The sequence below is a fragment of the Leifsonia sp. Ger2509 genome (assembly GCF_055231915.1).
In genome coordinates this window covers 679,475-904,332 of record NZ_JBUYVB010000003.1, presented here as the reverse complement: position 1 = coordinate 904,332, position 224,858 = coordinate 679,475, and the positions used below count along the sequence as shown (strand labels likewise).

The window sequence follows — 224,858 nt, the reverse complement described above, 5'->3', positions numbered from 1 at the left end:
GCGAGATCGCCCGGTCGGTCGCCGGCACCGACAAGAAGCTGACCCTCGAACTCGGCGGCAAGGCTGCGAACATCGTCTTCGACGACGCTCCGATCGACCAGGCCATCGAGGGCATCGTCAACGGCATCTTCTTCAACCAGGGCCACGTCTGCTGCGCAGGCAGCCGCCTGCTCGTGCAGGAGAACATCCACGACGAGGTCGTCGACCGCCTCAAGACGCGGCTGTCGACGCTGCGCCTCGGCGACCCGCTCGACAAGAACACCGACATCGGAGCGATCAACAGCGCCGAACAGCTGCAGCGCATCCGCGAGCTGTCGGACATCGGCGAGGCCGAGGGCGCCGACCGCTGGAGCCCTGCGTGCGTCATCCCCGAGAACGGGTTCTGGTTCGCGCCGACGATCTTCACCAACGTGTCCACCAGCCACCGCATCGCCCGAGAGGAGATCTTCGGACCGGTGCTCTCGGTCCTCTCGTTCCGCACGCCGGCCGAGGCGATCGCCAAGGCGAACAACACCCCGTACGGCCTCTCTGCCGGTATCTGGAGCGACAAGGGCAGCCGCATCCTCGCGGTCGCCGACAAGCTGCGCGCTGGGGTGATCTGGGCGAACACCTTCAACCGGTTCGACCCGTCGAGCCCGTTCGGCGGCTACAAGGAGTCCGGCTTCGGCCGCGAGGGCGGTCGCCACGGACTGGCCGCCTACCTTAAGCCCGCGGCTTCGCAGTCGGCCCTGGCCGCTTCTGCGGCTAAGGCTGTTCCCAGTCCGAAAGCATCAGCATCGACAAAGGGAGCGAAGAAATGAGCCGCCTCGCCGTGCCGAAGACCTACAAGCTGTACATCGGCGGAAAGTTCCCGCGCAGCGAATCGGGCCGGACCTTCGAGGTCGTCTCGGCGAAGGGGGCGTTCCTCGCCAACGTCGCGAAGGCATCCCGCAAGGACGCCCGTGACTCCGTCGTGGCCGCGCGGGCGGCACTCAGTGGATGGGCGGGTGCGACCGCGTACAACCGCGGGCAGGTGCTCTATCGCATCGCCGAACTCCTCGAAGGCCGCCGTGCGCAGTTCGTCGACGAGATCGTGCAGGCTGAAGGCGTCACGGCCGCCGTCGCGGGTGCGCAGGTCGACGAGTCCATCGACCGCTGGGTCTGGTATGCAGGATGGGCGGACAAGTTCGCGCAGGTGGCGGGCAATGCCAACCCCGTCGCCGGGCCGTACTTCAACATCTCCGTCCCAGAGCCGACCGGCGTCGTGGCGGTCATCGCCCCGCAGGACTCCAGCCTCCTCGGCTTCGTCAGCGCTGTGGCGCCCGCTCTCGTGGCGGGCAACACCGTCGTCGTGGTCGCCAGCGAGCGGTTCCCGCTGTCGGCGATCAGCCTCAGCGAGGTGCTCGCGACCAGTGATGTGCCCGGTGGCGTGGTCAACATCCTGACCGGTTCACCGGCCGAGATGGCACCGTGGCTCGCATCCCATTCCGATGTCAACGCCGTCGACCTGGTCGGCGCCGGGGAGCTCGATTGGGTGGACCTGCAGATCGCGGCCGCCGAGACACTGAAGCGCGTGCTCCCGCCGGAGAACGGCCCGGACGCGGCGGCTCCCAGCCTCGACCGGATCACCGCGTTCACCGAGACGAAGACCGTCTGGCACACCAAGAGCATGATCTGATCGCTTCCGCAACCCGCTGGCGGTAACTCGTCAGGAGAGTGATGATGGATGCATGTCGGAATACGGAGCCACTGCATTCGTCGGCGACAGCCTGACCCAGGGCGGCAGCTGGCACGAGTGGCTTCCCGATGAGGACGTGCAGAATTTCGGCATGAGCGGCGACACCACGGATGACGTGATCGCCCGCTTGGGAGATGTCATCGAGGCCCGGCCGGGTTCGGTGATCCTGCTGATCGGAACAAACGATCTCGCTTGGCGCAGGTCGGCCGAGCACATCGTCCGCAACGTCGAGACCATCCTCGTGACGCTGCGTCGCGAGTTGCCAGAAGTGCGCATCCTCGTGCAGTCGGTCATGCCGCGCGGGCACGAGTTCGCCGCGGAGATCCGGGATGTGAACCGGCACCTGTGGCAGTTCGCCCCGACCGTCCACGCGATGTGGCTGGACCTGTGGCCCGCAATGGCGCTCGAGGACGGAGAGCTGAATCCCGCATACTCCGACGACCGCCTGCATCTCAACGAGGCCGGGTACAGTGCCTGGCTGGGAGAGCTGAAGCCGGCCATCGAGCGTCTGCGGCAGCTTCCTCCGAGCAGTCGTTCCATCCAGTTGCCCGATCTCGGTGGTCGCGCCTGGACGACCAGCTAGCCGGAACCCCGGCCCGGCCGGTTTCGGCGGCTCAGCGGGACCGGAGCAGCGCCGCGTAGACGCCGATCCCGCGCAGCCAGGTGGCGACGCGGATGCGTTCGTTGCGCGCGTGGAGCGTCCCGCGGTCTTCGGCACTGAGCTCGAACGGCGTGAACCGGTAGACCGCGTCGCTGATGCGCGTGAAGTGCCTGCTGTCGCTCGCGCCGAGCATCACGTACGGCGACACGATCACGCCGGGATAGTTCTCGACGATGCTCTCGCGCAGGGATTCCCACTCGGGGCCGCTGGTGGGCGACACCGGCGACGGCTCGTTGGCGTCGATGACCAGCACCTCGACGAGCGGGTCCCGGATGGCGCGGCGCACGTGGCGCAGGGTGTCCTCGACGGTCGAGCCGACCGCGATCCGCACATTCACGTCGGCCTGCGCTTCCTCGGCGAGCGCATTGGAGGCGAGGCTGCCACTCAGCCGGGTGACGGCCGTCGTCGTGCGCACGATCGCCCTGGTCTCGTCGCTGAGCCGTCCGAAGGCGACGATCATGAGGGGCTTGAGCAGGCGGGCGCGGGAGAAGACGTGCCGCAACGGGCCCGTCGCATGGACCCCGAGCGTCTCGATCATGAGGAGGTTGGTCTCCGAGAGCCGTGCGGGGAACGGGCGGGAGTTCAGTCGCGTGATCGCGCGGGCGAGGCGGACGGTCGCGGTCATCCGGGGCGGGGTGGATGCGTGGCCGCCCGCCTGCGCGACCTGCAGCCGCAGGGTGGTGATCCCCTTCTCGCTGATGCCGATCATTGCGATCGGGTCGCTCACAGCGGGGAACACGCGCTCGACGATCGCGCCGCCTTCGTCGACGACGAGTGCCGGCCGGATGCCGCGTTCCGCCAGGTGCGCGACGATCGCCTGGGCACCTTTGCCGGCTGTCTCCTCGTCGTGTCCGAAACTCAGGTAGACGTCGTTGAGCGGCAGGTGACCGGCGCGCACGAGCGCTTCGACGGCTTCGAGGATAGCCACCAGCGCCCCCTTGTCGTCCAGGGTGCCGCGAGCCCAGAGCACCTGCTCCTCGCCGGTTCCCTCGAGGTCGGCGGCGAACGGCGGATGCTCCCATCCTTCGTCGGTCGCAGGGACGACGTCGTAGTGCGCCATGAGAACGGTCGGCGCTCCCGGCTCCCGCCCCACCCAGCGGTAGAGCAGCGAATGGCGGGCGACGACCGTGCGCTCGAGGGCGGCGTGGAGGTCGGGGTAGAGGCGGGGGAGCGCCTCGACGAAGGCGTCGAAGTCCTCCCAGCGCGTCGTCTCGATCTCGTTGCGCGACATCGTGGGGATGCGCAGCAGTTCGCGGAACCGCTCGACGGCGCGCTCCGGATCGACCCCGGGCACACCCGGTTCGGCGCGCGCGTGCGGATGCGGATCAGGGGCTGCGGCGCTCACGGTGCGGTCTGGCATGGATCGACTGTAGTCATTCACCGGCCGCAGCGCGGAATGCGGAGAGGGCGGCGTCGGAGAAGAGCACGAATCGCACGCGCTCGACGGGTCCGGTCGATGCCGCGAGCACCGCTCTGACGGTGCTGACTGCGGTGCGCGCGGCGTCGTCCATCGGCCACCCGTAGATCCCTGCCGAGATCGCTGGGAAAGCCACGCTGGAGGCTCCGAGTTCGCGTGCGACGCGGAGCGAGGACCGGTAGGCGTTCTGCAGGAGTTCGGTGCGGTCGTCCCTGGCCGACCAGACCGGGCCGACGGTGTGGATGACCCAGCGCGCCGCCAGACGGCCCGCCGTGGTGGCGACGGCCTGTCCTGTCGGAAGCCCGTCGGGGTACTCGGTCTCGCGCAGTCGCCGGCATTCCTCCAGGATCTGCGGACCGCCGGCGCGGTGGATCGCCCCGTCGACTCCGCCGCCGCCCAGCAGCGAGCTGTTCGCGGCGTTCACGATGGCGTCGACCTGCTCATCGGTGATGTCGCCCCGGACGATCTCGAGCTCGGTCATCAGCCGCGGTTGTTGGACAGTTCGTACACTTTCAGCAGTTCGGCGATGGCGGCGTCGCGGGTGTCGCCGCCTTCTTCGAACATCTCGGACACGTGCGTCTTGAGATGGTTCTCCACCAGCAGCTTGTTCAGGGAGCCGAGCGATTTCTGGATGGCGAGGGACTGGGTGAGGATGTCGACGCAGTAGTCCTCGTTCTCGATCATCTTCTCGACGCCCCGGAGCTGGCCTTCGAGGATGCGAGCGCGATGGAGGGCGCGCTTCTTGATGTCTGCGATCACAGGTCAAGGATACCCTCTCTTCACACATACCCCCATGGGGTACGTGTTACGGTGGGATCATGGACACGATCGACACGACCTACCCCGTATCCGGAATGACCTGCGACCACTGCGCGGGTGCGGTCACCGGGGAGCTCGAGCGCATCGGCGGGGTGACGCGCGCGACCGTCGACCTGGCCGCGGGCACCGCCACGATCGCCAGCGAGAGGCCCATCGCCGACGACGAGATCCGGGCCGCCGTCGAGGAGGCCGGGTACGTGCTCGGGCGCCCCGGCCTGCTTCCCCTGCTGTGACGACGGCTACAGAGGCGCCGCCCGTCACGATCGACCTCGCGATCGACGGCATGACCTGCGCGAGTTGTGTGGCTCGCGTGGAGAAGAGGCTCAACAGGCTCGACGGCGTGCAGGCGACCGTCAACCTGGCCACGGAGCGAGCGCGGGTGATCGCACCCGGATCGCTCGACCCCGGGACGCTCGTCGCTGAGGTGGCCCGAGCAGGGTACGGTGCCCGCCTCGTCGAGCGCGACGAACCCGACCACCGCAGCACCGGGACGCAGCTGCGCAGGCTCGTCGCGAGCGCGGTGTTCGCGTTCCCGGTGGTCGTCCTGGCGATGGTGCCGGCCTGGCAGTTTCCCGGCTGGCAGTGGGTGGCCCTGGTGCTCGCCGCTCCGGTGCTCGTCTGGGGCGGCTTCCCGTTCCACCGCGCGACGTTCACGAACCTGCGCCACGGCGCGACCACGATGGACACCCTGGTGACGCTCGGCACAGGAGCCGCGTTCGTGTGGTCGGTCTGGGTGCTGGTGTCCGGCTCGGGCGGAGCTGTGTACTTCGAGGTAGCCGCGGTCGTCACAGTCTTCCTCCTGCTCGGCCGCTACATCGAAGAGCGTTCGATGCGCAGCGCCGGGTCCGCCCTGCGCGCGCTCCTCGAGGTCGGAGCACGCGAGGCCGTGCGTCTCGACACGGCCGAAGGCGTGGACGGTGGGCTGCGCGAGGTCCCGGTGCCGGTGGCGGCGCTGGCGGTCGGCGACCTGTTCCTCGTCCGGCCTGGCGAGAAGGTCGCGACCGACGGTGTCGTCGTGGACGGTGCCGCGGCGGTCGACGTGAGCGCGCTGACCGGCGAGTCCGTGCCCGTCGACGTCGGCCGGGGCGACGGGGTCGCAGGCGCCGTCATCGTCAGTGGCGGCTCGATCGTCGTACGCGCGACGCGGATCGGGGCCGACACCCAGCTCGCCCGGATGACGCGCATCGTCGAGGAAGCTCAGCTCGGGTCGTCCCGCGCCCAGCGGCTCGCGGACCGGGTGGCCGCGGTCTTCGTCCCGGTCGTGCTCGCCCTGTCGGTCGTCACGGTCGCAGCCTGGCTGCTGGCGGGTGGGGGTCCGACCGAAGCGCTGACCGCCGCGGTGGCCGTGCTGATCGTAGCGTGCCCCTGCGCCCTGGGTCTGGCGACGCCGGTTGCGCTCCTGGTCGGCACCGGGCGCGCGGCGCAGTGCGGCATCCTCGTCACCGGGCCGGAGGCTCTCGAGCAGGCACGCCGCATCGACACGGTCGTCTTCGACAAGACCGGCACGCTGACGACGGGGCGGATGCAGCTGACCGAGCTCACGCTGGCCGAGGGGGAGCGGGAGGACGTGGTCCTGCGGCGAGCCGGTGCCGTCGAACGACTGTCCGAGCATCCGATCGCCCGTGCGGTGGTCGATGCTTGGCGCGAGCGTGCTCTCGAACCGCCGGCCGAGGTCGACGGCTTCCGGGCGCTCGCCGGGTTCGGCGTCGTCGGAACGGTGGGCGGAGTGACGGTGTCCGTCAGCAGACCCGACCAGACGACGCCCGCGGGCGATGCGCCGGCGATCATCGACGAGAGACTCCGTGCCGCCATCGTTCGCGCGGCCGGAAACGGTGCGACCGGGGTCGTCGTCGCCTGGGGTGGGCGGGCGCGGGCGGTCCTCGCGCTGGGCGACACGCTCCGTCCCGATGCGGCCGAGACCGTGAGCAGGCTCCGCGGGCTGGGCCTGAGGCCGGTGCTGCTGACGGGGGACAGCGCAGCGGCCGCACGCTCGGTCGCCTCGCAGCTCGCGATCGACGAGGTGCTCGCGGGTGTCCTTCCGACGGAGAAGGCGGATGCGGTCCGCGCGTTGCAGGCCGGCGGCCGCGTCGTCGCCATGGTCGGCGATGGCGTGAACGACGCCGCGGCACTCGCGCAGGCGGACCTCGGCATCGCGATGGGGTCGGGGACGGACGCCGCCATGCACGCGTCTGACATCACGCTGGTGAGATCGGAGCTTCCGGCGGTGGTGGATGCCGTGCGCCTTGCACGGCGGACCGTCCGCACCATCCGCGGCAATCTCTTCTGGGCCTTCGCCTACAACATCGCGGCCCTGCCGGTCGCCGCACTGGGCTTCCTGGACCCGATGATCGCCGGCGGAGCCATGGCTTTCTCGAGCGTTTTCGTCGTCGTGAACAGTTTGCGCCTCCGGCGGGGCCGCGACGCATAACCCGTCGCGTACATAGCGGCACGCACCGGAGCGCCCCAGGCGATTCCGAACCTGCGACCGCCCCGGATCCCCGTGCCCTCGCCGGTCCCGCGACATATGCCGCGAACTGCATCCTCGCCTAGCAGATCCGTCCCCCGGAATGGGTCTGGTTTCACGGCGCGTCGCGTGAATTACCCCACAACGGGGGGTGGGTGCCCTAAACAGACGGGTCTATGCTCTGCGTAGGGGTTGAGAAATATTCGTTTAACAGGAAAGGCCCGACTTTGCTGAAGAACCTCAGCCCGCTGCTGTCCGGTGCGCTCTTGAGCGCTCTGGATTCCATGGACGATGGCGACCTACTTACCTTGGTCGGCAGCGGCTATCCAGAAGAAGAAATCGTTTCACCTGTCATTCATCTCGGTGAGGTGACGACAGAGGCCGCGGCAGACGCGATCCTCAGTGTCGTCCCGCTCGACTGTCACGATCCGGCTCCCATAGCGTTTCTCGACTGCACGGGGAGCCTCTCCGATTTGCCAGACGTGGCCTTCGCGGTGAACGGCATCGCGTCCGATGCCGAACTCCGCCGCATTGCGATGTCACGTCTCGAGCTCGACGAATTCGTCGCGCTCGCCCGCCAGTCCGTTGTGACCGTGCGAGTGGGGTCCGATGCCCCTCCGTGCGCGTTCCTCCTGCGGAAAGGCGCCTGCTAGACACGCTCGCGGGGTCGGCCTGCGTGCACCTGCATTCGGTCGGATGAGCTCGCTCGTCGCGCAAGCGGCAGGAGCGGGCACCCTGGACGGGATCCTCGGTCGGGATCCCGTCCAGGCCGGCCGCCGGGCGGCGGAGGCGACGTCGGCGGTGCCGTAGACTCGGCGTGCTATGACACGACCTGCGGCCAGGCCCGAATTCTCGCGCAGTGCGCTCGTCCGCGGGCTCCTCGGTGCCATCGTCCTGATCGCGGGTTTCGCGCTCATCGGCGGCGAGTGGTACCTGTACGTCCGCTACGTGGTCTGCATCCTCGCCCTGATCCTGTGCGTCTACGCCGGGCAGGCGAAGCAGTGGTGGTGGCTCGCCGGGCTCCTTCCGATCGCCGTCGTCTGGAACCCCGTCTGGCCCCTTGCCTTCAACGACCTCGTGCTTCGCGCCCTGGAACTGGTCGCCGCCGTCGTCTTCGTCGCCGCAGGGGTCGTCATCAAGGTCCCCGTGGATCAGCGTCGCTGATCGCTCCTGCCGCGACCTCGTGTCCGGTGGTGTCGAACCGCTGTCGCTCGCGTAAACTGGTGCGTGCGTCATCGGTTTCGTGACGCGCTCGCTCGTCGTCTCGGCCGGGATCACCCTCTCCGGTCGCCTCGGCTGACATCTCAGCCACCCGGCGTCGCCCGCCTCTGCCGGCGGCGCTCCGGCCGCTCCCCGGCCGCCCGCTCTCACTGGAGGACCATGCCCCGTTCCGGTCAACGCAGCGCCTCGCCGCGCGCGACACAGCAGCGCCGCACACGGCACGCGAACAACGACGGCCTGATCCCGGTGCTCGCGCGCAAGGTCCGCGAGGTCGAAGCCAAGGCCGCGGACGGTAAGAAGCTCGGACCGACGAACCGCACGAAGTTCCAGGTGATCGCCTTCCTGATGCGCGAAGAGCGCGCCAGGGCGAAGGCGGACACGGAGCTGTCGGACGCCGCTCGCGCCGAACAGCTGAAACGACTGGACGGCATCGCCACGATTCTCGCCAAGACCGCCGCCCGCGACACCTCGCTGATCTCGCTCCTCGAAAGCGATGCGCCGCCGAGTGCGACGGCGCAGAAACTCCGCCGCGACTGGCTGCTCGAATCCGGCACGGAGCTCAGCCCCGACGACCTCATCATCACGACGGAACGGCCGGCACCGAAGCAGGAGTCGATCATCCCGCCCGAACTGGCTGAGAAGCAGGTCATTCCGCAGTCGGTCAAAGCCAGGCAGCTCTCCAACCCGTTCCTCGCCCCCGACTTCTCGCGGGCGGCCGCCTCCACGCCCGCGCCCCGCAGGCGCCTCGACTCGTGGGAACTGCTCGGCCCCCTCTTCAAGTCGTTCGAGTACGGGTCGGGCGGCCAAGCGGCGAGTATGGAGCTTCCTCCGGCGCCTCCCATCGACCGGTATTCGCCTCCCGGCCTCGAACTGATGCACCACCAAGCGCGCTTCGTCGAAGAAGTCCGCCGCGGCCACCGCAGTTTCCTCCTCGCCGACGAGCCCGGACTCGGTAAGACGGCCCAGTCCCTGCTCGCCGCCTCCGTGGCCGGTGCCTACCCCCTCCTGGCGGTCGTGCCGAACGTGGTGAAGATGAACTGGGCGCGCGAAGTCGAACGGTGGACACCGCATCGGCGCGCCACCGTCATCCACGGCGACGGTGAAGGGCTGGATGCTTTCGCCGACGTCGTCATCGTGAACTATGAAGTGCTCGACCGGCATCTCGCCTGGCTCAGCAAGCTCGGGTTCAAGGGCATGGTCGTCGACGAGGCCCACTTCATCAAGAACCTGCACTCGCAGCGCAGCAAGTACGTCCTGGGGCTGGCAGAGGCCATCCGGGCGACCGCGCCGGCGGGCGACCCGCTTCTGCTGGCACTGACCGGAACCCCGCTGATCAACGACATCGACGACTTCCGTGCCATCTGGCAGTTCCTCGGCTGGATCGACGGAGCGAAGCCGCGCCCCGAACTCATGGAGAAGCTCGAAGAGACCGAGCTGACTCCTGCCGACTTCGGCTTCTATGCCGCAGCACGCGAGGCCGTCATCGACATGGGTATCGTGCGCAGGCGCAAGATCGACGTCGCCGCCGACCTGCCCAGCCGCCGGGTGGTCGACCTCCCGGTAGAACTCGACGACGACCTCGGCCGCTCGATCCGCCAGGCCGAGAAGGAGCTCGCCGCACGCCTCGTCGCGCGCTTCAAGCGGGCATCCGCTGCGGGAAGGCCGGACACCTTCGACGGCGACGACGACGCGCACCGCGCCCACCTCATCCGCCTGGTCGCGCAGTCCGAGCTGGAGGAGTCGAAGTCGGCGAAGTCCGGCGAGAACGTCTTCACGATGGTCCGCAGGATCGGTCAGGCCAAGGCCAACCTGGCGAGCGACTACGCCGCCCAGCTGGCCCGGTCGGTCGGCAAGGTCGTGTTCTTCGCGAAGCACATCGACGTGATGGATGCTGCGGAGGCGGCGTTCGCCTCCCGCGAGCTGAAGACCATCTCGATCCGCGGCGACCAGACGGCCCTGGCCCGCCAGCGGGAGATCGATGCGTTCAACAACGATCCGAGCGTCTCGGTGGCCGTGTGCTCACTGACCGCGGCCGGTGTCGGCCTCAACCTGCAGGCCGCATCCAACGTCGTGCTCGCAGAGCTCTCGTGGACCGCCGCGGAGCAGACGCAGGCGATCGATCGCGTGCACCGGATCGGCCAGGAAGAGCCGGTGACCGCGTGGCGGATCATCGCGGCCCAGACGATCGACTCCAAGATCGCCGAGCTGATCGACGCGAAGCAGGGTCTGGCGGCCCGGGCGCTGGATGGCTCGGATGTCGAACCCGGCTCGGCCGACTCCGTACAACTCGAGGCGCTGATCGGGCTCCTCACCGACGCGCTCGGCTGAGCCGAGGGGCGCGATTCCGGCCGGATCGGTCAGGATTCGTCGGTTCGCTCGACCCAGACCGGCGGACTGTGACCTTTCCGTCCGCTCACTCGAGTTCGGCGTCGTCGAGATCGAGCGGGACCGGGCGCTCCTCGTCGGGCACCAGTTCGTCCTCGTCGTCGTCGACCGGCACATCATCGGCATCGAAATGGCTCGGCGCCGGCTCGTAGTCGCCGTCCTGCGCCTCGATGAACTCGTCGAGTGATTCGTCCCGATCGATGCCGCGATCGCTCATAGCTGCAAGGGTACGCCGCCCGTCGTCGCGGGGCGACCCCCGCTCGGCGCGAACACGCTCGGGCGAGCCCGCAGCCGGCCTCCGTGAGCTACGTGAGGGTGAAGACGAAGAACGGCCCTGCCTCGTCATGCACGATCCGAGCTGTTCCCGCGAACGCCGCGAAGTCGCCGGTCCCCGTGCCCGGCACGATGTAGCCGAAGGCCGAGTCGTCATCGGGGTGCTGGAGAGCGCCATGGTGCACCGTGAACGATCCCGACCGACCGTCGTCGAGTGCACCCGTGATGCGTTCCGCAGCGAGGTACCCGCGCCCGGACTCGTCGCCGGACGAGATGAAATGGGCCACCGACTCGCCGACCAGCCCCGTCGTGTAGGTCTTGCGCATCGTCACAGCGCCCACCCAGTCTCCGTCGATTCCAGGAAGGCCTGCCGGGTCCCAGCCGGTCACGTCGAAGCGTGCCGTGATCGTCTCGCTCATAACAACACGATAAAGCCCGGTCCCCGGGGCCCCTTGAAATTTCGCGACAGCCCGGAACTCGACTAGACAAGGGGAATGACCAAGCGAAGCCAGGTCGAGATCGAACGCAAATACGATGTCGACGAGAGCGCGGTTCCTCCGCGTCTCGTCGGCGCAGGGCCGGTCGCTCTCGAGAGCGCCCCCGAGACGACCGAACTCGTCGCCGTCTACTTCGACACCCCGGGACTCGAACTCTCCCGCAACCGGCTCGCCCTGCGTCTGCGGTACGGCGGAGGCGACGCGGGCTGGACCGTGAAGCTGCCCGGCGACGAAGGACGCACGGAGGTCAGCTGGCCTCTCGGCGAGACCGACGGGAACGACGGGACCGACCCGGCATCGCAACGTCCGCCTGGCGAGGTCATCGACGTCGTGCGCGACGTCATCGGGGATGCGCCCCTCGAGCCCCTCGCCCGCGTCACCAACACGCGCACCACGGTGATCCTGCAGGATGCCGCGGGGTTCGCCGTCGCCGAGTTGTGCGACGACCACGTGCGCTCGGAGGCGTTGCGCGCGTCCACGGGCGCATCGCCCGCGCGGGAATGGCGCGAGTGGGAGGTCGAACTCCTCGAAGGCGCACCGGACACACGGGACCGCCGCACCGCGCTGCTCGACGACATCGAGGCGAGACTGCTCGAAGCAGGCGCCCGGGTGTCCGCGAGTTCGTCCAAGCTCGCACGCGCTCTCGGAGTGGACGCCCTCGGCAATTGACTTGCGGTCACCGTTTTGGCGTCGTCGCCCTTGCTCGGGCAAGATCAACAGAGGCGTAAATACGTTAGGAGCACCATGAAGATCGGCATTCTCACCAGCGGCGGCGACTGCCCCGGGCTGAACGCTGTCATCCGCGGTGCCGTCCTCAAGGGCGACCGGGTGCACAAGGCCGAGTTCGCCGGTTTCCGCTACGGCTGGCGAGGTGTCGTGAACGGCGACATCATGCCGCTGGATCGCCACAGTGTCCGCGGTCTGTCCCGTCAGGGCGGGACCATCCTCGGGTCGAGCCGCACCAATCCGTTCGAGGGCGACAACGGTGGCCCGGAGAACATCCAGCGCGTGATGGACGACAACGGGATCGACGCGATCGTCGCCATCGGCGGCGAAGGAACGCTGACCGCGGCCAGGCGCCTGACGGACGCTGGCATCAAGATCGTCGGCGTCCCCAAGACGATCGACAACGACCTCGCCGCCACCGACTACTCGTTCGGCTTCGACACCGCCGTCGAGATCGCGACCGAGGCGATCGACCGCCTCCGGACGACGGCCGAATCGCACCAGCGCTGCATGGTCGTCGAGGTCATGGGGCGCCACGTGGGCTGGATCGCCCTGCACTCGGGCATGGCGGCAGGGGCGCACGCCATCCTGATCCCGGAGCAACCGCAGTCCATCGAGCAGATCTGCGAATGGGTCGAGTCGGTCCGCGACCGCGGCCGCGCGCCGGTGATCGTCGTCTCGGAAGGTTTCCACCTCGACACGATGGAGGAAGCCCACTCGCACAAAGGCCTCGACGCCTTCAACCGTCCGCGCCTAGGCGGTATCGGCGAGATGCTCGCGCCGATGATCGAAGCCCGCACAGGGATCGAGTCGCGGGCCACGGTCCTCGGCCACATGCAGCGCGGTGGGGTCCCGAGCGCCTACGACCGCGTGCTGGCAACCCGGCTCGGTATGTCCGCGATCGACGCGGTCTTCGAGGAGCGGTGGGGCACCATGGTGTCGCTCAAGGGCACCGATGTCGTCAACGTCAGCATCGCGGATGCGACCGGGGGATTGAAGACCGTCCCGCAGTCGCGATACGACGAAGCGGCGCTACTGTTCGGGTAGAGGTCGGCCCGGCTCGGGCATCAGGCTTGCGGCCGCCGCAGGAGGGATGAGAATGTCGCGTTCGGTGCAGTTCGACGAGTACGGCCGGCCCGAGACCCTGAAAGTGGTCAACGTCCAGCCTCCGTGGCCGGGACCGGGCGAAGTGCGTGTCCGCGTGATGGCTGTCGGACTGAACGCCGTCGACTACAAAGCCCTCGCGGGTGGGCCCGCCGTCCGTGCGTTCGGTCTGACCTTACCGTCGGGCATCGGCTACGACTTCTCCGGCTTCGTCGACGAGGTGGGCGATGGCGTCACCGGCTACACCCCGGGCGATGCTGTCCTCGGTACCAAGCCCTTCGAAGCGGCAGCGGACTTCGTGATCGTACCGGTGGGCGGGCAGCTCATCCACAAGCCTGCCGCGCTCACGTTCGAGGTGGCTGGTGCGCTCCCCGTCGTGGGCCGCACCGCGATGATGAGCGTCGCATCCCTCGACCTGGACGAATCCGACACCGTCCTCATCAGCGCAGCGGCCGGTGGTGTCGGCGTCCTGGCCTGCCAGCTCGCCATCCGCGCCGGCGCGACCGTCATCGGCACGGCCGGTGCGGCGAACCACGACTTCCTCAGCGACCTCGGCGTGATCGCGGTCGAGTACGGCGACGGACTCGTGGAGCGCATCCGCGAGGCACTTCCCGATGGCCAGCCGCTGACGGCCGCGCTCGACAACCACGGTCCGGAGACCATCGACGCCGCGCTCGAACTCGGTGTGCCGATCGGGCGGATCAACACGATCGCCGCGTACGGGCCGGCGGCACAGGGCGCCTCACGAGCAGGAGGGCGCGAAGCGACGAACGACCACCTGGCGGAGGTCGCCGAGCTGGTTGCCCGCGGTGAGCTCGTACTGCCGATCGACTCGATCTTCCCCATCGAGCGTGCTGCCGAGGCCTACCGCAGGCTCGCCGCAGGACACGTTCGCGGAAAGATCGTCCTCGTCACCGACTGACCGCCGCCGTAATAGACTCCGAAGAACCGCTGCGGCGGCCGAAGCGGCCGAGACGAAGGAGTTCCTCGAATGGTTCCTGCGATCAACTACTGGGCTGTCCTCCTCGCCACCGCATCCAGCATGATCGTGGGATCGATCTGGTACTCGCGCCGCGTCTTCGGCACCTACTGGATGAAGGCGGTCGGCCAGGACGAGGAATCGATGCGCACCGGCGCGGCGTTCCCCCTGATCATCACGGTGGTCGTGAGCTTCATCACGGCCTGGACCCTTGCCGGGGCGGCCGACATCACCTGGCGGTTCTACAGCGGCAGCTTCCTGTGGAACGCCGTGCTGACCGGAATCATCCTCTGGGCGGGCTTCACGGCTGCGCGGATGATCACCCACGACGCCTTCGATCGCAGACCCAGCGGCCTCACCGTGCTGAACCTCGCCCACGAGTTCGTCACCATCGTCATCATGGCGATCATCATCGGCGTCTGGCCGCCGGCGGGCGCATGATCGACATCGTCCTGGCGCGCGACCTGAGGGACGCCGGCCTCCGCTGGCGGCCCGTCTCCGGCGACGCCTTCGCGATCGACCGCCCTGAGCTGCAAGGCGACCACTTCACCGTCAGCGAGATGACGATCGAGGCGCACGAATTCGACACCGGGACCATCCTCGGCTTCAACGGAACGACCGAGTGGGCGCTCGATTCGCTGGCGCTGGAGGATGCGCTCTGGCTTCCGAGGGAGGACCAGTTGCGCGAACTGCTGGGTGCGTCCTTCCGGTCGCTCCAGCGCACCGACGGTGGGTTCCGCGTCGAAGTGGACGATCCGCGTGCGGTCGGAGGGGTTGCCGCCTATGAAGACGCGGACGCGGCGACAGCCTACGGTCGTGCCCTGCTCATCCGGATCCGGGAGGCGCTCGGCTGATCGGCGAGGCTCGGCCGGTCAGCGAGGACGGCCGCCGTCAACTCCGCGATCGAGGTCGCGCCGGCGAGTCCCATCGTGATGTCGAGTTCCGCCGAGAAGTTGCGCAGCAACTCGCGCACGCCCTCCTCGCCGGCGATAGCGAGGGCGTAGGCGTAGGGGCGGCCGATGCCGACCGCCGTCGCTCCGAGTGCGAGCGCGATGAGCGCATCCGCCCCGCTCCGCACGCCGCTGTCGAAGAGCACCGGGATGCGACCGGCGACCGCCGCGACGACTCCTGGGAGCGCATCCAGGCTCGCGACCTCGCCGTCGATCTGCCGGCCCCCGTGGTTGGACACGACGACGCCGTCGACACCGGACTCCACGGCGCGGAGCGCATCCTTGGGGTGCAGCACGCCCTTGAGGACGATCGGCAGGCTGGTGTGCTCGCGGAGGAACGCGATCCGGTCCCAGGTGAGCGCAGGGTTCGCGAACACATCGAGGAAGGTCTCGACCGACGCGCGCGGCAGGGGCGAGCGGAGGTTGTCGAGCATCCGGCCGGGGTGGTGTCGCAGGATGCTGGCGAACGAGGCGAGCGTGGCCGGCGTGACGCGCGTGCGTGGGGCGGGATCGGCATCCGCATCCTCCGCCGCTGCTGCGCTCGCCGCGGCGTCGACGCGTTCCTGCACCAGGCGCTGGAACACCGGATCGCTCGTGTACTGGGCGATGCCGCGGCCCCGGCTGAACGGCAGATAGCCGAGGTCGAGGTCGCGCGGACGCCAGCCGAGCACGTGCGTGTCCAGCGTGACGACGATCGCCTCGCAACCGGAGCGTTCGGCGCGGGAGACGAAGCTCGCGACGAGTTCGTCGGACGAACTCCAGTACAGCTGGAACCAGCGGGCTGCCGGATCGCGGGCCGTGCGTCCGTCGTCCATTGCGCGGGCCACATCCTCCATGGGCGTCGACGCCTGGTTGGACAGCACGGCAGGGACATCCGCCCGCGCCGCCGCCCGGGCCGCCGCTGCGTCCGCAGAGGGATGCGCGAGGTCGAGCACACCGATCGGCGCCAGGAAGAACGGCGTCGGCCTCCGTTTGCCGAACAACTCGATCGACTGGTCGCGCTCGGCGACATCGCGAAGCACGTGCGGCACGATCCGGTACTGGTGGAACGCGGCCGTATTCGCCGCATCCGTGCGTTCCAGCCCGGCGGAACCAGCGATGTAGGCGAACGCCGCTCGCGACATCCGGCGGCGCGCTGCGCGTTCGAGCTCGGGCCAGGCGACCGGGATGCGCGGCCGCCGCCCGGAGACCCCGTCTCGGTAGACGGCCGATTGGGCTTCGCGGCCAACGCTCGTCGGCGACCGTTTCACGGGTTCCATGCGCTCATTCTGCACCCCGGAGGCGCGTCCGACCGCGGTGCCGAAGCCGGGATGCAGGGACCGGCGCGGCGCGCGGCGTCGGCTCAGCGGACCCCGGCTCGGCGGGACCCGGCTCAGCGGAACCTGCCGGCCCAGCGGGACCCGGCTCAGCGGACCCTGCCGGCTCGCGGATCCTGCCGGCTAGCGAGCGCTGTCGGCGGACCGCGCAGCGCGCTCCGCGTTGCGCGCCTTGACCCGCGCGTTCTCCGCGCGCACCTCGGCGTGCGTCGCGCGCTCCTTCACCAGCCACTCCGGGGGAGCAGCGAGCAGGTCCTTGATCTGCGTGGTCGTCAGTGCCTCGGTGATTCCCGCGCGGGCGAGACCCGACACGGAGATCCCCAGCTTGTTCGCCACGACCTCGCGGGGGTGGGGTCCCTCGCGGCGCAGCTCCGCAAGCCACGCCGGCGGTTCGGCGAGCAGTCCGTTGAGCTCTGTGCGGGTGATGTCGTGGTCACCGAACGAGTCCGGCGCGGCCGGGAGGTAGATCCCGAGCTTCTTCGCTGCCGTCGCCGGCTTCATGGTCTGCGGCTTCTTGTCGGCGCTCATGCACTCAGGGTATCCCGCGCTACCCTCGACACATGGCATCGGGAGCATTCACCATCGCGTTCCCTCTCGGGGTGACGGTGGGCAAATGGACCCGCGTGTTCGAGGAACGGCATCCGGATGTGGAACTCTCCGTCGTCAGGGAGCGCCCCGACGAGCTGCCGGTCCGCCTCGCTCTGGGGGAGGTCGACCTCGCGTTCGTCCGGCTTCCGATCGACGCCGAGAGCCTGCACGTGATCCCGCTGTACTCGGAGAACGTCGTCGTGGCAATGCACCACGAGCACGTGCTGACCCTGGAGAAGAAGCTGTTCCTGGCCGAGCTCAGCGGCGAGACGATCATCGCGCCCGCGGTCGACGAGGAGTGGGACGAGACGTTCATGCGGCGTGTGGCCGCCGGTGAAGGGATCGGGGTGATGCCCCAGTCGATCGCGAAAGCGCTGCGGCGCCGCGACATCGTCGCCATGCGGATCGATGATGCGGACCTCGCCGACGTCGCCCTCGCCTGGCCGCGGGAATCGCAGAGCCCGTGGGTGGACGAGTTCATCGGCATCGTGCGTGGACGCACCGCGCACAGCTCGCGCAACCCGGAGATCGCGGCAGCGGAGGCGGCGGAGGCCAAGGAGAAGAGCGCGGCCAGGGGTGCCGCGAAAGGTTCTGCCCAGGGATCAGCGAAGGGCTCCGCGGGCGGAGCCGGCGCGGGGAAGCGTGCAGCGAAAGGCAGGACGGGAGCCCGCCGGTCGACATCGAAGGGCGCTTCACACGGCGGAAAGGGTGCGGGACGCAGGGGTCGGCGCTAGCTTTGAGGTGGTCGGACCCGACCGGCAGGCTGAGCAGGGGAGCGCGAGATGGCGCAGGGCACGAAAGACGATCCGTGGCTGCTGAAGACGGCGCCCGGGACCAGCGATTACACCATGTACCGCGACGAGAGTGCGGACCCTCCAGCGCTCGTCTGCCAGGTGGGATCGACCACCCTGCGCTACCACCTCAGCGCGATCGATGACCTTCGGGCCTGGCTGGCGGAGCAGGGTGACTGGGTGCCCCTCGGTGCCGCCGACGAGCAGAAGACCGCAGCGGACGGAACCGTCGAGGCGTGGGGTCGAGACGAGAGCAATCCCGTCGGCGGCTGGTACGGACTCCGCAAAGGCTACCGGGGCCGCTTCGGCATGTACCTGCCTCCACTGCTCGAACAGCTCGGGTATGTCGAACTCACGCACGACGCCCGCAACAACTCCGTGCGGGCGGTCTGACCGTCAGCTGACGTGCACCGCAGGGCGTCGTTTGACGTCCTTCTCCGCCTCGCGCAGCACCTCACGCGTCACGGGGGCGATTTCGCCGACCCCCGTGATCAGGAAACGGAACATGTTCGAGATCGGGTTGCCTTCCGTCCACTCGAAGTAGATCGTCGGCACGACGCCGGAAACATCCCGGATCTCCAGCAGGACCGCAGCGATCGTGTTCGGCACGTTGCCGCTGCTCACCTGTAGCACGCGGAAACCGTGCTTGACCACGCCGTGCACGACGAGGTCCTCCTCGAAGTCGGACGAGTCAGACGGATAGACCTCGAGGAACACCGTGCGCGAGCGCTGAGGGATGTGGCTGAAGCGCCGTTCGTCCTTGTTCTTCTGGGCGTACTCCTTGTCCGTGTCCTCGTCCGGCTCGTGCGAGATGATGCGGATCTCGCCCTCCTCTGCGTCCTCCAGCACGAAGTCGAGCGCAGTGACGTCGAGGGTCACGCTCGTCGCACGCAGCTGGAACGAGCGACCGACCCGCGAGACGAGCGAGATCACCAGGATGCCCAGGATGAAGAGGCTCGCGATGCGCAGACCGTCCGGCCGCTCGATCATGTTGTCGATCGTCGTGTAGATGAAGACGAGGGAGATGATCGCGAAGGAGATCGTGCGATTGCGCTGGCGTTTGCGTCGCGCCGACAGGGTCACAGCGACGGAGGCCGAGGTGATGAGCACCAGCACGCCGGTCGCGTAGGCGCCGCCCTGCGCATCCACGTTCGCGTCGAAGACGAGGGTGATGAGGAATGCGATCCCGGTGAACACGAGCACCAGGGGCCTGACCGCGCGCGACCACTGGGGGGCCATCCCGTACCGCGGCAGGTAGCGCGGCACCAGGTTCAGCAGGCCGGCCATCGCGGAGGCGCCGGCGAACCAGAGGATGAGGATGGTGCTGATGTCGTAGACCGTGCCGAAGCCGTTTCCGAGGTACTCGTGCGCCAGGTACGCGAGTGCGCGGCCGTTCGCGGGACCGCCCGGCTGGAACGCGCTCTGCGGGATCAGCAGCGTCGTCGTGAAGCTCGACGTGATGAGGAAGACGCTCATGATGATGCTCGCCGTGCCCAGCAGACGGCCGGTGCCGCGGATGCGTCCACGGGGGTAATCCGGGTCGTCGTTCGGGTCGCCCTTGATCTGCGGCATGACCGCGACACCCGTTTCGAACCCGGAGAGGCCGAGGGCGAGGCGCGGGAAGACGATCAGGGAGATGCCGACGATGATCAAGGGATCGCCGTGCGCGGTCGTGAGGGCCGCCCACCAGTCGGTGATCGCGGAGGCGTGGGTGAAGACCTCGCCGAGCGATACCGCAATGACGACGACGTTCAAGGCCAGGTACACCCCCACCAGGACCACGGCGATACCGATCGCCTCCCGGAAGCCTTTGAGGAAGACCGCGCCCAGAAGCGCCAGCAGGAAGAGCGTGATACCCACCTGGTTGCCCTGGAACCAGGTCGGAGCGAACGGATTCTCGATCGCGTGCGCTGTCGCATCCGCTGCCGACAGGGTGATCGTGATCATGAAGTCCGTCGCCGCGAAGCCAAGCAGGACCAGCACGAACAGCTTGCCCGCCCACCACGGGAGCAGGCGTTCGAGCATCGCGATCGAGCCGGATCCCTTGAAGCTCTCCCGTGCGACCCTCCGGTACACGGGGAGAGCGCCCAGCAGCGTCAGTGCGACGAGTACGAGCGTCGCGAACGGCGAGACCAGTCCGGCGGCGAGAGCCGCGATGGCCGGCTGGTAGCCGAGAGTCGAGAAGTAGTCGACACCGGTGAGGCACATGACCTGCCACCATGAGTGCGTCCGCTCGGGCGCTTGGCCGTGCGGCCCCTGGTGCTGGCCGCGCTCGTCGACGATTCCCTTCAGGAGCCAATGGCGGAACGGGCTCAGCTGGCGGCGGGGAGGCGGGATGTGCGCCTGCCCCGGAACCGGCATCGATTCCGCGGGTGTGGTGGACATCGGCAACCTTCTTCGCAGTGCGCCTGTGTGCGCAGGAAACAGATTACCCGTCGAGGCGGGTCACCATGCCGAGACGCGGTAGTCCTTCAGGAACACGCCATGGACATCCTCGCCGCCTTCGCCGCGCACGATCGGGTCGTACACCCGAGCAGCTCCGTCCACCAGGTCGAGCGGTGCGTGGAAGCCTTCCTCCGCGAGGCGGACCTTGGTGAAATGCGGTCGTTCGTCGGTGATCCAGCCCGTGTCGACGCTGGTCATCAGGATGCCGTCCGTCTCGAACATCTCCCGTGCGCTGGTGCGCGTGAGCATGTTGAGAGCAGCCTTCGCCATGTTCGTGTGGGGGTGGCCAGGACCCTTGTAGCGACGCCCGAAGACGCCCTCCATCGCCGACACGTTCACCACGTAGGAACGGTGCTGCTCCGTCGCGGCCATCGACGCACGCAGCCGACTGATCAGGAGGAAGGGAGCCGTCGTGTTGCAGAGCTGGACTTCGAGCAGTTCCAGCGGATCGACATCCTCGATGTTCTGCGTCCAGCTGTTCACGTGGTTGATGTCGGGAACGAGCCCGCCCGCGTCGATCGCGCTGCCGTCCGCGTGGCGTGCCAGCGACGAGGAACCCGGTGCCATGGCGAGCGTGGCCAGGTCGTCTGCGGTCAGGACAGGAGCGGCCGTCTGGGCGATCGTTCCTGCGAGGGACGCGACGGACAGGATGGGATGGCTGGCGACCGACGCCTCCAGCGCCTGCGGGTGCGGATCGTTCGTGTGACCGAACGTCTCCATCTCGGGAAGGGGGCCATCCGGTAGCGGCTGGGTCTCCGCATCCGCCAGCAGCGAGTATGAGCCGGGGGAGCGTCGCACTGTCTGCGCTGCGTTGTTGATCAGGATGTCCAGCGGCCCCTGCGCTGCCACGGAATCGGCCAGTGCGACCACCTGGGCAGGGTCGCGGAGGTCGATCCCGACCACGCGAAGCCGGTGCAGCCATTCGGGAGCATCCGGGAGCGAGGAGAACCGCCGGACCGCGTCACGCGGGAACCGGGTCGTAATCGTCGTGTGCGCTCCGTCGCGCAGCAGCCGGAGTGCGATGTGCATGCCGATCTTGGCGCGACCGCCGGTCAGCAGTGCGCGTTTGCCGGTGAGATCCGTGCGGGCGTTGCGCTTGAGGTGGCTGAATGCGGCGCAGTCCGGGCAGAGCTGGTGGTAGAAGGAATCGACGACCGTGTAGTGCTTCTTGCATATGTAACAGGCGCGGGACTTGATGAGTGTGCCGGCAGTAGGTGCAGTCGTCGTGATCGCGAGCTGGATTCCGCGGGTCTCGTCGTCGATTCGGTCCGGTGCGCCCGTCGCCGTCGCTGCGACCACGGCGCGGTCGGCATCCTGAACGGCGTCGCGGAGTTCACGGCGGCGGGCCTTCTTGACGGCCTTGAACATGTGCGCGGTCGCCCGGCGGACGGTGATGAATTCGTCGCTGTCCTCGTCGAGCTCCTGCATCGCGGCGAGGACCCGGAGCGTGGTCGCGAGGTCGGCCGGGTCGATCGGGGTCTGCTGCGTTGGGGCTGCGGGCGCGGGTTCAGTGTGGGCGGGGGCAGGGGCGTCGGCGTCGGCCGGACCGTCGGGGCGGCTCAGCGGGTCGGCGGGGGTCTCGTGCAGCACCGGAGGATTCTACTCGCGACCTCCTGAATGGAAGCCCATGAAGCCTCACCAGGGGATCACTTTGACGGCTGGCAGGTCGGACCGCAGCGTGCTTGCGGGTCAGCAATGGCACAGTTAGAAATTTGAGCGTGATGACACGCCGCGCGCTACCATCGGGCCATGTATCGGCGATCGGTGTTCGCGGTGTTGCTGGCTCTCGCCGTGCCGACCCTTGTCGGCTGTTCGCTCTTGCCCGGGGCACACGAGTCGACGAATGCGGGTTTCTCGACGAGTCCAGCGAGTATGTCAAGTCCGCTCGCGACGTATCGTCCCGGGGCGGCAGTTCCGTGGCAGGTGGGCGTCACCGGAACGCTTCGACTCGTAGGCGGATGTGTTGCGATAGGCGATCGTGGGGACGTGCTCGTCTTTCCCGCAGGTGAGGCGTCATGGAACGACGGCGTTCTCACCTGGCGGCAACATAGCTACCGGGTCGGTGACACTGTCTCGTTCGGTGGGGGAGCTGACGGAAGTCCCTCTCAGGTGAACTACCTCCCGCCCGGCTGCGTTGGCCATGCGGCGTTCCTCGTCGGTTCGACCTAGGTTCTATCGATTCCGGCATAGTAGAGCGTCTTGCGAGTCCGGGCACAAACAGCTCCCGGACTGGCGCGCTGCCAGACGTTAGCCGAAGATCTCCAGAAAGCTCAGTCCGCGCAGGTCAAGGCACGTCGAGTGGTCGGTCTGCACGATCCGAACCAGAATGCTTTCGCAGACGGAGCAGCGCAGCAGCATCCCGTGGTCATCCGGGTAGAGTCGCGCAGCCGCAACGACAGCCTCGTTTCCGCAACTCACGCACTGCCCGCGAGCGCTGGTGACGTCCGCACTGAAGATGTCGGAGAGAAGCCCCGCCGCGGCGTTGCCGTCCATGTAGTCCTTGCGCGGAAAGTCGTCACGCTCGAAGTCCTCGACGAGTTCGCTCACGATGCGCCTCCGATCCCGCCATAGCGCTCTGTCTTGATCCGGTCAGGATCACGCCCTGCCTGCACGAGCCAGTCGGACACGGTCTCGACGAAACCGGTCGCGCCGCAGATGAAGAAGGCCGGATTCTCTGACGCGGGAAGGACGCTGCGAGCTAGCACATCCGCATCCAGCCGACCGGGCGCGGTCGCCCAACCCTCCGGCACGGCACGGGTGTACACGAAAGTGAGGTCCAGGGGCGCAGAAGTCCCGTGCATCGCCAGTCGCGCGAGTTCGTCGCGGTAGAAGACGGCCTCAGGGTTTCGCACGGAATACAGGAGTCTGAAGGGTGCCAGACTCGCCGACGCGGCGTGCGCGCGAATCATCGACATGAGCGGAACGACTCCGGAACCGCCGGCGATCAGCTGGGTGGGCGAGGGGTCCTCCGCATGCCACACGAACCATCCGCCCACCGGTCCTCGGACTTCGAGTTGGTCTCCGACGGACACGCCGTGCACGAGGTACGGCGAGACTTCCCCGTCGGGGAGTTCCTCGACGGTGATCTCCAGTTCGTCGCTCGGCAGCGCGGATGCGACCGAATACGACCGTACGGCCTGGTAGCCGTCAGGCGCAGTCAGCCGCACATCGACGTGCTGGCCCGGGAGATGCCCCATGAGTTTCGGCACCCGCAGGCGGAGTGTCCGCGCGTTCGAGGTCTCCTCATGGACGCCGACGACATCCGCGACCTTCCAGCTGCTGCCTACCAATAGCGTTCTTCCCGCCACGGGTCGCCGTACATGTTGTAGCCGTTCTGCTCCCAGAACCCGGGTTCGTCGCGTCGGAGCATCTCGAGGCCGCGAACCCATTTGGCGCTCTTCCAGAAGTACAGGTGCGGCACCAGCAGACGCGCGGGGCCGCCGTGCTCGGGGGCGAGATCCTTTCCGTCGAACTGGTGCGCGACCCACGCCTGGCCGTCCAGCAGATCCTTCAGCGGAACGTTCGTCGTGTAACCGCCGTACGAGTGCGCCATGGTGAATTCGCAGTCACTCTCGACGTTCTCGAAGAGGGTGTCGAGCTTCACGCCGCGCCAGCTCGTTCCGAGCTTGGACCAGCTGGTGACGCAGTGGATGTCCGTGCTCACGTCCTCCTGAGGGAGGGCCAGGAACTCGTCCCAGCTCCACCGGTAAACTTTGCCGGTCTCGTTGGTGATCGTGAACTCCCACTCGGCCTTGGCCACCTTCGGGGTCGGTCCCGCGGACAGCACGGGGAAGCCTTCCGTGAGGTACTGACCCGGCGGAAGTCGTGGATCGTCGGTGCGTCGACGACCGAGAAAGCCGTTCGAGATGATTCCCATGGTTCGCTCCTCGCTGCGGGGTAGCCGCTGGTGCACGCACGATGGCCTGCGGAACATTCGCAGCTTATTAGCACACGCCGTCGCCGGTCTATGGTGAACGTGTGACGCAGACGACAGTGACGGTTCGATACTTCGCAGCGGCAGCGGATGCTGCGGGCCGCGAAGAGGAGACGATCGCGCTCGACGACGCGACGGTCTCAGCTCTTCGAGCGGAGCTGGCGACACGCTATGGGGAGCCGATGGAACGGGTGATGCGTTCGGGATCGTTCCTGGTGGATGCGGTGGTCAGCCGGGACCCGTCACGGACGATCCGGGAGCGCGTGGATGTACTCCCTCCGTTCGCGGGCGGCTGAAGCTCGGCGTCAGACAGCTCGACGTCAGCCAGAATGTCAGGCGGGATACAGGTCGACGTCGGACGGGTCGAATGAGAGAACGACTCGGGTTCCCGGCGCGAGGTCCAGATCGGCGACGCATCCCGGCGTGACGTCTGCGGACAGCCATTCGGTCCGCACCCTGACGAGGTCGCCGTGCGGTTCGAGATCGCGCACGGTTGCGATAACGATGTTCCGCCCGTCGGCTGGCATGGACGAACGGCCACTGCGAGCGAGTTCGCGGCCAGGGAGATCGCCGTCCGGCAGATCGACGCGCACGGCTGACGGGCGGAGCGCTGCGGTGACCCGCGAGGTCGACCCCACGGTCGTCCGCTCTGCACCGGACTTCATTGCACCCGATTGTTCTGCGCCCGAGGGCTCAGTGCCCGACTGATCTGCGCCCGATTCCCCGGCAGCCTCACGGCCCGACGTGCCCGAGGCGATCTCGATCCCGTCGTCGGTGACCAGACCGGATGCGGTGCGCCGCCCAGTGAGGAGGGTGACACCAGCGAGCTGCGCGGTGAACTCGGCCCGGGGGCGCTCCAGCACGGCACGGGTCAGACCTTCCTCGACGATGTGCCCGCTGCCGACGACGACCACCCGGTCCGACAGGAGATAGGCGTCGAGCGGGTCGTGAGTGACCACGATGCAGGTTCGGTCGGCGATGACGCGGCGGAGCATCCGGCGGATGGTCGGTGCAACAGCGACATCCAGTGCCGCCAAGGGTTCGTCGAGGAGGAGCAGTCGCGGTTCGGCGGCGAGCGCACGCGCGATGGCGACCCGCTGCGCTTGGCCCCCAGACAGTTCGCCCGGTTTCCGGTCGGCGAGTTCGAGTGTCTCCGTTTCGGCGAGCCAATGGTCCGCGCGCAAGCCGGCCTCGGCGTGTGACACACCCGCGCTGCGGGGACCGAAGGCGACGTTGGCGCGCACGGTCAGATGCGGGAAGAGCAGCGGCTCCTGGGCGAGGAGGGCGACACCGCGGCGATGCGGCGCAAGCCACGTCGTGGGAGCATCGGTGAGGTCGAACAGGATGCTCTCGCCGAGACTCGCGCGACCATCGTCGGGCTGGACGAGGCCTGCCAGTATCCCGAGAAGCGTCGACTTGCCGGCACCGTTCGGTCCGAGCACAGCAAGGGTCTCACCATCGGCGACCCCGAGGGCGATGTCGAATCCGCGTTCGCTCAGACGCGCGTCGAAGTGGAGGCTCACCGTGCATTCCCCGATCGCGACAGCGCGTGTTCTTGCCCCGTCATCGCGCACTCTCCGCCCGCGACGATCGATGCGTCCGGGCCGTCACCGCGCATCCCGCAGTCGGGTCCGGGCGGGTTCGGCCGCGCCGTGGGCGACCGCGACGACGACGATGGCCACGACGACGAGCACGAGGGAGAGGGCGACGGCGGCGTCGGGGTCGGTTTCGCGGGTCAGGTAGATCTCGAGGGGCAGCGTGCGGGTGACCCCCTGGAGACTTCCGGCGAAGGTCAGCGTCGCACCGAATTCACCGAGCGCGCGCGCGAAGGAGAGCACGGCGCCGGAGACGAGGGCCGGCAGCACGAGCGGGAGTGTCACCCGCCACAGCACGGTGCTCGGACGGGCCCCGAGGGTCGCGGCGACGGCCTCGAATCGCGTGCCCGCAGTCCGGAGCGCTCCTTCGAGGCTGAGGATGAGAAACGGCAGGGCGACGAAGGTCTGGGCGAGGATGACGGCCGTGGTGCTGAAGGCGATGGTGATCCCCAGGAAGTCGAACGTGGACCCCAGCAGACCCCGCCGTCCGAACAGGTACAGCAGTGCGAGACCGCCCACGACGGGTGGGAGCACGAGCGGCAGCAGCACGAGCGCACGCAGGATGCGCTGCCCGCGGAAGGAGGTCCGAGCCAGGACGACCGCCATCGGCACGCCGAGGACGACGCAGAGGATGGTCGCGACGAGCGATGTGCGCAGGCTCAGCAGGAGGGCGTCGATCGACGACTGCGAGGTGATCAGCGGGATGAAGTCCGACCAATCGACGCGGGTCACCAGGGCGACCAGCGGAAGCACGATGAAGAGCGCGCCGACGACGGCGACGGCGACGATCCAGCGTGGTACGCCGAACCGTTCCGCGGTCCTACGGTTTGCCGAACCCTGCGGCACTCAGCACCTTCTGTCCTTCTGGGCCGGAGACGAATTGCACGAAGGCTTCGGCGAGCTCGCTCGGCGGCGACGTCCTCAGCACCGTGATCGGGTAGGTGTTCACGACGTTCGCGGCTTCGGGGAACGGAACGGATTCGACGTTCGATCCGGCACCCTTGACGTCCGTGACGTAGACGATCCCCGCATCCGCCTCTCCGGCGCTCACCTTTCCGAGCACGTCGGTGACCGACGACTCCTCACTGACGGGATGCAGCTTCACCCCGGTCGACAACTCGACCTTCGCAGTGGCGGCACCGCACGGAACCTGCGGTGCGCAGACCACGACCTTGGCTCCCGGGTTCGCGAGGTCGTTCCAGCCGGTGACCTTCGCGGGGTTGCCGGGAGGGACAGCGATGGCGAGCACGTTCGTCGCGAAATCGACGGGTGCGCCGCTGGCGAGACCGGCGTCGGTGACTTTCTTCATGTTGGTCTCGTCGGCGGAGGCGAAGACGGATGCGGGAGCACCCTCTTTGATCTGCGAGACCAGATCGCTCGAACCGGCGAAGGAGAAGGTGACTGTGGCGCCCGGGTGCGCCTTCTGGAAGTCGTCGCCGATCTCGGTGAACGTCTTCGTCAGGGAGGCGGCGGCGAACACGGTGATGGATCCGCTGTGACCGGAGGTGGACGCGGACGGCGTCGGTGTGGTGCCACCGGGATCGGCCGCGGAGCATGCGCTGACGCCTGCGACGAGTGCCGCCGCAAGGGATGCCGCTCCGACCAGACGACGAAGGCGACGACCCGTTGCCGGAGCGAGGGAGAAGCGCATCCCGTTCAGTCCTTTCCGAGGGGTGTCTCGACGATGACCGTGGTCGCCTTGACGACGGCGATGGCGACGGAACCGGGCTCGAGACCGAGTTCCCGAACGGCTTCGCTGCTCATGAGCGACACGACGCGGTGCGGCCCGCACTGCAGTTCGACCTGCGCCATGACTTTGTCGGTGATGATCTCGGTGACGAGGCCGACGAACCGGTTGCGGGCGGAGCGACCGACCACGGATGGGTCGGCGGGCAGCATGGCGTTGCTCTTGGCGAGCCTGGCGAGGGAGAGCCCGTCGACCACCGTGCGCCCCGCGTCGTCGTGGCTGCTCTCGAGGGTTCCCGCGTCGATCCACCGCCGAACGGTGTCGTCACTCACTCCGAGGTACTGCGCGGCATCTTTCACCCGAATCTGCGGCATGATTCATATCGTAGAGCCGAATCTGCGGATCGGCACCGGCTTGTGCGGACTGGTGAACCGCGCGGAGCTACAGCCCCACCCACTCGGAGACGCCGTCACTGAAATGCTGGCGTTTCCAGATCGGCACCTCGGCCTTGATCCGCTCGACGAGTTCGGCGCACGCGGCGAAGGCTTCGGCACGGTGGGGAGCGGCGACGACGGCGAGCAGGGCGAGGTCGCCGACGGCGAGCGAACCGACCCGGTGGACCGCTGCGACGGGGAGTCCAGTGCTGTCGGAGACGGACCGGCAGCATTCGAGCAGGAACCGCTCGGCGTCGGGATGCGCCTGATATTCGAGGAGAGTGACCCCGCGCCCGCCATCATGGTCACGGACGATCCCCTGGAAGCCGACGAGCGCGCCGTTGGCCGCTGAAAGCACGACGGCATCGAGTTCGCCGGGCCGGATAGGCTCTGCGCTGATCCGTGCGACGGTCGCGGCTGTCCTGTCGGCGGCCTCAGTCATGGTGGTGTCCCGCCGATTTCGTCGTCTCGTCGTGCCTGGCCGAGCCCGACACCTGGTCGATCAGGTGAGACAGGATGCCGTCGAGGACGTCCAGCCCGTCTCTGACGCCGCCGGGGGACCCGGGAAGGTTCACGACGACGGTGCGGCCGGACGTGCCGGCGAGTCCCCGACTGAGGGCGGCTGCGGGTGTCGTGGCAAGGCCACGCGCACGGAGCGCCTCGGCGACCCCGGGCAGTTCCCGGTCGAGAACCGCGGCGGTGGCTTCGGGCGTGGCATCGGTAGGCGAGACACCGGTGCCGCCGGTGGTGATGACCACGGACGGCTGGTCCCGCACCGCGGCGGCCAATGCTGCCGCGACGTCGGCGTCCGCCACGACGACGGGCGCATCCAGGGTGAATCCGCGCGCGGCGAGCCAGTCCACGATGAGGGGTCCTGTGGTGTCGTCGCGTTCGCCGGCCGCGGCCCGCGTGGAGGCGACCAGAACACGTGCGGTGCGCGGAGCGGATTGCCAGGGAGTCGACAGCACCTCGGTCTGTGCGCGGTCGGCATCGTCGGAGCCCGCGGAGGCGTCGGCGCCTGCAGTGCCGTCGGAGCCCTCGCGTCCGCGCTCCCAGCGCCCGCGCTTGCCGCCGCTCTTGAAGTCGAGGCGGATATCGGTGAGCGTTGAGCCCGGATCCACGGCCTTGATCATGTCGTGGAGGGTCAGGCCGGCGATGGCGACCGCGGTGAGGGCCTCCATCTCCACCCCGGTCCGGCCGGTCGTCTTGGCGATCGCTTCGATGTCGATCGTCGATTCGCCCAGCTCGAAGATGACCGTGACGCCGGTCAGCGGCAGGGGGTGGCAGAGCGGGATGAGGTCCGAGGTCCGCTTGGCCCCTGCGATCCCGGCGATCCGCGCGGTTGCGAGGACATCCGCTTTGGGCAGCCCGTCGGCGCGCACGAGGGCCACGACCTCTGCGGTGGTCTGCACCCGTCCACGCGCGATCGCGACGCGTGCCGTCTCCGCCTTGTCACTGACGTCGACCATGCGGGCGCGCCCCTCGGAGTCGATGTGCGAGAGCGTGTCGTCACTGTTCACAGCATCCACACTGCCACGTTCTCTCCGGCCTCGAGGTGCGTGGTCTCGAGCGGGATGTCGATCAGCACGTTCGCGCGTGCCATCGCGGCGACGAGGTGGGAGCTGGGACCTGCGACCACCTCGACCGTGCCGTCATCGCGGGTGATGCCGCGCAGGAACTGCCTCTTGCCCTGGACGGACTCGATCGCAGCCGACACGCTCCGCGTCTCCCGCGCGTCCGCGGGGAGGCCGGCGACACGGCGGAGGAGCGGCGCGAGGAACACCGCGAACGAGACCTGGGTGCTCACCGGGTTGCCGGGGAAGCACACGACGGGCACTCCATCGATGACGGCGGTGCCCTGCGGGCCGCCCGGCTGCATGGCCACGGTGCCGACGGATGCGCCCAGCGGCTCGAGCACCTCGCGCACGACCTCGAAAGCCCCTTTCGAGACCCCGCCGGAGGTGATCACGAGATCGGATGCGCCCACCACCTCGTCGAGGATGCGGCGGAACTCCGCGGGGTTGTCGTCACTGCTGGCGGCGACGGAGAGGTCGGCGCCGGCCTCCACAATGCCGGCCGAGAGTGCGACGCGGTTGGCGTCGAAGATCCGGCCCACCTCGAGTTCCTCGTCGTGGGCGACGAGCTCGGCACCGGTGGTGATCACTCCGACACGGAGTCGTCGACGCACCTCCACCTCGGCGATGCCCGACGCTGCGAGAGCCGCGAGGTGTCGTGGTGCAAGACGGGTAGCGGCTCCGACGACCCGATCGCCGCGCCGGAGATCGCTCCCGCGTTCCCGGACGAACTCGCCGGCTGCCCGAGCGCGCGCGACGGTCACGATCGCTCCGTCGAGTGCGTCGTCCCGGCCGAGGACGAGCTCTGTGTCTTCGACAGGGATGACCGCGTCGGCACCGTCGGGCATCGGAGCGCCGGTCATGATCCTGAGCGCGGTCCCGGCGATGAGCCTGACGGGGGAGGCGTGGCCCGCGGGGATGTCACCGGTGACTTCGAGCGCAATCGGCGTCGAGGTCACGTCGGCCGCCCTGACGGCGAAGCCGTCCATCTGCGCGTTGCGGAAGAGCGGGAGATCGACATCGCTGTGGATGTCCGTCATCGTGACGCGGCCGAGCGCTGCGTGCAGCGCGACCGTCTCGGTGCCGAGGGCGTCGATCGCGGGAGTGAGCATCCGCTCGATGAGCTGGGCGTGGTCGTCGACGGTCGCTGCGGGCGTCATGGGTTCAGTATCGCGCAGGGAACGGTAGTGGGACGGGTCAGTAGCGCATCATCCCGGGGTCGATCTCGCGCGCCCAGGCATCGATCCCGCCGACGAGGACCACCGTGTCTGCGACACCCGCTTCGATCAGCAGTCTGCGGGCGTGCTCGGCACGCGGTCCGTAATGGCAGTAGATGACCACGCTGGCATCGCGCAGGGCTGTCGCCACCCCTTCGGCGTCCTCGTCGAGGTCGGCTTCGAGTTCACCGAGCGGGACGAGCGCGGAACCGGGGACGGAGGCGAGCTCGGCCTCCCACGGCTCGCGGACGTCGATGATCGTGACCTTCTCGCCGCGCTCGAGGAGTTCGTGGAGCGCCTGGACGCTCAACCCGCCCCCGGTCCGTTCGACGAGCGACGGGATGTGCTGAGCCTCGGGAGCGCTGGCCGCTGACGTGCTCGCCGTTGACGTGCTTGCCGCGGGCGTCCCCTCCGCGATCCCGCAGAAGAGGTCGTAATCGATGAGGCCCGTGACCGGCTCGGCCAGCGGGTCACGCTCGTAGCGCACCTCGCGGAAGGTCCCGCGCAGCCCGTCGTGGACGACAGCGCGCCCGAGAAGCGGCTCCCCGATCCCGGTGACGAGGGCGATCGCCTGGGTCACCATGAGACCGCCGATGACGGTGCAGACGGGAGGAAGGGCCCCCGCCTCCTGGCAGCTCGCCACGGATCCGGGTCTGGGTGGTGTGGGGAAGAGATCGCGATAGGTGGGGCCGTACCGCGCCCAGCTGACACCGACTTGGCCGCCGAACTGGTGCACAGCGCCCCAGACCGCGGGGATCCCGGCCAGTGTCGCGGCATCGTCGACGAGGTAGCGGGTCGGAAAGTTGTCACTCCCGTCGAGTACGAGGTCGAACCCGGCGAAGAGTTCGAGGGCGTTCGACGTGTCGAGCATCGCTCCGACCGGGATGACACGCGTCTCGGGATCGAGGGCCGTGATGGTGTCCCGGGCTGAGGCGACCTTCGAGCGGCCGACATCCGAGGGCGTGTGGATCGTCTGGCGGGGGAGATTGCTGGTCTCGACCGCATCCGCATCCACGACGCCGATGGTTCCGAAGCCGGCGGCGGCAAGAGCCGGGATGATCGCGCTCCCCAGCCCGCCTGCGCCGACGACGAGCACGCGGGCCGCACGGATGCGCCGCTGGGCTTCGTCGCCGAAACCGGGCAGCGCGAGCGTGCGGGAGTATCGTTCGAGCCGCGCCGGCGAGAGGGCGGGCCCCGGTTCTACGAGTGGTCCCGGTTCGGTCATGAGCTCCACCCTACGTTCAGGAGACCGTCACCGAGATCTGGTGCAGGCCGGTCGCGCCGTCGGGTACGACATCGGCCACCTTGGCTGTCTGCACCATCCCGTTGTTGTCGGTCGCACGCACGCGCAGGGTGTGGTGCCCGCTCTCGGCCGGCCACACCCACTTCCACTGGCGCCAGGTGTCGACCGAGATCGCGTCCGCGAGGGTGGCATCGTTCCACGACCCGTCGTCGACCTGGACCTGCACGCGGCTGACGCCGACATGCTGCGACCAGGCGACACCGGCCACGACGACATCGCCCGCCTTCACGGTCGCGCCGCCGGACGGCACATCGATGCGCGACGAGAGCTTCACAGGTCCCCGCTCCGACCAGCCGCGGTCGGTCCAGTACGACGTGGCCAGGTCGAAGCGCGTCACGTCGAGTTCGACCACCCATTTCGTCGCGGACACGTACCCGTAGAGGCCGGGCACGACCATCCGCACCGGGTAGCCGTGCTCGAGTGGCAATGGCTGGCCGTTCATCCCGACAGCGAGGATGGCGTTCCGGTCGTCGGTCAGGGCCTCGAGCGGAGTGCTCGCCGTCCAGCCGTCCTGGCTGCGCGAGAGGACCATGTCGGCATTCGATTTCGGTTTCGCCTGGGCGAGCAGGTGACGGATGGGGTAGCCCAGCCAGGTGGCATTGCTGATCAGGTTTCCGCCCACCTCGTTCGAGACGCAGGTGAGGGTGGTCGAACTCTCTTCGAGCGGCAGGGCGAGCAGTTGCGCGAAGGTGAGCTCGACCTCGTTCTCGACCATGCCGGTGATCTTGAGCTTCCACGTGGACGGATCGATGCCAGGGACCTGCAGTGCGGTGTCGATCCGGTAGAACTGGCCGTTCGGCGTGATGATAGGCGACAGGCCCGGCACCGCGAACGACGCGCCGGCGGGGATGGGAGCTGAAGGCACGGCCGGTGCGGGGAGGTGGAATGCGGCGCGGGCGGCGGACGCGGCGCGATACCCGGCGGAGATCGCCTGGCCGAGCACGATGCCGATGATGCCGAGTCCGGCTGTCGCTCCGGTCGCGGTCACGAACTTGCGGCGAGTGACACTGCCGTTGGGCGCGAGGCGGGTGGGCACCGTCGCGTTGAGCATCCGGATGAGCACGGTGAGCAGCACGGCCGCGACCACCATGGCGACGAGCGACGGCACGGCGTCCCAGAGCGAGGCGGACGCCCGCGTGAGCGCCGCCAGCACACCGAGGGCCCCGCCCAGGACGATCAGGATGCGTCCCCACGGCGGCCGGCGGGCTTCGACGATTCCTGCCAGGGCTGCGCCGACGAGCAGCACGAGCGCGAGGCTGATGATCAGGACGGCCTTGTCGTTGGTGCCGAACACTGAGATCACGGCCTCTTTGAGCCACGCGGGCACGAGGTCGATGACGGCGGCGCCGACGACGAGGATGGGGCTGCCGTTCTGGGCGATGAACGAGCTGACGAGCTCGGCCGCACCGATGCCGGCGAGGACCGCGGCGATGCCGACGGCGGCCGCGAGCCACCAGGGCGCGCGCCGGGGTGCAGGCGGCACGGCGGGCGCCGAACTCTGCGTGGGGGAGTCTCGGACGACCATGGTCTGAGCCTACGAGCGAATGCTGTGCTTCCGACGTGGATGTCGGCCGTGGTCTCAGCGTGCGAATGCATGCCAGTCTTGAAGCATCATGGCCGTCGTCCTTCCGAAGTCCCGCATCCTCTCCGTCGCCGACCTTCCGTCACCGGATCCGGATGCGGCACCGGAGGAGCAAGGGATCGACGAGGATGCGGTCTACGAGGCATTCGTCGCGTGGGTCGAGGCGGGTGGCATCACCCTCTACCCGGCGCAGGACGAGTCGGTGATCGACATCGTCTCGGGGGCGAATCTGATCCTCAGCACCCCCACCGGGACCGGCAAGTCGCTGGTGGCGGTCGCGGCGCACTTCACAGCGCTGGCCCGCGGCATCCGCACGTTCTACACGGCGCCGATCAAGGCGCTCGTGTCGGAGAAGTTCTTCTCGCTCGTCGACATCTTCGGTGCGGAGAACGTGGGCATGATGACCGGCGACTCCGCCGTGAACCCGGATGCGCCGATCATCTGTTGCACGGCGGAGATCCTCGCCAACCTGGCGCTGCGCCACGGCGCGGACACTCCGGTCGGCCAGGTCGTCATGGACGAGTTCCATTTCTACGCGGACCCGGATCGCGGCTGGGCCTGGCAGGTGCCGCTGCTCACGCTGCCGAAGGTGCAGTTCGTCCTGATGTCGGCGACGCTCGGGGATGTCACGGCGCTCGCCGAGGACCTCACGAAGCGGACGGGACGCGAGACGGCCACGGTGACGGGGGTGGAGCGCCCTGTTCCGCTGCACTACTACTACGAGACGACCCCGGTGCACGAGACCGTGGACGACCTGCTCAGCACGGGGCAGGCACCTGTGTACATCGTGCACTTCTCCCAGCTCGCCGCGCTCGAACGTGCGCAGGCGCTGTCGAGCGCGCGCATCGCCAGCCGCGAGCAGCGGGATGCGATCGCAGAGCTGATCGGGGAGTTCCGCTTCACGACGAGCTTCGGCAAGACGCTCTCCCGGCTGATCAGGGCCGGCATTGGCGTGCACCATGCCGGCATGCTCCCCAAGTACCGCCGGTTGGTCGAACAGCTCGCCCAGCGCGGCCAGCTGCGCGTGATCTGCGGGACCGACACGCTCGGCGTCGGGATCAACGTGCCCATCCGCACGGTGCTGCTGACGGCGCTGACCAAGTTCGACGGGGTTCGGATGCGGCAGCTGAACGCCCGCGAGTTCCACCAGATCGCCGGCCGCGCCGGGCGTGCCGGCTATGACACCGCCGGCACGGTCGTCGTGCAGGCGCCGGAGCACGAGACGGAGAACCTGAAGGCCATCGAGAAGGCGGGCGACGACCCGAAGAAGCGGCGCAAGATCGTCCGCAAGAAGGCACCGGAGGGCTTCGTGTCCTGGGGCGAGCCGTCGTTCCTCAAACTGGTCGACGCCCAGCCGGAGACCCTGACCTCGAGCATGCAGATCACCAGCGCCATGATCATCAACGTGGTCGCCCGCGGCGGCGATGTGTTCGGCCACGTCCGCTCGCTCGTCTTCGACAATCACGAGCCGTGGCGTCGCCAGCTCGCCCTCGCCCGCCGCGCGCTCGGCATCTACCGCACGCTGCTGACGGCAGGCGTCGTCGAGGCGGTCCCTGCCCCCGACGGCTCCAAGCACATCCGCCTCACCGTCGACCTGCAACCGAACTTCGCGCTGAACCAGCCGCTCTCGCCGTTCGCGCTCGCCGCGTTCGAACTGCTCGACCCCGGCACGGAGGACGCGCCGAACCCGACCTACGCACTCGACGTGATCTCGGTGGTCGAGGCGACGCTCGACGACCCCCGGCCGGTGCTGTCCGCCCAGCAGTTCACGGCACGCGGCGAGGCCGTCGCAGCGATGAAGGCCGACGGGATCGAGTACGACCAGCGCATGGAGCTGCTCGAGGAGGTCACTCATCCGAAGCCGCTCGGCGACCTGCTGTCCGCCGCGTTCGAGACCTACGCGCAGAGCCAGCCGTGGGTGAACGACTTCGAGCTGAGCCCGAAGTCGGTCGTGCGCGACCTGTACGAACGGGCGATGACGTTCGGCGAGTTCATCGCCTTCTACAAGCTCGCGCGCTCGGAGGGGGTCGTGCTCCGGTACCTCTCCGACGCCTACCGGGCCCTCGGCCAGACGGTGCCGTCCGAGCTGCGCAACGACGATCTCCGCGACATCATCGAGTGGCTGGGCGAGCTCGTCAGGCAGGTCGACTCGAGTCTCCTCGACGAATGGGAGGAGCTCGTGCACCCGGATGCGGCCCGGCACGCGGCCGAGGCCGCAGCCATCGCGCCCCCGGTCCCGAAGAATGTGACGACCAACCGGCGGGCCTTCCTGGTTCTCGTGCGCAACGAGCTCTTCCGCCGAGTGCAGCTGGCCGCCCTCGACAAATTCGAGGAGCTCGGAGCGCTCGAAGCGGAAGCCGCCGCGCTGTCGGGGCCGGATGCGGGGGGCGCGGGTCCTGGCACACCGGCCGTGCCGAGCTTCACCGCACTCGACTGGGCGGATGCGCTCGAGGCGTACTTCGCGGAGCACGACGCGATCGGCACGGATGCGGACGCCCGCAGTTCGGCGATGATCATCGTCGACGAGACGACGGCGGCATCCGACGGGGTCTGGCGGGTGCGGCAGATCTTCGCCGATCCGGCGGGCGATCACGACTGGGGCATTTCCGCCGACGTCGACCTCCCGGCCTCGGCGGACGCCGGTGTCGCCGTCATCCGGGTGCGGGCGGTCGACCGGCCCTGACCGGCAGCCCGGCGGTCCCGCGGGAGATTGAGCCGATTCCAAGGCAATGGGGGACGCAGCGCGCTGCCGGTCCGGTCTAATCTCGGAAGGTGACCGTCGAGACGCGCACCACCTCTTCCCTGGAAGTGCCGGTGACCGGCGGAACCATTCGCGGCGTCAGCGAGCGTGGTCTGGATGCGTGGCGCGGCATCCCCTACGCGGCCCCGCCGATCGGGCGGCTGCGTTTCCGCGCGCCGCACCCCGTCGTCCCCTGGGAGGGCGTGCGCCTCGCCGCGGTGAACGGCAAGGTCTCGCCGCAGGCCCATCGCGGCCAGTTCCTCGGCGCGAAGCCCGGAACTCCGATGGGGGAGGACTGCCTGACCCTGGAGGTGCTCCGGCGCGAGGGCGGCCACGCGGAGCCCGCGCCGGTCATGGTGTTCATCCATGGTGGTGCATACAGCGTCGGATCGGTCGGCTCCGTCCCGCGCAACGGCGAGACCCTCGCGCGACGCGGCGGGATCGTCTTCGTGGCGATGAACTATCGGCTGGGAGCGCTCGGCTACCTCGACTTCACCCGCTATTCGACGCCGGAACGCCCGTTCGAGAGCAACCTGGGCCTCCGCGACCAGGTGGCGGCGCTCGAATGGGTACGCGACAACATCGGGTCGTTCGGAGGCGACCCCGGCAACGTGACCGTGTTCGGCGAGTCGGCCGGGGCGAACGCCGTTACCACCCTGATGACGACCCCTGCAGCACGGGGACTGTTCCACCGGGCCATCGCCCAGAGCGCTCCGCCCAACGCGATCTACCTTCCGGAGCTGACAGCTAAATGGGCCGGTGAGTTCGTCGAACTGCTGAGCGCAGAGGTCGACCCCGCGAGCGTCGAGTCCACGACGCCCGAAGACGCGGTGACCCTGCTCGAACACGCGGGCACCGCTGCGATCGTGCGGGCGACGACAGCGTTGCAGCTTCGGACACCGGACGAGAACCCAGGCACGATCTGCCTGTGCCCCGTGATCGACGGCGACTACCTGCCGGTGCGACCACTGGATGCGTTCAAGAGCGGAGACGCGCATCCGGTGCCCCTGATCATCGGGACCAACGACCGCGAGGGCTCCCTGTTCATCGGCCGGCTGGACATCCTTGCGACCTCGCCTCCGCGCATCCGGGCGATCTTCTCCCGCACCCGCAAGAAGACGCGCAAGGCGATCAAGCGGGAGTATCCGGGGCTGCCCGAGCGGAGGGCGGCCGCGGACTTCGCCGGCGACTACTCGTTCTGGTACCCGAGCATCAAAGTGGGCGAGCGGCACGCGCGGTTCGCGCCTGTGCACTTCTACCGGTTCGACATCGCACCGCGCCTGGTCCGCATGCTCGGCTTCGACGCCACCCACGGGCTCGAACTGTTCGCCGTCTTCGACCGGATGGATTCGCTGTTCGGACGCGCCATGACCGTCCTCGGCGGCAGGCGGGCGTTCATCGCGGCAGGCGAGCGGATGCAGCGCCGCTGGCTCGCATTCGCTGCGACCGGCGACCCGGACGGCCCGCTTCCGGCGGGATCCGACCTGGCGCCTGCCCCACGGGATCCCGCCTGGCCGCGCTACGACGCCGCCTCGGACGACGACTACCGGCTCACGCTGATCATCGACCGGAAGGACCGGATCGAGTCGGATCCGCGCGCGACGAAGCGGGTCGCCTGGCAGGAGTTCGTCCCGCACGTGTGAGACCGAGTTTGACCATCGCGGCGCGGCATGTGAGTATCGTCGTGGTTGTCGAACGGCACCGGTCGGTTTGCATGAAATCCAGGTGAATTACGCCCGGTATTCCACGAGAAGGGCGCTGGTGGATCTCACCCTCATCGTTGTCCTGGTCATCGTCCTCGCGTTGTTCTTCGACTTCACGAACGGTTTCCACGACACCGCGAACGCCATGGCGACGCCGATCGCGACCGGAGCGATGCGGCCGAAGGTCGCTGTCGCCCTCGCGGCGGTGCTCAACCTCGTCGGAGCCTTCCTGTCGACCGAGGTCGCGAAGACCATCTCGGGCGGCATCATCAAAGAGGGTCCGGGCGGGGTGCAGATCACTCCTGAACTGATCTTCGCCGGTCTGATCGGCGCGATCATCTGGAACATGGTCACCTGGCTCTTCGGGCTCCCCTCGAGTTCCAGCCATGCACTGTTCGGCGGGCTGATCGGAGCCACGATCGTCGGCGTCGGGGTGCAGGCGGTCGACTTCGTCGTCGTGCTCGACAAGGTGATCCTGCCCGCGATCATCGCCCCGTTCACCGCGGGCCTCGTGGCCTATGCCGCGACGAAGCTGGCGTACGCGGTCACACGCCGGTTCGACGGGAGACCGGATGGCCGGGGCGGCTTCCGTGTCGGCCAGATCTTCTCGTCGTCGCTCGTCGCCCTCGCCCACGGCACCAACGACGCCCAGAAGACCATGGGCGTCATCACGCTCACCCTGATCTCGGCCGGCCTGCAGCCTACGGGGAGCGGTCCTGAACTCTGGGTGATCACAGCATGCGCGCTCGCGATCGCGCTGGGTACCTACACGGGCGGCTGGCGCATCATCCGCACCCTGGGAACGGGTCTCACCGCCATCAAGCCCGCGCAGGGCTTCGCGGCGGAGACGAGCACGGCGGCCACGATCCTCGCGTCGAGCCACCTCGGCTTCGCGCTCTCCACCACCCAGGTCGCCTCGGGCTCGGTGATCGGCTCCGGCCTCGGCCGGCGCGGCGCATCGGTGCGCTGGGGCACTGCGGGACGCATCGGGGTCGGCTGGCTCCTGACTCTTCCGTCTGCGGCCGTCGTTGGCGGCATCGCTGCCTGGATCGCTAGCTTCGGTCCGATCGGCATCCTCGTGGATGTGGTCGTCGGGGTCGTGGTCATCGTCGTGATCTTCATCATCTCGAACCGCAACCGCGTCGACAGCACGAACGCGGTCAGCCCTGGCGCTGTCGCCGGCGTCACGGGCGTGAGCGAAGTCGCCCAGTCCGGCACTGTCGTGAAGATCAAGAAGGTCAAGCCCCTGAAACGGCCGAAGCAGCGCAAGCGGCCGCGCGATCCCGAGGAGGAACGCGCGTGATCGACTGGGGATCGTTCTTGTCGGTGGCGCTCGCGTCACTCATCTCGACCTGTGTGGTCGTCGGACTCTACTCGCTGGGCGTGCGGCTCCTGGCCGCAGCGGGCCGTGCACTGCAGGTCGACCCGGTCGAGTTCACGGATGCCATCACCGTCGTCACACCGGCCGAGGCGGCTGCCGCCGCCAAGCGCGCCCGCAAGGCGGAGAAGAAGAACCCGCTGACCGCCGGGCAGAAACGCACAGCGCTTCTCGCTGCGTACACCTGCTTCACCCTGTGCGGGCTCGCGGTCCTCTACGGTATCTACCTGATCGTCCCCTACTTCCACCAGTAGGCAGCGGTCCGCGCGGTTGTCAGGCGCCCGCGTTCGATAGACAGAATGGCCGCTGGAAGCCGCCTCACACGCCACTGCGTCTGTCCGGTTCCCGTCCCGTGCGGACCTAGGATTGAGCCATGACCCACGGCGAGATCGCCGGCACCGTAGCCGGCCTCCGTTCGACGTTCGAGGCGGGGACCACGAAGCCCCTCGCCTGGCGCGTCGATCAGTTGAAAGCACTCCGGCGCATGCTCACCGAGCGCGGAGGCGATTTCGAGTCGGCGCTGCAGAGCGACCTCGCCAAGAACCCGACAGAGTCGCAGCTCGCCGAGATCGGTTTCGTCGTCGGCGAGATCGACCACGCGCTGAAGCATCTGCGGTCCTGGCTGCGTCCGCGCTCCGTCCGCGTGCCGGGCGCGGTGATGCCGGCCCGCGCATCCGTCATCCGTGAACCGCTCGGCGTCGTCCTGGTCATCGCGCCGTGGAACTACCCCGTGCAGCTGCAGTTGGCTCCCGTCGTCGGCGCCCTCGCGGCGGGCAACGCGGTCGTGATGAAGCCGAGCGAACTCGCGCCGGCGACGTCCGCGACGATCGCGCGCCTCGTGCCGCTGTACCTCGATACGCGCGCAGTCGCCGTGGTCGAGGGCGGGGTCGACGAGACGACCGAACTCCTGGCGCAGCGGTTCGATCACATCTTCTTCACGGGCAACAGCCGGGTGGGTCGCATCGTGATGGCCGCCGCCGTCGCCAACCTGACCCCCGTCACCCTCGAGCTGGGAGGCAAGTCGCCGGTCTACGTCGACGACAGCGTCGACATCGACGCGGCCGCGAAGCGGATCGCCTGGGGCAAGTTCATGAACGCGGGCCAGACCTGTGTCGCGCCCGACTACCTGCTCGCCACGGCGGACGTCGCCCGGCGGCTCGAGCCCGCGCTGATCGCCGCCACCCGCGAACTGTACGGCGACGACCCCGCCGCGAACCCGGACTACGGCCGCATCGTCAACGAGCAGCACCTCGTGCGCCTCACCAGCCTGCTCGATTCGGGTCGTGCGGTGGTCGGCGGCGACTCGGACACCGCATCCCGTTACCTCGCACCGACGGTGCTCGCCGACGTCCAGCGCGACGCGCCGATCATGCAGGACGAGATCTTCGGCCCGATCCTGCCGATCGTCACGGTCAGCGGACTCGACGACGCCATCCGGCACATCACAGCAGGGGACAAGCCCCTGGCGCTCTACGTCTTCAGCGAGAACGACAAGGTCCGCAGGCGTTTCCTCACGGAGACGAGCTCCGGTGCCATCGGATTCGGCATCCCTGCCGCGCACCTCGCCGTCCCCGGCCTCCCGTTCGGCGGGGTCGGCGAGAGCGGGACCGGCGGATACCACGGCGACCACTCGCTGCGAACGTTCAGCCACGAGAAGGCCGTGTTGAGCAAACCGCTGAAGCCTGACACGATCCGCCTGATCTCGCCCCCGTACACGGCCGGTAAAGACCGGTTCATCCGGGGCCTCCTCAGGAAGCTCGGTTGACACCATGTCCCGAGGTTCGCGCGCTAAAGTCGACTCGTCGACAGCCACGAGCACGCCGATGACGAAATACAATGCCACCGCACAACGACAGGCAATGGAGCCACCAGTGAATACCCCGAGCAGTACCGCAACAGCCCCCCGCACCAGCCCGATCCCCCTCATCGATGCGTCGGAGAACGTCTCGGACGTCCCGACCACGGCGGTCGACCACGGTCCCGTCCGCACCGAAAGCGACTCCCTGGGAGCCCGCGACGTCCCGGCAGACGCCTACTGGGGTGTGCACACCTCCCGGGCACTCGAGAACTTCCAGATCGCCAAGCGCCCGATCTCCGTCTACCCCGACCTCATCGTCGCGCTCGCCAGCGTCAAGCAGGCCGCCGCGCGCGCCAACCTCGAGATCGGCGTCCTGGATCCGCACAAGGCCGACCTCATCGACCGTGCCTGCCAGCTCATCATCGACGGCGGTTTCCACGACCAGTTCGTGGTCGGCGTGATGCAGGGCGGGGCCGGCACCTCCACCAACATGAACGCCAACGAGGTCATCGCCAACCTCGGCCTCGAACTCGACGGCCACGCCAAGGGCGAATACCAGTACCTCCACCCGATCGACGACGTCAACCGCAGCCAGAGCACGAACGACACGTACCCGACGGCGATCAAGATCTCGCTGACCTTCGCGCTCTCCCACCTGCTGGACGAGCTGGCGCTGCTGCGCGACTCGTTCGCGCGCAAGGGCGTCGAGTTCCGGCATGTGCTGAAGGTCGGCCGCACGCAGTTGCAGGATGCCGTTCCGATGACGCTCGGCCAGGAGTTCCACGGTTTCGCCACCACCCTCACCGAGGACCACGCGCGCCTCACCGAGACCAAGTGGCTGCTCGCCGAGATCAACCTCGGTGCGACCGCGATCGGCACGGGAATCACCGCCGACCCCGGCTACGCCCCTGCCGCCTGCCGCCACCTCGTCGAGATCACCGGCCTCCCGCTGGAGACGGCGCCCGACCTCATCGAGTCGACCAGCGACGCGGGCGCCTTCATGTCGTTCAGCGGATCGCTCAAGCGTTCCGCGATCAAGCTGTCGAAGATCTGCAACGACCTGCGGCTGCTCTCGAGCGGTCCGCAGGCCGGTCTCGGCGAGATCAACCTGCCGCCGCGGCAGGCAGGCTCCAGCATCATGCCAGGCAAGGTCAACCCGGTCATCCCCGAGGTCGTCAACCAGATCGCGTTCTCGGTCGCAGGCGCGGATGTGACGGTCACCATGGCAGCGGAGGGCGGGCAGCTGCAGCTCAACGCCTTCGAGCCCGTGATCGCGCACTCGCTCCTTCAGTCCATCACCTGGATGACCCAGGGGTTCCACACGCTGCGCGTGAACTGCATCGACGGGATCACCGCCAATGAGGAACGCCTCGGTGCGATGGTCGGCTCGTCCGTCGGGGTGATCACGGCCCTGATGCCGTACATCGGCTACTCGGCCGCCGCGGCGCTTGCGAAGACGGCGCTCCTCACGGGCGGAAACGTTGCAGACCTGATCGTCGAAGCCAACCTGATGAGCCGTGAAGAGGTCACCAAGCTCCTGTCTCCCGCGCGTCTCAGCGGTCTCGAGGCGATCACGACCGCCATCCCGGTCATCGAGCAGGCCTGATCGGGGTCCGGCCGCCTTCTGACGCGCGTCGCCTGGTCGGGCCGGACAAGCCTGATCAGGTGACGCGGCAGTAGGTCGTGAGGTAGCCGATCCCGCCGATCGACACCGTCACGGTGGAGCGGTCGCGCAGGAACACCGGCGGGGTGCGGGAGTAACCCGCGCCGCCCGGGCTGCCTGTCGAGATCAGCGTTCCGGGCTGCACGGTGGCCGACCGCGACAGGAAGGCGATGATCTCGGCGACGCTGCGAACCATGTCGGCCGTGGACGCATCCTGCAGGATCGCGCCATCGACATTCGTCGTGAGCCAGAGGTCCTGCGGATCGGCGATCTCGTCAGCGGTGACGACGACGGGCCCGTTCGGCGTGAATCCGTCGAAGGACTTGCAGCGGGACCACTGCGCCTCGGAGAACTGCAGATCACGCGCGGTGATGTCGTTGACGACCGTGTAGCCCCAGACGTGGTCGAGTGCGTCACGCACGTGGACATCGCGCGCCGGCGTACCGATGATGACGCCCAGTTCGGCCTCGTAGTCGACCTGCGTCGTCAGGTCCTCCGGCCACGAGGTCGTGCCCTCATGACCGGCCAGCGAGTTCGGCCAGAGCGAGAAGACGGTCGCAGCCTTCTCGCTGCGGAGCTTCAACTCGGATGCGTGTGCGGCGTAGTTGGCGCCGATCGCGATCACCTGCGGCGGCCGGAGAACAGCGGAGGCGTGGCGAAGTCCGCGGACGGGTTCGAGTTCCGTGCGGTTGGCGACGGCGTTGTCGACGACGGCGCGGACGTGTGCGAGGCCCTCGTCGCCGCGTTCGATGAGTTCCTGCAGGTCCCGCGGAGCCTCATCCATCACCTCGTCGAGAAAGAGAGCCCCGTCTCCGATGACGGCGGCTAAGCGGGGGTGGCGGTCTGTGGCGGAGCTGAGGTGCGAGAATCTCACGTCCCAAGGCTATCGGGCAGGCTCGGCTGCCGGAAAACGTCCGCCGGAACAGCTAGCGTTGCTGTGTGTCCATCGGAGAAAGGCGGCCCGGGCTGGCGGGCGGAGATGACGAGGCGGTGCGCCTCGACGCGGCTCTGCCCGACATCGACTGGTCCGTCGCGCCGCTTGGCGCGGTCTTCTCCACCTTCGACGCTCCGAGTGGTCAGCTGGCGACGTTCTCACTGGGCAACCCCGGCGATCCCCGTGTCGTGCTCATCCCGGGGGTGACCGGTTCGAAAGAGGACTTCTACCTGCTGGCTCCGATCCTCGCCGCCGGCGGCTACTTCGTGCAGAGTTACGATCTCGCCGGCCAGTACGAGTCTGCGGATGCCGGCCCCGTCGCCGGCGGGCACTACACATACGGGCTCCTGGTGGCCGACGTGGTGGCATTCCTGCGCGCCGGCGCACCGGCGCACGTTCTCGGGTACTCGTTCGCAGGCATCCTCAGCCAGCTGGCACTGGTGGAGCACCCGGAGCTCTTCCGCAGCCTGACTCTGCTCACGACGCCGCCGGAACCGGGGCAGGCCTTCCGCGGCGTGCGAACGATCGGTTGGCTGAGCTGGTTCCTCAACGGCAGGCAGGGGGCGGGCCTGATGATCTGGGGCATCGTCACGAACAAGAACAAGGTCCCTCCGAGCAGACTCGCCTTCGTGCGCGAACGATTCGCGTTGACGAGACGCGCCAGCGTTGACGACATCGTCGGTCTGATGAAAAAGGTGCCGGACACCAGGGACGCTGTGGCGGCAAACGCCATCCCCAAACTCGTCGCTACCGGCAACCACGATCTCTGGCCGACCCACCTGCATGCCGCGTTCGCCCAGCAGATCGCCGCGACTCTCGCGGTCTACCGCACGGGGCACAGCCCTTGCGAGACGGCTCCGCACCAGCTCGGCCGCGACATGCTCGCGCTCTTCGCGTCGGCAGCCTGACGCGCTCAGGCGATGGCGCCGGGAAGCTCCTCTTCGGCGTGCTCTTCTTCCCAGCGACGCCTGGCCGCGCGGCGACGCCACGGCGACTCCTCCGGCAGGTGCATGCGCAGCGTGGAGAACGCCCAGGTGAGCCGCCTGCCGAGGCCGCGCCAGGTCGCGAACGGGCGCGACGAGATCCCGACCGTGAGCCGCTCGTCGAGCCGGACGATCTGGTCGGGCTCGAGGTGGATGCTCAGGTCGAGATCGTCGTGGATCTCACGCAGGCCGCGGTGCACCCTGCCGCGCACCCGTTGCCACACCTCGCGGCGCATCGCGAAATTGGAGCCGAAGATGGGCGGCTGGCCCAGCCAGATGGCCATCGACCAGAAGTACCCGCCGATATAGAGCAGCTGGCCGAGACCCGCAACCAGCGGGTTGCCGTCGTAGAAGACACCCGGCCCGGTGAGCACGCCGATCTCGGGGGAAACCGTGAACTCGGCTTCGATGTGCAGGAGCCAGTCCTCCGGCGGCCGCGAGTCGGCATCGAGCCGCGCGATCAGGTCGCCGGTGGCCGCGTCGTAGCCGGTCGACGCCGCAGGCCAGATGCCTCGCACGGACTGGTCGAGGACACGGGCCCCCCCCGCGCGCGCGACCGCCGCCGTGTCGTCGGTGCTGCCGTTGTCGACCACGATGATCTCGTCCGCCTGGCGCAACTGCACCTGCAGATCGGCCAGGCAGCGTGCCAGCATGACGGAGTCGTTCAGGGCCGGAATCACCACGGTGATCGAAGGCACGTGCGCGTCCTCCTCCGTCCCGGCTTCGTTTTCGATATTACGCCTGGGCCGCCCGCCACAAGTGCATTCCGGCGTAGCTGCGCCACGGTGCCCACGCGGCTCCGCGCTCGGCGAGTTCGCGGGGTCCATCAGGCAGCCCGAGCCGCGCCGCGCCCTGCCGGATGACGAGGTCGCTGGTGAGAAGGATGTCCGGGCTTCCGAGCACCCGCATGGCCACGTATCCGGCGGTCCAAGGCCCGATCCCGGGGAGCGCCGTCAGGCGTGCCTCGAGTTCTTCGCGCGACTCGCCGACATCGAGGACGAGGCTGCCGTCGGCGAGGGCTTCGGCCGTCGCGAGGATCGTCGCGACACGCCGGACCGGACCCCGGAGCACGTCGCGGCCGCCCTCGGCGATCTGCTCGGCGGTGGGGAAGAGCCGCGTGAAGGGGCCGGCGTCGATCGGCGTCCCGAGCGCATCGGTCAGCCTGGCGAGCGCCGTGCGTGCGGCGGCGACGGAGACCTGCTGCCCGATGAGTGCCCGGAACAGGATCTCCTCAGCGTTGATGCTTCCCGGTACCCGGCGTCCGGGGGCCTCGCGGACGCTGGTCGCGAGTGCGGGATCGGCGGCAAGCGCCTCGTCGATCGCCACGGCGTCAGCATCGAGGTCGAGGAGCCGTCGCACCCGCGCGACGAGCGGAGCGAGGTCGGCGACGTCGGCGAGATGGGCCTCGCAGTCGACGTGCGGACTGGTATCCGTTCCGCCGAGGCTGAGGGTGACGACGGCCGGGCCGTTCGGCAGCGCGATGGCACGCGAGTACGTGTTCGCGTCGCCGGCCTCGGTGCCTGCCACGGCGCGCGCGGCGAGGAAGGAGAAGAGGGCGCGGCCGTCGAAGGGCGCCCGTGCGGGCAACCGCAGGCTGAGGGATGCGGCCTCCCCGGCATGCGGATGCGCGCGCGCCGTCCGCCCCGCTCGTCCTTTCGCCGCCGCGCGGATCTCTCCCGGCGTCGTGCGGTAGATGTCGGCCATGGTCTCGTTGAACTGGCGGACACTGGTGAATCCCGCGGCGAAGGCGACGTCGGTGATCGAGAGGTCGGTGCCGGCCAGCAGCAGCCGGGCGGTCTGGGCGCGGTGCGCCCGCGCCAGCGCGAGCGGGCCCGCGCCGAGTTCGTTGGTCAGCACGCGCCCGAGATGCCGCGGCGTGTAGCCGAGCCGGCGCGCCAGGCCCGGCACGCCTTCGCGTTCGACCGTTCCATCGGCGATGAGCCGCATCGCCCGGGCGGCCAGGTCGTCGCGGATGTTCCATTCCGGAGATCCGGGCACGGCGTCCGGAAGGCAGCGCTTGCAGGCCCGCAGCCCCGCCTCGTGCGCGGCGGCTGCGGTGAGGTAGAACGTGACATTGCCGGGTTTCGGGGTGACGGCCGGGCAGCTGGGCCGGCAGTAGATGCCGGTGGTGTGCACGCCGGTGATGAACTGGCCGTCGAACCGCGCATCCCTCGACGACATCGCGCGGTAGCGCTCGGCGAACACGGGGTCGGCGAGCGGTGCGTCCGGTCGGGGGGCGTTCATGCGATCAGCCTGACATGCGCCACCGACGTTTGGTAGCGGAAATCGGACCTGACCCGCACGCGGCTAGTCTGGCACGCATGGATGCGATCACCTGGCTTGCAGCAGCACTCGGCCCCGAGGCCACCGCTGCGGGGGTCCTCAGCACGGATCCGGACGAACTGGATGCACTGCGCACCGACAGGTCCGGTTGGCGGTCGCCCGGCAGGCCGCTCATGCTCGTTAACGCGCGATCGGTCGCCGACGTCCAGGCGACGATGCAGGCAGCGACCGAGTTCCGCCTCCCCGTCGTGCCGCGCGGAGCAGGCACCGGCCTCGCGGGCGGCGCGAACGGCACCGACGGTGCGATCGTGCTGAGCGTCGCCGGCATGGACCGCATCCTCGAGATCAGCCCGGAGGACGAGCTCGCCGTCGTGGAGCCCGGGGTGATCAACGCCGACCTGAACGCAGCGCTCCGGCCGCACGGACTCTGGTTCGCACCCGATCCGGCGAGCAAGGCGATCTCATCGGTCGGCGGCAACATCGCGACGAACGCCGGTGGCCTGCTGTGCGCGAAGTACGGGGTCACCCGCGAGGCAGTCCTCGGGCTGTCCGTCGTCCTTCCCGACGGCCGGCTGATCCGCACTGGTCATCGCACGGTGAAAGGCGTGACCGGGTTCGACCTCACCGCCCTGTTCGTCGGCTCGGAGGGCACGCTGGGTGTGATCGTCGACGCGACGGTGCGCGCGCTCCCGCTGCCCGTCGGAGGGATCACAACGATCGGTGCACTTTTCCCGGATGTGGGGCGCGCGGCCGCGGCGTCCGCGCGCGTCACAGCATCCCGTCTCCGCCCTGCCGTCATGGAACTGCTCGACGGCCCGGCCCTCGAACGCATCGCGGCCCATCTCGGCAGCGAGACCATCGAGGCCGCGATGGGGGCGTCCGGAGGGGCTGCGTACCTCCTCGTGCAGTTCGACGGTCTGGCGTCCGCGACGGACGCGGCTGCCGCCTCGGAACTGATCCGCGCATCCGGAGGCACCGTGCGGGTCTCGACGGACGCGGCGGAAGGCGAGCGGCTTCTCGCGATCCGGCGCGCCTTCCATTCGGCCCTGGAAGCGCACGGCAACGTGCTGATCGAGGATGTCTCGGTGCCGCGCTCGCAGATGCCGCAGATGTTCGAGGCGATCCGCGCGATCGGCGACAAATACGGAGTCGCCATACCGACGGTCGCCCACGCCGGCGACGGCAACCTGCACCCCAATTTCATGTACGAGGGCGACGACGTCCCCGACCAGGTCTGGGAGGCCGCGGGCGAGCTGTTCCGGACGGCGATCGAGCTCGGCGGAACGCTGACCGGGGAGCACGGCGTCGGTCTCCTCAAACGACGGTGGCTGGCCGACGAACTGGGCCCCGACGCCTATGAGCTCCAGGTGAAGCTGAAGAGCGTGTTCGATCCGCTCGGCATCATGAACCCCGGCAAGGTGTTCGGCTGACGGGCCGTTAAAAAGACTCATCGCCCGGTGGTGCGGCGATGCCTGCGACTCTACCGAACGATGAGTTGATCTGTAACTAGGGTGCCGCGCCCTCCGGTCGATTGCAAGAGCGGATTTCGGACATCCGTGCGATACGCGCCCAGCGGACAGCTTTGACGTGGCTGCGCGCCGCACGGTTGGATGGACGTATGACTGATTCGAAGCATGAGAAGCCCGAGATCGACGCACCCGAGGGCCCGGCCCCCGACGGATTGGAGATCGTGGACATCATCGTCGGCGACGGCGCGGAGGCGACTCCCGGCGCCAAGGTCGATGTGCACTACCTCGGCGTGGAGTACGAGTCCGGTGAAGAGTTCGATTCGTCCTGGAGCCGGGGGCAGTCGATCAACTTCCCGCTGAACAACCTCATCCGCGGCTGGCAGGAGGGAATCCCCGGCATGAAGGTCGGCGGACGCCGAAAGCTGACGGTCCCGCCGCAGCTCGCCTACGGTCCCGCCGGCGGTGGTCACGCGCTGAGCGGCAAGACGCTCATCTTCGTGATCGACCTGCTCGGTGTGAGCTAGCGGACGTACCCAGGCAGCAGTCGGACGCGGCGCTCGGCGAGGCGAGGTCTCAGCCGAGCGCCGGTTCGAGCTCCGGCGGGAGCATCCGCGTCGAGATAGCGATACGGTTCCACACATTGATCGTGCTGATGGCGAGGACGAGGTCAGCGAGCCCGCGATCGCCGAATTCCGAGTGCGCTCTCTCCCACAGCTCGTCGGGGACGCCGCTCTGGATGCGCGTGATCTCCTCCGTCAGTTCGAGCGCGATCTTCTCGCGTGCGGTGAACCATGCGGATTCCCGCCAGGTGATGACCGAGAAGATCTTGCGCAGGGGCACGCCGGCCGCCTGCAGGTCGACCGAGTGCATGTCGACGCAGAACGTGCATCCGTTCAGCTGGGATGCGCGCAGGTTGACCAGGTCGCGGAGGGGGTTCTCCACGTTCTGGCCGACGTAGCCGTCCAGGTTGATGACCTTGCGGTACCCCTCTGGTGTGATGCTTGAGATGTCGATTCGTTCTGTCATACCTCGACGGTAGTTCCGGCAGCGGACCATTGTAAGATCCAATTCATACGGTTCTGATTGGTCCAATTCGGAGGGCGCCGCGATGGATGTGCATGTGCGGATCGACGGTAGGGGCGACCGGTCGGACCGCATCTATCGACAGCTGCGCGACGCCATCCACGATGGCCGCCTGCGTCGCGGCGAACGGCTGCCTCCGTCACGCGACCTCGCCCGGCAGCTCGCCGTGTCGCGGGGCACCGTCTCGGTCGCCTACGAACGACTCGCCGCCGAGGGCTATCTCGTCAGCCGTGCCGGCTCGGGGACGTTCGTCGCCGCTCCGCCTCCGGTGCCGGAGCGAAGCGGCCGGCGGCGAGCGCCCGCGACATCCCCCGCACAACCCCGCGCTCTCTGGCGCGACGTGCCCGACCCGCTCTGGGTCGAGCCGGTCCCCATCGCCTACGACTTCAGCGTCGGCACTCCCGACCTCGGCCTGTTCCCTCTCGAACAGTGGCGTCGTTTCGTCGCAGGCGAGCTTCGGAGGGGAATCCTCGACGCGGGCGGGTACGGAGACCCGGCCGGGCTCGCGCGGCTGCGCGCGGCGATCGCCCGCCACATCGGCATCGCCCGGTCCGTGGATGCCCGACCCGACGACGTCATCGTCACGAGCGGCGCCCAGCAGGCGTTCGACCTGGTCGGTCGTGTGCTCGTGGAGCCCGGCGACGTCGTCGTGGTCGAGGAGCCCGGCTACCCTCCGGTCCGCCAGCTCTTCGAATCCCTCGGAGCCCGCGTCGTCGGGGTGCCCGTCGATGACGACGGTCTGGTGGTGGATGCGCTGCCGGCCGGAGCGCGGCTGGTCTACGTCACGCCGTCGCACCAGTTCCCGGTCGGTGCGGTGCTGTCCTTCGAACGGCGCATCGCGCTCCTGGAGTGGGCAGCTCGAAGCGGGGCGGCGATCATCGAAGACGACTACGACACGGAGTTCCGATTCGCCGACCGGCCGCTCGATCCACTGCAGAGCCTCGACCGCGATGGGCGCGTCATCTACGTCGGCACCTTCTCGAAGACGATGCTTCCTGCGCTGCGGCTCGGGTTCCTGGTCGCGCCCGAACCGCTGCGCGGGGCCCTGCGGAGTGCGAAGCGACTGACCGACTGGTCTGCCGACTACCTGACCCAGGCGGCGATGGCGCGCTTTCTCGACGGGGGCCATTTCGCCCGTCACGTTCGGCGGGCGACACGGGAATACGGAGCCAGGCAGCGGCAGGTCATCCGGGAGGTGGAGGAGGAGTTCGGTGAGGCCTTCCGGGTCGTGCCGTCGATCGCGGGCCTTCACCTCTGCATAAGGCCGATGCGTGAGGGATTCGACGCCGAACGTGTGGTGACGCTCGCCGCATCGGTGGGTGTGTCGGTGCAGGCGCTGTCCCTCTTCTGTGCGCAATCCCCGCAGCCGGGCCTCATCCTCGGCTTCGGCGGGGTCGCGCCCGAAGACGTGCGTGACGGCCTGCGCCTGCTGGCCGGGGTGGTCGCGCGTGCGGCGACCGAATCCTGACCGGCCCTGTCCGGAGGCCGGAACGCGGGCGTAAGGTGTGTGCCATGCCGGTCATCGACACGTTTCCACAAGGGACCCCGGTGTGGGTCGATCTGCAGAGCTCGGACCCGGAAGGCGCCGCCGGGTTCTATCGCGACTTCTTCGGCTGGGACGTCGGAGAGGCCACCGACGAGATGGGCGGCTACGCCGTCGCCACCCTCGACGCGACCCCCGTGACCGCGATCGGGCCGCTGCCGCCGATGATCGCCGAGGCGGGCGGGCGGTCGACATGGACCACCTACTTCGTCACCGACGACATCGACCGCGCAGCCGCTGCCACGACCGACCAGGGCGGCCAGGTGCTCGTCCCGCCCGGCGAACTGGCACCGGGTGTGTTCCTCGCGATCGTCGCGGACCCGACGGGCGCGGTCTTCGGGCTCTGGCAGCAGGCCAAGGGTTCCCCGTGGCTCCGCAACCAGCCCGGTGCCGTCGACTGGCTCGAACTGGTCGCCGACGGTTACGAGGACTCGTTGCCCTTCTACGAGAACGTCCTGATGGTGGGCGTGAGCCAGATGCCGTTGAATGAGGGCGTCTACACGCTGTTCGACGTCGGCGACGCGAACATCGCCGGTGCCGTCGCCCCGGCGTCAGCCGACACTCCGAGCCACTGGCTGGTCTACTTCCAGGTCGCCGACCTCGACGATGCCCTCGAACGTCTCCACGGTCTCGGCGGCTCGACGCTCTCCCTTCCGATGGCCGCGTCCGGCGTCGGACGATGGGCCGTCGTGGTCGACCCGTTCGGCGGCGCTTTCGCCCTTCTGGAGCCCGAGCGGGAGGCCGCCTGATGGCTACCCGGCGCCCGTCGCGAGCCCGCGATGCGCCCGGCACCGACGACGACACGACGAGCGCTGACGATACGGGCGCCTCCGAGACCCAGCCGCTCCCGCGCGGCCTCGGTGGTTCCGACCCGGCCGACGACGACACGATCATCCTCGACACCGTTGTCGACATCGTGATGGTCGAGGCGGACAGGACGAGCTCCGACGAGACGGCAGTGCTCGAAGAAGCACTGCTCGAGACAGCGGATGCGCGATCCATCGAATACACGTCCGCGCAGCTCATCAACGATCCGCTCCTCGCCGCCGACGACGAGATCATCGCAGATCTGGGCCTCAAGCTCCGCTGGGCCGCCTTCCTGTACGGCCTCGTCGGGGTCGCCCTCGCGTGGACGGTGGCCGCCCAGTTGACGATCGGACTCGGGTCCGGTCTCGGCGCGTACGCGTGGGCGGCGGGCGCCACGATCGCCATCCTCGCGATCGGCATCTGGTATTTCGCCCACGTGGCCGATGCGTATCGTGACGTCGACTCGTATCGCGCGTCGCGCAGCGCGTACAGGCTCCGCCGGCTCGACCGCGGCAGGGTGATCCTGCTGACCGAGGAACTCGGTCGCTGGATCGCCTTCGCGCTCGCCGGGTTCCTGCTCGTCGTCGGCGTCGTGACGGGTCTCCTGTTCCTCGTCAATCCGAACTCGGGGGCCCGCCTGATTCCGCTCGCGACCGTCCCGGTCGTCGTCGCCTATGTCTTCGGCTTCCTCGCGCTCACCTATCGTCTGGTCGACCGGGCGCGCGACGCTGCTGCATGAGCCCTCGCCGGGACCGGCGGCCTGTCGGGGTCTGGTAAACTAACCCGGTTGCCGTCTGACGGCCGCGGATAAAGAGAGCCCAGGCATCCGGCCCCGGGGCACCGCGCAACGAGAGAAAGGGGATCCCATCTATGGCACTTGAAGCCGATGTCAAGAAGGCGATCATCGAAGAGTACGCGACCCACCCCGGTGACACCGGATCCCCCGAGGTTCAGGTTGCGATCCTGACCAAGCGGATCAAGGACCTCACCGAGCACCTCAAGGAGCACAAGCACGACCACCACTCGCGTCGTGGACTGCTTCTCCTGGTCGGTCAGCGTCGCCGCCTGCTGGGTTACCTCGCAGACATCGACATCAACCGTTACCGCTCGTTGATCGAGCGTCTCGGCCTTCGTCGATAGTCTCAGGAGTCCTCGCGGCAGCTTTTCGTTGACAACGCGAACTTCTTGCGAACGGGCCGTCACCTTCGGGTGGCGGCCCGTTCGTCATCTGCGTGGCGTGGTGTCGTTTTCTACTCGACGTGCGCCGGATCCATCCAGAGGGTCTCCCACATGTTGCCGTCCGGGTCCTCGAACCCGCGGCTGTACATGAACCCCATATCCTGGCGGTCCCGGGTCTCGGTGCCGCCGGCCAAGATCGCCGCGTCGGCCAGCGCGTCCACTGCATTCCGGCTGTCGGTCGACAGCGCATTGATCGCGGCGACCGAGGTCGACGTGTCCGAGATGTTCTTCGACGTGAAGGTCGAGAAGAACGGCTTCGTCAGGAGCATCGCGTAGATCGTGTCGCTGATGACGATGCAGGCGGCGTTCTCATCTGTGAACTGCGGGTTGATCCCGAATCCGAGGGCCGAATAGAACGCCTTCGACCGTTCGAGATCCGTGACGGGCAGATTGACGAAGATCATCGTTGGCATGGCTCAGCTCTCTTCCGTTGTCGGTCCACGTGACGTGGTGTATGCACGGTCCACGATAGTCACGGCGGTCAGGGCCGCGGCAACGACCGCGATGCCGACCACGACACCTTCGAGTCCGACCAGCGGCGAGGCGAGTGGGAGAAGGATCACCACTGCCGCAGCGACGGCGATCGCGACGGGGCGGATGACCAGCTCGGCCACCAGCCGCGCGTGCAGCACCCAGAGCATCAGCAGGAAGACCGCGACGGGCATCGCGATCGCATAGCCGACCACCGCATCCGCCGTCTCGATCCGGCCCGAGCCGCGTTCGACCGCGACTTCCAGGCCGGCACCCACGGCGGCGAGCGACGCGAACACGAGGTAGTGCCCGTACCCCCAGAAGAACGAGAGGCTGCGGTGCCGTGCGAGCCCGTCGCCCGCGGGCTCGAGGAAGTACAGCCACCACAGTGCGAACAGCAGGATCAGCCCGGAGGCCGCGATCGTCACGAGCGGCACGGTCAGTCCGCTGTGCTCGAGCCCCTGCTGGACACCGGTCGTCGCCGCGGCCACGGACTCGCCGAGCAGGATGATCGTGAACAGGCCGTACCGTTCGGCGATGTGGTGCGGATGCCACGAGGTCATGCCGGATCGCTCGGCCCAGAGCGGCACCGACAGGTCGGCCGCGGCGAGCACGAGGAAGCTCCACAGGCCCCACTCGGGCGGGAAGGCCAGGCGCGACACCCAGCCGACCTGGACGACGGAGATGCCGATCGCGTACCGCAGCGCTGTCGCGCGCCCGTCGGGATGCTCGACGGCAGCTCGCACCCACTGGCTCACCAGTCCGACGCGCATGATCAGGTAGCCGATGGTGATCGCCGTGAAGTCGTCGCGGAGTAAAGCACTCGGAACGCCGGCCGCGAGCACCAGGACGCCACCCATCTGCACCAGCGTCAGGAGCCGGTACGGGACGTCGTCGGTGTCGTAGGCCGAGGCGAACCAGGTGAAGTTCATCCACGCCCACCAGATGGCGAAGAACACCATGAGGTAGGGCCCGATCCCGGCGGCCGCGTCACCGTCCGCGACACGGTGGGCGAGCTGGGATGCGACCTGCGCGATCGCGACGACGAAGGTGAGGTCGAAGAGGAGTTCGAGCGGACTCGACACCCGGCGGCTCTCGTCGGAGGCACGGCCGCTCATGCGGGTGCGGATGCCCGCGAACCGCGGTGTGCGTTCGCGATCGCTCGGCGTTGTCATGGGGACAGACTAGGGCCCTGAGCGTTCGTCCACTCCTCCACAGGCGGCGGATTCTGGTGAACTGTCCACGGATTAAGTGCTGGTCAGGGATCTATATCGGTGGCGCCTGCTTGGATGGATTCATGACGGATGACCAGCCTGGCGCGCGAGACGCGGGAGCGCTAGACGCGGGTGTTGAGGGCACTGCGCTCGCGGACCTGATCGGCGCTCTGGCCAGTGATCCGACTGCACTCAGCGAAGCAGAACTCCGACGCAGGCTCGTGACGGCGGCCTCCCTCGGGCGTCGTATAGACGCGGTGAAAGCGACCCTGGCCGCCGAAGCAGCAGCCCGGTCGCGTCGGGATGACGGCCACAACGGCTGGGCTGCCCGAGAAGGGCATCGCAACGCCGAGTCGCTCGTGCGCGAGATCTGCGGTTCCAGCTATCGGGAGGCGGCCGCGCTTGTCCGGGTAGGCGAGTTGATGACATCTCCTGCCGGTCTCGGACCGGTCGCCGACGGTGTCCGCGAGGGTCGCATCGATGTCGATGCGGCAGACGGGATCGTCCGGGCACTCGCGCCGGTGGCCGGGGAGGTCGACTCGGTGTCGTTCGTGTCCGCCGCCGAGACGCTCGCACGCGAGTCCGAGTCATCGCACGCGGATGCGGTGACACGCATGGCCAGATCCGTGCGCGACACGCTCGACCGGGCCGGCGTCGCCGAACGGGAGCGTCGGCTGCGCGAAAAGCGTTTCCTTGCCATCGGTCCGGAGATCGACGGAATGCGGAGACTTTCGGGCCTGCTCGATCCCGAGTCAGCCGCAATCGTCGTCTCAGCGGTCGACGCGGTCACTGCTCCGAGGCGAGGTGGTCCGCGGTTCGTAGACCCGGCACAGCAGGAACGCGCTCGGGCGATCGTCGACGACGAGCGCACCCATGGCCAGCTCGCGCTCGACGCGGTCGTCGAGATGATCCGCATCGCCGGCGAGGCGGACACGGGGCGCGTGTTCGGTACCGCTCGGCCCGCGGTGAGGGTCACGATGTCCCTCGACGACCTGCGCGCCGAGATCTCCGGCATCGACGATGGAGTTGCGCACGTCGAGTCGTCGTCCGAACCGCTGAGCGCGGGCACCGCACGGCGCTATCTCTGCGACGCGGGCGTGCTGCCCATCGTGTTCGGCGGACGGAGCGAGATCCTCGACGTCGGCCGGGCGGAGCGCTGCTTCACGCGATCGCAGCGGGTCGCGCTCGCGGCACGGGACGGCGGATGCCGCTGGCCGGGCTGCGACCGGCCACCGTCGTGGACGGAAGCGCACCACATCGACCCGTGGTCCGCCGGGGGTCGCACCGACCTTGCCGACGGCATCCTCCTCTGCCGACATCACCACATGCTGTTGCACAACAATGGCTGGTCTGTCGTCCGAGGACGTGAGTCGGGAGAATTCGACCTGCTCCCTCCGCCGGACATCGACCCGCTGCAGCGTTCTCGTCCGATGCCGAGCCGCGGGACACCAGTCCCGATCCGCCGAACCTCCGTGCCGGCCCGCGGAACACCGGTGCCGGGCCGCAGAACGCCAGCGCTGACCCGCAAAGCCGAGGTGCCGACCCGTCGAACCCCGATGCCGGCCCGAAGGGCGCCGATCCCAGACCGGAGAACCTAGGCCGAGGAACCTCGCTCGAGACCGAGACGCGAGCCGTCCCGCTACGATTTGCACGTGCCGGCACGTTCATCGACGTCTCACTGGGTGCTGGTCGCTGTGACCGTCGCCTACCTCGCATTCGTCGCGTGGGTGACACTCACGCCGCAGCCGGCCATCCCCGACCCGAACAGCTTCACGCAGCAACTCATCCGGTTCATCCTGGGGAGCCCGCTGTTCCACTGGCTGGGGTATTCGTGGCTCGAGTTCACGGCGAACATCGGGATGTTCATCCCGGTCGGGGTGCTGCTCGCGCTGCTGCTGCCGCCCCGGCGCTGGTGGGGTGCCGTGCTGATCGGCTTCGGGATGACGGTGGCGGTCGAGACGGCCCAGTTGTTCATCCCGGGCCGGGTCAGCGACCTGCGCGACATCGTCGCCAACACGGTGGGGGCGGCGATCGGGGTGGCCGTCGTGCGGGTGATCCGCGCGGTGCGCCGGCGCACGCACGAGTCGACGCGCGCGTCGACGCACAAGGCGGACGCAGCCCGGGAATAGAACCCGGGGTTCGATGGTTTTGTCCGATATCCATGCAAACGCATTGAATTGGAGAAGGCAGAATGCAGTTCGGAATCTTCAGCGTCGGCGACGTCACAACGGACCCGACCACCGGCCAGACGCCCACGGAACACGAGCGCATCAAGGCCATGCTGACCATCGCCCAGAAGGCGGAAGAGGTCGGCCTCGACGTGTTCGCACAGGGCGAGCACCACAACCCGCCATTCGTGCCCTCCAGCCCGACGACCATGCTCGGCTACATCGCAGCGAAGACAGACCGGATCATCCTGTCGACCTCGACGACCCTCATCACCACCAACGATCCGGTGAAGATCGCTGAGGACTTCGCGATGCTCCAGCACGTGGCTGACGGGCGTGTGGATGTGATGATGGGCCGCGGAAACACCGGTCCGGTCTATCCGTGGTTCGGCAAGGACATCCGCCAGGGCATCAACCTCGCGCTCGAGAACTACAACCTGGTGCACCGCCTCTGGCGTGAGGACTTCGTCGACTGGGAAGGCCAGTTCCGCACTCCGCTGCAGGGCTTCCAGTCGACTCCGCGCCCCCTCGACGGCGTGCCTCCGTTCGTCTGGCACGGCAGCATCCGCAGCCCGGAGATCGCCGAGCAGGCCGCGTTCTACGGCGACGGGTTCTTCGCGAACAACATCTTCTGGCCGAAAGAGCACTACATGCGCCTGATCCAGCTGTACCGCCAGCGCTTCGAGCACTACGGCCACGGCACCGCCGACCAGGCGATCGTCGGCCTCGGCGGGCAGGTCTTCATGCGCAAGAATTCGCAGGACGCTGTGCGCGAGTTCCGGCCGTACTTCGACAACGCCCCCGTCTACGGGCACGGCCCGTCGCTCGAGGAGTTCACCGAGCAGACCCCGCTCACCGTCGGCAGCCCGCAGGAGGTCATCGACCGCACGCTCACCTTCCGCGACTCCTTCGGCGACTACCAGCGCCAGCTGTTCCTGATGGACCACGCTGGGCTGCCCCTGAAGATCGTGCTCGAGCAGCTCGACATCCTGGGCGAGGAGGTCGTGCCGGTGCTGCGCAAGGAATTCGACGCGCTCCGCCCGGCGCACGTGCCCGACGGGCCGACGCACGAAGCGCTGGTCGCCGAGCGCGACGCCGCCGAACTCGCTGAGGACCTGGCTGGTGCAGGCGAGTCCGACGCTGCCGCAGCTTCCAGCAGTGCTTCCGCTTCCGAGACCGCGGAGGTCCGGCGATGACCGAGCGCACCAGCACCCAGCGCACGATCGCGGTGATCTCGGCCGGACTGAGCCAGCCGTCATCCACCCGCCTGCTGGCCGACCGGCTCGCGAACGCGACGGTCAGCCGGCTGGCGGAGCAGGGCATCGAAGCGACCGTCGAGGTCGTCGAACTCCGCGACATCGCGCGGGACGTGACCAACAACCTCCTGGCGGGCTTCCCGAGCCCGGCGCTCGCCGACGTGATCGAGAAGGTCACCGGCGCCGACGGCCTGATCGCGGTGACGCCGATCTTCACCACGAGCTACAGCGGGCTGTTCAAGTCCTTCTTCGACGTGATCGACCCGACCGCGCTCGAGGGGATGCCCGTAGTCATTGGTGCGACCGGTGGAACTGAGCGGCACTCACTTGCGCTCGACTACGCCATGCGTCCGATGTTCACCTACCTGCACGCGACCGTCGTCCCGACCTCGGTGTACGCCGCGTCGGCGGACTGGGGGAGCGGAGCCGACACGGTGAAGGCGCTCCCGGACCGGATCGAGCGCGCGGCCGGCGAGTTCGCAGCCCTGGTCGCAGCATCCGACCGATCCAGCCTTCTCAAGGACCCGTTCGACCTCGAGGGCGACTTCAGCTCGATGATCGGCGGCTTCCAGGCGCAGTAACGCAGCCCGCAGCCGCGCCGCGAAAGGTGCCAGAAGTGGTATTCCGCCAGCGAATACCCCCCTTCCGGCACCTTTTGCCGGTTCCGGGACGGCAAGATTCCACGTAGATTCGGCGGATGATCGCTCCCACGTTCGTGAAACGGCGCCAGGATGCACCCGATCTGTTCTTCGAAGCCGAGGCGGCGGGGCTCCGGTGGCTGGGGGAGGCAGAGGCCGACGGCGGGGCACGGATCGTCGAGTTGATCGACGTGCGCCCCGGCGTCATCGAGTTGGAGCGCATCCGCGAGTCCAGGCCGACCGCCTCGGCGGCGCGCGCCTTCGGCGCCGGTCTCGCGATCACCCACCTGGCCGGTGCGGACGCGTTCGGCGCCCCGCCCGGGCGCTGGCGCGGTCCTCTCTACATCGGCAAGCGGCCGCTGCCGATCGCCGACGAGAGCTCCTGGGGCCGCTTCTACGCCCGCGACCGCATCCTGCCCTACCTGCCGATAGCGGTCGAGGCGGGCGCCGTGACGAGCGCCCAGCTCCCGGACATCGAGCGTGCGGTCGAACGGATCGCATCCGGCGAACTCGACGACGGCCTGCCGCCGGCGCGTATCCACGGCGACCTCTGGAACGGCAACCTCCTGTGGGATGCGAGCGGATGCGTCCTCATCGACCCTGCTGCCCACGGCGGTCATCGCGAGACCGATCTGGCGATGCTCGCGCTGTTCGGCTGCCCCTGGTTCGACGCGATCGTCGCAGGCTACGAACAGGCTTCGTGGGATCGGGGAGCGCCGCTGCTGTGGGGCTGGCAGGACCGCATCCCGCTGCACCAGCTGCATCCACTCGCCGTCCACGCGGCGTCGTACGGGCCGTCCTACGGCCGTGCTCTGCACGAGGCGGCCTTGTCGACCCTTGCGCTCATCGGCTGAATACAGCGCCCGTACACCCGGCACCTGATAGGATTCTTGCGGTTGACGTGGATATTTCCCGTCGCCGACAACTGAATACCGAGCACCAACGGAGCAGGCTGGCAGGAAGCTGGTCCTCGGTGGTGGTATCCGGATGCGACCCGAACCGAGCGCAACCGTGTATTTCTACTGATGGCCAGACGCGCGCCCACCGAGCGGTCGACGTCGAGAGACGAGTGATCGGGTGGGAGGCCGCACGTACACGTAGACACGCGTGTCGATCTGCCTGTTCCCCCTGCTCCGATGTACGAGACGCCGCCCATACGGGGTCGCGCCTCGCCGCCCACACGGGGCGGTCAGTAGTACTGAACAAAGGAGAAAGACCTCTTGGAAGGTCCAGAAATCAAATTCGCCGAAGCCGTTCTCGACAACGGACGTTTCGGCACGCGCACGATCCGCTTCGAAGCGGGCCGTCTCGCCCAGCAGGCGCAGGGCGCTGTTGCGGCCTACCTCGACGAGGAGACCATGCTGCTGAGCGCGACCAGCGCGAGCAAGCACCCGAAGGACAACTTCGACTTCTTCCCGCTGACGGTGGATGTCGAAGAGCGCTCCTACGCCGCAGGCAAGATCCCCGGCTCGTTCTTCCGCCGTGAGGGTCGCCCCTCGACCGAGGCGATCCTCGTCTGCCGTCTCATCGACCGGCCGTTGCGCCCGTCGTTCGTCGAAGGTCTCCGCAACGAGGTCCAGATCGTCATCACCGTCCTGAGCATCGCTCCCGGCGAGTTCTACGACGCTCTCGCGATCAACGCCGCCTCGATGTCGACCCAGATCTCAGGTCTGCCCTTCAGCGGCCCGATCGGCGCGGTGCGTCTTGCGCTCATCCCCGGAAACGGTGCCGCTGAAGACCAGTGGATCGCGTTCCCGAACGTGACGCAGCTCGAGGAGGCCGTCTTCGACATCGTCGTCGCCGGTCGAGTGATCACCGCTGCGGACGGTTCGGAAGACGTCGCGATCATGATGGTCGAGGCCGAGGCCACCGAGAACAGCTGGAACCTGATCCAGGGCGGCGCCACCAAGCCGAACGAAGAGGTCGTGGCCCAGGGCCTCGAGGCTGCCAAGCCGTTCCTCAAGCAGCTGGTCGGTGCACAGAACGTGCTCGCCCAGCAGGCGGCGAAGGACATCGCCGAGTACCCGGTCTTCCTGCCGTACTCGCAGGAGACGTACGACAACGTCGCGGGCCTCGCCTACGACGAGCTCACCAACGTGTACCAGATCGCCGACAAGATCGAGCGCCAGAACGCGGACGACGCCCTCAAGGACCGCGTGAAGGTCGCGCTGACCGAGAAGGTAGAAGCCGGTGCGCTCGACGCCGAGGTGCTGTCGCAGTTCTCCGCGGCGTACAAGTCGGTCTCGAAGGTGGTCATGCGCGGACGTGTGCTGCGCGAAGGCATCCGTATCGACGGCCGTGGCCTGACCGACATCCGTCCGCTCGACGCCGAGGTGCAGGTCATCCCGCGTGTTCACGGTTCGGCGATCTTCCAGCGCGGCGAGACCCAGATCCTGGGCGTCACCACGCTGAACATGCTCAAGATGGAGCAGCAGATCGACTCGCTGTCGCCGGTGACGAAGAAGCGTTACCTGCACCACTACAACTTCCCGCCGTACTCGACCGGTGAGACCGGCCGCGTCGGTTCGCCGAAGCGTCGCGAGATCGGGCACGGCTTCCTCGCCGAGCGCGCCCTCGTGCCGGTGCTGCCGAGCCGCGAGGAGTTCCCGTACGCGATCCGCCAGGTGTCCGAGGCTCTCAGCTCCAACGGCTCGACCTCGATGGGTTCCGTCTGCGCATCGACCCTGTCGCTGCTGAACGCCGGTGTGCCGCTGCGCGCCCCGGTCGCCGGTATCGCCATGGGCCTGATCTCCGACACCGTCGACGGTGAGACCCGCTACGCGGCGCTCACCGACATCCTCGGCGCCGAAGACGCACTCGGCGACATGGACTTCAAGGTCGCGGGTACCAGCGAGTTCGTCACGGCCATCCAGCTGGACACGAAGCTCGACGGCATCCCCTCCGCGGTGCTCGCCGGCGCGCTGAAGCAGGCCAAGGATGCTCGCACGACCATCCTCAGCGTGCTGAACGCTGCGATCGACCGTCCGGATGAGATGGCACCGACCGCTCCGCGCGTGATCTCGGTCCAGATCCCGGTGGACAAGATCGGTGAGCTGATCGGCCCGAAGGGCAAGACGATCAACGCGATCCAGGACGAGACCGGCGCCGACATCTCGATCGAGGAAGACGGCACCGTCTACATCGGCGCAGTCGACGGCCCCTCGGCCGAGGCGGCCCGTGCCCAGGTCAACGCGATCGCGAACCCCACCAACCCGGAGGTCGGCGAGCAGTTCCTCGGAACCGTCGTCAAGATCGCCGCGTTCGGTGCGTTCGTCTCGCTGCTGCCCGGCAAGGACGGCCTGCTGCACATCTCCGAGGTGCGCAAGCTCGCCGGCGGCAAGCGGGTCGAGAATGTCGAGGACGTTCTCGGTGTCGGCCAGAAGATCCTGGTCGAGATCACCAAGATCGACGATCGCGGAAAGCTGTCGCTCGCTCCTGTGCTCGCCGACGAGGCGGACACCCACGGCCGTGACGCCTCCAGCGAGGGCCCGACGGCTCCCGCGGAGGGCGAGGACGCGGACGTGATCGCCTAACCGCCCTGGCGCGAGACCAGGAAAAAGCACCCCATTCGATTCGTTTGGGGTGCTTTTTCCTGTGCTCGGCGGTCAGGGGTCAGCGCAGGCGCTGCTCGAGCAGCGGACGGAGGCGGTAGGGGATCAGTTCGCCCATGTCGAGGGCCGTCTCGGTGCGTTCGACGCCGTCGCACGCGAGGATCGCTCCGTTGATACGGAACAGGTCTTCTGCGTCGAGGCACACGCACCGCACCAGCAGGTCGCTCGGACCGCTGAGCCCGTGGGCCTGGATGATCTCGGGTATCGCTGCCAGCGATTGCACGATCCGCGCGAGCTTCTGCTGCTGTACGTGCACGGTGATGAAGGCCGTGAGCGGATAACCCGCGGCGGCCGGGTCGATGCGTCGGTCGAACGCCAGGAACACGCCGGAGCGCTCCAACTGCGCCATCCGCGCCTGCACTGTGTTGCGGCTGAGGCCGAGCTCGTCGGCGAGGGACACGTAGGTTGCGCGCGGTTCCCGACTGAGTGCAATGAGTAATTGGAGATCGGTGCTGTCGAGGGTGCGCATAGTGCGAAATCTAGCAGGTCGCGACACGCCAGAATAGTGCATTGTGCACTGAAGGCGTGTCATCAGTTGTGCTGTGTGAGCACGACGCGTACCGTCAGAGGTACTTTCGGCAAGGACGCCGAGGGCCGGTCCGCGCGCCACGAACGCAACGACCGGGCGAAGAGCAAAGGCTGCGTGCACCCATGTCAACCGAGAACGTTTCCGCTGGCACTGTTTCCGTCGACGAACGGATCGAAACCGCCGAGTCCACCGAGCGCATGGATGAGATCCATCTCGGTGAGCTTCATCTGGGCGACGTCGACACCGTTCAGCTCCTGACTCCCGAAGGCTCCCGCCTCTCCGACGCGCGCTACGACTCGTGGGTGGCCGACGTCGGCGACGAGCAGCTGCTTGCGCTGTACGAGGACATGGTGGTCATCCGCCGCATCGACACCGAGGCGACCGCACTGCAGCGGCAGGGCGAGCTCGGCCTGTGGCCGCCGCTCCTCGGACAGGAGGCCGCGCAGGTCGGTTCGGGCCGGGCCCTGCGCCGCGATGATTTCGTGTTCTCCAGCTACCGCGAGAACGGCGTCGCATACTGCCGCGGCGCCGACCTCACCGACCTCGTCCGCGTCTGGCGCGGCACGGCGGCCTCCGGCTGGGACCCGTACGCGATCAACATGGCCACACCGCAGGTGATCATCGGTGCCCAGACGCTGCACGCGACCGGGTATGCGATCGGTATCCAGAACGACGGTTCGGACGCGGTCGCGGTCGCCTATTTCGGTGACGGAGCGACGAGCGAGGGCGACGTCAACGAGGCCCTCATCTTCGCCGCGACGTATTCGGCGCCGGTCATCTTCTTCTGCCAGAACAACCAGTGGGCCATCTCCGAGCCGGTCACTCTCCAGGCGCAGCGGCCGATCGCCGAGCGCGCGCCCGGCTTCGGCATCCCGAGCGTGCGGGTCGACGGCAACGATGTGCTCGCCGTGATGGCGGTCACCCGGCTGGCCCTCGACCGCGCACGTGGCGGCGGCGGACCGACCTTCATCGAGGCGGTCACGTATCGGATGGGACCCCACACGACGGCGGACGATCCGACCCGCTACCGAGACGCCTCCGAGGTGGAGTCGTGGCGCGCCAAGGACCCGATCGCCCGACTCGCCGCCTACCTGACAGCACGCGGACTCCTCTCGGACGAGCGGTCGGAGGCCGTCTCGGCGAAGGCGGATGCGGTGGCAGCCGAATTGCGGGCCGGCTGCATCGCGCTCCCCGACCCCGAGCCGATGGCCGTCTTCGACCACGTCTACAGCACCGCGCACACCGGCATCTCGCGGCAGCGCGACCACTACAGTCGCTACCTCCGCACGTTCGTCGGCGACGACACCACCCCGAGCCAGGCGCTCGGCGAGCACGACAGGAAAGCATCATGACCACCTTGACCATGGCGAAGGCGATCAACGCCGGGCTGCGGCGATCGCTCGCCTCCGACGACAAGGTCGTCCTAATGGGTGAGGACATCGGCACCCTCGGCGGCGTCTACCGGGTGACCGACGGGCTCCAGTCCGAATTCGGGGCGCGCCGGGTCATGGACACTCCGCTGGCCGAGTCCGGCATCCTCGGCACCGCTGTCGGCCTCGCTTACCGCGGGTTCCGACCGGTGTGCGAGATCCAGTTCGACGGCTTCATCTACCCGGCCTTCGACCAGATCGTCAGCCAGGTGGCGCGCATGCACTATCGCACGCAGGGCGCCGTGAAGATGCCCATCACCATCCGCGTTCCGTTCGCCGGCGGCATCGGGGCCGCTGAGCACCACTCCGACTCGCCGGAGGCGTACTTCGCGCACGCGGCCGGCCTTCGTGTCGTGAGCGTCTCCGATCCCCAGGATGCGTACACGATGATCCAGCAGGCGATCGCCTGCGACGACCCGGTGCTGTATTTCGAGCCGAAGCGCCGCTACCACGTCAAGGGCGAGGTCGACGAGCTCACACCGATCGACGACGCGCGGCCGATGGGGACGGCGAAGATCATCACGCAGGGAACGGATGTGACCCTGGTCGCGTACGGTCCGCTGGTGCAGACGGCGAAGGATGCCGCCCTCGCGGCCTCCGACGAAGGCGTCTCGGTCGAGGTCATCGACCTGCGCTCGCTCGCGCCCGTGGACTTCGACACGGTGGTGGCGTCGGTCCGCAAGACCGGCCGCCTGGTCGTCACGCACGAGGCCGCGCAGTCCGGAGGCCTCGGTGCGGAAGTGTCGGCGAGCATCACCGAGCGCTGCTTCTACTACCTCGAGCACGCGCCGGTGCGGGTGACCGGCCACGACATCCCCTACCCGCCCGCGAAGCTGGAGCAGTACCACCTTCCCGACCTCGACCGCATCCTCGACGGGGTCGACCGCGTGATGGACCGGCCGAACTCGCTGACCGGTGTGGAGGACTGACGTGGGTGTGATCAAGGATTTCGCTCTCCCCGACCTCGGTGAGGGCCTCACCGAGTCCGAACTGGTCGAATGGCATGTCGCCGTGGGCGACACGGTGGCGCTGAACCAGATCATCGCGGATGTCGAGACGGCGAAAGCTCTCGTCGAGCTGCCGGCACCGTGGTCCGGTGTCATCTCCCGCCTCTACGTCGAACCGGGCGTGACGGTCAACGTGGGGGAGCGGATCGTCGCATTCGAGGTGGAGGGCGACCCGGACGACGGTGCTCGGCCGAACGGGCCGGGAGCCGCGGCGGACTCGTTGGGCGGGTCCGCGACTCCCGTGCCCGATGTCCCGGAACCGAACCTGGTGGGCTACGGCGCCCGCGCGGATGCGACCGGTCGACCCGCGCGCCGCGTGCGACCCGGCCTTGCGCCCGCGCCGCAGGAGCCCGCGCCCGTCGCCATGGCAGCCGCGCCTGCCGCCGTCGCAGCCACGCCCGCCGCCGCTGTCGCTCCGGCTTCCACGGCCACGGCGACGGCCACTGCGACCCTGGACCGGCCCCGAGCGACCCCGCCCGTGCGCAAGCTCGCCCGTGAACTCGGTGTCGACCTCGCTGCGGTTCCCGCGACCGGTGACCGCGGCCTGGTGACCCGCCACGACGTCGAAGCGTTCTCGTCCGGTGCCGCCGCCGCGCCCACGAGCGCCACCGGAGCCGCCGCCGTCTCGGAGGCGGGCCGTCCGGGTCGTATCCGCGAACGCGAGACGCGCATCCCGATCCGCGGCGTCCGCAAGCACACGGCGGAGGCGATGGTCCAGAGCGCGTTCACCGCGCCCCAGGCGACGGTCTTCCTGACCGTGGACGTGAGCGAAACGATGTCCATGCTCGAGCGGATGAAAGCGGATCGTGCGTTCGAGGGCGTTCGCATGACGTTCCTCGCGGTCGTCGCGAAGGCGATGTGCATCGCTGCGGCTCGCACGCCGTCGATCAATTCGCGGTGGGATGCCGAAGCGAACGAGATCGTCGAGTACGGCTACGTGAACCTGGGCATCGCTGCGGCGACCCCGCGCGGCCTGCTCGTGCCCACCATCCCGGATGCCGACCAGCTGACCCTGGTGGAGCTGGCTCGCGCGCTGACCGATCTCGTCGCTGTCGCGCGCGAGGGCCGGACGCCGCCCGAGCGACTCACCGGCGGCACGCTCTCCGTCTCGAATGTGGGTGTGTTCGGTGTCGATGCCGGAACGCCCATCCTCAACCCGGGTGAGGCGGGGATCCTCGCACTCGGCGCTGTCCGGCGGCAGCCGTGGGAGCACGATGGCCAGATCGCGCTGCGCGATGTGGTGACCCTCAGCGTGTCGTTCGACCACCGTGTGGTCGACGGCGAGCAGGGGTCCCGGTTCATCGCGGACGTGGGCCGGATCCTCTCGGAGCCGGGTTCCGTCCTGACGATGGTCTGACCGGCGCTGCCAGGGTGCCGGGCCGCCGGACGGCGGCGCCGGCGCCCCAGGCGCCCCGTGCGCTCAGGCGACCGGAGCGTTCAGCCCGGCCCACGCCATCGCTTCGAGCACCGGCCGCGCCGTTGCGGGGTCGATGGGCCGGCCGTGGGTGCGCGCGCTGTGCGGCGTCGAGTTGATGAGGCCGAACGTCGCCTGCACCCGCACCCGCAGTACCGTTGCGTCCAGCGTGGGATGGAGCCGGCCGAGCACGGCCGTCCACTGCTCGATGTACCGGCGCTGGAGCCTGCGCACCTCGCGCCGGTCTTCGTCGGCGAGGGAGTCGAGGTCGCGGTCCTGCACGCGGATGACGTCGGGGTTGCCGAGGGCGAAGTCTGCATGGAACGCGATCAGCGAGCGGAGCGCCTGGGCGTCGTCGGCTGACTGCTCCACAACGGCCCGGCCGCCGTCGAGCAGGTCGCGGCTCACGCCGACCAGCAGGGCGGCGAGGACCGCCTGCTTGCCGGAGAAGTGACGGTAGACCGCCGGTCCGCTCACACCGACGGCGGCACCGAGGTCTTCGATGGACACGCCGTTGAAGCCGCGCTCGGCGAAGAGGGTGGCCGCGGCCTCGAGGAGGGCGGCGCGGCGGTCGGCTTTGGCCTGGCTGCGCTGGGTCGGACGGACGCCGTCGACAACCTCTGTCACGTGCCTGCTCCCTCCGCTGGACAATTCGGTTAATGAACACTAACCTAAACCCGAGTTAGTGGCCACTAACTGAATGGATGCGACGAGGGAGTCGGTGGACCGCCATGCACACGCTCACGACGGCGATCGAAACCGGGGATGCGCGCTTCGCGGCCAACGACGAGGCCCAGCGCGCGCTCGTCGCCGAACTGCACGAACGCCTCGCCGTCGCTGCGGCCGGTGGCCCGGAGCGCTCCCGCGAACGGCACGTCGCACGCGGAAAGCTCCTGCCGCGCGATCGCATCGACGAGCTCCTCGACGAGGGCAGCCCCTTCCTCGAGATCGCCCCGCTGGCCGCCACCGGGCTCTACGACGACGAGTGCCCCGCCGCTGGCCTCATCGCCGGTATCGGACTCGTGCACGGACGCCAGGTGCTCGTCATCTGCAACGACGCGACCGTCAAAGGCGGGACGTACTACCCGATGACCGTGAAGAAGCACCTGCGAGCGCAGGAGATCGCGCTCGAGAACCGCCTGCCGTGCATCTACCTGGTCGACTCCGGCGGGGCGTTCCTGCCGATGCAGGACGACGTCTTTCCCGACCGTGACCACTTCGGTCGGATCTTCTTCAACCAGGCGCGCATGTCCGCCGCGAAGATCCCGCAGATCGCAGCCGTGCTCGGGTCCTGCACCGCCGGCGGCGCCTACGTGCCTGCGATGAGCGACGAGACCGTGATCGTGCGCAACCAGGGCACCATCTTCCTGGGCGGCCCGCCGCTGGTGAAGGCAGCCATCGGCGAGATCGTCACCGCGGCGGAGCTCGGCGGAGGCGACCTGCACGCCCGCACCTCCGGTGTCGTCGACCATCTCGCCGAGAACGACCGGCACGCCCTCCAGATCGTGCGCGACATCGTCGCGACGCTTCCGGCGCCGGCTGAGCCGGCGTGGCCGGTGCTCGAGACGCGGGAGCCTGCGGTCGATCCCTCCTCGCTCTACGGCGCGGTGCCCGTCGACGTGCAGGCACCGTACGACGTGCGCGAAGTGATCGCGCGCCTCGTCGACGCGAGCGAGTTCCACGAGTTCAAGGCGGAGTACGGCACGACGCTGGTCACCGGCTTCGCCCACATCCACGGCCATCCGGTCGGCATCGTCGCCAACAACGGTGTGCTGTTCAGCGAGTCCGCGCTCAAGGGCGCGCATTTCATCGAACTGTGCGACCAGCGGGGGATCCCGCTCCTGTTCCTGCAGAACATCTCCGGGTTCATGGTCGGCCGCGACTACGAGGCGGGCGGGATCGCCAAGCACGGCGCGAAGATGGTCACTGCGGTGGCCACCACCCGCGTGCCCAAGCTCACGGTCGTCATCGGCGGGTCGTTCGGCGCCGGCAACTACTCGATGTGCGGGCGTGCGTACTCCCCGCGCTTCCTCTGGATGTGGCCGGCAAGCCGTATCTCGGTGATGGGCGGCGCGCAGGCCTCCTCCGTGCTGGCGACAGTGAAGCGGGAGCAGCTCGAGGCCCGCGGCGAGGACTGGTCGGCGGAAGACGAAGCCGCCTTCAAAGCGCCCATCGCCGAACAGTACGAACACCAGGGGAGCCCTTACTACTCGACCGCCCGGCTCTGGGACGACGGGGTCATCGATCCTGCCGACACCCGCACGATCCTCGGGCTCGCCCTCGACACCTGCTCGCGTACCCCGCTGGCCGACACGGCCTTCGGCCTCTTCCGGATGTGACCGCCATGACCGCACCCTCCTCGCGCCTCCCGGGCTCCGCGCCCGCCGCTGTTCCCTTCACCACCGTCCTCGTCGCGAACCGCGGGGAGATCGCCTGCCGCGTCATCCGCACGCTCCGTGAGCTCGGCATCCGCTCCGTGGCGGTCTACAGCGACCCGGACCGCACGGCGCCGCACGTCGCCCTTGCCGACGTCGCCGTACGGATCGGCCCGGCGGCCGCGCGTGACAGCTACCTGAACATCGGCGTGCTGCTGGATGCCGCGCGCCGCACAGGAGCGGAGGCCGTGCATCCCGGCTACGGCTTCCTCTCCGAGAGTGCGACCTTCGCGGAGGCCTGCGCCGCCGCCGGGATCACCTTCATCGGCCCGGGAGTCCACGCCCTCGACATCATGGGCGACAAGATCCGCGCCAAGCTGGCCGTCGCCGAGCATGGTGTCCCGACCATCCCTGGCGTCGCCGAGCCCGGTCTCGACGATGCGCAGCTCAGCGCTGCGGCCGCGGGTGTGGGTTACCCGCTGCTGGTCAAGCCGTCTGCGGGCGGCGGTGGCAAAGGGATGCAGGTGGTGCGCTCCGCCGACGAGCTCGCCGCCGCGCTCTCGACGGCACGACGGGTCGCGGGCGCCGCGTTCGGCGACGACACCCTCTTCCTCGAGCGGCTGGTCGAGTCTCCCCGGCACATCGAGGTGCAGGTGCTCGCGGATGCGCACGGCACGACCATCCACCTGGGCGAGCGCGAGTGCTCGCTGCAGCGCAGGCACCAGAAGGTCGTCGAGGAGGCACCGTCGGCGCTGCTCGACGCGGAGACCCGCGAACGCATCGGCCGGGCGGCCTGCGCGGTCGCCGAGACCGTCGACTACGTCGGCGCCGGAACTGTGGAGTTCCTCGTCTCCGACGCGGCGCCCGGCGAGTTCTTCTTCATGGAGATGAACACGCGGCTGCAGGTCGAGCACCCGGTCACCGAACTCGTCACCGGGATCGACCTGGTCGAGTGGCAGGTGCGGATCGCAGCGGGGGAGGCGCTCCCGTTCGCGCAGGACGACATCCGGCTCCGCGGGCACGCGATCGAAGTGCGCGTCTACGCCGAGAACCCCGAGCGCGACTTCCTGCCCACCGACGGCACCGTACTCGTGCTGCGCGAGCCGAGCGGGCCCGGTGTGCGCGTGGACAGCGGGCTGGTCCAGGGCAACGACATCGTCTCCGACTACGACCCGATGCTGTCGAAGGTCATCGCGTGGGGCGCCGACCGCGGCACTGCGCTTCGCCGGCTGGATGCGGCGCTCGCCGAGACGGTGATCCTCGGCGCTACGACCAACGTCTCCTACCTGCGCACGCTGCTCGCCGACGCGGACGTGCAGGCCGGACGTATCGACACGACCCTGATCGACCGCCGGTTCTCGCATTTGGTCGCACCGCGGGCCGACCCCGCCGAACTCGCCGCCGTCGCGCTGCTGCGTCACCTGCGCCGCCGCAACGGCGAGGACCCGGCAGCGGATGCGCATGACGACCGTGGTGCGATGAGTTCCGCCCTCTGGCGCGTTCCGAACGGCTGGCGTCTCGCCTCGCCGCGCCCTTCCGAGTACCGGATCGCCGCCGGACCGACCGACCGCACCGACGTCCTCGTGCTCGAATCATCCGCTCCCGCGCCCGCCGTCCCCGACCGCCTGCACGCCACGGTCACGATCGACGGCACCGCGCACACGGCCGAGCTGGTGTTGAGCCCTGCGTGGCCGGACCGCGCATCCCTCACCCTCGACGGGCTGACGACCGATTTCGCGTTCGCCGAGCCCGGCACGAGCGTCTGGCTCGGCGCCGACGGACGGGCCCGCGAGTTCCGCATCCTCACCCGTGCCGAGGCGCTCGCCGAGGAGCTCGCAACGCTCACGCGCGCAGAAGGCGCCGCTCACCCCGACGTGCGGTCGCCCATGCCGGGAACCGTCGTCTCCGTCGCCGTCGCCCCCGGCGACCGGGTGGATGCGGGAGACACGCTGGTCACGGTCGAGGCCATGAAGATGGAGCACCGCCTCACCGCCCCGGTCGCCGGCATCGCCCACGTCACCGTTTCACCGGGCGACCTGGTCAAACTCGACCAGCTGGTCGCTACCATCGAAGCCGAAGCACCCGAAACACCCGAGCCGCCCGCATCATCGGAGGACGCCGAGGTGCCGGCATGACCCTGTTCCGCAGAGGAGGAGATCGACGATGATCGACAAGGTGGTGGCGAGCGCCGCGGAGGCGGTCGCGGACATCCAAGACGGTGCCTCGCTGGCGGTCGGCGGCTTCGGGCTGTGCGGCATCCCCAGCGCGCTCATTCAGGCGCTGCACGACAAGGGGACGACCGGTCTCGAAGTCGTCAGCAACAACTGCGGCGTCGACGACTGGGGGCTCGGCATCCTGCTGGCAGACCGGCGCATCCGCCGCATGGTCAGCTCCTACGTCGGCGAGAACAAGGAGTTCGCACGGCAGTTCCTCTCGGGCGAGCTCGAGGTCGAGCTGACCCCGCAGGGGACGCTCGCCGAGAAGCTCCGCGCCGGGGGAGCCGGCATCCCCGCGTTCTACACGCCCGCGGGCGTTGGGACCCAGATCAGCGAGGGTGGCCTGCCACGTCTCTACGCCCCGGACGGCTCGATCGCCGTCGCGTCCGAGCCGAAGGAGGTGCGCAGCTTCGACGGCGCCGACTACGTTCTCGAACGCTCGGTCACGCCCGACTTCGCCCTCGTGCACGCGGCGAAGGCCGACCGCTACGGCAACCTGGTCTTCCACGCCGCAGCGATGAATTTTAACCCGCTCGCGGCGATGGCCGGACGCATCACCATCGCCGAGGTCGAGGAGATCGTCGACGCGGGCGACCTGGACCCGGAGTGCATCCACACGCCCGGCATCTTCGTGCAGCGGGTGGTACTCGCCGCCGACACCGAGAAGCGCATCGAGCGACGAACCGTCGCCCTCGCGGACGGGAGCCGCTCATGAGTCTCACCCGCAACGAACTCGCCGCTCGCGTCGCCCTCGAGCTCGAGAACGGCCAGTACGTCAACCTGGGCATCGGGATGCCCACGCTGATCCCGAATTACATCCCCGACGGCGTCGAGGTCATCCTGCACTCCGAGAACGGGATCCTGGGTGTCGGACCGTACCCCGCAGAGGATGCCATCGACCCCGACCTGATCAACGCGGGCAAGGAGACGGTCACGGTCAACCGTGGAGCCGCGTTCTTCGACTCTTCGACCTCGTTCGGCATGGTGCGCGGCGGACACGTCGACCTGGCCGTCCTGGGCGCGATGGAGGTGTCGCAGGCGGGGGACCTCGCCAACTGGATGATCCCCGGCAAGATGGTCAAGGGCATGGGCGGCGCGATGGACCTCGTCTTCGGGGCGAAACGCCTGATCGTGATGATGGAGCACGTCGACAGGGAGGGCCGCCCGAAGATCCTGACCGCGTGCACACTGCCGCTCACGGGCCGCGGATGCGTCGACCGGATCATCACGGACCTGGCCGTCATCGACGTCGAGCGTTCCGGCGACGGGTCGTCGGAACTGGTCCTGCGCGAACTCGCACCCGGCGTGAGCGTCGACGAGGTCGTCGCCGCGACGGGCGCGCCGCTGCGGATCGAGCTGTCATGAAGAACGTCGAACAGCGGGGTCTCTACTTCGAGGAGTTCGACCTCGACACCCGGTACCTCCACCGCCCGGGCCGCACGGTGACCGAGACCGACAACGTGCTGTTCACGACGCTGACCATGAACAGCCAGGCGCTCCACCTCGACGCGGCGTGGTCTGCGACGCAGCCGTTCGGGCAGCGGCTCATGAACTCGATGTTCACGCTCGCCACCCTCGTCGGCGCATCCGTCGCCCAGCTCACCCAGGGCACCATCGTGGCCAACCTCGGCTTCAGCGATGTGGCGTTCCCGCATCCGCTCTTCCACGGGGACACGCTGTACTCCGAGACGGTCGTGACCGGAAAGCGCCTGTCGTCGTCGCGACCCGGCCAGGGGATCGTGACCATGGAGCACACCGGGCGAAACCAGGACGGCGTCATCGTCGCGAAGGCGACCCGGTCCGTGCTGGTGTGGACCCGCGAGGCGCACGAGGCGGCCAGGGACGCATGAGCGATCTTCCCTGGGGGCCCGCTCTCCTCTTCTGCCCGGCGGATCGGCCCGACCGCTACGCCAAAGCACTGGAGCGGGCGGATGCGGTCATCATCGATCTGGAGGACGCCGTCGACCCAGGGGCTCGCCCCGCCGCACGGGAGGCGCTGCTCGCAGCGGGTCTCGACCCCGAGCGCGTGATCGTGCGCATCAACCCGGCCGGCACCCTGGACCATGTGGCCGACGTTCAGGCCGTGCGCTCGAGTCCGTACCGGACGGTGATGCTCGCGAAGACGGAACGCGTCACCGATTTCGCCGCGCTCGACGGGCTGCGGGTGATCGCGCTGTGCGAGACGGCGGCCGGAGTGCAGGCGGCGCCTGAGCTGGCCTCGACGGGCGGCGTCATCGCGCTGATGTGGGGCGCGGAGGACCTGGTCGCCTCGCTCGGCGGGACCACGAGCAGGCACGCGGATGGACGCTACCGGTCTGTCGCTCTCCACGCCCGGTCCACCGTCCTGATCGCGGCAGGCGCCTACGGCAAGGCGGCGATCGACACCGTCCACGTCGACATCGGGGACCTCGAGGGGCTCGCGGCGGAGGCGGAGGACGCGTCCGCCGTCGGATTCGCGGCGACGGCGTGCATCCATCCCGGGCAGGTCGATGTCATCCGTGCTGCGTACCGCCCGTCCGACGACGAGGTCGATTTCGCTCGGGAACTTCTGGCGGCTGCAGAGGAGCATCCCGGCGTTTTCCGGTTCCGGGGGCGCATGGTCGACGGCCCGGTGCTGCGCCACGCCGAGACCGTTCTGCGTCGCGCCGACGCCTGACTCGTCCTGCCCTGCGTGCCTTCGCCCCGATGGGCGATGAGCGGGATTAACCTGTCGGTGAGGGCTCGCGTCGTCGCCGGAAATGCCGTGTGACCTGCTCGGGGGACACCGCGCCGCATCGTGATCAAACTGTGATCCAAACTTGTGCAACAGTTCACCGGATTGCCCGGGCTCCGTCGGTGGCATGTCGTACGCTGCAAGTACGTGACAGGGGGGTTCACGTCCTCGAGTCGAATCGGGGATGGCAAGGCACCATCGGGAGGGGACATGGCACAGCTGCTGCCGTTGCGTTTACGCGACCACTCTTCCCGGGCTGCGAAGGCCACCGAGACGCACGCTGAAGAGCGCGTCGAGACGGCCATGCTTCCCGTCTTCGATCCGGCCCTGGAACTCACCGGCCCGCTCTCGATCGTCGCGCCGCGGCGCATCGGCGAGAGCGACCTGGCCGTGTATCCGCTCGCCCTCGGCGCCAGCGTGTTCGGCTGGACGGCCGACGGCGAGACCTCGCTGAGCATCCTCGACCGCTACACGCACCTCGGCGGCAACTTCGTCGACACGGCGGACAGCTACGTCGGCGGCCGCAGCGAAGTGCTCATCGGGCGCTGGATGCAGGAGCGGCGCAACCGCGACTCGGTCGTCATCGCGACCAAGGTGGGGCGTCACCAGGACAACCCCGGCCTCGGTTCGGTGAGCATCATCCGCGCGGTCGAGGCTTCGCTGGAGCGCCTGCAGACCGACCACATCGACCTGCTCTACTTCCACGACGACGACCTGTCCGTCCCCCTCGAAGACAGCCTCGCCACCGTCGAATGGCTGATCGAGTCCGGCAAGGTGCGTTACCTCGGTGCGTCGAACTTCTCGGCCGACCGGCTGATCGAAGCGCGCATCCTGTCGTCCACGGGGCTCCCCAAGTTCATCGCGATCGAACCGCACTACAACCTCGTGCACCGCGCGGAGTTCGAGAGCGACCTCCGCATCGTCGCCTCCGCACAGGGGCTCGCCGTCATGCCCTGCTTCGCGCTGGCGAACGGCTTCCTCACCGGCAAGTACCGCTCGAAAGACGACCTCAAGGCGGGGGCGCGCAGCGTCCGCGCGGCCGAGTACGTGAACCGGCGCGGCCTGCGCGTGCTTTCGGTGCTCGACCGTGTCGCTCGCGAGCACGAATCCACGATGGCGAGCATCGCACTCGCCTGGCTGCTGGCCAAGCGGAGCATCGTCGCACCGGTCGCGAGCGCAAGCCGCCCAGAGCAGGTCGACGCGCTCATGGCCGCGGCTGCCATCCGTCTCACCCGGGCCCAGATGCTCGAGCTCGACCGCGTCTCCGAATAGCCGCCCGCGCGCTCGCTCTCGCCCTCTCGCCCGCTCGCTCTCGCCCTCTCGCCCTCTCGCCCGCTCGCTCTCGCTCTCTCGCGCTCGCGCCCTCTCGCGCCCGCGCTCCGCGTCGAGCACAGGAAAAAGCACCTTATCGCGGGTAATAACGTGCTTTTTCCTGTGGTCGACCGCTGCCCGCGGCTACGCCTCGGAGAGCAGTCGCTCGGATGAGCGGTGCAGCGCAGCGCTCGCAGCGATCGAGTCGCCGACGTAGCCGCCGGCGAGCGCACCGTCGCGAGCCAGGATGAGGTCGTCGGCCGCGTCCCCTGGGTGCGGGTGGCCGATCTGGCGGAACAGTTCTTCGATCCGCTTCGCGTACCAGTCGCGGTGAGCGGTGACGGCGACGCGGACCGGATGGTTCGGGTCGGCGAACTGTGCCGCAGCGTTGATGAACGGATCGCCCCGGAATCCGGGGCGAACGGCTTCCACGCTGGTCTCGTCGACGAGCGCGCGGACAATGGCCCGCGGGTCTTTGAGCGTCCGCTCCTTCTCGTCGAACCACTCGCGGATCTGGCGGTCGCGGCCCTCGACGTAGGCGATGATCAGCAGATCCTTCGAGCGGAAGTGCTTGTAGAACGTCGCCTTGGTGACGCGGGCTCCAGCGATGATGCGGTCCACGCCGACGGTGTGGATCCCCTCCGAATAGAAGAGTTCGTCGGCTGTGGCCAGGATCTTCAGTTTCGAGGGAGCGGGCGGCCGGATGGTCGAACGGGCACTTGCGACCATCCGGCGCAACTCCTTTTTCTCGTGAAGCGTTCGGGTCGGCTTCAGCTTAACGGTCGGGCACGTGACGTTTTGGGGTTTTCGTCGCATGCTTTGTACGTCAGGTCAGTATACATATAGACAGACCAGTCTGTTTGTCCTCAAGCTGAATAGTCACAGCGCGTCCATATCCCCTGGCGTAGGGTGGAGGGGATGAACAGCGCAGTCGACCTCCCCCTCGGTCTGGCCGACCTCTCTTTCGCCGCATCCGGCGAAGCGCTGGTCCGGCGGACGATCCTGCCCAGCGGTGTGCGCATCCTGAGCGAGCACGTTCCCGGTTCGCGCAGTGCGACCATCGGCTACTGGGTGGCCGTCGGCTCCCGTGACGAGACTCCGAGCGAACGCCCGAACGAAGCCTCGGCCGGTCACGCATCCACCTTCGGTTCGACGCATTTCCTCGAGCACCTGCTCTTCAAAGGCACCTCGACGCGCACCGCGCTCGACATCGCGATCTCCTTCGACTCGGTCGGCGGCGAGCACAACGCGATGACCGCCAAGGAGTACACCTGCTACTACGCCAAGGTGCAGGATCGCGACCTGCCGATGGCGGTCGAGGTCATCACCGACATGATCACCTCGTCGCTGCTCGACCCGACCGAGTTCGAGAACGAGCGCGGCGTGATCCTCGAAGAGCTGTCGATGGCCGAGGACGACCCGTCCGACGTCGCGAACGAGCGCTTCTTCGAAGCGGTGCTGGGCGATCATCCGCTCGGCCGTCCGATCGGCGGCAGCCCGGCCACCATCCGCGCCGCCTCCCGCGACGCCGTATGGGAGCACTACCGCGCCAACTACCGCCCCCAGGACCTCGTCATCACGGCTGCCGGCGCGGTCGACCACGATCTCCTCGTCGCGAACGTCGAACGCGCGCTCGTCGGTGCCGGATGGGACCTCAGCATTGCGGCCGCTCCGGTCCCGCGTCGCGTTTCCACCGCTGCGGACATCCGCCGGGGCAGCGCGATCGTGACGGTCGAGCGTCCCATCGAGCAGGCCAACCTGCTGGTCGGCGTTCCCGGCCTGGTCGCGACCGACGACCGCAGGGTCACCATGGGCGTCCTCAACTCCATCCTCGGCGGCGGAATGTCGAGCCGCCTGTTCCAGGAGGTGCGCGAGAAGCGCGGACTCGCGTACTCCGTCTACTCGTTCTCCGGCGCGTACTCCGACGCCGGTGTGTTCGGGCTGTATGCCGGATGCGCGCCGTCGAAGGCCACACAGGTCGCCGAACTGATGCTCGCCGAACTGCACCGGATGGCGTCGGGCGGCGTGACGGCCGACGAACTGAGGCGCGCCGTCGGCCAGCTCTCCGGAGGGGCCGCCCTGGCCCTCGAGGACTCCGACACCCGCATGTCGCGCCTCGGCCGCTCCGAGATCACGCTCGGAGAGTTCGTCGACCTCGACGAGAGTCTCCGCCGCCTCCATCTGGTCACCCGCGACGATGTGCGCGACCTCGCAGCCGACCTGGCGTCCCGCGACGTCACGGTGGCCGCGGTCGGAAGCGTCGACGACGACATGTTCTCCGCTCTCACGTCCTGATCCACGCTCTGAAGACCACAGGAACCACCGGAAGGGTTTACGGTGCCGCATTATCTCTACCTCGTTCGCCACGGCGAGCAGCAGGATGCCGAACACGGTCTGCCGGACGGGCCGCTCTCCGCGCGGGGCAAGCGCCAGGCGCACCTCATCGCCGATCGCCTGGGGGGCATCCCGTTCACGGCGATGTACCACTCGCCGCTGAAACGCGCGGCCGAGACGGCGGCGATCATGTCGGAGCGGATGCCGGCCCTCACTCCGGAGCCGTCCAGCCTGCTCTTCGACTGCATTCCCTCGGGCCCCACCCCCGACATGCCGAAGGCGTTCGACTCGTTCTTCGGTGCCGTCACGCCGGCGGAGATCGAGGCCGGGCGCGCCCAGATGGATGATGCGGTCAACGAGTTCCTGACGCCGGCGCGAGCCGACCGGCACGACCTGCTCGTCACGCACAACTTCGTCATCGGATGGTTCGTCCGGCAGGTCTTCGACGCTCCGGACTGGCGCTGGCTGGGTCTCAACCAGGCGCACTGCGGTCTCACGATCATCCGGGTCCGTTCGGCGAAGCCGCCGGTCCTGGTGGTGCACAACGACCTGGGGCACCTGCCGGTCGAACTGCGCACCGGGCTTCCCGAGCTCCAACCGGTCTGAGTCCGGCACGCCGCGCACGGCGTGGAGGTCAGAGGGTCTTGCGGAACCAGTCCGTCGCGTTCGGATTGTCGTTGTACGGTTCGATCGACTCGTACCCGCTCGACCGGTAGAGGCCGCCAGCGGCCTCGAGGCTCGCGTTCGTGTCGAGCACGACCTCCGTGGCGCCGAAACCGCGCGCCCGGTCTTCGAGCTCGTTGAGGATCGCGCGCCCGAGGCCGAGGCCGCGGTGTTCGGGCTCGACCCAGAGGTGCTTGATCTCGTAGCGGACGCGGTGCCCGTGCGTGGATGTTCCGGTATCCGTCCCGCCCTGGGCGGGCAGGCCCCGCACTCCGCCGCAGCCTGCCGGGTTGTCGTCCTCGTCGTGGGCGACGAGGAACACGCCGGCGGGCGGGATGAACTGGGCCGGATCGGGGAAGGCCGTGCGATAGGCGCCGAGCCTGGGTGGGAACCCGGCGGCGCGTTCGGCGAAATAGGCGGCCAGCATCCGGTGGGCTGTCGGGTCGATGACGGAGACGTCGGCGTATGACACCATCCACCCAGCCTAGAACGGCTGCGCGATCATCTAGATTGGACGGGTGACTATTCGCGTGGCCGTCGCTGGTGCGACCGGAAAGCTCGGCTCCGTCGCCGTCCGGCTGATCGATGAGGCCGACGATCTCGAGCTGTTCGCGGCCCTCGATTCGAAGGCTCCGCTCGAGACGATGATCGGCGCCGACGTACTCGTCGACATGACGCTCCCCGCCGTGAGTCCCGGAATCGTGCACTTCGCGGTGGACAACGGGATCAACGTGCTCGTCGGCACGTCGGGCTGGGCGGCCGACCGTATCGTCGACCTCGAGCGGCGCGTCGCCGAGCGCGGCGAGGTCGGAGCGATCGTCATCCCGAACTTCTCCCTCGGCTCCGCACTCGGCACGGCGTTCGCGGCCGCGGCGGCCCGGTTCTTCGACTCGATCGAGATCGTCGAGACGCACGGACCGGCCAAGGTCGATTCGCCGTCCGGCACCGCGGTTCGCACGGCCGAACTGATCGGTGCTGCGCGCGCGTCGCGCGGACCGGTGGATGCTCCGCGCACCGACCAGCGCGCCAGGGGCCAGCAGGTCGCCAGCGTCCCGATCCACAGTCTGCGCATGCGCGGCGTGGTCGCCCGCCAGGAGGTCGTGCTCGGCGGCGAGGGGGAGACCCTGACGATCCTGCACGACACCGTCGGCTCGAGCGCGTACGAGGCGGGCATCCTCCTCGGAATCCGAGCCGCGGCGACCGCCCGCGGTGTGACGGTCGGCCTGGACAGGCTCATCGATCTCGGAATCGCCGAGCCCGCCGGTGACGTCCCCGAACCCACCGTGCGCGAAACCTCGTGAAGAACCGCATCGCCGCCATCCTGATGGCGGTGCTTCTCCTGCTCTACCTCGTCCTCGTGTTCGATCGCGGTGTGCTGTTCCTGCAGACCGGCGATCCGATCGCCATCGCGATGGGGGTCGCACTGTTCGTGCTCCCGGTGATCGCCGCGTGGGCGATCGGCCGTGAACTGCTGTTCGGCGCGCGCACGGAGAAGTTGGTCCGCATACTGGACGCGGAAGGCGGCCTGCCGGTCGACGACCTTCCGCACCGGGCGAGCGGCCGGCCGTTGCGCGACGCCGCTGACGCCGAGTTCCCGCAGTACAAGGCCGAGGTCGAGGCCGAGCCGCAGGACTGGCGCGCCTGGTTCCGTCTCGGGCTCGCCTACGACGCATCCGGCGACCGCAGGCGTGCCCGTGCCGCGCTGCGCCAGTCGATCCGGCTGTACCGCGACGGGGCGCGCAAGCCGGCCTAGCCGGCGGCCTGACGGGCCGGGCGCTTCACCAGGCGGGCGATCGCGTCGCGCACCGTCGGGTCGGCGAAGACGAAACCGTCGCCGAGCAGTTTCTCGGGGATGACCTTCTGGCTGGACAGCAGCAGTTCCTGCCCGGCGTCGCGCAGGGTCACGTCGACGACCTTCTCCGGAAGCGGGAACCCGTACGGCCGGTGGACCTGCGCGGCCAGTTCACGCAGGAAACCGTCGGCCGTCACCGGGGACGGCCCCACGAGGTTCACCGGGCCGTCGAGCGTCGAGTCGAGCAGGTGCACGATCGCCGCGACTTCGTCGTGGAGGCTGATCCACGGCCAGTGCTGTCCGCCGGTGCCGATGGGACCGGCGAGCCCCAGGCGCGCCACGGGGAGCAGCGGGCGCATGGCGCCGCCGCGCCCGACGACGACGCCGCTGCGGATCGTCACGACCCGCGTCTTCTCCGGGGCGAGATGGGCCGTGGCCTCCCACGCTTCGACGAGATCGGCCAGGAACCCCGATCCCTTCGGTGATTGCTCCGTGAGGCGCTCGCCCGGCCGGTCGCCGTGGAACCCGACGGCCGAGGCACTGATGAAGACGGCCGGCGCACGGGACGCCATGCGCATCGCGTCGGTGAGCGTCTGGGTGGAGTGGATGCGCGAGTCGAAGATCTGCTTCTTGTAGCGGCGAGTCCACGGAAGGTGGCTGAGGGATGCGCCCGAAAGGTTGATCACCGCATCCACCCGCTCCATGAGGGTGAAGTCGATGATCCGTGCGGCCGGCGACCAGGTGAATTCGGATTCGCTCCGCGGATCATGACGCACGAGCCGGAGCACCGCATGACCGTCTGCCGCGAGCCGGCGGCAGAGCTCGGCGCCGATCAGCCCGGACGCGCCGGCGACGAGGATGCGCATCCGGCTCAGGCCAGGTCGGCTTCGATCGTGATCGGGATGCCCACGAGTGCGCGGGAGACCGGGCAGGTCGCCTTCGCCTCCTCCGCGAGCCGCTGGAAGTCCTCTTCGCTGATCCCTGGCACCTTCGCGTTGACGAGGAGGTGGCTGCCTGTGATGCCCGATGCGGGGTCGAAGGTGACGGCCGCGGTCGCCTGGATGCTCTCCGGGGTGGTCCCGAACGACGCGAGGATGTTGGAGAACGCCATGGAGAAGCAGGCGGAGTGGGCGGCGGCCAGCAGTTCTTCGGGATTCGTGATGCCGTCACGGCCCTCTGCGCGGGCCGCCCAGCTGACCGGGAACTCCGCGGCGTGCGACGAGTCGAGCGTGAGTGTGCCCGAGCCGGACTTCAGGTCGCCGTTCCAGACGGTGGTCGATTCGCTGGTGAGAGCCATGGGGGATCCTCCTGAGGTCGGCTGATGGATTCGTTTCCACCCTATCGACGCTCCCGTCGCTCGACGGAGGTCACACCTGATTCGCAGGCGGGGGCAACCGCCGGTCAGGCGACGCGACCGGTGCGTCGGATCACACCGGCGCGGACGAGCAGCAGGTAGATCTGGCAGCCGAGGCAGTAGCCGAACACCGAGTTGAGGAAAGCGGCGACGAACGCGAGGGACGCTGCGACGACGACCGCGTACGGCACACCGAACAGCGCCAGGACGAGACCGGCGAGCGTGATGACGAAGCCGACGCCCTGCGCGAAGGTGGGCGGCGCCGGATCCTCGCGCTCGGTCGGCGGAGCCAGGCGCGGCCGCACCAGTGTGCGGAAGAGCACGCCGTACGGGTGCAGTTGGATGCCCGCGAAGGCCCCCCACGCGAACAGGAGCGAGATGACCAGGAGCACGACGAAGGCCGCGACGTCCAGCCCGGCGAGACCGAGGGCGATCGTCACGAGCAGCAGCACCGCGGTGATGCCCGCGCCGAAGCGCGGGCTGCGCGGATCGATCCCTACGGTTCCTCCCGCGGAAGCGGCACCCGTGTCGGCGACCGGTGCGGCGGAGGTGGCGTCAGGCTGTGACATGGGTTCTCCCGATGAGGTCGTCGAGCGCCGAGCGCAGGTCGTCGCGCCGCGGCGCCCCGCCGATGCGCGCGCGGACGACGCCCGCTCCGTCGACGAGGAACGTGGTGGGGGTCTGCAGGATGTTGAACGTGCGGGCCAGGTCGGGCTGCTCGGTCAGGTCGATCTCGACGTGCGCGACGCCGTCGCGTTCGGCGCTGAGCTGACCGAGCACGACGGCCGTGCTGCGGCACGGTGCGCAGAACTCGGTCGAGAACTGCAGCAGAGTCGCGGCAGACCCGAAGGGATGCGGTGAGTCGACATCCGCCGCCGTCACCACGGCTCGCGCATCCGCCGCCTGCCGCACGCGGCCGGTCCGCGACCGCCAGAGCAGCCCGATCACCGTGCTCACGGCGACGAGGCCGAGCACGATCGCGATGGAGGCGAACCCGTTCATGGTGTCGCCGACACTACGCGCGCGGCCGCGCCCGGTGCGGAGTATGACGCGACGTTACGTGCGCACGACGTTCCCGGCGGGACCGCGCATCCGGATAGGGTGGGCGCGTGCCCGAGATCGAGTTCCGTTCCGATATGACCGTGGAGCTCGTGCGTTCGAGCGCCCACGACTCCGATGTGCTCTTCGCGGCCCGCGTCTCCACGCAGGGCGAGCAGACCCTCGAGCAGAGCAGGCTCGACGGCACGGAGACCGAGGCCGACACGGCCCGAGACCGCGGGTTGATCAACTACCTGATGCGCGACCGCCACGGCTCACCGTTCGAGCACAACTCGATGACCTTCTACGTACAGGCGCCGATCTTCGTGTTCCGCGAGTTCATGCGCCACCGCATCGCCTCGTACAACGAGGAGTCCGGCCGCTACCGGGAGCTCCGCCCGGTGTTCTACGTTCCTGACGCCGAGCGGCGCCTCGTGCAGACCGGCAAACCAGGTGCCTACGAGTTCACCCCGGGCTCCGCCGAGCAATCCGCACTGGTGGAGCAGCAGACGAAGACATCGTCGCGGCTCGCGTTCGAGGCGTACCAGCGGATGCTCGAAGCCGGCGTCGCACGCGAGGTCGCGCGGATCGTCCTTCCGCTGAACATCTATTCGTCGATGTACGTGACGATGAACGCCCGTTCGCTGATGAACTTCCTGTCGTTGCGCACCCGCCATCCCGAGTCGCATTTCCCCTCGTTCCCGCAGCGCGAGATCGAGATGTGCGCCGAGCAGATGGAAGAATTGTGGGCGGGCCTGATGCCGCTGACGCACGCAGCGTTCGAGGCGAACGGGCGGGTCGCGCCCTGACCATTCCGCACGCTCTGGCGACGGCCCCGACGCGATAGCCTGTACAACATGTCTGACTCCGCGAATCCGTTCGGCCAGGTGCTCGTCGCCTTGGTGACGCCGTTCACCGCCGATGGCGAGGTCGACTGGGCCGGCGTCGAGAAGCACATCGACGACGTCATCAACGACGGCGCAGACGGCATCGTCGTCACCGGGACGACCGGGGAGACCTCGACCCTGACCGACCCGGAGAAACTGCGGCTCGTCGAGGTCGGCAAGTCCGTCTCCGCCGGTCGCGCGAAGATCATCACCGGCGGTGGATCGAACGAGACCGCGCACGCCATCCAGCTCTACCAGCAGAGCGAGAAGGCGGGCGCCGACGGCGTCATGATCGTGACCCCGTACTACAACAAGCCGACCCAGGCCGGCATCCTCACGCATTTCCGCATGATCGCCGACGCGACCGACCTGCCGGTGATCCTCTACGACATCCCCGGTCGAACCGGTGTCCCTATCAAATACGAGACGATCCTCCGGGCCGCCAAACATCCGAACATCCTCGCCATCAAAGATGCGAAGGGCGACTTCAGCGAGGTCAGCCGGGTGCTCAACCAGACCGATCTCCTCTACTTCTCCGGCGACGACGCCAATGTGCTTCCGCACCTCTCGATCGGCGCCTCCGGCCTGATCGGGGTGACGGCGAACATCGCCGCCCGACCGTATCGGCAGATCGTGGACGCGGTCAACGCCGGCGACCTCGCCACCGCGACCGCAGCCCACCGCACCCTCGAGCCGCTGGTACGAGCGGTGATGACCCATGTCCCCGGCACGGTCGCCGCGAAGTACATCCTCCACGGGCTCGGGCGCATCTCCAGCCCGCGGGTCCGCCTGCCCCTCGTCGGCCCAGAGGAGTGGGAGGCCGCCCAGATCGAAGACGAGATCGACCTCGTCACCGACATCCCCGGCGTGGACTTCCGCAACTTCCGGCCCGACCGAAACGCCGCCGCCGGCGGTGCACTGCCCAAGATCGCCGGCACAACACGTTAGGTCCCGGCCACTGCCAGGACCGCACCACCAGGAGCGCCTCGCGCCCGCACACCATTTAGGAGGGCACATGCCCAACCTCGTCTCCGACCCGCCCGCACTCGAACCGGGCACCCTGAGGATCATCCCGACAGGAGGACTGGGAGAGATCGGCCGCAACATGACGATCTTCGAGATCGACGGCAAGATCCTCATCGTCGACTGCGGCGTGCTGTTCCCCGAAGAGAACCAGCCCGGCGTCGACCTGATCCTGCCCGACTTCGCCCCCGTGCGCGACCGCCTGGACGACATCGTCGGCGTCGTGCTCACCCACGGCCACGAGGACCACATCGGTGCCGTCCCTTACCTGCTCCGCCTGCGCGCGGACATCCCCCTGATCGGGTCCGGGCTCACGCTCGCGCTGGTCGAGGCGAAGCTCAAAGAGCACCGCATCCAGCCGTACACGCTCACGGTGAAGGAAGGCCAGCACGAGGCGCTCGGCCCGTTCTCGCTGGAGTTCGTCGCGGTCAACCACTCGATCCCGGATGCGCTCGCCGTCGCGATCACGACGAGAGCCGGCGTCGTGCTCCACACCGGTGACTTCAAGATGGACCAGCTTCCCCTGGACGACCGCATCACCGACCTCCGTGCCTTCGCTCGACTTGGCGAGAAGGGTGTCGACCTCTTCATGGCCGACTCCACCAACGCCGACGTCCCCGGCTTCACACCGCTGGAGCGCTCGATCGGGCCCGTGCTCGACAACGTGATCGCCCGGGCACCCCGGCGGGTCATCGTGGCGAGCTTCTCGAGCCACGTCCACCGCGTCCAGCAGGTGCTCGACGCCGCGGAGGCCAACGGCAGGCGCGTGGCGCTCCTCGGTCGCTCGATGGTGCGCAACATGGGCATCGCCGCCGACCTCGGCTACTTGAAGGTGCCCGAGGGGGTGCTCATCGACTACAAGAAGGCCGCAGACCTGCCCGACGACCGCATCGTCTACATGTCGACGGGTTCGCAGGGCGAGCCGATGGCGGTCCTGGCGCGCATGGCCAACCTCGACCACCAGATCGAGGTCGGGCCCGGTGACACGGTCATCCTCGCCTCCAGCCTGATCCCGGGCAACGAGAACGCCGTCTATCGCGTGATCGACGGCCTCACCAAGCTCGGTGCGAGCGTCGTGCACAAGGGCAACGCCAAGGTGCACGTCTCCGGCCACGCGGCCGCGGGAGAGCTGCTCTACTGCTACAACATCATCAAGCCGAAGAACGTCATGCCCGTGCACGGCGAGTACCGGCACCTCGTCGCCAACGCCGCCCTGGCGATGGACACCGGCGTACCGCAGGAGAACACGATCCTCGCCGAGGACGGCACCGTCATCGATCTGCGCGACGGCCTCGCACGGGTGGTCGGTCAGCTCGATGTCGGCTACGTCTACGTCGACGGTTCGAGCGTTGGCGAGATCACGGATGCGGACCTCAAGGACCGCAGGATCCTCGGCGAGGAGGGCTTCATCTCGATCATCGTCGTGGTCGAGGCGGCCAGCGGGCGCATCATCACCGGGCCGGAGATCCACGCCAAGGGATTCGCCGAGGACGACGCGGTGTTCGACACGGTCAAGCCGAAGATCGCGGCGGCGCTGGCCGACGCTGCGCACAACGGGGTCCGCGACCCGCACGCCCTCAGCCAGGTCGTGCGGCGCACGGTCGGCCGCTGGGTGAACACGAGCTACCGTCGCCGCCCGATGATCGTGCCGCTGGTGATCGAGGCCTGACCCTCGGCCCTCCGCGAGGGCACCCGCCGAAACCCGCCCGAAACACGGCGCGAGTACGCTCCCGCTATGGGTGGCTTCGATATTCGCAGCGCGACCCCGGCCGATGCACGCTTCATGGGCGACATGCTCGTCGAGGCGGCCAACTGGAGCGTGAGCCGCGCGCGACCCCGCGTGGCGATCCTCGACGATCCGAAGGTCTCCCGCTACATCGCCGGGTGGCAGCGCCCCGGCGATTTCGGATCGGTCGCGGTCGATGCCCACGGCATCCCGATCGGAGCGTGCTGGGCGCGCCTGTTCCCGCCGAATGCACCCGGCAGCGGGTTCGTGGCTGTCGGAGTCCCCGAACTGATTCTGGGCGTGAACCCGCAATGGCGGGCCCAGGGCGTCGGCCGTGCGCTTCTCAGGGCGATCAACCGCCAGGCGCTCGCCGCCGGGCACGCGCGGCTCAGCCTCAGCGTCGAGCGGACGAATTTCGCGCAGCGGCTCTACGTGAGCGAGGGCTTCGTGATCATCGAGTCGAGGGAGTCGTCCGACACGATGGTCGCGACCATCCGCTGACGCGGCGTGGAGGCCGCAGGGGAGACACCCCGCGCTCTTCCGGGCCAATGACGGCGGCGCAAAGTACCGTGTTGGCATGGCCACGAGCACCAAGTCGACTTCACGTGCCCGGAACACCTCCGCGCGCGGGGGTTCGACGGCGCGCAAGCCTGCCGCGAACACTGCTGCGCAGAAGACCGTCAAGTACCCGGCGGCAGACCCGAAGCCGGCTCTGCTGGTTCGCATCTGGATGGGGCTGGCGCACCTGGTCGGGGGCGCCTTCCGTGCGCTCGGACCCGAGAAGTTCGCCAAGGAGGAGCGCCGTGACGGCGTGCCCTTCTTCCTCGTCCTGCTGGCTGTCGCCGGCGCCGTCGCCGAGTGGTTCCTGATCGACAACACGGTCGCCCAGACCCTCGAAGTGTGGACGTTCGGCGGCCTCTTCGGCCGGGTCGCCTATGCGCTGCCGGTCATCATGGTGCTGTTCGCAGCGTGGCTGTTCCGTCATCCGAGTTCGGTCCACGACAACACGCGCATCGGTATAGGGCTCGGCATCCTGCTCATCTCCGTGTCGGGCCTCTGCCATGTGTTCAGCACGCATCCGATGCCCGCGGACGGCATCGCCCGCCTTGCGGAGGCCGGGGGAGTGCTCGGGTGGCTCCTCGCCTGGCCGCTGTCCGCCGTTCTCACCTGGGTGGGCGCCGGGATCGTCATCGGCCTCCTGCTCGTTCTCAGTCTCTTCATCATCACCAAGACCCCGCCCAACAAGGTCGGCGCCCGTATCCGCGAGCTGTATGCCTACCTCTTCGGTGCCCAGCTGCCGACGGAGGAGGAGCGCAAAGCCGCGAAAGAGGCGAAGACGCAGCAGGTCGAGCTCGACGACATCGATGAGCCTGCGGACGAGGCGAACCTCCCCTGGTGGCGGCGCAACAAGTCGCAGCGCGAAGACGATCCCGCCTTCGACAGTCCCGTCATCGCCGAAGATTTCACGGCGCTGCTCGGCACTCCCGCCCAGGCCGGCCACGGCGAGTTCGCCTCCGCGATCGAGCCGGATCCCGCGTCCGACCACTACAACACCGAGGTCCTCGACGAACTGCGCCTGGCCGAAGACGCGGTCAAACGGTTCACGGGCGAGGTGGCCGCCGCGGGCCAGCACGCGACGGGCCTCCGCCCTGACGGCGCGACCGAAGTCCTCCCCGGATTCTCGGCGGATGCGCAGGCCGACTTCGACGAGGTCGCAGCAGGTGCCGCGCGACCGCTCGCTCCGGTGCCTCCTGCGCCGTACCGTCTTCCGGCTCCCACCATGCTGTCCGCAGGGTCGCCCGCGAAGACGCGCTCGGCTGCGAACGACGAGGTCGTGAGGCAGATCACCGAGGTCCTCGACCAGTTCCAGGTGGATGCGAAAGTCACCGGGTTCTCGCGCGGCCCGACGGTGACGCAATACGAGATCGAGCTCGGGCCCGGCGTCAAGGTCGAGCGGGTGACCGCCCTCAGCAAGAACCTCTCCTACGCGGTGGCCAGCAACGAAGTGCGCATCCTCTCGCCGATCCCCGGCAAGAGCGCGATCGGCGTCGAGATCCCGAACAGCGACCGCGAGATCGTCTCGCTCGGAGACGTGCTCCGCTCAGCGGCGGCGGCGAAGAGCGTCCACCCGATGACGATCGGCGTCGGCAAAGACGTCGGCGGCGGGTATGTCGTCGCGAACCTGGCCAAGATGCCCCACCTCCTCGTGGCGGGCTCGACGGGCTCCGGAAAGTCGAGCTTCGTCAACTCGATGATCACGAGCCTGCTCATGCGGGCCAAACCCGCCGACGTGCGCATGGTGCTCATCGACCCGAAGCGCGTCGAACTGACGATCTACGCCGGGGTCCCGCACCTCATCACGCCCATCATCACCAACCCGAAGAAGGCGGCGGAAGCGCTGCAGTGGGTGGTCAAAGAGATGGACATGCGGTACGACGACCTGGCCAGCTTCGGCTTCCGCCACATCGACGACTTCAACAAAGCCGTCGTCAACGACGAGATCGTCCTTCCAGCCGGCAGTGAGCGCAAACTCAAGCCGTACCCCTACCTCCTGGTCGTCGTCGACGAGCTCGCCGACCTCATGATGGTCGCCCCGCGAGACGTCGAGGACTCCATCGTGCGGATCACGCAGCTGGCACGAGCATCCGGGATCCACCTGGTGCTCGCCACCCAGCGTCCGTCGGTCGATGTCGTCACCGGTCTCATCAAGGCCAACGTGCCGTCGCGGCTCGCATTCGCGGTGACCAGCGTCACCGACTCCCGCGTCATCCTCGACCAGCCGGGCGCCGACAAGCTCATCGGCCAAGGCGATGGGCTCTTCCTGCCGATGGGTGCGTCGAAAGCGGTGCGCGTCCAGGGCGCGTGGGTGAGCGAGTCCGAGATCCAGAAGGTCGTCGACCACGTCACGCGCCAGGCGCGCCCGGAGTACCGGCAGGATGTCGCTGCTGTGGCGGAGAAGAAGCAGATCGACTCCGACATCGGCGACGACCTCGAACTCCTCCTGGCGGCGGCCGAGCTCGTGGTCTCGACCCAATTCGGCTCGACGTCGATGCTGCAGCGCAAGCTCCGTGTCGGGTTCGCGAAGGCCGGCCGGCTGATGGACCTGCTCGAATCGCGCGAGATCGTCGGCCCGTCAGAAGGCTCGAAGGCCCGGGATGTGCTCGTGACGGCCGAGCAGCTGCCGTCGGTACTCGCGAGACTGCGCGGAGAAGAGCCGCCCGGGGGAGCCTCCGCGGCTGGACATCCGGCCGCGCCGGGCGACGCGTCCGACGGCTACGGCCAGTACGACGGCGATCCGGTCGCCCGCATGACGGAGGGCTATCCTGAGGTGGAGGGCGACTCGAACGAGGACGCCTGGCAGCTGACCGACAGGGAGTAGACCGATGTCGGTGCCCGACGCCCCTCCGCCGGCAGCGGCGGGAGGCCAACCGCTCCGCGCTCCGAGCAACTGGAACCTTCCGAACGTCATCACGGTCGTCCGTATCCTGCTCGCTCCGCTGTTCGTGTGGATGCTGCTGGCAGACAACGGCGAAGACGGCTGGCTCCGGTGGGCCGCGGCCGCCCTGTTCATCCTGGCCATCGCGACCGATGGGGTCGACGGCGCGATCGCCCGTCGCCGCAACCTGGTCACCGAGCTCGGAAAGCTGCTCGACCCGATTGCGGACAAGGTGCTCACGGGCGGCGCTCTGATCGCGCTGTCCATCCTCGGCGAGCTGCCGTGGTGGGTGACGATCGTCATCCTCGTGCGCGAGGTGGGGATCACGATCTACCGCTTCGTCGTCATCCGCCAGGGGGTCATCGCGGCGTCGCGCGGTGGCAAGATCAAGACGATCGTCCAGTCGGTGGCCATCTCGTTCGCGCTCGTCCCGCTCTGGACGGTGTTCGGCGACTGGATCTTCTGGGTCAACGGCGTCCTGATGACCGCTGCCGTCATCCTCACCGTCGTCACCGGCATCGACTATCTCTGGCAGGCCTGGAAGGGCCGGCGGGCGCATCGTGCCTGAGGCGGCGATGCCGTCGGGTGAAGGGTCCGCATCCGGTCTCACCGAGCGCGTCGTCGCGGAGCTCATCGCACGGTCCCTCACTGTGGTCGCGGCCGAGTCCCTCACCGGGGGCGAGCTCATCGCCGAGCTGACGCGTGTTCCCGGCGCGTCCGCCACCGTTCTCGGCGGAGCGGTCGTCTACGCCACGGCCCTGAAGCATTCGCTGCTCGGCGTCGACCAGGGCCTTCTGGATGCGCACGGACCGGTTGACCCGGGGGTAGCGATCCAGCTCGCGCGCGGCGTGCGCGAGCGACTGGCCGTCGATGGGCGACCGGCGGATGCCGGCCTTGCCACCACGGGCGTAGCCGGACCGGACGGGCAGGGCGGACGAGCACCGGGAACCGTCTTCGTCGGTGTCTCGTTCGGGGAGCGCACGCGGGTCGTCGAGCTCGCGCTCACGGGGAGCAGGGCGGAGATCCGCCGCGCCACGGTGGTCAGGGCGATCGAGGAGCTCGCCTCGGAGCTCGGGATCGACCGCGTGTAACAGGCGGGAATACCCCCTGTTTCGGGTCTGTTACAACTACCAGATTCACAACAAAACTCCAGTCGTCGTCGATATCGTGAAGCAGTGGATGCGTGTAGTCTTGGGCATCCGGATTGATCTTCGGACACGGTGGCAGGGTTGAAAAGGAGGCTCCAATGATTCTTGTACGTCAGGAAATCGGCGACGTGCTCAGGGACTTCCGCCTGCAGAAGGGGCGCACGCTGAGGCAGGTCGCCAGCAAGGCGAGCGTCGCACTCGGTTACTTGAGCGAGGTCGAGCGTGGCCAGAAGGAGGCGTCGAGCGAGATCCTCGCATCGGTCGCCGACGCGCTGGACACACCCATCTCGGTGATCATGCGCGAGGTGGGAGATCGTCTCGCGGTGCTCGAAGGCATCGAGCCGATCATCCCCGACACGATCCCCGACGAGTTCGTCGCGGCGATGGACGCAGACCTCGTCACGCGCTGATTCGATTCTTCATCGGACGCCCCGGGAGACCGGGGCGTCCGTCATGTCTGCAGGAGCTTTTAGGGTGGTCCCATGAAGGTGAGCGAATTCCAGCGTGCAGTCTCCGACGAGTTCGGGGTCGAGTACGGTCGTGCTCTCACGCACGACCTGGTGCTCGGCGAATTGGGCGGCCGCACCGCTGTCGAGGCACTCGCGGCGGGCCTCCCGCCGCGCGATGTCTGGCTCGCGCTCTGCCGCGAGACCGATGTGCCGAAGTCGCACTGGCACGGAGCGGGCAAGCCGGCGCCGAAGCGCTGACACGGGGACACGCCGTTCGAATCTCTCGAAGATATGTTCGGATGTTGGTAGGCTCGTCCACAACGGCAGTCGAAAACGGGTTGTCCACATATTGGCCCGTCGACGCGTGAGTGTCGGTGCCCACGCGTACAGTCGAACTCGTTAGCGAAGCCCAGAAGGAGAGACCGAAATGCCATCACCCGCCGATCGTGAGAAGGCCCTCGAGACTGCGCTCGCGCAGATCGACCGTCAGTTTGGCAAAGGCTCCGTCATGCGCCTGGGCAGCGACGAGCGCGCTCCCGTCGAGGTCGTTCCGACCGGTTCGATCGCGCTCGATGTCGCGCTCGGCATCGGTGGTCTTCCGCGTGGCCGCATCGTCGAGATCTACGGTCCGGAGTCGTCGGGTAAGACGACTCTGACCCTCCACGCCATCGCGAACGCGCAGCGCGCAGGCGGTATCGCCGCCTTCATCGACGCGGAGCACGCGCTCGACCCCGAGTACGCGCGCAAGCTCGGCGTCGACATCGACGCCCTCCTGGTCTCCCAGCCCGACACCGGTGAGCAGGCGCTCGAGATCGCCGACATGCTCGTGCGAAGCGGCTCGATCGACCTCATCGTCATCGACTCGGTGGCGGCTCTCGTGCCTCGTGCCGAAATCGAAGGCGAGATGGGCGACTCCCACGTCGGTCTCCAGGCCCGGCTGATGTCGCAGGCGCTGCGCAAGCTGACCGGTGGGCTCAGCCAGACCAACACGACGATGATCTTCATCAACCAGCTGCGCGAGAAGATCGGTGTCTTCTTCGGCAGCCCGGAGACGACGGCCGGGGGCAAGGCGCTGAAGTTCTACGCGTCGGTCCGTCTCGACATCCGCCGCATCGAGACTCTCAAAGACGGAACGGAAGCGGTCGGAAACCGCACGCGCGTCAAGGTGGTCAAGAACAAGATGGCGCCGCCCTTCAAGCAGGCCGAGTTCGACATTCTCTATGGCGTGGGCATCTCCCGTGAAGGTAGCCTGCTCGACTTCGGTGTCGACCACGGCATCGTCAAGAAGTCGGGCGCCTGGTACACCTACGAAGGCGACCAGCTCGGCCAGGGCAAGGAGAACTCGCGCAACTTCCTCATCGCCAATCCCGACATCGCCGAAGAGATCGAGACCAAGATCAAGATCAAGCTGGGCATCATGGCCGACCCGAACGCTCCGGCCGTGCCCGCATCCAATGTGGGGTCCATCGAAGAGAAGCTCCAGGCTCGCAAGGGGGCGTGACCGGGCGGCCGGCCACGCTGAAGGAGGACGAGCATGGTGAGTTTTCCACCATCGTCGGACTCGCCGAACGAGGATCATGTCGCACCCGTGACTTTCCTGCCTGTGCGAACGTCCGCGCGCGAGCGCGTCGCGTTCACGCAATTCGACGACCCTGATGGCGACGCGAGTTTCGGCGGCACCGTCGACGAAAACGGTGAATTCGTCGAGAAGAGTTCACCGGAGCGCGAAAGTCGCGCCCGGGTGACGAAGATCAACGGGCCGACGGTTGCTGATGCGGTGCCGGTCGATCACCTCGCGGAGAATGCAGCGGAGAAGGCGCGGGATCGCGCTTCGAAGCTCTCGCTCGACCAGCTCGCGCGCCGGGGGATGTCCCGCTGGGAGCTCGAGCAGCTCCTCAAGAAGCGTGACATCGACGACGCGACGATCGAGCAGCAGCTGAATCGTCTCGAAGACGTCCGACTCCTCGACGACGAGGCGCTCGCCCGGTACCTCGTCTCCACCCTGCACCAACGCAAGGGTCTCGGCAGCGCGGCCATCCGGCAGGAGCTGAAACGCAAGCACATCGCCGAATACCAGATCGACTCTGCGTTGCACGAGCTCGATGGTGACGAAGAAGAGGCTAAAGCCATCGAGCTCGCGTTGAAGCGGATCCGGCAGCTCTCCTCCTACGACGACGAGACGGTCAAGCGGCGCCTGCACGGGTTTCTCTCACGCAAGGGCTACGACGGTTACACGGTGAACGCTGCGATCAGTGTCGCGATGGCGAAGCACAAGGGTTTCACCGTGCGGTTCGAGTGATCGGTGCGCCGTCACCCAGCGCGCATCCTGTCAGCGGCCGAGTCGGCGCACGCTCTCGGCCGCCCGTAAACTAGTCGCATCATGAGCACCATCACCGAAGCGCGCACTGTCATCCTGCCGTCCGACGCGGCTGTCGACGATACGGGCCGGGCGCGCACGTACGAAGTGCGCACCTACGGATGCCAGATGAACGTGCACGACTCCGAGCGGCTGAGCGGTTCCCTCGAGGCAGCCGGTTATGTTCCGGCCGACGGGGAAGAGGCCGACATCGTCGTGATCAACACGTGCGCCGTGCGTGAGAACGCGGACAACAAGCTCTACGGCAACCTGGGTCACCTCGCGTCGGTGAAGAAGCGGCACGCAGGAATGCAGATCGCCGTCGGCGGGTGCCTCGCCCAGAAGGACAAGAACGTCATCCTCGAGAAGGCTCCGTGGGTCGACGTCGTCTTCGGAACCCACAACATGGGCTCGCTTCCCAGCCTCCTCGAACGTGCGCGGCACAACGATGCCGCCGAGATCGAGATCCTCGAAGCGCTGGAAACCTTTCCGTCGACACTCCCCACCAAGCGCGACTCGAGCTACAGCGGCTGGGTCTCCATTTCCGTCGGGTGCAACAACACCTGCACGTTCTGCATCGTGCCCGCCCTGCGCGGCAAGGAGAAAGACCGCAGGCCCGGTGAGATCCTGTCCGAGATCCAGGCGCTCGTCGATGACGGCGCGATCGAGGTCACCCTGCTCGGCCAGAACGTGAACTCCTACGGCGTCGAGTTCGGCGACCGCCAAGCGTTCGGCAAGCTCCTCCGGGCCGCCGGTGAGATCGACGGGCTGGAGCGCATCCGTTTCACGAGCCCGCACCCGGCCGCCTTCACCGACGACGTGATCGACGCCATGGCCGAGACGCAGGCCGTCATGCCGCAGCTCCACATGCCGCTCCAGTCGGGTTCCGACCGCATCCTCAAGGCGATGCGCCGCTCCTACCGGTCCGAGAAGTTCCTGGGCATCCTCGACCGTGTCCGCGCCAAGCTGCTCGACGCCGCGATCAGCACCGACATCATCGTGGGCTTCCCTGGAGAGACCGAAGAGGACTTCCAGGAGACGCTCCGCGTCGTCGAGGCCGCCCGCTTCGCCTCCGCCTTCACCTTCCAGTACTCGATCCGTCCTGGCACGCCTGCGGCGACCATGGGGGACCAGGTGCCGAAGGCGGTCGTGCAGGATCGCTACGACCGGCTCATCGCACTCCAGGACCGCATCTCCCTCGAAGAGAACGAGAAGGTCGTCGGGCGCGAGGTCGAACTGCTCGTCGCCAACGGCGAAGGGCGCAAAGACGCGGACACCCATCGCCTCAGCGGCCGCGCCCAGGACAGCCGCCTCGTGCACTTCGAGGTGCCGGCAGGCTCGGAGTTGCCGCGACCGGGCGACGTCGTCACCGTCACGGTGACCCACGCGGCACCGTTCCACCTGATCGCGGACTCGCCGGACGGCGCTCCGCTGACGATCCGCCGCACCCGCGCCGGCGACGCGTGGGATCGCGCCGAGGCCGAGTCGTGTGCAGTGCCCGCGCACGGGTCGGCCGGCAGTGCATCCGATGGTCGTGTGTCCCTGGGGCTTCCGACACTCCGTAACAGCGAGCCGCTGACGGTTCCGGGCGTCGGCACGATGCCCATCTACGATCCGTCGGATGGCGAGCGCTGACGCGCAGCCGGCTGACCCGGCGACCGGGGACGCGCATCCGCTGATCGTCGTCGTCGGACCGACCGGGACCGGCAAAACCGACCTCTCGCTCGCCCTCGCCGAGCGCATCCGCTCGGATGGCGGGGATGCGGAGATCGTCAACGCCGACGCGATGCAGTTCTATCGCGGGATGGACATCGGCACGGCGAAACTGCTTCCGCACGAATGGCGGGGCATCCCGCACCACCTCATCGATGTGCTCGACGTCACCGACGAGGCCACGGTCGCCCGCTACCAACCGCAGGCGCGGGCGGTCATCTCCGACATCGCACACCGCGGCGCGGTCCCGATCCTCGTCGGCGGCTCCGGCCTCTACGTCTCCAGCGTCATCTACGACCTCCGCTTCCCGGGGACCGACCCGTACATCCGCGAGCGGCTCGAAACAGAGCTCGCGCAGCAGGGACCCGGCATGATCTACCGCAGGCTCGCGGAACTCGACCCGGCCGCAGCAGTGTCCATCGGTCCGAGCAACGGACGCCGCCTCGTCCGAGCGCTCGAGGTCATCGAACTCACCGGTCGGCCGTTCAGCGCATCCCTGCCCGAGGACCCGAAGCCGTGGATGCCGATCGTCGTCCTCGGACTGCGCGCGCCCCGCGACGAACTCACCGCACGGCTCGACGCCAGGGTCGAGCGGATGTGGACATCCGGACTCGTGGACGAGGTCGCCCGGCTCGTACCGGCGGGGATCGAGCGCGGCGTGACAGCCAGCAGGGCGATCGGGTATGCCCAGGCCATCGCCCAACTGCACGGGCGGCTCGGTGAACGCGCAGCCATCGAGCAGACCCAGCAGCTCACCCGACGCTACGCACGGCGCCAGGTCAGCTGGTTCAAGCGCTACCAGGGTCTCCACTGGCTCGACTACGACGACCCGGAACTCGTCGCGCACGCCCTCGATAGGCTGTAGCCATGGCGACAACGCTCCACTTCACCAAAGGGCATGGCACGGGGAACGACTTCGTGCTGTTCGCCGACCCCGACGGGCAGATCGATCTGACGCCGACCCAGATCGCAGACATCTGCGACCGGCATTTCGGTGTGGGTGCGGACGGGGTCATCCGCGCCGTCCGCTCACGTCACCTCCCCGAGGGAGCCGAGTCGCTCGCCGAAGACGAGGGCGCCGAATGGTTCATGGACTACTACAACGCCGACGGTTCGGTCGCCGAGATGTGCGGCAACGGCATCCGCGTCTACGTCCGTTTCCTGCTCGAGTCCGGGCTCGCCGAGCTTGCCGATGGTGACACGCTGCCGATCGGGACCCGCGGAGGCGTCCGCGATGTGCAGCGCAACCTGACCGGCTTCCAGGTCGACCTCGGGCGGTGGACGCTGTCCGGCGGTGAGCCCCTCGTCCGCGCTCGGGAACTGCCGGTGGCGCGACCCGGCCTCGGTTTGGATGTCGGCAACCCCCACGTCGTGGTCGCTCTGGCCGACGAAGACGAACTCGACGCCGCCGACCTCACCTACATTCCGCATCTCGACCCGGCCCCACAAGAGGGAGCCAACGTCGAATTCGTGGTGCCGCGTGAGCCGCTCGTCAAAGACGGCATCGGCCGCATCCGGATGCGCGTCCACGAGCGCGGCAGCGGCGAGACGCTCTCCTGCGGAACGGGGGCGGCTGCCGCGGCCCTGGCGACCCGCTACTGGGCGGGCAGCGGTGCGCCCAACAACTGGCGTGTGGATGTCGCGGGCGGCACGGTCGGTGTGCGTATGTTCCCGACCGAGGACGGCGAGCACGTTGCGCTCTCCGGCCCGGCCGAACTCGTCTTCGAAGGCGTCCTCGAACTGGGCTGAGGTTGCATCGACCTGTCAGTCGGCCGGCGTCTCGTCGGCGCGTCGGCGCGCCCGGAGCACGCGGTATCCCTTGCTCGTTGCGGCGCGGGTGACCGAGAGACTCCCGGCGAACGTGGTCTGCATCCACCGGTGCAGCGAGTCCGAACCGAGGTTGCGCTGCACGACGAGCCACGCGTCGGAGCCCGGCTCGAGCCGCGGCATCCACCGTTCCAGCAGGTTGTGGAGTTCGTTCTTTCCCACGCGGATCGGCGGGTTCGACCAGATCGTCGTGAAGGTGACTGAATCGGGAACATCGTCGGGCAGCGCGGCGTTGACATTCGTGAGGCCGAGTTTCTGTGCGTTCCGGCGCACGAGATCCAGGGCCCGGGTGTTGACGTCGACGGCCCATACCGTCGCATGAGGGGATTCGAGAGCCAGTGTGAGTGCAACCGGCCCCCAGCCGCAGCCGAGGTCGAGAAGCTGGCCGCCGGGCGGTGCGGAGGGCACGTGGTCGAGGAGCACACGTGTGCCCGTGTCGACGCGCTCCGGGCTGAAGATCCCGTTGGCCGTGGTCAGTTCGTAGGTCTGTCCGGCCAGCCGGACAGTGAACGGGCGGAGCCCAGGATCGCTCTCGGGCGCAGAGGTGAAGTAGTGATCTCCGCTGGCCATAGAGGAAACGTACAGGACAGGAACGAACTAGGGTTAACCCAGATGGTGAATACCGAATTGAATGAGCCGCAGAGCGGCGAAGAGACGCGCACCGCCGACATCGATGTCGTGGCGCGCGTACTGGCGAACGCCGAGACCCACGCGTCCGGTGTGTCGCTCTTCTCGAGCGGTGCGCAGGCGCTCCAGCGGGGCACCGTCGACGATACGTCGCACGACGGCGAGCAGTTCGAGCGCGAGGACCGGGCGGCGCTGCGCCGCGTCTCCGGTCTCTCGACCGAACTGGAAGACGTCACCGAGGTCGAGTACCGGCAGCTACGGCTGGAGAACGTCGTGCTCATCGGCGTCTACTCGCAGGGCTCGCTGCAGGACGCCGAGAACTCGATGCGCGAACTCGCCGCGCTGGCGGAGACGGCGGGCGCCGTCGTGCTCGACGGCCTGCTGCAGCGTCGTCCGCATCCCGACCCCAGCACCTACTTCGGCCGCGGCAAGGCGCAAGAGCTGGCTGGCACCGTCGCAGCGCTCGGCGCAGACACAGTCATCGCCGACACGGAGCTCGCCCCGAGCCAGCGTCGTGCTCTCGAAGACGTGGTCCGCGTGAAGGTCATCGACCGCACCGCCGTCATCCTCGACATCTTCAGCCAGCATGCGAAGAGCCGGGAGGGCAAGGCGCAGGTCGAGCTCGCCCAGCTCGAATACCTCCTGCCGCGCCTGCGCGGCTGGGGTGAGTCGATGTCCCGGCAGGCCGGTGGCCAGGTCGGCGGCGCGGGCGCGGGCATGGGATCGCGTGGTCCGGGTGAGACGAAGATCGAACTCGACCGCCGCCGCATCCACTCGCGCATGGCGAAGCTGCGCAAGCAGATCGCCGGCTTCAAGCCCGCGCGTGAGGCCAAGCGCGCCAACCGCCGCCGAAACTCGGTGCCATCCGTGGCGATCGCCGGCTACACCAACGCGGGCAAGTCCAGCCTCCTCAACCGCATCACCAAGGCCGGCGTGCTCGTCGAGAATGCGTTGTTCGCGACGCTCGACTCGACGGTGCGAAAATCCGTCACGGCCGACGGGCGGCTCTACACGCTCGCCGACACCGTCGGGTTCGTGCGCAACCTGCCGCACCAGCTCGTCGAGGCGTTCCGTTCGACGCTCGAAGAGGTCGCAGACTCCGACGTGATCGTGCATGTGGTCGACGCATCGCATCCCGACCCTGCGAGCCAGCTCGCGACCGTCCGCGACGTCATCGGCGAAGTCGGTGCCCGTGACCTGCCCGAAGTGGTCGTCTTCAACAAGGCCGACCTGGTCGGCGACGACGAAAGGCTCGTCCTCCGCGGTCTGGAGCCCGGCGCGATCTTCGCGTCCGCGCGCTCGGGCGAAGGGATCGACGACGTCCTCGCTGCGATCGCCCGCCTCCTGCCCGACCCCTCGATCGAACTCGAACTGGTCATCCCGTACGACCGCGGCGACCTCATCTCGGCGCTCCACGAGCGCGGACGGGTGCTGTCGACCGAGTACGTCGAAGACGGCACCAAGGTCACCGCACGCGTCCTTCCGGAGTACGAGGCGGTCTTCAGCGCCTTCGCCGTCGCCTGATCCGCCGGTCGTGTCGTCACATGGCGACACACGCCTGTCGGCCGGTCCCAGTGCTTGCTACTCTGCCTATCAATCGTTGTCGCTCAGGACGTCCTGTGCGGCATGGAGCGACAGCCGAGCCCGGCACCCGCCCGCGAAAGCCTTCGGGCTCATGACCCTCCAGGGACGTGCGCGGCAAGCCTGCGGCCATCGTCCTGAAGATGCGGTCATCCCGACATCACCTGGACGGAAGACATGCGATGAACGACCACGGATCCGCACCGGCCGTCGCCGGCGACGCCCCGTGCCCCGGCCGCGTCCCGTTCTCGTTCGAGCTCTACCCGCCGCGCAACCAGAAGGCGGCGGATGCGCTTCCTGCGACGATCGATCGACTCGCTTCCGCGGGCCCCGACTTCATCTCGGTCACCTACGGAGCGAACGGATCGTCGCGCACGTCGTCGCTGGATGTGGTCCGTTACATCCTGGCCAGCACATCGGTGAGCCCGATGGCGCACCTGACCTGCGTCGGCTCCTCGCACGCTGAGGCGAACCGCCTCATCCGCGAGTTCCTCGACGCGGGTGTCCGCAGCTTCCTGGCCGTCCGCGGCGATCCGCCGGCGGATGCGCCAGGCGGTGACAGCGGACTCGGCGACCTGCGGAGCGCCGGTGAGCTCGTGCAGCTGATCCACCGGGTGCAGGCCGAGCGCGTGCCGTACGAGGAGCTGCTGGTCCCCGGGATCCCGACGGCGCGCGAGGTGCGGACCCAGCGCGAGCACGTCCGGATCGCGGTCGCCGCCTTCCCCAACGGCCACCCCAACTCGCGGTCGGTGAGCCAGGACATCGACACCCTCCTCGCCAAGCAGGCCGCGGGCGCGAACCTGGCGATCACGCAGCTGTTCTTCCACCCGGAGGACTATCTCGCCTTCGCCCAGCGCGCGAAGGACGCGGGGGTCGAATTCCCGATCCTTCCGGGGATCATGCCCGTCACCAGCCCAGCGCGACTCAGGCGGATGCTCGAGTTGAGCGGCGAGGATCTGCCGAGCGAGCTGGCGATCCAGCTCGAGATCGAGCCGACCGAAGAAGGCCAGCGCGAGATCGGCATCGCGTGGGCGAGCCGTGTGGTCGCGCAGCTCGTCGCGGGCGGCGCACCGGGAATCCACTTGTACACCTTCAACCAGCACCAGGCCGTGCTGTCCGTGCTCGAACGCACAGGGCTCCTGCACAGCGCAAGCACCATCTGAGAGAGAGAAACGCAATGACCGACACCACCACTCGCGCCGGCTTCCCGACGGGGACGATCCTCGGCTACCCGCGGATCGGCCGCCGCCGCGAACTGAAGAAGGCAGTCGAGGCCTTCTGGGCGGGAACCATCACGGCGGACGAGCTCGAAACGCAGGCTGCGGAGCTCCGCGCCGTGACGCGCGACCGCCTCGCAGGTCTCGGACTCGGGCGGAACGACGCCTCCATCCCCGAGAGCTTCAGCTACTACGACCAGGTCCTCGACGCGGCGGTCGCACTCGGTGCGCTGCCGACGCGTTTCGCCGGGCTCGCGGATGCGTCCGGCCATGTCGACCTCGCCGGCTATTTCACGATCGCTCGCGGCGAGGGGGAGAACGCTCCGCTCGAGATGACCAAGTGGTTCGACTCGAACTACCACTACCTGGTTCCCGAGATCGGTCCGGAGACCGCATTCCGTCTCGCCTCCGACCGCCTCGTGCGTGAGTTCGAGGAAGCGAAGGCCGCCGGCTACGTGACGCGCCCTGTCATCGTCGGGCCGGTGACCTTCCTCGCGCTGAGCAAGCCGAGCGACGAAGCGCCCGAGGGTTTCCGTCCGCTGTCGCGTCTCGCCGACGTGCTTCCGGTCTACCAGGAGCTTCTTGCGCGCCTCTCCGCCGCCGGCGCCCCCTGGGTGCAACTCGACGAGCCCGCGCTCGTGAGCGAGAGCATCGAGGATGCGCGCGCCGAGGTCCTCGACGCCGCGCGCACCGCCTATGCCGCACTCGGCGCGATCGCCGAGCGTCCGGCGATCTTCGTGGCCGCTCCCTACGGAAGCCTCGATGACGCGCTTCCGGTGCTCGCGGCTTCTCCCGTCGAGGCGATCGGCCTCGACCTCGTGCGCGGGACGGTTCCTTCCGGCCTCGATGCGGCCACCGCATCCGCTCTCGCCCGCAAGACCGTCGTCGGCGGCGTGATCGACGGCCACAACATCTGGCGCGGCGACCTCGAAGCGGCCTTCGGAAAGCTGACATCGCTGCTGTCGCTGTCGCCGGACGTGGCCGTGTCGACGTCGACCTCGCTGCTCCACGTTCCGCACGACGTCGACGACGAGCCGGAGTTGTCCGGCCAGCTGAAGTCCTGGCTGGCCTTCGCGGACCAGAAGATCGGCCAGGTCGCCATCCTCGCGACCGGTCTGGTCGACGGTCACGAAGCGGTGCAGGATGAACTGCGCGCCGCATCCGCTGCCCTCGCCGACCGGCAGGCCGCCCCCGGCGTGCGCGACGCGGCCGTCCGGGCCCGTACGGCTGCGCTCACCGAGGCGGACTTCTCGCGCGGCGACTACAGCGACCGTCTCGCGGCCCAGGACGACGCGCTCGGCCTGCCGTTCCTGCCGACGACGACGATCGGCTCGTTCCCGCAGACCGGCGACATCCGCCGCGCCCGTGCCCAACTCGTGAAGGGCCTGATCACCGAGGCCGAATACCTCGGTCTCATGCGGGACGAGATCAAGCGTGTCGTCGACCTTCAGGAGGAGATCGGCATCGACGTCATCGTGCACGGCGAGCCGGAGCGCAACGACATGGTGCAGTACTTCGCCGAGAACCTCGACGGTTTCGCCGTCACCCAGAACGGCTGGGTGCAGTCGTATGGGAGCCGCTGCACACGTCCGTCGATCCTCTGGGGCGACGTGTCGCGTCCGAAGCCGATCACGGTCGACTGGTCCACGTACACGCAGAGCCTCACCGAGAAGCCGGTGAAGGGGATGCTCACCGGTCCGGTCACGATCCTCGCCTGGTCGTTCGTGCGGGACGACCAGCCGCTCGGCGAGACCGCGCGCCAGGTCGCGCTGGCCCTCCGCGACGAGATCGGTGACCTGGAAGCCTCGGGCATCCGCATCGTCCAGGTCGACGAGCCTGCGCTGCGCGAACTGTTGCCGCTCAAGCGCGCGGCCCACGCGGACTACCTCGACTGGTCGGTCGGATCCTTCCGTCTCGCCACCGCCGGGGTGCGCGACGAGACGCAGATCCACACCCACCTCTGCTACTCGGAGTTCGGCGTCGTCATCGACGCGATCCGCAACCTCGACGCGGATGTGACGAGCATCGAGGCGGCGCGCTCGCGCATGGAGGTCGTCCACGACATCCAGACCAGCGGATTCGACCATGGGATCGGGCCGGGTGTCTACGACATCCACTCGCCGCGCGTGCCGAGCGTCGCCGAGGTGACCGAGCTGCTCGAGACGGCGCTCGCGGCCATCCCCGGCCGCCAGCTCTGGGTGAACCCGGACTGCGGGCTCAAGACCCGTGGATACGACGAGACGGTCGCGTCGCTGAAGAACATCCTCGAGGCGACGCGGGTCGTCCGGGAGAAGGCGGGCGTTCCCGCCTAACGCACTCGATCGGTGGGGCGCACCGGTTCCGGACCGGCGCACAGGTTGCATCCAGTGCGCCGGGAGCGAACCTGTGCGCCCTTTCCGTTGCGGGCGCTCCGGACGGTGACAGGATTGCTGCATGGTCGAGATCTCCGACGATGAGTTCGAGCGCATCGTCACCGAAGAGTACGACGCCATCCCCGACGACTGGTTCGGGCAGCTGGACAACGTCGCCATCCTCATCGACAACCAGCCACGGGGACAGTATCCGCGTCTCTACGGGCTGTACGCCGGGCACCCGCTGACCCGGCGGGGCGTCTACGGCTACGGCGAGCTTCCCGACCGGATCACGTTGTTCAAGAACAACATCCAGGAGCGCAGCGGCGACCTCGACGAGCTCCGCCGGCGCGTGCGCGTGACGCTCGTGCACGAGATCGGGCACTACTTCGGGCTGTCCGACGCTCGCCTCCACGAGCTCGGCTGGGCGTAGACGGGGCGGGGAGAGAATACTCCCGCTGCGGTATGCCGCCCGACCCTCCGGGCCGACGCGACCGCGTGCCGTTCGCGACACGATCGGGGGATGAACGAACCGATCTCCATCGCGACGCGCGATTCCGCGTCCCCAGCCGAAGAGTCTGTCCGCCTCGAAGGCGTCTCGAAGAGCTACGGCGGCGTCGAAGCGATCCACTCGCTCGACCTCGAGTTCGCACGCGGCGAGTCCGTGGCTCTCCTCGGTCCCAACGGCGCAGGCAAGAGCACGACGATCGGGATGATGGTGGGCCTCGTCACCGCCGATCGTGGCAGCGTGCGCGTGGCCGGCTCGTCGCCCCGGACTGCGGTGGCACGTGGCGCCATCGCCGCGATGCTCCAGGACACCGGCTTCATGGCCGGAGTGACGGTGTCCGAACTGGTCGGCTTCGCCGCCGGCATCTACCCCAGGCCGCTCGCGGTCGGCCGGGCCATCGACCTCGCCGGGCTCACCGGCCTCGAGCGTCGGCGCGTCGACCGCCTCTCCGGCGGCCAGGCGCAGCGGCTCCGGTTCGCGATCGCCGTGGTCGCCGACCCCGAGATCCTCATCCTCGACGAGCCGACGCGCGCGCTCGACGTGCAGGCGCGGACCGAGTTCTGGGAGGCGATGCGCGCGTTCGCAGCAACCGGGCGCACGCTCGTCTTCGCGACGCACTATCTCGACGAGGTGGACGAGAACGCCGCCCGGGTGGTGGTCCTCGCCAACGGCAGGATCGTCGGCGACGGTCGCCCCGACGAGATCCGGCGGCGAACGGGTACGACGATGATCCGCGTAACCGTGCCGGACGCGCCAGACCCGCACGGTCGGCTCGGCGCGCTGTCCGGAGTCGTCGATGTGGCGGGCGCGGGGGAGCGCTTCGCTCTCCGAACCAACGATTCCGACGCGACCGTCCGCGCCCTCGCAGCGTGCGGACTCGACTGGCGTTCCCTCGAAGTGAGTCCGCCCAGCCTCGACGAATCCTTCCTCACCCTCACCCAGGAGGCATCATGACCCGCTCGCTGCTGCGTCTCGAAACCGTCCGGATGCTGCGCGACCCGAAATACCTCGCGCTGGCGGTTGCCGCACCGGTCGGCTTCTATCTCCTCTTCGCCACGCTGTTCGGCGGCGGTCCGATCCCTCCCGGCCAGTTGCCGGGCACGGTCGAGATCATGGTGGCGATGGCGGCATACGGTGCGATCTGGGCCGTGCTCTCGACAACGGGTCCGCGGATCGCGGAGGAGCGCCAGACCGAATGGCTGCAGCAGCTGCGCTCGATGCCCATCTCGGGCGCGACAGTGCTGGGCTCGAAGGTCGTCGCCAGCGTGCTGACCGCGTTGCCCGCGATCGTGCTCGTCTGCGTCACGGCGGCCGTGGCGAAAGGTGTCGCCCTGTCGCCGGGGCAATGGATCTCGCTCGTCGCAGCCCTGTGGCTGGGCAGCACCACGTTCGCCGCACTCGGCATCGCGATCGGATTCCTCGTCGGTTCCGATCTGGCCTACCCACTCAGCTACGGGCTCTACATGGCCATGTCCGCGCTCGGGGGCCTGTGGGTGCCGCCGGCGGTCCTGCCGTCGGGGATGCGCGATGTCGCCCTGTGGATGCCGACCTACCGGCTTGCGGACCTGGGCTGGAAGATCGCGGGCGGGAGCCTCCCGGACGCGACGAGTATCGCGATCCTGGTCGCGTGGACGGCGGGGCTGTCGGGCCTGGCGTTCCTCGCCTACCGTCGGCCACGCCTCTTCCGGCTCCGCACCCGGCGCCCAGCGACGGCGGACCCGGCGCGCGAGCTCCCATCGATCGACATGGCGCGCCCCGATAGGCTGACACGGTGACGAGCCCGGCCGTGGCGCACGACAGCGGACGCCGCATCACCGCGTTCCAGGTGGACCTGCTGATCGCGGTGGTGGTGCTCGTCCTCGTCGAGGCGGGGATCTACGCGGAGCTGGCGTACGCATCCGCCACGACGTACCCCGCGGTGGCGGTGTTCTGGGCCGGTGCGTACCTTCTCGGCCTCGTCGCCTGCGTGCCGATCGTCGTCCGGCGACAGCATCCGGTCCTGGCGTCGTGGGTGGTGATCGCGGCGGTCGCGGCCTACCATTTCGCCGGGTACCCGGGCGCATCACCGGCACTCGTCCTCTTCGTGACGTCGTACGCGATCGGCGCCTACGGCCGGTCGACGTGGCGCTCCATCATCGTCGCGTCAGGCTTCATCGTCGCCTGGATGATCATCCCGTCACTCCCGCCGCATCCCGTCCCCTGGTTCTCGTTCGCCATCACCGGCCCTGCGCTGGGGATGGCGGTCATGGTGGTGCTGGGTGCGACCGCGGCGCAGGTTCGCCGCAACAACGAACTGAGCGTCGCCGCCGCAGCGAGCGAGGCGGAGGCACGGATGCGCGAACAGCTCACCGAGGAACGGCTCGGAATGGCCCGGGAACTCCACGACGTGCTGGCGCACACCATCTCCGTCATCTCGGTGCAGGCGGGCGTCGCGCTCGATGCGTTCGACGAACATCCGGATACGGCCCGCACGGCGATGATGAGGGTGCGCGGGCTGTCGCGCCAGGCGATCCCGGAGCTTCGTCGCACACTCGAACTGCTCCGGCGCGATCCCGCTCTGGGTGTCGAGACCGCTCCGCAGCCGGGACTCGACGAACTGCCCGAGCTCCTCGCGGAACTCGAGTCCTCCGGGCTCGCCGTCGAATCGCGCGTTGCCGTTGACGGCGCCGAGCTCACCCCTTTCGCCGAACTGACCGCGTACCGCATCGTGCAGGAGGCCGTCACCAACGTCGTTCGGCACGCGGCCGCGACCACGGTACGCGTCACGGTGCGCGCGGATCCGGATGCCCGGGCGCTCCAGGTGACGGTGGAGGACGACGGGCGCGGCGCCTCCGCGGGCGTCCCGGGGCACGGTCTCGGACTCGTGGGGATGCGCGAACGGGCGTATTCGGCGGGTGGAATGCTCGAGACCGGCACGTCTCCGCTCGGCGGCTTCCTCGTGTCCGCGGTGCTGCCGATCGAGGAGCCGGCATGATCCGCGTCCTGCTCGCCGACGACCAGGCGCTCATCCGCGAGGGATTCCGCGCGATCCTCGATCGCTCCGATGACATCGAGGTCGTGGGCGAGGCGGCGGACGGCCTCGAAGCGGTCGACCTGGCACGCCGGACGCGGCCCGACGTGATCGTGATGGATGTGCGGATGCCGCGGCTCGACGGGATTGCGGCCACCGCATCCGTGGTCGGCGATCCTTCGCTCCCCGACACCCGGGTGCTCGTGGTCACGACCTATGAACTGGACGAGACCGTCTTCGCCGCGCTTCGCGCCGGTGCGAGCGGATTCCTTCTGAAGGATCTGGAGCCGGACGACCTGCGGCGCGCGGTGCGGGTCGTCGCGTCGGGGGAGTCCCTGCTCGCGCCGAGTGTCACGGGCCGGCTGATCGCCCGGTTCGCGACCGTTCCGCGCCGGGACGAGGCCATCGAGGAGAAGCTCGCCCGGCTCACCGAGCGGGAACGCGAGATCGTCGCGCTGGTGGCGTCGGGCCTGAGCAACGCGGAGATCGGTGTGCGGCTGTTCATCAGCCCGGCGACGGCCAAGACCCACGTCTCGCGCGCGATGGCGAAGCTGGATGCGCGCGACCGGGCGCAGGTGGTCGTCTTCGCCTACGACTCGGGCATCGTTTCAGCGCCCGGCCCCTGACGCGGCGCAGCGCCGGATGCTCAGACGGCTCGGAGGACCGCCACCACTTTGCCGAGCACCTCGGCGAAGTCGCCCAGGATCGGCTCGAAGTTCGAATTGCGGGGAAGCAGCCAGGTGTGCCCGTCCCGCTGGCGGAAGACTTTGACCGTGGCTTCGCTGTCGAGCATGGCCGCTACGATGTCGCCGTTCTCCGCCGTCTTCTGCTGCCGCACGACCACCCAGTCGCCGTCGCAGATGGCCGCGTCGATCATCGACTCGCCGACGACCTTGAGCATGAAGAGATCGCCGTTGCCGACGAGCTGGCGGGGGAGCGGGAAGACCTCTTCGACCTGCTGGTCAGCCGTGATCGGCACGCCCGCCGCGATGCGACCGACAAGAGGGACCATGGCCGCGTCGCCGACCGGGGTCTGGTTCTCGTAGTCGAGGCTCTCGGATGCGGTGGACGGCAGGTCGATCAGGATCTCGAGTGCGCGGGGCCGGTTCTGATCACGACGGAGGTAGCCGCTCAGCTCCAGCTGGTTGAGCTGGTGCGTCACGCTCGAGAGGGAGGACAGGCCGACGGCGTCGCCGATCTCTCGCATGCTCGGCGGATAGCCGCGCTGGCTCACGGAGCGCGCGATCACGTCGAGGATGGCGAGCTGCTTCTCGCTCAGGTTCTTGCGACGGCGGGTGCCGCCGCGTTCCCGCCCTGCTCCGGTGTCGTTCGTCACTTCCCCGTCCCTTCGTGACCGCCTCCGCGTCCGTTCCGGAGGCTGCGCCGGAACGAATGTCGGTGGTGCCTGGTTGAGTGAACTCCAGACAATCGAAACTGTATCCACGATGCAGCGCTGAAACAAACATGTGTTCGAGTGTGTTGCGATATTCGTTCCATAATCGGCGTCTGCGGAGTGGTTGAAGTTTCGAACATTCGAAGATATATTCGGAACATAGCTTCGCATCCGGCCCTCCCGGCCGAGTGCCGGATGCGAATACTCCCAGGAGGACAGGCCATGACTGCAGCGATCCAGATGCCGACGCATTTCGCCGGTGCAACATCCCGCCCCGCCGGCGCAGCGACCACGCACCTCAGGCTGACCCGACGTGGACGCGTCGTGATCACGTCGCTCGCGGCCGTGCCGCTCGTCATCGGCGCCTTCCTCTTCGCCGTCAACGGCGGTGGAGCGATCGCGACCGGGTCGACCACCCACACGCAGTTCTCCTACGTGACGGTCCACTCCGGCCAGTCGCTGTGGAGCATCGCGGAGAAGGTCGCACCGAGCGCCGACCCGCGCGACGTGATCGCCGACATCGTTTCGCTCAACCAGCTTCAGTCGGCCGTCGTGACGCCGGGGCAGCGCATCGCCATCCCGGCGCAATACAGCGCAACGCACTGAGAGAGCACCCGTTAGAGCCGCATTAGCATTGGGTGGGTGACCTCCCTCTCCGATCTGCCTATTCGCGATGACCTGCGGGGAAAGACCCCCTACGGCGCACCCCAGAAGACCGTTCCGGTCGCGCTGAACGTCAACGAGAACACGCATCCGATCCCGGACGACGTCGCTGCCGATATCGTGGCGGCGGTCGCCACGGCGATCAAGGGGGTCAACCGCTACCCGGACCGGGAGTTCGTCGAGTTGCGCGAAAGCCTGGCCCGCTATCTCGGGCACGACCTGACACCCGCCCAGATCTGGGCGGCGAATGGGTCGAACGAGGTGATCCAGCACATCCTGCAGGCGTTCGGGGGACCAGGCCGCTCTCTGCTGGGATTCGCGCCGACCTACTCGATGTACTCGATCCTCGCCGGGGGCACGGGGACGGAATGGCTCGCGGGTCCGCGCGACGACGACTTCGAACTGAGCGCTGAGACCGCCGTCGCCGAGGTCCGCCGCGTCGATCCGGACATCGTCATCCTGTGCGCCCCGAACAACCCCACGGGCACACCGCTTTCGCTGGAGACGATCGCCGCGATCTACGACGCGGCCCGCGGGATCGTGGTGGTCGACGAGGCGTACGCCGAGTTCATGCCCTCCGGCAGCCCGTCAGCGCTCACGCTGCTGCCCGGGCGCGAGCGCCTGATCGTGTCGCGCACGATGAGCAAGGCCTTCGCCTTCGCCGGCGCCCGAGTCGGGTATCTCGCCGCAGACCCGGCGGTCACGGACGCCCTCCGGCTCGTGCGTCTTCCCTACCACCTGTCCGCGCTGACCCAGGCGGCCGCGATCGCAGCTCTCGCCCACTCGGGCGAGATGCTCGCCATGGTCGGCGAGATCTCGGCGCAGCGCGACCGTCTCGTGACAGAACTCGCGGCGCTCGGCTACAAGCCGCACCGCAGCGGAAGCAACTTCGTGCTCTTCGGCGGCGTGAGCGACCCGCACGCGACGTTCCAGGCCCTCCTCGCCCAAGGAGTCCTCATCCGCGATGTCGGAATCCCCGGACACCTCCGTGTCACGGCGGGCACGGAGGCTGAGACGACCGCCTTCCTGACGGCTCTCGCCTCACTCGGTCACACGGACGAAGGCGTTCCCGCGTCGACAGTAAACTCGCAGTCATGACCAATCGCACGGCCACGATCCAGCGCGAGACGAGCGAGTCGAGCATCCAGCTCAGCATCGATCTCGACGGGAAGGGCATCGCCGACGTCCAGTCGTCCGTGCCCTTCTTCGACCACCTGCTGACCGCGTTCGCGAAGCACTCGCTCACCGACCTGAAGGTGCGCGCCAGCGGCGACGTCGAGATCGACGTGCACCACACGGTCGAGGACATCGGCATCGTGCTCGGCCAGGCCATCCGGTCGGCGCTCGGTGACAAGTCCGGGATCTCGCGGTTCGGCGATGCCCTGGTGCCTCTCGATGAAGCACTCGTGCAGGCCGTGGTCGACATCTCCGGCCGCCCGTACCTCGTGCACACCGGCGAGCCCGCCGGATTCGAATACCACCTCATCGGCGGGCACTTCACCGGTTCGATGGTGCGCCACGTCTTTGAGGCCATCACGTTCAACGCGGGACTGACCACGCACATCACCGTCCTCAGCGGCCGCGACCCGCACCACATCGCCGAGGCCGAGTTCAAGGCGTTCGCGCGAGCGTTCCGTCAGGCGAAGGCGCTCGACCCTCTCGTGTCCGGAATCCCCTCGACGAAGGGTGCCCTGTGACGCGACCGTCGGTCGTCGTCTTCGACTACGGCACCGGAAACGTCCACTCGGCCGCCAAGGCGCTCGAGGCAGCGGGTGCCGACGTCGAACTGACCGGTGACCGTGCGAAGGCCATGGCCGCCGACGGCCTCGTCGTCCCGGGCGTCGGCGCGTTCAAGGCGGTCGCGGAGGCGTTGCGCGCCTCCCACGGCGACGAGATCATCGACCGTCGCCTCGCCGGCGGCCGGCCTGTGCTCGGGATCTGCGTCGGCATGCAGATCCTGTTCGACCACGGAGTCGAGCGCGGCAACGATACGCCGGGCCTCGGCGAATGGCCGGGCGAGGTCGACATCCTCGATGCCGAGATCCTGCCGCACATGGGCTGGAACACTGTCGACGCGCCCGGGGACTCCGCACTGTTCGAAGGCATTCAGAACGAGCGCTTCTACTTCGTGCACTCGTACGCGGCCCAGCAGTGGACTCTCGACGTGATGCCGCCGTTCCCTGCGCCGCGCGTCACCTGGAGCGAACACGGATCCCGGTTCATCGCTGCTGTCGAGAACGGCCCGCTGAGCGCAACGCAGTTCCACCCCGAGAAGTCGGGGGCCGCGGGCATCCGCCTCCTCCACAACTGGCTCGGCACGCTTCGCCCGGCCCGCGATTCATGAAAGTGATCAGATGAGCGACTTCACCACCACCCCCCGCCTCGTGCTGCTCCCGGCGGTCGACGTCGCGGACGGCAAGGCCGTGCGACTCACCCAGGGCGAAGCGGGCTCCGAGACGAACTACGGCGATCCCGTCGACGCCGCGGCGGACTGGGCCAGGCAGGGTGCCGAGTGGATCCACCTCGTCGACCTCGACGCCGCCTTCGGGCGCGGCAACAACTACGGACTGCTCAAGAAGGTCATCCACGAGGTGCGCGGTGTGAACGTCGAACTGTCCGGCGGCATCCGCGACGATGCATCCCTCGAGGCCGCTCTCGGGATCGGCGCGACGCGGATCAATCTCGGTACTGCAGCGCTCGAGAACCCCGAATGGGCGGCCAGCGTGATCGGCCGGTACGGCGAAGCGATCGCCGTCGGACTCGACGTGCGGGGGACGACCCTCGCGGCGCGCGGCTGGACGCAGGACGGCGGCGACCTCTGGCAGGTTCTCGACCGGCTCGAAGCCGCTGGCTGCGCGCGATACGTCGTCACCGACGTCACGAAGGACGGCACGCTCAAGGGACCGAACCTCGACCTGCTGCGCCAGGTGATGGAGCGCACCGAGCGACCCGTCGTGGCCTCCGGCGGCATCTCCAGCCTGGACGACATCGCCGCGCTGCGGAAACTGGTCGCGAACGGGCTCGAGGGCGCGATCGTCGGCAAGGCCCTCTACGCAGGCGCGTTCACACTGCCCGAGGCGCTGGATGTCGCCGGCCGCTGACGACGGGCGTCACCCGCTCGCCGACTCGGCGGGGCAGCCGTGGGCCGGCCGCCACTTCGACCAGAACGCCTTCGGCAGTGATGATGGTTCGGCCCCGGCCGAACTCGTGGAGGCGATCGACCGCTTCCGCGCCGGCGAGGCGACGGCGGATGCCGTGGTGGACGCGGTCCGCCACGTGCGTCTGCTCATCCCGCTCGTCGCCCAGCTCGGCGAGTCCGGTGTGACCGAGTCCGGACACCTGGTGGACAAGTCGCAGGAGCTCGCGATCGTGACAGTGGAGGGGCCGGACGGTCGCACGGTGCTCCCCGTGTTCTCCTCCGTGCAGGCGATGCAGCGCTGGAACCCGGAGGCGCGACCGGTCCCGGCCGATGGCGCACGGGTCGCACTCGCTGCGGCGGGCGAGGAGACCGATCTCGTCGTGATCGACCCGCTGTCCGACACGGAGTTCGTGATCCGCCGACCGGCATTGTGGGCGGTCGCCCAGTCGCAGCCGTGGCTTCCCGCCCACCTCGACCCGGAGGTCTTCTCCGCGTTCACTGCGTCGATCGGTTCCGAGCTCGGCGTGCACGACGTCTCGCTGCGCTCGGGCGACCCGGATGCGCGGCTCGCCGGCGATGACCTCGTGGTGCGGCTGGAGCTGGCGCAGGGGCTGACCAGGGAGGAACTCGATGCCGTGCTCGGCCGCCTCGCGCAGCGTTGGGCCGCGGATGACGTGATCGCGACCCGCGTCGACTCCCTGCGGGTGGAGCTCGCCGCATCCGCGTGACCACGCCGGCGTGCGTTGACCGCCTGCGCGGCCGGTAGGACAATCGGTGCTGTGCGCCCGGCGCACGGAAGCGGGTGCCCTGATGCAAGCTGACTACGACATCATCATCGACCGGACGGCGGCCACGGCGAAAGCCTGGCTGGGCGCCTTCGAGGAGCGACCGATTCCGCCGGCCGAGCGCATCGGTGCCGTGCGTGCGGAGCTCGGCGAGTCCCTCCCCGAGCGCGGCTCCGACCCGGCGGCTGTGCTCGAGCGCCTGACCACTGCCGTCGAACCCGCACTGATGGGCATCCAGTCCTCACGGTTCTACGGCTGGGTGATGGGCGGCACGTTCCCGGTCGCGCTCGGTGCTGACTGGCTCGTCTCGGCCTGGGACCAGAACGCCGGGATGCGCGACGCGACGCCTGGCGTGGTGGGCGCGGAGGAACTGGCGGGGGAGTGGCTCCTCGACCTGCTCGGACTCCCGTCGACTGCGGACGTAGGTTTCGTGACCGGGGCGACCACGGCGAACCTGGTCGGGCTCATCGCCGGGCGCACCGCCGTGCTTCGGACCGCGGGCTGGGATGCGAACCACGACGGTCTGGCCGGCGGGCCGCGCATCCGCTTCATCGCGGGTGCCGAGCGCCACACCTCTGTCGATCTGGCGGCGCGCTACGCCGGTCTGGGCCAGCCCACGACCGTGCCCGCCGACGCCCAGGGCCGCATCCGGGTCGACCTGCTGCGCGAGACGCTGGCGTCGGGCGAAGGCCCCGCGATCGTCGCCCTCCAGGCGGGCAACCTGCACTCCGGGGCGTTCGACGACTTCGCGTCCGCGATCGCGGTGGCGCACGAAGCCGGCGCGTGGGTGCACGTCGACGGGGCGTTCGGGTTGTGGGCGGGCGCCGCGTCGGGGCTGCGCCACCTGACGAAGGGCTACGAGGCGGCGGATTCCTGGGCGACGGATGCCCACAAGACCCTCAACGTCCCGTACGACTGCGGCATCGCGATCGTCGCGGACCCCGTGGCGATGAACGGGGCGTTCAGCATCCACGCGGACTACCTGCCGCGGCCCGCGGAGGGTTTCGATCCCTACGAGAAGGTCCCGGAGATGTCGCGGCGTGCCCGCGGGGTCCCCGTGTGGGCGACGCTCGCGTGGCTGGGGCGGCAGGGGGTGGATGGCCTCGTTCAGCGGCTCGCGCACAGCGCGGCAGCGCTCGCGCGGGGTCTCGCGGACCTGCCGGGGGTGACCATCCTGAACGATGTCGTGTTCACCCAGGTCTGCCTCGCCCTGGACGACGACGACACGATCGCGGCGCTCGCCGCGGCGTTGCAGGCCGAGGGATCGGTCTTCGCGTCTCCGTCCCGCTGGAGGGACAGGGCCGTTCTCCGCTTCTCGGTGAGCAACTGGGCCACCGACCAGGCCGCCGTCGACCGCACCCTCGAAGCCGTCCGCTCCGCTCTGGCCAGGATCGCTCCATAACCCTGACCAACCTCCGGGACCGCGAAGCGAAGGGCCGTCGCGTCGGGCCGCAGCGGAGCCGCGCTGCGCCGGGCGGGGACCGGCGCAGCCGGAAGCTCAGGGACGCGCGCGTCGGGCCGCAGCGGAGCCGCGCTGCGCCGGGCGGGGACCGGCGCAGCCAGAAGCTCAGGTCACGGGCCCCGTGTACTTCTCGCCCGGCCCTTTGCCGATCTCGTCCGGGATCGGCGACGCCTCACGGAATGCCAGCTGCAGTGAACGGAGGCCGTCGCGCAGGCTGCGCGCGTGCTGGTCGCCGATGTGCGGCGCGCTCGCGGTGACGAGGCCGGCGAGCGCGTCGATGAGCTTGCGCGCCTCGTCCAGGTCGGTCTGGGTCGATGGGTCGTCGGCCAGCCCGCATTTGACGGCGGCGGCGCTCATGAGGTGCACGGCAGTGGTGGTGATGACCTCGACAGCAGGCACATCCGCGATGTCCCGCACGGCCTCGTCGACGTAGGCCTCGGCGTCCTCGGGGGTGTAACTGTCGCTCACTGATTTCCTCTGTTAGAATCGTTCGGGCTCCGGGACTAACGTCTCGGTACGAAAGTGGAGATTCTCCCACCCGCGCTTGACCGCTACTAGGTTACCGGGTTGTTCGCACTCCGCCGTCGCGCACCCAGCGCGACGGTAGCAAGGGTGCCGTGCCAGGCCTGCGAATTTCTTCGCAGGTGCTCGTGGTGCGTGAATTTCCTCTTCGCCGCTTCTGTCACCCGACGGTTGCGAGGCCGAATGTATCGCTTTGATCAGAGGAGAAACGCATCAGCGATCCCCGTACCAATGACCGTATCCGCGTCCCCGAAGTTCGTCTTGTCGGCCCCAGCGGTGAGCAGGTCGGCGTCGTGAAAATCGAGGTCGCCCTTCGTCTCGCGCAGGAAGCCGATCTGGACCTGGTTGAGGTTGCTCCCAACTCCAAGCCGCCTGTCGCGAAGATCATGGATTACGGCAAGTTCAAGTACGAGGCTGCGCAGAAGGCCAAGGAGGCCAGGCGCAACCAGGCGAACACGATCCTCAAGGAGGTTCGTTTCCGCCTCAAGATCGACAAGCACGACTACGAAACCAAGCGCAAGCGCGCCGAGGGCTTCCTCAAGGCCGGCGACAAGGTCAAAGCCATGATCCTGTTCCGCGGTCGCGAGCAGTCCCGCCCAGACCAGGGCGTGCGCTTGCTCCAGAGATTTGCCGAAGATGTCGCGGAGTTCGGTTCTGTCGAATCGACGCCGACCATCGACGGTCGAAACATGGTCATGGTCATCGGCCCCCTGAAGAACAAGTCAGAGGCCAAAGCCGAGGCCAATGCACAACGTGCCGCTTCGAAGGCGCGGGCCCACAGCCCCGCCGACGAGTCGGCTGCTGCCGCAGAACCTTCTGCGCAGTCTGACGAGAGTTCGCCGGCTACGCCTGCGACGAACGAGGAGAAGTAATGCCCAAGCAGAAGAGCCACTCGGGCGCCAGGAAGCGCTTCAAGGTCACCGGTACCGGCAAGATCATGAAGCAGCAGGCAGGCATGCGCCACCACCTTGAGGTCAAGTCCAGTGACCGCAAGCGTCGCCTCAACAGGGACCAGGTTGTCCCTGAGGTCGACGCCAAGGTCATCCGCAAGATGCTCGGCAAGTAGCCGGCACCCCGACTTTTAAGGAAGTAAAGAGAAATGGCAAGAGTAAAGAGGGCTGTCAACGCCCACAAGAAGCGTCGGGTCATCCTCGAGCGCGCAGAGGGCTACCGCGGTCAGCGGTCGCGCCTGTACCGCAAGGCCAAGGAGCAGGTCACCCACTCGCTGGTCTACAGCTACCGTGACCGCCGTGCGCGCAAGGGCGACTTCCGCCGTCTCTGGATCCAGCGCATCAACGCTGCGAGCCGCGCGAACGGGCTCACCTACAACCGTCTGATCCAGGGTCTGGGTCTGGCCGGTGTCGAGGTCGACCGCCGCATCCTCGCCGAGTTGGCTGTCAACGAGCCCGCCACATTCGCGGCCCTCGTCGAGACGGCCAAGAAGGCGCTTCCCGCCGACACGTCGGCGCCGAAGGCGGCCGCTTAACCCGCACTGCAGTCACCGCATATAGTCTGGTGCCATGCTTGATAACCCGCGCTCACCGCGCGTTCGAGCCGTGGCGAAACTGGCGAAAAGAGGAGCCCGGTCTGAGACCGGGCTCTTTCTTTTGGAAGGTCCGCAGGCGGTCGCTGAAGCGTTGACGTTCCGGCCGGAGCTCGTGGTCGAGCTGTATGCGACGCCGACAGCGCTCGAGCGCTACACCGACATCGGGCAGACAGCGGTCGACGCCGGTGTCGATGTGGAGTTCGTCACCGAGCACGTCCTGGAGACGATGGCGGACACGGTCACCCCGCAGGGCTTCGTGGCCGTCTGCCACCAGTTCCCGACGTCGATCCGCGACATCCTGTCGGGGGAGCCGAAGCTCGTCGCCATCCTCGAGGAGGTACGCGACCCCGGGAACGCGGGCACGATCATCCGTGCAGCCGACTCGGCGGGGGCGGATGCGGTGATCCTGACCGGACGCACCGTCGACCTCTACAACCCGAAGGTCGTGCGTTCGTCGACCGGCTCGATCTTCCATGTGCCCGTCGCCGTCGGGGCGACGCTCGAGGATGTGGTGGGCCGCGCGCGCGCCGCGGGCCTGCAACTCCTCGCTGCGGACATCAAGGGCGACGACCTTCTGGCGGTGCGCACGGAGGGCCTGCTCGCCCGTCCGACCGCCTGGGTGTTCGGCAATGAGGCACGCGGGCTCACCGACGACGACCTGGCGCTCGCCGATCGCGCGGTGACCGTGCCGATCTACGGAAGCGCCGAGTCGATGAACCTGGCGACCGCGGCATCTGTGTGTCTCTACGAGTCGGCGTTCGCCCAGCGTTCCTGATCGTTTAACCCTTGCGTTATATAAGCGCAACCTGATACGTTTCTGTCATGGACGCACTCGAGGCTCTCGGCGACCCGGTCCGGCGGCGCATCGTCGAACTGCTGGCCACCGGGGAGTCCCCAGCGGGCCGGCTGTCGGATGCCGTGACCGCACAATTCGGAATCACGCAGCCGGGCGCCTCCCGGCATCTGCGCGTCCTGCGCGAAGTCGGGCTGGTGACGAGCCGCACCGCGGGCAGGCAGCGCATGTACGCGCTCGACGCGGGGGCGTTCGACGACGTCGCCGCCTGGGTCGACGGCGTCCGCTCGTTCTGGACCCAGCACCTGGACGCACTCGGAACCGAGCTCGCCAGGGGCCGCGCTGCATCGCGGAAGGCGACCAGCGACGTCCAGCCGACGAACACCGACCGGGGAGCAGCAGCATCATGACGATCTTCGGAGACATCGCACTCGACGGCGCGCGGCGCACGGTGACGGTGGAGCGCGAGTACGCGACCGGCGCAGCCGATCTCTGGAGTGCGCTCACCGAGCCCGAACGCGTCGGCCGCTGGATCGGCAGGTACACCACGAACGGCGACGGCTACCGTCTCGAGATGGGCGACGGATCGGCCGTGGTGACCGGCCGGGTGCTCGCCTGCGAGCCGGAGAAGCGCATCCTCATGCTCTGGCGGTTCGCGGGCGAAGCCGAGACCGAACTCGAAGCGGTTCTCGCCCCGCACGGGACGGACCACGTCGTGCTCACGCTCACGCACCGGCGCGTGCAGGCGGTCACTGCTGCCGTGTACGGGGCCGGGTGGGAGGACGTCTTCACCCATCTCGACCAGGAGCTCCGCGGCGAGCAGGACATCGGCGACCGGGGTTACATCGGCGAGGCGGCCGATCCAGCTGCGTTCGATGCGGCCCTGGAGGAGTACCGGCGGCGCGAGGCAGCACTCACCCCGGCCAGGATGATCCGCGAAGCCGGGCTCTCCGGAGTGCATCTCGAGCGCCTGCTGGACGCCCGGATCGACGAGGTCTGGGATGCGTTGACCCGGCCCGAGCGCATCGGGCGCTGGCTGTGGCCGGTCGTCGAGTGGCCGGACGACCCGGCCAGGGTCCGTGCGCTCGAACTCGGCGACACCTTCCTGCTGGGCGACGCGAACGTCCCGGAAGGGACCCACACGATGGAGGTCCTCGCGCTGGAGCCCGGACGCCTCCTGTCCTTCACCTGGGGACCGGCGCGCTCCGCAGTGACGCTCCGGCTGGCCGAGCAGGATGGCGGCACTCTGCTCGTGCTCGACCAGGATGCGATCCCCGACGTCTTCGGGGCCGGCCGTCTCCGTTCCGCCCCCGACTTCGCGGCCGGGTGGCATTCTCTCGTCGACGGCCTCGTCCTCCTCCTCGACGGTCTGGACGCGCCCAGGCGCGAGGGCCTGTGGGATGCCGCGTACGAGGTGTACGCCGACCAGGGCGCGGCAGAGTGACTGCGCGCTCGCACTAAACTTGGGTTCCGTGTCCGAACCCACTGAAATCTCCGAAGACGCCGTCGAGGCCGCGGTCCAGGCGGCGCTCACGGCCATCGCCGACGCCGCCGATTCGGCCGCGCTGAAGGTCGTCCGCGCCGAGCACACGGCCGAGCACTCGCCGCTCGCACGCCTGAACGCCAGCCTGCGCTCCGTTCCGAACGACCAGAAGGCGGCGGCCGGCAAGCTCGTCGGCCAGGCCCGCGCTCGAGTGAACCAGGCGTTCGCCGCGAAGGAGGCCGAGATCCAGGCCGCGGAGGATGCACAGCGCCTCGCCGACGAGCGGGTCGATGTGACTGCGCTTCCGTCGCGCTGGCAGCCGGGCGCACGCCACCCGCTGTCGCTCCTGCAGGAGCGCATCCAGGACGTCTTCGTCGGCATGGGCTGGGAGGTCGCCGAAGGGCCGGAGCTCGAGAGCGAGTGGTACAACTTCGACGCGCTCAACTTCGATGAGGACCACCCCGCTCGCGCGATGCAGGACACGTTCTTCGTCGAGCCGACCGCATCCCACCTCGTGCTTCGTACCCACACGTCGCCGGTGCAGCTCCGGGCGCTGCTCGAGAACGACCTGCCGCTCTACCGCATCGCGCCCGGGCGGGTGTTCCGCACCGACGAACTCGACGCGACCCACACCCCGGTGTTCCACCAGACCGAGGGCATCGCCGTCGACAAGGGGCTCACGATGGCCCACCTGCGCGGCACCCTCGACCACTTCGTCAAGAACATGTTCGGTGAGGATGCGAAGGTGCGCCTGCGCCCCAACTACTTCCCCTTCACCGAGCCGAGCGCCGAGCTCGATCTCTGGCACCCCACCTTCAAGGAGGGGCCGCGCTGGATCGAGTGGGGCGGGTGCGGAATGATCAACCCGAACGTGCTTCGCTCAGCGGGCATCGATCCCGATGTGTATTCCGGGTTCGCGTTCGGCGTCGGCGTCGAGCGGGCGCTGATGTTCCGCAACGATGTGAAAGACATGCACGACATGGTCGAGGGCGACGTCCGCTTCTCGCAGCAGTTCGGAATGGTGGTCTGATGCGCGTCCCACTCAGCTGGCTCGCCGAATACGTCGATCTCGAGCCCGGTACGACGGCCGAGCAGGTTCATGCTGCGCTCGTCTCCGTCGGGCTGGAAGAGGAGGACGTCCACACGTTCGAGATCTCCGGCCCTGTCGTGGTCGGCCAGGTTCTCGACTTCGTCGACGAGCCGCAGTCGAACGGCAAGACGATCCGCTGGTGCCGTGTACGGGTCGCCCCCGAGGGCGCGCGAGCGGCGGACGGCGGTGACGACGTTCGCGGAATCGTCTGCGGCGCGCACAACTTCGTCGCAGGCGACAAGGTCGTGGTGTCGCTTCCCGGTGCGGTCCTCCCGGGGCCGTTCCCGATTTCGGCGCGCAAGACGTACGGCCACATCTCCGACGGGATGATCGCCTCGGCCCGCGAGCTCGGGCTCGGCGAGGAGCACGACGGCATTCTGCGCCTGGCGACGCTCGAGCTCGACCCTCCGGTCGGAACGGATGCTGTCGGTCTCCTCGGTCTGGACGACACGGCGGTCGAGGTGAACGTCACGCCCGACCGCGGCTACGCCTTCTCGATCCGCGGTATCGCGCGCGAGTACTCGCACGCGACCGGTGCGGAGTTCCGCGACCCGGCTGCGGCCCCCGAGCTCCTCCGCGGGCTGCCGAGCCATACGACGGGGGGCACCTTCCCGGTCTCGATCGACGATGCCGCTCCGATCCGTGGGCGGGTCGGATCCTCCGTCTTCGTGACGCGTGTCGTCCGCGATGTCGACGCGACGAGGCCCACGCCGGCCTGGATGATCGCACGGCTCAAGCTCGCGGGCATCCGTTCGATCTCGCTCGTCGTCGACGTGACCAACTACGTCATGCTCGAGCTCGGCCAGCCGATCCACGGCTACGACCTCGACGCCCTCTCCGGCGGCATCACGGTGCGCCGCGCCCGCGCAGGCGAGAAGCTGGTCACGCTCGACGGACAGGAGCGTGCGCTCGACCCGCAGGACCTCCTCATCACCGACGAGTCCGGCCCCATCGGTCTCGCGGGCGTCATGGGCGGTGCGTCGACGGAGATCGGTTCGTCGACGCGCAACGTGCTCATCGAGGCGGCGAACTTCGACCCGGTGTCGATCGCGCGCACCGCTCGCCGGCACAAGCTTCCCAGCGAGGCGTCACGGCGGTTCGAGCGCGGCGTCGACCCCCAGGTCGCCGTGGCCGCGGCCGCCCGCGTGGTCCAGCTGCTGGAGCAGCTGGCCGGTGGCCGAGCCGACGACCTCGGCTCGCTGCACAACACGAGCACGACCCCGGATGCGATCCACCTGCCCGCGGGCTATGTCTCGTCGCTGATCGGCGTCGACTTCACCGACGCGGAGATCGAGTCCGCCCTTGCCGAGATCGGCGGGGCGATCACGGCGACCTCGACCGGACTGAGCGTCGTGCCGCCTTCGTGGCGGCCCGACCTGACCGACAAGTCCGACCTCGCCGAGGAGGTCGCGCGGATCGTCGGCTACGACCGCATCCCGTCGGTCCTCCCGGTGGCGCCTCCCGGCCGCGGACTCACGCGCAGGCAGCTCCTCCGCCGGTCCGTGGCGGAGACGCTCGCCGCCAACGGTGCGACCGAAGTGCTCGCCTATCCGTTCGTCACCGAGAGCGCGAACGACACCTTCGGTTCGCCCGCCGCGGGGCGCGTTCCCGCGGTGAAGCTCGCCAACCCGCTCGACGGTACCGTGCCGTACCTGCGCACGTCCCTGCTCCCCGGGCTTCTCGAGATCGCCAAGCGCAACCTCTCGCGCGGGCTGGTCGACCTGGAACTGTACGAGGTCGGCACCGTGTTCCTGCCCGCGCCGGAGGGCACCTTCGGCTCGGTCGCCCTGCCGCCCGGGGCCGCCCTCCCGTCCGACGACGTGCTGAGCGGCCTGAACGCGGGCATTCCGGCGCAGCCGCAGCACGTGGCCGGCCTCGTGCTCGGCAACGTGATCCCGAAGCAGCCGGGCCAGCCCGCCGTAGCCGCCGGTATCGCCGACGTCCTGGCGATGGTGGAGCAGGTCGGCGCTGCCGTCGGCGTCGTCATCGATCCGGTGCAGGGAGCACATCAGGCCCTCCACCCGGGACGCACGGCGGAGCTGGTCGTGCGACGACCCGACGGCGGGGTGCGGATCGGATTCGCCGGGGAGCTCCTCCCGGCGCTCGCCGAGGAGAGCGACCTTCCGCGCGTCGTCGGCGTGTTCGAACTCGATCTCGACATGCTCTTCGACCTCGCCCCGCTCGATCTCGTAGCGACGACGATCACCGGGTTCCCCGCGGCGACGCAGGATCTGTCGCTGGTCGTCGCGGCAGAGGTCCCCGCCGGCGACGTGGAGCACGCTGTCGTCGACGGGGCAGGCGACCTGCTCGAGCACGTCCGTCTGGTCGACGACTACCGCGGACCAGGGATCCCCGAAGGCACGAAGAGCCTCACCTTCGCTCTGCGCTTCCGGGCGGCCGACCGCACGCTCACGGCGGCGGAGGCCAGCGAGGCCAAGCTCGCGGGGGCCGCGCGCGCCGGTGAGCTCTTCGGCGCGCACATCCGCGACTGAGTCGAGGCGATCCGATCGCATTCTGCGCTCCGGCAGGCGTCTCCGTGGCAGGGGGGCGTGTGCGTCGGTTTGGACCCGGCGCCGGCGACCCGCTAGGGTTACCGCATGCTTTCCGTTCGGCGCACCCTCTCCGCTCGTGGCCTCGTGGCCGCCGGCGCGCTGCGTCGACGCCTGGGCGACCGCCGAATCTAGGCGACGCACGCGCGACCCCTGAGAGGGCTTGACGTGGGCGCCGCCGTCCTTCTCCCACGTCGTCCACTCAATAAGGTAGAAGCATGACTTTCTCGGTAGCCGTAGCCGGTGCATCCGGCTACGCGGGCGGAGAACTCCTCAGGATCCTGGCGGACCACCCCGATTTCGAGGTGCGCACAGTGACCGCGTTCCAGAACGCGGGCCAGCCTCTGGTCGCCCACCAGCCGCACCTCCGTTCGTTCGCCCACTTGACCCTCGTCGAGACGACCGCGGCGAATCTCGCCGGTCACGACGTCGTGTTCCTCGCTCTGCCCCACGGCAAGTCCGGGGAGCTCACAGCGCAACTCGACCCCGGCATCCTCGTGGTCGACTGCGGGGCGGACCACCGGCTCACCAGCGAGTCGGACTGGGCGGAGTTCTACGGCGGCGATTACTTCGGAGCATGGGCGTACGGCATACCCGAACTACCGGTCGCGGGAGGCGGACACCAGCGCGACCGGCTCGCCGGCGCATCCCGCATCGCCGCTCCGGGCTGCAACGCCAGCGCCGTATCGCTCGCCGTCGCCCCCGGCATCGCGGCCGGCATCGTCGAGGAGGAGGACATCGTCTCCGTCCTCGCGGTCGGACCGTCCGGTGCGGGCAAGAGCCTGAAGACGATGTTCCTCGCGAGCGAGATCCTCGGCTCTTCCAACCCGTACGCCGTCGGCGGTACGCACCGTCACATCCCGGAGATCCAGCAGAACCTGCGCCTGGCCGGGGCCGCGGACCCGACCGTCTCCTTCACGCCCGTCCTCGTCCCGATGTCGCGCGGAATCCTCGCGACGGTGACGGCCCGCCTCAAGCCGGGAGTGACCGCGGATCGGGTCCGCGAGGCCTGGGAGACCGCCTATGCCGGTGAGCCGTTCGTTCAGGTCCTGCCCGAGGGCGTGATGCCGCGCACAGCGGATGTCCTCGGCGCGAACACCGCGCTCATCGGGCTCGCGGTCGATGAAGCGGTCGGCCGAGTGATCGCTGTGCTCGCCCTCGACAACCTCGTCAAGGGAACGGCCGGCGCCGCCATCCAATCCGCGAACATTGCGCTCGGGCTCCCCGAGACCACCGGCCTCAACGTGAATGGAGTCGCCCCGTGAGCGTCACCGCAGCATCCGGATTCGCAGCAGCCGGCGTCGTCGCCGGCCTGAAGTCGAGCGGCAAACGCGACTTCGCCATCGTGCGCAACCTCGGGCCGCTCCAGGAGGCGGCGGCCGTCTTCACCACGAACCGCTGCAAGGCCAACCCGGTGCTCTGGAGCGAGCAGGTCATCGCCGACGGCCTCGTCTCCGCGATCGTGCTGAATTCGGGGGGCGCGAACTGCTACACCGGAGCGGCAGGATTCCAGACGACCCATCAGACCGCTGAGGCCGTGGCCGCACGCCTCGATGTGTCGGCCGGCGACGTCCTGGTCTGCTCGACCGGCCTGATCGGCGAACAGCTGGATCTCGACCTGCTGAAGGTCGGCGTGTGGGATGCGACCCTCGCCATCTCGGCGGCCGGCAGCGACTCCGAGGCCGCCGGTCTCGCCGCCGCCGAGGCGATCATGACGACCGACACCCGCGCCAAGCAGGCCTCTGTCGTTTCGCCGGACGGCTGGACGGTCGGCGGTATGGCCAAGGGCGCCGGGATGCTCGCGCCGGGTCTGGCGACCATGCTCGTCGTGATCACGACCGATGCGACTCTCGCCTCGGAGCAGCTCGACACGGCCCTCCGCGCGGCCACCCGGGTCACGTTCGACCGACTCGATTCCGACGGCTGCATGTCGACGAACGACACAGTGGCGCTTCTGGCTTCGGGCGCGAGCGGTGTCGAACCGGAGGCGTCCGCCTTCGCCGACGCGCTCACCTCCGTGTGCCGCAGCCTCGCCGAGCAGCTGCAGGCCGACGCGGAGGGCGCCTCACACGACATCGCGATCGAGGTCGTCAACGCAGCCTCCGAGGAGGACGCCGTCGAGGTCGGGCGGGCCGTCTCCCGCAGCAACCTGTTCAAGGCGGCGATCTTCGGCAACGATCCGAACTGGGGCCGCGTCCTCGCGGCGGTCGGCACCACCGGCGCCGAGTTCGATCCGTACGGGATCGATGTGGCGATCAACGGGGTACAGATCTGTTCGGCCGGCGAGCCCGACCAGTCACGTGACCTCGTCGACCTCACCCCGCGAGCGGTCCACGTGCTCATCGATCTGCACGCAGGGCTGCACACAGCGACCATCCTCACCAACGACCTCACGCACGACTACGTGCACGAGAACAGCGCGTACGCGAGCTGACCGGCATGGACACGGAGTACGACATCGACACCGAGGCCGGCGCGGTCAGTCACGCCGACGCCACCGAGAAGGCAGCGACCCTGATCGAGTCGCTCCCGTGGCTGAAGCGCTTCCACGACCAGATCATCGTCGTGAAGTTCGGTGGCAGCGCCATGGTGAGCCCGGAGCTCCAGCGCGCGTTCGCCGAGGACATGGTCTACCTGCGCTTCGCGGGCATCCACCCGGTCGTCGTCCACGGCGGTGGCCCGCAGATCTCGGCGATGCTCGACCGGCTGGGCATCACGAGCGAGTTCCGCGGCGGCTACCGCGTCACCACCCCCGAGGCGATGGACATCGTGCGGATGGTGCTCACCGGCCAGATCAGCCGCGACCTGGTCGGGCACATCAACGAGCACGGCCCGCTCGCGGCAGGGCTGTCCGGTGAGGACGCCGGCCTCTTCAAGGGGCGCAGGCGCGGAGCGGTCGTCGACGGCGTCGAGGTCGACCTGGGGCTCGTCGGCGATGTGGTCGCGGTCGACCCGGAGGCAGTGCACGCGCAGCTGAACGCGGGGCGCATCCCCGTCGTCTCCTCCATCGCCCCCGACATCGATCATCCGGGGCAGTCGCTGAATGTGAACGCAGACGCCGCGGCCGCAGCGCTCGCCGTCGCGCTCGGCGCGGCCAAGCTGGTCATCCTGACCGACGTCGCAGGGCTCTACAGCGACTGGCCGAACCGCGACTCGCTCGTCTCGAAGATCGGCACGGATGCGCTCCGGGAGCTGCTCCCGGGCCTGGAATCGGGCATGATCCCCAAGATGACGGCGTGCCTCGACGCGGTCGACGGCGGTGTCGCCAAGGCGGCGATCATCGATGGCCGCATCGCGCACTCGATCCTTCTCGAAGTGTTCACGCAGGACGGCATCGGAACGGAGGTGGTTCCGGCATGACGCCGACCACAGACTGGAGCGCTCGCTTCGGCGACACCATGATGCGCACGCTGGCTACCCCGCAGGTCATGCTCGCCCGCGGCGAAGGCTGCTACGTCTGGGACGTCGACGGCCGGCGCTACCTCGACTTCCTCGCAGGGATCGCGGTGAACTCCCTCGGCCACGCCCATCCCGTGCTGGTGGATGCGGTGAGCACGCAGGTCGCGACCCTCGCCCACGTCTCCAACTACTTCGCGACTCCGCCGCAGCTGGAGCTGGCAGAGCGGCTCACCCGCATCACCGGAGCAGGCGACCAGGGCCGCGTCTATTTCGGCAACTCGGGAGCCGAGGCCAACGAGGCCGCGTTCAAGCTGGCCAGACTGAACCGGGGACATACCCACCGCACCCGCGTGCTGGCGCTTCACAACGCGTTCCACGGGCGCACCATGGGATCGCTGGCACTCACGGGCAAGCCGCAGATGCGCGAGGCATTCGAGCCGATGCCGTCCGGCGTCGAGCACATCGACTCGACCATCGAGGCGCTCGAGGCGTCGATCGACGACCACGTCGCAGCGCTCTTCGTCGAGCCGATCAAGGGCGAGGCCGGAGTCATCGACCTGCCGGACGGCTTCCTCGAGCGCGCCCGTGAGCTCACTGAGAAGCACGGCGTGCTGCTGATCATCGACGAGATCCAGACCGGTGTCGGCCGGACCGGCAGGTGGTTCGCCTACGAGCACGCCGGGATCGTCCCCGACGCCGTCACGATTGCGAAGGGCATGGCCGGCGGTGTCCCGATCGGCGCCCTGGTCACGTTCGGCTGGGCATCCGAGCTCTTCGTCCGCGGCCAGCACGGCAGCACCTTCGGAGGCAATCCGCTCGCGACGGCGGCCGCGAACGCTGTGCTCGGCGAGATCGAGCGTGCCGACCTCGTGCACAACGCCGCCGTGCGCGGCGATGAACTGCGCCGGGTGATCCTCGGGCTCGACTCGCCGCTCGTCCATGTCCTGCGGGGGCAGGGTCTGCTTCTCGGAATCGGTCTCTTCGAGCCGGTCGCGCACCGGTTGTCGGATGCCGCGCTCGCCGCAGGACTGATCATCAACGCGCCGAACGAGTCGAGCATCCGCATCGCGCCGCCGCTCGTCGTCGGCGACGCCGAGATCGCGGACTTCCGCGAGCGATTCGGCCGCGCCCTGGCGTCGATTCACGTCTGATGCGACGCCATCCAGACTCCGGCACGACCGGCGCCGACCCAGACCGCACCCGTACCGCCCCGAAAGAGAGCGACCGATGACCAGGCATTTCCTCCGCGATGACGACATCACCCCTGCCGAGCAGGCCGAGATCCTCGAACTGGCAGCCGCGCTCAAGCGCGACCGTTTCAGCACCCGGCCGCTCGCGGGGCCCCAGACGGTCGCGGTGATCTTCGACAAGTCATCGACACGCACGCGGGTCTCGTTCGCTGTGGGTATCGCCGATCTGGGCGGGAGCCCGCTGATCATCAGCACCGCCAACAGCCAGCTCGGCGGCAAGGAGACGCCGTCGGACACCGCGCGCGTCCTCGAGCGGATGGTCTCCGCCATCGTCTGGCGCACCTACGGACAGGCCGGTCTGGAGGAGATGGCCGCAGGTACCACCGTCCCTGTCGTCAACGCGCTCTCCGATGACTTCCACCCCTGCCAGCTGCTCGCCGATCTACTGACCATCAAGGAGAAGCGCGGAAGCCTCGCGGGTCTCACTCTCGCCTTCCTCGGCGACGGGGCGAGCAATATGGCCCAGTCGTATCTGCTGGCCGGCGCGACGGCGGGCATGCACGTGCGGATTGCCTCTCCGGAGTCGTACGCCCCTGCGGTTCAGGTCGTGGCGGATGCCGATACCATCGCCCAGACGACCGGCGGCTCGGTGACCGTATACACGGATCCGCTCGAAGCCGTGGCTGGGGTCGACGTCGTCGTCACCGACACCTGGGTGTCGATGGGCAAGGAGGACGAGAAGGCCGAGCGCCTGACCGTGTTCGGCTCCTACCGCGTCGACGCCGACCTGATGTCGCGCGCGAAGCCCGACGCCCTGTTCATGCACTGCCTCCCGGCCGACCGCGGCTACGAGGTCACCGCCGACGTCATCGACGGACCGCAGAGCGTCATCTGGGATGAAGCGGAGAACCGCCTCCACGCCCAGAAGGCGCTGCTGGTCTGGCTGCTCGCACGCAACGCGGACTGACACCACCCCCCGGCACCCAAGACCATAAACTCGAAACGATCATTGAAGGAGAACCATGGCTGAACGCGTTGTGCTCGCATATTCGGGCGGACTCGACACCTCGGTCGGCATCGGCTGGCTGAAGGATGCGACCGGCAAGGAGGTCGTCGCGCTCGCCGTGGACGTCGGCCAGGGCGGCGAGGACATGGAGGCGATCCGCCAGCGTGCGCTCGACTGCGGTGCGGTCGAGGCGGTCGTCGTCGACGCGAAGGACGAGTTCGCGAACGACTACCTGATGCCGGCGCTCAAGGCGAACGCGCTGTATCAGAAGCGCTATCCGCTGGTGTCTGCGCTGAGCCGGCCCGTCATCGCGAAGCATCTCGCCGAGACCGCGAAGGCGCTCGGCGCCGACAGTGTGGCCCACGGCTGTACAGGCAAGGGCAACGACCAGGTGCGCTTCGAGGCGGCCGTGGCCGCGCTCGCCCCCGATCTGACCTCGCTCGCACCGGTGCGGGACTTCGCTCTGACCCGCGACAAGGCGATCGTCTACGCGGCCGAGCACAACCTGCCGATCGAGCAGTCGAAGAAGAGCCCGTACTCCATCGACCAGAACGTATGGGGCCGAGCGGTCGAGACCGGCTTCCTCGAAGACCCGTGGAACGCACCGATCGAAGACCTGTACACCTACTCGGAGGACCCGGCTGTGCCGCGGGATGCCGTCGAGGTGGTCATCAGCTTCAGCGAGGGCGTGCCAGTCGCGATCGACGGCAAACCGGTCACCCCCCTCGAAGCGGTTCAGCTGATGAACGCGGTCGCGGGCGGCCAGGGCGTCGGCCGGATCGACATCGTCGAGGACCGCCTCGTCGGCATCAAGAGCCGCGAGGTCTACGAGTCGCCGGCGGGCATCGCGCTGATCGCGGCGCACGAAGAGCTCGAGAACATGACGGTCGAGCGCGATGTGGCGCGCTACAAGCGCGGTGTCGAAGCCAAGTGGGCCGAGCTGGTGTACGACGGACTCTGGTTCTCCGGCCTCAAGCGTGCGCTGGATGTCTTCATCGACGAGACGCAGCGCCACGTGACCGGCGACATCCGGCTCAAGCTGCACGCTGGCACCGCAGTGGTGACCGGCCGTCGGAGCGGTGAGAGCCTCTACGACTTCAACCTCGCGACCTACGACACCGGCGACACGTTCGACCAGTCGCTGGCGAAGGGCTTCATCGAGCTGTGGTCGCTGCCGAGCAAGATCTCGGCCCGTCGCGACCTCTCCGGCCGGTAGGACATCGTGGCGAAGCACGAATCCGAGAACCGCGCAGGCGAGGCGGGCGCACTCTGGGGCGCCCGGTTCGCCGGTGGTCCGTCGCCGGAGCTGGCGGCGCTGAGCAAGTCGACGCAGTTCGACTGGCAGCTCGCGGCATACGACATCGCGGGCTCACGCGCGCACGCCACGGCGCTCGCAGCGGCCGGCTATCTCACCGATGACGAACTCCGGGGGATGCTGGATGCGCTGGATGCGCTCGATGCGGCCGTCACCGCGGGGGAGTTCGTGGCGGACGAAGCCGATGAGGACGTGCACTCCGCCCTCGAGCGCGGACTGATCGAGCGGGCGGGAACCGAGCTGGGCGGCAAGCTGCGCGCCGGCCGCAGCCGCAACGACCAGATCGCAACCCTGGTACGCCTGTACCTGCGCGATCATGCCGGGACCATCGCGGAGCAGCTGATCGCGCTCATCGATGCGATCGCTTCGCAGGCGGATGCGCATCCCACCGCCATCCTCCCGGGCCGCACCCACCTGCAGCACGCGCAGCCCGTGCTGCTCGCGCATCACCTGCTCGCGCACTGCTGGCCCCTCGTCCGCGATCTCGAGAGGCTGGCGGACTGGGATAAGCGGGCGAACGTGTCGCCGTACGGATCCGGCGCTCTGGCCGGGTCCACGCTCGGCCTCGACGCCGGACTGGTCGCCTCGGAGCTCGGCTTCGCGCACAGCGTGGAGAACTCGATCGACGGTACGGCGAGCCGCGATGTGGTCGCCGAGTTCGCCTTCGTGGCCGCCCAGATCGGCATCGACCTCTCGCGGTTCGCCGAGGAGATCATCATCTGGAACACCCGCGAGTTCGGCTTCGTCACGCTCGACGACTCGTATTCGACCGGTTCGTCGATCATGCCGCAGAAGAAGAACCCCGACATCGCCGAACTCACCCGCGGAAAGGCGGGACGGCTGATCGGCAACCTGACCGGCCTGCTGACCACGCTCAAGGGGCTTCCACTCGCGTACAACCGCGACCTGCAGGAGGACAAAGAGCCGGTGTTCGATTCGGTGACCACGCTCGAGGTGGTTCTGCCGGCGTTCACCGGCATGGTCGCGACGATGAGGTTCCACACCGAGCGGATGGCAGAGCTCGCCCCTCAGGGCTTCTCGCTCGCGACGGATGTCGCCGAATGGCTGGTGAAGCGTCGGGTTCCGTTCCGCGACGCCCACGAGATCACCGGCAACCTGGTCAAGTACGCCGAAGAGCGCGGACTCGAGCTCGCCGACCTCGACGATGCCGGGCTCGCGGAGGTTTCCCCGCTGCTCACGCCGGATGTCCGCGACATCCTCACGATCCAGGGCTCGGTTGCGAGCCGCGACGGTATCGGCGGGACCGCCCCCGAGCGCGTACGCGAGCAGCTCGCTGCGCTCACCGAGAGGGTCCGGATGCTGACCTCGGCTTTCGCCTCCGCCCGGCGGGACCTGACATGACCGGCCGCGCCGGCCGCGAGAAGCGCTCCCCGAAGAACCGGTGGGTCATCCCTACGATCGCGATCGTCGCCGGCGTGATGGTCGTCACCGGACTGGTGATCGTGATCGTCAACGGCTGGCGGATGTTCTAGTGACCGGTGCCGCGCTGATCAGCCCCTCGCGGGAGTTCTTCGCGGCGTCGGCCCTGGAGGTCGGCCCGCGTCTCCTCGGCGCCGTGCTGACCCACGAGACCGCGCACGGGGCCGTCTCGCTGCGCGTCACCGAGGTCGAAGCGTATGTCGGCGACGGGGTCGACCCTGGCTCGCACGCTTTCCGCGGGCGCACCCGGCGCAACGGTGTGATGTACGGCCCTCCCGGTCACCTGTACACGTACTTCACCTACGGGATGCACGTGTGCGCCAACGTCGTGTGCTCGCCGGCCGGCACCGCCTCGGCCGTGCTGCTGCGTGGTGGCGAGGTCGTCGGGGGAGAGGCGCTCGCACGCGAGCGGCGCGGGCTTTCGGTTCCTGTCCGTGACCTCGCCCGAGGGCCGGCCCGGCTGGTCGTCGCGCTGGGCATCGCGCTCGACGAGGGAGGTGCGGACCTGCTGGAGCCGCCGTTCAGTCTCCGGCTCTCCGAGCATCCCGTCGCCGCGGCCAGCGGCCCGCGGACCGGCGTCAGCGGTGCGGGCGGTGGCGTCGAATTCCCGTGGCGCTACTGGATTCCGGGCGACCCGACCGTCTCGCCGTACCGCAGGCACCCGAAGGCCTGAGCGCCTTCCGGAGGGATCCGAGCGCGGGCGCCCATCTTCTGAACGAGCGCACACGGTGCACGATGCGCACTCGTTCAGAACGTGTGCGCGGCGGCGCGGCGTGCCGGCGTCAGGTGATCGCGAGCCGGAAGACCCCGGCGCAGACGCACGCCCAGATCAGGCTGACCAGGGTGCCGATGATGAAGCGCTCGCGCGCTTCGGCCGCCTCGAGTTCGGTGAAGCGCCCGACGCCCTTGATCGCGATGAGGACGGCGATGGCTTCGGGGAAGCCCGCCATGATCGCGCCAGTCGTGGCGAACCGTTCGAGGTAGCCGATGAACGTGCCCCCGCGCAGCACCTCCTTGGTGCCGCCGTACGGGTTGTCCGCCGTCGCCCGCTCGTCGATGACGATGCCGCCGTGCAGTCCGGCCGTCACGCTGCCCCGGGAGGCGAGCGCGAGCACCAGCTGCGCGGCCGGCCCGCCGCCGACCACGCTGAGCGCAAGCAGGGCCGCCCCCAGGAGGACCTCGGCGACGGGGGGCGCGCCCGGACTGGGGAGCGTCACGGCCACGAACGCGATCGCGAGGGTGATCGCCGAGATGTAGACCAGGCCACGGCGTGGAGAGCGCGTGGTGAACACCGCGCAGATGAGGCTCGCCAGGACCATCACGAGCACGCCCGCCCAGAAGGCGATCGGTCCGAGTGCGAGAAGGAGGTGGACGTAAGGAGTCATGCCGGGGCATCCGTTCGTGTGTTCACTCGGTCGACGTTCTCCAACAGCCTAGTGAGGCCGGGGATGGCGGCGAGTTCTGGGCGCACTGCCGCCGCACGGGCGCGCGAGCTGGCCGACGGCGCCGAGATTCCGAGTTGTGCCGCCGCATCCGCCTGCGTGAGGCCCGACGAGACGAGGTCGTACAGCTCCCACCCGGCCGGCGTCCGTCGCTGGCGGATGACGAGGACGAGGTTGACCAGGGCCTCCGCGTCTGCAGCACCCGGCCATCCGTCTCCGGCGCGTACGCCATCCAGCCCCTCCGCACGACCGGCCGCGGCCTCGACCGCGAACCGGGTCGCCGCCTTTTTGGCGCGCCTGACTGCTTCGCGTGCGGCGACGAAGGCGTCGCCACTGGCTTCGCGGGTCTCAGCCGGGAGGGGGAGCCGCACGGAGCCGACACCGAGGCCGACGCTCCACGCCTCGTCACGGGTGAGGTCGAGAACGATCGCGAGCGCTGTCCCCGCGTTGTCGGTGAGTGCCTGGAGCTCGTCGCCGGCGTTGCGGTCCACGGGGAGCAGAAGCCGATCCGCCTGTTCCCGGTTGAGCCGTTTCAGGGTGTCCCCGACGATGTCCGGACGGGACCGGCTGTCCACCTGGTCTGCGGTGATGACGAACATACGCGCTCCTTCGACTGAGGCTTCAGAGTCTAATCCATCAAACATTAGACTCTCAAGGCTAACCACTCACGAATTAGATCCCGGGGCCTCATTGTGGAGAACGCGAGGCGGGTCGAACGGCGCTGCTACTGTAAAACTCGTGTCAGACTCGGCAATTCTCAGTGCGCAAGCCAACGATCCGACCTTCGACGACCTGTGGGAGGAACTGGTCTGGCGTGGCCTGGTCCACGTCTCGACGGATCCCGAGACGTTGAGAGAACTGCTCTCTGGCGAACCGATCACCTATTACTGCGGCTTCGACCCGACCGCGCCCAGCCTGCACCTCGGGAATCTGGTCCAGCTGCTCCTGATGCGGCGTCTCCAGCTCGCCGGGCATCGTCCGCTCGCACTCGTCGGCGGATCGACAGGGCTGATCGGCGATCCGCGGCCCACCGCCGAACGAACACTCAACACGAGGGAGACCGTCGCCGAGTGGGTGGGCTACCTGCAGCAGCAGGTCTCGCGCTTCCTCAGCTTCGATGACGGCAACCCCGCGCGGCTCGTCAACAACCTCGACTGGACGGCTCCGCTCTCGGCGATCGACTTCCTCCGCGAGATCGGCAAGCACTACCGGATCGGCACGATGCTGAAGAAGGATGCGGTTGCCGCGCGCCTCAACTCGGAGGAGGGCATCAGCTACACCGAGTTCAGCTACCAGATCCTGCAGGGTCTCGACTACCTCGAGCTGTACCGCACGTACGGTTGCATCCTCCAGACCGGAGGAAGCGACCAGTGGGGCAACCTCACCAGCGGGACCGATCTGATCCGGCGGGTGGAGCACGTCGGCGCGCACGCGATCGGGACGCCGCTGATCACCAACAGCGACGGCACGAAGTTCGGCAAGAGCGAAGGCAACGCCATCTGGCTCGACCCGCATCTGACAAGTCCGTACGCGCTCTACCAGTTCTGGGTCAACACCGACGACTCAGACGTCGTCGACCGGCTCAAGGTCTTCACGTTCCTGACGCGCGCGGAGATCGAACAGCTCGAGGCCGCAGTGCGGGATGAGCCCTTCCGGCGGGAGGCACAGCGCCGGCTCGCCTACGAGGTGACGAGCCTCGTGCACGGACCGGAGGCGACGGAGGCGGCGATCGCCGCCGCTGAAGCGCTCTTCGGCCGCGGGGAGCTTGACGAACTGGATGCGGCGACCCTTGAGAGCGCGCTGCGCGAGCTGCCCAACACCACGACCGTGCCGACCGCCACGGTCGCCCAGGCGCTGGTCGACACCGGACTCACTGCGAGCCTCGGCGAAGCCCGGCGTGCGGTCGCGCAGGGTGGCGTCTACGTGAACAACGCGAAGGTGGCGGATGGCGACGCCCTGCTGAGTGCGTCTCTGCTCGCAGGGCGCATGGCGGTTCTCCGTCGCGGCAAGAAGACCCTTGCAGGAGTGTTCCTCGAGTAGGTCCGGATCGCCCGCTTCGATGGTGGCGCGTATCGGCTTCGGCCGGTGCGCGCCACCATCGTTTCGGGGGTCTTGTCCAGGCACGATGAGGGGGTGGGGCACCTGCACATCGCCGGGATTACGCGGATGTGCAGGGTGGTCGGTGGCGATCGAACCGGGCGACACGCCCGGGATGCGCCCCAGATTTGCTAGCCCCCGGGGACCTGCGTAAAGTACTTACTTGTCACCCCAAAGGTGCGGGAAGCGGAAGAGCTTCTCGGCCTCAAGCGGGACCAATCCTAAGCATAAAGCAAAGCTCCTCTTGAAGGAGTTTGTTCTAGCGCATAGGATGGAAAACCCACTCACTGAGCAGGTCTAACTGGCTCGGATCGTGTGAAACGGTTGTGTCCGAATACGGATCGCCGGAATAACGCGAAACGGCCGATTTGACAAAGCGAATGAGAGTGGTAAGGTAGAGAAGTTGCCCCAAAGAGAAGGCCGAGAGGCTGAAAGTTGGGAGCGTCCGATCCTTGAGAACTCAACAGCGTGCACAATGTCAAATGCCAAAAACCTCGACTCGTAGCTTCGGCTACGTGAGAGATTCCTTTGGAAACAGATTAAACAACAAAGCAAGTCAGTAATGATTTGTTCTGTCAGTTTCAAACTTGCAGCGTGGTTCACCCATTCCGGTGGCCCGCTGCACTAGATGTGCCGAAGCGCTTGCGCTTCGAGCAATCAAACATTTATGGAGAGTTTGATCCTGGCTCAGGACGAACGCTGGCGGCGTGCTTAACACATGCAAGTCGAACGGTGAAAGAGGAGCTTGCTCCTCTGGATCAGTGGCGAACGGGTGAGTAACACGTGAGTAACCTGCCCTTGACTCTGGGATAACCTCGGGAAACCGAAGCTAATACCGGATACGACCTTCGGAGGCATCTCCAGGAGGTGGAAAGAATTTCGGTCAAGGATGGACTCGCGGCCTATCAGGTAGTTGGTGAGGTAACGGCTCACCAAGCCGACGACGGGTAGCCGGCCTGAGAGGGTGACCGGCCACACTGGGACTGAGACACGGCCCAGACTCCTACGGGAGGCAGCAGTGGGGAATATTGCACAATGGGCGCAAGCCTGATGCAGCAACGCCGCGTGAGGGACGACGGCCTTCGGGTTGTAAACCTCTTTTAGTAGGGAAGAAGCGAAAGTGACGGTACCTGCAGAAAAAGCACCGGCTAACTACGTGCCAGCAGCCGCGGTAATACGTAGGGTGCAAGCGTTGTCCGGAATTATTGGGCGTAAAGAGCTCGTAGGCGGTTTGTCGCGTCTGCTGTGAAAACCCGAGGCTCAACCTCGGGCCTGCAGTGGGTACGGGCAAACTAGAGTGCGGTAGGGGAGAATGGAATTCCTGGTGTAGCGGTGGAATGCGCAGATATCAGGAGGAACACCGATGGCGAAGGCAGTTCTCTGGGCCGTAACTGACGCTGAGGAGCGAAAGCGTGGGGAGCGAACAGGATTAGATACCCTGGTAGTCCACGCCGTAAACGTTGGGCGCTAGATGTGGGGACCATTCCACGGTTTCCGTGTCGCAGCTAACGCATTAAGCGCCCCGCCTGGGGAGTACGGCCGCAAGGCTAAAACTCAAAGGAATTGACGGGGGCCCGCACAAGCGGCGGAGCATGCGGATTAATTCGATGCAACGCGAAGAACCTTACCAAGGCTTGACATATACCGGAAACGGCTGGAAACAGTCGCCCCGCAAGGTCGGTATACAGGTGGTGCATGGTTGTCGTCAGCTCGTGTCGTGAGATGTTGGGTTAAGTCCCGCAACGAGCGCAACCCTCGTTCTATGTTGCCAGCACGTAATGGTGGGAACTCATAGGAGACTGCCGGGGTCAACTCGGAGGAAGGTGGGGATGACGTCAAATCATCATGCCCCTTATGTCTTGGGCTTCACGCATGCTACAATGGCCGGTACAAAGGGCTGCAATACCGTAAGGTGGAGCGAATCCCAAAAAGCCGGTCTCAGTTCGGATTGAGGTCTGCAACTCGACCTCATGAAGTCGGAGTCGCTAGTAATCGCAGATCAGCAACGCTGCGGTGAATACGTTCCCGGGCCTTGTACACACCGCCCGTCAAGTCATGAAAGTCGGTAACACCCGAAGCCGGTGGCCTAACCCTTGTGGAAGGAGCCGTCGAAGGTGGGATCGGTGATTAGGACTAAGTCGTAACAAGGTAGCCGTACCGGAAGGTGCGGCTGGATCACCTCCTTTCTAAGGAGCAACTGGCACTCGCAAGAGTGTCCAGGCGCCAGATCTGAACAAACGTTTCAGCTGGTTGCTCATGGGTGGAACATTGACATTGGTGCGGAGCCGATCGGCTCGAAGTCAGTACGCTCTTCGGAGAAGGAACGCTTTGAACCCGGAAGCACCGCACATGCACGCTGTTGGGTCCTGAGGGACCGGACCTCATCCGCTTGGATGAGAACCTGGACCTCTGGACCTTTTCTTGCGCTCATAACTCGAGTTGCAGAAAAGGTACCGCCCGTACTTTGAGAACTACACAGTGGACGCGAGCATCTTAGATTGATCCTTCGGGATCAATCACAAAAGATTTTAGGAACATCCTTCGGGATGTTCTGACTAATCATTGGTCAATTTTTCTTATGAGAAATCGATTCAAACTCATGTGATTTCAAGATTCTAAGAGCAAACGGTGGATGCCTTGGCATCTGGAGCCGAAGAAGGACGTAGTAATCTGCGATAAGCCTCGGGGAGTTGATAAACGAACTTTGATCCGAGGATTTCCGAATGGGGAAACCCCGCTGGGCCCGCAAGGTGACCCAGTGACTCCCGCCTGAATATATAGGGCGGGTAGAGGGAACGTGGGGAAGTGAAACATCTCAGTACCCACAGGAAGAGAAAGCAAAAGCGATTCCGTTAGTAGTGGCGAGCGAAACCGGAAGAGGCTAAACCGATCATGTGTGATAGCCGGCAGGCGTTGCATGGTCGGGGTTGTGGGACTTTTCTGCTGCTTCTGCCGAACAGCAAGGGTTAGAACGTTGTATAGACGAATGGCATTGAAAGGCCAGTCACAGAGGGTGCCAACCCCGTAGTCGAAATGCAGCAATCACCCGAAGAGTATCCCAAGTAGCACGGGGCCCGAGAAATCCCGTGTGAATCTGTCAGGACCACCTGATAAGCCTAAATACTCCCAGATGACCGATAGCGGACAAGTACCGTGAGGGAAAGGTGAAAAGTACCCCGGGAGGGGAGTGAAATAGTACCTGAAACCGTTTGCTTACAAACCGTTGGAGCCTCCTTGTAGGGGTGACAGCGTGCCTTTTGAAGAATGAGCCTGCGAGTTAGCGATATGTGGCGAGGTTAACCCGAGTGGGGTAGCCGTAGCGAAAGCGAGTCTGAATAGGGCGATTCAGTCGCATGTCCTAGACCCGAAGCGAAGTGATCTATCCATGGCCAGGTTGAAGCGACGGTAAGACGTCGTGGAGGACCGAACCCACTTCAGTTGAAAATGGAGGGGATGAGCTGTGGATAGGGGTGAAAGGCCAATCAAACTTCGTGATAGCTGGTTCTCTCCGAAATGCATTTAGGTGCAGCGTTGCGTGTTTCTTGCCGGAGGTAGAGCTACTGGATGGCCGATGGGCCCCAAAAGGTTACTGACGTCAGCCAAACTCCGAATGCCGGTAAGTGAGAGCGCAGCAGTGAGACGGTGGGGGATAAGCTTCATCGTCGAGAGGGAAACAACCCAGACCACCAACTAAGGTCCCAAAGCGCGTGCTAAGTGGGAAAGGATGTGGAGTTGCACAGACAACCAGGAGGTTGGCTTAGAAGCAGCCACCCTTGAAAGAGTGCGTAATAGCTCACTGGTCAAGTGATTCCGCGCCGACAATGTAACGGGGCTCAAGCACGCCACCGAAGTTGTGGCATTGACATTAGTGGTAGGCCTTCGTGGTCCAGCCGTGTTGATGGGTAGGAGAGCGTCGTGTGGCCAGCGAAGCGGCGGTGTAAACCAGCCGTGGAGGCTACACGAGTGAGAATGCAGGCATGAGTAGCGAAAGACGGGTGAGAAACCCGTCCTCCGAAAGACCAAGGGTTCCAGGGCCAGGCTAATCCGCCCTGGGTAAGTCGGGACCTAAGGCGAGGCCGACAGGCGTAGTCGATGGACAACGGGTTGATATTCCCGTACCGGCGAAGAACCGCCCAAGCTAATCCAGTAATGCTAAGTGTCTGAATCCCCTTGATCGAAGCCTTCGGGCCTAGACGAGCGGGCCTAGCACACGACCCTATGCTGGTGCGGCTAGCGTATTAACAGGTGTGACGCAGGAAGGTAGCCGAGCCGGGCGATGGTTGTCCCGGTCTAAGTGTGTAAGCCGAGGGATAGGCAAATCCGTCCCTCATATAGGCCCAGGCACGATGGGTAGTCTTAATTGACGAAATCGGTGATCCTATGCTGCCAAGAAAAGCATCGACGCGAGGTTCCAGCCGCCCGTACCCCAAACCGACTCAGGTGGTCAGGTAGAGAATACCAAGGAGATCGAGAGAATCGTGGTTAAGGAACTCGGCAAAATGCCCCCGTAACTTCGGGAGAAGGGGGGCCTGAGGCGTGAAGGGATTTACTCCTGGAGCGTTCGAAGGCCGCAGAGACCAGTGGGAAGCGACTGTTTACTAAAAACACAGGTCCGTGCTAAGTCGCAAGACGATGTATACGGACTGACGCCTGCCCGGTGCTGGAAGGTTAAGAGGAAGGGTTAGCTTCGGCGAAGCTCAGAATTTAAGCCCCAGTAAACGGCGGTGGTAACTATAACCATCCTAAGGTAGCGAAATTCCTTGTCGGGTAAGTTCCGACCTGCACGAATGGCGTAACGACTTCCCAGCTGTCTCAACCGCGAACTCGGCGAAATTGCACTACGAGTAAAGATGCTCGTTACGCGCAGCAGGACGGAAAGACCCCGTGACCTTTACTACAGCTTGGTATTGGTGTTCGGTGTGGCTTGTGTAGGATAGGTGGGAGACTTTGAAGCGGGCACGCTAGTGTTCGTGGAGTCATTGTTGAAATACCACTCTGGTCACTCTGGATATCTAACTTCGAACCGTAATCCGGTTCAGGGACAGTGCCTGGTGGGTAGTTTAACTGGGGCGGTTGCCTCCCAAAAAGTAACGGAGGCGCCCAAAGGTTCCCTCAACCTGGTTGGCAATCAGGTGTCGAGTGTAAGTGCACAAGGGAGCTTGACTGTGAGACTGACAAGTCGAGCAGGGACGAAAGTCGGGACTAGTGATCCGGCAGTGGCTTGTGGAAGCGCTGTCGCTCAACGGATAAAAGGTACCTCGGGGATAACAGGCTGATCTTGCCCAAGAGTCCATATCGACGGCATGGTTTGGCACCTCGATGTCGGCTCGTCGCATCCTGGGGCTGGAGTAGGTCCCAAGGGTTGGGCTGTTCGCCCATTAAAGCGGTACGCGAGCTGGGTTTAGAACGTCGTGAGACAGTTCGGTCCCTATCCGCTGCGCGCGTAGGAAATTTGAGAGGATCTGACCCTAGTACGAGAGGACCGGGTTGGACGAACCTCTGGTGTGTCAGTTGTTCCGCCAGGAGCACCGCTGATTAGCTACGTTCGGGATGGATAACCGCTGAAAGCATCTAAGCGGGAAGCCGGCCTCAAGATGAGATTTCCATGCCTTCGGGCGAGAGGCTCCCAGCTAGACTACTGGGTTGATAGGCCGGATGTGGAAGTGGGGACTAAAGACCCATGGAGCTGACCGGTACTAATAAGCCGATATCTTGATAATCATTACTCTCATACATGTTGTAAGGCTGGTATGAGAGGCCTGAGAATGCTTGCGTCCACTATGTGGTTCTCGATGTACGGTCGAGAACCGAATCAAACAGCAATGTTTGTTCGTTCACTTTGATACATCAATAGTGTTTCGGCGGCCATAGCGAGAGGGAAACGCCCGGTTACATTCCGAACCCGGAAGCTAAGACTCTCTGCGCCGATGGTACTGCAGGGGGGACCCTGTGGGAGAGTAGGACACCGCCGGACTTCTTTGTGAAATGGCCACCCAGCAATGGGTGGCCATTTTGCGTTTAAGTCACCCAATAATCCACCGGGACGCCGCCGTAGGCTATGAATGCTGCGCCCCATACATACAGGAGAAGACGTGAGCAACTCACCGTCAGACGAGCAGAAACCCGAACGCGCGGCCGACAAGCCCCAGCGGGACGGTCAGCGACGGGACGGATCACGTCACACAGACGGACGCCCCCAAGGGAGCAGGCCCAGCTCGGGCGCAGGCAACGGCCGGCCGGCGCGCGGGGGAAACACCGACCGCAAGGCCGGCGACAAGCGCACGGGCGGCGCACCTCGAACCACCACCGGTGGGGAACCGTGGAAGCGGGACGGGAAACCCAGCGATAGCAAGAGCGGCCAGCCGTGGAAGCGGGACGGGAAACCCAGCGATAGCAAGAGCGGCCAGCCGTGGAAGCGGGATGGGAAACCCAGCGATAGCAAGGGCGGCCAGCCGTGGAAGCGCGACGGGAAGCCCGACAGCAGAGGCGGCCACGACAGCGGCCCGAAGAAGCTGTGGACGCGTGACGGCAAACCCGCACGCGGGGACCGCGATGCACGCGACTACGAACGCGCCCTCACCGAAGAAGAGCGCCTGGCGCGGGAGCTGCGGTCCGTGCGCACGCGGCACGACGACCCCGAGATCCCCGAGGCTATCCAGGCACGCGACCTCGACAAAGTCGCACGCGCCGAACTGAAGACACTCAGCAAAGACAACGCCGACTGGGTGGCGCGTCACCTGGTCATGGCCGCGCAGCTCATCGAAGAGCAGCCCGACCTCGCGCACCAGCACGCCCTCTCGGCGGCACGTCGTGCCGGCAGGGTGGCGGTCGTGCGCGAAACGCTTGCCATCACGGCCTATGCGACCGGCGACTTCGGGCTGGCGCTCCGTGAGCTGCGCACCTACCGGCGGATCAGCGGCTCCAACGATCAGCTGCCGCTCATGGTGGACAGCGAGAGGGGCGTCGGGCGTCCCGATCGGGCGCTCGAGCTCGGGCGGTCCGTCGACCGAGCGTCGCTCCCCACCGAGGTGCAGGTGTCATTGGCCATCGCGATGTCCGGCGCGCGCCTCGACCTCGGGCAGAACGACGAAGCGCTGGCCGAGCTCGAGATTCCGCAGCTCGACCCCAACCGCGCATATTCGTGGAGCCCGGAACTGTTCCACGCGTACGGCGACGTGCTCGACGAACTCGGTCGCGAGGATGACGCCTCCGTCTGGCGCGAACGTGCGGCACGTGCTGAGCAGGCGATCGGGCTTGTGCGCGGCGCCGGCGACGAAGAGACCGTGGACGTCATCGAAGAAGAGATCGACATGGACGACGAAGACGAAGTCGACGAGTTCGAAGTCGACTCCGCTGTCGAGCACATCGTCGACGATGCGGAAGGCGATGTCATCGTCGAGTACGAGGACGATATCGATGATGTCGAGATCGTCGAGGGCGAAGACGACAGTGCGGCCGACGACGGCACAGCAGACGAGGACGATGCGGTCGTGCTCGAACGCGAGATCACGGCCGAAAGCGGAGACGAGAACGGGCGCGATGGCGATCTTCCGGCGAAAGAGTAGCGACGGGGCATCGCCGCTCGACGGGGTGGATGTCGTCCTCGCGGACCTCGACGGTGTGGTGTATGCCGGGCAGCGGGCGATCCCGCACGCCGTCGAAAGTCTCAATGCGGCAGCTGAGAATGCGCGCGTCGGATACATCACCAACAATGCGTCGCGCACCGACGCATCCGTCGCCGAGCACCTGACCGAGCTGGGCCTGCACGTGCAGCCCTCCGACATCGTCACGTCGCCCCAGGCGGCGGTCCGCCTTCTTGCACGACATGTGGCTCCGGCATCCAGCATCCTGGTGGTGGGCGGTGAGGGGCTCGTGCACGAGGTCGAGAAGGCGGGATTCACGGTAGTGCGGTCCGCCGACGATGAGCCGGCCGCCGTCATTCAGGGCTTCCACCCCGACCTCGGCTGGAAGGACTTGGCCGAAGCGTCCTTCGCCCTGCAGCGCAGCACCGTCGAGGAGCGTCCGTGGGTCGCGACCAACACGGACTGGACCATTCCGGTCGCCCGGGGGATCGCGCCGGGCAACGGCACCCTGGTCTCCGCGGTCCACACCGCCACAGGGCGGTTGCCTCTGGTGGCAGGCAAGCCGGAGGTCGCGATCTTCGAGGAAGCGACGGCGCGGTTCTCCGCCGCCTCCCCGCTGTTCATCGGGGATCGGCTGGACACGGACATCGTCGGCGCGAACCGGGCAGGCATTCCATCGGTGCACGTGCTCACCGGGATCGACCGCGCGAAACAACTGATCGCGGCCGACGCGAAGTCGCGGCCGACGTACATCCTGGATGACCTGCGCGGGCTCGCGGAGCCGTACCCGCGGACGCGATTCTCGAAGGACAACGCGACGGCGACGGTGGGCGACGCGAGCGTCCGGATCAGCGGAGACGACGTTCAGATCGTGTCGGAAGGCTCATCCGAACTCGACCTGCTGCGGGCGGCGACGGCGGTCATCTGGACATCGGGGCGCGCGATCTACGGCCTCAACGTTCCCGAACGCCTGTACACCTGAGGCCCGATGACTTCCGCAGGCGCTAGCGTAGAGACGTGACATCCGACGACGACACCACCGCAGCGATCGATGACGCCCTCATGCCCCGCCTGCGCGTGATCGAGGACCAGCCGCTGCCGTCGCGCGCCGACGCCTATGCGCAGGTACACGACGAACTGCGGCAGTTGCTCGAGGGTGGGGACGTTCCGCGCACCCATGGCTGAGGCCAGGCTCGATGTCGCGATGACGGAGCGCGGCCTCGCCCGCTCCCGCTCGCACGCGTCCAAACTGATCGCCGACGGGCTGGTCACCGTCGACGGCGCCGGTGTCGTCAAGGCTTCCGCGAAAGTGGCGGATGACCAGGTGATCGAGCTCGCGCAGACTGACGCGTACGTGAGCCGGGGTGCGCACAAACTCATCGGCGCACTCGACACGTTCGGTGTTCCGGTGCGCGGACGCGTGGCGCTGGATGTCGGTGCGTCGACGGGGGGTTTCAGCCAGGTCCTGCTCGAAAGGGATGCTCGGCTCGTCATCGCGGTCGACGTCGGCCACGGTCAACTCGCCCCGGAATTGGAGCGCGAGCCACGGCTCCGGTCGTTCGAGGGCGTGAACGCTCGGACGTTGACGGCCGATTCACTGGCCGGACTGTTGGGCGATCCCATCCGTCCCGACCTCGTCGTCGGCGATCTCTCCTTCATCTCGCTGCGGATGGTGCTCCCCGCGCTCGTCGGGACGGCGGTCGAGGGGGCCGACTTCGTCCTGCTGGTCAAGCCGCAATTCGAGGTCGGACGGACGGGGATCCGCGAAGGCATCGTGCGCGAGCCGGCGCTGCGGGCGGATGCGGTTGCCAACGTGCTGTGGGCCGCGCAGGACCTCGGCGTCGGAACGGCAGGCATCGTCTCCTCCACAATCGTGGGAAGCCAAGGAAATCATGAGTATCTGGTCTGGCTGAACTCGACGACGGGCCGCAATCCGACAGAATGGTTGGACGAGATCAACGCAATGGTTGGAGCGTGAGCCCTATGGATGCACCGGCACGGTACATCCTCGTCGTTGCGCACACAGGCAGGCAGGACTCGCTCGAGGCCGGCGTCGCCGTCTGCTCCCAGCTCCTTGAAGCGGGGGCAACGCCTGTGCTCAGCGAAGACGAACGCCGCGATCTCCTCGCTGCGGAGCCCGGACTGGTCGAGGTCGCGGTGCTCGGCAAGGACGTGCGGTCCGAAGAACTCGAACTCGTCATCGTCCTGGGCGGCGACGGGACGATCCTCCGGGCGGCCGAGCTCGTGCGCGGTTGCGGTGCGCCGCTTCTCGGTGTGAACCTCGGTCACGTCGGGTTCCTCGCCGAGAGCGAGCGCGACGATCTGCGCGATGCTGTTGCCCGCGGGCTCGCGAACGACTACACGGTCGAAGAGCGCATGACGCTCTCGGCCCGCGTGAAAGTCGACAACCAGGTCGTCTATGAGAGTTGGGCGCTCAACGAGGCGACGGTCGAGAAGGCCAGTCGGGAGCGGATGCTCGAGGTCGTCATCGAGGTCGACGGACGTCCGATGGAGAGCTTCGGGTGCGACGGGGTGGTCATGTCGACCCCGACCGGTTCGACAGCGTACTCGTTCTCTGCGGGTGGGCCTGTGGTCTGGCCCGGGGTGGCCGCTTTGCTGCTCGTCCCGCTGAGCGCACACGCCCTGTTCGCGCGGCCGCTCGTGGTCGATGCCGAATCTTCGCTCGCGGTCGAAGTTCTCGACCGGGCGGGCGGAGCGGGGATCCTGTGGTGCGATGGGCGACGAGCCTTCGACCTGCCCCCGGGCGCCCGGGTCGTCGTGCGGCGGTCGCCGATTCCCGTGCGGCTGGCCCGACTGCATCCTGGTCCGTTCACGGACCGTCTCGTGCACAAGTTCGATCTCCCAGTGACGGGATGGCGGGGGCCGGCCGGCCGTGAGTGAGGTGACGCCGTGATCGAGGAGATCTCGATCAAAGACCTGGGAGTGATCGCCGAAGCAGCCCTCCCGCTCGGACCGGGATTCACCGCCCTCACGGGCGAGACAGGCGCCGGAAAGACGATGGTCGTCTCCGCGCTCGGGCTGCTGCTCGGTGAGCGGGCCGACACGGGCGCCGTCCGGCTCGGCAGCACGCAGGCGTGGGTCGAAGGCCGCTGGCGGGTGGGTGACACCGGCGACGTGGTCGACCGCGTGCGCGATGCCGGGGGAGACGTCGACCCGCTCGACCCAGGGACCGCGGAGCTCGTGCTCAGCAGATCGGTCTCGGCGGAAGGACGCAGTCGTGCCGTGGTGGGCGGCCGCAGCGCGCCGGTGAGCGTGCTCACCGAACTCGGCGAACAGCTCGTCGTCGTCCACGGGCAGTCCGACCAGGTCAGGCTGCGCTCTGCGGTGGCACAGCGGGAGGCGCTCGACCGGTACGCGGGCGCGCAGCTCGCGGAGGCGCTGCAGAACTACCAGCAGGTGTTCTACCGCTGGAACGAGAATCGCTCGGAACTCGACGAACTGGTGGCCGACCAGGATCGCCGGGCAAGGGAGGCAGACGACCTCCGGACGGCCATGGCCGAGATCGAAGGCGTGGCACCGCAGCCCGGTGAAGACGTAGAGCTCGCCGAGCGGGCAGAACGGCTCTCCAATCTCGAAGACCTGCGTGTCGCGGCAGCGAGCGCGCGAGAACTGCTCTCGGCAGAGGAGTCGGAAGGCACGGACGCGCTCGCTCTCCTCGACACGGCCCGGCGCAATCTCGAACGCGTGTCGTCCCACGACGCGGAGCTCGTCGCTCTCGCCGAAGCCGTCGCGAACGCCAATTACCTGGTCTCCGACATCGCCGCGCAGTTGTCGTCCTACCTCGCCGCGCTGGACACCGACGGCGCCCGCGAACTCGAGATCGTGCAGGAGCGGCGGGCCGAACTGACCACCCTCATCCGCAAGTACGGGCCGACACTCGACGATGTCATCCGTAACCTCGAGACCGGCAGCTCGCGGTTGTTCGAACTCGACGGCGACTCGGAACGCATCGACCAGCTCCGCAACGACGTGGACGACGACCGGGCGCTGGTCGACGAGCTCGCGACGATCCTGACGGCCCTGCGAACGGCGGCCGCCGAACGGCTCGGCGCGGCGGTGTCCGACGAGCTGTCGGCACTCGCAATGGCAGACGCGAGGGTCGTCGTCCAGGTCGCCGAGCGCGAAGAGTTCACGGCGACCGGGCGCGACCTCATCTCGATCCTCCTGCAGCCGCACGCCGGTGCTGAACCGCGGTCGCTCGGGCGCGGAGCCTCCGGCGGCGAGCTCTCCCGCGTGATGCTCGCCATCGAAGTCGTCATCGCCGGCAGCGACCCGGTGCCCACCTTCATCTTCGACGAGATCGACGCCGGGGTCGGGGGAGCCTCCGCGATCGAGATCGGCCGCCGCCTCGCCCGTCTCGCCGAGAGCGCACAGGTCATCGTCGTCACGCACCTGGCCCAGGTCGCAGCCTTCGCCACCAACCACCTCACCGTCGTGAAAGGAAGCGACGGATCGGTGACCGCATCCAGCGTCCGCCAGCTCAGCGGCGACGAGCGCATCGCAGAGATGGCGCGCCTCCTCTCCGGACTGCCGGACTCCGAAAGCGGGCTCGCCCACGCGCGGGAACTCATCGAGATGGCCTCGGCGTCGGTGTGAGTGAGACCGAGTCAGCGTAGCCGCCGCGGCGCTGGCGTCGCGGCGACGCGTTGCGTCGCTCTCAGCCCCAGCGCGGGGGTGATAGGATAAAAGCCCGTGGTGGATAAAACAGACGCGGGCAATTCGAACGGCATTACCAAGCACATTTTCGTGACAGGTGGTGTCGTTTCTTCGTTGGGCAAGGGCCTCACGGCAGCGAGCCTGGGCAATCTTCTGACTGCCCGAGGCCTCCGGGTGGTGATGCAGAAACTCGACCCCTACCTGAACGTCGACCCCGGAACGATGAACCCGTTCCAGCACGGAGAAGTCTTCGTCACCGACGACGGGGCTGAGACCGATCTCGACATCGGCCACTACGAGCGCTTCCTCGACATCAACCTCAGCCAGTCCGCGAACGTCACCACCGGGCAGATCTACTCCACCGTCATCGCCAAAGAACGCCGCGGCGAATACCTGGGTGACACGGTCCAGGTCATCCCGCACATCACCGACGAGATCAAGCGCCGCATGCGCCTCCAGGCCGGCGACGACCCGCAGCCCGACGTGATCATCACCGAGATCGGCGGGACCGTCGGCGACATCGAATCGCAGCCGTTCATCGAAGCCGCCCGCCAGGTGCGCCACGAACTCGGCCGCAAGAACTGCTTCTTCGTCCACGTCTCGCTCGTGCCGTTCATGAACGCGTCGGGAGAACAGAAGACCAAGCCCACCCAGCACTCCGTCGCAGCCCTCCGTTCCATCGGAATCCAGCCCGACGCACTCGTGCTCCGCAGCGACCGCCCGGTCTCCGAATCGAACAAGCGCAAGATCGCACTCATGTGCGACGTCGACGAAGCAGCAGTCGTCAACGCCATCGACGTGCCCAGCATCTACGACATCCCGACGATGCTGCACGACCAGGGCCTCGACGCCTACATCATCGACCAGCTCGGACTCGACGCCGACGAGGTCAGCTGGGACGGCTGGGCAACCCTGCTGCAGGCCGTGCACGAGCCCGCCCACAACGTCACCATCGGACTCGTCGGAAAATACATCGACCTCCCCGACGCCTACCTCTCCGTCACGGAAGCACTCCGCGCCGGCGGTTTCGCCCACAATGCGAAAGTCGCCCTCAAGTGGATCGCCTCCGACGAATGCGGCACCCCGGAAGGTGCGGCAGCACAGCTCTCGGACGTCGACGCGATCTGCGTCCCCGGCGGGTTCGGCGTGCGCGGGATCGAAGGCAAGCTCGGCGCGCTCCGCTTCGCGCGCGAGAACGGCATCCCGGCTCTCGGACTGTGCCTCGGGCTGCAGTGCATGGTCATCGAATACGCGCGCCACGAGACCGGCCTGGCCGGAGCATCCTCCTCCGAGTTCGACCCCGACACCGAATTCCCGGTCATCGCGACGATGGCCGAGCAGGTCGAGATCATCGCCGGCGGCGACCTCGGCGGCACGATGCGGCTCGGGCTCTACCCGGCCACCCTCGCTGAGGGATCCATCGTCGCTGAACTGTACGGCGCGAACGAGGCCTCCGAGCGTCACCGTCACCGCTACGAAGTCAACAACGGCTACCGCGAGCAGATCGCCGATGCCGGCCTGTGGTTCTCGGGAACCTCGCCGGACGGACACCTGGTCGAATACGTGGAGCTTCCGCGCGACGTGCACCCGTTCTACGTGGGTACACAGGCGCATCCGGAGTTGCGGTCGCGGCCGAACCGGGCGCACCCGCTGTTCCGCGGGCTCGTCGGAGCGGCACTGGATCGTCAGAAGGCAAGCCGGTTGTTCGAAGTCACCCAGGACGCCTGAACAGGTGGGCGCCCGCACCGACGACCTGCTCTCCGACGACCCGGAGACGCCGCAGATCGTCGCGGCCGAGACCGTGTTCGCCGGCAAGGTGTGGAACATCCGCCGGGAGACGTTCCGCTACAACGACCACGACATCGTGCGCGAATTCGTCGACCACACCGGTGCCGTCGCGGTCCTTGCGCTCGACGACGACGACCGGGCGCTCCTGATCAAGCAGTACCGGCATCCGGTGCGGCATCGCGACTGGGAGATCCCGGCCGGCCTGCTCGACCTGCACGGCGAACCTCCGCTCATTGCGGCCAAACGCGAACTCGCCGAAGAAGCGGACCTCGAGGCCGACGACTGGAGCGTGCTCGCCGAGTTCTACACGTCCCCCGGAGGCAGCGACGAGGCGATCCGCATCTACCTCGCCCGTTCGGTGCGCCCGACCGCCGACGTCTTCGCGCGCACCGAAGAAGAGGCAGATATCGAGAAGCGCTGGGTGCCACTCGACGCGGTCGTGGATGCGGTGCTCGCCCGACGTATCCAGAACCCGTCGCTGATCGTAGCCGCCCTCGCTGCCCGCACGGCGCGGGAGACGGGATGGTCCCAGCTGGGCGCCGCGGACAGTCCCTGGCCACGGCATCCCAAGCTCGGACACCCGGACGGGGACACGCGACCGTGACCGTCTCGGCGGCTGTGGACTCGTACCTGCGGCACGTCTCGATCGAGCGGGGCCTCTCGGCCAATACCGTTGCCGCCTACCGGCGCGACCTCGGCGTGTATGCGACCTGGCTGGCCGGCGAAGGGATCGACGACCCGGCGGCCGTGACCTCCGCGTACGTCTCCGCGTTCGCCCGTCACCTCGGAACCCGCGAAGACGCGCCGCTCACGGCGTCGTCGATGGCACGGATGCTGTCGACCGTGCGCGGGTTCCACCGGTTCCTGCTCGAAGAACAGCTGGTACCTGCCGATGTCGCCCGCGAGATCAGGCCGCCCAAGCTCGCGAGCCGGCTGCCGAAAGCGATCACTGTCGAGCAGGTCACTGCCCTCCTCGCCGCGACGGACGGCGACGACCTCCAATCGCTGCGCGACAAGGCGCTCCTCGAGCTGCTCTATGCGACCGGCGCGCGGGTCAGCGAAGCAGTCGGCCTCAACGTCGACGACGTGATCGACGAGGACATCGTCCGGCTGACCGGCAAAGGGGCCAAGCAGCGGATCGTGCCGCTCGGCAGTTACGCGCGCGCAGCCGTCGACGCCTACCTGGTGCGGGCGCGTCCTGCGCTGTCCGTCCGTGGGAAGGCCACCCCGGCGCTGTTCCTGGGGATGCGCGGTCAGCGCGTGTCGCGCCAGAACGCCTGGTTGATCATCCGTTCCGCCGCCGAGCGGGCCCACCTCGAGGTCGAGGTTTCGCCGCACACGCTCCGGCATTCGTTCGCGACCCACCTGCTCGCGGGCGGAGCCGACGTGCGCGTCGTGCAGGAGCTCCTCGGCCACTCGTCGGTCGCGACGACCCAGATCTACACGCTCGTGACGGCGGACACGCTGCGCGACATGTACACGACGGCGCACCCGCGCGCCCGCTGAACCGCAGAAGGATCGCGGCGGTGCGACCCGCGAACCCGCAGCGCCGCCGATAGACTGTGCGTTTGAAGGACCGCACGACAGGGACGAGGAACACGCAGGTGACGCGCAGCAACGAGGTTCGAGCAGAGCTCCCCGGCCTGGATGACGCGTCCCTCCCCGCCCCGCTCGGCCCCACCGGCCGCCCCGTGAGGTCCTTCCCCGTGCCCAAGCCCCTGAAGAGCCACGGGCCGGCTCGCATCATCGCGCTCTGCAACCAGAAGGGCGGCGTCGGCAAGACGACGACGAGCATCAACCTGGGCGCGACCCTCGCAGAGTACGGCCGGCGTGTGCTGGCGGTCGACTTCGACCCCCAGGGTGCCCTGTCCGCCGGTCTCGGCGCGCAGACCCACGATGTGACCACCATCTACGACCTGCTGCTGTCGCGCACCAGGGACGTCAACGAGGCCATCCAGCACACCGAGACGGCCGGGCTCGACATCATCCCGGCGAACATCGACCTGTCGGCAGCGGAAGTCCACCTGGTCAACGAGGTCGCACGTGAGCAGATCCTCGCGAGCGTCCTGCGCCGGGTGAGCGACGACTACGACGTCATCCTCATCGACTGCCAGCCGTCGCTCGGCATCCTGACCGTGAACGCGCTGACCGCGAGCCACGGCGTGCTGATCCCGCTCGAGTGCGAGTACTTCGCCCTGCGCGGCGTCGCGCTGCTCATCGAGACCATCGACAAGGTGCGCGAACGGCTCAACCCCGCCATCAAGCTCGACGGCATCCTCGCGACGATGTACGACTCGCGCACCCTGCACTCTCGCGAGGTGCTCGAACGGGTCGTCGACGCGTTCGGCGACAGCGTGCTCGAGACGGTCATCTCCCGCACGGTCAAATTCCCGGATGCGTCGGTCGCCGCGACGCCGATCACCCAGTTCGCACCGGAGCACGCGGCCGCCGAGGCCTACCGGCAGCTCGCCAGAGAGCTGATCACGCGTGGCGCCGTCGCCTAGCCCGACCGGCTTCGATGCGGAGCTTCCCGACGCTGCGGCGTCTGCTGCCGAGCAGCCGGCGGCACGCACCTTCCGGGTCGACCTCGGCCACTTCGAGGGTCCGTTCGACCTGTTGCTGAGCCTCATCACCAAGCACGAGCTCGACATCACCGATATCTCGCTCAGCCGCGTCACAGACGAGTTCATCAGCTACCTGCGCACGATCGACTCCGAGAAGAACCTCGACGAAGCCAGTGAGTTCCTCGTGGTCGCCGCTACCCTGCTCGATCTGAAGGTCGCGGGCCTGCTGCCCCAGGGCGAACTGGTGGATGCGGAGGACGTGGCGCTGCTCGAGGCGCGCGACCTGCTGTTCGCCCGCCTGCTGCAGTACCGGGCGTTCAAGGAGGCGTCGGCGTGGTTCCAGGCCGGCCTCGATGCGGAGGCGACCAGGCACGCGCGCAGTGTCCGGCTGGAGGACAAGTTCCGCCAGCGCACGCCGGAACTGGTCTGGACCCTGTCGGCCGACGACTTCGCCGCTCTCGCGACCCTCGCACTGACGCCGCGCGAGTTGCCGACCGTGGGGCTGGACCACTTGCACGCGCCGCTGGTGAGCATCCGGGAACAGGCGGCACACGTGGTCGGGATGCTGCGCTCCGGCGAGACGCTGACCTTCCGGCAGCTGATCGCGGGCGCCGACCAGAAAGGCGTGGTGATCGCACGGTTCCTCGCGGTGCTCGAGCTCTACCGGCACGCCGCGCTCGCGTTCGAGCAGCTCGAGCCGCTCGGTGAGCTCACCCTCAGATGGACGGCCGAACACTGGTCACAGGAGAATCTTGCTAACCTCGGAGCCGACTATGACGGATGAAGCAACACGCGTGAGCGAAGTCGGGGAGCTGGAGCCTGTCGCGGCCGGGCAGCCGGACGGACGGACGGCCGCGCCGACGGCGGAGGTGGATGTCGAGCGCGCGCTCGAGGCGATCCTCATGGTCGCCGACGAGCCGCTCAGCCTCGTCATGCTGGCCACCGCGGTGAGCGCACCGGTCAAGCGGGTGCGTGCGGCGATCGACGCCCTGGTGCGCGACTTCGACGGTGAGAACGGCGGCGTCAGGCGCGGCTTCGAACTGCGGGAGGTCGGTGGAGGGTGGCGCATCTACGTGCGCGCCGAATACGACGACGTGGTGGCCGACTATGTGCTCACGCAGAACCCCACCAAGCTCTCGCAGGCGGCGCTCGAAACGCTCGCTGTGATCGCGTACAAGCAGCCGATCAGTCGGGGCGCGATCGCGTCCATCCGGGCCGTGAACGTCGACTCCGTCGTGCGCACGCTGCTCGGGCGCGGATTGATCACCGAGCTTTTCACCGACAGCGAGACGGGCGCCATCAACTACGGCACCACCGACCTGCTCCTCACGCAGCTCGGCATCAACTCGATCGACGAGCTGCCGCATATCTCGCCGCTGCTCGCCGACGGCGTGGACGGGTTCGACGGCGATGTCCGGTGACCTGAGCCCGTCGGGCGAGCGCCTGCAGAAGGTGATGGCGGCGGCCGGGGTCGCATCCCGCCGGGTCTCCGAACAGCTCATCGTCGAGGGGCGCGTCACCGTCAACGGCACGGTGGTGACGGAGCTCGGGCGACGCGTCGATCCTCACAACGACCGTGTCGCGGTCGACGGGACGGCGGTGCAGCTGGATCCGACGCGCCGCTACCTGATGCTCAACAAGCCGGCGGGCGTCGTCAGCTCGATGCGCGACGAACAGGGCCGTCCGGACCTCTCCCGGTTCACCGAAGGGTACGACGAGCGGCTCTTCAACGTCGGCAGGCTCGATGCCGAGACGAGCGGGCTGCTCATCCTCACCAATGACGGCGAACTCGCCCACGTGCTCGCGCATCCATCGTTCGGCGTGATGAAGACCTACGTCGCGCGCGTCAAGGGCGTCGTGACGCCGCAGACCATCGCGACGCTCACACGCGGCGTCGACCTCGAAGACGGACCCATCGCCGCGGACAAGGCCCGGCTGCTCGAACGCAGCGCGGCCAGCCAGGACAGTCTCGTCGAGATCACGCTGCACTCCGGGCGCAACCGCATCGTGCGCCGGATGCTCGCCGAGGTCGGGCACCCCGTCATCGAACTCGTCCGCCGCCAGTTCGGGCCGCTGCATCTGGGGACGCTCCGAGTGGGCCAGGTGCGTGACCTGACTAAGGTAGAACTCGGCCAGTTGCTCACGATCTCGCGGGAGAAACCGGCCGACAGCTGAGGACCCGCCGTGCGCATCCGGTCCTTCCCCTTCGTCGCCGGAAGGCGCGCAGATGGCACTGAGAGGCACCGTGAACGACACGTCATCCCGGCTCACCGGACCTGTCCGCGTCGTCGGCGCCGGCCTGCTCGGCGCGAGCGTCGGCCTCGGCCTCCGTGCGCGCGGGGTGGATGTCGTGCTCGACGACGCATCGCCCGCCAACCTGAACCTGGCGATCGACTACGGTGCGGGCCGGGCGAGCGACGGGGAGGAGTCGCCTGCACTCATCGTGGTCTGCGTGCCGCCGGACGTCACGGCAGCGGTCGTGCTCGCGGAGCTGGCTGCGCATCCGGATGCGGTGGTCACCGACGTCGCCAGCGTGAAGGTCGCGCCGATGGCCGAGCTCGAAGCGTCCGGTCGTGACATCAGCCGTTACGTGGGGTCGCATCCGCTGGCCGGGCGGGAGCGTGGCGGGCCGAGCTCCGGACGTGCCGACCTCTTCGTGGGGCGGCCCTGGGTGGTCTGCACCCGCCCGGAGGTCTCCCGCGCGAGCGTCTCGCTGGTCGAAGCGCTGGTGCTCGATCTCGGCGCGACGCCGGTCGAGATGAACACTGTCGCGCACGACGCCGCCGTGGCGCTCGTCTCCCACACGCCGCAGATCGTCTCCAGCCTGATGGCCAAGCGCCTGCAGGGCTCATCGGATGCCGCCCTCGGGCTCGCGGGCCAGGGCGTCCGCGACGTCACGCGCATCGCCGGCAGCGAGCCGGAACTGTGGGTGCAGATCCTCGGAGCCAACGCGCCCGCGGTGGTCGAGATCCTCCGCGCCTTCCGCGACGACCTCGATCGCGTGCTCGCGGCGCTCGGCGACCTGGATGCGCCCGGAGCGCGGCGCTCACTCGCCGAAGAGCTCGCGGGAGGCAACGCGGGGGTCTCGCGGCTGCCCGGCAAGCACGGGCAGGATCGCCGGTTCGCGTCGGTCGTCGTCATGGTCGACGACAAGCCGGGCGAGCTGGGGCGGCTCTTCACCGAGATGGGAGAGATCGGGGTCAACCTCGAAGACCTGCGTCTCGAGCATTCGCCCGGCGCCCAGGTCGGTCTCGCGGAGATCGCCGTGCTGCCGGAGGCGCTGCAGCGCACGATCGACGACCTGACCGCACGCGGCTGGAGGATCGCCGGATGAGCGCGGAGACCCGTGAGGGCGCCCCATGGGGCGACATCGTCGTCGTCGCGGTCGATGGACCGGCAGGCAGCGGCAAGTCCAGTGTGAGCAAGGCGGCCGCGCGCCACCTCAGGTTCGCCTACCTCGACACCGGGGCGGCCTACCGTGCGCTCGCGTGGTTCGTGCTGCAGCGTCGCGTCGATCCGACGGATGCGCGGGCCGTCGTCGAGACGCTGCCCGACTTCGACTACCGCATCGGCACCGACCCGGACGGGTACCACGTCCTCGTCGGCGGGCACGACGTGACCGACGCCATCCGCGATCCTGACGTGACCGCCGTGGTGAGTGCGATAGCACGCGTCCCGGAGGTGAGGGCGCGGCTCACCGAGCTGTTCCGCGCGATCATGGGGTCGACCGATCGGCCGGGGATCGTGGTCGAGGGCCGCGACATCACGACGGTGGTGGCGCCCGATGCTCCTGTGAGAATCCTGTTGACCGCAGCTGAGTCCGTTAGAATGGCACGGCGTTCCGCCGAGCTGACCGGCCATTCCGCCGAAAAGGTGGGGGAGCAGCTCCGCAATCGTGACCGGGCGGATTCCCGCGTCGTCGACTTCATGAACGCCGCAGACGGTGTGACCACCGTCGATTCAACAGACCTCGACTTCGACCAGACCGTGGATGCGGTCGTCGCAGTCGTCCAGAGAGAAGCTCATGCCTAAAGACATCGAACCAGACGAGTTCGACGCGACCGACGACGACCTGGTCACCCGCCTCGACGACCTCGACGACGACCTCGCCCACCAGCGGGCCGTCGCCCTGCGCAGCGGCCTGGACGAGTACGAGCTCGACGAAGGTGACCTCGACATCCTCGAGGCCGTCAGCGAAGACCCGAACGCCATCACCTACCTGCCCGCACTGCCCGTGCTGGCGATCGTCGGTCGCCCGAACGTCGGCAAGTCGGCACTGGTGAACCGCATCCTCGGTCGTCGCGAAGCGGTCGTCGAAGACACCCCCGGTGTGACGCGCGACCGCGTCTCGTACAAGGCGGAATGGAACGGTCGGCAGTTCACTGTCGTCGACACCGGTGGCTGGGAGCCCGATGCGAAGGGCATCAACGCGTCCGTCGCCGCGCAGGCGGAGGTCGCGATCGACCTCGCCGACGCGGTGCTGTTCGTCGTCGACGCCAATGTCGGGGCGACCTCGACAGACGAGCACGTGGTGCGTCTGCTGCGCAAGACGAAGAAGCCCGTGTTCCTCGCGGCCAACAAGGTCGACGACAGCCGGCAGGAGCCGAACGCGGCGGTGCTGTGGTCACTCGGTCTCGGCGAGCCGATGCCGGTCTCCGCGCTGCACGGGCGCGGCGTCGCCGACATGCTCGACACGATCCTGAAGGTTCTCCCGGAGATCTCCGCCGTCGCGAAGCAGGAGGTCGGCGGTCCCCGACGGGTCGCGATCCTCGGGCGTCCCAACGTGGGTAAGTCGAGCCTGCTCAACCGGGCGGCCGGCGAAGAGCGTGTCGTGGTGAACGAGCTGGCCGGAACGACCCGCGACCCGGTCGACGAGCAGGTCGAGATCGCCGGCAAGGTATGGCGCTTCGTCGACACCGCGGGCATCCGCCGCCGCGTGCACCTGCAGCAGGGCGCCGACTTCTATGCGTCGCTGCGCACGAGCGCTGCGCTGGAGAAGGCCGAAGTCGCGGTCGTGCTCATCGACGTGAGCCAGCCGATCAGCGAACAGGACGTGCGCATCATCGACCTCGTGCTCGAATCGGGCCGCGCGCTCGTGCTCGCGTTCAACAAGTGGGACCTGCTCGACGACGATCGGCGCCGTTACCTCGAGCGCGAGATCGAGCAGGACCTGGCCCACGTCGCGTGGGCTCCGCGTGTCAACATCTCGGCACGCACGGGCCGCCACATGGAGAAGCTGGTGCCCGCACTGGAGCTCGCGCTCGAGTCGTGGGATACGCGCATCCCGACGGGCAAGTTCAACGCGTTCCTGGCGGAGCTGACGGCCGCGCATCCGCACCCCGTCCGTGGCGGCAAGCAGCCGCGCATCCTGTTCGGCACCCAGGCGACGAGCCGCCCGCCGACATTCGTCGTGTTCACGACCGGCTTCCTCGACCCGGGCTACCGCCGGTACATCATCCGTCGCCTGCGCGAGATCTACGGCTTCGAGGGGTCGCCGATCAACCTCAACATGCGGGTGCGCGAGAAGCGCAAGCGCTGACCTGCGCGGCTGCGCACGTTCTGCACGGCCGCACAGGTTCTGCACGGCCGCACAGGTTCTGCACGCGCGCACAGGTTCTGCACGCGCGCACAGGTTGCAACGTGGGCGCCCGTGCAGAAAGTGGGCGCCCAGCGGCCGCGATAGCATGGCGCCGCGATGGCTCGGCGGCCGCGATGGCTCGGCGCACCAACTATGTCTCGGCGCACTAGGTTCATCCCGGCGCACTGGGTAGAGCTAGTGCGGCGGGACGAAGCTAGTGCGGCGAGAGCACCGGGTAGGCAGGACGCGGGCTAGCGCGGCTGCGGCTGCAGCGGGGGATCCGCCTCGAAGCGGCCGTCGGCCACTGCTGCGCGCAACGCCTCGAAGTCGGCGAGCGACTGGTCGGCGTAGGCGAAAGCCCAGTCGACCACCGCGTTCACCATGGCCTCCGACGAGCCGACGTAGCCGGCGATGAATGCTGCGTTCGGACTCTGCGCGTGCGCGCGGGCGAGCAGCGCACCGCAGGACGCCACGTAGTCCGTGAACGGCTGTCGTCCGAGTGCGTCGATGTCGAACGACACGTTGCGGTCGCGGAACTGCCGCACATAGAAGTCGTATCCGCCGAAGTCGAGATAGCCCAGGAACGGGTCGGACACCGCCTGCAGGATGCGCTGGTTCGACGCCACGCGCCCGCCGTTGTGCGACCGGAGCGCCGCCCGGTCCACCCCGGGCAGCGTGTGCCGCGGGATGCCGCCGAACTGCTGCACGACCGACTCGGTCGCCTCCTTCAGCTGCAGCACGAGCGGGTCGGCGCTCGGCCCGGTCAGCAGCAGGATGTAACAGCGGGTTCCGACACTGCCGACCCCGACGACACGGCGGGCGACGTCCGTCATCTCGTACTGCGAGAGCAGGAGCGCGACGTGGGACGGCACCGTCCGCGCGTACTGTCGCATCGCCTCTTTGAGGTCGTCCTCGTGAGTGGTGTCGACGTGGGTCAGCGTCGGCGGGTTCTCCACGACGACCCGCGTGCCGTCCGCGGCCACCTCCGTGATCTTCTCCACGACCCGCGCCGAGGTGCGGTTCTGCGCAGCCCGCAGTGTCGTGTCGATCGTCTTCTGCGTCTTCTTGCCGAACCGGGACGAGCCGGGCGTCACGGTGGCGGCCAGGTAGAAGCGCTGGAGCGCACTCAGCTCCATTGCGGCGCGGAGAGCGTCGCGGTAGGCGATGGCGGAGGCGAGGGCCGAGGCGCGCGCATCCGCCGCCGAGTAGCCCTTGTGGCGCGCCGCGATCACGACGCTGGTGACCATCCGTTTGAGGTCCCACTCCCATGGGCCGTATGAGGCCTCGTCGAAATCGTTCAGGTCGAAGACCATGGTGCGCTGCGGCGAGGCGTAGAGGCCGAAGTTCGCGATGTGGGCGTCGCCGCAGATGACGACCTCGGCGTTGGTGTCGACACCGGTGCGCAGGTCCGCGGCCTGGATGGCGGCGGTGCCACGGTAGAACGCGAACGGGTTGGCGAGCATCCGGCTGTTGCGCAGCGGGATCAGGTCCGGCAGTCGCACGGAGTTCTGCTTCTCGAGGATGCCCAGCGGGTCGCGATCCGTGCGCGGGGTGTAGGCGGCGTGGGAGCCGCGAGGGATGCTCGACCGCGCCGCACGGCCTTCATCGAAACGTTCCTGGAAGGAGACGACGTGGGCGTGTTCGAAGCGCAGGCGCCCCGGAGCAGGTGTCATGGCGTCAACCTACCAACACGCGGCTTTTCGCGACAGGATGCCCGCGGAACGGGCCCGAAGTGAACGCCCGGTGACGCGAACCTGTGGACGCACTGATTGTCCAGCCCCCAACGGGGGGCTTGGGGACAGACTATACTGTCTATTACTCTCTTAGGAGAGGGCTCCCGACCGCATAGACCCGACTGTGCGGGCCCTCCACTTCAAGGACTCTTACCCGAAAATGAGCTCGACAAATACCTATCAGCCTGCCCGGAAACGACAGCTCGGCGCGGAACGCCGCACAGAACCCCTCCCCACGGTCCACCCCCGCCCCTCGGATCGCAAGATCACCTTCAGTCGCATCGCGATCGTGCTGACCGTGAGCTTCTGGGTGATCTACGTGGTCACCACGATCATCCGCCAGTTCCTCGACAGCGGAACCCAGAACTTCCGCTTCACGATGGAAGCGATCGGCTACGTCGTCGTCGTGACGTTCCTCACCTTCTCCGCGCTCATGTACCTGATCGCGCGCCAGGGGGCGCTGCAGCGGTTCAGCAAACACGTGCGCGTACCGCGTGCCGAACTCGACAGGCACTTCGCGGAGCACCAGTCGTCGATGACGGTCCTCGTGCCGTCGTATGCGGAGGAGCCGCACGTCGTACGCGCCACCCTCCTCTCGGCCGCGCTTCAGGAGTACCCGTCGCTGCGCGTCGTGCTGCTGCTCGACGACAACCCGTACCCCGCAGACACGGAGACCGCTGCGCGCCTCAACGAGACGCGGGCGCTCGCCGCAGACATCATGGACCTGCTGGCCGAGCCACGGCACCGCTTCGGCGACGCCCTGCTCCGGTTCGAGCTGGAGCGTTCGGAGGCGGCGTTCGTCGACGCATCCGAGGCCCGTGCGCTCGCCGACGAGTACGCGTGGGCCGCGGGCTGGCTGCGAGAGCTCGCCGAGCGCGAAGCCGTCGATGACCATGTCGACCTGTTCTTCACCGACCAGGTGCTGCGTGCGCTCGCAGATGAACTCGCCCTGACCGGCGAGGCCGTCGACGCCGCCAACGAGGAGGGCGCAGCCCTCTCGGCCGATCGCGTCAACCAGCTCTACCGCCGTCTCGCGTGGACGTTCGACGCCGAGCTCGCCGTCTTCGAGCGCAAGAAATACGCGTCGACGTCGCACGAAGCCAACAAGGCGATGAACCTCAACGCGTACATCGCGCTCATGGGCGGCACCTACCGCCTCGAAGAGACGCCGGACGGACCCGTGCTGAAGCCGGTCGCCGACCGCAAGCCCGGCGACCTGCGCATCCCGGACAGCGACTTCCTGCTGACGCTCGACGCCGACTCGATCCTGCTGCGCGACTACTGCCTGCGGCTGGTGTACTTCCTGCAGCAGCCGGACAATGCTCGCGTCGCGGTGACGCAGACGCCGTACTCGTCGTTCCGCGGAGCGGGTAGCCGCATCGAGCGGCTCGCCGGTGCGACCACGGACATCCAGCACATTCTGCATCAGGGGATGAGCCACTTCGGCGCCACGTTCTGGGTCGGCGCGAACGCCGTGATCCGCAAGCGCGCGCTCGAAGACATCGTCGAGACCGAGTTCGTCGGCGGATTCGAGGTGCGCCGGTTCATCCAGGACCGCACGGTCATCGAGGACACCGAGTCGAGCATCGACCTCGGAACCCACGGCTGGACGCTCGTGAACTACCCGGAGCGCCTGAGCTACTCTGCGACCCCGCCGGACTTCGGCTCCCTGATCGTGCAGCGCCGCCGCTGGGCGAACGGTGGACTCCTGATCCTGCCGAAGCTGTGGCGCCAGGTGCGCGAGCGCAAGCGCCGCGGCGAGCTCGTCTCGCGCACGGAGCTCATGCTGCGCCTCAACTACATGGCGTCGATCGCGTGGGCGAGCTTCGGCCTCATCTTCCTCCTGGCGTACCCGTACGACGGGCGGCTGCTGAGCCCCGTCGTGCTGCTGGCGGCCCTGCCGTACTTCCTCGCCATGGCGAGCGACCTGCGCTACGCGGGCTACAAGGGCTCTGACGTGTTCCGCATCTACGGGTTCAACCTGATCCTGCTGCCGGTGAACCTGGCCGGGGTGCTCAAGTCGATCCAGCAGGCGCTGACCGGCAAGAAGATCCCGTTCGCGCGCACACCGAAGGTCAAGAACCGCACGGCCGCACCGCTGCTCTATGTGGTCACGCCGGTGCTCATCGTCGCCTTCTCGATGTTCACCCTGTGGCGCGATGTGAACGCGCAGAACTGGGGCAACGCCGCGTTCGCCGCGTTCAACGCCTTCCTCGCGTCGTGGGCGATCGTGGCCTACATCGGCATCGGCAACTCGATCGTCGACTTCTGGATGGGCATCACCAAGCCGCTCTATGTCGAGAAGAACCGCAAGAAGGTCAAGGCGGAAGCAGTGACCGATGCCGAGGTGCTCGACTGGCGCAGCGTGCTCTACCACGGACACGCCGACGGCACGGTGCCGCATTTCGCGACCGCGGAGTCGGGAACGACTGTGGCCGCCGGTGCGGATGCCCTCGCCGTGTCGCCTGGCGCGTCCGACAGCGCGCCTGCCGGTGCCGACGCCGACGACGACACCGACACGCAGGCCTCCGCCGAGAAGCTGGCCGCCTGATGAGCGTCGTCCAGCGGGAGTCTGTGGCTCCCGAGGCCAAAGCCGTGCGCGAGGCGCAGCGCCGGCTGTCGCCGCTGCGCGTGATCGCCGCCGTGGTCGTCGCGGGTCTGGTGGTCGCCGGCGGGTTCCTGGGGTTCCAGCTGTGGAGCGCTCAGGCCGATGTCGACGCCAAGCCCTGGTTCGCCGGCTACGTCGATGTGACCGCCACGCCGCGTTTCGCGTTCGAGCACCTCGGTGAGACGAAGACGCCGGACGCCGTGCTGTCGTTCATCGTCTCGTCGAAGGCGGATGCGTGCGCCCCCTCGTGGGGCGGCGCGTACACGCTCGACCAGGCACGCGCATCCCTCGACCTCGACCGCCGCATCGCGCGGCTCGAGCAGCAGGGCGGCAGCGTGGCCATCTCGTTCGGCGGCCAGGCGAACAAAGAACTCGCGGTCGGATGCACCGACGTCACCGCCCTCGAATCGGCGTACAAGAGCGTCGTCGAGCGCTACCAGTCCGGAACGATCGACCTCGACCTCGAGGGCGACGGCCTTGCCAACGCCAGTGCCGGAGAGCGCCGGGCGACCGCGATCGCGGCCCTGCAGAAGGAGCGACGCGAAAGCGGCAAGCCACTCGCTATCTGGGTGACGGTTCCGGTGACGCCGAGCGGGATGCCGTCGGGCGCCACCGACGCGATCGCAGCCCTGCTCGCCGCCAAGGTGGACATCGCGGGCGTCAACGTCATGACGATGGACTACGGCACCGCCAAGGACGCGAAGCAGAGCATGCTCACGGCGTCCGAGAATGCCGTGACCTCCGCGCAGCACCAGCTCGGTGTGCTCTACACGCGGGCCGGCATCAACCTCAGTGGCCCGAGCCTGTGGGCGAAGCTGGGCGCGACCCCGATGATCGGCCAGAACGACGTGCAGGACGAGGTCTTCACCCTCGCCGACGCGAAGACGTTCAACGCCTGGGCGGTCTCCAAGGGCGTCGGGCGCATGTCGATGTGGTCGGCCAACCGCGACCAGACCTGTGGCTCCAACTACGTGGACACCTCCGTCGTCTCGGATGCGTGCAGCGGGGTGAAGCAGGGCAAGACCACCTTTGCGTCGGTGCTGTCGGCGAAGTTCGATGGGCGGATCGCGCTCGGCGAGCGGGCCGTGACCACGTCGGAGCCCACCCCATCCGCCGCAGCCACCGACAACCCGGCCACGTCGCCGTACCCGATCTGGTCGCCGTCTGCCTCGTATCTCAATGGCACGAAGGTCGTCTGGCACCACAACGTCTACGTGGCCAAGTGGTGGACGAAGGGCGACCTCCCCGACAATCCGGTGCTGAACGCGTGGGAGACGCCGTGGGACCTGGTCGGCCCGGTGCTGCCCGGTGAGACGCCCATCCCTCAGCCCACCCTGCCGGCCGGCACGTACCCGGACTGGTCGGGCACCGCGACCTACGAGAAGGGTGCGCGCATCCTGTTCGACGGCGTCCCGTTCGAAGCGAAGTGGTGGACGCAGGGCGACAGCCCGGAGGCCGCCTCGAGCGACCCGGATACGTCGCCGTGGGCTCCGCTCACCCAGGACGAGATCGATACCGTCGTCGGTTCCACCGCGGCACCCACCGCTGGATCGGGTGATACGACAGGCAAGTGATCTTCCGTCGCCCGGGCGCACCCCTTCCGCCCGGGCGACCCACGACTTCGGGACGCCGCTGCGGGGTGGTCGTCCCGGGGCGTTCGCCTCGCGACCGGTGGCTGCTGAAAGACGCGCCGACGGTACATGGGCGGACGCCGTGCCGGCGGCGGCTTCGTGTGCATCGGGTGGTGCACGGCTGCCACCGCCGGCACGCGATCGGCAGTCGCGGACCGGTCGGGTTCCGGAGTGAATGCGTCGAGCACGACTAGGGTTGTGCTGCACACAGGAAGGACCACCGGATGAGCCGGGTGACCATCGGCGGCCTCGCCGACCAGCTGGGGCTGTCCAAGGCATCGGTCTCGTATGCGCTGAACGGACAGCCGGGGGTGAGCGAGGAGACCCGCCGCCGGGTGCTCGACCTCGCGACCTCGCTGGGGTGGCATCCGAGTTCCAGCGCACGCGCTCTGTCGCGGTCGCGCACCGACGCGATCGGCATCGTGCTGCGCCGCGACCCGGAACTGCTCGGCTCGGAACCGTACTACATGAGCCTGCTCGCCGGCGTCGAAGGCGTGCTGGCCGAGACCGGCAAATCGCTGCTGCTCCGGATGGTCGGGGCGAGTGCGCGCGAGGAGGTCGCCACCTACCGGCGCTGGAGCGCCGAGGGCCGGGTGGATGGCGTGATGCTGTTCGACCTGGTCGACGGCGACGAGCGGCCTCCGCTGCTCGACGAACTCGGCATGGCGTATGTCGTGCACGGCGCCAACCCCGATGTCGCGCCCGGCCGCGTCCTCACCTATGACATCGTCAATGACAGCCGGCTGATCATCGACCACCTCGCCGGTCTCGGACATCGCCGGGTCCTCCACATCGCGGGGCCCGGCGAGTTCGTGCACGAGGCCAACCGTCGGTCGGCGCTGGATGAGTTCGGTGGCCGGGTGGGGATCCGCGCGACGCACAGCAACAACGACTACAGCATGGAGGCGGGCGAGGCCGCTGCGCTGAGGGAACTCGCAGCGGATCCGGGGATCACAGCGATCGTGACCTCCAGCGATCTCCTCGCCCTCGGCGCATCGACAGCCGTGCGGAGGCTCGGCCGGTCGGACCTCGCCCTTGTGAGCTGGGACGACTCCCTGCTGTGCCGCATCGTCTCGCCGGCCATCACGGCACTCGATCGTTTTCCTGAGGAACAGGGCGGCCGCAGTACGCGCATACTCTTGGAGGTGCTGCTCGGACTCGAAGCGGGTGAGACACTGGCACGCCCCAGCGAACTGGTGGTGCGCGAGACCAGCCTCGCGGTGTAGCGACACGCCATACCCTCGGGTCGCCGGTAATACAAGCCTTGACAACTGAACCGGTTCAGTTATATTCAGTGGAGGCCCGACGCCGACCACGCACGGTCACACACCAAGAGACAAGGAAGTCACCATGAGAAAACGCGCCATTCTCGCCGGCGCCATCGCAGCCGCAGTCGCACTCGTCGTCGCTGGATGCAGCGGCAACTCGGGCAACTCGGGCAGCGGTACGACACTCACCTACTGGGCAAGCAACCAGGGCACGAGCCTCGACAACGACAAGCAGGTGCTCACCCCTGTGCTCGACGAGTTCACCAAACAGACCGGCATCAAAGTGAAGCTCGAAGTGATCGGATGGAACGACCTGCAGACGCGCATCCAGACGGCAGTCACCAGCGGCCAGGGACCGGATGTGCTCAACATCGGAAACACGTGGGCTGCGTCGCTGCAGGCGACCGGAGCCTTCCTGCCGTTCGACGACGCCAACATGAAGGCGATCGGCGGTGCTGACAAGTTCGTCAAGACCGCGCTCGACACCGGCGGCGCGCCCGGCAAGACTGTGACGAGCGTTCCGCTCTACGGACTCGCCTACGGCCTGTACTACAACAAGAAGATGTTCTCGGATGCGGGCCTCACGCCACCGGCTACGTGGGAGGACATGGTCGCCGACGCGAAGAAGCTGACCACCGGCAAGACCTACGGGTTCGCGCTCGCGGCGGGCAGCTACACCGAGAACGCGCACTTCGCATTCATCAACGCTGCGCAGAACGGCGCCGAACTGTTCGACAGCAAGGGCAACCCGACGTTCGACAACAGCGGCGTGGTCAGCGGGATCAAGCGCTACCTCGACCTGATGCAGACCGACAAGGTCGTCAACACCGGCAACGCGCAGTACGACAACGGCGTGAAAGCGGTCAACGACTTCGCCACCGGCAAGGTCGCGATGATCCTCAACCAGAACAACGCGGACTCGTCGATCGTCGCCAACGGCATGAAGAGCGACCAGTACGGTGTCGTGCCGTTCCCCGCTCCGACCGGCGGCCAGCCCATCGCGAGTCACGTGGCGGGCATCAACCTGTCGATCATGAAGAACACGAAGAACAAGGATGCGGCGCTCAAGTTCGTCAAGTACATGACGAGCGAAGCCACCCAGACCACCCTGGGCAAGCCGTACGCGTCGCTGCCCGTTCTCAACGGTGCGAAGGCCGTCTTCACCGACAACGCCGAAGAGGCCGCGACGTTCCAGAAGATCTACAACACCATGTCGAAGCCGCTGCCGCTCGTTCCCGCTGAGGACCAGTTCGAGAACACCGTCGGCAAGGCGATGAACGACATGTTCGCGAAGATCGCCACCGGAGGCACGGTCTCCGAGGCCGACGTCAAGGCCGCGATGAAGACCGCGCAGGACCAGGTCAAGGCATCGATGGGGTAGCACGACCCACTCGGCGGTCCGTCGCCGGCCACCTCGGCGACGGACCGCCTCTCACTTCCGACCACGAGTGAAACAGGTTTCACATGTCGACGACGACATCAGCGGAGACTCCGCGCAGCGCCAATACCGGCCGAACGACGACGAAGGCCCCGGTCAAGCGGCCCAAGCGCCCGAGGCCGAAAGGATGGTGGCTCCCGTTCGCGCTGCTCGCGCCCGCCATCATCTTCGAGATCTTCATCCACGTCATCCCGATGCTCACCGGGCTGTGGATCAGCCTCCTCAAACTCACCAAGTTCTTCATCGCGAACTGGAGCGCAGCCCCGTTCGTCGGGCTCGAGAACTACCGGGTCGCCCTCGACTTCAACGGCGCGGTCGGCCAGGGACTACTCCAGTCCTTTCTCGTGACCTGCGGGTTCACGATCCTCGTCGTCGGCATCTCGTGGGGGCTCGGGATGGCCGCGGCCGTCGCGACGCAGCGCCGGTTCTGGGGGCGCGGCTTCTTCCGCACCCTCTTCCTGGTGCCATACGCGATCCCGATGTATGCGGGGATCATTGCCTGGAAGTTCATGTTCCAGAAGGACACAGGCGCGATCAACCATCTGCTCTTCGACAACCTCGCTCTCCCCGGCGGCCGGCCGTTCTGGTTGATCGGCGGAAACGCGTTCATCTCGATCGTCGTCGTCGCCATCTGGCGGCTGTGGCCGTTCGCGTTCCTGATGCTGATGGCAGGACTGCAGAGCGTTCCGGAAGAGGTGTATGAAGCATCCGCCGTGGACGGCGCCAAGCCGTTCCGCCAGTGGCGTGCGATCACCCTGCCGATGCTGCGGCCGGTCAACAGCGTGCTGCTCTTAGTGATGTTCTTATGGACGTTCAACGACTTCAATACGCCGTACGTGCTGTTCGGCACCGCTCAACCCGCGGCCGGCGACCTCATCTCGTTCCACATCTACAACGCATCATTCCTCACCTGGAACTTCGGCTCGGGAGCCGCCATGTCGGTGCTCCTGCTGATCTTCCTGCTCATCGTCACGGGCATCTACCTGCTCGTCATCAACCGGAGGTCGCAGCGTGCGTGAGACAGCCCCCTCGAAAGTGTTCCGCTGGGTCGTCCTGGCGGTCCTGACGATCTTCACGGTCGTCCCGCTCTACGTCATGGTCACCACGTCGATGAAGACGCTGCCCGAAGTGCAGGCGGCCTTCACCTGGTGGCCGAAGAACATCTCCTTCCAGGCGTTCATCGACATGTGGAGCACCATTCCGCTGGCCAACTACTTCGTCAACAGCCTCATCGTGGCGGGTTCCGCGACCATCCTCAGCGTCCTCATCGCGATCTTCGCCGCCTATGCCGTCTCGCGGTACCGGTTCAAGGGTCGCAGCGTGTTCACGACGACCGTGCTGTCGACCCAGATGTTCCCCGGCGTGCTGTTCCTGCTGCCCCTGTTCCTCATCTTCGTCAACATCAACCAGGCCATCGGCATCCAACTCGTCGGCACCCGGTTCGGGCTCGTCATCACGTACCTCACGTTCGCGCTGCCCTTCGCGATCTGGATGCTCGCCGGCTACTTCGACGGCATCCCGCGCGACCTGGACGAAGCAGCGAAGGTCGACGGGAGCGGCCCGCTGGGCGCGCTCTGGCACGTGGTGCTTCCCGCGGCCCGGCCCGGCATCATCGCGGTCGCCATCTACGCCTTCATGACCAGCTGGGGCGAAGTGCTGTTCGCGTCCGTGATGACGACCGATGAGAACCGGACCCTCGCGGTGGGGCTGCAACTGTACTCGACCCAGACCAACGTGTACTGGAACCAGATCATGGCCGCCTCGCTCGTGGTGAGCATCCCGATCGTCGTCGCCTTCCTGCTGTTGCAGCGGAGCTTCGTCGCCGGGCTCACGGCGGGCGCCGTCAAGTAGTCCAGCCCGCCGCATCCGTCAGCGCGACGCACCCGTCAGCATCCCTCAGAAAGAAGCCATGGAACGCCCTTCACCCCTGCTCACCGTCGACGGAACGCCCGCGATCTGGCTCGGCGCCAACTTCTGGTCGCGCACCGGCGGACCGCTCATGTGGACCACGTACGATCCGGGAGTGGTCCGCGAGGAGTTGCGCGTCCTGGCCGACCACGGACTGAACCTGACCCGTTCGTTCTTCTATTGGCCCGACTTCCACCCGGAGCCGGACGTGCTCGACGAGCAGTGCATCGCCAACTTCCAGGACTTTCTGGAGGCGCACGCCGAACTCGGACTGACCACTGTTCCGACGTTCCTCGTCGGTCACATGTCGGGGGAGAACTGGGACCCCTCGTGGCGCAACGGGCGCGACCTGTACTCGGACATCTGGTTCGTCGGGCGGCAGTCCTGGTACGTGCGTGAGCTGACGGCGCGGTTCGCCGAGCATCCCGCGATCGCCGGCTGGCTGATCACCAACGAGATGCCGATCTACGGGGGAGAGGCAGAGCGGCCCGTCGTCGCAGCCTGGGCGGAGATCCTCGTGAACGCCGTGCGTGCCGGCGGTGGCACCCAGCCCGTCTCGATCGGCGACGGCGCGTGGGGGATCGAGACCACCGGGCACGACAACGGCTTCTCCGCCGTCGACCTCGCCCCCATCACCGACTTCATCGGCCCGCACGTGTACCGGATGGAGACGGACCAGGTGCGCCAGCATCTCAAGGCCGCCTTCATCGCCGAGCTCTGCGCTATCTCCGACCAGCCCATCATCATGGAGGAGTTCGGGCTGACCAGCGACTTCGTCTCGCCCGCCGGTGCCGCGTCGTACTATCGGCAGCTGCTCCACAACACCTTGCTCGCCGGCGCCACCGGGTGGATCGCGTGGAACAACACCGACTACGACACGATCATCGGGCAGCGGCCGTACTCGCACCATCCCTTCGAGCTGCACTTCGGAATCACCGACTCGACCGGCAAGCCCAAGCCCCCGCTGATCGAACTGGCCGCCTTCGCTGAGACTCTCGCCGCGATCGACCTGCCGAACGCCGAGCGCGCCCCCGTCGACGCCGCCATCGTCGTCGGCTCCTACCTGGCCGCCGACTACCCGTTCACCAACGAGACCGAGCGGCAGCTCATCGTCGCCGCGACAGAGCAGGCGTACGTCGCAGCGCACGAGGCGCACATCCCCGTCGCCGTCGTGCGCGAGGCCGAGGACGGCGGCATCCCCTCCGGATACGGCCTCTACCTGCTTCCCTCGATCAAGCAATTGACCGGTCCATCCTGGGTGCAGCTGCGCGAGCTCGCCGACGGCGGCGCGACCGTCTACGCCTCCTACTGCGCCGGCGAGAGCGGCGCGCAGCGCGGCCCCTGGTGGATCTACACCGAAGAACTCTTCGGCGTCACCCGCGAACTCTCCTACGGCCTCGTCGAGCCGCTTCGTGATGGGTCCGACGTCGACGTCACGTTCGTCGCCGACTTCGGTTCCCTGACTGCCGGTTCCACCCTGCGTTTCCGTGTCGCCGGCAACGAGCACTCCCGAACGTTCCTTCCGGTGTCCGTGACGGACGGGGAGGTGGTGGCCGTCGACTCCGACGGTCGCCCCGTCATCGTGGTCAAACGTCACGGCGCCGGAAGGGCGGTTCTCAGCACCTACCCCTTCGAGTACTTCGCCTCCGCCCTCGGCCGGATCAACCCCGAGGAGACCTGGCGCCTCTACGACGCACTCGCCTCCGTCGCCGGCGTCGAGCGCGACGTCCTCGTCGACGACCCCCTGGTCTTCACCGACTCGCTCGTGCACGCCGACGGCCGCCGCTTCGTCTTCTTCGTCTCGCAGCACCCCGAGCCCGTGACCTTCACCCCCACCGTGCCCGGCACCTTGCTCTCGCTCGACGGAAGTTCCGCGGATGCGTCCCTGACGCTCGACCCCTACGGCGTTGCCGTGCGCGTCCTCGCGTTCGACTGACGGCGCTGCGGTTTGCCTGTCGCGTGGCGTTCTCGGGTGGTTAGATGCGCGTCTGCGGCCTCCCTTGCTCGGCTGCGCCTCGCTCGAGCAGCCGCACACGCACCGGTCTGCAGCAGTGCCCGAATGCCCACCCCTCGTGTCCATTGCCGCCCGCGCAACACGGTACTATGGACAAGTTGTCTTCGACGCCCGGCTGCAAACGTCGGGTGTCGGATGACTTCGGGCTGTGGCGCAGCTTGGTAGCGCACTTGACTGGGGGTCAAGGGGTCGCAGGTTCAAATCCTGTCAGCCCGACGTTCTGAAAAAGAGGAGGGGCCGCAAACGCGGCCCCTCCTCTTTTTCATCACTCGCTGCTGACTATTGGGCCCCATCGCGCCGGTTCCGAGGAGCCGCAAAGCGGCTTCACGGCCGTGCCGATGGGCGCAGCCCCGTCAAGCACAGAAGGGTGGGGTCCGACCACGGGTCGGAGGCCACCCTTGCAGTCGCTTTCAATTATCGGATCCCTTCGCGGCGATTCCAACCGGTAGGGCACGCTCTTCTCCCCTCGCGTAGGTCTTTGGCGCTCGCCCGATGACTTCATGGAGGCCGCGCTCCTGTCCCCATGGGTCGCTGTCTGAATCAATCCGACACTTCGTCGAGCACGAAGTCATTGTCCGGCCATAGTCCGGTCCGACCATGTGGAGCGCTAAATACAACATCGTGATTCACGACCGGATTTGGAACGCCGCTCATAGTCGCAATCGTCGAATACGAGTAGCCGTCTTTGTAGATGGCGTCAATAGGAACTGACCAAAGGGACGACATGACGTCTGCGAAATCTGCGACGACAAAACTGCCGGAGAATCCGTCTAAGTGTCCAGCGAAGACTGTTGCCCGACCTTGAGAGCCCCTAACGAAGTGATCCTTATTTACCCAGGAGGCTTTGGTCATGTAACTGAGCCGCCCATATGCCTCACGGAACTGCGTGGGGTGCAGAGGGAACTGTCGAGCGGCGATCAAATGAGGCTGCTGAACGTCCTCGGAACGGCCCCAATCCTGAAGCACGACCACAACACCAATGGTGCCGAGCCTAAGCCCCAGCATTGGCACGAAAAGGTCGTCGATATAGTCGAATCGACGTTCCGGTCTTGGGTCATCAAGACATTCGAAGAAATGAAAACTTGCCGGACCAGGTTCATCAGGCACCCACGACACTAGATTGGCGGCGGCCTGCAAAAGAAAGTGGTGAAACGAGATGCTCTCGAGATGATCCTGGGGAACCAATCGCTCGCCATGTTGTTCACGTAGGAAACGAGGTCGCAGGCTCTCCTTATAGACCAGGCCGTAGTAGATCTTCCCGAGCCAAATAAACAAGTCCCGACGATCCAGTTGTGCAAATGAGGCGAGGCCGCCTTGATATGCCGATTTGACCCGGGCTTCGACCGCGCTGAGGTCTACGCCGTTGCATGTTTTGCAGCACGGGACTGTGAGGTTCCTATAGGCGAGCGGTGCGCCGTTCAATTGATTGACGGATGCGTTCCACAAGTCGAGTTCGTGCAGTAGCCACTTCGGAAAGACGTGCTCAACGGACCGTTCGACTGATCCGGGTGGGATGTTTTTTCCGCACAGAAAGCACGAATCTTCTCCGAAAGCTTGGGTTCGCTCGCGAAGAAACGTGATGTGTGGGTCAGGCAGGTCTGAGCTCAATTGAGTCTCCAATGAGTCGTCCTAGCCGGGCATTGACGTGCGGGTGTCGGCGAGGGGCATCCTTGCCCGACATCGCGGGCGGTGTGTGATTCCCCGACGCATCATTCATGAAGCTGACAATAGAACAAGCGGTCTGCTTCGAGGAAGCCCGCGTCCTGACTTCGCCATCTCAGCCCCATGCCATCGGCTAGGTCTGGCCGTCCTTCGGGCCCCGATGAATCACCGCGCTCAGTCCCGAGCGACGACCGAGAGCCCAGCCTGCGACGCCTGCCGCCAGAAGCAGGCCGACGACGACGCACGCTGCCCCGGTCGCACGCTGCGGAGTGAGCGGATACATCGACGTGAATGAGAACGTTGTCGATGACAGGGGTGCATAAGCTACCCACCCGAACGAGACCGGCACGAACAGCATTACAGCTCCGCCGATCAGCACGAGGACCACCGCTGCAGCCAGCAGCACCCACATCACGATTCTCTCCCGCATGCGATCAGGCTACCGGCGCACCAGCCAGGAGGAACAGCACCTGACCACCACCGGTTATCCCGATTCCCTGGCTACGCCCGCGATGAAGGACTGGTAGCACACCGACGATCTGCGTCAGCGGTGGAGCGAGGACGACTGACCCCTGGCTTGACGGTAGGGGCGCGTTTTGCTCGACAGCCACCAGGCCGCCAACCGCTGGCGAGGAGGGTCTACCTCTCCAGCTTCGCCTGCACCACCTCCGGCAGCCCCCACGCCCTGTCAGCGAGCACATACTCGGTCGCTCGTATCGGTGTCATCCCTGCGGCGACGAGCTTCGGCCAGATGACCCAATCGGCCGGGTCGATGGTGTGGATGATCGGTTTGGTCTCGTCTGTGGTGCTGGTGATCTGCGGCAGGTTCGGGTAGCGTTTCTGCGTTTTGAGGATGACGCGGAGGAGGTAGTACGCCTCGGGTGTGAATCCGATCGCTTCGAACGCGTGGGAGGTTTCCACCCACCCGTGGATGGTGGAGTACCGGTTCTCGAGGATCGCCGCGGCGGTTCCCACCATCGGGAATGTGCCCGGCCATCGCGGCGGGAAGTCCAGGTGCGCACGAGACCAGGCGACGCGGCGGTCGTGGGGAATGTCGCCCCAGTCGGCGATCCGCCAGTTCGGCATGGTGTATAGCTGTTCGGTCATGGTCGTCCTCCTGTGTCCGGAGGCTAACCTCCATCGACTTGCCCGACGGGAGAACCCCGAACGGGCCGGTTCTTCCCCTGGGGCACCGCAGTCGATGGACGCGGTTGCCGGACAGCCAGCCAGGTACCGAAAGCTGTCACTCGTGAACCTGATTCGAAAGTAGAACATGCGGCCGACATCGGAGCGAAGTGAAGATGGTTCGGCAGTCAGGGGCGTGTACTGCTCCGTGCGAAGGATGGAGAGCGAGGTGAAACTCGACGCATCCAAAGCGCGCCGCCGAAGAAGAGCAATCCGAGAAGGATTCCCGGGCCGAGCAGCACCGCCCACATGGTCCATTCGCTGTGAACGAGGATGCTCAAGCGGTAGAGCAGATAGGAAGCTCGGGCGCTGATGCCCTCAAGCCCTTGCATGACTCCGTAAGCCAGAGGGACCACGGCGAGAGCCAGTCCTAGCATTCCTGGAATTCGCGAGGTGGGGCGGGATACGAAGAACAACGAGATGGCGCATGCGATCGTCGTCGCGAGGATCCCTTGCCTGATGCTGGGAATCAAGACCATGAAACCGCCGGGCGTCCATAGCCGAATGATGGCAACAGCGCCCGTGCCGATCACCAGGGACGCGAGGACATAGGTCGCGACCAGGATGCGGTTGATCGTCCTCCGACGAGAGGCGGGAAGCGATTGCAGTTGCTCCCTGTGCGCGCGACGCAATGCGCGTTCCCGCCATGCGATGTCCGCAGCGATGCCGCAGGCCGCGCGAAGCGAGATCGCCCGATCTGTCTGCGTACCGCTTTCGCCGGCCGCCAATGCAGAGGTGCGATGTTCGAAGAGGTCGGACTCGATTTCGTCGCTGCGTTCACGAGCAACATCGGCCGGGAGCCCTCTGGTGTAGAGGTGCACCCACCAGCGGATCGCGTCGTCGGGACGGCGGATCACGAGAGAGCGAGTTTCGTGGTCGCGGAGCCGGAAGATGCACGGGCGGCTTGGGCAACTGCTGCGCCCGCTGCGGTGACCGAGTACAGCCTGCGCCGCGGCCGACCGTCGCGCTCCGCTGCCTCGGGGTCTTCCCAATTCGACTCGAGCAGGCCACGGTCCGTCAGTCGGGCAAGGGCCTTGTACAGCGTGCCATGCGACGTCAGGCCCCTCAGCGAGCCGGCCTCAAGCTGTCGAGCGAGCGCGAAGCCGTACGCGGGCTCTTCTTGACGGGCCAGCTCGATGACCGCCTCGATCAGCGAAATCTCGATCGGGAGAACACTTCCCTGCTTTCTGCGTGCCATACCGAAAGAATAGGAAGATACCTTCAAGTTCGTCAAGACTTGCTTCGGATGGAGCGGAGCAGCGTTCGGGCTCGACTTACGGTCGCGACGCGGTGACTACGAAAAGGTAGTCATCCGGTTCGGGGCCGTTCAGCCTGCTACGCTGCGGCGAAGGGGGAGACCGATGAAGCGATTCGTGGCAGCGGGGGCTGCAACCGTGGTGTTGTTGTCGCTCGCGGGGTGCGTGGCGCCGCCGTCACCATTTGACGGTGAGCGTAAGAGTTCAGACCAGTTGCCGGCGGCCGTTTCGGAGGTCATCCCGACCGGCGACGCGTCGTCGTCCCGATACCAGGGGAAGGCGGATGGCCGCGAGCTGTACCTGGTCAAGGGGAAAGGGGAATACCAGTTCTGCCTTGCCTATACGGACGGGACCAAGGACGGCTCTGGGGCCTCTTGCTCTGGCGGGACGTGGGTGAAGGTGACGTTGCCGGACCAGGCGGCCTTCGAAGTGCAACTGCACGGCTTCGCTGACGAACCAGCAGATGGGCAGAAGCAGGTATCCATGTGGGTGCGGCAGATTGCGCCTGCGAAAGGAACGTGAGACTCGCGGTGAGCGTCGGCCTGCACGGGATCTCGTCCTAATGGGTCGGAGGCGTCTGCTCGGCCTTCAGCCTCGCCCCTCTTGCGCTTCGGAGCCTCGTCTACAAGTCTGCGATTTGATCTGCTGACCCGACTTCCTTCCTCGTGCGCCGCCGCAATTACTTCGGGTTGACGGCCGGACGGTCAGCTGGCTTATCAATGCTGCCGAGATCAACGCTGATCCACTACGTTGTCGATAGGAGGGTGAGTGACTCAAATGAGTGCACTGATGAACGAGTTCGAACAGCTGCAGCGCCGCCATCGTCGGGTGGGCTGGCTGGTGGTCCTCGCGTGCCTGGCAGGTATTGGGGTGTGGCTCACCGGACCGATCGGCGTGATCATGATCACCACGGGAAACGCGACCGGATGGGTGCTGCTCGTCGCTGGCGTTCTGCTGCTCGCCGTGACTGTCGTCGCAATCGTCGCCGCTGTTCGTCTTCGGGTCGCGCCGGCAAGTCAGCCGGGGGCGGCGAACCCGCACTTCGATGAGCTGCAACCGTCGCAGGATCCGCGGGGCGGCATCTCGGGGATCCGCTCGTGGATAGGCTTGCTCTGACCTAGAACCTCTTGACCGCGCGGCGCCGGCGGGAGTCTCAATGCCTGGCGGTATTCGCCACCCCGGTATTATTTTGCTATTGCCGCTTCTTGACCCCAGGAGGTCGATGCGGATGCTTCACTATCGTCGAATCCTCGTCGCGGTCGCGGCGCTGGCTGTCCTTGCGGCCGCGGCAGGGTGCACGCCAGCGCGACCCGACGAGTCGTCGCGCGACGCCAGGTTGATCACCAACGTCGCCTACGCGCCCGTTCAGCCGGCAGGCAGTAAGGGTCACCTGCTCGACCTGTATCTGCCCGCCGGTATCGACAAGCCGGTGCCGTTGATCATCTGGACGGGCGGCAACGGTTGGCTGCAGGACGACGGCAAATCGACCGCGCCACTGGCGGCTGGGATGTTCAACCCTCGCGGGTATGCGGTCGCCGGCGTCAGCGTCCGGTCCAGCGGCCAGGCCACCTTTCCGGCCCAGCTGTCCGACGTGAAGGCCGCGATCCGTTTCCTTCGCGCTAACGCCAAGCGTTTCCATCTCGACCCTGAGCATTTCGGCATCGCGGGGGATTCTTCTGGCGGTTGGGCGGCCGTCATGGCAGCCGTCACCGATGACGTGCCAGCGCTCGAGGGCACCGTCGGCGTGAGCGGTCCGTCTTCGCGGGTACAGGCGGCGGCCGCTTTCTACCCCCCAACCGACTTCCTTCGCATCGATCCATACCTCGTGGGTTGCAGGGCGTCCGATCCTCCTGGGGGACCGACGGGTGCGTGCGAGGACGTCCCGTACTCCCCGGTCTCCCTGATGCTCGGATGCGTGCCCCAGACCTGCAAGGAGAGGGTGGCCTCAGCCAACCCGGTCATGTACGTCGACTGTGACGACCCACCTCTGCTGCTGATCCACGGTCAGGCGGACGTCACGGTCCCCTGGCAGCAGAGCCTCCTGCTCTTCGAGGCGGCGAAACGGGTCTCCAGTAAGGCGGAGCTCGTCGTTGTCCCGCGGGGCCAGCACGACCAGGCCAGTCAATTCTTGACTGACTCGACCGTGAAAGCCGGCGCGAAGAGTCAATCGACGACCGGCGGGCCGGGCTGGCGTCCCGTCGACCTGACGCCGCAGTACCTGGTGGAGTTCTTCGACCGGTACCTGCGCTGAGCCGTCACGGAACCAGAGCCTTGCTCGCCTTCGTCAGGGCGCATCGGGGTAGATGACGTGCCACATGATGGCGGCGTATTTGTGGGCGCCTTCGATGGATGGGTGGACGTAGTCGGCGGCGAGGTCCGAGGCTGTGACGATTTCGTTCCGGGCCGCCCCGCCGTCGTATTGGCAGTTCGGGTGGGTGGCGCAGACGGTCTGAACTGTTTTGTCGTATGAGTCGATGAGGGCTTGTTCTGCGGCTTCGCGGGCGGGGTCGATCTTCTTGGTGACGGGGTCACCGGCGTAGCAGGGTCCCGTTCCGAGGACAGCGCTGGGATCCAGCGGGAGCAGGAGCGTGTCCCAGTTCTTAACGGTCCCTTGGACGCTGGGGATGAATACGTGTGAGTCCGGGAGCCCCTGGTGGAGGACGTCGAGGACTTTGGCGATGGCGTTGCCGAATGGTTTCAGGTTTGCGGTGTCGGTTCCGTCGCACTTGAAGTCGTTGTTGATGGTGTTGACGAGGATCAGCTCGTGGGGTTCCTTCTTCCTGACGAGTGCCTGCGCCTCCTCGAGCAGCACGATTGTGCCGGCGCCGTCGATGGCGAGCATCGTATTGTGACCCTTGGCTTGCGGGTTGAGTGCGACGATCCGCGAGTAGATGCTGTCCACGGCCGGGTTGGTCCCGGTCGCCCAGGAGTTGGCGGTGACGTCCTGGTTCGGATGTGCGGGGTCCGAGTTGTAGCCTGTCCCGCCGGAGTCTCCGATCACCGCGACAGCGTCAGCGTACGGTGAGCTCGTCAGCTTCGGAGTCGGCCTCTGCAAGGCGGCGTCGTTCCCGGTGGCCGGCGAACTACAACCGGTGACCGCCAAAAGCAGACCGGCGCTCGCCCCGACGACGCGGAGCGATGTGCGCAACCCTGCAAGCCCCCTGCGACTGGGCACGGTTGATGGTAACCCCGATCGGGCCGCCGCTGACAGGGGACCTGCGCGCGGTAGCGCCCTGCCGAGGATGCCGCGCCGAGCTACTCGTCGTGGTTGGGTGAAGTTTTGGCCCAGTCCGGGTACCATTCGGCGACGTCATCGGTCGTTGTCACGTAGTTGACGTGTGAGCCGTCCGCTCGCGCGGTAAGGATGTCGCCTGCGCGGGGTCCAGCGCCGTGGCTGAGCGAGAACACGATGCTCCGGCCGTCGGGTGACGGTGACGGGACCGAGGCAAAGTAGGGCTCTGCGACGTCCAGCCGGATTTGGCTGATTGCGTAAGTGTGAGCGTCGATGCGAACAAGGTACCCATCCGTTGTCGACGACAGGAGGCTCCTGCCGTCGGGCGACCAAGCGGCCGATTGGATCACATCCGGCATCAGGACCCCGTACGGAGTTATCTGACGCGCGTGCGAGCCGTCACGCCGTGCAATAAAGAGGGCCACCACGGTGGTGTCGGGAACGTCTGTCGGTTTCGTACGAAGAAACGCGAACCTGTTGCCGTCAGGTGAGTATCCGACCGGGGTGTCGGGGTTGACGAACGGGTTGGTGGTCAGCCGGTGCGGGTCACCGCCGTCGGTCGCTCGGAAGGTGAAGATTCCAGGCGTGTCTCCGCCTACCGCGCAGACGAATCGAGAATCGTCGGGCGTCCACGCGTTGCAGTACATGTCTGGCGGTTGCGCTGGCAGTTCGAAGAGTCTGAAGTGGCGCCCGTCAGGGGAGACTGTCGCAGGACGGAACGGGAGCAGGTTTCCTGCGCTGTCGGCGCGGAGAATGTTGCTGAGAAGGAGTTTGCGTGAGTCGTGTGACCAGACCGGCCGACCGAAATCTTCGAGCACCTGCGGCAGCTGCAGCTGGACCGCTCCGGTCCCGTCAGGGTTGGCTACGACGACATGTGCTCCGCCACCCGGGATCGACGTCGTGTATGCGATTCGCTCACGCGACGGGCGATGTTCTCCGGTCGCGTTGGCTGGTGCGGCAATCGCAGTAACGACCAGCACCGCCGCGATGGCCGAGAGGGCGCAAATTCGAAGTGGGTTCCTCATAGTTGCGAGGTTCCCGCGAGACAGGTTTGCCGTCAATACGCAGTATGCGTACTTCGCGCCTCTCGTCCGTAGCTCACCAGAGGAGCTTCGTTCTTACTGGTCGGCCCGCGGTTCCGCGGCGTGCTGGGCAACTCCGAGAAGCTCGCACGCTTCGACGGCGTCGCGCCGGTTATGGACTCCAAGCTTCTGGTAGATGTGTTCCGCGTGTTTCTGCGCGGTGCGCGGCGACATTCCGAGGCGGGCGCCGATGCCTCGAGCTCCGACACCTTCGGCTTGAAGTTTGAGTACGAGGGTCTCGCGTTGGGTGAGGAGATCCCAACCGGACCGCATGTCGAGTCGGTTCAACGCCGTCCTGTGCCTGGCGAACGCGGTCAGCACGGGTGCGATCGCATCACACACTTCCCGGTCCGCCGCCGACAAGCGTGCGCTGCTTCGGCCGAACACCCACGCGTCGACTTCCCCGTCCGGGGTGGCTTCCGGTCGTACGGGGATCGCAAAATGGTACTGGCGGCCCCAGAAAGGGCGAATCGTTCGTGCCATCTCGCACTCCAACCACGTCCGTTCGGTGACGACGTCGGTCACGCTGAACGGGTCGTTCGGTTCGTCCACGATGAGGTGACGGATACCAGGGTGTCCCGCTGCCGCTTGTCTCGTCGGTAACCGCTCGGTAGCAGCTGCCAGGCGGATCCGGGAGTAATGTACACAGGCGCCGTCCAACCGTGCCGTTCGTGCACGTAGAAACCGGCGATGTCGGCACCGACCAACTCCTGCGCAACAGCGAGAACCAACGGAATGCCGTCTGTTCCGAACGGGGCGGAGAACGCCGCGTAAGCGACTTCGGTTACCGCTTCCGTCGCTCTCGTAGCCCGAATCATGGTTACGTCCCCTCCACACATGACCTATCAAGCCTCCTCGGCTCACCGTGGATACGCAACACCGGGTCGGAGGGGTTCTGAAGTGGAGGGGTTCTGAAGTACTGACCCATCTGGCGGAGCTTGTTCCTTCGGCCTCGCTCTCTCGGGCCTGCGATGTGCCGACAGGCACTCGGACCCCACCGAACACCTGGGCTGAGCGCGTCGTCCTTGGACTCGACGGGCGTGGCCTCGGTTGCCAGAGATGTCCGCGCAATACTCCGCGCGGACATCTCCGACCCAGACCCCAACCGGCTGGACCAGGTGCGTATTGAACGCCGAAGCTGGTCTACTCAGCGGCTATCGGTCGCGGCAAAGATGTGCATGCCGTCTTGCTCTGGAACGAAGACGCGGGCCGGATCACCGATCGCCGTGACTTGGTGGAAGCCGAGGGCGCCCGAACCCAACGGGATGTTGGTGACGAACCGGGCGGTCTTCGCGTCGATCACCATAACCGCAGGGGGAGTCAGCTGCGGAAGCGGGGGCGGTCCAGCCGCTCCTGCTTCGGCGGCGTAGAACCGACGATCGGCACTGTTGAACCAGACCTCGTCGGCGCCGCTTGCGTTGTGGCCCGTGTAGTGAGCGATCACCTGCCCGGTCGAACCGTCCAGCAGCACCGGAGCACCGGTGTTGCAGCCGAGAAGCAACTGCCCGTGGAGACCGACGGCCAGGCCGCCCGGGTTGCATGCCACGTCGACCGGCAGGATGCTCTGCACCCGTACGCGCTTGGGGTCGATGCGAACGACCTCTCCTGACGGGAAATCACCTGTCGCGCGGACTGCCTCGACGAACGTGGAACTGCTTGGGTCCCACTGAGGCTGCTCAATAGAGTCGGCGCCAGCGCCGGAAATGAGGACGTGGCCGATCACCCGATGCGTTCCGTTCGCTCGCGGCCTGGCGTCGATGAGCGTGACCCACGGCGCCGGAGTCGAAGACCCGGAGGTGGCGTCCGGACTGGTGACAGCGATGATCTGGTCGACAGGGTCGTATCCGAGCTCGTCCGCGGTAGGGGCGCCGACCGGCACTGAATCTGTAATGCGATATGGCGCGGTGGCCGAGATGACCTTTACGGCGCCGGCGCCGTCGCCCGCCCAGACCTGGCCGAGGTTGTCGGTGAGGACACCCGCCGGGCCGCCTGTGAAGCCGGGTACCTGCGCCATGAGCTTCGACGTTGTCCCATCAATGATGTCCAGTGACGAATTGGAATCGTCGCTCAGATAGACCCGCTTCGTCTTTTGGTCGCCGAAGAGGATGTCAGCGAAGAGAGGGCTTCCGCCCGTCGGAATGTGAAGAAGGGCGACTTCCTTGTACGCCGTCCCTTCCTCATGGTGGTCGCGGTCACGTGCCGATGCGGGCGGAACCGCCGCGGAAAGCACAAGGCCAGCCGAAACTGCGCTGATACCGAGAATTCCGGTAAGGCGCCTCGGGGCGAACGGCCCCACACGCCGTCGTGGATCACTGTTCATCAGGAAACCTCCATCTCCGGCGCGCCGATGCGCCGAGTAGGAGCCAACGTACAAGGCTCGATGGTCATTAGTCAGGCCGATGTTGTGATACGTCGAATCAGTACTATTTATATGTGCTGGCGTCCCCGACTCTGCTACATCGTCCTTTTCGTTGCGCGACCCATGTAGAAGGATGGACGGCATGGCTGAGTATGACGTTCGGTTTGCAAGGCCGGAGGACTGGCCGGCCCTGGAGCGATTGTTCGGTCGTCAAGGCGCCTCCAACGGTTGCTGGTGCGCGTACTGGATCATCGGGCCCGAGTATCACCGGCGTGACCGCGCGCTGAACCGACGGATGCTCCACGAGGCCACCGCGGGGGACCGCCCGCCGGGTCTGCTCGCGTTCGAGGCCGACAGCGACCCGGAGACGTCTTCCGCTGTGGGCTGGGCCCGGCTCACTCCACGTGGGGAGCTCGGGTGGCTGAACAGTACCCCGGCTCTCGCCCCCGTCGACGACCTGGCGGTGTTGTCGCTTCCGTGCTTCTACGTGGCACGCGCCCACCGAAGCAAGGGAGTCACCGCGGCGCTCATCGACGCGGCGATCCGCGAAGCGGCTGCCCGCGAGGAACGGACGCTGGAGGCGTATCCGATCGACGTCTCCGTGCCCGGGGCCACGCATAACGCCTTCACGGGCGTCTTGGCGGACTTCACCGCGGCGGGATTCCGTGAGGTCGCGCGACGATCGCCGAGCCGCCCGATCATGAGATTGACGACCACGACGTGAGGCCGTGGTCGCCGGGTCAGCGAACGTGCTCCCGCAGGAACGCCCCGATCCGCTCGGTGGCCTGGACCGCCTCCGGCGTACCGAGCATCAACTGGTAGACGTGCGGCAGGCCTTCGCCGACCTCCAGCCGGACATCCACCCCCGCCTCGGTTGCGGCTTTCGCCAGCCGCTGGGCGTCACTGAGCAGGAGGTCCGCTGTTCCCACCTGGATCAGCAGCGGTGGAAGGCCGGAGAGCGGCGCGAACAGCGGTGACGCCAGCGGCGCCTTCGGGTCTGCGCCGGCCAGGTAGTCGGAGGCCAACTGCTTGAGCAGCGCCGGCGTGGAGATCGGGTCCTGATCCACCCGTTCGGTCATGGAGGCGCCAGAACTGGTCAGATCGACGGTCGGGGACATCAGGACTGCGGCTGCAGGCAATTCGTCCCCAGCGTCGCGCGTGGCCACGAGCAGCGCGACCGCGAGCCCTCCGCCGGCCGAGTCGCCCGCCACCGCCAGGGACGGCGCGCTCAGGCGCTGCTCGGTGCGCAGCCACCGCCAGACGGTGAGGACGTCATCGATTGCCGCAGGAAACGGATGCTCGGGAGCCAGCCGGTACTCGGCGAACAGCACCCGCATCCCGCCGGCCCGACCCAGCCGGGCAGCCAACTCACCGTCGCTGCGAAGCGATCCGAACTGGTAACCGCCGCCGTGAAGCAAGAGGAGCACCCGGTCTGAGGCGACATCCGGGGCGTCGAGCCAATAGGCGGGCACCCCGTGTGCAGACACCTCGCTCACAAGCACATCGTCGGGAATCGCATGGATGGGGCCACCGGGGGCGAACGTGTCGCGTGCCTGCGACAGCGTCTCCGGGGGCTGGTCGGCGCTGGACCTCTGCCGCTGCCTCAACTCCTCGATCAGGTCCTGCATCGCCTGGCTCGGCATCGCGGGCTCCCTGCTACTGCGACTCGGCGTCGGTCGCCTCGTGGGGAAACACCTCACTCAGCCGACGGGATGCCAGGTCGTAGACGAAGCCGCGGACCGAGACATCCGAAGAAATCCACGGATGCGACCGGGCTTTCTGCACTTGCTCCCTCGTGTTCTGCACGGGGTCCGTGAAACTGTAGAATCTGGCCGGGGCAATCGGCGCCATCCCCGTCTCGTCGCGAAGCCGATTCTCCAACTCGCCGTCGGTGAACGTGGTGAGACCGCAACCGTCGTGGTTGATGATCATGATCTCCCGGGTGCCCAGCACCCGTGTGGAGATGACGAGGGACCGGATCGAGTCGTCATCGATCACGGTGCCGACATTCCTGATCATGTCCACATCCGCGTCTGCCAGGCCGAGCATCCTGACGATGTCGCTGAGCCGGGGATCGGCGCACGTGACAATCGCTATTCGGGGCGCCGGCGGCTTCGCACGGTCAGGATCGGTGTCGGTGGCGATGGTGGCGTTGGCTCGCAGCGCCTCGTCGGTGAGGCTCATGATCGGATGTCTCCTGTCTCGAAAGGTCACGTCGCACATGGAGAGGTCTGGCACGTGCCGTGCCCACCGCCGACGATAGTCCTGCTACCGACCGATCGGCCAGCTCCAGGCGTACCCGGGAGATGAGGCTCGCGACGCATTCGGTGACTCTGACTGACGCCCTCCCCGCGGGCGGCGGGACACGTGGCGTGCTCGCCCGGCTATCCGGCCTTCAGCGTGAAGGCGACCGCGCAGCCTGCGTGGCCGGGGCGGCTGAAGCTCACCGTGAGCACCGTCGACCAGGGGGATGCGGACGAGGGCACCTGAAGGAGGCCGCCGGTCGCACCGAGTGTGCCATGAGTGTTGGCGTTCGACGTGTCCGAGGCCGCGGCAAGGGGTGTCCAGTCGTATCGGAGGGTTCCGCAGTCCGATCCGGTCGTCGCGACTGTGACGGCCGTCGTCCTGGCCGGGTTGACGAGCACGCGGGTCGGGGCATCAGCGCCCCCGACGACCGTTGACCATGATGTCGGCGTGCCCGAGTTCGGTCCCTGCGAGCGCCGGTCGTCGTCGGTCAGCAGGGCGAGCTGGCTTTCAAGGCCGTTGCCGGTCGAGGTCGGCAGGTACGGGCGGATGGCCTTGCCGAAAGCGATCGCATCCGATTGCGGGATTCGTAGCTGCACGAGCTCCAGGTCGGACATCGACGGCGCCAGCCCCGCGTCGACGGGTGTCCGGGTGGTGATCCAGCGTGCTGCTCCCGGCGATTGGAGGAAGCGGTCGACGCTCATGAGGTTGTTGCGCCCGTCGGGGAGGTCCGGCGCCCAGGTCGTCGAGACGAGCACAGTGCGTCCCTCGTCGCCGATCAGGGTCGACCAGGGGAGCGCATCCTGAAGGTCCACCTGAGGCATCAGGAACACGTCGGGTCCGGCGCTCGCAAGCCGCTGGGCGTACACCTCGCTGAGGATGTTGCTGTTCAGGGCGTTGGACCCGATCGGCACGAGTACGGGGCCGCCGGTCTTCGCTGCGGTCGTGACGGTCTTGGCGAGGCTGACGAGCTGGTCGATGTTCGACTGGACCCAGGGAACGCTCACCGTCGGACGGAGCTCAGCCGGAAGCGCCAGCGCCGGGTTTCGTGCGGGGGTGAGCAGTGGGGTGGCCGGCGCGAACATGTAGACGAACGTCAGCATCGCGACCGTGGCTGAGACGATGTGCACACGACGCGTGAGGGACCTTCTGAAGAAGACGCAGACGCCGACGAAACCGGTCGACACGAGGAGAGGCCACACGTGCACTTCGTGGATCAGGCCCGCCTGACGCTGTGTGAAGGCCCATATGATCTCGGAGATCGCGAGGAAGCCCGCGATGAAGATGGCGCGCATGCGCACCCCGGGCTGACGCGATCGGATGAGCACCGCGAGTGCTGCGACAGCGACGATCGCGGCCGCGAGGGCGATGAACCCGCCGGCGTATTTGAGATCGGTGGCGAGCACCTCGGGTAAGGAGCTCTGGTAGCTGGCGTAGAAGAGCGAGTTGCTCCGAGAGAAGATCGCCGAGAGCGTGCCGGGAGTCGCGACGGCGACGCCGGCTACGACGGCGATCGCCGCGAGGATCACGCGCAGGCTGACGGCTTCCCGCAGCAGAGCCTTGAGGCGGTCCGGCCCCTGACGGTCGACGAACGCCGTCGTCGCGTAGGAGAGAAGGTATGCGGCGAACACGATGATGATGTCGAAGAGGAAGTTCTTCTTCACGAGAAGCGCAAGCGATCCGATCACTAGCGCCCAGAACAGTGTGCTGCGGTTCATCGGACGGGAGATCAGCACCCAGATCGCGCCGAGGATCAGCGCGAACCCGATCAGGTCGGGTACACCGAGTTCGGCGATGAGGAACGTCGTCGGATTGAATGCGACGATCAGGACGATCGCGATCGACACGGGACGTTCGAAGAGGCGGCTGACGATCTTGGTGATGAGCACGACGACCGGGACGAGGCCGACGATCGTCATGGTCATGATGTACACGAGACGGATGTTCAGGAGTCCCGGGGAGAAAACTGTGAACGGAATCGCCCAGTACGGCGGATACTCCGATTCGCTCGCGACGCGCAGCTGGTGAAGGAACGTCAGCGGTCCTCCGCGCAGGGCTTGGGAGAGGCTCATCGCCATCTCCTGGAAGCCGCGCGGGTCGTAGAAATAGATCTTGTTCTCAATGCTCACGTACACGGCCATGGATGCGACCAGGAGGGCCAGCGGGATACCCCAAACGATGGCGATTCGCAGGATCCGGCCAGCGCGCTCGCGCCGCGAGCTGTTCTGCTTCACAGTCTCCGAGTGCGCGGGCTCGACGAGCACCGGGGCCAGGTCGAGGCTCTGGGTCATGGCGGAAACGGGCTTTCAAACGGTGGAATGTACTAGGCGGTGTCGCCGGATGCGCTGAGGATCGGCGTGAAGGACGTGAGTCCAGTAGAACACCCATTCCATGGGAAAGACGTGAGGACCGCCCACACCGGCCGCAATGCCTGCGCCGTCAAGGGGCATGCGATGGAGACCGAGTGTCAGTGGGTTGGTGGTGCTTGTTGCGTGGTGTCAGCGGATTTCGTAGGTGCCGTCGAGACGGGCACGCGCGATGACGTGGCCGGAGATGGCGTGAATGGTGTCGGCGAGGGTGAAGGTGTCGGGCAGGGTGATGTGCTGGTCGAGCGCGAAGAATTGGAAGACATAGGAGTGGGGCCGGTGGCCATGAATTCTCCTCCATCGGAGATCGTGGAGTTCCGCCTCGACCACGTCTTCTGACCGTCGCGACCGTGAAGCATTCATTCCGTCTGCGGCGTCTCCATCCGCCCGCTCACGGTGTCGAGTGTGATGCGGTACACGCTCGCGGCGCTCGCCGGACGACCGAGCTTCTCCTCGGTGGCGGGACGTGGGATGTTCAGCGTCCGCATCATTCCGAGTTCAGCACCCGGATGCGCCATGCCGGTGCCCGATGCGACGAGCGGTCGAAACTTGTCGAGTAGCACGTCCAGCGCGAGCCGAGCATCCTCGCCCAGTAGCTGTTCGAACTGACCCCAGGCGATGACGCTGGTCCACGTCGAAAGGTCGACCACTTCGTCGATCTCGAAACAGACGCTGGGATGCGAGCGGAGGGCGCGTATCTTTCTGCCCGGCGCGCTGTGGCAGTATACCTTGCCGTCCTGGTAGGCGTACGAGATGGGGACCACATAGGGGGTTCCGTCGTCGATCAGTCCCAGACGACCGACGGACTGTTCGGCCAGGAACTGGGAAATCTGCGCTTCGGTCATTTCAACGGGCATCGTCGTCTTCCACTCGCTTCGGCCGGCCGTGCCACCGGTGTTTCCAGCCTCCAGCGGTTTCCGACCCCGCGACAGGGCCGATGGTCCCGCGTATCAGCCGTTGGCCGCAGGACTAAAGCCTCTCTCGAACGCCCGGTATCACCGCTCGAATGGGACATGGGAGGAGTAGCCATGTCTACGGATGCCGGCGACCGGTCCAGCGAGCGCAGTGAAATCTGAGATCGCTGTGCAGTCGGAAGAGGCGTCGGCGCGCGAGCCGGTCGACCTCCTTCTCCGCGACCTGCACACAACGGGCGAAGGACTGGGAAGCGGAGTCATCATCATCAACGCCGCGGTCGCCTACCTGCAGGAACGCCAGGCGCAGAAGGCGGTCGAGGCGCTCTCCCTTTACCTTCCCCTCCAGCGCGCTGGATCTCTCGGCGCCGGCGCAGCGGTCGGGCGGTGCGATGATGGCCCACGCTGGGAAGCATGGGCGTCTTACCGCGGAACACGCGCGACCCGGACTGGGGCAGGGCAGGATGAATCGGGCCCGGTAGCTTGAGGTCATGGGGGTAAGGATCGAACGCACTGCGGGCTGGGTCTACTTCTGGTGGTCGGTTGCCGTGGTGGGGATCTGGCTACTCATCACCTTCGGCCCGTTCTGGCATCGCAGCGACCTGCCGGGACTTGAAAGAGAGACGGTTCCGCTGCACTGGTTCGAGTACGTGCAGATCTTTCTGGGCTCGCTGGTGGTGGCGGCCTTCTACGGATGCTTCACGCTGATCTTCCTGCTGAACCGGAGACGAGCCGGACGGATGTCGATCGTGTTCGTCAGCTGCGCGGTGGTGCTCGGGTGGTTATCGTGGATCCTCGCAGTGGTCTCGCTCACTCTGGCCCACGCGGACTGCGCAGACGACTGCGTCGCGGACATCCCCGACCAGGCGGCGACGCAGACGATCGAGGCGCTCTTGCTGCCGTTCGGACTATTGCCACCGGTCGTCTTCCTGGTCGCCGTGATCGCGGGGCGATCACTCGAGCGCCGTCGGGCTCGGACGAACACATGAGGCGCGAGTGCTCCGCGCTCCTGGAATCAGAAGGTCACGAGTAGGCGAAGACCGTGACTTCCGGTTCGGTGTCGGAACCGCCGACTCTGCATTCGATGTGGACCTTGCTCGTGGAGCTGTTCTGGGTCTTCACCTTCGCTGTGTAGCTGAAGGACCACGCGTCGTTCGCGATGCTCTCGGTTGCCTGGCCGCGCACCCACGCCGGGTTGTAGCCATCGGGGAACGCCTTCTTCCCCGCGATGTCGCAGGCCGCCTGGCCGGATGCCGCCGTCAGCCCCTGCGAAGTCATCTCGTGTCTGAGAGGGGCTCCGATCGCGGCTGTGATCGCTCCGAAGACGAACAGGACTACGACCACGATGATGAGCCAGACCCACCATGCGATCCGCGCCCGCCCCGGTTGCCGAGCAGCCTCGTCCACGAGGTCAGAATACGCCCGTCGGCGGTGACGGAGGGCACCGGATTCAGGGAATCGCAAACACTTCGGCTGAGGTCGCGAAGGTCGTCGCCGACGTGATCGCCAGGCTCAGGCGTCGTCATCGGTCAGGGGACAACTATCTGAGGTTGAATGGCGTATGACCAAACTGATGATCATTGTCGGCAGCGTTCGCCCCGGTCGCGTCGGCCTTCCCATCGCGGAGTGGGTGAAGGCGGAGGCGGAGAAGACCGGACGGTTTGAAATCGATTTTGTGGACTTGGTGGAGCTCGCGCTGCCTTTCATGGATGAGCCGAAACATCCCAGACTGAAGCAGTACACGAAGCAGCACACCCGTGATTGGAGCACCAGGGTCGACGCGGCGGAAGCCTTCATTTTCGTGACTCCTGAGTACAACTACAGCTTCTCTCCTGCGCTCAAGAACGCACTCGACTTTCTCGGCAACGAATGGTGGAGGAAGCCGCTCGGCTTTGTCAGCTACGGAGGTGTTTCCGGCGGAACTCGTGGCGTGGCTGCGATCATGCCGATCACTGGTGCGCTCGGACTTGTGCGGGTGGGTGCCAACGTCGAGTTGAACTTCGGCGGTACACAGGTCATCGACGGCGTATTCCAACCGAAGGAGAAGGAGATCGCGATCCTTGCGAAGGAGCTCGCCGAGGTCGACACCCTAGCCGGCATCTTGACCCCCGCACGTTCGCTCCTGACCTGACCGGGCCATACTGCGCCCGCTATGGAAACGACCCGCGCACTACCGTTCAGCGAACCGCCTCGGGCACGCCATCGTCAGCACTCGCCCCAACAGCAGGCGCCCCCTCGCGCGTGATGATCGTGGCATCGCCGTCCTGATCGAGCTGCACGCCGAGCTTCCTGCGGAACACGCGGGTGAGGGCGAGCAGCGTCACGATTCCCACCGCCAGCCAGATGAGTCCGTAGGCGAGCGCGTCGAAGTGGAGGTTCGCCCACAGCACGCCGGTGAGGATCATCCCGATGCCCGGCAGCACGATGTTGCGAAGGATCTGCTTGGCTCCGCGGCGTTCGCCCTTGCGGATGGCGAAGTGGATGATGACCGTCGCGTTCACCATCGTGAAGGCGATCAGTGCGCCGAAGTTGATCATGGACGAAACGAACTCGAGCGTGAACGCCCCTGCGAGCAGCGATACCGCCCCCACGAGCAGCACGGCTAGCGCCGGCGTGCGGTATTTCGGGTGCACGTAGGAGAGGCTGCGCGAGATGCGCCCGTTGCCATTCCTGGCCATGACGTAGATCATGCGCGAGACGCTCGCGTGGGAGGCCAGGCTCGAGGCGACCGCCGCCGCGACTGCGGCCGAGATGAAGAGGATCTGGAAGAAGAGACCGCCGGTTTTGAGCGCGATCTCCGGCAGGGTGTCGTCGGTGAAGCTGAAGCCGGCGAGGGTCGGGAAGCGGGACTGCGCGAACCAGGCGGCGACGAAGAAGATCGCGCCGCCGATCATCAGCGCGAGCACGATCGCACGTGGCACGGTGCGGGTGTCCTTCGCTTCTTCGGTGTACATCGTGATCGCGTCGAACCCGATGAACGAGAAGCAGACCACGGTCGCGCCTCCGATCACCGCACCGAGGTGGACGCCCGAGTGGAGCAGTGGAGCCATGCTGAACGCGGTGCCGTTGCCCGCACCCGAGTTCAGGGCAGCCCAGGTGAGGACCACGAACACGCCGATCAGGACGATCTGGAACGCCACGAGGACCCCGTTGACCCGGGAGGTGGACGACATGCTGAACAGGTTCATTGCGGTGATCGCCGCGACGTAGCCGACGACCCAGATCCAGCCGGGCACCTGCGGGAAGAACGATTCCAGGTACAGCCGCACGATGAGCGCGTTCACAAGCGGCAGGAGCAGGTAGTCGAGCAGCGACGACCAGCCCACCAGGAAGCCGACATTCGGGTGGATGGTCTCCGACGCATACGTGTATGCCGAGCCTGCCGACGGGAACACCCGCGTCATCCTGCCGTAGCTCACCGCGGTGAAGACCATGGCCACAAGTGCGAACAGGTAGGCGGCCGGCACGACGCCGTTCGTCTCACCGGTCACGATCCCGAACGTGTCGAACACGGTCATGGGGGTCATGTACCCGAGTCCGAGGCCGACGATCGCCCAGAGGCCGAGTGATCGCCGGAGGGCTGTGGATGGTTGGCTGGAGGACACGCGAGCTCCTTTGCTGCAGTCGGGGAAGGTGCCATGCTAAACGGAAATTCGACGGATTCCGAAACGAACACTGCGGATCACGGAGCAGATCGCCCCGCTCGGCAGCGAAAAACGCGGTGAAAAGGTGATTTCGATGTCGAAATCAGCGGTCCCGGAATTTCCATCGCGTGCTATCGAGTCGCGGATGAACGTGTTTTCGGCACGAATCGGTGAATAGAGTGATCACCAAGGCCCCGGAGCACCCCGAGCCTTCTTCCGAGATTGCACACAGCCCTATGACATCTCGCGCTGACGCCGAGCGGCTGACCCCAGGGACGCGCCCGCATCCATCGCTCTGGCCTCCTCTACCCTGGTGGCTCCGGGCCGGCGCCGTCTGGCTGGTGTCGCGCATCCTCACCACCCTCATCATGGTCGTGACGGCCGCGCAGGCCCCCTATCGTCCGACGTCGGGCAGCCTCTTCAGCTACGCGACCCTGTCGCAACTCTGGGACGCCGGGTGGTACCAGAAGATCGCGCTCCACGGGTATCCGCCGATCGTTCCCCATGACGCGTCGGGCGCAGTGGCCGCGAATCCGTGGGCGTTCCTGCCCGGCTATCCGTTCCTGGTGCGGGCGCTCATGGCAACAACCGGCCTGTCCTGGGATGTCGTATCCGTGGCCGTAGCCCTCGCGTTCTCGCTCGCCTTCGTGCTCGTCTTCGATCGACTGATGCATCTCGTCCTGCCGCCGCCGACCGCTCGATTCGCTGTCGTGCTGCTATGCGTCTCGCCGCTGTCGCCGATCCTTCAGGTCGCTTACGCGGAGTCGATGAATCTCTTCCTCATCGCCCTGGCCCTGTACCTTCTTGTTCGCCGCCGCTACGGCTGGCTGATTCCCGTGCTGGCAGTCATGTCGCTGACGAGACCCGGCGAGATCGCCTTCGCCGCGACACTCGGCGCTCACGTGGCTTTGCGGTGGCGGAACCGACGCACAGATCCGTGGCTGCCGGGGCAGCTGCCGGCCTCGATCGCGGCCACCGCGTCCGCCGCAGGTTTCGGTCTCCTGTGGCCCCTCATCGCCTGGAAGGCGACTGGAACGCCGTCGGCCTATCTGGCGACGGAGATGGCGTGGCGTTCCCGCGATATCGGTGCGCCCTCGGTGGTTCCCTTCACGCCATGGGTCGAGAGTGCGAACTTCTACTTCGCACAGCCGTGGGGGACGGTGCTCCTCGTCCTCGTGCTCGCCGCGGCGATCGCTACATTCTTCAGCGGGCCGGTGCGACGGCTCGGGACGGACCTGCGACTGTGGATCGCAAGCTACGCCCTCTATGTTCTCGCCGTCTTCTTTCCGCAGACGAGCACGATCCGTATCCTCACACCGATGTTTCCGCTTTTCGGTGCTCTCGCACAGCCCCGGTCGCGGATCTACCGGATCGCCATCGTGATCGTCTTCCTGGCCGGCCAGGCCGTCTGGCTCACCGGGTCGTGGTGGACGTGGTGGGGCCCGGGCCTCGTTACGCCCTGAATCTGATGCGACCCGGGTCCGGATGCGGTATCGGCCCCGATCGCGCGAGCATCGCTCAGGGGTTGCCGGGCGTCTGGGGCCAGGTCTCCAGTTTGTCGATCCACCCGCCGAGGGAGTACCAGCCGCTCCAGCCGTTGCTGGGGGAGGTCTGCCACATGTGCCACAGGGCGGCGTCGCCGCCACGGGCGAAGATCTCCATGCGGCCATCGTCGTTGGACGCGACCTTGAGCATGTCGATCCACCCGCCGAGCGAATACCAGCCGCTCCAGCCGTTGCTGGGGGAGGTCTGCCACATGTGCCAGACGGCGCCGTCACCGCCGCGGGCGAAGATCTCGAGCCGCCCGTCGGCGTTGCGGTCGACGTCGAGCATGTCGATCCACCCGCCGAGGGAGTACCAGCCGCTCCAGCCGTTATTCGGGGCGGTCTGCCACATGTGCCAGACGGCGCCGTCGCCGCCCCGGGCGAAGATCTCCATGCGGCCGTCCGCGTTGCGCGCGACGTCGAGCAGGTCGATCCAGCCGCCGAGGGAGTACCACCCGCTCCAGCCGTTATTGGGGGCGGTCTGCCACATGTGCCAGACGGCGCCGTCGCCGCCGCGGGCGAAGATCTCGAGTCGCCCGTCGGCGTTCTGGGCGACGTCGAGCAGGTCGATCCAGCCGCCGAGGGAGTACCAGCCGCTCCAGCCGTTGCTCGGGGCGGTCTGCCACATGTGCCAGACGGCGCCGTCGCCGCCGCGGGCGAAGATCTCGAGTCGCCCGTCGGCGTTCTTGACGACGGTCAACATGTCGATCCAGCCGCCGAGCGAGTACCAGCCGCTCCAGCCTCCTCCGGGCGATGTCTCCCAGTTGTGCCAGACGGCGCCGTCGCCGCCGCGGGCGAAGATCTCGAGCCGGCCGTCGGCGTTGGTCGCGACTGTGATCAGGTCGATCCAGCCGCCGAGCGAGCTCCAGCCGCTCCAGCCGTTGTTGGGAGCGGTCTGCCACATATGCCAGAGGGCGCCGTCGCTGCCGCGCGCACAGACGTGGATGCGGACTCCCGTTGCCGACACGATGGTGGTTGTCGGGACACGCAGCCACGCCTCCTGGGTGATCGCGCGCATCGACGGCTCGTCGACGATGCCGATGGTGTCCCAGGTGAACATGGCGTAGCCCTGCGCGTTGCCGTCGACGCCGGCCGGCACTGTGACGCCGAGCTGTTGCGCGAGCCAGGAGAGTGAGCCGTAGCCGCACAGGGAAACGCTGTGGTCCTCGTTGGAGTCGGCGTGCCATCCTGTGCCGAACCAGCCGGTGCGGCCCGTGTAGGCGTTCTGGATCTGGTCGGCGGCGACGCCGAGCTTCACCGGTCCTTGCGAGATGGCGTCGTGGAGGATGCCGGATTGGTTCCAGTCCACGGAGCGTTTGCCGCCGTCGTTGAAGATCTGGCCGTTCTGGTTGAAACCGTCGTTGACCATCCAGTCGAGGACCTGGTTGATGTAGGCGCCCTCGAGAACTCCGTGCCGGGTGGCCCAGTTGATGACTTCTGTGTCGGCGATGAAGATCTCCGGCTGGTAGCAGGCCTTGGCGAAGGCCTCCTCCGCCGTCACGCAGTCGCCGTGGACATCGTTGCCCCACATCGAGAGTTGGGGTGGGATGACGATGTACTCGGGCGGGGCCCCCAAAAGGCTGGCGGCATATGGCGTGGCTTTCGCCAGTTCGGACCGCGGGGTGGGTAGTGCTCCACGCTTCGGAACAACAATTTTATCGGGCATGGCGTCTTACTCCTGCTGACGATGGATGAACGTTCAAGTCGACGGTGGCTCCACTGGAGCCGGTGCCGCGGCGGGTGGGTCTAGCGACCCTCGCCGGAGGGCGGGGGCGGGGTGCCCGGCGTGCCCATGCCGCTGGCGGCGCCAGGCATGCTCGTTGTCGAGGACTTCGCCGGTGGCGGTGGTGTGCCGGGTGTTCCCTTGGTGCTGCCGCCGCCGGATTGCGAACCAGTGGCCGCGTCGCGCGAGGGCGGTGGCGGGGTGCCCGGAGTGCCCATGCCTTCCCCGGATGGCGCGCTTCCCTGTCCGGCCGCCTGGTCGGCGCCCGCGCTGCCCGGCGGTGGCGGTGGGGTGCCCGGGGTTCCCATTCCGCCTTGCGTGTCGCTCATTTTTGTCGCTCCTGTCCCACGGCCTGAACGGCCAGATCGTTTCGGAGATTCAGAGGGCGAAGTCGCTTCCTTCGCCATGTCAGTTCTGGGCTCGAAAGGGATCGCTTCTTCGATGACTTTCTTGGGCGTGGGGATAGCCCCGCGTTTGGGACTGGCCTTGTCGTCTACCATCGCCCACCCCTCGGCCTCATGTCGTCCGGCCCGCTGAACCCACGGGACCGTCGCCACGATGACGCGACTCTCCGACGGCGTCATCGGACTCTTTCAGGCTAAGGCTGCCGCGTGGGCTTCGGCCATACGCAATAGTGCGTAGAGCCGGTGACTTAGATCAGGCCGAGGGATTGGGCTCGCTGGGTGGCGAGGAGTCGATCGTTGCACTCGAGTTTGCGGTAGGCATTCTGCAGATGCTTTCCGACCGTTCGGGGGCTGATGTTGAGGGAGGAGGAGATCCGCGTCGCGGTCCAGCCTTGGGCGAGCGCCTGGAGGACGAGGATCTCTGTGTCGGTCAGATGTGGGTGGTTCGCAGGGACCCCGCTACCGCCCGGGACGTGCACTGGTCGACGTTGATCCGCCACGATGAGGGCAGGCAGGATCAGCGCGGCCAGTTCGAGGTCGCGATCCGAGAAGTCCTTCGTCGACCGCGTGAGGATCCATCCCCGACCGAGTGTCGGAAGGTTCAGGGTGGTGACGATGCTCAACTGGTAGTCCGCGTGGCCTGCCTGGAAGATCTCGCGGTAGGAGCGACTTGCAACCCAGTCGCTTCGCGGAACCAGGTCCGACAATCGACTGGGGCTCCTGTTCTCCGGATTGTCGACGTAGCCGAGGATCGCCGGATGGAGCATCCCCGGAAGAAGGAGTGCCGCCGCGTTCCACTCCGGTGATCCGGGGTGGAGTTCATCGGTGAGGCGGGCGTACGGGGTGACGAAGTCGACGACCGAGAACAGGACGTGGTCGGCCGCGATGATGTGCGAGATCAGTTGTGCGGCGCGGAAGCGGTCGGTGTTGGTGGTCGAGGCAAGCTCAACGATTTCATCGAGCAGTCGCGAGGAGATCCTCCCCATAGCATGCGCCATTCTGACAAATTCTCAATTTAATGCACCTCTCATTCCAGCGCCGTCGTCGGGGTGCGCGCAAGTGGGCATTTTGGGGGACAAGCTTGGACCATCGGGGTACAAGAACCGGCCATTCGCGGCCGCTTCGCGCACCGTTCCTGGGGGAGCCGGCTTCTCGCGCACCGGAATCGCCGAAGTCACAGGATGCAGGGATTGAGCCCGCAGTTCCCCGGGCGTACAGGTGGTGCAGGAATGGAGGCAGGACTATGACAATGAGCAACCTGACGGTGGCGTTCCTCGTCGCGGCCGAGGGAATCGAGCAGGCCGAGCTGACCGAGCCGTGGAAGGCGGTCGAGCAGGCAGGAGGAACGCCCAAGCTGATCGCGCCGAGCCCTGGCACGGTCCAAGCGTTCGAACATCTCGACAAGGCCGACACCTTCGAGGTCGACGAGACTGTCGACGCTGCGGACCCGGCGGACTTCGATGCGCTCATGCTGCCGGGAGGCGTCGCGAACGGCGACCAGCTGCGCGGCGAGCCGAAGGCGATCGAGTTCGTCCGCGCGATGGCCGCCGCATCCAAACCGATCGGCGTGATCTGTCACGGTGGTTGGGTGCTGATCGAAGCGGGGGTCGTGGACGGGCGGACTTTGACGAGTTGGCCGACACTGCAGACCGACTACAGGAATGCAGGCGCGACCTGGGTCGATGAGGAAGTGATCGTCGATACCGAAGGTAGAGCGCCGATCGTTTCGAGCCGCAAGCCCGACGACCTTCCGACGTTCAACCGGGAGTTCCTGCGTGTGCTCGATTCCGTGATCGCGTCGTGACGAGCTGGCCGTGTTCGAGCACTACGAAACGCCGGAAGGGTTCTTCAGCGCCAAGCTGAGCGCGGCCCTCACGATGGAGCAGGACGCATCCGACATGTTTGCGGAACTGCGGGAGCGTGCGCAACGGTGGGAGTTGCGCGACCTCTTCGGTTCGCTCGCGGGCGAAGCGAAGGAGAAGACCGGGAACCTGGAGCGTTGCTTCCAGCTTGTCGAGGAACGGCTCAAGGCGGCACCTTCGCCTGCAACGAAAGGCCTCGCGAGGGAAGGCAGGTCGATGAGCTCGCGGGCCGACGATGACGTCGTCGACTCCGTCCTGCTGGCGAGCGCGCTGGAAACGGAGCTCTACGAGATCGGCGTGTACCAGAGCCTCATCACGGTCGCGGAAGGGTGGGAGGCGGACATGGAGGACGTCGTAGGACTTCTGCGCGCGAACCTCCAGGAGGCGATCTCGGCCAGCGACCGCATCCAGGAGACCTCCGAATGGGTGGCCGCGGAGACACCGATGGCTGCGGACGATGGGACGGCGCAATAGCGCTGGGGGTGTTGCGGACCCGGCCGGATGCGCGAAGAACTAGTGTGCGGATATGGCAAGTGTCTTCACATGGATCGCGCAGTCCGGGGTCGTCCAAGGGGTGATCATCGGCGCCACATTGGCGTTCCTCTCGGCGATTCTCATCCTGAACGCCGTGGCGCGGTCGGTGACGACCACGATCGACGGATGGAGCAGCATCCGCAGAGCCGGGCAGCCAGGGAACGGGATGCTGGTGGCCGCCGCGTGCGCCAAGGCGCTTCCGCTGGTCAACGTGTTCGAAGAGGCCGCGTACTGGACGGCCGCCAAGGACTCGGGAGGACGAAAGCTGAACGGCGCGAATGCGTACGTCTTGCGCTTTCCACCCGGTCAACTGCCGCCGAACGACGCGTTCTGGTCGCTCACGATGACCGATGTCGTCGGCTACATGGCCGACAATCCGGCGCATCGGTACAGCATCGACGATCGGTCGGCCCTCGCGGTGAACGCCGACGGTTCGATCGACGTCTACCTCCAGCAGTCGGCGCCGAGCGGTCGCGAGGAGAACTGGCTTCAGACACCCGCCGGCGCCTTCAGGCTGATGCTCCGCGCGTACCTGCCTGGCCCGGCGATTCTCGACGGCACCTACCGGGTGCCTCCGATCGAGAGGGTGAAGTGAGATGAATCGCCTCATCCTGAAGTACGGGGTTCCGCTGACGGCGGTCGTCCTGGCGATCTTCGCCTACGTCGTCTACCGACGGGCAATACTCGGCTGGAGCGAAGTCGTCGTGCTCGCCGTCGCCGCTGTCGTCGTCTGGGCGATCGGAGCGCCGGCTTTCATCTATCTGTGGCCGCGGATCACGGTCAGCGGTTTCAAGAGGGCGATCCTCAAGCGCGGGTTCGGCGACGGTCCGATCCCTGTCAACACGCTCTATGCATCCCCGACAACGTCCAGCCCAGCGGGCGCGGGCGTGATGGCGACCGGGACCACCAACCTGCTCTACGTCGCCGGCTGGCTCGATCTGCGCGGTGGACCCCAGGTGCTCCACGTGCCGGACATGGCCGGGCGCTACTACAGTCTGCAGTTCACCGATCCGTCGGACAGTGCCAACTTCGCCTACGTCGGCAAGCGTGCGACGGGAACCGGGGCGGGCACCTTTCTTCTCACGGGACCCGGCTGGAAAGAAACCGCAGCGGCCGAAGCAACGCGAATTTCGTCGCCGAACAATTCCGTACTTGTCATCGGTCGCGTTTTCGTCGAGAACGACGGTGACCTTGCCACCGCGTACGCACTCGCCCAGCAGATTCGGCTGACCCCGCTGAACGCCTGATCACCCGCATCCGAACGGGTGCCCGCGCGAGGTGCCGTGGCATCTGGTCACGGGGTCAGCGCGGTTCCTCGAACGGGTGCTGCTCCGCTCGTAGCGCCCACTTCTTGCACCCAGCGGTGTCTACATCCTTGTAAGCGTTCAACAAGGATGGGGAGACCGACATGGGAAAGATCGTGGTCAGTGAGAATGTGTCCCTGGATGGGGTGGTCGAGGATCCGACCGGTGAGGGCGGTTTCGCACGCGGCGGGTGGTTCGGGCAGTACATGGGTGACGACCGTGAGCCGTGGGCGGAAATCGAATTCGCGGAGGCGCGCGGTGCCGAGGTTCTGCTGCACGGGCGGCGAACCGACGAGTATTTCGGCCCGCGGTGGAATTCCGCCCCTGGTGACTGGGGTGACCGGCTTCGCACGCTGCCGAAATATGTCGTCTCGTCGACGATCGTCGAGCCGATCTGGGTGAACTCGACCGTTCTGAAGGGTGACGTCGTCGAAGAGGTCCAGAAGCTGAAAGACGAGATCGACGGCGAGATCGTCGTCTACGGCAGCCGTCAGCTCGTTCGGACCCTGACGGATCACGACCTGGTCGACGAGTTTCGGCTGACCGTCTTTCCCGTGGTGCTTGGGGCCGGCGATCGCCTCTTCGGTGAGACCGCGGACACGACATCTCTCCGCCTGCTCGATTCGCAGACCGTGGGCAAGGGCCTCGCCCACCTCACCTACGCCGTCGTGCGTTGACCGCGCTCGACAGGGGTCAGCGCGACCCGATCCCGGAGCCGATCCAGCCGAAGCCCGGCCGCGCATCGGGCGACGGCTCCGGCTCGTCGAAATGCGGGTTCGCGGCTCCGGGCTGACTCTGCGGCACGACACGGATCCGCGCCGCCGCCACTCCTGCGACGATCGCTGCGGCGAGCAGCACGATGCCGGCGGCGATCAGCGCCCATCCTGCGGCGTTCCCCATCGAGACCATCACGATGCCGACAGGCCCGGTGAGCCACGCGCCGAGACCTGTGAGGCAGGTGAGCGCCACCAAAAGACCGAACCGCCTGCGGCGGCGCTGCACTTTCTCGTACCGGTCCATCAGTGCACTCATCGGAGCGACCCCCTCTGATGTGAATCCAGTGGTGCACGACCCTCTGCAGAAGAGGGGAGACGGGGAATACGATCGCCACAGGCGATAAGCGCGCCACCGAGGAGGCAGCAGATGTCTGATTCGCGTTCGTCCTGGAACGACGTCGACCGGTACCTGATCGACACTCTCGCGGAGGAGGACTCCGCACTTGCAGCCGCGCGTGTCTCGAGTCAGGACACGACGGCACCGGGAATCGAGGTGACAGCCAACCAGGGCAGGTTGCTCCGGATGCTGGCTGAAATGGTCGGCGCGCGTCGCGTCATCGAGTTCGGCACCCTCGCCGGCTACAGCGCCATCTGGTTCGCGCGGGCCGTGGGGGAGGGCGGCCTCGTCACCTCGCTCGAGCTCGAGGAGCAGAACGCGGCGATCGCGCGCGCGAACGCTCGACGGGCGGGCGTCGAAGACCGCGTCGAGGTCCACGTCGGCCCGGCTCGCGACTCCGCTCAGGCCCTCGTCGATGCCGATGTCGAGCCGTACGATTTCGCTTTCATCGACGCCGACAAGCAGAGCACGTTGGACTACCTGCGGCTCGTTCTCCAGCTGACCCACCCGGGCAGCGTGATCGTGATCGACAATGTGGTGCGTAATGGCTCGGTCATCGACGCGGACAGTACGGATGAGCAGGTTCAGGGGATGCGCGCGGCGCTCGCCGCGGTCGCCGCGGATCCTGCGCTCGAGGCGACCGCGCTCCAGACCGTTGGACTCAAGGGGTGGGACGGCTTCGCGGTCATTCGGCGGCTCGGCTGAAAGAAGCCTGCGAGACCTGTCGCGGTGAACGTCAACGATATATCGTTGACTATCGTTCACTATCGCTGGGCGACCAAAGGAGGACATCATGGGCGGATCATTCTCAGCCGGCGGATTCGGAGCCGGCACCCCGGGCGAGGGCATCTGGCAGACGATGGATCAGCTGTTCTCGGCCTTCGAGAAACGGGTGGGCACGCGTGTCGGTCGGGGCGACGTGAGGGCGGCCGTGCTCGCCCTTCTCGCCGAGAAGCCGATGCACGGGTACCAGATCATCCGCGAGATCGAGGAACGCAGCGGCGGCAGCTGGAAGCCGAGCGCGGGCTCGGTCTATCCGACGCTGCAGCTCCTGGCCGACGAAGGCCTGATCACCGTCGAGGAGTCGAACGGCCGCAAGACCTACGCGCTGACCGACGAGGGTCGCGAGGAAGCAGCCGACGCCGACTCGACCGCGCCGTGGGAGACCACGGGGGCGAGCGACGGGCCGGCCTTCAATGCCCTGCCGAAGGCGGGCATCGAGCTCGCTCAGGCCGCAGCGCAGGTGCGCCGGACCGGCTCACCGGAGCAGATCAAGCAGGCCGTCGACGTGCTCGACGAAGCGCGACGGAAGCTCTACTCGATCCTCGCTCAGGACTGACGCGGGTGCCGTCGGCTCGCCAGGAACCGGGTGGACCCCCCGACGAGAGGTCCACCCGCGCCCGCTATCGCCGCATCCTGCGTTTCGCCGGCCGGCAGCTCGCCGTGACGTGGTGGTACGAGTTGTTCCTGCCGCGCATCGGACTCGCGAGGGTCGCAGCCCGCACGCGTCCGAGGCGGATGACGCGCTTCGCCCAGCGCTTCCATGCGCTCGCGGTGGAACTCGGCGGCCTGATGATCAAGGTGGGCCAGTTCATGTCATCCCGGCTCGACGTGCTGCCGCCCGAGATCACGACGGAGTTGGAGGGGCTTCAGGACGAGGTTCCACCCGTGCCCTTCGCCGGGATCCGTGCGCTCGCCGAGGCCGAGCTGGGATTGCCGCTCGGGCGCGCGTTCGCGATGGTCGACGAGGTGCCGGTGGCCGCGGCTTCCCTGGGACAGGCGCACCGAGCCCTGCTCACCCCGACGGATGCGGCCGAAACCGGGCTGGACCAGGTCGTGATCAAAGTGCAGCGGCCGGGCATCGGCGCGATCGTCGATGTCGACCTGGCGGCGCTGCGCAGGGTGGGTGGATGGCTGAGTCGGGTGCGGCTGGTGTCCGACCGGGTCAACATGCCTGCGCTCGTCGAGGAGTTCGCCGCGACCAGCCTCGAGGAGATCGATTACCTGCACGAAGCAGCGAGCTGCGAGCGTTTCGCGACGGAGTTCGACAGCGACGACAGGGTGGCCGTTCCCGCCGTCGTTTGGGAACGCACGACCCGCCGCGTGCTCACCCTCGAAGATGTGACGGCGATCAAGATCACCGATGTCGAGGGACTGCGCGCGGCCGGGATCGACCCGGTGGAGGTCGCACCCGCCTTTGCGGCCGTGATGTTCGACCAGCTCTTCACGAACGGCTTCTTCCACGCCGATCCGCACCCGGGGAACATCTTCGTGACACCGGTCGCCGATGGCGCCGGCGCGCATCCGTGGAAGCTGACGTTCATCGACTTCGGCATGATGGGCGAGGTCACGGCCACGACGCGAAGCGGGCTGCGCAAGCTGCTGTTCGCCGCTGCCGCACGCGACGGCAAAGGCCTCGTGAATGCGATGCGCGACGTGGGCGTGCTGCTGCCAACCACCGAGACGACCGAGCTCGAGCAGGCGATGAAGCAGCTCTTCGCCCGTTTCGGCGGAATGGGCTTCGCCGAACTCCGCGAGGTGGACCCACGGGAGTTCCGCGACTTCGCAGTACAGTTCGGCGAGGTCGTGCGTTCTCTTCCGTTCCAGTTGCCCGAGAACTTCCTCCTCGTCATCCGGGCGATGTCGCTGACGAGCGGAGTGTGCAGCGCTCTCGATCCCGAATTCAACCTCTGGAACTCCATCGAGCCATACGCGACGCAGCTTCTGCGCGATGAGCGCGGCAACGCTGTTCAGGATGTGGCGAAGCAGGCGCTCGAGATCGCGGGCGTCGTCCTTCGCCTGCCGAACCGGGTGGATGCGCTCCTCACGCGGATCGAGGACGGCAACGTCGCAGTTCGGAACCCGCGGATGGAACAGCGGGTGGCACGGTTGGAACGCACCGCGCGGAGGGTGATCTCGGCGCTCCTGTTCGGCGCCCTTCTCATCGCGGGTGCCGTCGTCCGGGCAGAGGATGTGGTGCTCAGCACGGTCCTGATGGTGACCTCAGTGATCCCGCTGCTGTACACGCTGTTCGCGGGTCGGCGGAGTCGCTGATCGCTCCCATCCCGCCCTTTCTGTGAGCACTCGCAGAACGACCCGCCGGGCGAACGATTGAGTGAGCTTTACGCGCGCTGTTAACGTTACCCGAGGGCATTTCGGGTATGCCCTCTCGCGCGCCCCGGGACGGGGACCTGTTCCCCCGGTTCCGGGGCGCGCCCACCCTTTCGGGTTTCCCCGAAATGTAGGCAATTCGACCGGGCGGGAAGCACAATCTAAAGATGGGCACCCTCTATTACGGCAACGACCAGTTCGAGTTCGAGGACCGCCTTCTGGCGCACATGAAACTCGCGATCGTCGCCAAGCTCCTCCGGCACGAGAGCTTCCTGCTGAACTGGACGATCCCGGTCGAGCAAGGCTCGGGCCGGATCAGCGTCTGGGTGAGCCGTGAGTCGCAACTCACGTTCCGATTCGCGGGAAGCCGGCCGCCCGCGATCAACCGCCGGTGGGTCGAGGCACTCGGTCTGAATGCGGCCCGGACGGGAGGGATGCTCGTCATCAGCGAAGACGAGGTCGAGACGGCTTTCGCCGAGCACGGACTGCCGATAGCGGCCCAGACCTCCGAAGGCCAACCGGCCGTTTCGAACTGAGGCCTCGCAGACGCGGCGTCGCGTTCACTCCTCGAGGTCCGGCCATGCGGCGATATCGACGCCGTGATTGTCAGGCGATGCGATAGTCCACCAGCCGTTGTCGCCGCGGTCGTTGGCGATCCGACCGCCAGCGGCGACCGCGCCCTTCACCCGCTTCTCGCCCTCCGTGGCAGGGACGGAAACGTCGATGTGCGTCCGGCCACGCCCGGGTCGCGGGGGAGTCAACTCGTGGAACCACAGGTGCGGCCCACGACGGAGGGGGTCGATGAGGTCCTCGTCGCCGATGCGCTTGTAGCCGAACGCGGCCTCCCAGAACGGCATCGAGTCCACCCCGGCATCCTGCGCAACGGCGATGCCCACGACCATCAGCAGCGACGGATCGGAGTGCAAGCCCATCCGCTGCGCCCGTGCGCTGATCGCAACGGCGAGGTCGGCATCTTTTCGGCTCAGTGCCCCATCGATCCGGGTGAACGTGCGGACCGTGACCCCCTCAGGCCGCACATCCACATCGGGATCGTGACCGACCTCCGCTGCGGCTTCACCGATCGCGGCGACGAATGCGACAGCCTGGCCGAACGACGCCGTGCGATAGAACGTATGGGCGCCCCAGAACAGGATGTGCCAGTCCTCGGTGCCCGGCGTGGCATGGAACTCCTGCGGCATTAGCCGCACGAACTCCTCGTCTCCGTGCTGTTGCGTGTTCGACTCGGTCATCTGGGCCTCCTTTTCGCGCCCTGTCGGCAACGGTTTCGGATGCGCGCCACAATAGCCGGATCCGCCGACAGGAGTGCGGATACCTCAGTCGAGGTCGTCCACTCCGAGGGCGAGCGCCTGCTCGCGCCGCTTGCGCATCGACGGCGCGATCAGCGATGCGATGATCGCGAGGGACGCCACCCCGGCGCAGACCCAGAAGCCGGTGGTGAACCCGTCGTCGAGCGGCAAGCCCTGTGCACTCGCGTTGGACGAGATGATGGCGGCGATCACGGCGGTGCCGATGCTGCTGCCGATCGTCCGGGCGATGGTGTTGACGCTGATCGCCTCGCCGGTCTGCCCGGCGGGGACGCTCTCGATGATGGCGTTCGACATCGCGGCGAACGCCAGGCCGATTCCCGCACCGGTCAGCAGGCCGGAGACGACGACCTGCCACAGCTCTCCGTGCGAGATCGCGGGCAGGATGAACGCCGCGGTGACCAGGATGGCGCCTGCGAGCATCGGCGGCTTCGGCCCTACCCTGCGCACGAGCATGCCGGCGACGGGGCCGAAGACCACCATCATGAGCACCGTCGGAAGCAGGAAGAGCCCGGCCGACGACACCGTCTCGCCGAAACCGTAGCCGGTGATCTTCGGCAGCTGCAGCAGCGTGGGGACGAGCACGAACGTGCCGAACATCGCGAAACCGAAGATGAGGGCCACGAGGTTGGCCGTCCACACGCCACGGACCTTGAACAGGCGCATGTCGATCAGCGGTTCCTTCACGCGCAGTTCCACGAGCACGAAGGCGACCAGGGCGACCGCACCGAGAACGAGGAGGCTGATCGTGCCGCCGGAGCCCCATCCCCACTCTTCGCCCTTGCTGATCGCAAGGAGGAGGGAGACGAGCGACACCGAGAGGATGAGCGCGCCGACCACGTCGAGCCGGCCGGGTTTGCGCACGGGCGATTCGGGCATCCCGAAGATGACGCCGAGCAGAGCGACCACGACGAGGACGCCAGGGAGCCAGAACAGCCACGGCCACGAGAGGTTCTCGACGATGGGGCCGGCTGCGACGATGCCGATGCCGGCGCCCACTCCGAAGATCGCCGAGAGCAGACCGATGGTGACACTGACGCGCTCGTGCGGCAGTTCATCGCGCACGATGCCGATGGAGAGGGGCATGACCGCCCCGGCCGCGCCCTGGAGTGCCCGCGCGATGATCAGGATGCCCAGGTTCGGGGCGAGCGCGGCAAGGACGGTCCCGACGAGGAGCAGCGAGAGCACGACGATGAGGACCCGACGCTTGCCGACCATGTCGCCGAGACGGCCCAGGATGGGCGTCAGCACTGATGCCGATAACAGGTAGGCCGTGATGATCCAGCTGGCGTCGCTGGTCGTGGCGTTCAGGTCTTTGCCGATGGTGGCGAGCGCAGGCGCCACCAGTGACTGCAGGACGGAGAACGCCAGGCCTCCCATCGCCAGGTAGATGACGATGAGCGTTGACCTGTTCTTCACAGGCGTGGCAGTGGGTGTTAGCGCGCGCACGGAGCCGGTGGACGGCTCGTCGATCGTTCGGGACATTTCACTCCGATTGGCTATGTAAACATTTGCTGACTTACGAATCTTAGCGATCGGCGGCAACAAGTCAACTTGCGTTTACATCGCTTCGCGCACAGCGGTAATGTGTCAGGGATGAGAGGACGCGGATGACCACCGGCACGCAGCCCACCACCGCGATCGACGGCGAGACGAGCGCATCCGGTGCCGCGCGGACCAGAGATGCCGCCAACACCCAGCTGCTCCTGCTCCAGGCAGCGCGCCGCCGGTTCGCCCTCGACGGCTATGCCGCCACGACGGTGCGGCAGATCGCGGCCGATGCTGGAGTCAACGTGGCGCTCATCCACCGTTACTTCTCCTCCAAGGAAGGCCTGTTCGAGGCCTGCCTGTCGCGCGCGGTCGAGGGACTCGGCCAGCTGGATTCGAACGGCGGGGTCGCGGACACGGTCGAGTCGGTCGTGCGCGACATCGTGCGGCAGACCAGCGGCTCGCTGAAGGGCGAGGACGGCCTGCAGCTCCTGCTGCTGCTGCGATCCTCCGGCGATGAGAGCGCAGAGCGCATTCGTCGCAACACCTTCCGCTACTTCGCCGAACGGATGGCCGGAGCCGCTGGATGGGACCCGGACGATGCAGAGACTGAGCACCTCATGCTGCGGGCGCAGGTCGCGATGTCGACCGCGTTCGGGATCGTCCTCCTGCGGTCGACCTCTGGGCTCGAGCCGCTGAGCTCCGCGACGGAGACCCAGCTCGGCGGCCCACTTGCGGAGGTGCTCGCGGGGCTATTGGCGCCCTGACCTCCCCACGATCCATCGCAGGCGCAGGCGCAGGCGCGCGGATCACCCGCGGCGGATGATTCCGGCCCCGCGCGATGAGGCGTACGCTGCCAGCATCTTCGAGCTGGGGGGATTGCGACATGGACCGTTTCTCGAGTGCTGGGGCGACCCGGTGACGTCGCCGACCCTGACGCGCACGAAAACCGGAGGGTGGGCGCTGCTGCCGCTGGCGCTGGCGCAGTTCATCTGCTCGTTCGCCGGGTCGAACATGAACGTGATGCTCAACGACATGAGCCGAGACTTGGACACGACGGTTCACGGCATCCAGATCTCGATCACGCTGTTCCTGCTTGTGATGGCCGCGCTGATGATCCCGTTCGGGAAACTGACCGACCAGCTCGGACGCAAAGTGTGTTTCGTCCTTGGGCTCGCTGTCTACGGGGTCGGGGCGATCGTCAGCGCCCTGTCGCCCGGGCTCGGCCTCCTCATCCTCGGCAACTCGATTCTCGAAGGCGCCGGTACCGCCCTGCTGATTCCCCCGGTCTACATCCTGGTGACCATGTACTGGAGGGGTATCGCGGAGCGGGCGCGCGCGTTCGGCATCGTCAGCGCTGCGGGCGGTGTGGGCGCTGCGACCGGGCCACTGATCGGCGGATGGATCTGCTCATACATCAGCTGGCGTGCGGCATTCGGGTTCCAGGCGCTCATCATCGTTGTCATCCTGATCCTGGCGCTGCGGATGAAGGACCCGCGGCCGGCAGAGCCGGGCAAGCCGTACGACGTCGTCGGCGCGGTGCTCTCCGGGCTCGGACTCATCGTCTTCGTGCTCGGAATCCTCGCCGCGGACAACAACCTCTGGCTCTGCCTGGCCCTGATGATCGGCGGCGCTGCCATCATCGCGGTGTTCTTCTGGTGGGTGCGCCGGCGTGAGTCCTCTGGCAAGGAACCGCTGCTGTCGACCAAGCTCTTCCGCGTGCGCGTGTCGAACCTGGGCATGATCACGCAGAACCTGCAGTGGCTGCTGCTCATGGGCACATCGATGCTCGTCGCGAGCCACCTTCAGGTGGTGCGCCACTACGATGCGATCGAGACCGGGATCATCTTCAGCGCGGCGACCGTCGGCATCCTCGGGTCGTCGCTCGCTGCAGGCGCGCTGGTGAAACGCTTCGCGCAGCGTTCGCTGATCGTGACCGGCTTCCTGGTCACGGGCTTCGGCCTGATCCTGCTCCTCATCGTCGGAGCCGTGCCGGGTGCGTGGCCGTTCGCTCCGGGGCTGCTCCTGATCGGGATCGGGCTCGGCGTAATGCTGACGCCAAGTGTCAACCTGGTGCAGTCGGCCTTTCCGGAGGAGCAACAGGGGGAGATCTCCGGGCTTTCGCGAAGCATCTCCAACCTGGGATCGAGTTTCGGGACAGCGATCGTCGGGACTGTGCTCGTGCTGAACGTACACGGACCGCACGACCAGTACGTGCTCGCCCTTGTGCCGCTTCTCGCGGTCTCCGCCATCGGGATGATCGTGGGTGGCTTCCTTCCCGGCCGCAATGCGGTCAGTCCGCACACCGCCTCGGCTGCGACAGCGGGGTAGCCCATGGACGCGCTGCCGGGCTCGGCATACCCGCTGGGGGCCACCATCGACGCGAACGGGACGAACTTCGCCCTGTTCAGCCAGGACGCTACCCGGGTCGAGCTCTGCCTCATCGATCCTTCCGGCGCCGAGTCACGGGTCGAGCTCACCGAAGTGGATGCGCAGGTCTGGCACGGCTACCTGAGGGGCGTGGGTCCCGGGCAGCTCTACGGCTACCGCGTCCACGGCCCGTTCGACCCCGGGGCCGGCCACCGGTTCAACCCGAGCAAGCTCCTCCTCGACCCGTACGCGCGGGCGATGGAGGGAACGATCCAGTGGAACCCGGCACTCTTCTCGTACGAGCCGGGCCACGAGACCACCCTCGACATCGAAGACTCGCGGCCGTTCACGATGCTCAGCGTGGTCGCCGACCCCGCATTCGACTGGGGTGACGATGCTCCGCCGCGCTGCTCATACAGCAACTCGTTCATCTACGAGGCGCATGTTCGTGGTCTGACGATGCTGCACCCTGACATCCCGCCGGAGCAGCGGGGAACGTACGCCGCTGTCGGCCATCCGGCCATCACCGAGCACCTCCGCACGCTGGGTGTGACGGCCGTCGAACTCATGCCCGTGCACCAGTTCGTGAACGACGGGGTGCTGCAGGACAAGGGGCTCGCCAACTACTGGGGCTACAACACGATCGGATTCTTCGCCCCGCACAACGGCTACGCGATGGACCCGACGGGCGGCCACCAGGTGGTGGAGTTCAAGACGATGGTGCGCGCCCTGCATGCCGCCGGGCTCGAGGTGATCCTCGACGTCGTCTACAACCACACGGCCGAAGGCAACCAGTTCGGTCCGACGCTGAGCTTCCGTGGAATCGACAACCGCGAGTACTACCGGCTGAGCCCGGACGACCAGCGCTACTACGTCGACTACACGGGCACCGGCAACAGCCTCAACGTGCGGCAGCCGCGAACGCTTCAGCTCATCATGGACTCCCTGCGTTACTGGGTGACGGAGATGCATGTCGACGGGTTCCGGTTCGACCTCGCATCCGCGCTCGCCCGCGAGTTCTACGACGTCGACAAGCTGTCCACCTTCTTCGAAGTCGTCGCACAGGACCCGGTGGTGTCGCAGGTCAAACTGATCGCCGAGCCGTGGGATGTCGGCGAGGGCGGCTACCAGGTCGGGAACTTCCCTCCGAACTGGACCGAGTGGAACGGCAAATACCGGGACACGATGCGGGACTTCTGGCGCGGCCAGCCCGCGACCCTGGGGGAGTTCGCATCGAGGCTGACCGGGTCATCCGACCTGTACGAGGACGACGGGCGTCGGCCCACCGCGTCGATCAACTTCGTCACCGCCCACGACGGCTTCACCCTCGCGGACCTCGTCTCCTACGAGACCAAGCACAATGAGGCGAACGGCGAGCACAACCGGGACGGAACCGATGACAACCGCAGCTGGAACGGCGGTATCGAAGGGGACACCGACGACCAGGTGATCCTCGCACTGCGCGCCCGCCAGAGGCGGAACTTCGTGGCGACCCTGCTGCTCTCCCAAGGTGTGCCGATGATGCTGCACGGCGACGAGCTCGGCCGCACCCAGCACGGGAACAACAATGCGTACGCGCAGGACAACGAGCTGACCTGGATCCACTGGGACACGGCCGAGAAGGAGCTGGTCGGGTTCGTCGCCGCCGTCTCCCGCCTGCGTGCCGAGCATCCCACCTTCCGGCGCCTGCGCTACTTCGACGGCAAGCCGGTCGACCGCGCGGATGGGGACCCGCTGCCCGACATCGTCTGGCTCTCCCCAGAGGGCAGGGAGATGACGCTGGATGACTGGACGGCGGGATCAAGCAGATCGATCGCGGTGTTCCTGAACGGGGAGAGTCTCGACCATCGGGACTCCGTCGGCCGTCCACTCAGAGACGACGACGTGATCCTGATGTTCAACGCGGACTCGGTGCCGGTGGAGTTCGTGCTGCCGAAACGCGCGGCGTCCGTGCCCTGGGAGGTGCTGCTCGACACGTCCGTCGCCGGGGCGACACCCTCGCCACTGAACGAGACGAGTCTTACGCTCGCCGACCGCTCGCTCGTCGTACTGCGGCGGGGCGGACGGTGACAGGCCGGGTCGCCGATGCCCGGGGGAGCATCTACCGCTCGATCATCGACGACGGTGTGACCGCGGGGAACTTCACTCCGCGGGCCGAGCCTGAGGAGATCGCGACGGCATTGGTCGGTCTGGAGGACGGGCTCGTCATGAGCATCCTCGCCGGCACGCCGTGCTTCGCTCCGACGCCTCCCTCGATGCGTCAAAAAACGCTAGTGCCGCATCGGGCCACTAGCGTTTCTTGACACATAGAGGGCGCGGTCCCGGCAGTGCGGGTCACCGCAGCGTGCGGAACGCGGCCCGGAGCTCCGACGTGAAAAGGTCGGGCTCCTGCCAGGCGGCGAAATGGTTGCCGCGGTCGAGTTCGTTGAAGTAGATCAGGTTAGGGTAGGCCTTCTCGGCCCAGCTTCGCGGCGCCTGGTACAGCTCGTTCGGGAACACCGACACGGCGGCGGGCACGTTAGCGCCCTTGATGTCGAAGAACCCGAGCGTGTTCTCCCAGTAGAGCCTGCCCGAGGACATCCCGGTGTTCGTGAGCCACGTCATCGTGATGTTGTCGAGCACCTCGTCGCTGGTGAGGTTCCCGACGGGGTCGCCCTCGAAAGCCTTCACGATGTCAGCGAGGCTGCGCGTATCGTGATCGAGCATCCATGCGGCGAGGGCGACGGGGGAGTCCGCGAGGCCGTAGAGCGTCTGCGGGCGGTTTCCCATCTCGAGCGCGTAGCCGAGCCCCGTCGTGAAGAGCGAATTGAGTTGGTCGTACGCGCGCTTCTCGTCACCGCTCAGGCCCGAGGGCGGATCGCCCGCGCCGAGAACGTTCGTGGCGAGTGCCTTCGAAAGGTCGGGCGGTAGAGTGCCGGCCATGTTCGAGTGGATGCCCAGCAGGGCGGCGGGAGCCTTCGACCCGATCACATCGGTGATCTGCGCACCCCAGTCGCCGCCCTGGGCGACGAAGCGGGTGTAGCCCAGCCGCTGCATGAGGGCGATCCAGGCGTCCGCGATGTGGATGGGGTCCCATCCTGTCGCAGTCGGCTTCGCCGAGTAGCCGTAGCCGGGCATAGACGGCACGACGACGTCGAACGCATCCGCTGCATCCCCGCCGTGGGCGGGCGGATCCGTGAGGGGGCCGAGCACGTTCAGCATCTCGATGATCGACCCGGGCCAGCCGTGCGTGATGATGAGCGGCAGGGCGTTCGGATGCGGCGACCGCACGTGGAGGAAGTGGATGTCCAGCCCGTCGATCGCCGTCAGGAACTGGGGGACCGCGTTCAACCGGGTCTGGAACCGAGTCATGTCGTACTCGTCGGCCCAGTAGCGGGCGAGCTCCTGGATGGTCGCCAGGGGCACGCCCTGCGTCTGGTCGGAGACGGTCTCGCGTTCTGGCCATCGTGTTGCCGCGAGGCGTCGTCGCAGGTCGTCCACGTCCGCCGGGGAGACCTCGACGCTGAATGGTCTGATCGATTCATCTGCCCCGGTCGCCCCGGATGCAGCGGTGTTCATGGTCATAGCTCTACTCCATTCCCGTGATGATGTGCTTCCACGCGGGGACGGATGAGCGGGCGGGTGGCCGGTGTTCCGGTCGATTCCGTCGTCGACACCCACCGCCCCACGCGGGACAGGCTACGCCCCCACTGAGGGGGCCGGAAGAGAGAGTGCACAGACGAGGGGCCCGGCATCGCTGCCGGGCCCCTCGTGGTGTCAGTACGGACTACTTCACAGCTGTGAGCCATCCGACCCGGGCGCTGCCCCAGCCGGTCTCGCTGTCCCAGCCCGGTCCGACCTTGAGCGTCGTGTTCGTCGTGTTGAACGAACGCACCGAGTACGTGTACCCCGCGGACGCGTCGAGCCCGTTGATGAAGTCGACGCGGATGTTGCCTGCGTCGATTCCCGCACCGGTCACGTCGTGGAATCCAGACGGGTTCGCGTAGATCAGCGGGTTCATCAGACCCAGCCCGTGACCGCTGGCCTGGATCTTCAGCGCCGTCATGCCCGCGAACAGCGGCGAGGCGAGGCTCGTTCCGCCGATCCGGAACGTGCCGTACGCTACGCCTTCAGGGAAGGTCTGCGTCTGTCCGATCAGCATTCCGGTGTTCGGGTCGCCGTCCATCGACACGTCAGGCACGGCCCGGCCGCCGGTCGGGCTCTGGATTCCGGCTGCGACCTGATACCACGGTTCGGCGATGTTCGTCGAGTACCCGCCGCCGCCGCCGTAGAGGAACGGGGTGGTCGGCGACCAGGCGCCGTTGACGAGCGTGTACTTGGTGGTCTGCCAGCCGGTCTCACCGACGACACCCGCCTGGGTGATCGCCGTCGAGGTGCCGCCGACGGCGGTCACGAACGGGTCGGATGCGGGGTAGTCCGTCTGGGCGGAGCCGAGTGCAGCGACCTCGTCGCCGGCGTCACCGGACGAGAACACGTAGCTGATGCCCTGGACCGCGCCCTGGAGGAACGCGAGTTCGTACGCCTGGAGCAGGGACGTCTTCACGACGTCGCCCGCGCCACCCCACGAGTTCGTCACGATGTTCGCGACGCCCTCATCGTTGATGCGGGTGAACGTGTCCAGCAGTTCCTTGTCCTGGCAGTTCTTGCCTGCGTAGTACCGGATATTCGCGTCAGGAGCCATGGCGTGCACGGCCTCGACATCGAGCGTCTCTTCTCCGTACCAGCCGGATGCGTCGCACTTGTTCGGGCCCACCTGGGTGAACGAGGTCGGCAGGTTCTGGCTGAACTGACCGGCCTTGAATGCCTTGTCGCCGGTGTCGGTGGCGTAGCGGTTGGCGTCGGATGCGATCGTGGGCGATGCGTATGCGTCGGTGATGGCCACCGTCACGCCCTTACCGGTGAGTCCGGCACGTGCTCCGGCTTCGTAGGAGTTTCGCAGCTGAGGACCGGTGTACCCGCACGGCGTGTACGGCACGGTCTTTCCCATGAACTTCGGCAGCACCGTTCCGTCCGGTGTGGCCAGCGTGTTCGGGTTCTGGTCTCCGTACCACTTCGAGCAGATCGGCGCGTTCCGGAACCCGGCGCTGGGTGGCGACGGCTTCTGCGTCAACGGCGCGACGACGGTCGCGGTCGTGTCGAGTCCCGAGACGGCGATGACGGATGCTGCCACAGCGTCGGGGGCGCTCGCCTGACCGGTCGGTGCCTGCACCTGTTCGCCATCGTGGCTGAACTTCGAGATGGACACACCGAACGCCTTGTTCGCAGCGCTCACGCTCCCGGTGACGTCGAGGTAGCGGTGGTTGGGGTCGACACTGACCTTGAGGCCCGCACCGGTCAACCACGACCTCACCGAGCTGACGGTGGCCGCCGTCGCGTCATACTTCGCGTGGTACTGGGCCGGCGTCAGGAAGCGATGACTGCTCGATGCGGCGACGGAGGCCGCCTTGAGGGCTGCGAGCCCCCCGTTGGGCGCGAGGTACACACGGGCACTGACCGGGGCAGTCGTGGCGGCGGCACCGAGGTTCTTCCCGTGGGCCAGCCAGCCTGGCGATGAGTTCGGTATGGGTTTCGAGGCCGGGGCGGCGCTGGCAGCGCCCGCTCCCGTGAGCGCCGCGACAACAGCCGCGACAGCTATCAGTGACACACCAAAGGCATGCTTACGCATCAAGGATCTCCTGACGTCGATGTTGGGCGGTCGACGGTCGTCGACGGGCCACTGTGTGCCACGGTAGGACCGAATGTCGTCCGCGACAAGAGTTTCAAGAATGTGAGAAATTATCGCATTTGTCTGGCGGAGGGGTGCGCGCAGCGCTAGCATCAGGATCACCCCAGTTCCGTCCAGGTTTTGATCCGTTTCACGTCACATTCACCGGTCTCGCTTACACGACGCTCGTCGCTGTCTGAAGGGAGCCCGCGTGCGGCGCGTTCTCGCGGCATTCTTCGCCCTGGCGCTGGGCTTGAGCGCGGCACTCTTCCTGGCGATCCCGGCCTCGGCCACCGTGGGCGCCCATCACGGCGACCACGGTTCCGGCTGGCATGCGCCACAGCCGACGAGGCATCCCGTCTCGACGCCGAAACCGACGCCGAAACCGACGCCGACGCCGACGCCGACGCCTTCGCCGACGCCGACGCCGAAGCCGACGCCGTCGCCCGCGCCGACGACGCCGCCCGCCCCGGTCTCGACGCCCGTTCCGCCGAGCTCCGCTCCGGACCCGGCTGTAACGGTTCACAAGCCGCCGACGCAGCCTCCCGCACCGCATCCGACGCCCGCTCCCACCTCGAGTCCGACGTCGACACCTTCTCCCTCAGAGACGCCGAAGCCGACACCGTCGCCCGAGCCGACCCCCCATCCCACCCCCACGCCCGAACCGGGCGAGCACGACGGTGACCACGACCACGATCACGATCACGACCACGACGGCGACCATGATGACGCCCAGGTTCCGCCGGTCTCCTTCAGCTTCTCGCCCGGTGCCATCTCCACGTTCGGCACGCTCCAGCCGGGCGCGAACGGTATCGACCTCTACGCGGTGAGCGGCCAGTACCCCGCCTTCAGCAGCGCGTGCGTCTCGACCTGGTCGGCGCCGGTCTGTCATTTCGGTTCGCTCGCGGCCGGGACGTGGGAGCTCAAGCCGCACTACCCATGGCGCGCGTTCGACGAGTTCTTCAAACTCGGCAGGTCGGTGTATTTCGTGGTCCCCGACGCCCCCGCATTCACCGCCGCCGACAACGGCGACCAGACGGTGACGCTGCAGGGGAGCGGGGTCGCGGGTGATCGCGTCAGCGTCACGAGTTCGGGCGAGCAGGCCTGCGCGGCCACGGTCGTCGACGGGGGCAGCTGGTCCTGCACGACCGGCGCCGTTCAGCCCGGCGGGCACACGTACACGGCGGTCCAGGTCGATCACTCGTCGGGCGGTTCCGGCTCTGTCGACTGCGCGACCTATCTGGCCGGCGGGACATCGTCCCTGTCCGATCCCGTGAGCGTGACCGTCGCGCCGCCGGCCCCGCCCGGCCCGATCACGCTCGACCCGAACAGCTGGTCCTTCGGCATCTTCGGAGTCGACCTCGGCAAGCTGCACCTCGGCGACCGCTTCACGATCAGTGGGCACGGCCTCCCCGCTGCGCTCTCGATCTCGATCGTGTTGCACTCAACGCCCGTGCTCCTCGGGGCGACGACCGTCGGACAGGACGGCTCATTCAGCCTCGATGCGGTCGTGCCGACCGATACGGTGCCCGGAGCACACGACGTCATCGTGACCGTCAGCGGCCCGAACATCGTGACGGCGACGAAGAGCGTCCACGTCACCGTGCTGGCCCCGGCGCCGGCCGTCGTGCCGCCCGGTGTTCCCAGCGCGGAGCCGGTTCCGGTCGCAGCGCCGGTTGTGACGGCAGCGATCGTTTCGCTGCCCGCCGTCATCCCGCCGGCGGTGGTGCCGTTCGTCGCGGTCAAGCCGCCGACCGCTGTCCAGGCGGGGGGAGACTCGCCGGGCACGAAGCCGGATGCGGCGCCAGCGGAGACGAAGCCCGCGACGGTCGCGCCGAACATCCTCACCAACGCCATCCGGTCGATCCAGGACATCCTCGCCCATCCGCAGAAGGTGTCAGCCTCGGTCGCGATCGGGGTCGCCCTCATCATCTTCGCGACGCTGCCCGCGCATCTCTTGAACGCGACGATCTCCGAGCAGTACGAACGGTTCGCGCGGCGCCTGCCGAAGCCCAAGAAGGAGCCGCACTGGCTGGAGGCGGCGACCGCCTGGTTCAATCGCGAGCCCGTCGTCGGCGTGCTCTCCATCGTCGTCGTCACCGCGCTGCTCTTCGGGTTCGCGGATCCGACGTTCGGCTTCACCCTCGCATCCCTCCGCCTCTTCCTCGCCTGCGCGGTCGCCCTGTTCTTCGTCGGCTACGTCGCCAACGCGATCACGCTGGTCATCGCGCACCGGCGCTGGGACATCGATGTGGCCATCAGCGTGCGTCCGCTCGGGCTGGTCCTGACGGTCGTCGGCGTCATCATGTCGCGGTTCCTCCACTTCTCGCCCGGGTTCCTGGTCGGGTTGATCCTCGGTCTGACGATCGCCAGCAGCAAAGCCGTGCAGGCGTCCGCGTGGAAGGTGGTGCTCACGCGCACGCTGATCCTTCTGGGATTCGGCATCGCCGCGTGGGGCGTCTACAGCGTGCTGGCGACCGAGCATGCGACGGAGGAGTCGTTCGGGTCCGCGCTGCTCGCCGAGACGCTCGTCGCCATCACCACCGAGAGCCTGGTCGCGCTGGTCGTGGTGCTACTGCCGTTCCGGTTCCTCGAAGGAGAGCGGATCTACGAGCGGTCGAAGATCCTGTGGGCGGGCGTGTACCTGTTCGCGCTGACGGCTTTCCTCGTCGCGGTCGTCTCGTGGGACGGCAACTGGGAGGTTCTCGGCACGGCCTTCTGGCTCTGGATGGCGGTCGTGGTCGTGTTCGGAGCGTTCTGCCTGGGCGTGTACCTGTACTTCCGGTATTGGGCACCGCCGCTCTACGAAGAGGGCGAACCGGACGACGAACGGGTGCCGATCAGCGACGAGGCGTGATGCGGGAACCCTTGGGCGAGCCTTCCGCTCGCGGGAGCGGAGGACCATACTGGCGGTGACGTTCTGGGGTGCACGCGAGGGGGTCGGCCGTGAACGACAAGCCTGAAGACGACAAGCCGGATCTGCACGGCGACGAGAGCACGTCGGACATCCCCGACGATCCGGGCCTGCTCCAGCGGGGCTACGACGGGGTGGCCGAGGCCATCGACCAGAAGCACCCCTGGTACACGCTTCCGAAGCTGATCGGGCTCGGGCAGTTGATCGGCATCCGCGACAGACTGCGCGAGGAGAACCTCTTCGACACGTCGCGGCTCCCGGCGGTGAACCCCGTCGTGCCGCCGCCGTACGACGAGAGCCTCCTCACCGAGCGATCGCCGGACGGCAGCTGGAACGACCTCGAGCATCCGGAGATGGGGATGGCCGGCACGCGCTTCGGGCGCAACGTTCCGCTCGAGGAGACGTGGCCGAACCGCGAACGGATGCTCGAACCGAACCCGCGCGAGGTGAGCCGCCGGCTCATGACCCGCACCGACCTCATCCCGGCGTCGGGCGGAAACGTGCTGATCGCCGCGTGGCTGCAGTTCATGATCCGCGACTGGTTCCGCCACGGCACGAGTCCGACCGACAACCCCTGGATCCTGCCGCTGACCGCCGACGACGACTGGCCGGCCCCGCCGCTCACAGTGATGCGCACGCCGCCCGACCCGACGTCACCGCCGGACTCGGCGGACCCGCCGACGTTCATCAACATCATGACCCACTGGTGGGACGGCTCGCAGGTCTACGGAAACACGCTCGAAGACCAGCAGTTCCTGCGCGAGCACGCGGGTGGCCGGCTGCGCCTCGTGGACGGGGCGCCACCCATCCCGGACGACCCGGCGAAGAACCCGACGCACGTCCCCGGCTTCTGGCTGGGCCTCGGGATGCTCCAGGTCCTGTTCATCAAGGAGCACAACGCCATCTGCGACATGCTCGCGAAAGCTCATCCCGAGTTCGACGACGAATCGCTGTTCCAGCACGCGCGGCTTGTCCTGTCCGGGCTGCTCGCCCGCATCCACACGGTCGAATGGACGCCGGCTGTCACCGCGCATCCGACCGCCGTCGAGGCGCTCCACGCGAACTGGTGGGGCCTCGAAGGGGAGGGGATCCACAAACTCCTCGGCCGCGTCAGCACGAGCGAGGTCATTGCGGGCATCCCAGGGGCCAAGACGGAAGACTTCGGGGTCCCATTCGCGCTCACCGAGGAATTCGTCGCGGTCTACCGGATGCATCCACTCATCCCCGACCATTTCGACTTCCGGGCGGTCGGGACGGATGCCGAAACCCTCGGCGCGGCCGAATTCGACACGCTCGCCGGCCCCGCTGGGCTGGAGGTGTTGAAGTCGAATCGTCTCGTCGACCTGCTCTACACCTTCGGCACCGAGAATCCCGGGCTGGTCACGCTGCACAACTTCCCGAAATACCTGCAGACGTTCACCCGTCCGGACACCGGTGCGCTGATGGACCTGGCGGCGACCGACATCCTGCGGTGCCGCGAGCTCGGTGTTCCCCGGTACACCGCCTTCCGCCGCCTGCTGCACCTGCCGGTCCCCACCTCGTTCGACGAGCTCTCGAGCAACAAGGAATGGGTCGCCGAGTTGAAGGAGGTCTATGGCGGCGATCTCGACTCCGTCGACCTCATACCGGGGATGCTCGCCGAAGACCGCCCCGAAGGGTTCGCCTTCAGCGACACGGCCTTCCGGATCTTCATCCTGATGGCGTCGCGACGACTGAACAGCGACCGCTTCTTCACGACCCACTTCACCGACGAGGTGTATACCCGCGAAGGCATGCAGTGGATCGAGGACAACACGATGGGTTCGGTGCTGGTCAGGCACTGTCCGGAACTCGAGCCGTACGTCGGTCACCTCGACAACGCCTTCGCGCTCTGGGCCCGGTCCGGCGCGCACGCCTAGACGGCGAAAGGCGGGCCCACGGTTCGTGGTCCCGCCTTCGTCCGCTGAGCAGTTCGGGTCTACTCGGCGGCGTCCTGAACCTCGTTGTCCAACTTCTCGTCGTCGACGGCGATCTCTTTCCTGGTGACCTTCGTCGCATTAGCCAGGAGCTTCTCGACCTCGTCGGCATCGGCCGGGTCGGCGACGACGACGATCCCGGCACTGCCGGCATCCAGGGTCTCGCTGATCGTCTTCAGGTCTTCCGCAGAGGACTTGTTGGAGATGTGCCCGGCCAGCGCTCCGATGGCGCCACCCGCGCCACCGCCGACCAGGAGCGCGCCACCCAGCGCGACGGCGGGGAACAGCGCGACGACGAGACCGCTCGCCAGGCCGATCGCGATGCCCTTCCGGCCGCCGTGGTGCTTCGCGCCGTCATCGCGCTTCGGAATCGAGACCTTCCCCTCGAGGTCCCGAACGACGACCGCAGCGTCGAACGCGGCGTGCTTTCCGCTGTCCTTGTAGTGCGCGTGTATCCGGTCGAAGTCCGCCACTGCTGCATCTTCGTTTTCGTACTGCGCAGCAAACGCTATATACGGCTTGTCAGCCATCCCATCACTCCCGTCTTCGAGCGGCGACCCCGTGTGGCCGACCGCGCTCCACCGCCGCATGCGGTGCGGCACCCACGAGAAGCTTCGGTCCCCGCATCCCCGCGAACATCACCCGGAGGGGGTGATCCAGGACGCCGCAGCGCACGAATAGCGTGTGAGGTGACAGGGGAGGTGGGGCCATGAGCGAGACACGGGCTACTGCATGGGTCGGCTGGGTGTGGTTCGCCGGCATCCTGCTCATCATCGGTGCGGCGTTCGACATCCTCTTCGGGTTCATGGCGCTCTTCGCGCCGGACCTGGCGTACTTCCGCGCCAGCCAGGGACTGCTCATCACCTACGACATCCAGTCGTGGGGATGGTGGACGCTGATCATCGGCGTGCTCGTCCTCCTGACCGGGGCGTTCTTGTTCCGCGGAGCGATGTGGGCGCGCCTGCTGGCCGTGATCGTGGTCGGCGTGAACGCGGTGATCAATCTGCTCGCTTTCCCGACGCAGCCGATCTGGTCACTGGTGCTGGTCACCATGAACCTGCTGGTCATCTACGCGATCGCGGTACACGGCGGGGAGCTGCGCGAGCGGCCTGAGTGAGGTTCGCGGCCCCGGGCGCAGAATGGGGTCATGAGACTCGAAGTGCTTCACATCGACGACTGCCCGAACTGGGTGGAGGCCGGCGAGCGGGTGAAAACCGCTCTCGCCCGTATTGGTGATGCGACCGCCACCGTCGACTTTCGGCGCGTGGGTTCGAAGGAAGAGGCCGCGGTGGTCCCGTTCGCGGGATCGCCGACGATCACGGTCGACGGCGAGGACCTGTTTCCGGGAACTGAACGGATCACGGAACTCGCGTGTCGCGTCTATGTGACGCCCGATGGACTGGCCGGGCTGCCCACGATCGACCAACTGCGGGAGGCGATTGTGCATCGTGAACGATGAGCTGGCGACCTGTTCGTGCTGTGGCCGCGATCTTCCGCGGAGCAAGGTCCATGCGCTCGAGGGCGGGACGGCGTACATCTGCCGGCGGTGTGGGTTGTGGGTCGCTGTGTGGTGGCGCGGGGACCGCCGCCGCCCATAGGGTGCCGAGAGTCTTCGGCGGGACGCGATTGGTCGCCAGAAGTTCGTACCGCGCGGCGATTGCGCGCCAAGGTTTTGGCGGGCAATCGGCAGGATGGGTGGCGCGGCTTGGCGAGTAGTCGGCAGGCGAGCGACCGCGCTGGGCTCAGGCCGCGGCCACCGGGGGGCGGGGTGCGGCCGCGGGGGCGAGCGCCGCATCCAGGATGGGCGCCGGGCGGAAGCCCTTCAGGATCAGGTAGACACCGAGCGAGGCCTCCCATGCGAACTCGAGGATCGTCGCGATCCCGGACCAGACCGAGACCTGGGTGTAAAGGCCGAACAGGACCGCGATGCCCGAGAGGAAGACGACCGGCCCACCGATGAGTCCGAGCCAGGTCATCGCGCGCGGGACCAGCCCTGACCGGTACATCAGGTAGCCGAGGATCAGGCCGTTGCCGAGGCCGGCGAGCAGCCCGGGGCCGATGAGGAAGGTCGCGCCGTGGAGCGCGACGAGCGCCTTGCCCGCGATGACGAGCGACGACGCATCCGCCCCACCATTCGCCGCGAACCCCTGCCGCAGTGCGACCACCGAGAGAAGGCTGATGACGCCGACGACGATCATCGTCGACTCGACGATCCGGCAGGCGACATAGCCGAGTGAAAGCGCTTCGCTCTGTCGCTTGATGATGGGGAAGAGCACGACTGCGGTGCCGATGTTGGCGGCTGCGACGACGAGTTCCATGAATGCGGCGAGGGCGATCTGGGTGTCGGCGCCCGCGCCGGTGACATAGTTCGCGTCGCCGAGCAGCGGGCCGTAGAGGAGCGCGCCGGGGATCGAGAAGACGATGGTGATGATGAACAGGATGCCCGCGATGAGCGCTGTCCGTCGGTTGGAGGTCATGGGGTGTCCTTTGAGGAGTGGAGAGGTGTACAACGTACACCGATGCGATTCACGATAGGTGTACCGCGTACACTTGTCAAGAGCCGACGCACGATCCAAGGAGTTGCGGATGACCCAGCAGCAGGAGACGCCCCGCCGCACGCGGTTGAGCCGGGACCTCGTCCTGAGCCGCGCGGTCGCCCTCGCGGACAGGAACGGGTTCGAGGGCCTCACCATGCGCACGCTCGCGCAGGAGTTCGGCGTGGTCCCGATGGCCCTCTACAAACACGTGGAGAACAAGGAGGACCTGCTCGACGGTATGGTCGACATCGTCTTCAGCGAGGTGGACTTCCCGTCCGGCCCCGACTGGAAGACGGCGATGCGGGAGCGGTCGATCTCGATGCGGCAGGCGCTCGTCCGTCATCGGTGGGCGGTCGGTTTCATGGAGTCCCGGATGCGCCCGGGGCCCGCGAACCTGCGCCACCACAACGCCGTCATGGCCTGCCTCCGGCAGGCGGGTTTCTCGTTCGGCACGACGGTGCACGCCTACTCGACCCTCGACAGTTACACCTACGGGTTCCTGCTCCAGGAGAAGACGCTGCCGTTCGACAACGCCGAAGAGTCGGGCGAGGTCGCTGCGCAGAAGCTGAGCATGCAGCCCGCGGAGATGGCCGCGCAGTTCCCCTACCTGCTCGAGGTCGTGATGGAACTCGGGATGGCCGGGTACGACTACGACGTCGAGTTCGTCGTCGGCCTGGACCTCATCCTCGACGGAATCGAGAAGCTGCGGCCCGAATGGGCCACCGCGTCGTCCTGATGCTCAGAGCGACTCGTGGTCCTTGTCGGTTTCGACCGGATCGCTGTCGGGGGCGTCGAAGTGGTACGCCACGTATTTCTCGCCGTTGACGAGCCGCTCGTCGCCCTTCACGTACCAGAAGAGCGACTCCAGGCCCTCGATCGCCGCGACGGAACCGATCCGCTCGTCGACACGACCGTTGATCAGGAGCCGCCTGTCGGTGGTTCCGGCCAGAGGCCCGTCGACGTATTCGACGATGTACTCGGTTGCGGTGCGTACTGGATCGGTCATTCCTACACGGTAGTGCCCCGGGCCGCGAGGGCAAGAGCCATCCCGAGCAGATTTTCTGCCCGAAGCGGTCCGGCAGGGTGGAGACTGAGCGTGTCGGGTCTTGGATCGTGCCAGGGGGTCAGTGATGGCAACGGAGTCACCAGCATCCAGTGCACCGCGGCATCAGCCGCCGCGGCTTCCCAAGAAGCCGGCGTCGAGCCTCGCGGAACGCTGGACCACGGTGGACGGGCTGGATCTCTTCTTCCGCGAGTCGCAGACGCCCCCCGACGCTCCGGTGATGATGCACCTGCACGGTTTCGGGCTCTCGGGCCGCTACCTTCTGCCGACGGCGGAGGAGCTCCAGAATGATTTCCACACGTTCGTGCCCGACCTACCGGGGTTCGGCCGGAGCGTGAAGCCGGCGAAACCTCTGGACGTGCCGGGCCTGGCCAGGGCGGCGGTGAGATTCCTCGACGACCGCGGCGTGGAGAGGGCGACGCTGGTCGGGAACTCGATGGGATGCCCGGTCATTCTCGAGTTCGCCCACGACTTCCCCGACCGTATCGACCGTGCAGTCCTGGTGTCGCCGGCGGGTGGGATGCACAACCAGCCCCTCACGCGCGCCATGACGCAACTCGCCCGTGACGGCGGCCGCGAGCCGAGTGCGCTCATGCGCGTCGCGACTCCGGACTACCTGCGCTTCGGCGTGTCCAGCACGGCCCGGATGTTCCGTGCCCTCATGCACTATCCGTCACTGGAACGGCTCCTCGACCTGAAGATCAAGACCCTCGTCGTTCTCGGGGACCGCGATCCGCTCATGCCGAGTCCTGAGCGTGTCAAGGAGATCGCGAGCCACATCGAGAACCAGCTGGTGCTGGTAGTGATCGAGGGGGCCGCCCACGCGATCAACTTCAGCCACCCCGGCGAGCTGGCCAACGTCATCCGCCAGTTCATGGCCGACGAGCCGATCGTCGACGACCCGGATTCGCCCGGGCACGCCCGCGCCTACGAACTGTTGCGGGGACGCCTGCGCCCGCCCGAGGAAGGCACTGCATGACGGGGCTGCTGCGCAACCTGGGCTGGTGGGCTGAGGACTATGCGTATGCGGCGACCTGGCAGGGGCGGGCAGCGGTGGACCGCACGGACCCGCGGACCCTCGGTTCGGGCGCGCTGCGCCCGGTCCTGATGATCCCGGGCGTGTACGAGCCGTGGCAGTTCCTGAGGCCGCTCATCGATGCGCTGCACGGCGCAGGGCATCCCGTTCACGTGCTGCCGGAGCTCGGGACGAACCTCACGGTGCTCAGCGAGGCCGCGACGACGGTGGAGGGCGTGATCGCGGAGCGCGATCTGCAGGATGTGGTCATCGTCGCCCACAGCAAAGGCGGCCTGATCGGCAAGCTCGTGATGGTGGGGGAGGGAAGCCTTCCGCGGGTGGTGCGAATGGTGGCCATCTGCACCCCGTTCGCCGGATCACGATACGCGCAGTTCATGCCGATCCGCGCCCTGCGCGATTTCTCACCCACCGACCCGGCGGGCTTGTCACTGCGCGCCGACGAGTCTGTGAACAGCAGGATCGTGTCGGTCTACGGACCGTTCGATCCGCACATCCCCGAGGGGAGCGCACTGCCGGGAGCCACGAACCGGGTGGTCGGCAAGGGCGGCCACTTCCAGCTGCTCTCGGACCCGGAGGTGCGCACGATCGTGCTCGAGGAAGCTGCGCGCTGACTGGGCGTCAGGAATAGCGGCGTACGGGGAGCGTTTCACTTCATATGGCCACTACAGCGATCACCACCCAGAACCACGACCAGACCGTCAGTGAGGGCATCGTCCTCCTCGACTTCTGGGCAGACTGGTGCGGTCCGTGTCACATGTTCGCGCCCGTCTTCGAGAAGGCGTCGGAGAACCACACGGACATCACGTTCGGCAAGATCGACACCGAGGCCGAGCAGGAGCTGGCAGGCTCGTACGGCATCCGCTCGATCCCGACGCTCGTCGCCTATCGCGACGGCATCCCGCTGTTCTCGCAGGCCGGGGCTCTTCCGGCTGAGGCGGTCGAGGACCTGATCACGCAGCTGCGCGCACTGGACATGACCGAGATCCGCGCCGAGTACGAGAAGCAGCTCGCAGAGCGCGGCGACAACTGAACGAACCGGCGGCCGAGGGAACGCCGGCTGAACGAAGGGCGGCAAACCATTCCGTCGTGGCGCCGCGCGTACTAGCGTCGAGGCATGAGCCAGTCGCGCACGTACACGGCGCTCCTCAAACGACGGCCCGGATCGGACGACGGTGAGACCGTCGACGGGGTCGAGTTCGCGCCCAACGGTCTTCCGCAGCGCACGTACGGACAGACGACCGTGCTCGCGACCGGCTTCCTTCTCGACGAGAAGTTCGAGCTGGAAGGCCCGGAGGAGGCAGGCCAGGCACTGTACTCGTACCGCCTGATCGACTCGGAAGAGTACGAGACGTAGGGAGCGGCCGCCGCATGACTTTCGGACCGCTGAAGCAGATCGATGCCGGTGTGCTGGACGTCGGGTATGCCGAGTCGGGCCCGGCGGATGGGCGGCCCGTCCTTCTCCTGCACGGCTGGCCCTACGACATCCACAGTTTCGAGGACGTCTCGACCATGCTCGCGGAGACAGGCTTCCGAGTGATCGTCCCGTATCTGCGCGGGTTCGGATCGACGCGTTTCCTGTCCGCCGACACACCGCGGAACGGCCAGCAGTCCGTCGTCGCGGTGGATGCGCTGGCGCTGATGGATGCGCTCCGGCTCGACCGCGTCGTCGTGGCCGGGTTCGACTGGGGCGCGCGCACCGCCGACATCGTGGCGGCACTCTGGCCGGAACGCTGCGCAGGACTCGTGTCGGTCAGTGGCTACTTGATCGGCAACCAGGCTGCGGGACGCACGCCCCTTCCGCCCGCCGCCGAACTGCAGTGGTGGTACCAGTACTACTTCGCGACGGAGCGCGGCAGGGCGGGCTACGACGCCAACCGGCGTGAGTTCGCGAGACTCATCTGGCGTACGGCCTCACCGCGGTGGGATTTCGACGAGGCCACATTCGAGCGCAGTGCCGCGTCGTTCGACAACCCCGATCACGTCGACATCGTCATCCACAACTATCGTTGGCGCCTCGGCATCGCAGACGGTGAGACACGGTTCGACGACCTCGAGCAGCGGCTGGCCGCCGCGCCGTCGATCGCGGTGCCGACGATCACCCTCGAGGGCGACGCGAACGGCGCACCCCACCCCGACCCGAGCGCCTACGCGGCGAAGTTCTCAGGCGCATACGAACACCGCACGATCGATGGCGGCATCGGTCACAACCTCCCGCAGGAGGCGCCGGAGGCGTTCGCCGCAGCCATCGTGGATGTCGCCGGCTGACGAAGGAGCTCTCATGACCGACCAGCGGGATCGTGCCGCCCACCTGCCGTTCGAAGGTCGTCTTGCGTCGTTCGACGGCGCGGTCGCCTGGCTCAACTCGCCGCCGCTCACGCCGGAAGAGCTGCGCGGCAGGGTCGTGCTGGTCGACTTCTGGACCTACACCTGCATCAACTGGCTCCGCACACTCGGCTACGTGCGCGCGTGGGCTGACAGGTATCGCGCGAGTGGACTCGTCGTGGTCGGCGTTCACACACCCGAGTTCCCGTTCGAAGGCGACCTCGACAACGTGCGCTGGGCTGCAGAAGAGATGCGCGTCGACTATCCCATCGCCGTCGACACGGACTACAGCGTCTGGAACGCGTTCGGCAACCATTACTGGCCGGCGATCTATCTCGCGGACGACCAGGGTCGCATCCGCTACCACCACTTCGGCGAAGGCGAGTACGAGGAGTGCGAGCGGGCCATCCAGCACCTGTTGCAGGAGGCGGGGGCCGGGGATCTCGGCGACGAGCTGGTCAGCGTGCCCGACGACGGTGTGGAAGCGCAGGCCGACTGGGCGCACCTCGGGTCGCCGGAGACCTACGTCGGCTACGAGCAGGGGCGCAATTTCGTCACGGAGGGCGAGGCAGGCTTCGGCCGGCCCCACACCTACGGGGCGCCCGGCCCGCTGGAACTCAACCAGTGGTCGCTGACGGGGGACTGGACGATCGAGAGCGGCGCGAGTCTTGCGGACCGCGCAGGCGGCTCGATCGTGTTCCGGTTCCACGCGCGCGACGTCAATCTGGTGCTCGCACCGTCGTCATCCGGCGCTCCCGTGCGGTTCCGCGTGACCGTCGACGGCCGTGAACCGGGTGCCGGCCACGGCATCGACGTCGATGAGCACGGCGACGGCACGATCGTCGAGCCACGGATGTACCAGCTGCTCCGCCTGCCAGGGCCGACGACGGACCGCACGTTCGAGATCACGGTCCTCGATCCGGGCGCGCGCGCCTACGTGTTCACGTTCGGGTGAGCATCCCTACTGCAGCGCGGAGGTGAGGCGGGCGACCCCGTCCAGGAAGGTCGCCGACGCGGGCTCCTTCTCCCACTCCTCCAGTGTGAGCCGGCGGCCGGCGTCGCGGTACCCCTGCTCGACGGCGCGCATCTGGGCGACGAACGACTCGCCGCGCACGAGCAGAGTCACCTCGGAGTTGAGGGCGAACGAGCGGATGTCCATGTTGCTCGATCCGATCACGGCCACTTCGTCGTCGATCGACAGGTGCTTCGAGTGCAGGATGTACGGGGCCGGGTACAGCCAGATCTGCACGCCCGCCTGCAACAACGGCTTGTAGTACGAGCGTTGCGCGTGCCAGACCGAACCCTGGTCGCCGATCTCCGAGACGAACAGCTGTACGTCCAGCCCGCGCTCGCACGCGGACGTGATCGCGTACATCATCGCCTCGTCCGGAACGAAGTACGGGCTGGTGATGATGACCTTCTTCTGCGCCGACGTGACCAGCGTGAGGAACTGCCGGAGGTTGTTCTCGCCGTCGTAGCCGGGGCCGCTCGGCACCACCTGGCAGACCAGTGCATCCGGTGACGGATCCGCGGGCACTGCGGTGGCCCGCATGTTCGCCTCGTCGCCGAGGAGCTCACCGGTCTCGAGGTACCAGTCGGAGAGGAACACCGCGTTGGTCGCCGCGACGATCGGACCGGTGATCCGTGTCATGAGCTCCTGCCACTGCAGACCCCGCTTGATGTTCTTGGGGGAGTTGTAGCTGCGGTCGATGAGGTTCTGCGAGCCCATGTAGCCGACGCGCCCGTCGACGACGAGGAGTTTGCGGTGGTTCCGGAGGTCGGGCCGCTGGTACTCGCCTTTGAACGGGC

219 protein-coding genes, 1 tRNA gene, 3 rRNA genes and 1 riboswitch (2 of these 224 running past the window's edge) are annotated in these 224,858 nt (G+C 67.5%); of the genes, 154 read left to right on the top strand and 69 right to left on the bottom strand.

The window, feature by feature from the left end; genetic code table 11:
- The 3 genes in view from ACV7NN_RS04655 to ACV7NN_RS04645 are tightly spaced (at most 52 nt apart) and all read left to right on the top strand, a layout consistent with a single transcriptional unit that may run on beyond the window.
- Nucleotides 1–800: the 3' portion of an aldehyde dehydrogenase family protein gene (locus ACV7NN_RS04655; RefSeq protein WP_463348413.1), read on the top strand. 721 nt of this gene lie to the left of the window's left edge; 800 of the gene's 1,521 nt are visible here — the last part of the coding sequence; the start codon falls outside the window, past its left edge; the stop codon is at nt 798–800.
- Nucleotides 797–1,657, top strand: coding sequence for an aldehyde dehydrogenase family protein (locus tag ACV7NN_RS04650; protein WP_463348412.1), 861 nt, complete (start codon nt 797–799; stop codon nt 1,655–1,657). The genes ACV7NN_RS04655 and ACV7NN_RS04650 overlap by 4 nt, the downstream gene beginning before the upstream one ends.
- 52 nt (nt 1,658–1,709) lie before the next feature.
- Nucleotides 1,710–2,300 carry a GDSL-type esterase/lipase family protein gene (locus ACV7NN_RS04645; protein WP_463348411.1) on the top strand — a complete coding sequence of 197 codons (591 nt, stop codon included), beginning with the start codon at nt 1,710–1,712 and terminating at the stop codon, nt 2,298–2,300.
- Nucleotides 2,301–2,331: 31 nt separating this feature from the next.
- Here ACV7NN_RS04645 and ACV7NN_RS04640 read toward each other — a convergent pair whose 3' ends face one another.
- Genes ACV7NN_RS04640 through ACV7NN_RS04630 form a run of 3 tightly spaced genes read right to left on the bottom strand, consistent with a single transcriptional unit; the run spans nt 2,332 to nt 4,554 of the window.
- Complete coding sequence (locus tag ACV7NN_RS04640) at nt 2,332–3,738, bottom strand: M20/M25/M40 family metallo-hydrolase (RefSeq protein WP_463348410.1); 1,407 nt, start codon at nt 3,736–3,738, stop codon at nt 2,332–2,334.
- A 13-nt stretch (nt 3,739–3,751) separates the two neighbouring features.
- Nucleotides 3,752–4,276 carry an O-acetyl-ADP-ribose deacetylase gene (locus ACV7NN_RS04635; RefSeq protein ID WP_463348409.1) on the bottom strand — a complete coding sequence of 175 codons (525 nt, stop codon included), beginning with the start codon at nt 4,274–4,276 and terminating at the stop codon, nt 3,752–3,754.
- Nucleotides 4,276–4,554 (bottom strand): metal-sensitive transcriptional regulator, encoded by a 279-nt coding sequence (locus ACV7NN_RS04630; protein WP_463348408.1) that lies wholly within the window; start codon nt 4,552–4,554, stop codon nt 4,276–4,278. Before ACV7NN_RS04630 ends, ACV7NN_RS04635 begins: the two co-directional genes overlap by 1 nt.
- A 59-nt stretch (nt 4,555–4,613) precedes the next feature.
- Here ACV7NN_RS04630 and ACV7NN_RS04625 point away from each other — a divergent pair, with 59 nt between their 5' ends.
- The 5 genes from ACV7NN_RS04625 to ACV7NN_RS04605 all read left to right on the top strand — a co-directional run bounded on the left by ACV7NN_RS04625 (nt 4,614) and on the right by ACV7NN_RS04605 (nt 10,627).
- Nucleotides 4,614–4,847: a heavy-metal-associated domain-containing protein gene (locus ACV7NN_RS04625; protein ID WP_463348407.1), complete on the top strand. Its 234-nt coding sequence runs from the start codon at nt 4,614–4,616 to the stop codon at nt 4,845–4,847.
- A gap of 50 nt (nt 4,848–4,897) precedes the next feature.
- Nucleotides 4,898–7,042 (top strand): heavy metal translocating P-type ATPase, encoded by a 2,145-nt coding sequence (locus ACV7NN_RS04620; protein WP_463351235.1) that lies wholly within the window; start codon nt 4,898–4,900, stop codon nt 7,040–7,042.
- A 263-nt stretch (nt 7,043–7,305) separates the two neighbouring features.
- Complete coding sequence (locus ACV7NN_RS04615) at nt 7,306–7,731, top strand: RbsD/FucU domain-containing protein (RefSeq protein WP_463348406.1); 426 nt, start codon at nt 7,306–7,308, stop codon at nt 7,729–7,731.
- A gap of 169 nt (nt 7,732–7,900) precedes the next feature.
- Entirely contained in the window at nt 7,901–8,242 is a 342-nt protein-coding gene (locus ACV7NN_RS04610) for a DUF6804 family protein (protein ID WP_463348405.1), read from the top strand.
- 216 nt (nt 8,243–8,458) lie between these two features.
- A complete protein-coding gene (locus tag ACV7NN_RS04605) occupies nt 8,459–10,627 on the top strand; it encodes a DEAD/DEAH box helicase (protein WP_463348403.1) in 2,169 nt (722 codons plus the stop codon).
- 85 nt (nt 10,628–10,712) lie between these two features.
- Here the strand turns inward: ACV7NN_RS04605 and ACV7NN_RS04600 are convergent, their stop codons facing one another.
- On the bottom strand, nt 10,713–10,901 hold the full coding sequence (locus ACV7NN_RS04600; RefSeq protein ID WP_463348402.1) for a hypothetical protein: 189 nt from the start codon (nt 10,899–10,901) through the stop codon (nt 10,713–10,715).
- Between the two features lie 88 nt (nt 10,902–10,989).
- Nucleotides 10,990–11,376 (bottom strand): DUF3224 domain-containing protein, encoded by a 387-nt coding sequence (locus tag ACV7NN_RS04595; RefSeq protein WP_463348401.1) that lies wholly within the window; start codon nt 11,374–11,376, stop codon nt 10,990–10,992.
- 75 nt (nt 11,377–11,451) lie between these two features.
- Between ACV7NN_RS04595 and ACV7NN_RS04590 the strand changes: the two genes are divergently transcribed.
- The 5 genes from ACV7NN_RS04590 to ACV7NN_RS04570 all read left to right on the top strand — a co-directional run bounded on the left by ACV7NN_RS04590 (nt 11,452) and on the right by ACV7NN_RS04570 (nt 15,117).
- A complete protein-coding gene (locus tag ACV7NN_RS04590; protein ID WP_463348400.1) occupies nt 11,452–12,123 on the top strand; it encodes a CYTH domain-containing protein in 672 nt (223 codons plus the stop codon).
- Between the two features lie 75 nt (nt 12,124–12,198).
- Nucleotides 12,199–13,227 (top strand): 6-phosphofructokinase, encoded by a 1,029-nt coding sequence (locus ACV7NN_RS04585; protein ID WP_463348399.1) that lies wholly within the window; start codon nt 12,199–12,201, stop codon nt 13,225–13,227.
- A 52-nt stretch (nt 13,228–13,279) separates the two neighbouring features.
- On the top strand, nt 13,280–14,206 hold the full coding sequence (locus ACV7NN_RS04580; RefSeq protein WP_463348398.1) for an NADP-dependent oxidoreductase: 927 nt from the start codon (nt 13,280–13,282) through the stop codon (nt 14,204–14,206).
- A gap of 69 nt (nt 14,207–14,275) precedes the next feature.
- Complete coding sequence (locus tag ACV7NN_RS04575) at nt 14,276–14,704, top strand: DUF1761 domain-containing protein (protein WP_463348397.1); 429 nt, start codon at nt 14,276–14,278, stop codon at nt 14,702–14,704.
- Entirely contained in the window at nt 14,701–15,117 is a 417-nt protein-coding gene (locus tag ACV7NN_RS04570) for a hypothetical protein (protein ID WP_463348396.1), read from the top strand. Before ACV7NN_RS04575 ends, ACV7NN_RS04570 begins: the two co-directional genes overlap by 4 nt.
- Here ACV7NN_RS04570 and ACV7NN_RS04565 read toward each other — a convergent pair.
- Nucleotides 15,072–16,472, bottom strand: coding sequence for an alpha-hydroxy-acid oxidizing protein (locus ACV7NN_RS04565; protein WP_463348395.1), 1,401 nt, complete (start codon nt 16,470–16,472; stop codon nt 15,072–15,074). The genes ACV7NN_RS04570 and ACV7NN_RS04565 overlap by 46 nt on opposite strands.
- Nucleotides 16,473–16,652: 180 nt before the next feature.
- On the bottom strand, nt 16,653–17,057 hold the full coding sequence (locus tag ACV7NN_RS04560) for a DUF5997 family protein (RefSeq protein ID WP_463348394.1): 405 nt from the start codon (nt 17,055–17,057) through the stop codon (nt 16,653–16,655).
- Nucleotides 17,058–17,089: 32 nt separating this feature from the next.
- Here ACV7NN_RS04560 and ACV7NN_RS04555 point away from each other — a divergent pair, with 32 nt between their 5' ends.
- Together ACV7NN_RS04555 and ACV7NN_RS04550 are read left to right on the top strand one after the other, a co-directional pair.
- Complete coding sequence (locus ACV7NN_RS04555; protein WP_463348393.1) at nt 17,090–17,851, top strand: LysR family substrate-binding domain-containing protein; 762 nt, start codon at nt 17,090–17,092, stop codon at nt 17,849–17,851.
- A gap of 48 nt (nt 17,852–17,899) precedes the next feature.
- On the top strand, nt 17,900–18,301 hold the full coding sequence (locus ACV7NN_RS04550) for a DUF6855 family protein (RefSeq protein ID WP_463348392.1): 402 nt from the start codon (nt 17,900–17,902) through the stop codon (nt 18,299–18,301).
- A 3-nt stretch (nt 18,302–18,304) separates the two neighbouring features.
- Here ACV7NN_RS04550 and ACV7NN_RS04545 read toward each other — a convergent pair whose 3' ends face one another.
- The 5 genes from ACV7NN_RS04545 to ACV7NN_RS04525 form a co-directional block, all read right to left on the bottom strand.
- Nucleotides 18,305–20,269, bottom strand: coding sequence for an APC family permease (locus tag ACV7NN_RS04545; RefSeq protein WP_463351234.1), 1,965 nt, complete (start codon nt 20,267–20,269; stop codon nt 18,305–18,307).
- Nucleotides 20,270–20,353: 84 nt separating this feature from the next.
- Nucleotides 20,354–21,940, bottom strand: coding sequence for an SDR family NAD(P)-dependent oxidoreductase (locus ACV7NN_RS04540; RefSeq protein WP_463351233.1), 1,587 nt, complete (start codon nt 21,938–21,940; stop codon nt 20,354–20,356).
- A 660-nt stretch (nt 21,941–22,600) separates the two neighbouring features.
- Nucleotides 22,601–22,900, bottom strand: a complete 300-nt coding sequence (locus tag ACV7NN_RS04535; RefSeq protein WP_463348391.1) for a DUF6510 family protein — start codon at nt 22,898–22,900, stop codon at nt 22,601–22,603.
- Nucleotides 22,897–23,643: a ferredoxin reductase gene (locus ACV7NN_RS04530; RefSeq protein WP_463348390.1), complete on the bottom strand. Its 747-nt coding sequence runs from the start codon at nt 23,641–23,643 to the stop codon at nt 22,897–22,899. Before ACV7NN_RS04530 ends, ACV7NN_RS04535 begins: the two co-directional genes overlap by 4 nt.
- Nucleotides 23,637–24,230: a sulfite oxidase-like oxidoreductase gene (locus ACV7NN_RS04525; RefSeq protein ID WP_463348389.1), complete on the bottom strand. Its 594-nt coding sequence runs from the start codon at nt 24,228–24,230 to the stop codon at nt 23,637–23,639. The genes ACV7NN_RS04530 and ACV7NN_RS04525 overlap by 7 nt, the downstream gene beginning before the upstream one ends.
- 101 nt (nt 24,231–24,331) lie before the next feature.
- Here ACV7NN_RS04525 and ACV7NN_RS04520 point away from each other — a divergent pair, with 101 nt between their 5' ends.
- The gene (locus ACV7NN_RS04520) at nt 24,332–24,583 is read left to right on the top strand and encodes a MoaD/ThiS family protein (RefSeq protein ID WP_463348388.1); all 252 of its coding nucleotides are present in this window, start codon (nt 24,332–24,334) and stop codon (nt 24,581–24,583) included.
- Between the two features lie 36 nt (nt 24,584–24,619).
- On the opposite strand, the gene ACV7NN_RS04515 is transcribed toward ACV7NN_RS04520, so the two are convergent.
- The 9 genes from ACV7NN_RS04515 to ACV7NN_RS04475 all read right to left on the bottom strand — a co-directional run bounded on the left by ACV7NN_RS04515 (nt 24,620) and on the right by ACV7NN_RS04475 (nt 33,622).
- Entirely contained in the window at nt 24,620–25,810 is a 1,191-nt protein-coding gene (locus ACV7NN_RS04515; RefSeq protein WP_463348387.1) for a sulfate/molybdate ABC transporter ATP-binding protein, read from the bottom strand.
- Between the two features lie 84 nt (nt 25,811–25,894).
- Nucleotides 25,895–26,728 carry an ABC transporter permease gene (locus ACV7NN_RS04510; protein WP_463348386.1) on the bottom strand — a complete coding sequence of 278 codons (834 nt, stop codon included), beginning with the start codon at nt 26,726–26,728 and terminating at the stop codon, nt 25,895–25,897.
- On the bottom strand, nt 26,703–27,533 hold the full coding sequence (gene modA, locus ACV7NN_RS04505) for a molybdate ABC transporter substrate-binding protein (RefSeq protein ID WP_463348385.1): 831 nt from the start codon (nt 27,531–27,533) through the stop codon (nt 26,703–26,705). The genes ACV7NN_RS04510 and modA overlap by 26 nt, the downstream gene beginning before the upstream one ends.
- 5 nt (nt 27,534–27,538) lie before the next feature.
- Nucleotides 27,539–27,943, bottom strand: coding sequence for a TOBE domain-containing protein (locus tag ACV7NN_RS04500; RefSeq protein WP_463348384.1), 405 nt, complete (start codon nt 27,941–27,943; stop codon nt 27,539–27,541).
- A 67-nt stretch (nt 27,944–28,010) separates the two neighbouring features.
- The gene (locus ACV7NN_RS04495; protein WP_463348383.1) at nt 28,011–28,445 is read right to left on the bottom strand and encodes a molybdenum cofactor biosynthesis protein MoaE; all 435 of its coding nucleotides are present in this window, start codon (nt 28,443–28,445) and stop codon (nt 28,011–28,013) included.
- On the bottom strand, nt 28,438–29,523 hold the full coding sequence (gene moaCB / locus ACV7NN_RS04490; protein WP_463348382.1) for a bifunctional molybdenum cofactor biosynthesis protein MoaC/MoaB: 1,086 nt from the start codon (nt 29,521–29,523) through the stop codon (nt 28,438–28,440). The genes ACV7NN_RS04495 and moaCB overlap by 8 nt, the downstream gene beginning before the upstream one ends.
- Complete coding sequence (locus ACV7NN_RS04485) at nt 29,520–30,737, bottom strand: molybdopterin molybdotransferase MoeA (protein ID WP_463348381.1); 1,218 nt, start codon at nt 30,735–30,737, stop codon at nt 29,520–29,522. Before ACV7NN_RS04485 ends, moaCB begins: the two co-directional genes overlap by 4 nt.
- A 37-nt stretch (nt 30,738–30,774) precedes the next feature.
- A complete protein-coding gene (locus tag ACV7NN_RS04480; RefSeq protein WP_463348380.1) occupies nt 30,775–32,019 on the bottom strand; it encodes a ThiF family adenylyltransferase in 1,245 nt (414 codons plus the stop codon).
- A 16-nt stretch (nt 32,020–32,035) separates the two neighbouring features.
- Nucleotides 32,036–33,622 carry a molybdopterin-dependent oxidoreductase gene (locus ACV7NN_RS04475; protein WP_463348379.1) on the bottom strand — a complete coding sequence of 529 codons (1,587 nt, stop codon included), beginning with the start codon at nt 33,620–33,622 and terminating at the stop codon, nt 32,036–32,038.
- 88 nt (nt 33,623–33,710) lie between these two features.
- Between ACV7NN_RS04475 and ACV7NN_RS04470 the strand changes: the two genes are divergently transcribed.
- The 6 genes from ACV7NN_RS04470 (at nt 33,711) to ACV7NN_RS04445 (ending at nt 42,904) form a co-directional block, all read left to right on the top strand.
- Nucleotides 33,711–36,362, top strand: coding sequence for a DEAD/DEAH box helicase (locus tag ACV7NN_RS04470; RefSeq protein ID WP_463348378.1), 2,652 nt, complete (start codon nt 33,711–33,713; stop codon nt 36,360–36,362).
- Nucleotides 36,363–36,451: 89 nt separating this feature from the next.
- Entirely contained in the window at nt 36,452–38,062 is a 1,611-nt protein-coding gene (locus ACV7NN_RS04465) for a carboxylesterase/lipase family protein (RefSeq protein WP_463348377.1), read from the top strand.
- 118 nt (nt 38,063–38,180) lie between these two features.
- Nucleotides 38,181–39,425: an anion permease gene (locus ACV7NN_RS04460; RefSeq protein ID WP_463348376.1), complete on the top strand. Its 1,245-nt coding sequence runs from the start codon at nt 38,181–38,183 to the stop codon at nt 39,423–39,425.
- Nucleotides 39,422–39,754 (top strand): peptidase, encoded by a 333-nt coding sequence (locus ACV7NN_RS04455; RefSeq protein WP_463348375.1) that lies wholly within the window; start codon nt 39,422–39,424, stop codon nt 39,752–39,754. Before ACV7NN_RS04460 ends, ACV7NN_RS04455 begins: the two co-directional genes overlap by 4 nt.
- A 119-nt stretch (nt 39,755–39,873) precedes the next feature.
- Nucleotides 39,874–41,265: an aldehyde dehydrogenase family protein gene (locus ACV7NN_RS04450; RefSeq protein ID WP_463348374.1), complete on the top strand. Its 1,392-nt coding sequence runs from the start codon at nt 39,874–39,876 to the stop codon at nt 41,263–41,265.
- A gap of 160 nt (nt 41,266–41,425) precedes the next feature.
- The gene (locus ACV7NN_RS04445) at nt 41,426–42,904 is read left to right on the top strand and encodes an aspartate ammonia-lyase (RefSeq protein ID WP_463351232.1); all 1,479 of its coding nucleotides are present in this window, start codon (nt 41,426–41,428) and stop codon (nt 42,902–42,904) included.
- A 55-nt stretch (nt 42,905–42,959) separates the two neighbouring features.
- Here ACV7NN_RS04445 and ACV7NN_RS04440 read toward each other — a convergent pair whose 3' ends face one another.
- Entirely contained in the window at nt 42,960–43,835 is an 876-nt protein-coding gene (locus ACV7NN_RS04440) for a fumarylacetoacetate hydrolase family protein (RefSeq protein ID WP_463348373.1), read from the bottom strand.
- Between the two features lie 65 nt (nt 43,836–43,900).
- On the opposite strand from ACV7NN_RS04440, the gene ACV7NN_RS04435 reads away from it, so the two are divergent.
- Complete coding sequence (locus ACV7NN_RS04435; protein WP_463348372.1) at nt 43,901–44,803, top strand: alpha/beta fold hydrolase; 903 nt, start codon at nt 43,901–43,903, stop codon at nt 44,801–44,803.
- 5 nt (nt 44,804–44,808) lie between these two features.
- Here ACV7NN_RS04435 and ACV7NN_RS04430 read toward each other — a convergent pair whose 3' ends face one another.
- Nucleotides 44,809–45,576 carry a glycosyltransferase family 2 protein gene (locus ACV7NN_RS04430; RefSeq protein ID WP_463348371.1) on the bottom strand — a complete coding sequence of 256 codons (768 nt, stop codon included), beginning with the start codon at nt 45,574–45,576 and terminating at the stop codon, nt 44,809–44,811.
- A 37-nt stretch (nt 45,577–45,613) separates the two neighbouring features.
- Complete coding sequence (locus ACV7NN_RS04425) at nt 45,614–47,122, bottom strand: AlkA N-terminal domain-containing protein (protein WP_463348370.1); 1,509 nt, start codon at nt 47,120–47,122, stop codon at nt 45,614–45,616.
- A 77-nt stretch (nt 47,123–47,199) separates the two neighbouring features.
- Between ACV7NN_RS04425 and ACV7NN_RS04420 the strand changes: the two genes are divergently transcribed.
- Both ACV7NN_RS04420 and ACV7NN_RS04415 read left to right on the top strand, forming a co-directional pair.
- On the top strand, nt 47,200–48,591 hold the full coding sequence (locus ACV7NN_RS04420) for an FAD-binding oxidoreductase (RefSeq protein ID WP_463348369.1): 1,392 nt from the start codon (nt 47,200–47,202) through the stop codon (nt 48,589–48,591).
- 188 nt (nt 48,592–48,779) lie between these two features.
- Nucleotides 48,780–49,154, top strand: coding sequence for an FKBP-type peptidyl-prolyl cis-trans isomerase (locus ACV7NN_RS04415; protein ID WP_463348368.1), 375 nt, complete (start codon nt 48,780–48,782; stop codon nt 49,152–49,154).
- 49 nt (nt 49,155–49,203) lie between these two features.
- Here ACV7NN_RS04415 and ACV7NN_RS04410 read toward each other — a convergent pair whose 3' ends face one another.
- A complete protein-coding gene (locus ACV7NN_RS04410; RefSeq protein ID WP_463348367.1) occupies nt 49,204–49,656 on the bottom strand; it encodes a carboxymuconolactone decarboxylase family protein in 453 nt (150 codons plus the stop codon).
- Between the two features lie 82 nt (nt 49,657–49,738).
- Here ACV7NN_RS04410 and pdxR point away from each other — a divergent pair, with 82 nt between their 5' ends.
- The 4 genes from pdxR (at nt 49,739) to rpsO (ending at nt 53,203) form a co-directional block, all read left to right on the top strand.
- Nucleotides 49,739–51,181, top strand: coding sequence for a MocR-like pyridoxine biosynthesis transcription factor PdxR (gene pdxR, locus ACV7NN_RS04405; RefSeq protein ID WP_463348366.1), 1,443 nt, complete (start codon nt 49,739–49,741; stop codon nt 51,179–51,181).
- 44 nt (nt 51,182–51,225) lie between these two features.
- Entirely contained in the window at nt 51,226–52,005 is a 780-nt protein-coding gene (locus ACV7NN_RS04400) for a VOC family protein (protein WP_463348365.1), read from the top strand.
- Entirely contained in the window at nt 52,005–52,802 is a 798-nt protein-coding gene (locus tag ACV7NN_RS04395) for a hypothetical protein (RefSeq protein ID WP_463348364.1), read from the top strand. The genes ACV7NN_RS04400 and ACV7NN_RS04395 overlap by 1 nt, the downstream gene beginning before the upstream one ends.
- 131 nt (nt 52,803–52,933) lie before the next feature.
- Entirely contained in the window at nt 52,934–53,203 is a 270-nt protein-coding gene (gene rpsO, locus ACV7NN_RS04390; protein WP_163290947.1) for a 30S ribosomal protein S15, read from the top strand.
- A gap of 110 nt (nt 53,204–53,313) precedes the next feature.
- On the opposite strand, the gene ACV7NN_RS04385 is transcribed toward rpsO, so the two are convergent.
- Together ACV7NN_RS04385 and ACV7NN_RS04380 are read right to left on the bottom strand one after the other, a co-directional pair.
- Entirely contained in the window at nt 53,314–53,715 is a 402-nt protein-coding gene (locus ACV7NN_RS04385) for a VOC family protein (protein WP_463348363.1), read from the bottom strand.
- A gap of 3 nt (nt 53,716–53,718) precedes the next feature.
- On the bottom strand, nt 53,719–54,948 hold the full coding sequence (locus tag ACV7NN_RS04380) for a low temperature requirement protein A (protein ID WP_463348362.1): 1,230 nt from the start codon (nt 54,946–54,948) through the stop codon (nt 53,719–53,721).
- 122 nt (nt 54,949–55,070) lie between these two features.
- On the opposite strand from ACV7NN_RS04380, the gene ACV7NN_RS04375 reads away from it, so the two are divergent.
- The 6 genes from ACV7NN_RS04375 (at nt 55,071) to ACV7NN_RS04350 (ending at nt 62,582) form a co-directional block, all read left to right on the top strand.
- Nucleotides 55,071–56,585 carry an HNH endonuclease signature motif containing protein gene (locus ACV7NN_RS04375; protein ID WP_463348361.1) on the top strand — a complete coding sequence of 505 codons (1,515 nt, stop codon included), beginning with the start codon at nt 55,071–55,073 and terminating at the stop codon, nt 56,583–56,585.
- 54 nt (nt 56,586–56,639) lie between these two features.
- Complete coding sequence (locus ACV7NN_RS04370; RefSeq protein WP_463348360.1) at nt 56,640–57,116, top strand: VanZ family protein; 477 nt, start codon at nt 56,640–56,642, stop codon at nt 57,114–57,116.
- A 62-nt stretch (nt 57,117–57,178) separates the two neighbouring features.
- Nucleotides 57,179–58,351, top strand: coding sequence for an LLM class flavin-dependent oxidoreductase (locus ACV7NN_RS04365; RefSeq protein ID WP_463348359.1), 1,173 nt, complete (start codon nt 57,179–57,181; stop codon nt 58,349–58,351).
- Nucleotides 58,348–58,992: an FMN reductase gene (locus ACV7NN_RS04360; RefSeq protein ID WP_463348358.1), complete on the top strand. Its 645-nt coding sequence runs from the start codon at nt 58,348–58,350 to the stop codon at nt 58,990–58,992. Before ACV7NN_RS04365 ends, ACV7NN_RS04360 begins: the two co-directional genes overlap by 4 nt.
- A 116-nt stretch (nt 58,993–59,108) precedes the next feature.
- Nucleotides 59,109–59,903, top strand: coding sequence for a fructosamine kinase family protein (locus ACV7NN_RS04355; RefSeq protein WP_463348357.1), 795 nt, complete (start codon nt 59,109–59,111; stop codon nt 59,901–59,903).
- A gap of 366 nt (nt 59,904–60,269) precedes the next feature.
- Entirely contained in the window at nt 60,270–62,582 is a 2,313-nt protein-coding gene (locus tag ACV7NN_RS04350) for a polyribonucleotide nucleotidyltransferase (RefSeq protein ID WP_463348356.1), read from the top strand.
- A 79-nt stretch (nt 62,583–62,661) separates the two neighbouring features.
- Here ACV7NN_RS04350 and ACV7NN_RS04345 read toward each other — a convergent pair whose 3' ends face one another.
- Entirely contained in the window at nt 62,662–63,129 is a 468-nt protein-coding gene (locus ACV7NN_RS04345) for an Lrp/AsnC family transcriptional regulator (RefSeq protein ID WP_463348355.1), read from the bottom strand.
- Between the two features lie 182 nt (nt 63,130–63,311).
- Here ACV7NN_RS04345 and pdhA point away from each other — a divergent pair, with 182 nt between their 5' ends.
- Genes pdhA through ACV7NN_RS04330 form a run of 3 tightly spaced genes read left to right on the top strand, consistent with a single transcriptional unit; the run spans nt 63,312 to nt 66,983 of the window.
- Nucleotides 63,312–64,541, top strand: a complete 1,230-nt coding sequence (pdhA, locus tag ACV7NN_RS04340) for a pyruvate dehydrogenase (acetyl-transferring) E1 component subunit alpha (RefSeq protein ID WP_463348354.1) — start codon at nt 63,312–63,314, stop codon at nt 64,539–64,541.
- Nucleotides 64,538–65,548: an alpha-ketoacid dehydrogenase subunit beta gene (locus ACV7NN_RS04335; protein ID WP_463348353.1), complete on the top strand. Its 1,011-nt coding sequence runs from the start codon at nt 64,538–64,540 to the stop codon at nt 65,546–65,548. Before pdhA ends, ACV7NN_RS04335 begins: the two co-directional genes overlap by 4 nt.
- A 7-nt stretch (nt 65,549–65,555) precedes the next feature.
- A complete protein-coding gene (locus ACV7NN_RS04330) occupies nt 65,556–66,983 on the top strand; it encodes a dihydrolipoamide acetyltransferase family protein (RefSeq protein WP_463351231.1) in 1,428 nt (475 codons plus the stop codon).
- 63 nt (nt 66,984–67,046) lie between these two features.
- On the opposite strand, the gene ACV7NN_RS04325 is transcribed toward ACV7NN_RS04330, so the two are convergent.
- Nucleotides 67,047–67,667 carry an SACE_7040 family transcriptional regulator gene (locus ACV7NN_RS04325; protein ID WP_463348352.1) on the bottom strand — a complete coding sequence of 207 codons (621 nt, stop codon included), beginning with the start codon at nt 67,665–67,667 and terminating at the stop codon, nt 67,047–67,049.
- Between the two features lie 104 nt (nt 67,668–67,771).
- On the opposite strand from ACV7NN_RS04325, the gene ACV7NN_RS04320 reads away from it, so the two are divergent.
- The 7 genes from ACV7NN_RS04320 (at nt 67,772) to ACV7NN_RS04290 (ending at nt 75,616) form a co-directional block, all read left to right on the top strand.
- Nucleotides 67,772–69,379, top strand: coding sequence for a carboxyl transferase domain-containing protein (locus ACV7NN_RS04320; RefSeq protein WP_463348351.1), 1,608 nt, complete (start codon nt 67,772–67,774; stop codon nt 69,377–69,379).
- Nucleotides 69,380–69,384: 5 nt separating this feature from the next.
- Nucleotides 69,385–71,550 carry an acetyl/propionyl/methylcrotonyl-CoA carboxylase subunit alpha gene (locus ACV7NN_RS04315; protein ID WP_463348350.1) on the top strand — a complete coding sequence of 722 codons (2,166 nt, stop codon included), beginning with the start codon at nt 69,385–69,387 and terminating at the stop codon, nt 71,548–71,550.
- Nucleotides 71,551–71,578: 28 nt separating this feature from the next.
- Nucleotides 71,579–72,346 carry a CoA transferase subunit A gene (locus tag ACV7NN_RS04310; protein WP_463348349.1) on the top strand — a complete coding sequence of 256 codons (768 nt, stop codon included), beginning with the start codon at nt 71,579–71,581 and terminating at the stop codon, nt 72,344–72,346.
- Nucleotides 72,343–72,996 carry a CoA transferase subunit B gene (locus ACV7NN_RS04305; protein ID WP_463348348.1) on the top strand — a complete coding sequence of 218 codons (654 nt, stop codon included), beginning with the start codon at nt 72,343–72,345 and terminating at the stop codon, nt 72,994–72,996. Before ACV7NN_RS04310 ends, ACV7NN_RS04305 begins: the two co-directional genes overlap by 4 nt.
- Complete coding sequence (locus ACV7NN_RS04300; protein ID WP_463348347.1) at nt 72,993–73,481, top strand: MaoC family dehydratase; 489 nt, start codon at nt 72,993–72,995, stop codon at nt 73,479–73,481. The genes ACV7NN_RS04305 and ACV7NN_RS04300 overlap by 4 nt, the downstream gene beginning before the upstream one ends.
- A complete protein-coding gene (locus ACV7NN_RS04295; protein ID WP_463348346.1) occupies nt 73,478–74,287 on the top strand; it encodes an HpcH/HpaI aldolase/citrate lyase family protein in 810 nt (269 codons plus the stop codon). The genes ACV7NN_RS04300 and ACV7NN_RS04295 overlap by 4 nt, the downstream gene beginning before the upstream one ends.
- Nucleotides 74,288–74,554: 267 nt before the next feature.
- The gene (locus tag ACV7NN_RS04290; protein WP_463348345.1) at nt 74,555–75,616 is read left to right on the top strand and encodes an aldo/keto reductase; all 1,062 of its coding nucleotides are present in this window, start codon (nt 74,555–74,557) and stop codon (nt 75,614–75,616) included.
- A 183-nt stretch (nt 75,617–75,799) separates the two neighbouring features.
- Here the strand turns inward: ACV7NN_RS04290 and ACV7NN_RS04285 are convergent, their stop codons facing one another.
- On the bottom strand, nt 75,800–76,384 hold the full coding sequence (locus tag ACV7NN_RS04285; protein ID WP_463348344.1) for a TetR/AcrR family transcriptional regulator: 585 nt from the start codon (nt 76,382–76,384) through the stop codon (nt 75,800–75,802).
- Between the two features lie 189 nt (nt 76,385–76,573).
- Between ACV7NN_RS04285 and ACV7NN_RS04280 the strand changes: the two genes are divergently transcribed.
- On the top strand, nt 76,574–77,950 hold the full coding sequence (locus ACV7NN_RS04280) for a M16 family metallopeptidase (protein WP_463348343.1): 1,377 nt from the start codon (nt 76,574–76,576) through the stop codon (nt 77,948–77,950).
- 42 nt (nt 77,951–77,992) lie between these two features.
- On the top strand, nt 77,993–78,595 hold the full coding sequence (locus ACV7NN_RS04275) for a histidine phosphatase family protein (RefSeq protein WP_463348342.1): 603 nt from the start codon (nt 77,993–77,995) through the stop codon (nt 78,593–78,595).
- 28 nt (nt 78,596–78,623) lie between these two features.
- Here ACV7NN_RS04275 and ACV7NN_RS04270 read toward each other — a convergent pair whose 3' ends face one another.
- Entirely contained in the window at nt 78,624–79,127 is a 504-nt protein-coding gene (locus ACV7NN_RS04270; RefSeq protein WP_463348341.1) for a GNAT family N-acetyltransferase, read from the bottom strand.
- Between the two features lie 43 nt (nt 79,128–79,170).
- On the opposite strand from ACV7NN_RS04270, the gene dapB reads away from it, so the two are divergent.
- Together dapB and ACV7NN_RS04260 are read left to right on the top strand one after the other, a co-directional pair.
- The gene (dapB, locus tag ACV7NN_RS04265; RefSeq protein ID WP_463348340.1) at nt 79,171–79,953 is read left to right on the top strand and encodes a 4-hydroxy-tetrahydrodipicolinate reductase; all 783 of its coding nucleotides are present in this window, start codon (nt 79,171–79,173) and stop codon (nt 79,951–79,953) included.
- Entirely contained in the window at nt 79,950–80,405 is a 456-nt protein-coding gene (locus ACV7NN_RS04260) for a hypothetical protein (protein WP_463348339.1), read from the top strand. Before dapB ends, ACV7NN_RS04260 begins: the two co-directional genes overlap by 4 nt.
- Here ACV7NN_RS04260 and ACV7NN_RS04255 read toward each other — a convergent pair.
- The 4 genes from ACV7NN_RS04255 to ACV7NN_RS04240 form a co-directional block, all read right to left on the bottom strand.
- Nucleotides 80,402–81,310, bottom strand: coding sequence for a TIGR01777 family oxidoreductase (locus ACV7NN_RS04255; RefSeq protein WP_463348338.1), 909 nt, complete (start codon nt 81,308–81,310; stop codon nt 80,402–80,404). The two genes, ACV7NN_RS04260 and ACV7NN_RS04255, sit on opposite strands and share 4 nt — an antisense overlap.
- Nucleotides 81,311–81,315: 5 nt before the next feature.
- Nucleotides 81,316–81,741: an OsmC family protein gene (locus ACV7NN_RS04250; RefSeq protein ID WP_463348337.1), complete on the bottom strand. Its 426-nt coding sequence runs from the start codon at nt 81,739–81,741 to the stop codon at nt 81,316–81,318.
- Between the two features lie 104 nt (nt 81,742–81,845).
- Nucleotides 81,846–82,367, bottom strand: coding sequence for a DUF4395 domain-containing protein (locus tag ACV7NN_RS04245; RefSeq protein ID WP_463348336.1), 522 nt, complete (start codon nt 82,365–82,367; stop codon nt 81,846–81,848).
- Nucleotides 82,354–82,800, bottom strand: coding sequence for a TlpA family protein disulfide reductase (locus ACV7NN_RS04240; RefSeq protein ID WP_463348335.1), 447 nt, complete (start codon nt 82,798–82,800; stop codon nt 82,354–82,356). The genes ACV7NN_RS04245 and ACV7NN_RS04240 overlap by 14 nt, the downstream gene beginning before the upstream one ends.
- Nucleotides 82,801–82,934: 134 nt before the next feature.
- On the opposite strand from ACV7NN_RS04240, the gene thyX reads away from it, so the two are divergent.
- From thyX to dapF, 14 genes are all read left to right on the top strand, one after another.
- Nucleotides 82,935–83,645 carry an FAD-dependent thymidylate synthase gene (thyX, locus tag ACV7NN_RS04235; RefSeq protein ID WP_463351230.1) on the top strand — a complete coding sequence of 237 codons (711 nt, stop codon included), beginning with the start codon at nt 82,935–82,937 and terminating at the stop codon, nt 83,643–83,645.
- Between the two features lie 48 nt (nt 83,646–83,693).
- Nucleotides 83,694–84,671 carry a 4-hydroxy-tetrahydrodipicolinate synthase gene (gene dapA, locus ACV7NN_RS04230; RefSeq protein WP_463348334.1) on the top strand — a complete coding sequence of 326 codons (978 nt, stop codon included), beginning with the start codon at nt 83,694–83,696 and terminating at the stop codon, nt 84,669–84,671.
- A gap of 67 nt (nt 84,672–84,738) precedes the next feature.
- Nucleotides 84,739–86,415, top strand: coding sequence for a ribonuclease J (locus ACV7NN_RS04225; protein WP_463348333.1), 1,677 nt, complete (start codon nt 84,739–84,741; stop codon nt 86,413–86,415).
- A gap of 66 nt (nt 86,416–86,481) precedes the next feature.
- Nucleotides 86,482–86,973 carry an N-acetyltransferase family protein gene (locus tag ACV7NN_RS04220; protein WP_463348332.1) on the top strand — a complete coding sequence of 164 codons (492 nt, stop codon included), beginning with the start codon at nt 86,482–86,484 and terminating at the stop codon, nt 86,971–86,973.
- A 76-nt stretch (nt 86,974–87,049) separates the two neighbouring features.
- Nucleotides 87,050–89,851 carry an FtsK/SpoIIIE family DNA translocase gene (locus tag ACV7NN_RS04215; protein ID WP_463348331.1) on the top strand — a complete coding sequence of 934 codons (2,802 nt, stop codon included), beginning with the start codon at nt 87,050–87,052 and terminating at the stop codon, nt 89,849–89,851.
- A 4-nt stretch (nt 89,852–89,855) separates the two neighbouring features.
- Nucleotides 89,856–90,476 carry a CDP-diacylglycerol--glycerol-3-phosphate 3-phosphatidyltransferase gene (gene pgsA, locus ACV7NN_RS04210; RefSeq protein ID WP_463348330.1) on the top strand — a complete coding sequence of 207 codons (621 nt, stop codon included), beginning with the start codon at nt 89,856–89,858 and terminating at the stop codon, nt 90,474–90,476.
- A gap of 7 nt (nt 90,477–90,483) precedes the next feature.
- Nucleotides 90,484–90,999, top strand: a complete 516-nt coding sequence (locus ACV7NN_RS04205; RefSeq protein WP_463348329.1) for a CinA family protein — start codon at nt 90,484–90,486, stop codon at nt 90,997–90,999.
- 155 nt (nt 91,000–91,154) lie between these two features.
- Nucleotides 91,155–91,466: a helix-turn-helix domain-containing protein gene (locus ACV7NN_RS04200; RefSeq protein ID WP_163290993.1), complete on the top strand. Its 312-nt coding sequence runs from the start codon at nt 91,155–91,157 to the stop codon at nt 91,464–91,466.
- Nucleotides 91,467–91,538: 72 nt separating this feature from the next.
- The gene (locus tag ACV7NN_RS04195; RefSeq protein WP_463348328.1) at nt 91,539–91,763 is read left to right on the top strand and encodes a DUF3046 domain-containing protein; all 225 of its coding nucleotides are present in this window, start codon (nt 91,539–91,541) and stop codon (nt 91,761–91,763) included.
- Nucleotides 91,764–91,932: 169 nt separating this feature from the next.
- Complete coding sequence (gene recA, locus ACV7NN_RS04190) at nt 91,933–93,006, top strand: recombinase RecA (protein WP_463348327.1); 1,074 nt, start codon at nt 91,933–91,935, stop codon at nt 93,004–93,006.
- Nucleotides 93,007–93,039: 33 nt separating this feature from the next.
- Complete coding sequence (locus ACV7NN_RS04185; RefSeq protein ID WP_463348326.1) at nt 93,040–93,804, top strand: regulatory protein RecX; 765 nt, start codon at nt 93,040–93,042, stop codon at nt 93,802–93,804.
- 81 nt (nt 93,805–93,885) lie between these two features.
- Entirely contained in the window at nt 93,886–95,496 is a 1,611-nt protein-coding gene (gene miaB / locus ACV7NN_RS04180; protein WP_463348325.1) for a tRNA (N6-isopentenyl adenosine(37)-C2)-methylthiotransferase MiaB, read from the top strand.
- On the top strand, nt 95,483–96,439 hold the full coding sequence (gene miaA, locus ACV7NN_RS04175) for a tRNA (adenosine(37)-N6)-dimethylallyltransferase MiaA (RefSeq protein ID WP_463348324.1): 957 nt from the start codon (nt 95,483–95,485) through the stop codon (nt 96,437–96,439). Before miaB ends, miaA begins: the two co-directional genes overlap by 14 nt.
- Nucleotides 96,440–96,441: 2 nt before the next feature.
- On the top strand, nt 96,442–97,323 hold the full coding sequence (gene dapF / locus ACV7NN_RS04170; RefSeq protein WP_463348323.1) for a diaminopimelate epimerase: 882 nt from the start codon (nt 96,442–96,444) through the stop codon (nt 97,321–97,323).
- Between the two features lie 15 nt (nt 97,324–97,338).
- On the opposite strand, the gene ACV7NN_RS04165 is transcribed toward dapF, so the two are convergent.
- On the bottom strand, nt 97,339–97,971 hold the full coding sequence (locus tag ACV7NN_RS04165; RefSeq protein WP_463348322.1) for a class I SAM-dependent methyltransferase: 633 nt from the start codon (nt 97,969–97,971) through the stop codon (nt 97,339–97,341).
- A gap of 42 nt (nt 97,972–98,013) precedes the next feature.
- Between ACV7NN_RS04165 and hflX the strand changes: the two genes are divergently transcribed.
- The 8 genes from hflX (at nt 98,014) to ACV7NN_RS04125 (ending at nt 107,321) form a co-directional block, all read left to right on the top strand.
- Nucleotides 98,014–99,552: a GTPase HflX gene (hflX, locus tag ACV7NN_RS04160; protein WP_463348321.1), complete on the top strand. Its 1,539-nt coding sequence runs from the start codon at nt 98,014–98,016 to the stop codon at nt 99,550–99,552.
- 239 nt (nt 99,553–99,791) lie between these two features.
- Nucleotides 99,792–100,772, top strand: a complete 981-nt coding sequence (locus ACV7NN_RS04155; protein ID WP_463348320.1) for a methylenetetrahydrofolate reductase — start codon at nt 99,792–99,794, stop codon at nt 100,770–100,772.
- 14 nt (nt 100,773–100,786) lie between these two features.
- Nucleotides 100,787–103,138, top strand: a complete 2,352-nt coding sequence (gene metE / locus ACV7NN_RS04150) for a 5-methyltetrahydropteroyltriglutamate--homocysteine S-methyltransferase (RefSeq protein ID WP_463348319.1) — start codon at nt 100,787–100,789, stop codon at nt 103,136–103,138.
- Nucleotides 103,139–103,259: 121 nt separating this feature from the next.
- Nucleotides 103,260–103,610 carry a metallopeptidase family protein gene (locus ACV7NN_RS04145; RefSeq protein ID WP_463348318.1) on the top strand — a complete coding sequence of 117 codons (351 nt, stop codon included), beginning with the start codon at nt 103,260–103,262 and terminating at the stop codon, nt 103,608–103,610.
- Between the two features lie 90 nt (nt 103,611–103,700).
- Nucleotides 103,701–104,639 carry an ABC transporter ATP-binding protein gene (locus tag ACV7NN_RS04140; RefSeq protein ID WP_463348317.1) on the top strand — a complete coding sequence of 313 codons (939 nt, stop codon included), beginning with the start codon at nt 103,701–103,703 and terminating at the stop codon, nt 104,637–104,639.
- A complete protein-coding gene (locus tag ACV7NN_RS04135; protein WP_463348316.1) occupies nt 104,636–105,460 on the top strand; it encodes an ABC transporter permease in 825 nt (274 codons plus the stop codon). Before ACV7NN_RS04140 ends, ACV7NN_RS04135 begins: the two co-directional genes overlap by 4 nt.
- Complete coding sequence (locus ACV7NN_RS04130) at nt 105,457–106,659, top strand: sensor histidine kinase (protein ID WP_463348315.1); 1,203 nt, start codon at nt 105,457–105,459, stop codon at nt 106,657–106,659. Before ACV7NN_RS04135 ends, ACV7NN_RS04130 begins: the two co-directional genes overlap by 4 nt.
- A complete protein-coding gene (locus ACV7NN_RS04125) occupies nt 106,656–107,321 on the top strand; it encodes a response regulator transcription factor (protein WP_463348314.1) in 666 nt (221 codons plus the stop codon). Before ACV7NN_RS04130 ends, ACV7NN_RS04125 begins: the two co-directional genes overlap by 4 nt.
- 20 nt (nt 107,322–107,341) lie before the next feature.
- Here the strand turns inward: ACV7NN_RS04125 and lexA are convergent, their stop codons facing one another.
- Entirely contained in the window at nt 107,342–108,031 is a 690-nt protein-coding gene (gene lexA / locus ACV7NN_RS04120; protein WP_463348313.1) for a transcriptional repressor LexA, read from the bottom strand.
- Between the two features lie 279 nt (nt 108,032–108,310).
- On the opposite strand from lexA, the gene ACV7NN_RS04115 reads away from it, so the two are divergent.
- From ACV7NN_RS04115 to ACV7NN_RS04085, 7 genes are all read left to right on the top strand, one after another.
- Nucleotides 108,311–108,694, top strand: a complete 384-nt coding sequence (locus ACV7NN_RS04115) for a LysM peptidoglycan-binding domain-containing protein (protein ID WP_463348312.1) — start codon at nt 108,311–108,313, stop codon at nt 108,692–108,694.
- 36 nt (nt 108,695–108,730) lie between these two features.
- Nucleotides 108,731–109,849, top strand: a complete 1,119-nt coding sequence (locus ACV7NN_RS04110; protein ID WP_463348311.1) for a histidinol-phosphate transaminase — start codon at nt 108,731–108,733, stop codon at nt 109,847–109,849.
- On the top strand, nt 109,846–110,448 hold the full coding sequence (gene hisB / locus ACV7NN_RS04105) for an imidazoleglycerol-phosphate dehydratase HisB (protein WP_463348310.1): 603 nt from the start codon (nt 109,846–109,848) through the stop codon (nt 110,446–110,448). The genes ACV7NN_RS04110 and hisB overlap by 4 nt, the downstream gene beginning before the upstream one ends.
- On the top strand, nt 110,445–111,095 hold the full coding sequence (hisH, locus tag ACV7NN_RS04100) for an imidazole glycerol phosphate synthase subunit HisH (protein ID WP_463348309.1): 651 nt from the start codon (nt 110,445–110,447) through the stop codon (nt 111,093–111,095). Before hisB ends, hisH begins: the two co-directional genes overlap by 4 nt.
- Nucleotides 111,096–111,105: 10 nt before the next feature.
- Complete coding sequence (gene priA, locus ACV7NN_RS04095) at nt 111,106–111,852, top strand: bifunctional 1-(5-phosphoribosyl)-5-((5-phosphoribosylamino)methylideneamino)imidazole-4-carboxamide isomerase/phosphoribosylanthranilate isomerase PriA (protein ID WP_463348308.1); 747 nt, start codon at nt 111,106–111,108, stop codon at nt 111,850–111,852.
- On the top strand, nt 111,836–112,618 hold the full coding sequence (locus tag ACV7NN_RS04090; protein WP_463348307.1) for an SseB family protein: 783 nt from the start codon (nt 111,836–111,838) through the stop codon (nt 112,616–112,618). The genes priA and ACV7NN_RS04090 overlap by 17 nt, the downstream gene beginning before the upstream one ends.
- An 82-nt stretch (nt 112,619–112,700) precedes the next feature.
- Nucleotides 112,701–114,077, top strand: coding sequence for a pyridoxal phosphate-dependent decarboxylase family protein (locus ACV7NN_RS04085; RefSeq protein WP_463348306.1), 1,377 nt, complete (start codon nt 112,701–112,703; stop codon nt 114,075–114,077).
- A gap of 165 nt (nt 114,078–114,242) precedes the next feature.
- Here ACV7NN_RS04085 and ACV7NN_RS04080 read toward each other — a convergent pair whose 3' ends face one another.
- Nucleotides 114,243–114,605, bottom strand: a complete 363-nt coding sequence (locus ACV7NN_RS04080; RefSeq protein WP_463348305.1) for a DUF1844 domain-containing protein — start codon at nt 114,603–114,605, stop codon at nt 114,243–114,245.
- 266 nt (nt 114,606–114,871) lie between these two features.
- On the opposite strand from ACV7NN_RS04080, the gene infC reads away from it, so the two are divergent.
- The 17 genes from infC (at nt 114,872) to ACV7NN_RS03995 (ending at nt 131,143) form a co-directional block, all read left to right on the top strand.
- A complete protein-coding gene (infC, locus tag ACV7NN_RS04075; protein ID WP_463351229.1) occupies nt 114,872–115,531 on the top strand; it encodes a translation initiation factor IF-3 in 660 nt (219 codons plus the stop codon).
- A complete protein-coding gene (rpmI, locus tag ACV7NN_RS04070; RefSeq protein ID WP_463348304.1) occupies nt 115,531–115,725 on the top strand; it encodes a 50S ribosomal protein L35 in 195 nt (64 codons plus the stop codon). Before infC ends, rpmI begins: the two co-directional genes overlap by 1 nt.
- A gap of 33 nt (nt 115,726–115,758) precedes the next feature.
- Entirely contained in the window at nt 115,759–116,145 is a 387-nt protein-coding gene (rplT, locus tag ACV7NN_RS04065; protein WP_129172698.1) for a 50S ribosomal protein L20, read from the top strand.
- Between the two features lie 34 nt (nt 116,146–116,179).
- Complete coding sequence (locus ACV7NN_RS04060) at nt 116,180–116,980, top strand: TrmH family RNA methyltransferase (RefSeq protein ID WP_463348303.1); 801 nt, start codon at nt 116,180–116,182, stop codon at nt 116,978–116,980.
- A 47-nt stretch (nt 116,981–117,027) separates the two neighbouring features.
- Nucleotides 117,028–117,408 (top strand): ArsR/SmtB family transcription factor, encoded by a 381-nt coding sequence (locus tag ACV7NN_RS04055; RefSeq protein ID WP_463348302.1) that lies wholly within the window; start codon nt 117,028–117,030, stop codon nt 117,406–117,408.
- The gene (locus ACV7NN_RS04050) at nt 117,405–118,442 is read left to right on the top strand and encodes an SRPBCC domain-containing protein (protein ID WP_463348301.1); all 1,038 of its coding nucleotides are present in this window, start codon (nt 117,405–117,407) and stop codon (nt 118,440–118,442) included. Before ACV7NN_RS04055 ends, ACV7NN_RS04050 begins: the two co-directional genes overlap by 4 nt.
- A gap of 28 nt (nt 118,443–118,470) precedes the next feature.
- Nucleotides 118,471–119,511, top strand: coding sequence for a phenylalanine--tRNA ligase subunit alpha (gene pheS, locus ACV7NN_RS04045; protein WP_463348300.1), 1,041 nt, complete (start codon nt 118,471–118,473; stop codon nt 119,509–119,511).
- Entirely contained in the window at nt 119,511–122,063 is a 2,553-nt protein-coding gene (gene pheT / locus ACV7NN_RS04040; RefSeq protein WP_463348299.1) for a phenylalanine--tRNA ligase subunit beta, read from the top strand. The genes pheS and pheT overlap by 1 nt, the downstream gene beginning before the upstream one ends.
- A gap of 275 nt (nt 122,064–122,338) precedes the next feature.
- Complete coding sequence (gene argC, locus ACV7NN_RS04035) at nt 122,339–123,385, top strand: N-acetyl-gamma-glutamyl-phosphate reductase (protein WP_463348298.1); 1,047 nt, start codon at nt 122,339–122,341, stop codon at nt 123,383–123,385.
- Nucleotides 123,382–124,554 (top strand): bifunctional glutamate N-acetyltransferase/amino-acid acetyltransferase ArgJ, encoded by a 1,173-nt coding sequence (argJ, locus tag ACV7NN_RS04030; RefSeq protein ID WP_463348297.1) that lies wholly within the window; start codon nt 123,382–123,384, stop codon nt 124,552–124,554. Before argC ends, argJ begins: the two co-directional genes overlap by 4 nt.
- 5 nt (nt 124,555–124,559) lie before the next feature.
- On the top strand, nt 124,560–125,480 hold the full coding sequence (gene argB / locus ACV7NN_RS04025) for an acetylglutamate kinase (RefSeq protein ID WP_463348296.1): 921 nt from the start codon (nt 124,560–124,562) through the stop codon (nt 125,478–125,480).
- On the top strand, nt 125,477–126,670 hold the full coding sequence (locus tag ACV7NN_RS04020) for an acetylornithine transaminase (protein WP_463348295.1): 1,194 nt from the start codon (nt 125,477–125,479) through the stop codon (nt 126,668–126,670). The genes argB and ACV7NN_RS04020 overlap by 4 nt, the downstream gene beginning before the upstream one ends.
- Before the next feature lie 76 nt (nt 126,671–126,746).
- Entirely contained in the window at nt 126,747–127,676 is a 930-nt protein-coding gene (gene argF / locus ACV7NN_RS04015) for an ornithine carbamoyltransferase (RefSeq protein ID WP_463348294.1), read from the top strand.
- A gap of 55 nt (nt 127,677–127,731) precedes the next feature.
- Nucleotides 127,732–128,931 (top strand): argininosuccinate synthase, encoded by a 1,200-nt coding sequence (locus ACV7NN_RS04010; RefSeq protein WP_463348293.1) that lies wholly within the window; start codon nt 127,732–127,734, stop codon nt 128,929–128,931.
- Between the two features lie 3 nt (nt 128,932–128,934).
- Nucleotides 128,935–130,392, top strand: coding sequence for an argininosuccinate lyase (argH, locus tag ACV7NN_RS04005; protein ID WP_463351228.1), 1,458 nt, complete (start codon nt 128,935–128,937; stop codon nt 130,390–130,392).
- A complete protein-coding gene (locus ACV7NN_RS04000; RefSeq protein ID WP_463348292.1) occupies nt 130,389–130,523 on the top strand; it encodes a hypothetical protein in 135 nt (44 codons plus the stop codon). The genes argH and ACV7NN_RS04000 overlap by 4 nt, the downstream gene beginning before the upstream one ends.
- Nucleotides 130,523–131,143 (top strand): DNA-3-methyladenine glycosylase, encoded by a 621-nt coding sequence (locus ACV7NN_RS03995; protein WP_463348291.1) that lies wholly within the window; start codon nt 130,523–130,525, stop codon nt 131,141–131,143. The genes ACV7NN_RS04000 and ACV7NN_RS03995 overlap by 1 nt, the downstream gene beginning before the upstream one ends.
- Nucleotides 131,144–131,252: 109 nt before the next feature.
- Here ACV7NN_RS03995 and ACV7NN_RS03990 read toward each other — a convergent pair whose 3' ends face one another.
- Together ACV7NN_RS03990 and ACV7NN_RS03985 are read right to left on the bottom strand one after the other, a co-directional pair.
- A complete protein-coding gene (locus ACV7NN_RS03990; RefSeq protein ID WP_463348290.1) occupies nt 131,253–131,855 on the bottom strand; it encodes a hypothetical protein in 603 nt (200 codons plus the stop codon).
- Nucleotides 131,852–132,511 (bottom strand): DNA-binding protein, encoded by a 660-nt coding sequence (locus ACV7NN_RS03985; protein ID WP_463348289.1) that lies wholly within the window; start codon nt 132,509–132,511, stop codon nt 131,852–131,854. Before ACV7NN_RS03985 ends, ACV7NN_RS03990 begins: the two co-directional genes overlap by 4 nt.
- 139 nt (nt 132,512–132,650) lie before the next feature.
- Here ACV7NN_RS03985 and tyrS point away from each other — a divergent pair, with 139 nt between their 5' ends.
- From tyrS to der, 20 genes are all read left to right on the top strand, one after another.
- Nucleotides 132,651–133,952: a tyrosine--tRNA ligase gene (gene tyrS / locus ACV7NN_RS03980; RefSeq protein ID WP_463348288.1), complete on the top strand. Its 1,302-nt coding sequence runs from the start codon at nt 132,651–132,653 to the stop codon at nt 133,950–133,952.
- Between the two features lie 721 nt (nt 133,953–134,673).
- Nucleotides 134,674–136,195, top strand: a 16S ribosomal RNA gene (locus tag ACV7NN_RS03975).
- Between the two features lie 419 nt (nt 136,196–136,614).
- A 23S ribosomal RNA gene (locus tag ACV7NN_RS03970) occupies nt 136,615–139,729 on the top strand.
- 137 nt (nt 139,730–139,866) lie between these two features.
- Nucleotides 139,867–139,983, top strand: a 5S ribosomal RNA gene (rrf, locus tag ACV7NN_RS03965).
- The 16S, 23S and 5S rRNA genes sit together here, the layout of an rRNA operon.
- Nucleotides 139,984–140,101: 118 nt before the next feature.
- Nucleotides 140,102–141,574 (top strand): tetratricopeptide repeat protein, encoded by a 1,473-nt coding sequence (locus ACV7NN_RS03960; RefSeq protein ID WP_463348287.1) that lies wholly within the window; start codon nt 140,102–140,104, stop codon nt 141,572–141,574.
- Nucleotides 141,549–142,574, top strand: coding sequence for an HAD-IIA family hydrolase (locus ACV7NN_RS03955; RefSeq protein ID WP_463348286.1), 1,026 nt, complete (start codon nt 141,549–141,551; stop codon nt 142,572–142,574). Before ACV7NN_RS03960 ends, ACV7NN_RS03955 begins: the two co-directional genes overlap by 26 nt.
- Before the next feature lie 35 nt (nt 142,575–142,609).
- On the top strand, nt 142,610–142,777 hold the full coding sequence (locus tag ACV7NN_RS03950; protein ID WP_463348285.1) for a hypothetical protein: 168 nt from the start codon (nt 142,610–142,612) through the stop codon (nt 142,775–142,777).
- Nucleotides 142,770–143,570, top strand: a complete 801-nt coding sequence (locus ACV7NN_RS03945; protein WP_463348284.1) for a TlyA family RNA methyltransferase — start codon at nt 142,770–142,772, stop codon at nt 143,568–143,570. The genes ACV7NN_RS03950 and ACV7NN_RS03945 overlap by 8 nt, the downstream gene beginning before the upstream one ends.
- A 5-nt stretch (nt 143,571–143,575) precedes the next feature.
- Nucleotides 143,576–144,493, top strand: coding sequence for an NAD kinase (locus ACV7NN_RS03940; RefSeq protein WP_463348283.1), 918 nt, complete (start codon nt 143,576–143,578; stop codon nt 144,491–144,493).
- Between the two features lie 9 nt (nt 144,494–144,502).
- Nucleotides 144,503–146,209 carry a DNA repair protein RecN gene (gene recN / locus ACV7NN_RS03935; protein WP_463348282.1) on the top strand — a complete coding sequence of 569 codons (1,707 nt, stop codon included), beginning with the start codon at nt 144,503–144,505 and terminating at the stop codon, nt 146,207–146,209.
- Between the two features lie 132 nt (nt 146,210–146,341).
- The gene (locus ACV7NN_RS03930; RefSeq protein WP_463351227.1) at nt 146,342–147,997 is read left to right on the top strand and encodes a CTP synthase; all 1,656 of its coding nucleotides are present in this window, start codon (nt 146,342–146,344) and stop codon (nt 147,995–147,997) included.
- Nucleotides 147,998–148,001: 4 nt separating this feature from the next.
- Complete coding sequence (locus ACV7NN_RS03925; RefSeq protein WP_463348281.1) at nt 148,002–148,661, top strand: NUDIX domain-containing protein; 660 nt, start codon at nt 148,002–148,004, stop codon at nt 148,659–148,661.
- Entirely contained in the window at nt 148,658–149,563 is a 906-nt protein-coding gene (gene xerD / locus ACV7NN_RS03920) for a site-specific tyrosine recombinase XerD (protein ID WP_463348280.1), read from the top strand. Before ACV7NN_RS03925 ends, xerD begins: the two co-directional genes overlap by 4 nt.
- Before the next feature lie 137 nt (nt 149,564–149,700).
- A complete protein-coding gene (locus ACV7NN_RS03915) occupies nt 149,701–150,561 on the top strand; it encodes a ParA family protein (protein ID WP_463351226.1) in 861 nt (286 codons plus the stop codon).
- Entirely contained in the window at nt 150,545–151,405 is an 861-nt protein-coding gene (locus ACV7NN_RS03910; protein ID WP_463348279.1) for a segregation and condensation protein A, read from the top strand. The genes ACV7NN_RS03915 and ACV7NN_RS03910 overlap by 17 nt, the downstream gene beginning before the upstream one ends.
- Nucleotides 151,395–152,042, top strand: coding sequence for an SMC-Scp complex subunit ScpB (scpB, locus tag ACV7NN_RS03905; protein WP_463348278.1), 648 nt, complete (start codon nt 151,395–151,397; stop codon nt 152,040–152,042). Before ACV7NN_RS03910 ends, scpB begins: the two co-directional genes overlap by 11 nt.
- On the top strand, nt 152,032–152,796 hold the full coding sequence (locus ACV7NN_RS03900; RefSeq protein ID WP_463348277.1) for a pseudouridine synthase: 765 nt from the start codon (nt 152,032–152,034) through the stop codon (nt 152,794–152,796). The genes scpB and ACV7NN_RS03900 overlap by 11 nt, the downstream gene beginning before the upstream one ends.
- Nucleotides 152,797–152,848: 52 nt before the next feature.
- Complete coding sequence (locus ACV7NN_RS03895; RefSeq protein WP_463348276.1) at nt 152,849–153,955, top strand: prephenate dehydrogenase; 1,107 nt, start codon at nt 152,849–152,851, stop codon at nt 153,953–153,955.
- The gene (gene cmk, locus ACV7NN_RS03890) at nt 153,952–154,653 is read left to right on the top strand and encodes a (d)CMP kinase (protein WP_463348275.1); all 702 of its coding nucleotides are present in this window, start codon (nt 153,952–153,954) and stop codon (nt 154,651–154,653) included. Before ACV7NN_RS03895 ends, cmk begins: the two co-directional genes overlap by 4 nt.
- On the top strand, nt 154,646–156,160 hold the full coding sequence (der, locus tag ACV7NN_RS03885; protein ID WP_463348274.1) for a ribosome biogenesis GTPase Der: 1,515 nt from the start codon (nt 154,646–154,648) through the stop codon (nt 156,158–156,160). Before cmk ends, der begins: the two co-directional genes overlap by 8 nt.
- A 290-nt stretch (nt 156,161–156,450) precedes the next feature.
- Here der and ACV7NN_RS03880 read toward each other — a convergent pair whose 3' ends face one another.
- Nucleotides 156,451–157,872, bottom strand: coding sequence for a DUF2252 domain-containing protein (locus ACV7NN_RS03880; protein WP_463348273.1), 1,422 nt, complete (start codon nt 157,870–157,872; stop codon nt 156,451–156,453).
- Nucleotides 157,873–158,092: 220 nt separating this feature from the next.
- Between ACV7NN_RS03880 and ACV7NN_RS03875 the strand changes: the two genes are divergently transcribed.
- The 8 genes from ACV7NN_RS03875 (at nt 158,093) to ACV7NN_RS03840 (ending at nt 169,015) form a co-directional block, all read left to right on the top strand.
- The gene (locus ACV7NN_RS03875) at nt 158,093–160,483 is read left to right on the top strand and encodes a glycosyltransferase family 2 protein (protein WP_463348272.1); all 2,391 of its coding nucleotides are present in this window, start codon (nt 158,093–158,095) and stop codon (nt 160,481–160,483) included.
- Nucleotides 160,483–162,114: a chitinase gene (locus ACV7NN_RS03870; RefSeq protein WP_463348271.1), complete on the top strand. Its 1,632-nt coding sequence runs from the start codon at nt 160,483–160,485 to the stop codon at nt 162,112–162,114. Before ACV7NN_RS03875 ends, ACV7NN_RS03870 begins: the two co-directional genes overlap by 1 nt.
- Nucleotides 162,115–162,395: 281 nt before the next feature.
- The gene (locus ACV7NN_RS03865) at nt 162,396–163,397 is read left to right on the top strand and encodes a LacI family DNA-binding transcriptional regulator (protein WP_463348270.1); all 1,002 of its coding nucleotides are present in this window, start codon (nt 162,396–162,398) and stop codon (nt 163,395–163,397) included.
- 124 nt (nt 163,398–163,521) lie between these two features.
- Nucleotides 163,522–164,820, top strand: a complete 1,299-nt coding sequence (locus tag ACV7NN_RS03860) for an ABC transporter substrate-binding protein (RefSeq protein ID WP_463348269.1) — start codon at nt 163,522–163,524, stop codon at nt 164,818–164,820.
- An 83-nt stretch (nt 164,821–164,903) separates the two neighbouring features.
- Nucleotides 164,904–165,896 carry a carbohydrate ABC transporter permease gene (locus ACV7NN_RS03855; protein WP_463348268.1) on the top strand — a complete coding sequence of 331 codons (993 nt, stop codon included), beginning with the start codon at nt 164,904–164,906 and terminating at the stop codon, nt 165,894–165,896.
- On the top strand, nt 165,889–166,728 hold the full coding sequence (locus ACV7NN_RS03850) for a carbohydrate ABC transporter permease (RefSeq protein ID WP_463348267.1): 840 nt from the start codon (nt 165,889–165,891) through the stop codon (nt 166,726–166,728). Before ACV7NN_RS03855 ends, ACV7NN_RS03850 begins: the two co-directional genes overlap by 8 nt.
- Nucleotides 166,729–166,786: 58 nt before the next feature.
- On the top strand, nt 166,787–168,721 hold the full coding sequence (locus tag ACV7NN_RS03845; protein WP_463348266.1) for a cellulase family glycosylhydrolase: 1,935 nt from the start codon (nt 166,787–166,789) through the stop codon (nt 168,719–168,721).
- A gap of 220 nt (nt 168,722–168,941) precedes the next feature.
- Nucleotides 168,942–169,015: transfer RNA gene (locus tag ACV7NN_RS03840), tRNA-Pro, on the top strand.
- A 324-nt stretch (nt 169,016–169,339) separates the two neighbouring features.
- Here the strand turns inward: ACV7NN_RS03840 and ACV7NN_RS03835 are convergent.
- The 5 genes from ACV7NN_RS03835 to ACV7NN_RS03815 form a co-directional block, all read right to left on the bottom strand.
- A complete protein-coding gene (locus ACV7NN_RS03835; RefSeq protein ID WP_463348265.1) occupies nt 169,340–170,407 on the bottom strand; it encodes a hypothetical protein in 1,068 nt (355 codons plus the stop codon).
- 187 nt (nt 170,408–170,594) lie between these two features.
- Nucleotides 170,595–170,891: a hypothetical protein gene (locus ACV7NN_RS03830; RefSeq protein WP_463348264.1), complete on the bottom strand. Its 297-nt coding sequence runs from the start codon at nt 170,889–170,891 to the stop codon at nt 170,595–170,597.
- A gap of 209 nt (nt 170,892–171,100) precedes the next feature.
- Nucleotides 171,101–171,568 carry a hypothetical protein gene (locus ACV7NN_RS03825; protein ID WP_463348263.1) on the bottom strand — a complete coding sequence of 156 codons (468 nt, stop codon included), beginning with the start codon at nt 171,566–171,568 and terminating at the stop codon, nt 171,101–171,103.
- 29 nt (nt 171,569–171,597) lie between these two features.
- Nucleotides 171,598–171,716: riboswitch (SAM riboswitch) on the bottom strand.
- Between the two features lie 58 nt (nt 171,717–171,774).
- Nucleotides 171,775–172,503 carry a hypothetical protein gene (locus ACV7NN_RS03820; RefSeq protein ID WP_463348262.1) on the bottom strand — a complete coding sequence of 243 codons (729 nt, stop codon included), beginning with the start codon at nt 172,501–172,503 and terminating at the stop codon, nt 171,775–171,777.
- Entirely contained in the window at nt 172,500–172,844 is a 345-nt protein-coding gene (locus ACV7NN_RS03815; protein WP_463348261.1) for a PadR family transcriptional regulator, read from the bottom strand. Before ACV7NN_RS03815 ends, ACV7NN_RS03820 begins: the two co-directional genes overlap by 4 nt.
- 163 nt (nt 172,845–173,007) lie before the next feature.
- Here ACV7NN_RS03815 and ACV7NN_RS03810 point away from each other — a divergent pair, with 163 nt between their 5' ends.
- The 3 genes from ACV7NN_RS03810 (at nt 173,008) to ACV7NN_RS03800 (ending at nt 175,153) form a co-directional block, all read left to right on the top strand.
- Nucleotides 173,008–173,424: a hypothetical protein gene (locus ACV7NN_RS03810; protein WP_463348260.1), complete on the top strand. Its 417-nt coding sequence runs from the start codon at nt 173,008–173,010 to the stop codon at nt 173,422–173,424.
- A gap of 267 nt (nt 173,425–173,691) precedes the next feature.
- Nucleotides 173,692–174,018 carry a hypothetical protein gene (locus ACV7NN_RS03805; protein WP_463348259.1) on the top strand — a complete coding sequence of 109 codons (327 nt, stop codon included), beginning with the start codon at nt 173,692–173,694 and terminating at the stop codon, nt 174,016–174,018.
- Nucleotides 174,019–174,124: 106 nt separating this feature from the next.
- Nucleotides 174,125–175,153 (top strand): prolyl oligopeptidase family serine peptidase, encoded by a 1,029-nt coding sequence (locus ACV7NN_RS03800; protein WP_463348258.1) that lies wholly within the window; start codon nt 174,125–174,127, stop codon nt 175,151–175,153.
- Between the two features lie 33 nt (nt 175,154–175,186).
- Here ACV7NN_RS03800 and ACV7NN_RS03795 read toward each other — a convergent pair whose 3' ends face one another.
- From ACV7NN_RS03795 to ACV7NN_RS03780, 4 genes are all read right to left on the bottom strand, one after another.
- Nucleotides 175,187–176,077, bottom strand: coding sequence for an SGNH/GDSL hydrolase family protein (locus ACV7NN_RS03795; RefSeq protein ID WP_463348257.1), 891 nt, complete (start codon nt 176,075–176,077; stop codon nt 175,187–175,189).
- 80 nt (nt 176,078–176,157) lie between these two features.
- On the bottom strand, nt 176,158–177,159 hold the full coding sequence (locus ACV7NN_RS03790) for a TolB family protein (protein ID WP_463348256.1): 1,002 nt from the start codon (nt 177,157–177,159) through the stop codon (nt 176,158–176,160).
- Between the two features lie 93 nt (nt 177,160–177,252).
- Nucleotides 177,253–177,741, bottom strand: coding sequence for a response regulator transcription factor (locus ACV7NN_RS03785; RefSeq protein WP_463348255.1), 489 nt, complete (start codon nt 177,739–177,741; stop codon nt 177,253–177,255).
- A 622-nt stretch (nt 177,742–178,363) separates the two neighbouring features.
- The gene (locus ACV7NN_RS03780; RefSeq protein WP_463348254.1) at nt 178,364–179,446 is read right to left on the bottom strand and encodes a YncE family protein; all 1,083 of its coding nucleotides are present in this window, start codon (nt 179,444–179,446) and stop codon (nt 178,364–178,366) included.
- A 271-nt stretch (nt 179,447–179,717) separates the two neighbouring features.
- On the opposite strand from ACV7NN_RS03780, the gene ACV7NN_RS03775 reads away from it, so the two are divergent.
- Nucleotides 179,718–180,299, top strand: coding sequence for a GNAT family N-acetyltransferase (locus ACV7NN_RS03775; protein WP_463348253.1), 582 nt, complete (start codon nt 179,718–179,720; stop codon nt 180,297–180,299).
- Between the two features lie 16 nt (nt 180,300–180,315).
- Here ACV7NN_RS03775 and ACV7NN_RS03770 read toward each other — a convergent pair whose 3' ends face one another.
- From ACV7NN_RS03770 to ACV7NN_RS03750, 5 genes are all read right to left on the bottom strand, one after another.
- Complete coding sequence (locus tag ACV7NN_RS03770; protein ID WP_463348252.1) at nt 180,316–181,218, bottom strand: alpha/beta hydrolase; 903 nt, start codon at nt 181,216–181,218, stop codon at nt 180,316–180,318.
- A gap of 13 nt (nt 181,219–181,231) precedes the next feature.
- Nucleotides 181,232–181,759, bottom strand: coding sequence for a beta-class carbonic anhydrase (locus ACV7NN_RS03765; protein WP_463348251.1), 528 nt, complete (start codon nt 181,757–181,759; stop codon nt 181,232–181,234).
- 200 nt (nt 181,760–181,959) lie between these two features.
- Nucleotides 181,960–184,110 carry a hypothetical protein gene (locus ACV7NN_RS03760; RefSeq protein ID WP_463348250.1) on the bottom strand — a complete coding sequence of 717 codons (2,151 nt, stop codon included), beginning with the start codon at nt 184,108–184,110 and terminating at the stop codon, nt 181,960–181,962.
- 207 nt (nt 184,111–184,317) lie between these two features.
- Nucleotides 184,318–184,548: a hypothetical protein gene (locus tag ACV7NN_RS03755; RefSeq protein ID WP_463348249.1), complete on the bottom strand. Its 231-nt coding sequence runs from the start codon at nt 184,546–184,548 to the stop codon at nt 184,318–184,320.
- Nucleotides 184,545–185,030: a pyridoxamine 5'-phosphate oxidase family protein gene (locus ACV7NN_RS03750; protein WP_463348248.1), complete on the bottom strand. Its 486-nt coding sequence runs from the start codon at nt 185,028–185,030 to the stop codon at nt 184,545–184,547. The genes ACV7NN_RS03755 and ACV7NN_RS03750 overlap by 4 nt, the downstream gene beginning before the upstream one ends.
- 220 nt (nt 185,031–185,250) lie before the next feature.
- On the opposite strand from ACV7NN_RS03750, the gene ACV7NN_RS03745 reads away from it, so the two are divergent.
- Both ACV7NN_RS03745 and ACV7NN_RS03740 read left to right on the top strand, forming a co-directional pair.
- Complete coding sequence (locus ACV7NN_RS03745) at nt 185,251–185,583, top strand: hypothetical protein (RefSeq protein ID WP_463348247.1); 333 nt, start codon at nt 185,251–185,253, stop codon at nt 185,581–185,583.
- Between the two features lie 4 nt (nt 185,584–185,587).
- Nucleotides 185,588–186,085 (top strand): hypothetical protein, encoded by a 498-nt coding sequence (locus ACV7NN_RS03740; RefSeq protein ID WP_463348246.1) that lies wholly within the window; start codon nt 185,588–185,590, stop codon nt 186,083–186,085.
- A gap of 34 nt (nt 186,086–186,119) precedes the next feature.
- Here the strand turns inward: ACV7NN_RS03740 and ACV7NN_RS03735 are convergent, their stop codons facing one another.
- Entirely contained in the window at nt 186,120–186,503 is a 384-nt protein-coding gene (locus ACV7NN_RS03735) for a YPYG domain-containing protein (protein WP_463348245.1), read from the bottom strand.
- Between the two features lie 154 nt (nt 186,504–186,657).
- Here ACV7NN_RS03735 and ACV7NN_RS03730 point away from each other — a divergent pair, with 154 nt between their 5' ends.
- Nucleotides 186,658–187,227, top strand: coding sequence for an NADPH-dependent FMN reductase (locus tag ACV7NN_RS03730; RefSeq protein WP_463348244.1), 570 nt, complete (start codon nt 186,658–186,660; stop codon nt 187,225–187,227).
- A gap of 46 nt (nt 187,228–187,273) precedes the next feature.
- Here ACV7NN_RS03730 and ACV7NN_RS03725 read toward each other — a convergent pair whose 3' ends face one another.
- Nucleotides 187,274–188,701, bottom strand: a complete 1,428-nt coding sequence (locus ACV7NN_RS03725; protein WP_463348243.1) for an APC family permease — start codon at nt 188,699–188,701, stop codon at nt 187,274–187,276.
- Between the two features lie 275 nt (nt 188,702–188,976).
- Between ACV7NN_RS03725 and ACV7NN_RS03720 the strand changes: the two genes are divergently transcribed.
- Entirely contained in the window at nt 188,977–190,203 is a 1,227-nt protein-coding gene (locus tag ACV7NN_RS03720) for a hypothetical protein (protein WP_463348242.1), read from the top strand.
- Nucleotides 190,204–190,258: 55 nt separating this feature from the next.
- Here ACV7NN_RS03720 and ACV7NN_RS03715 read toward each other — a convergent pair whose 3' ends face one another.
- The 3 genes from ACV7NN_RS03715 to ACV7NN_RS03705 form a co-directional block, all read right to left on the bottom strand.
- Nucleotides 190,259–191,950 (bottom strand): PLL family lectin, encoded by a 1,692-nt coding sequence (locus ACV7NN_RS03715; RefSeq protein ID WP_463348241.1) that lies wholly within the window; start codon nt 191,948–191,950, stop codon nt 190,259–190,261.
- An 80-nt stretch (nt 191,951–192,030) separates the two neighbouring features.
- A complete protein-coding gene (locus ACV7NN_RS03710) occupies nt 192,031–192,336 on the bottom strand; it encodes a hypothetical protein (RefSeq protein ID WP_463348240.1) in 306 nt (101 codons plus the stop codon).
- Nucleotides 192,337–192,659: 323 nt separating this feature from the next.
- The gene (locus ACV7NN_RS03705; protein ID WP_463348239.1) at nt 192,660–193,397 is read right to left on the bottom strand and encodes a response regulator transcription factor; all 738 of its coding nucleotides are present in this window, start codon (nt 193,395–193,397) and stop codon (nt 192,660–192,662) included.
- 257 nt (nt 193,398–193,654) lie between these two features.
- On the opposite strand from ACV7NN_RS03705, the gene ACV7NN_RS03700 reads away from it, so the two are divergent.
- The 5 genes from ACV7NN_RS03700 (at nt 193,655) to ACV7NN_RS03680 (ending at nt 196,788) form a co-directional block, all read left to right on the top strand.
- On the top strand, nt 193,655–194,215 hold the full coding sequence (locus ACV7NN_RS03700) for a type 1 glutamine amidotransferase domain-containing protein (RefSeq protein ID WP_463348238.1): 561 nt from the start codon (nt 193,655–193,657) through the stop codon (nt 194,213–194,215).
- Between the two features lie 10 nt (nt 194,216–194,225).
- Entirely contained in the window at nt 194,226–194,747 is a 522-nt protein-coding gene (locus tag ACV7NN_RS03695) for a DUF892 family protein (protein ID WP_463348237.1), read from the top strand.
- A gap of 52 nt (nt 194,748–194,799) precedes the next feature.
- Nucleotides 194,800–195,402 carry a DUF1214 domain-containing protein gene (locus ACV7NN_RS03690; RefSeq protein ID WP_463348236.1) on the top strand — a complete coding sequence of 201 codons (603 nt, stop codon included), beginning with the start codon at nt 194,800–194,802 and terminating at the stop codon, nt 195,400–195,402.
- A 1-nt stretch (nt 195,403) separates the two neighbouring features.
- Nucleotides 195,404–196,054, top strand: coding sequence for a DUF1254 domain-containing protein (locus tag ACV7NN_RS03685; RefSeq protein WP_463348235.1), 651 nt, complete (start codon nt 195,404–195,406; stop codon nt 196,052–196,054).
- 161 nt (nt 196,055–196,215) lie between these two features.
- Nucleotides 196,216–196,788 carry a dihydrofolate reductase family protein gene (locus ACV7NN_RS03680; protein ID WP_463348234.1) on the top strand — a complete coding sequence of 191 codons (573 nt, stop codon included), beginning with the start codon at nt 196,216–196,218 and terminating at the stop codon, nt 196,786–196,788.
- Nucleotides 196,789–196,804: 16 nt separating this feature from the next.
- On the opposite strand, the gene ACV7NN_RS03675 is transcribed toward ACV7NN_RS03680, so the two are convergent.
- Nucleotides 196,805–197,143 (bottom strand): hypothetical protein, encoded by a 339-nt coding sequence (locus ACV7NN_RS03675; RefSeq protein ID WP_463348233.1) that lies wholly within the window; start codon nt 197,141–197,143, stop codon nt 196,805–196,807.
- Nucleotides 197,144–197,254: 111 nt separating this feature from the next.
- Here ACV7NN_RS03675 and ACV7NN_RS03670 point away from each other — a divergent pair, with 111 nt between their 5' ends.
- From ACV7NN_RS03670 to ACV7NN_RS03655, 4 genes are all read left to right on the top strand, one after another.
- Nucleotides 197,255–197,929 carry an O-methyltransferase gene (locus ACV7NN_RS03670; protein WP_463348232.1) on the top strand — a complete coding sequence of 225 codons (675 nt, stop codon included), beginning with the start codon at nt 197,255–197,257 and terminating at the stop codon, nt 197,927–197,929.
- 88 nt (nt 197,930–198,017) lie between these two features.
- Nucleotides 198,018–198,563: a PadR family transcriptional regulator gene (locus ACV7NN_RS03665; RefSeq protein ID WP_463348231.1), complete on the top strand. Its 546-nt coding sequence runs from the start codon at nt 198,018–198,020 to the stop codon at nt 198,561–198,563.
- Nucleotides 198,564–198,568: 5 nt separating this feature from the next.
- Nucleotides 198,569–200,278: an ABC1 kinase family protein gene (locus tag ACV7NN_RS03660; RefSeq protein WP_463348230.1), complete on the top strand. Its 1,710-nt coding sequence runs from the start codon at nt 198,569–198,571 to the stop codon at nt 200,276–200,278.
- A 224-nt stretch (nt 200,279–200,502) separates the two neighbouring features.
- A complete protein-coding gene (locus ACV7NN_RS03655) occupies nt 200,503–200,871 on the top strand; it encodes a DUF7882 family protein (RefSeq protein WP_463348229.1) in 369 nt (122 codons plus the stop codon).
- A 24-nt stretch (nt 200,872–200,895) separates the two neighbouring features.
- On the opposite strand, the gene ACV7NN_RS03650 is transcribed toward ACV7NN_RS03655, so the two are convergent.
- Both ACV7NN_RS03650 and ACV7NN_RS03645 read right to left on the bottom strand, forming a co-directional pair.
- On the bottom strand, nt 200,896–201,585 hold the full coding sequence (locus tag ACV7NN_RS03650; protein ID WP_463348228.1) for a 4a-hydroxytetrahydrobiopterin dehydratase: 690 nt from the start codon (nt 201,583–201,585) through the stop codon (nt 200,896–200,898).
- An 84-nt stretch (nt 201,586–201,669) separates the two neighbouring features.
- The gene (locus tag ACV7NN_RS03645; protein ID WP_463348227.1) at nt 201,670–203,145 is read right to left on the bottom strand and encodes an MFS transporter; all 1,476 of its coding nucleotides are present in this window, start codon (nt 203,143–203,145) and stop codon (nt 201,670–201,672) included.
- A 125-nt stretch (nt 203,146–203,270) separates the two neighbouring features.
- Here ACV7NN_RS03645 and ACV7NN_RS03640 point away from each other — a divergent pair, with 125 nt between their 5' ends.
- Genes ACV7NN_RS03640 through glgX form a run of 3 tightly spaced genes read left to right on the top strand, consistent with a single transcriptional unit; the run spans nt 203,271 to nt 207,588 of the window.
- Nucleotides 203,271–203,915 (top strand): TetR/AcrR family transcriptional regulator, encoded by a 645-nt coding sequence (locus tag ACV7NN_RS03640; RefSeq protein WP_463348226.1) that lies wholly within the window; start codon nt 203,271–203,273, stop codon nt 203,913–203,915.
- Between the two features lie 55 nt (nt 203,916–203,970).
- Entirely contained in the window at nt 203,971–205,479 is a 1,509-nt protein-coding gene (locus tag ACV7NN_RS03635) for an MFS transporter (protein WP_463348225.1), read from the top strand.
- Nucleotides 205,480–205,482: 3 nt separating this feature from the next.
- Nucleotides 205,483–207,588 carry a glycogen debranching protein GlgX gene (gene glgX, locus ACV7NN_RS03630; protein ID WP_463348224.1) on the top strand — a complete coding sequence of 702 codons (2,106 nt, stop codon included), beginning with the start codon at nt 205,483–205,485 and terminating at the stop codon, nt 207,586–207,588.
- A 264-nt stretch (nt 207,589–207,852) separates the two neighbouring features.
- On the opposite strand, the gene ACV7NN_RS03625 is transcribed toward glgX, so the two are convergent.
- A complete protein-coding gene (locus tag ACV7NN_RS03625; protein WP_463348223.1) occupies nt 207,853–209,082 on the bottom strand; it encodes an epoxide hydrolase family protein in 1,230 nt (409 codons plus the stop codon).
- A gap of 202 nt (nt 209,083–209,284) precedes the next feature.
- Nucleotides 209,285–211,162, bottom strand: a complete 1,878-nt coding sequence (locus ACV7NN_RS03620) for a S53 family peptidase (protein WP_463348222.1) — start codon at nt 211,160–211,162, stop codon at nt 209,285–209,287.
- A gap of 271 nt (nt 211,163–211,433) precedes the next feature.
- Here ACV7NN_RS03620 and ACV7NN_RS03615 point away from each other — a divergent pair, with 271 nt between their 5' ends.
- Both ACV7NN_RS03615 and ACV7NN_RS03610 read left to right on the top strand, forming a co-directional pair.
- On the top strand, nt 211,434–214,079 hold the full coding sequence (locus tag ACV7NN_RS03615) for a hypothetical protein (protein ID WP_463348221.1): 2,646 nt from the start codon (nt 211,434–211,436) through the stop codon (nt 214,077–214,079).
- Between the two features lie 89 nt (nt 214,080–214,168).
- Nucleotides 214,169–216,034, top strand: a complete 1,866-nt coding sequence (locus ACV7NN_RS03610; RefSeq protein ID WP_463348220.1) for a peroxidase family protein — start codon at nt 214,169–214,171, stop codon at nt 216,032–216,034.
- A 59-nt stretch (nt 216,035–216,093) separates the two neighbouring features.
- On the opposite strand, the gene ACV7NN_RS03605 is transcribed toward ACV7NN_RS03610, so the two are convergent.
- Entirely contained in the window at nt 216,094–216,621 is a 528-nt protein-coding gene (locus ACV7NN_RS03605) for a DUF1269 domain-containing protein (protein ID WP_463348219.1), read from the bottom strand.
- Nucleotides 216,622–216,800: 179 nt separating this feature from the next.
- Here ACV7NN_RS03605 and ACV7NN_RS03600 point away from each other — a divergent pair, with 179 nt between their 5' ends.
- Both ACV7NN_RS03600 and ACV7NN_RS03595 read left to right on the top strand, forming a co-directional pair.
- Nucleotides 216,801–217,208: a DUF7144 family membrane protein gene (locus ACV7NN_RS03600; protein WP_463348218.1), complete on the top strand. Its 408-nt coding sequence runs from the start codon at nt 216,801–216,803 to the stop codon at nt 217,206–217,208.
- Nucleotides 217,209–217,238: 30 nt separating this feature from the next.
- Nucleotides 217,239–217,550, top strand: coding sequence for a thioredoxin family protein (locus tag ACV7NN_RS03595; protein WP_463348217.1), 312 nt, complete (start codon nt 217,239–217,241; stop codon nt 217,548–217,550).
- A gap of 283 nt (nt 217,551–217,833) precedes the next feature.
- Here the strand turns inward: ACV7NN_RS03595 and ACV7NN_RS03590 are convergent, their stop codons facing one another.
- Nucleotides 217,834–218,568 carry a DUF4386 domain-containing protein gene (locus ACV7NN_RS03590; protein ID WP_463348216.1) on the bottom strand — a complete coding sequence of 245 codons (735 nt, stop codon included), beginning with the start codon at nt 218,566–218,568 and terminating at the stop codon, nt 217,834–217,836.
- A gap of 109 nt (nt 218,569–218,677) precedes the next feature.
- Here ACV7NN_RS03590 and ACV7NN_RS03585 point away from each other — a divergent pair, with 109 nt between their 5' ends.
- Entirely contained in the window at nt 218,678–219,364 is a 687-nt protein-coding gene (locus ACV7NN_RS03585; RefSeq protein WP_463348215.1) for a TetR/AcrR family transcriptional regulator C-terminal domain-containing protein, read from the top strand.
- A 3-nt stretch (nt 219,365–219,367) separates the two neighbouring features.
- On the opposite strand, the gene ACV7NN_RS03580 is transcribed toward ACV7NN_RS03585, so the two are convergent.
- On the bottom strand, nt 219,368–219,634 hold the full coding sequence (locus ACV7NN_RS03580) for a hypothetical protein (RefSeq protein WP_463348214.1): 267 nt from the start codon (nt 219,632–219,634) through the stop codon (nt 219,368–219,370).
- Between the two features lie 124 nt (nt 219,635–219,758).
- Between ACV7NN_RS03580 and ACV7NN_RS03575 the strand changes: the two genes are divergently transcribed.
- From ACV7NN_RS03575 to ACV7NN_RS03550, 6 genes are all read left to right on the top strand, one after another.
- Nucleotides 219,759–220,670 (top strand): alpha/beta fold hydrolase, encoded by a 912-nt coding sequence (locus ACV7NN_RS03575; protein ID WP_463348213.1) that lies wholly within the window; start codon nt 219,759–219,761, stop codon nt 220,668–220,670.
- On the top strand, nt 220,667–221,338 hold the full coding sequence (locus ACV7NN_RS03570) for an esterase/lipase family protein (RefSeq protein ID WP_463348212.1): 672 nt from the start codon (nt 220,667–220,669) through the stop codon (nt 221,336–221,338). The genes ACV7NN_RS03575 and ACV7NN_RS03570 overlap by 4 nt, the downstream gene beginning before the upstream one ends.
- 44 nt (nt 221,339–221,382) lie before the next feature.
- Nucleotides 221,383–221,757: a thioredoxin gene (trxA, locus tag ACV7NN_RS03565; RefSeq protein WP_463348211.1), complete on the top strand. Its 375-nt coding sequence runs from the start codon at nt 221,383–221,385 to the stop codon at nt 221,755–221,757.
- An 84-nt stretch (nt 221,758–221,841) separates the two neighbouring features.
- Nucleotides 221,842–222,081 (top strand): hypothetical protein, encoded by a 240-nt coding sequence (locus tag ACV7NN_RS03560; protein ID WP_463348210.1) that lies wholly within the window; start codon nt 221,842–221,844, stop codon nt 222,079–222,081.
- Nucleotides 222,082–222,095: 14 nt separating this feature from the next.
- Nucleotides 222,096–222,992 (top strand): alpha/beta fold hydrolase, encoded by an 897-nt coding sequence (locus ACV7NN_RS03555; protein ID WP_463348209.1) that lies wholly within the window; start codon nt 222,096–222,098, stop codon nt 222,990–222,992.
- A 13-nt stretch (nt 222,993–223,005) separates the two neighbouring features.
- Complete coding sequence (locus ACV7NN_RS03550; RefSeq protein ID WP_463348208.1) at nt 223,006–224,004, top strand: redoxin family protein; 999 nt, start codon at nt 223,006–223,008, stop codon at nt 224,002–224,004.
- 6 nt (nt 224,005–224,010) lie between these two features.
- On the opposite strand, the gene cls is transcribed toward ACV7NN_RS03550, so the two are convergent.
- A protein-coding gene (cls, locus tag ACV7NN_RS03545) for a cardiolipin synthase (protein WP_463348207.1) crosses the window boundary here: on the bottom strand, nt 224,011–224,858 show its 3' portion. 628 nt of this gene lie beyond the right edge of the window; the window shows 848 of its 1,476 coding nt (coding positions 629–1,476); its start codon lies beyond the right edge, outside the window; its stop codon occupies nt 224,011–224,013.

What these genes read in the sequence shown, in the direction of transcription:
- ACV7NN_RS04650 (WP_463348412.1), top strand. Translation starts at nt 797, where the DNA reads ATGAGCCGCCTCGCCGTGCCGAAGACCTACAAGCTGTACATCGGCGGA.
- ACV7NN_RS04645 (WP_463348411.1), top strand. Translation starts at nt 1,710, where the DNA reads ATGTCGGAATACGGAGCCACTGCATTCGTCGGCGACAGCCTGACCCAG.
- ACV7NN_RS04640 (WP_463348410.1), bottom strand. Translation starts at nt 3,738, where the DNA reads ATGCCAGACCGCACCGTGAGCGCCGCAGCCCCTGATCCGCATCCGCAC.
- ACV7NN_RS04635 (WP_463348409.1), bottom strand. Translation starts at nt 4,276, where the DNA reads ATGACCGAGCTCGAGATCGTCCGGGGCGACATCACCGATGAGCAGGTC.
- ACV7NN_RS04625 (WP_463348407.1), top strand. Translation starts at nt 4,614, where the DNA reads ATGGACACGATCGACACGACCTACCCCGTATCCGGAATGACCTGCGAC.
- ACV7NN_RS04620 (WP_463351235.1), top strand. Translation starts at nt 4,898, where the DNA reads ATGACCTGCGCGAGTTGTGTGGCTCGCGTGGAGAAGAGGCTCAACAGG.
- ACV7NN_RS04610 (WP_463348405.1), top strand. Translation starts at nt 7,901, where the DNA reads ATGACACGACCTGCGGCCAGGCCCGAATTCTCGCGCAGTGCGCTCGTC.
- ACV7NN_RS04605 (WP_463348403.1), top strand. Translation starts at nt 8,459, where the DNA reads ATGCCCCGTTCCGGTCAACGCAGCGCCTCGCCGCGCGCGACACAGCAG.
- ACV7NN_RS04600 (WP_463348402.1), bottom strand. Translation starts at nt 10,901, where the DNA reads ATGAGCGATCGCGGCATCGATCGGGACGAATCACTCGACGAGTTCATC.
- ACV7NN_RS04595 (WP_463348401.1), bottom strand. Translation starts at nt 11,376, where the DNA reads ATGAGCGAGACGATCACGGCACGCTTCGACGTGACCGGCTGGGACCCG.
- ACV7NN_RS04590 (WP_463348400.1), top strand. Translation starts at nt 11,452, where the DNA reads ATGACCAAGCGAAGCCAGGTCGAGATCGAACGCAAATACGATGTCGAC.
- ACV7NN_RS04585 (WP_463348399.1), top strand. Translation starts at nt 12,199, where the DNA reads ATGAAGATCGGCATTCTCACCAGCGGCGGCGACTGCCCCGGGCTGAAC.
- ACV7NN_RS04580 (WP_463348398.1), top strand. Translation starts at nt 13,280, where the DNA reads ATGTCGCGTTCGGTGCAGTTCGACGAGTACGGCCGGCCCGAGACCCTG.
- ACV7NN_RS04575 (WP_463348397.1), top strand. Translation starts at nt 14,276, where the DNA reads ATGGTTCCTGCGATCAACTACTGGGCTGTCCTCCTCGCCACCGCATCC.
- ACV7NN_RS04570 (WP_463348396.1), top strand. Translation starts at nt 14,701, where the DNA reads ATGATCGACATCGTCCTGGCGCGCGACCTGAGGGACGCCGGCCTCCGC.
- ACV7NN_RS04565 (WP_463348395.1), bottom strand. Translation starts at nt 16,472, where the DNA reads ATGGAACCCGTGAAACGGTCGCCGACGAGCGTTGGCCGCGAAGCCCAA.
- ACV7NN_RS04560 (WP_463348394.1), bottom strand. Translation starts at nt 17,057, where the DNA reads ATGAGCGCCGACAAGAAGCCGCAGACCATGAAGCCGGCGACGGCAGCG.
- ACV7NN_RS04555 (WP_463348393.1), top strand. Translation starts at nt 17,090, where the DNA reads ATGGCATCGGGAGCATTCACCATCGCGTTCCCTCTCGGGGTGACGGTG.
- ACV7NN_RS04550 (WP_463348392.1), top strand. Translation starts at nt 17,900, where the DNA reads ATGGCGCAGGGCACGAAAGACGATCCGTGGCTGCTGAAGACGGCGCCC.
- ACV7NN_RS04545 (WP_463351234.1), bottom strand. Translation starts at nt 20,269, where the DNA reads ATGCCGGTTCCGGGGCAGGCGCACATCCCGCCTCCCCGCCGCCAGCTG.
- ACV7NN_RS04525 (WP_463348389.1), bottom strand. Translation starts at nt 24,230, where the DNA reads ATGGGAATCATCTCGAACGGCTTTCTCGGTCGTCGACGCACCGACGAT.
- modA (WP_463348385.1), bottom strand. Translation starts at nt 27,533, where the DNA reads ATGCGCTTCTCCCTCGCTCCGGCAACGGGTCGTCGCCTTCGTCGTCTG.
- ACV7NN_RS04500 (WP_463348384.1), bottom strand. Translation starts at nt 27,943, where the DNA reads ATGCCGCAGATTCGGGTGAAAGATGCCGCGCAGTACCTCGGAGTGAGT.
- ACV7NN_RS04495 (WP_463348383.1), bottom strand. Translation starts at nt 28,445, where the DNA reads ATGACTGAGGCCGCCGACAGGACAGCCGCGACCGTCGCACGGATCAGC.
- ACV7NN_RS04485 (WP_463348381.1), bottom strand. Translation starts at nt 30,737, where the DNA reads ATGACGCCCGCAGCGACCGTCGACGACCACGCCCAGCTCATCGAGCGG.
- ACV7NN_RS04480 (WP_463348380.1), bottom strand. Translation starts at nt 32,019, where the DNA reads ATGACCGAACCGGGACCACTCGTAGAACCGGGGCCCGCCCTCTCGCCG.
- ACV7NN_RS04475 (WP_463348379.1), bottom strand. Translation starts at nt 33,622, where the DNA reads ATGGTCGTCCGAGACTCCCCCACGCAGAGTTCGGCGCCCGCCGTGCCG.
- ACV7NN_RS04470 (WP_463348378.1), top strand. Translation starts at nt 33,711, where the DNA reads ATGGCCGTCGTCCTTCCGAAGTCCCGCATCCTCTCCGTCGCCGACCTT.
- ACV7NN_RS04450 (WP_463348374.1), top strand. Translation starts at nt 39,874, where the DNA reads ATGACCCACGGCGAGATCGCCGGCACCGTAGCCGGCCTCCGTTCGACG.
- ACV7NN_RS04425 (WP_463348370.1), bottom strand. Translation starts at nt 47,122, where the DNA reads ATGAACGCCCCCCGACCGGACGCACCGCTCGCCGACCCCGTGTTCGCC.
- ACV7NN_RS04420 (WP_463348369.1), top strand. Translation starts at nt 47,200, where the DNA reads ATGGATGCGATCACCTGGCTTGCAGCAGCACTCGGCCCCGAGGCCACC.
- ACV7NN_RS04415 (WP_463348368.1), top strand. Translation starts at nt 48,780, where the DNA reads ATGACTGATTCGAAGCATGAGAAGCCCGAGATCGACGCACCCGAGGGC.
- ACV7NN_RS04410 (WP_463348367.1), bottom strand. Translation starts at nt 49,656, where the DNA reads ATGACAGAACGAATCGACATCTCAAGCATCACACCAGAGGGGTACCGC.
- pdxR (WP_463348366.1), top strand. Translation starts at nt 49,739, where the DNA reads ATGGATGTGCATGTGCGGATCGACGGTAGGGGCGACCGGTCGGACCGC.
- ACV7NN_RS04400 (WP_463348365.1), top strand. Translation starts at nt 51,226, where the DNA reads ATGCCGGTCATCGACACGTTTCCACAAGGGACCCCGGTGTGGGTCGAT.
- ACV7NN_RS04395 (WP_463348364.1), top strand. Translation starts at nt 52,005, where the DNA reads ATGGCTACCCGGCGCCCGTCGCGAGCCCGCGATGCGCCCGGCACCGAC.
- rpsO (WP_163290947.1), top strand. Translation starts at nt 52,934, where the DNA reads ATGGCACTTGAAGCCGATGTCAAGAAGGCGATCATCGAAGAGTACGCG.
- ACV7NN_RS04385 (WP_463348363.1), bottom strand. Translation starts at nt 53,715, where the DNA reads ATGCCAACGATGATCTTCGTCAATCTGCCCGTCACGGATCTCGAACGG.
- ACV7NN_RS04380 (WP_463348362.1), bottom strand. Translation starts at nt 54,948, where the DNA reads ATGACAACGCCGAGCGATCGCGAACGCACACCGCGGTTCGCGGGCATC.
- ACV7NN_RS04375 (WP_463348361.1), top strand. Translation starts at nt 55,071, where the DNA reads ATGACGGATGACCAGCCTGGCGCGCGAGACGCGGGAGCGCTAGACGCG.
- ACV7NN_RS04365 (WP_463348359.1), top strand. Translation starts at nt 57,179, where the DNA reads ATGCAGTTCGGAATCTTCAGCGTCGGCGACGTCACAACGGACCCGACC.
- ACV7NN_RS04360 (WP_463348358.1), top strand. Translation starts at nt 58,348, where the DNA reads ATGACCGAGCGCACCAGCACCCAGCGCACGATCGCGGTGATCTCGGCC.
- ACV7NN_RS04355 (WP_463348357.1), top strand. Translation starts at nt 59,109, where the DNA reads ATGATCGCTCCCACGTTCGTGAAACGGCGCCAGGATGCACCCGATCTG.
- ACV7NN_RS04345 (WP_463348355.1), bottom strand. Translation starts at nt 63,129, where the DNA reads ATGCGCACCCTCGACAGCACCGATCTCCAATTACTCATTGCACTCAGT.
- pdhA (WP_463348354.1), top strand. Translation starts at nt 63,312, where the DNA reads ATGTCAACCGAGAACGTTTCCGCTGGCACTGTTTCCGTCGACGAACGG.
- ACV7NN_RS04335 (WP_463348353.1), top strand. Translation starts at nt 64,538, where the DNA reads ATGACCACCTTGACCATGGCGAAGGCGATCAACGCCGGGCTGCGGCGA.
- ACV7NN_RS04320 (WP_463348351.1), top strand. Translation starts at nt 67,772, where the DNA reads ATGCACACGCTCACGACGGCGATCGAAACCGGGGATGCGCGCTTCGCG.
- ACV7NN_RS04315 (WP_463348350.1), top strand. Translation starts at nt 69,385, where the DNA reads ATGACCGCACCCTCCTCGCGCCTCCCGGGCTCCGCGCCCGCCGCTGTT.
- ACV7NN_RS04310 (WP_463348349.1), top strand. Translation starts at nt 71,579, where the DNA reads ATGATCGACAAGGTGGTGGCGAGCGCCGCGGAGGCGGTCGCGGACATC.
- ACV7NN_RS04305 (WP_463348348.1), top strand. Translation starts at nt 72,343, where the DNA reads ATGAGTCTCACCCGCAACGAACTCGCCGCTCGCGTCGCCCTCGAGCTC.
- ACV7NN_RS04300 (WP_463348347.1), top strand. Translation starts at nt 72,993, where the DNA reads ATGAAGAACGTCGAACAGCGGGGTCTCTACTTCGAGGAGTTCGACCTC.
- ACV7NN_RS04295 (WP_463348346.1), top strand. Translation starts at nt 73,478, where the DNA reads ATGAGCGATCTTCCCTGGGGGCCCGCTCTCCTCTTCTGCCCGGCGGAT.
- ACV7NN_RS04290 (WP_463348345.1), top strand. Translation starts at nt 74,555, where the DNA reads ATGGCACAGCTGCTGCCGTTGCGTTTACGCGACCACTCTTCCCGGGCT.
- ACV7NN_RS04285 (WP_463348344.1), bottom strand. Translation starts at nt 76,384, where the DNA reads ATGGTCGCAAGTGCCCGTTCGACCATCCGGCCGCCCGCTCCCTCGAAA.
- ACV7NN_RS04280 (WP_463348343.1), top strand. Translation starts at nt 76,574, where the DNA reads ATGAACAGCGCAGTCGACCTCCCCCTCGGTCTGGCCGACCTCTCTTTC.
- ACV7NN_RS04270 (WP_463348341.1), bottom strand. Translation starts at nt 79,127, where the DNA reads ATGGTGTCATACGCCGACGTCTCCGTCATCGACCCGACAGCCCACCGG.
- ACV7NN_RS04255 (WP_463348338.1), bottom strand. Translation starts at nt 81,310, where the DNA reads ATGCGCATCCTCGTCGCCGGCGCGTCCGGGCTGATCGGCGCCGAGCTC.
- ACV7NN_RS04250 (WP_463348337.1), bottom strand. Translation starts at nt 81,741, where the DNA reads ATGGCTCTCACCAGCGAATCGACCACCGTCTGGAACGGCGACCTGAAG.
- ACV7NN_RS04245 (WP_463348336.1), bottom strand. Translation starts at nt 82,367, where the DNA reads ATGTCACAGCCTGACGCCACCTCCGCCGCACCGGTCGCCGACACGGGT.
- ACV7NN_RS04240 (WP_463348335.1), bottom strand. Translation starts at nt 82,800, where the DNA reads ATGAACGGGTTCGCCTCCATCGCGATCGTGCTCGGCCTCGTCGCCGTG.
- thyX (WP_463351230.1), top strand. Translation starts at nt 82,935, where the DNA reads ATGACCGTGGAGCTCGTGCGTTCGAGCGCCCACGACTCCGATGTGCTC.
- dapA (WP_463348334.1), top strand. Translation starts at nt 83,694, where the DNA reads ATGTCTGACTCCGCGAATCCGTTCGGCCAGGTGCTCGTCGCCTTGGTG.
- ACV7NN_RS04225 (WP_463348333.1), top strand. Translation starts at nt 84,739, where the DNA reads ATGCCCAACCTCGTCTCCGACCCGCCCGCACTCGAACCGGGCACCCTG.
- ACV7NN_RS04220 (WP_463348332.1), top strand. Translation starts at nt 86,482, where the DNA reads ATGGGTGGCTTCGATATTCGCAGCGCGACCCCGGCCGATGCACGCTTC.
- ACV7NN_RS04215 (WP_463348331.1), top strand. Translation starts at nt 87,050, where the DNA reads ATGGCCACGAGCACCAAGTCGACTTCACGTGCCCGGAACACCTCCGCG.
- pgsA (WP_463348330.1), top strand. Translation starts at nt 89,856, where the DNA reads ATGTCGGTGCCCGACGCCCCTCCGCCGGCAGCGGCGGGAGGCCAACCG.
- ACV7NN_RS04205 (WP_463348329.1), top strand. Translation starts at nt 90,484, where the DNA reads ATGCCGTCGGGTGAAGGGTCCGCATCCGGTCTCACCGAGCGCGTCGTC.
- ACV7NN_RS04200 (WP_163290993.1), top strand. Translation starts at nt 91,155, where the DNA reads ATGATTCTTGTACGTCAGGAAATCGGCGACGTGCTCAGGGACTTCCGC.
- ACV7NN_RS04195 (WP_463348328.1), top strand. Translation starts at nt 91,539, where the DNA reads ATGAAGGTGAGCGAATTCCAGCGTGCAGTCTCCGACGAGTTCGGGGTC.
- recA (WP_463348327.1), top strand. Translation starts at nt 91,933, where the DNA reads ATGCCATCACCCGCCGATCGTGAGAAGGCCCTCGAGACTGCGCTCGCG.
- ACV7NN_RS04185 (WP_463348326.1), top strand. Translation starts at nt 93,040, where the DNA reads ATGGTGAGTTTTCCACCATCGTCGGACTCGCCGAACGAGGATCATGTC.
- miaB (WP_463348325.1), top strand. Translation starts at nt 93,886, where the DNA reads ATGAGCACCATCACCGAAGCGCGCACTGTCATCCTGCCGTCCGACGCG.
- miaA (WP_463348324.1), top strand. Translation starts at nt 95,483, where the DNA reads ATGGCGAGCGCTGACGCGCAGCCGGCTGACCCGGCGACCGGGGACGCG.
- dapF (WP_463348323.1), top strand. Translation starts at nt 96,442, where the DNA reads ATGGCGACAACGCTCCACTTCACCAAAGGGCATGGCACGGGGAACGAC.
- ACV7NN_RS04165 (WP_463348322.1), bottom strand. Translation starts at nt 97,971, where the DNA reads ATGGCCAGCGGAGATCACTACTTCACCTCTGCGCCCGAGAGCGATCCT.
- hflX (WP_463348321.1), top strand. Translation starts at nt 98,014, where the DNA reads ATGGTGAATACCGAATTGAATGAGCCGCAGAGCGGCGAAGAGACGCGC.
- ACV7NN_RS04155 (WP_463348320.1), top strand. Translation starts at nt 99,792, where the DNA reads ATGAACGACCACGGATCCGCACCGGCCGTCGCCGGCGACGCCCCGTGC.
- metE (WP_463348319.1), top strand. Translation starts at nt 100,787, where the DNA reads ATGACCGACACCACCACTCGCGCCGGCTTCCCGACGGGGACGATCCTC.
- ACV7NN_RS04145 (WP_463348318.1), top strand. Translation starts at nt 103,260, where the DNA reads ATGGTCGAGATCTCCGACGATGAGTTCGAGCGCATCGTCACCGAAGAG.
- ACV7NN_RS04140 (WP_463348317.1), top strand. Translation starts at nt 103,701, where the DNA reads ATGAACGAACCGATCTCCATCGCGACGCGCGATTCCGCGTCCCCAGCC.
- ACV7NN_RS04135 (WP_463348316.1), top strand. Translation starts at nt 104,636, where the DNA reads ATGACCCGCTCGCTGCTGCGTCTCGAAACCGTCCGGATGCTGCGCGAC.
- ACV7NN_RS04125 (WP_463348314.1), top strand. Translation starts at nt 106,656, where the DNA reads ATGATCCGCGTCCTGCTCGCCGACGACCAGGCGCTCATCCGCGAGGGA.
- ACV7NN_RS04115 (WP_463348312.1), top strand. Translation starts at nt 108,311, where the DNA reads ATGACTGCAGCGATCCAGATGCCGACGCATTTCGCCGGTGCAACATCC.
- hisB (WP_463348310.1), top strand. Translation starts at nt 109,846, where the DNA reads ATGACCAATCGCACGGCCACGATCCAGCGCGAGACGAGCGAGTCGAGC.
- priA (WP_463348308.1), top strand. Translation starts at nt 111,106, where the DNA reads ATGAGCGACTTCACCACCACCCCCCGCCTCGTGCTGCTCCCGGCGGTC.
- ACV7NN_RS04090 (WP_463348307.1), top strand. Translation starts at nt 111,836, where the DNA reads ATGTCGCCGGCCGCTGACGACGGGCGTCACCCGCTCGCCGACTCGGCG.
- ACV7NN_RS04085 (WP_463348306.1), top strand. Translation starts at nt 112,701, where the DNA reads ATGCAAGCTGACTACGACATCATCATCGACCGGACGGCGGCCACGGCG.
- rpmI (WP_463348304.1), top strand. Translation starts at nt 115,531, where the DNA reads ATGCCCAAGCAGAAGAGCCACTCGGGCGCCAGGAAGCGCTTCAAGGTC.
- rplT (WP_129172698.1), top strand. Translation starts at nt 115,759, where the DNA reads ATGGCAAGAGTAAAGAGGGCTGTCAACGCCCACAAGAAGCGTCGGGTC.
- ACV7NN_RS04060 (WP_463348303.1), top strand. Translation starts at nt 116,180, where the DNA reads ATGCTTGATAACCCGCGCTCACCGCGCGTTCGAGCCGTGGCGAAACTG.
- ACV7NN_RS04055 (WP_463348302.1), top strand. Translation starts at nt 117,028, where the DNA reads ATGGACGCACTCGAGGCTCTCGGCGACCCGGTCCGGCGGCGCATCGTC.
- ACV7NN_RS04050 (WP_463348301.1), top strand. Translation starts at nt 117,405, where the DNA reads ATGACGATCTTCGGAGACATCGCACTCGACGGCGCGCGGCGCACGGTG.
- pheT (WP_463348299.1), top strand. Translation starts at nt 119,511, where the DNA reads ATGCGCGTCCCACTCAGCTGGCTCGCCGAATACGTCGATCTCGAGCCC.
- argC (WP_463348298.1), top strand. Translation starts at nt 122,339, where the DNA reads ATGACTTTCTCGGTAGCCGTAGCCGGTGCATCCGGCTACGCGGGCGGA.
- argB (WP_463348296.1), top strand. Translation starts at nt 124,560, where the DNA reads ATGGACACGGAGTACGACATCGACACCGAGGCCGGCGCGGTCAGTCAC.
- ACV7NN_RS04020 (WP_463348295.1), top strand. Translation starts at nt 125,477, where the DNA reads ATGACGCCGACCACAGACTGGAGCGCTCGCTTCGGCGACACCATGATG.
- argF (WP_463348294.1), top strand. Translation starts at nt 126,747, where the DNA reads ATGACCAGGCATTTCCTCCGCGATGACGACATCACCCCTGCCGAGCAG.
- ACV7NN_RS04010 (WP_463348293.1), top strand. Translation starts at nt 127,732, where the DNA reads ATGGCTGAACGCGTTGTGCTCGCATATTCGGGCGGACTCGACACCTCG.
- ACV7NN_RS04000 (WP_463348292.1), top strand. Translation starts at nt 130,389, where the DNA reads ATGACCGGCCGCGCCGGCCGCGAGAAGCGCTCCCCGAAGAACCGGTGG.
- ACV7NN_RS03990 (WP_463348290.1), bottom strand. Translation starts at nt 131,855, where the DNA reads ATGACTCCTTACGTCCACCTCCTTCTCGCACTCGGACCGATCGCCTTC.
- ACV7NN_RS03985 (WP_463348289.1), bottom strand. Translation starts at nt 132,511, where the DNA reads ATGTTCGTCATCACCGCAGACCAGGTGGACAGCCGGTCCCGTCCGGAC.
- ACV7NN_RS03955 (WP_463348286.1), top strand. Translation starts at nt 141,549, where the DNA reads ATGGCGATCTTCCGGCGAAAGAGTAGCGACGGGGCATCGCCGCTCGAC.
- ACV7NN_RS03945 (WP_463348284.1), top strand. Translation starts at nt 142,770, where the DNA reads ATGGCTGAGGCCAGGCTCGATGTCGCGATGACGGAGCGCGGCCTCGCC.
- ACV7NN_RS03940 (WP_463348283.1), top strand. Translation starts at nt 143,576, where the DNA reads ATGGATGCACCGGCACGGTACATCCTCGTCGTTGCGCACACAGGCAGG.
- scpB (WP_463348278.1), top strand. Translation starts at nt 151,395, where the DNA reads ATGACGGATGAAGCAACACGCGTGAGCGAAGTCGGGGAGCTGGAGCCT.
- ACV7NN_RS03900 (WP_463348277.1), top strand. Translation starts at nt 152,032, where the DNA reads ATGTCCGGTGACCTGAGCCCGTCGGGCGAGCGCCTGCAGAAGGTGATG.
- ACV7NN_RS03895 (WP_463348276.1), top strand. Translation starts at nt 152,849, where the DNA reads ATGGCACTGAGAGGCACCGTGAACGACACGTCATCCCGGCTCACCGGA.
- cmk (WP_463348275.1), top strand. Translation starts at nt 153,952, where the DNA reads ATGAGCGCGGAGACCCGTGAGGGCGCCCCATGGGGCGACATCGTCGTC.
- der (WP_463348274.1), top strand. Translation starts at nt 154,646, where the DNA reads ATGCCTAAAGACATCGAACCAGACGAGTTCGACGCGACCGACGACGAC.
- ACV7NN_RS03880 (WP_463348273.1), bottom strand. Translation starts at nt 157,872, where the DNA reads ATGACACCTGCTCCGGGGCGCCTGCGCTTCGAACACGCCCACGTCGTC.
- ACV7NN_RS03875 (WP_463348272.1), top strand. Translation starts at nt 158,093, where the DNA reads ATGAGCTCGACAAATACCTATCAGCCTGCCCGGAAACGACAGCTCGGC.
- ACV7NN_RS03870 (WP_463348271.1), top strand. Translation starts at nt 160,483, where the DNA reads ATGAGCGTCGTCCAGCGGGAGTCTGTGGCTCCCGAGGCCAAAGCCGTG.
- ACV7NN_RS03865 (WP_463348270.1), top strand. Translation starts at nt 162,396, where the DNA reads ATGAGCCGGGTGACCATCGGCGGCCTCGCCGACCAGCTGGGGCTGTCC.
- ACV7NN_RS03860 (WP_463348269.1), top strand. Translation starts at nt 163,522, where the DNA reads ATGAGAAAACGCGCCATTCTCGCCGGCGCCATCGCAGCCGCAGTCGCA.
- ACV7NN_RS03855 (WP_463348268.1), top strand. Translation starts at nt 164,904, where the DNA reads ATGTCGACGACGACATCAGCGGAGACTCCGCGCAGCGCCAATACCGGC.
- ACV7NN_RS03845 (WP_463348266.1), top strand. Translation starts at nt 166,787, where the DNA reads ATGGAACGCCCTTCACCCCTGCTCACCGTCGACGGAACGCCCGCGATC.
- ACV7NN_RS03830 (WP_463348264.1), bottom strand. Translation starts at nt 170,891, where the DNA reads ATGCGGGAGAGAATCGTGATGTGGGTGCTGCTGGCTGCAGCGGTGGTC.
- ACV7NN_RS03825 (WP_463348263.1), bottom strand. Translation starts at nt 171,568, where the DNA reads ATGACCGAACAGCTATACACCATGCCGAACTGGCGGATCGCCGACTGG.
- ACV7NN_RS03815 (WP_463348261.1), bottom strand. Translation starts at nt 172,844, where the DNA reads ATGGCACGCAGAAAGCAGGGAAGTGTTCTCCCGATCGAGATTTCGCTG.
- ACV7NN_RS03810 (WP_463348260.1), top strand. Translation starts at nt 173,008, where the DNA reads ATGAAGCGATTCGTGGCAGCGGGGGCTGCAACCGTGGTGTTGTTGTCG.
- ACV7NN_RS03805 (WP_463348259.1), top strand. Translation starts at nt 173,692, where the DNA reads ATGAACGAGTTCGAACAGCTGCAGCGCCGCCATCGTCGGGTGGGCTGG.
- ACV7NN_RS03800 (WP_463348258.1), top strand. Translation starts at nt 174,125, where the DNA reads ATGCGGATGCTTCACTATCGTCGAATCCTCGTCGCGGTCGCGGCGCTG.
- ACV7NN_RS03790 (WP_463348256.1), bottom strand. Translation starts at nt 177,159, where the DNA reads ATGAGGAACCCACTTCGAATTTGCGCCCTCTCGGCCATCGCGGCGGTG.
- ACV7NN_RS03775 (WP_463348253.1), top strand. Translation starts at nt 179,718, where the DNA reads ATGGCTGAGTATGACGTTCGGTTTGCAAGGCCGGAGGACTGGCCGGCC.
- ACV7NN_RS03770 (WP_463348252.1), bottom strand. Translation starts at nt 181,218, where the DNA reads ATGCCGAGCCAGGCGATGCAGGACCTGATCGAGGAGTTGAGGCAGCGG.
- ACV7NN_RS03765 (WP_463348251.1), bottom strand. Translation starts at nt 181,759, where the DNA reads ATGAGCCTCACCGACGAGGCGCTGCGAGCCAACGCCACCATCGCCACC.
- ACV7NN_RS03760 (WP_463348250.1), bottom strand. Translation starts at nt 184,110, where the DNA reads ATGACCCAGAGCCTCGACCTGGCCCCGGTGCTCGTCGAGCCCGCGCAC.
- ACV7NN_RS03755 (WP_463348249.1), bottom strand. Translation starts at nt 184,548, where the DNA reads ATGAATGCTTCACGGTCGCGACGGTCAGAAGACGTGGTCGAGGCGGAA.
- ACV7NN_RS03750 (WP_463348248.1), bottom strand. Translation starts at nt 185,030, where the DNA reads ATGACCGAAGCGCAGATTTCCCAGTTCCTGGCCGAACAGTCCGTCGGT.
- ACV7NN_RS03740 (WP_463348246.1), top strand. Translation starts at nt 185,588, where the DNA reads ATGGGGGTAAGGATCGAACGCACTGCGGGCTGGGTCTACTTCTGGTGG.
- ACV7NN_RS03730 (WP_463348244.1), top strand. Translation starts at nt 186,658, where the DNA reads ATGACCAAACTGATGATCATTGTCGGCAGCGTTCGCCCCGGTCGCGTC.
- ACV7NN_RS03720 (WP_463348242.1), top strand. Translation starts at nt 188,977, where the DNA reads ATGACATCTCGCGCTGACGCCGAGCGGCTGACCCCAGGGACGCGCCCG.
- ACV7NN_RS03715 (WP_463348241.1), bottom strand. Translation starts at nt 191,950, where the DNA reads ATGCCCGATAAAATTGTTGTTCCGAAGCGTGGAGCACTACCCACCCCG.
- ACV7NN_RS03710 (WP_463348240.1), bottom strand. Translation starts at nt 192,336, where the DNA reads ATGAGCGACACGCAAGGCGGAATGGGAACCCCGGGCACCCCACCGCCA.
- ACV7NN_RS03705 (WP_463348239.1), bottom strand. Translation starts at nt 193,397, where the DNA reads ATGGGGAGGATCTCCTCGCGACTGCTCGATGAAATCGTTGAGCTTGCC.
- ACV7NN_RS03700 (WP_463348238.1), top strand. Translation starts at nt 193,655, where the DNA reads ATGACAATGAGCAACCTGACGGTGGCGTTCCTCGTCGCGGCCGAGGGA.
- ACV7NN_RS03690 (WP_463348236.1), top strand. Translation starts at nt 194,800, where the DNA reads ATGGCAAGTGTCTTCACATGGATCGCGCAGTCCGGGGTCGTCCAAGGG.
- ACV7NN_RS03685 (WP_463348235.1), top strand. Translation starts at nt 195,404, where the DNA reads ATGAATCGCCTCATCCTGAAGTACGGGGTTCCGCTGACGGCGGTCGTC.
- ACV7NN_RS03680 (WP_463348234.1), top strand. Translation starts at nt 196,216, where the DNA reads ATGGGAAAGATCGTGGTCAGTGAGAATGTGTCCCTGGATGGGGTGGTC.
- ACV7NN_RS03675 (WP_463348233.1), bottom strand. Translation starts at nt 197,143, where the DNA reads ATGAGTGCACTGATGGACCGGTACGAGAAAGTGCAGCGCCGCCGCAGG.
- ACV7NN_RS03670 (WP_463348232.1), top strand. Translation starts at nt 197,255, where the DNA reads ATGTCTGATTCGCGTTCGTCCTGGAACGACGTCGACCGGTACCTGATC.
- ACV7NN_RS03665 (WP_463348231.1), top strand. Translation starts at nt 198,018, where the DNA reads ATGGGCGGATCATTCTCAGCCGGCGGATTCGGAGCCGGCACCCCGGGC.
- ACV7NN_RS03655 (WP_463348229.1), top strand. Translation starts at nt 200,503, where the DNA reads ATGGGCACCCTCTATTACGGCAACGACCAGTTCGAGTTCGAGGACCGC.
- ACV7NN_RS03650 (WP_463348228.1), bottom strand. Translation starts at nt 201,585, where the DNA reads ATGACCGAGTCGAACACGCAACAGCACGGAGACGAGGAGTTCGTGCGG.
- ACV7NN_RS03645 (WP_463348227.1), bottom strand. Translation starts at nt 203,145, where the DNA reads ATGTCCCGAACGATCGACGAGCCGTCCACCGGCTCCGTGCGCGCGCTA.
- ACV7NN_RS03640 (WP_463348226.1), top strand. Translation starts at nt 203,271, where the DNA reads ATGACCACCGGCACGCAGCCCACCACCGCGATCGACGGCGAGACGAGC.
- ACV7NN_RS03635 (WP_463348225.1), top strand. Translation starts at nt 203,971, where the DNA reads ATGATTCCGGCCCCGCGCGATGAGGCGTACGCTGCCAGCATCTTCGAG.
- glgX (WP_463348224.1), top strand. Translation starts at nt 205,483, where the DNA reads ATGGACGCGCTGCCGGGCTCGGCATACCCGCTGGGGGCCACCATCGAC.
- ACV7NN_RS03625 (WP_463348223.1), bottom strand. Translation starts at nt 209,082, where the DNA reads ATGACCATGAACACCGCTGCATCCGGGGCGACCGGGGCAGATGAATCG.
- ACV7NN_RS03605 (WP_463348219.1), bottom strand. Translation starts at nt 216,621, where the DNA reads ATGGCTGACAAGCCGTATATAGCGTTTGCTGCGCAGTACGAAAACGAA.
- ACV7NN_RS03600 (WP_463348218.1), top strand. Translation starts at nt 216,801, where the DNA reads ATGAGCGAGACACGGGCTACTGCATGGGTCGGCTGGGTGTGGTTCGCC.
- ACV7NN_RS03595 (WP_463348217.1), top strand. Translation starts at nt 217,239, where the DNA reads ATGAGACTCGAAGTGCTTCACATCGACGACTGCCCGAACTGGGTGGAG.
- ACV7NN_RS03590 (WP_463348216.1), bottom strand. Translation starts at nt 218,568, where the DNA reads ATGACCTCCAACCGACGGACAGCGCTCATCGCGGGCATCCTGTTCATC.
- ACV7NN_RS03585 (WP_463348215.1), top strand. Translation starts at nt 218,678, where the DNA reads ATGACCCAGCAGCAGGAGACGCCCCGCCGCACGCGGTTGAGCCGGGAC.
- ACV7NN_RS03580 (WP_463348214.1), bottom strand. Translation starts at nt 219,634, where the DNA reads ATGACCGATCCAGTACGCACCGCAACCGAGTACATCGTCGAATACGTC.
- ACV7NN_RS03575 (WP_463348213.1), top strand. Translation starts at nt 219,759, where the DNA reads ATGGCAACGGAGTCACCAGCATCCAGTGCACCGCGGCATCAGCCGCCG.
- ACV7NN_RS03570 (WP_463348212.1), top strand. Translation starts at nt 220,667, where the DNA reads ATGACGGGGCTGCTGCGCAACCTGGGCTGGTGGGCTGAGGACTATGCG.
- trxA (WP_463348211.1), top strand. Translation starts at nt 221,383, where the DNA reads ATGGCCACTACAGCGATCACCACCCAGAACCACGACCAGACCGTCAGT.
- ACV7NN_RS03560 (WP_463348210.1), top strand. Translation starts at nt 221,842, where the DNA reads ATGAGCCAGTCGCGCACGTACACGGCGCTCCTCAAACGACGGCCCGGA.
- ACV7NN_RS03555 (WP_463348209.1), top strand. Translation starts at nt 222,096, where the DNA reads ATGACTTTCGGACCGCTGAAGCAGATCGATGCCGGTGTGCTGGACGTC.
- ACV7NN_RS03550 (WP_463348208.1), top strand. Translation starts at nt 223,006, where the DNA reads ATGACCGACCAGCGGGATCGTGCCGCCCACCTGCCGTTCGAAGGTCGT.